200 protein-coding genes, 1 tRNA gene and 2 pseudogenes (1 of these 203 only partly in view) are annotated in these 229905 nt (G+C 67.1%); 89 read left to right on the forward strand and 114 right to left on the reverse strand.

All coding sequences use genetic code 11. The features are described from left to right. The 3 genes from QPK29_RS04310 (at position 1) to QPK29_RS04320 (ending at position 2608) form a co-directional block, all read left to right on the forward strand. Positions 1-77 (forward strand) — tRNA-Asp (locus QPK29_RS04310). An 83-nt stretch (positions 78-160) separates the two neighbouring features. Then, positions 161-2074 carry a SurA N-terminal domain-containing protein gene (locus tag QPK29_RS04315; RefSeq protein ID WP_371771722.1) on the forward strand — a complete coding sequence of 638 codons (1914 nt, stop codon included), beginning with the start codon at positions 161-163 and terminating at the stop codon, positions 2072-2074. Between the two features lie 102 nt (positions 2075-2176). Then, positions 2177-2608 carry a GNAT family N-acetyltransferase gene (locus QPK29_RS04320; protein ID WP_371771723.1) on the forward strand — a complete coding sequence of 144 codons (432 nt, stop codon included), beginning with the start codon at positions 2177-2179 and terminating at the stop codon, positions 2606-2608. A gap of 1 nt (position 2609) precedes the next feature. Here QPK29_RS04320 and cynS read toward each other — a convergent pair whose 3' ends face one another. The 3 genes from cynS to QPK29_RS04335 are packed head-to-tail and all read right to left on the reverse strand — an operon-like array spanning position 2610 to position 4795. Further along, positions 2610-3053 carry a cyanase gene (gene cynS, locus QPK29_RS04325; protein ID WP_160410874.1) on the reverse strand — a complete coding sequence of 148 codons (444 nt, stop codon included), beginning with the start codon at positions 3051-3053 and terminating at the stop codon, positions 2610-2612. A 57-nt stretch (positions 3054-3110) separates the two neighbouring features. Then, positions 3111-4163, reverse strand: coding sequence for a tRNA 2-selenouridine(34) synthase MnmH (mnmH, locus tag QPK29_RS04330; RefSeq protein WP_371771724.1), 1053 nt, complete (start codon positions 4161-4163; stop codon positions 3111-3113). Next, on the reverse strand, positions 4163-4795 hold the full coding sequence (locus tag QPK29_RS04335) for an arylesterase (protein ID WP_056129420.1): 633 nt from the start codon (positions 4793-4795) through the stop codon (positions 4163-4165). Before QPK29_RS04335 ends, mnmH begins: the two co-directional genes overlap by 1 nt. Between QPK29_RS04335 and QPK29_RS04340 the strand changes: the two genes are divergently transcribed. Next, positions 4794-5513, forward strand: a complete 720-nt coding sequence (locus tag QPK29_RS04340) for an ABC transporter ATP-binding protein (protein WP_371771725.1) — start codon at positions 4794-4796, stop codon at positions 5511-5513. The two genes, QPK29_RS04335 and QPK29_RS04340, sit on opposite strands and share 2 nt — an antisense overlap. A gap of 6 nt (positions 5514-5519) precedes the next feature. Here QPK29_RS04340 and QPK29_RS04345 read toward each other — a convergent pair whose 3' ends face one another. Then, positions 5520-7016 carry an NAD(P)H-hydrate dehydratase gene (locus QPK29_RS04345; RefSeq protein WP_371771726.1) on the reverse strand — a complete coding sequence of 499 codons (1497 nt, stop codon included), beginning with the start codon at positions 7014-7016 and terminating at the stop codon, positions 5520-5522. 101 nt (positions 7017-7117) lie between these two features. Between QPK29_RS04345 and QPK29_RS04350 the strand changes: the two genes are divergently transcribed. Continuing rightward, on the forward strand, positions 7118-10747 hold the full coding sequence (locus tag QPK29_RS04350) for a hydantoinase B/oxoprolinase family protein (protein WP_371771727.1): 3630 nt from the start codon (positions 7118-7120) through the stop codon (positions 10745-10747). Positions 10748-10791: 44 nt separating this feature from the next. Then, positions 10792-12915, forward strand: a complete 2124-nt coding sequence (locus QPK29_RS04355) for a galactocerebrosidase (RefSeq protein WP_371771728.1) — start codon at positions 10792-10794, stop codon at positions 12913-12915. Between the two features lie 7 nt (positions 12916-12922). On the opposite strand, the gene QPK29_RS04360 is transcribed toward QPK29_RS04355, so the two are convergent. Continuing rightward, positions 12923-14614, reverse strand: coding sequence for a response regulator (locus QPK29_RS04360; protein ID WP_371771729.1), 1692 nt, complete (start codon positions 14612-14614; stop codon positions 12923-12925). Positions 14615-14785: 171 nt separating this feature from the next. Here QPK29_RS04360 and purL point away from each other — a divergent pair, with 171 nt between their 5' ends. Further along, positions 14786-18826: a phosphoribosylformylglycinamidine synthase gene (gene purL / locus QPK29_RS04365; RefSeq protein ID WP_371771730.1), complete on the forward strand. Its 4041-nt coding sequence runs from the start codon at positions 14786-14788 to the stop codon at positions 18824-18826. A 45-nt stretch (positions 18827-18871) separates the two neighbouring features. Here purL and QPK29_RS04370 read toward each other — a convergent pair whose 3' ends face one another. The 10 genes from QPK29_RS04370 to QPK29_RS04415 form a co-directional block, all read right to left on the reverse strand. Continuing rightward, positions 18872-19318 carry a GNAT family N-acetyltransferase gene (locus tag QPK29_RS04370; RefSeq protein ID WP_371771731.1) on the reverse strand — a complete coding sequence of 149 codons (447 nt, stop codon included), beginning with the start codon at positions 19316-19318 and terminating at the stop codon, positions 18872-18874. A gap of 16 nt (positions 19319-19334) precedes the next feature. Next, entirely contained in the window at positions 19335-19694 is a 360-nt protein-coding gene (locus QPK29_RS04375; protein WP_371771732.1) for a DUF1304 domain-containing protein, read from the reverse strand. A 73-nt stretch (positions 19695-19767) separates the two neighbouring features. Continuing rightward, entirely contained in the window at positions 19768-20799 is a 1032-nt protein-coding gene (locus QPK29_RS04380; RefSeq protein WP_371771733.1) for a nucleoside hydrolase, read from the reverse strand. Between the two features lie 19 nt (positions 20800-20818). Beyond that, entirely contained in the window at positions 20819-22111 is a 1293-nt protein-coding gene (locus QPK29_RS04385) for a putative glycoside hydrolase (protein ID WP_371771734.1), read from the reverse strand. An 85-nt stretch (positions 22112-22196) separates the two neighbouring features. Beyond that, on the reverse strand, positions 22197-22976 hold the full coding sequence (locus QPK29_RS04390) for a peptidylprolyl isomerase (protein WP_056129624.1): 780 nt from the start codon (positions 22974-22976) through the stop codon (positions 22197-22199). 102 nt (positions 22977-23078) lie between these two features. Continuing rightward, positions 23079-23870, reverse strand: a complete 792-nt coding sequence (locus QPK29_RS04395; RefSeq protein WP_056129627.1) for a peptidylprolyl isomerase — start codon at positions 23868-23870, stop codon at positions 23079-23081. Between the two features lie 114 nt (positions 23871-23984). Next, a complete protein-coding gene (locus QPK29_RS04400) occupies positions 23985-24260 on the reverse strand; it encodes a BolA family protein (RefSeq protein ID WP_036229424.1) in 276 nt (91 codons plus the stop codon). Then, a complete protein-coding gene (locus QPK29_RS04405; RefSeq protein ID WP_371771735.1) occupies positions 24257-24910 on the reverse strand; it encodes a septation protein A in 654 nt (217 codons plus the stop codon). Before QPK29_RS04405 ends, QPK29_RS04400 begins: the two co-directional genes overlap by 4 nt. Before the next feature lie 18 nt (positions 24911-24928). Further along, positions 24929-25324, reverse strand: coding sequence for a peptide-methionine (R)-S-oxide reductase MsrB (gene msrB, locus QPK29_RS04410; protein ID WP_371771736.1), 396 nt, complete (start codon positions 25322-25324; stop codon positions 24929-24931). Between the two features lie 21 nt (positions 25325-25345). Further along, on the reverse strand, positions 25346-26818 hold the full coding sequence (locus QPK29_RS04415) for a protein adenylyltransferase SelO (RefSeq protein ID WP_449819857.1): 1473 nt from the start codon (positions 26816-26818) through the stop codon (positions 25346-25348). Between the two features lie 208 nt (positions 26819-27026). On the opposite strand from QPK29_RS04415, the gene QPK29_RS04420 reads away from it, so the two are divergent. Continuing rightward, positions 27027-28679 carry a 3-(methylthio)propionyl-CoA ligase gene (locus QPK29_RS04420; RefSeq protein ID WP_371771738.1) on the forward strand — a complete coding sequence of 551 codons (1653 nt, stop codon included), beginning with the start codon at positions 27027-27029 and terminating at the stop codon, positions 28677-28679. 63 nt (positions 28680-28742) lie between these two features. Next, complete coding sequence (locus QPK29_RS04425; RefSeq protein ID WP_371771739.1) at positions 28743-30830, forward strand: 3-hydroxyacyl-CoA dehydrogenase NAD-binding domain-containing protein; 2088 nt, start codon at positions 28743-28745, stop codon at positions 30828-30830. On the opposite strand, the gene QPK29_RS04430 is transcribed toward QPK29_RS04425, so the two are convergent. Further along, positions 30820-31488: a hypothetical protein gene (locus QPK29_RS04430; RefSeq protein ID WP_371771740.1), complete on the reverse strand. Its 669-nt coding sequence runs from the start codon at positions 31486-31488 to the stop codon at positions 30820-30822. The genes QPK29_RS04425 and QPK29_RS04430 overlap by 11 nt on opposite strands. Positions 31489-31627: 139 nt before the next feature. Between QPK29_RS04430 and QPK29_RS04435 the strand changes: the two genes are divergently transcribed. From QPK29_RS04435 to QPK29_RS04445, 3 genes are read left to right on the forward strand one after another with little or no spacing between them, the layout of a single operon-like run. After that, positions 31628-32158 (forward strand): TetR/AcrR family transcriptional regulator, encoded by a 531-nt coding sequence (locus tag QPK29_RS04435; protein ID WP_371771741.1) that lies wholly within the window; start codon positions 31628-31630, stop codon positions 32156-32158. A 36-nt stretch (positions 32159-32194) separates the two neighbouring features. After that, positions 32195-33406 (forward strand): MFS transporter, encoded by a 1212-nt coding sequence (locus QPK29_RS04440; RefSeq protein WP_371771742.1) that lies wholly within the window; start codon positions 32195-32197, stop codon positions 33404-33406. A 22-nt stretch (positions 33407-33428) separates the two neighbouring features. Beyond that, entirely contained in the window at positions 33429-34028 is a 600-nt protein-coding gene (locus QPK29_RS04445) for an XAC2610-related protein (RefSeq protein ID WP_371771743.1), read from the forward strand. An 18-nt stretch (positions 34029-34046) separates the two neighbouring features. On the opposite strand, the gene QPK29_RS04450 is transcribed toward QPK29_RS04445, so the two are convergent. The 3 genes from QPK29_RS04450 to QPK29_RS04460 form a co-directional block, all read right to left on the reverse strand. Beyond that, on the reverse strand, positions 34047-35096 hold the full coding sequence (locus QPK29_RS04450) for a glycoside hydrolase family 5 protein (protein ID WP_371771744.1): 1050 nt from the start codon (positions 35094-35096) through the stop codon (positions 34047-34049). A 149-nt stretch (positions 35097-35245) separates the two neighbouring features. Further along, positions 35246-36946 (reverse strand): MFS transporter, encoded by a 1701-nt coding sequence (locus QPK29_RS04455; RefSeq protein WP_371771745.1) that lies wholly within the window; start codon positions 36944-36946, stop codon positions 35246-35248. Between the two features lie 96 nt (positions 36947-37042). Continuing rightward, the gene (locus tag QPK29_RS04460) at positions 37043-38125 is read right to left on the reverse strand and encodes a tyrosine-type recombinase/integrase (protein WP_371771746.1); all 1083 of its coding nucleotides are present in this window, start codon (positions 38123-38125) and stop codon (positions 37043-37045) included. Positions 38126-38250: 125 nt separating this feature from the next. On the opposite strand from QPK29_RS04460, the gene QPK29_RS04465 reads away from it, so the two are divergent. From QPK29_RS04465 to QPK29_RS04475, 3 genes are all read left to right on the forward strand, one after another. Next, positions 38251-38451 carry a DUF1737 domain-containing protein gene (locus QPK29_RS04465; protein ID WP_160410347.1) on the forward strand — a complete coding sequence of 67 codons (201 nt, stop codon included), beginning with the start codon at positions 38251-38253 and terminating at the stop codon, positions 38449-38451. A 210-nt stretch (positions 38452-38661) separates the two neighbouring features. Further along, positions 38662-38964 carry a Dabb family protein gene (locus QPK29_RS04470; protein ID WP_056129654.1) on the forward strand — a complete coding sequence of 101 codons (303 nt, stop codon included), beginning with the start codon at positions 38662-38664 and terminating at the stop codon, positions 38962-38964. 31 nt (positions 38965-38995) lie between these two features. Beyond that, positions 38996-39916: an SDR family oxidoreductase gene (locus QPK29_RS04475; RefSeq protein ID WP_371771747.1), complete on the forward strand. Its 921-nt coding sequence runs from the start codon at positions 38996-38998 to the stop codon at positions 39914-39916. Here the strand turns inward: QPK29_RS04475 and QPK29_RS04480 are convergent. The 5 genes from QPK29_RS04480 to ygfZ all read right to left on the reverse strand — a co-directional run bounded on the left by QPK29_RS04480 (position 39895) and on the right by ygfZ (position 44890). Then, the gene (locus tag QPK29_RS04480) at positions 39895-40863 is read right to left on the reverse strand and encodes an amidohydrolase family protein (protein WP_400189728.1); all 969 of its coding nucleotides are present in this window, start codon (positions 40861-40863) and stop codon (positions 39895-39897) included. The two genes, QPK29_RS04475 and QPK29_RS04480, sit on opposite strands and share 22 nt — an antisense overlap. A 12-nt stretch (positions 40864-40875) precedes the next feature. Then, positions 40876-42714, reverse strand: coding sequence for a cellulose binding domain-containing protein (locus QPK29_RS04485; protein ID WP_371771749.1), 1839 nt, complete (start codon positions 42712-42714; stop codon positions 40876-40878). Between the two features lie 84 nt (positions 42715-42798). Next, entirely contained in the window at positions 42799-43557 is a 759-nt protein-coding gene (locus QPK29_RS04490; RefSeq protein WP_056129664.1) for an NRDE family protein, read from the reverse strand. Continuing rightward, on the reverse strand, positions 43548-43826 hold the full coding sequence (locus QPK29_RS04495; RefSeq protein WP_371771750.1) for a DUF4936 family protein: 279 nt from the start codon (positions 43824-43826) through the stop codon (positions 43548-43550). Before QPK29_RS04495 ends, QPK29_RS04490 begins: the two co-directional genes overlap by 10 nt. Positions 43827-43831: 5 nt before the next feature. Beyond that, complete coding sequence (gene ygfZ, locus QPK29_RS04500; RefSeq protein WP_371771751.1) at positions 43832-44890, reverse strand: CAF17-like 4Fe-4S cluster assembly/insertion protein YgfZ; 1059 nt, start codon at positions 44888-44890, stop codon at positions 43832-43834. 104 nt (positions 44891-44994) lie between these two features. Here ygfZ and mltG point away from each other — a divergent pair, with 104 nt between their 5' ends. The 7 genes from mltG to QPK29_RS04535 all read left to right on the forward strand — a co-directional run bounded on the left by mltG (position 44995) and on the right by QPK29_RS04535 (position 50385). Further along, positions 44995-45996 (forward strand): endolytic transglycosylase MltG, encoded by a 1002-nt coding sequence (gene mltG, locus QPK29_RS04505; RefSeq protein ID WP_200948995.1) that lies wholly within the window; start codon positions 44995-44997, stop codon positions 45994-45996. A gap of 15 nt (positions 45997-46011) precedes the next feature. Further along, positions 46012-46638: a dTMP kinase gene (gene tmk / locus QPK29_RS04510; RefSeq protein WP_056129675.1), complete on the forward strand. Its 627-nt coding sequence runs from the start codon at positions 46012-46014 to the stop codon at positions 46636-46638. Between the two features lie 2 nt (positions 46639-46640). Then, positions 46641-47663: a DNA polymerase III subunit delta' gene (locus QPK29_RS04515; protein WP_371771752.1), complete on the forward strand. Its 1023-nt coding sequence runs from the start codon at positions 46641-46643 to the stop codon at positions 47661-47663. A 13-nt stretch (positions 47664-47676) separates the two neighbouring features. After that, positions 47677-48078, forward strand: a complete 402-nt coding sequence (locus tag QPK29_RS04520) for a PilZ domain-containing protein (RefSeq protein WP_056129679.1) — start codon at positions 47677-47679, stop codon at positions 48076-48078. A gap of 15 nt (positions 48079-48093) precedes the next feature. After that, positions 48094-48612, forward strand: a complete 519-nt coding sequence (locus QPK29_RS04525) for a GNAT family N-acetyltransferase (protein ID WP_371771753.1) — start codon at positions 48094-48096, stop codon at positions 48610-48612. A 337-nt stretch (positions 48613-48949) separates the two neighbouring features. Then, on the forward strand, positions 48950-49732 hold the full coding sequence (locus QPK29_RS04530) for a TatD family hydrolase (RefSeq protein ID WP_056129685.1): 783 nt from the start codon (positions 48950-48952) through the stop codon (positions 49730-49732). A 2-nt stretch (positions 49733-49734) separates the two neighbouring features. Continuing rightward, complete coding sequence (locus QPK29_RS04535; protein WP_371771754.1) at positions 49735-50385, forward strand: ankyrin repeat domain-containing protein; 651 nt, start codon at positions 49735-49737, stop codon at positions 50383-50385. A gap of 1 nt (position 50386) precedes the next feature. On the opposite strand, the gene QPK29_RS04540 is transcribed toward QPK29_RS04535, so the two are convergent. Then, positions 50387-51700, reverse strand: a complete 1314-nt coding sequence (locus tag QPK29_RS04540) for a diguanylate cyclase domain-containing protein (protein ID WP_371771755.1) — start codon at positions 51698-51700, stop codon at positions 50387-50389. Positions 51701-51769: 69 nt separating this feature from the next. On the opposite strand from QPK29_RS04540, the gene QPK29_RS04545 reads away from it, so the two are divergent. The 4 genes from QPK29_RS04545 (at position 51770) to lpxO (ending at position 54540) form a co-directional block, all read left to right on the forward strand. After that, a complete protein-coding gene (locus QPK29_RS04545; RefSeq protein ID WP_371771756.1) occupies positions 51770-52816 on the forward strand; it encodes a methyltransferase domain-containing protein in 1047 nt (348 codons plus the stop codon). 161 nt (positions 52817-52977) lie between these two features. Further along, entirely contained in the window at positions 52978-53178 is a 201-nt protein-coding gene (locus QPK29_RS04550; RefSeq protein WP_056129694.1) for a hypothetical protein, read from the forward strand. Between the two features lie 111 nt (positions 53179-53289). Then, positions 53290-53520, forward strand: coding sequence for a DUF6139 family protein (locus QPK29_RS04555; protein ID WP_056129697.1), 231 nt, complete (start codon positions 53290-53292; stop codon positions 53518-53520). 120 nt (positions 53521-53640) lie between these two features. Beyond that, positions 53641-54540, forward strand: a complete 900-nt coding sequence (lpxO, locus tag QPK29_RS04560) for a lipid A hydroxylase LpxO (RefSeq protein ID WP_056129698.1) — start codon at positions 53641-53643, stop codon at positions 54538-54540. Positions 54541-54823: 283 nt separating this feature from the next. Here the strand turns inward: lpxO and QPK29_RS04565 are convergent, their stop codons facing one another. The 11 genes and pseudogenes from QPK29_RS04565 to QPK29_RS04615 form a co-directional block, all read right to left on the reverse strand. Next, positions 54824-56215, reverse strand: coding sequence for an autotransporter outer membrane beta-barrel domain-containing protein (locus QPK29_RS04565; RefSeq protein ID WP_056132591.1), 1392 nt, complete (start codon positions 56213-56215; stop codon positions 54824-54826). Positions 56216-56239: 24 nt separating this feature from the next. After that, positions 56240-56743: a hypothetical protein gene (locus QPK29_RS04570; RefSeq protein WP_056132594.1), complete on the reverse strand. Its 504-nt coding sequence runs from the start codon at positions 56741-56743 to the stop codon at positions 56240-56242. 11 nt (positions 56744-56754) lie between these two features. Beyond that, entirely contained in the window at positions 56755-57435 is a 681-nt protein-coding gene (locus QPK29_RS04575) for a C39 family peptidase (RefSeq protein ID WP_056132597.1), read from the reverse strand. Next, complete coding sequence (locus QPK29_RS04580) at positions 57432-57872, reverse strand: hypothetical protein (protein WP_371771757.1); 441 nt, start codon at positions 57870-57872, stop codon at positions 57432-57434. The genes QPK29_RS04575 and QPK29_RS04580 overlap by 4 nt, the downstream gene beginning before the upstream one ends. Positions 57873-57931: 59 nt before the next feature. Further along, positions 57932-60274, reverse strand: coding sequence for a hypothetical protein (locus QPK29_RS04585; protein WP_400189729.1), 2343 nt, complete (start codon positions 60272-60274; stop codon positions 57932-57934). 283 nt (positions 60275-60557) lie between these two features. Further along, positions 60558-61892: a sigma-54 dependent transcriptional regulator gene (locus tag QPK29_RS04590; RefSeq protein WP_056132605.1), complete on the reverse strand. Its 1335-nt coding sequence runs from the start codon at positions 61890-61892 to the stop codon at positions 60558-60560. 333 nt (positions 61893-62225) lie between these two features. After that, a pseudogene (locus tag QPK29_RS04595) lies at positions 62226-62372 on the reverse strand (acetate kinase); the annotation flags it as partial. A 473-nt stretch (positions 62373-62845) separates the two neighbouring features. After that, on the reverse strand, positions 62846-63274 hold the full coding sequence (locus QPK29_RS04600) for a hypothetical protein (protein ID WP_056132621.1): 429 nt from the start codon (positions 63272-63274) through the stop codon (positions 62846-62848). Positions 63275-63282: 8 nt separating this feature from the next. Then, entirely contained in the window at positions 63283-65253 is a 1971-nt protein-coding gene (locus QPK29_RS04605) for a peptidase U32 family protein (RefSeq protein ID WP_371770389.1), read from the reverse strand. A gap of 55 nt (positions 65254-65308) precedes the next feature. Beyond that, a complete protein-coding gene (locus QPK29_RS04610; protein WP_056132626.1) occupies positions 65309-65935 on the reverse strand; it encodes a response regulator in 627 nt (208 codons plus the stop codon). A 111-nt stretch (positions 65936-66046) separates the two neighbouring features. Further along, positions 66047-68362, reverse strand: a complete 2316-nt coding sequence (locus QPK29_RS04615; protein WP_371770388.1) for an FdhF/YdeP family oxidoreductase — start codon at positions 68360-68362, stop codon at positions 66047-66049. Positions 68363-68538: 176 nt separating this feature from the next. On the opposite strand from QPK29_RS04615, the gene QPK29_RS04620 reads away from it, so the two are divergent. Continuing rightward, complete coding sequence (locus tag QPK29_RS04620; protein WP_371770387.1) at positions 68539-69642, forward strand: catalase family protein; 1104 nt, start codon at positions 68539-68541, stop codon at positions 69640-69642. Positions 69643-69659: 17 nt separating this feature from the next. After that, on the forward strand, positions 69660-70499 hold the full coding sequence (fdhD, locus tag QPK29_RS04625; protein WP_371770386.1) for a formate dehydrogenase accessory sulfurtransferase FdhD: 840 nt from the start codon (positions 69660-69662) through the stop codon (positions 70497-70499). A gap of 3 nt (positions 70500-70502) precedes the next feature. Here the strand turns inward: fdhD and QPK29_RS04630 are convergent, their stop codons facing one another. Beyond that, complete coding sequence (locus QPK29_RS04630; protein ID WP_160410359.1) at positions 70503-70853, reverse strand: hypothetical protein; 351 nt, start codon at positions 70851-70853, stop codon at positions 70503-70505. Positions 70854-70981: 128 nt separating this feature from the next. On the opposite strand from QPK29_RS04630, the gene QPK29_RS04635 reads away from it, so the two are divergent. The 3 genes from QPK29_RS04635 to QPK29_RS04645 all read left to right on the forward strand — a co-directional run bounded on the left by QPK29_RS04635 (position 70982) and on the right by QPK29_RS04645 (position 77139). Next, the gene (locus QPK29_RS04635) at positions 70982-72862 is read left to right on the forward strand and encodes a hypothetical protein (RefSeq protein ID WP_371770385.1); all 1881 of its coding nucleotides are present in this window, start codon (positions 70982-70984) and stop codon (positions 72860-72862) included. 81 nt (positions 72863-72943) lie between these two features. Further along, positions 72944-74740, forward strand: coding sequence for a hypothetical protein (locus tag QPK29_RS04640; protein WP_371770384.1), 1797 nt, complete (start codon positions 72944-72946; stop codon positions 74738-74740). A gap of 77 nt (positions 74741-74817) precedes the next feature. Beyond that, complete coding sequence (locus QPK29_RS04645) at positions 74818-77139, forward strand: outer membrane beta-barrel protein (protein WP_371770383.1); 2322 nt, start codon at positions 74818-74820, stop codon at positions 77137-77139. A 10-nt stretch (positions 77140-77149) separates the two neighbouring features. Here the strand turns inward: QPK29_RS04645 and QPK29_RS04650 are convergent, their stop codons facing one another. The 3 genes from QPK29_RS04650 to QPK29_RS04660 all read right to left on the reverse strand — a co-directional run bounded on the left by QPK29_RS04650 (position 77150) and on the right by QPK29_RS04660 (position 81856). After that, positions 77150-77986: a hypothetical protein gene (locus QPK29_RS04650; protein ID WP_371770382.1), complete on the reverse strand. Its 837-nt coding sequence runs from the start codon at positions 77984-77986 to the stop codon at positions 77150-77152. Between the two features lie 122 nt (positions 77987-78108). After that, a complete protein-coding gene (locus QPK29_RS04655; RefSeq protein WP_371770381.1) occupies positions 78109-81258 on the reverse strand; it encodes a di-heme oxidoredictase family protein in 3150 nt (1049 codons plus the stop codon). Positions 81259-81460: 202 nt separating this feature from the next. Continuing rightward, positions 81461-81856 carry a RidA family protein gene (locus tag QPK29_RS04660; protein WP_371770380.1) on the reverse strand — a complete coding sequence of 132 codons (396 nt, stop codon included), beginning with the start codon at positions 81854-81856 and terminating at the stop codon, positions 81461-81463. A 115-nt stretch (positions 81857-81971) separates the two neighbouring features. Here QPK29_RS04660 and QPK29_RS04665 point away from each other — a divergent pair, with 115 nt between their 5' ends. The 3 genes from QPK29_RS04665 (at position 81972) to QPK29_RS04675 (ending at position 86037) form a co-directional block, all read left to right on the forward strand. After that, positions 81972-82874 (forward strand): LysR family transcriptional regulator, encoded by a 903-nt coding sequence (locus tag QPK29_RS04665; protein WP_371770379.1) that lies wholly within the window; start codon positions 81972-81974, stop codon positions 82872-82874. Next, positions 82871-83308 (forward strand): VOC family protein, encoded by a 438-nt coding sequence (locus QPK29_RS04670; RefSeq protein WP_371770378.1) that lies wholly within the window; start codon positions 82871-82873, stop codon positions 83306-83308. The genes QPK29_RS04665 and QPK29_RS04670 overlap by 4 nt, the downstream gene beginning before the upstream one ends. 1229 nt (positions 83309-84537) lie before the next feature. Beyond that, on the forward strand, positions 84538-86037 hold the full coding sequence (locus QPK29_RS04675) for a hypothetical protein (protein WP_371770377.1): 1500 nt from the start codon (positions 84538-84540) through the stop codon (positions 86035-86037). On the opposite strand, the gene QPK29_RS04680 is transcribed toward QPK29_RS04675, so the two are convergent. The 3 genes from QPK29_RS04680 to QPK29_RS04690 all read right to left on the reverse strand — a co-directional run bounded on the left by QPK29_RS04680 (position 86038) and on the right by QPK29_RS04690 (position 88192). Beyond that, on the reverse strand, positions 86038-86355 hold the full coding sequence (locus tag QPK29_RS04680; protein WP_400189730.1) for a carboxypeptidase-like regulatory domain-containing protein: 318 nt from the start codon (positions 86353-86355) through the stop codon (positions 86038-86040). Between the two features lie 39 nt (positions 86356-86394). Beyond that, positions 86395-87558: a tyrosine-type recombinase/integrase gene (locus QPK29_RS04685; RefSeq protein ID WP_371770375.1), complete on the reverse strand. Its 1164-nt coding sequence runs from the start codon at positions 87556-87558 to the stop codon at positions 86395-86397. Positions 87559-87631: 73 nt separating this feature from the next. Further along, positions 87632-88192, reverse strand: coding sequence for a TetR/AcrR family transcriptional regulator (locus tag QPK29_RS04690; RefSeq protein WP_056132675.1), 561 nt, complete (start codon positions 88190-88192; stop codon positions 87632-87634). A 119-nt stretch (positions 88193-88311) separates the two neighbouring features. Here QPK29_RS04690 and QPK29_RS04695 point away from each other — a divergent pair, with 119 nt between their 5' ends. The 3 genes from QPK29_RS04695 (at position 88312) to QPK29_RS04705 (ending at position 89894) form a co-directional block, all read left to right on the forward strand. Then, entirely contained in the window at positions 88312-89112 is an 801-nt protein-coding gene (locus tag QPK29_RS04695; RefSeq protein WP_371770374.1) for an SDR family NAD(P)-dependent oxidoreductase, read from the forward strand. A 70-nt stretch (positions 89113-89182) separates the two neighbouring features. Then, the gene (locus QPK29_RS04700) at positions 89183-89461 is read left to right on the forward strand and encodes a hypothetical protein (protein ID WP_056132677.1); all 279 of its coding nucleotides are present in this window, start codon (positions 89183-89185) and stop codon (positions 89459-89461) included. 85 nt (positions 89462-89546) lie between these two features. Next, on the forward strand, positions 89547-89894 hold the full coding sequence (locus QPK29_RS04705; protein ID WP_056132680.1) for a hypothetical protein: 348 nt from the start codon (positions 89547-89549) through the stop codon (positions 89892-89894). Positions 89895-89898: 4 nt separating this feature from the next. On the opposite strand, the gene QPK29_RS04710 is transcribed toward QPK29_RS04705, so the two are convergent. The 4 genes from QPK29_RS04710 to QPK29_RS04725 all read right to left on the reverse strand — a co-directional run bounded on the left by QPK29_RS04710 (position 89899) and on the right by QPK29_RS04725 (position 92728). Further along, positions 89899-90234: a four-helix bundle copper-binding protein gene (locus tag QPK29_RS04710; RefSeq protein WP_056132683.1), complete on the reverse strand. Its 336-nt coding sequence runs from the start codon at positions 90232-90234 to the stop codon at positions 89899-89901. 32 nt (positions 90235-90266) lie between these two features. Then, entirely contained in the window at positions 90267-91556 is a 1290-nt protein-coding gene (locus QPK29_RS04715) for a Xaa-Pro dipeptidase (RefSeq protein ID WP_371770373.1), read from the reverse strand. Continuing rightward, positions 91553-92137 (reverse strand): nicotinamide riboside transporter PnuC, encoded by a 585-nt coding sequence (pnuC, locus tag QPK29_RS04720; RefSeq protein ID WP_371770372.1) that lies wholly within the window; start codon positions 92135-92137, stop codon positions 91553-91555. The genes QPK29_RS04715 and pnuC overlap by 4 nt, the downstream gene beginning before the upstream one ends. 93 nt (positions 92138-92230) lie before the next feature. After that, positions 92231-92728, reverse strand: coding sequence for a pyridoxamine 5'-phosphate oxidase family protein (locus QPK29_RS04725; RefSeq protein WP_371765662.1), 498 nt, complete (start codon positions 92726-92728; stop codon positions 92231-92233). A gap of 161 nt (positions 92729-92889) precedes the next feature. Between QPK29_RS04725 and QPK29_RS04730 the strand changes: the two genes are divergently transcribed. The 5 genes from QPK29_RS04730 (at position 92890) to QPK29_RS04750 (ending at position 98698) form a co-directional block, all read left to right on the forward strand. Then, positions 92890-94077 carry a glycosyltransferase gene (locus QPK29_RS04730; protein WP_371770371.1) on the forward strand — a complete coding sequence of 396 codons (1188 nt, stop codon included), beginning with the start codon at positions 92890-92892 and terminating at the stop codon, positions 94075-94077. A gap of 30 nt (positions 94078-94107) precedes the next feature. Next, positions 94108-95781, forward strand: a complete 1674-nt coding sequence (gene nadB, locus QPK29_RS04735) for an L-aspartate oxidase (protein WP_267873873.1) — start codon at positions 94108-94110, stop codon at positions 95779-95781. Positions 95782-95790: 9 nt separating this feature from the next. Then, positions 95791-96699, forward strand: coding sequence for a DMT family transporter (locus tag QPK29_RS04740; protein WP_056132698.1), 909 nt, complete (start codon positions 95791-95793; stop codon positions 96697-96699). A gap of 68 nt (positions 96700-96767) precedes the next feature. Further along, on the forward strand, positions 96768-97670 hold the full coding sequence (locus QPK29_RS04745; RefSeq protein WP_371770370.1) for an NAD-dependent protein deacetylase: 903 nt from the start codon (positions 96768-96770) through the stop codon (positions 97668-97670). Beyond that, a complete protein-coding gene (locus QPK29_RS04750; protein WP_371770369.1) occupies positions 97667-98698 on the forward strand; it encodes an alpha/beta fold hydrolase in 1032 nt (343 codons plus the stop codon). Before QPK29_RS04745 ends, QPK29_RS04750 begins: the two co-directional genes overlap by 4 nt. Before the next feature lie 267 nt (positions 98699-98965). Here QPK29_RS04750 and nadC read toward each other — a convergent pair whose 3' ends face one another. The 8 genes from nadC to queE form a co-directional block, all read right to left on the reverse strand. Continuing rightward, a complete protein-coding gene (gene nadC / locus QPK29_RS04755) occupies positions 98966-99841 on the reverse strand; it encodes a carboxylating nicotinate-nucleotide diphosphorylase (RefSeq protein WP_371770368.1) in 876 nt (291 codons plus the stop codon). Further along, positions 99838-100980 (reverse strand): quinolinate synthase NadA, encoded by a 1143-nt coding sequence (gene nadA, locus QPK29_RS04760; RefSeq protein WP_371770367.1) that lies wholly within the window; start codon positions 100978-100980, stop codon positions 99838-99840. Before nadA ends, nadC begins: the two co-directional genes overlap by 4 nt. A gap of 14 nt (positions 100981-100994) precedes the next feature. Further along, a complete protein-coding gene (locus QPK29_RS04765) occupies positions 100995-102596 on the reverse strand; it encodes an ABC-F family ATPase (protein WP_082577083.1) in 1602 nt (533 codons plus the stop codon). 64 nt (positions 102597-102660) lie between these two features. Beyond that, the gene (gene ldcA / locus QPK29_RS04770; protein ID WP_371770366.1) at positions 102661-103578 is read right to left on the reverse strand and encodes a muramoyltetrapeptide carboxypeptidase; all 918 of its coding nucleotides are present in this window, start codon (positions 103576-103578) and stop codon (positions 102661-102663) included. Next, on the reverse strand, positions 103575-104501 hold the full coding sequence (locus tag QPK29_RS04775) for an alpha/beta fold hydrolase (protein ID WP_371770365.1): 927 nt from the start codon (positions 104499-104501) through the stop codon (positions 103575-103577). The genes ldcA and QPK29_RS04775 overlap by 4 nt, the downstream gene beginning before the upstream one ends. An 86-nt stretch (positions 104502-104587) precedes the next feature. Further along, positions 104588-105064 (reverse strand): tRNA adenosine(34) deaminase TadA, encoded by a 477-nt coding sequence (tadA, locus tag QPK29_RS04780; RefSeq protein WP_160410371.1) that lies wholly within the window; start codon positions 105062-105064, stop codon positions 104588-104590. Further along, complete coding sequence (gene queD / locus QPK29_RS04785) at positions 105057-105503, reverse strand: 6-carboxytetrahydropterin synthase QueD (protein WP_371770364.1); 447 nt, start codon at positions 105501-105503, stop codon at positions 105057-105059. The genes tadA and queD overlap by 8 nt, the downstream gene beginning before the upstream one ends. A gap of 6 nt (positions 105504-105509) precedes the next feature. Next, positions 105510-106145: a 7-carboxy-7-deazaguanine synthase gene (queE, locus tag QPK29_RS04790; RefSeq protein ID WP_371770363.1), complete on the reverse strand. Its 636-nt coding sequence runs from the start codon at positions 106143-106145 to the stop codon at positions 105510-105512. A gap of 169 nt (positions 106146-106314) precedes the next feature. On the opposite strand from queE, the gene QPK29_RS04795 reads away from it, so the two are divergent. Further along, complete coding sequence (locus tag QPK29_RS04795; protein WP_160410373.1) at positions 106315-106800, forward strand: hypothetical protein; 486 nt, start codon at positions 106315-106317, stop codon at positions 106798-106800. 134 nt (positions 106801-106934) lie between these two features. Then, positions 106935-107888 (forward strand): sensor domain-containing diguanylate cyclase, encoded by a 954-nt coding sequence (locus QPK29_RS04800; RefSeq protein WP_229411967.1) that lies wholly within the window; start codon positions 106935-106937, stop codon positions 107886-107888. An 85-nt stretch (positions 107889-107973) separates the two neighbouring features. On the opposite strand, the gene QPK29_RS04805 is transcribed toward QPK29_RS04800, so the two are convergent. Next, positions 107974-110184, reverse strand: a complete 2211-nt coding sequence (locus QPK29_RS04805; protein ID WP_371770362.1) for a hypothetical protein — start codon at positions 110182-110184, stop codon at positions 107974-107976. On the opposite strand from QPK29_RS04805, the gene QPK29_RS04810 reads away from it, so the two are divergent. Continuing rightward, positions 110183-110374, forward strand: a complete 192-nt coding sequence (locus QPK29_RS04810) for a hypothetical protein (protein WP_156403677.1) — start codon at positions 110183-110185, stop codon at positions 110372-110374. The two genes, QPK29_RS04805 and QPK29_RS04810, sit on opposite strands and share 2 nt — an antisense overlap. An 88-nt stretch (positions 110375-110462) precedes the next feature. On the opposite strand, the gene QPK29_RS04815 is transcribed toward QPK29_RS04810, so the two are convergent. Together QPK29_RS04815 and QPK29_RS04820 are read right to left on the reverse strand one after the other, a co-directional pair. After that, complete coding sequence (locus tag QPK29_RS04815; protein WP_056132739.1) at positions 110463-110711, reverse strand: hypothetical protein; 249 nt, start codon at positions 110709-110711, stop codon at positions 110463-110465. 14 nt (positions 110712-110725) lie between these two features. Beyond that, positions 110726-111565, reverse strand: coding sequence for a DNA/RNA non-specific endonuclease (locus QPK29_RS04820; RefSeq protein ID WP_371770361.1), 840 nt, complete (start codon positions 111563-111565; stop codon positions 110726-110728). A 173-nt stretch (positions 111566-111738) separates the two neighbouring features. On the opposite strand from QPK29_RS04820, the gene QPK29_RS04825 reads away from it, so the two are divergent. From QPK29_RS04825 to QPK29_RS04840, 4 genes are all read left to right on the forward strand, one after another. Beyond that, positions 111739-112125 (forward strand): hypothetical protein, encoded by a 387-nt coding sequence (locus tag QPK29_RS04825; RefSeq protein ID WP_056132742.1) that lies wholly within the window; start codon positions 111739-111741, stop codon positions 112123-112125. Further along, on the forward strand, positions 112125-112382 hold the full coding sequence (locus QPK29_RS04830; RefSeq protein WP_056132745.1) for a DUF5985 family protein: 258 nt from the start codon (positions 112125-112127) through the stop codon (positions 112380-112382). Before QPK29_RS04825 ends, QPK29_RS04830 begins: the two co-directional genes overlap by 1 nt. Position 112383: 1 nt before the next feature. Further along, positions 112384-112656 (forward strand): DUF5985 family protein, encoded by a 273-nt coding sequence (locus QPK29_RS04835; RefSeq protein WP_056132749.1) that lies wholly within the window; start codon positions 112384-112386, stop codon positions 112654-112656. A 63-nt stretch (positions 112657-112719) separates the two neighbouring features. Next, positions 112720-112938, forward strand: coding sequence for a hypothetical protein (locus QPK29_RS04840; RefSeq protein WP_371759762.1), 219 nt, complete (start codon positions 112720-112722; stop codon positions 112936-112938). On the opposite strand, the gene QPK29_RS04845 is transcribed toward QPK29_RS04840, so the two are convergent. Beyond that, entirely contained in the window at positions 112928-113761 is an 834-nt protein-coding gene (locus QPK29_RS04845) for a phytanoyl-CoA dioxygenase family protein (protein ID WP_371770360.1), read from the reverse strand. The two genes, QPK29_RS04840 and QPK29_RS04845, sit on opposite strands and share 11 nt — an antisense overlap. 134 nt (positions 113762-113895) lie before the next feature. Here QPK29_RS04845 and QPK29_RS04850 point away from each other — a divergent pair, with 134 nt between their 5' ends. Further along, entirely contained in the window at positions 113896-116283 is a 2388-nt protein-coding gene (locus QPK29_RS04850) for a hybrid sensor histidine kinase/response regulator (protein ID WP_371770359.1), read from the forward strand. Here the strand turns inward: QPK29_RS04850 and QPK29_RS04855 are convergent. Together QPK29_RS04855 and QPK29_RS04860 are read right to left on the reverse strand one after the other, a co-directional pair. After that, positions 116266-116691 (reverse strand): NUDIX hydrolase, encoded by a 426-nt coding sequence (locus tag QPK29_RS04855; protein ID WP_371770358.1) that lies wholly within the window; start codon positions 116689-116691, stop codon positions 116266-116268. The genes QPK29_RS04850 and QPK29_RS04855 overlap by 18 nt on opposite strands. Further along, positions 116688-120371 carry a response regulator gene (locus QPK29_RS04860; RefSeq protein WP_371770357.1) on the reverse strand — a complete coding sequence of 1228 codons (3684 nt, stop codon included), beginning with the start codon at positions 120369-120371 and terminating at the stop codon, positions 116688-116690. The genes QPK29_RS04855 and QPK29_RS04860 overlap by 4 nt, the downstream gene beginning before the upstream one ends. A 130-nt stretch (positions 120372-120501) precedes the next feature. Between QPK29_RS04860 and QPK29_RS04865 the strand changes: the two genes are divergently transcribed. From QPK29_RS04865 to glf, 3 genes are all read left to right on the forward strand, one after another. Next, positions 120502-121623 (forward strand): mechanosensitive ion channel family protein, encoded by a 1122-nt coding sequence (locus QPK29_RS04865; protein ID WP_371770356.1) that lies wholly within the window; start codon positions 120502-120504, stop codon positions 121621-121623. A 172-nt stretch (positions 121624-121795) separates the two neighbouring features. Next, on the forward strand, positions 121796-122119 hold the full coding sequence (locus QPK29_RS04870) for a KGG domain-containing protein (RefSeq protein WP_056132769.1): 324 nt from the start codon (positions 121796-121798) through the stop codon (positions 122117-122119). A gap of 236 nt (positions 122120-122355) precedes the next feature. Beyond that, positions 122356-123510 (forward strand): UDP-galactopyranose mutase, encoded by a 1155-nt coding sequence (gene glf, locus QPK29_RS04875; protein WP_371770355.1) that lies wholly within the window; start codon positions 122356-122358, stop codon positions 123508-123510. Here the strand turns inward: glf and QPK29_RS04880 are convergent, their stop codons facing one another. The 13 genes from QPK29_RS04880 to uxaC all read right to left on the reverse strand — a co-directional run bounded on the left by QPK29_RS04880 (position 123511) and on the right by uxaC (position 141785). Beyond that, entirely contained in the window at positions 123511-125430 is a 1920-nt protein-coding gene (locus QPK29_RS04880; RefSeq protein ID WP_371770354.1) for a glycoside hydrolase family 97 protein, read from the reverse strand. It abuts the gene before it with no gap. A 1-nt stretch (position 125431) separates the two neighbouring features. Further along, positions 125432-126952, reverse strand: coding sequence for an alpha-L-fucosidase (locus QPK29_RS04885; protein ID WP_371770353.1), 1521 nt, complete (start codon positions 126950-126952; stop codon positions 125432-125434). A gap of 74 nt (positions 126953-127026) precedes the next feature. Then, positions 127027-129144, reverse strand: coding sequence for an alpha-L-rhamnosidase-related protein (locus QPK29_RS04890; protein WP_400189731.1), 2118 nt, complete (start codon positions 129142-129144; stop codon positions 127027-127029). Positions 129145-129221: 77 nt separating this feature from the next. Further along, positions 129222-130460 carry a glycosyltransferase gene (locus QPK29_RS04895; RefSeq protein WP_371770351.1) on the reverse strand — a complete coding sequence of 413 codons (1239 nt, stop codon included), beginning with the start codon at positions 130458-130460 and terminating at the stop codon, positions 129222-129224. A gap of 323 nt (positions 130461-130783) precedes the next feature. Next, positions 130784-131524 (reverse strand): LytR/AlgR family response regulator transcription factor, encoded by a 741-nt coding sequence (locus tag QPK29_RS04900; RefSeq protein WP_056132783.1) that lies wholly within the window; start codon positions 131522-131524, stop codon positions 130784-130786. A 1-nt stretch (position 131525) separates the two neighbouring features. Then, positions 131526-132815: a sensor histidine kinase gene (locus tag QPK29_RS04905; RefSeq protein WP_371770350.1), complete on the reverse strand. Its 1290-nt coding sequence runs from the start codon at positions 132813-132815 to the stop codon at positions 131526-131528. A 132-nt stretch (positions 132816-132947) separates the two neighbouring features. After that, entirely contained in the window at positions 132948-134183 is a 1236-nt protein-coding gene (locus QPK29_RS04910; RefSeq protein WP_371770349.1) for a hypothetical protein, read from the reverse strand. A 66-nt stretch (positions 134184-134249) separates the two neighbouring features. Continuing rightward, complete coding sequence (locus tag QPK29_RS04915) at positions 134250-134975, reverse strand: GntR family transcriptional regulator (protein ID WP_229411963.1); 726 nt, start codon at positions 134973-134975, stop codon at positions 134250-134252. Beyond that, the gene (locus QPK29_RS04920; protein WP_371770348.1) at positions 134972-135919 is read right to left on the reverse strand and encodes a 2-dehydro-3-deoxygluconokinase; all 948 of its coding nucleotides are present in this window, start codon (positions 135917-135919) and stop codon (positions 134972-134974) included. The genes QPK29_RS04915 and QPK29_RS04920 overlap by 4 nt, the downstream gene beginning before the upstream one ends. 32 nt (positions 135920-135951) lie before the next feature. Then, complete coding sequence (locus tag QPK29_RS04925) at positions 135952-137247, reverse strand: MFS transporter (RefSeq protein ID WP_371770347.1); 1296 nt, start codon at positions 137245-137247, stop codon at positions 135952-135954. Positions 137248-137343: 96 nt separating this feature from the next. Beyond that, entirely contained in the window at positions 137344-138771 is a 1428-nt protein-coding gene (locus QPK29_RS04930) for a tagaturonate reductase (protein ID WP_371770346.1), read from the reverse strand. Between the two features lie 10 nt (positions 138772-138781). After that, complete coding sequence (locus QPK29_RS04935) at positions 138782-140380, reverse strand: UxaA family hydrolase (RefSeq protein WP_056132799.1); 1599 nt, start codon at positions 140378-140380, stop codon at positions 138782-138784. A 10-nt stretch (positions 140381-140390) separates the two neighbouring features. Then, a complete protein-coding gene (gene uxaC, locus QPK29_RS04940) occupies positions 140391-141785 on the reverse strand; it encodes a glucuronate isomerase (protein ID WP_371770345.1) in 1395 nt (464 codons plus the stop codon). A gap of 175 nt (positions 141786-141960) precedes the next feature. Between uxaC and QPK29_RS04945 the strand changes: the two genes are divergently transcribed. After that, entirely contained in the window at positions 141961-143253 is a 1293-nt protein-coding gene (locus QPK29_RS04945; RefSeq protein WP_200948765.1) for an NCS2 family permease, read from the forward strand. Here QPK29_RS04945 and QPK29_RS04950 read toward each other — a convergent pair whose 3' ends face one another. Continuing rightward, positions 143254-145896 (reverse strand): GGDEF/EAL domain-containing response regulator, encoded by a 2643-nt coding sequence (locus QPK29_RS04950; protein ID WP_371770344.1) that lies wholly within the window; start codon positions 145894-145896, stop codon positions 143254-143256. A gap of 310 nt (positions 145897-146206) precedes the next feature. Next, complete coding sequence (locus QPK29_RS04955) at positions 146207-146854, reverse strand: response regulator (protein WP_160410385.1); 648 nt, start codon at positions 146852-146854, stop codon at positions 146207-146209. 277 nt (positions 146855-147131) lie between these two features. Here QPK29_RS04955 and QPK29_RS04960 point away from each other — a divergent pair, with 277 nt between their 5' ends. After that, a complete protein-coding gene (locus QPK29_RS04960) occupies positions 147132-147923 on the forward strand; it encodes a DUF481 domain-containing protein (RefSeq protein ID WP_229411961.1) in 792 nt (263 codons plus the stop codon). A gap of 52 nt (positions 147924-147975) precedes the next feature. Here QPK29_RS04960 and QPK29_RS04965 read toward each other — a convergent pair whose 3' ends face one another. From QPK29_RS04965 to QPK29_RS04980, 4 genes are all read right to left on the reverse strand, one after another. Further along, complete coding sequence (locus QPK29_RS04965) at positions 147976-148470, reverse strand: hypothetical protein (protein ID WP_056132814.1); 495 nt, start codon at positions 148468-148470, stop codon at positions 147976-147978. Between the two features lie 119 nt (positions 148471-148589). Next, positions 148590-149000 carry a GFA family protein gene (locus tag QPK29_RS04970; RefSeq protein ID WP_056132817.1) on the reverse strand — a complete coding sequence of 137 codons (411 nt, stop codon included), beginning with the start codon at positions 148998-149000 and terminating at the stop codon, positions 148590-148592. A gap of 20 nt (positions 149001-149020) precedes the next feature. Next, positions 149021-150319: an MFS transporter gene (locus QPK29_RS04975; protein WP_056132822.1), complete on the reverse strand. Its 1299-nt coding sequence runs from the start codon at positions 150317-150319 to the stop codon at positions 149021-149023. Next, a complete protein-coding gene (locus tag QPK29_RS04980; protein WP_056132825.1) occupies positions 150316-150639 on the reverse strand; it encodes a thioredoxin family protein in 324 nt (107 codons plus the stop codon). Before QPK29_RS04980 ends, QPK29_RS04975 begins: the two co-directional genes overlap by 4 nt. 155 nt (positions 150640-150794) lie before the next feature. On the opposite strand from QPK29_RS04980, the gene QPK29_RS04985 reads away from it, so the two are divergent. The 3 genes and pseudogenes from QPK29_RS04985 to QPK29_RS04995 all read left to right on the forward strand — a co-directional run. Further along, positions 150795-150983 (forward strand): DUF3606 domain-containing protein, encoded by a 189-nt coding sequence (locus QPK29_RS04985; protein ID WP_056132828.1) that lies wholly within the window; start codon positions 150795-150797, stop codon positions 150981-150983. Positions 150984-151081: 98 nt separating this feature from the next. After that, the gene (locus QPK29_RS04990) at positions 151082-152209 is read left to right on the forward strand and encodes a mechanosensitive ion channel family protein (protein WP_371770342.1); all 1128 of its coding nucleotides are present in this window, start codon (positions 151082-151084) and stop codon (positions 152207-152209) included. 15 nt (positions 152210-152224) lie between these two features. Continuing rightward, positions 152225-152620 (forward strand): annotated as a pseudogene (locus QPK29_RS04995) (SDR family oxidoreductase); the annotation flags it as partial. Here QPK29_RS04995 and QPK29_RS05000 read toward each other — a convergent pair. The 3 genes from QPK29_RS05000 to QPK29_RS05010 all read right to left on the reverse strand — a co-directional run bounded on the left by QPK29_RS05000 (position 152621) and on the right by QPK29_RS05010 (position 159321). Further along, positions 152621-155026 carry a penicillin-binding protein 1A gene (locus QPK29_RS05000; RefSeq protein WP_371770341.1) on the reverse strand — a complete coding sequence of 802 codons (2406 nt, stop codon included), beginning with the start codon at positions 155024-155026 and terminating at the stop codon, positions 152621-152623. Between the two features lie 70 nt (positions 155027-155096). Beyond that, on the reverse strand, positions 155097-157931 hold the full coding sequence (locus QPK29_RS05005; protein ID WP_371770340.1) for a bifunctional diguanylate cyclase/phosphodiesterase: 2835 nt from the start codon (positions 157929-157931) through the stop codon (positions 155097-155099). 52 nt (positions 157932-157983) lie between these two features. Next, positions 157984-159321, reverse strand: coding sequence for a chloride channel protein (locus QPK29_RS05010; RefSeq protein ID WP_371770339.1), 1338 nt, complete (start codon positions 159319-159321; stop codon positions 157984-157986). A 77-nt stretch (positions 159322-159398) separates the two neighbouring features. Between QPK29_RS05010 and QPK29_RS05015 the strand changes: the two genes are divergently transcribed. Then, positions 159399-159899 carry a MarR family winged helix-turn-helix transcriptional regulator gene (locus tag QPK29_RS05015; RefSeq protein WP_056132840.1) on the forward strand — a complete coding sequence of 167 codons (501 nt, stop codon included), beginning with the start codon at positions 159399-159401 and terminating at the stop codon, positions 159897-159899. Positions 159900-160043: 144 nt separating this feature from the next. Here the strand turns inward: QPK29_RS05015 and QPK29_RS05020 are convergent, their stop codons facing one another. Beyond that, entirely contained in the window at positions 160044-161435 is a 1392-nt protein-coding gene (locus QPK29_RS05020) for a metallophosphoesterase family protein (RefSeq protein WP_371770338.1), read from the reverse strand. 198 nt (positions 161436-161633) lie between these two features. On the opposite strand from QPK29_RS05020, the gene QPK29_RS05025 reads away from it, so the two are divergent. After that, a complete protein-coding gene (locus QPK29_RS05025) occupies positions 161634-162005 on the forward strand; it encodes a ZIP family metal transporter (protein ID WP_371770337.1) in 372 nt (123 codons plus the stop codon). 12 nt (positions 162006-162017) lie between these two features. On the opposite strand, the gene QPK29_RS05030 is transcribed toward QPK29_RS05025, so the two are convergent. Next, positions 162018-162677 (reverse strand): LuxR C-terminal-related transcriptional regulator, encoded by a 660-nt coding sequence (locus tag QPK29_RS05030; protein WP_371770336.1) that lies wholly within the window; start codon positions 162675-162677, stop codon positions 162018-162020. 260 nt (positions 162678-162937) lie between these two features. Here QPK29_RS05030 and QPK29_RS05035 point away from each other — a divergent pair, with 260 nt between their 5' ends. The 5 genes from QPK29_RS05035 to QPK29_RS05055 all read left to right on the forward strand — a co-directional run bounded on the left by QPK29_RS05035 (position 162938) and on the right by QPK29_RS05055 (position 165942). Continuing rightward, positions 162938-163165 (forward strand): hypothetical protein, encoded by a 228-nt coding sequence (locus tag QPK29_RS05035; RefSeq protein WP_400189732.1) that lies wholly within the window; start codon positions 162938-162940, stop codon positions 163163-163165. Positions 163166-163322: 157 nt separating this feature from the next. Continuing rightward, the gene (locus tag QPK29_RS05040) at positions 163323-163562 is read left to right on the forward strand and encodes a hypothetical protein (protein ID WP_156403675.1); all 240 of its coding nucleotides are present in this window, start codon (positions 163323-163325) and stop codon (positions 163560-163562) included. Next, positions 163559-163810 carry a hypothetical protein gene (locus QPK29_RS05045; protein WP_056132859.1) on the forward strand — a complete coding sequence of 84 codons (252 nt, stop codon included), beginning with the start codon at positions 163559-163561 and terminating at the stop codon, positions 163808-163810. The genes QPK29_RS05040 and QPK29_RS05045 overlap by 4 nt, the downstream gene beginning before the upstream one ends. 100 nt (positions 163811-163910) lie before the next feature. After that, positions 163911-164081, forward strand: a complete 171-nt coding sequence (locus QPK29_RS05050; protein WP_156403674.1) for a hypothetical protein — start codon at positions 163911-163913, stop codon at positions 164079-164081. 220 nt (positions 164082-164301) lie between these two features. Then, positions 164302-165942: an alpha-L-fucosidase gene (locus QPK29_RS05055; RefSeq protein WP_371770334.1), complete on the forward strand. Its 1641-nt coding sequence runs from the start codon at positions 164302-164304 to the stop codon at positions 165940-165942. Here the strand turns inward: QPK29_RS05055 and QPK29_RS05060 are convergent. From QPK29_RS05060 to cyoA, 7 genes are all read right to left on the reverse strand, one after another. Continuing rightward, positions 165935-166489 (reverse strand): response regulator transcription factor, encoded by a 555-nt coding sequence (locus tag QPK29_RS05060; RefSeq protein WP_371770333.1) that lies wholly within the window; start codon positions 166487-166489, stop codon positions 165935-165937. The two genes, QPK29_RS05055 and QPK29_RS05060, sit on opposite strands and share 8 nt — an antisense overlap. Further along, the gene (locus QPK29_RS05065) at positions 166479-167822 is read right to left on the reverse strand and encodes an ATP-binding protein (RefSeq protein ID WP_371770332.1); all 1344 of its coding nucleotides are present in this window, start codon (positions 167820-167822) and stop codon (positions 166479-166481) included. The genes QPK29_RS05060 and QPK29_RS05065 overlap by 11 nt, the downstream gene beginning before the upstream one ends. Next, positions 167806-168546: an SURF1 family protein gene (locus tag QPK29_RS05070; RefSeq protein ID WP_400189740.1), complete on the reverse strand. Its 741-nt coding sequence runs from the start codon at positions 168544-168546 to the stop codon at positions 167806-167808. The genes QPK29_RS05065 and QPK29_RS05070 overlap by 17 nt, the downstream gene beginning before the upstream one ends. A 62-nt stretch (positions 168547-168608) precedes the next feature. Further along, entirely contained in the window at positions 168609-169019 is a 411-nt protein-coding gene (gene cyoD, locus QPK29_RS05075) for a cytochrome o ubiquinol oxidase subunit IV (protein ID WP_056132873.1), read from the reverse strand. Further along, positions 169016-169651: a cytochrome o ubiquinol oxidase subunit III gene (gene cyoC, locus QPK29_RS05080; RefSeq protein WP_056132877.1), complete on the reverse strand. Its 636-nt coding sequence runs from the start codon at positions 169649-169651 to the stop codon at positions 169016-169018. The genes cyoD and cyoC overlap by 4 nt, the downstream gene beginning before the upstream one ends. Next, positions 169644-171647, reverse strand: a complete 2004-nt coding sequence (gene cyoB, locus QPK29_RS05085) for a cytochrome o ubiquinol oxidase subunit I (RefSeq protein WP_371770330.1) — start codon at positions 171645-171647, stop codon at positions 169644-169646. Before cyoB ends, cyoC begins: the two co-directional genes overlap by 8 nt. 2 nt (positions 171648-171649) lie before the next feature. Further along, a complete protein-coding gene (cyoA, locus tag QPK29_RS05090) occupies positions 171650-172672 on the reverse strand; it encodes a ubiquinol oxidase subunit II (RefSeq protein ID WP_056132886.1) in 1023 nt (340 codons plus the stop codon). 149 nt (positions 172673-172821) lie between these two features. Between cyoA and QPK29_RS05095 the strand changes: the two genes are divergently transcribed. Beyond that, positions 172822-174168: an MFS transporter gene (locus QPK29_RS05095; protein WP_082577074.1), complete on the forward strand. Its 1347-nt coding sequence runs from the start codon at positions 172822-172824 to the stop codon at positions 174166-174168. 453 nt (positions 174169-174621) lie between these two features. Here QPK29_RS05095 and QPK29_RS05100 read toward each other — a convergent pair whose 3' ends face one another. From QPK29_RS05100 to QPK29_RS05110, 3 genes are all read right to left on the reverse strand, one after another. Beyond that, entirely contained in the window at positions 174622-175989 is a 1368-nt protein-coding gene (locus QPK29_RS05100; protein WP_371770329.1) for a family 43 glycosylhydrolase, read from the reverse strand. A 109-nt stretch (positions 175990-176098) separates the two neighbouring features. Then, positions 176099-176974: a ZIP family metal transporter gene (locus QPK29_RS05105; RefSeq protein WP_156403685.1), complete on the reverse strand. Its 876-nt coding sequence runs from the start codon at positions 176972-176974 to the stop codon at positions 176099-176101. Positions 176975-177121: 147 nt separating this feature from the next. Then, on the reverse strand, positions 177122-178063 hold the full coding sequence (locus QPK29_RS05110) for a manganese catalase family protein (RefSeq protein ID WP_371770328.1): 942 nt from the start codon (positions 178061-178063) through the stop codon (positions 177122-177124). Positions 178064-178404: 341 nt separating this feature from the next. On the opposite strand from QPK29_RS05110, the gene QPK29_RS05115 reads away from it, so the two are divergent. After that, on the forward strand, positions 178405-178989 hold the full coding sequence (locus tag QPK29_RS05115) for a hemerythrin domain-containing protein (protein ID WP_056132898.1): 585 nt from the start codon (positions 178405-178407) through the stop codon (positions 178987-178989). Positions 178990-179092: 103 nt separating this feature from the next. Here the strand turns inward: QPK29_RS05115 and QPK29_RS05120 are convergent, their stop codons facing one another. From QPK29_RS05120 to QPK29_RS05150, 7 genes are all read right to left on the reverse strand, one after another. Next, the gene (locus QPK29_RS05120) at positions 179093-179833 is read right to left on the reverse strand and encodes an LrgB family protein (RefSeq protein WP_056132903.1); all 741 of its coding nucleotides are present in this window, start codon (positions 179831-179833) and stop codon (positions 179093-179095) included. Beyond that, on the reverse strand, positions 179826-180188 hold the full coding sequence (locus QPK29_RS05125) for a CidA/LrgA family protein (protein WP_056132905.1): 363 nt from the start codon (positions 180186-180188) through the stop codon (positions 179826-179828). The genes QPK29_RS05120 and QPK29_RS05125 overlap by 8 nt, the downstream gene beginning before the upstream one ends. A gap of 43 nt (positions 180189-180231) precedes the next feature. Then, on the reverse strand, positions 180232-181650 hold the full coding sequence (locus QPK29_RS05130; protein WP_371770327.1) for an SH3 domain-containing protein: 1419 nt from the start codon (positions 181648-181650) through the stop codon (positions 180232-180234). Between the two features lie 47 nt (positions 181651-181697). Continuing rightward, on the reverse strand, positions 181698-183704 hold the full coding sequence (locus QPK29_RS05135) for a methyl-accepting chemotaxis protein (protein WP_371770326.1): 2007 nt from the start codon (positions 183702-183704) through the stop codon (positions 181698-181700). 15 nt (positions 183705-183719) lie between these two features. Beyond that, positions 183720-184547, reverse strand: a complete 828-nt coding sequence (locus QPK29_RS05140) for a TorF family putative porin (RefSeq protein ID WP_371770325.1) — start codon at positions 184545-184547, stop codon at positions 183720-183722. A 277-nt stretch (positions 184548-184824) separates the two neighbouring features. Next, on the reverse strand, positions 184825-185904 hold the full coding sequence (gene hppD / locus QPK29_RS05145; protein WP_371765730.1) for a 4-hydroxyphenylpyruvate dioxygenase: 1080 nt from the start codon (positions 185902-185904) through the stop codon (positions 184825-184827). Positions 185905-185962: 58 nt separating this feature from the next. Beyond that, positions 185963-186868: a LysR family transcriptional regulator gene (locus tag QPK29_RS05150; RefSeq protein ID WP_371770324.1), complete on the reverse strand. Its 906-nt coding sequence runs from the start codon at positions 186866-186868 to the stop codon at positions 185963-185965. 135 nt (positions 186869-187003) lie between these two features. Here QPK29_RS05150 and hmgA point away from each other — a divergent pair, with 135 nt between their 5' ends. The 7 genes from hmgA (at position 187004) to QPK29_RS05185 (ending at position 192599) form a co-directional block, all read left to right on the forward strand. Next, entirely contained in the window at positions 187004-188284 is a 1281-nt protein-coding gene (hmgA, locus tag QPK29_RS05155) for a homogentisate 1,2-dioxygenase (RefSeq protein ID WP_371770393.1), read from the forward strand. Positions 188285-188474: 190 nt separating this feature from the next. Continuing rightward, entirely contained in the window at positions 188475-189791 is a 1317-nt protein-coding gene (locus QPK29_RS05160; protein WP_371770323.1) for a hemolysin family protein, read from the forward strand. Positions 189792-189843: 52 nt separating this feature from the next. Next, on the forward strand, positions 189844-190608 hold the full coding sequence (locus QPK29_RS05165) for an OBAP family protein (protein ID WP_371770322.1): 765 nt from the start codon (positions 189844-189846) through the stop codon (positions 190606-190608). A gap of 39 nt (positions 190609-190647) precedes the next feature. Then, positions 190648-190968, forward strand: a complete 321-nt coding sequence (locus tag QPK29_RS05170; RefSeq protein ID WP_056132926.1) for an ArsR/SmtB family transcription factor — start codon at positions 190648-190650, stop codon at positions 190966-190968. A 2-nt stretch (positions 190969-190970) separates the two neighbouring features. After that, entirely contained in the window at positions 190971-191405 is a 435-nt protein-coding gene (locus tag QPK29_RS05175) for a YeeE/YedE family protein (RefSeq protein ID WP_056132931.1), read from the forward strand. Between the two features lie 21 nt (positions 191406-191426). After that, on the forward strand, positions 191427-191897 hold the full coding sequence (locus QPK29_RS05180; protein WP_371770321.1) for a DUF6691 family protein: 471 nt from the start codon (positions 191427-191429) through the stop codon (positions 191895-191897). Further along, entirely contained in the window at positions 191898-192599 is a 702-nt protein-coding gene (locus tag QPK29_RS05185) for an MBL fold metallo-hydrolase (RefSeq protein WP_371770320.1), read from the forward strand. A gap of 127 nt (positions 192600-192726) precedes the next feature. Here the strand turns inward: QPK29_RS05185 and QPK29_RS05190 are convergent, their stop codons facing one another. Further along, complete coding sequence (locus tag QPK29_RS05190; protein ID WP_371770319.1) at positions 192727-195531, reverse strand: EAL domain-containing protein; 2805 nt, start codon at positions 195529-195531, stop codon at positions 192727-192729. Between the two features lie 9 nt (positions 195532-195540). On the opposite strand from QPK29_RS05190, the gene QPK29_RS05195 reads away from it, so the two are divergent. Beyond that, positions 195541-196911 (forward strand): amino acid permease, encoded by a 1371-nt coding sequence (locus QPK29_RS05195; RefSeq protein WP_371770318.1) that lies wholly within the window; start codon positions 195541-195543, stop codon positions 196909-196911. 104 nt (positions 196912-197015) lie between these two features. After that, on the forward strand, positions 197016-197282 hold the full coding sequence (locus QPK29_RS05200; protein WP_056132944.1) for a cupin domain-containing protein: 267 nt from the start codon (positions 197016-197018) through the stop codon (positions 197280-197282). Here the strand turns inward: QPK29_RS05200 and QPK29_RS05205 are convergent. Both QPK29_RS05205 and QPK29_RS05210 read right to left on the reverse strand, forming a co-directional pair. Next, positions 197261-197800: a hypothetical protein gene (locus QPK29_RS05205; RefSeq protein ID WP_371770317.1), complete on the reverse strand. Its 540-nt coding sequence runs from the start codon at positions 197798-197800 to the stop codon at positions 197261-197263. The two genes, QPK29_RS05200 and QPK29_RS05205, sit on opposite strands and share 22 nt — an antisense overlap. Before the next feature lie 23 nt (positions 197801-197823). Continuing rightward, positions 197824-198741, reverse strand: coding sequence for a PLP-dependent cysteine synthase family protein (locus QPK29_RS05210; protein ID WP_371770316.1), 918 nt, complete (start codon positions 198739-198741; stop codon positions 197824-197826). Positions 198742-198986: 245 nt separating this feature from the next. On the opposite strand from QPK29_RS05210, the gene QPK29_RS05215 reads away from it, so the two are divergent. Both QPK29_RS05215 and QPK29_RS05220 read left to right on the forward strand, forming a co-directional pair. Then, positions 198987-201821 (forward strand): M16 family metallopeptidase, encoded by a 2835-nt coding sequence (locus QPK29_RS05215; protein WP_371770315.1) that lies wholly within the window; start codon positions 198987-198989, stop codon positions 201819-201821. Positions 201822-201912: 91 nt separating this feature from the next. Next, the gene (locus tag QPK29_RS05220) at positions 201913-202287 is read left to right on the forward strand and encodes a group III truncated hemoglobin (protein ID WP_371770314.1); all 375 of its coding nucleotides are present in this window, start codon (positions 201913-201915) and stop codon (positions 202285-202287) included. Positions 202288-202296: 9 nt separating this feature from the next. Here QPK29_RS05220 and QPK29_RS05225 read toward each other — a convergent pair whose 3' ends face one another. Continuing rightward, complete coding sequence (locus QPK29_RS05225) at positions 202297-204648, reverse strand: hybrid sensor histidine kinase/response regulator (protein ID WP_371770313.1); 2352 nt, start codon at positions 204646-204648, stop codon at positions 202297-202299. Between the two features lie 147 nt (positions 204649-204795). Between QPK29_RS05225 and QPK29_RS05230 the strand changes: the two genes are divergently transcribed. Next, positions 204796-205182 (forward strand): cupin domain-containing protein, encoded by a 387-nt coding sequence (locus QPK29_RS05230; protein ID WP_371770312.1) that lies wholly within the window; start codon positions 204796-204798, stop codon positions 205180-205182. Positions 205183-205194: 12 nt separating this feature from the next. Here the strand turns inward: QPK29_RS05230 and QPK29_RS05235 are convergent, their stop codons facing one another. Further along, entirely contained in the window at positions 205195-206298 is a 1104-nt protein-coding gene (locus QPK29_RS05235) for a hypothetical protein (RefSeq protein WP_371770311.1), read from the reverse strand. A gap of 73 nt (positions 206299-206371) precedes the next feature. Then, the gene (locus tag QPK29_RS05240; RefSeq protein WP_371770310.1) at positions 206372-208771 is read right to left on the reverse strand and encodes a glycoside hydrolase family 31 protein; all 2400 of its coding nucleotides are present in this window, start codon (positions 208769-208771) and stop codon (positions 206372-206374) included. Positions 208772-208959: 188 nt separating this feature from the next. Between QPK29_RS05240 and xth the strand changes: the two genes are divergently transcribed. Further along, complete coding sequence (gene xth, locus QPK29_RS05245; protein ID WP_371770392.1) at positions 208960-209745, forward strand: exodeoxyribonuclease III; 786 nt, start codon at positions 208960-208962, stop codon at positions 209743-209745. A gap of 40 nt (positions 209746-209785) precedes the next feature. Here the strand turns inward: xth and QPK29_RS05250 are convergent, their stop codons facing one another. Beyond that, the gene (locus QPK29_RS05250) at positions 209786-210424 is read right to left on the reverse strand and encodes a TetR/AcrR family transcriptional regulator (protein WP_371770309.1); all 639 of its coding nucleotides are present in this window, start codon (positions 210422-210424) and stop codon (positions 209786-209788) included. Positions 210425-210508: 84 nt separating this feature from the next. On the opposite strand from QPK29_RS05250, the gene QPK29_RS05255 reads away from it, so the two are divergent. Together QPK29_RS05255 and QPK29_RS05260 are read left to right on the forward strand one after the other, a co-directional pair. After that, a complete protein-coding gene (locus QPK29_RS05255) occupies positions 210509-211981 on the forward strand; it encodes a flavin-containing monooxygenase (protein ID WP_371770308.1) in 1473 nt (490 codons plus the stop codon). A 73-nt stretch (positions 211982-212054) separates the two neighbouring features. Continuing rightward, positions 212055-213044, forward strand: coding sequence for an alpha/beta fold hydrolase (locus tag QPK29_RS05260; RefSeq protein ID WP_371770307.1), 990 nt, complete (start codon positions 212055-212057; stop codon positions 213042-213044). Here the strand turns inward: QPK29_RS05260 and QPK29_RS05265 are convergent. Then, positions 212996-216211 carry a PAS domain S-box protein gene (locus tag QPK29_RS05265; RefSeq protein ID WP_371770306.1) on the reverse strand — a complete coding sequence of 1072 codons (3216 nt, stop codon included), beginning with the start codon at positions 216209-216211 and terminating at the stop codon, positions 212996-212998. The two genes, QPK29_RS05260 and QPK29_RS05265, sit on opposite strands and share 49 nt — an antisense overlap. A 276-nt stretch (positions 216212-216487) precedes the next feature. Here QPK29_RS05265 and QPK29_RS05270 point away from each other — a divergent pair, with 276 nt between their 5' ends. The 4 genes from QPK29_RS05270 to lpdA are packed head-to-tail and all read left to right on the forward strand — an operon-like array spanning position 216488 to position 221486. Beyond that, positions 216488-217720, forward strand: coding sequence for a 3-methyl-2-oxobutanoate dehydrogenase (2-methylpropanoyl-transferring) subunit alpha (locus tag QPK29_RS05270; protein WP_056132985.1), 1233 nt, complete (start codon positions 216488-216490; stop codon positions 217718-217720). A gap of 1 nt (position 217721) precedes the next feature. Then, positions 217722-218765, forward strand: coding sequence for an alpha-ketoacid dehydrogenase subunit beta (locus QPK29_RS05275; RefSeq protein WP_371770305.1), 1044 nt, complete (start codon positions 217722-217724; stop codon positions 218763-218765). Beyond that, positions 218765-220078 (forward strand): dihydrolipoamide acetyltransferase family protein, encoded by a 1314-nt coding sequence (locus QPK29_RS05280; RefSeq protein ID WP_371770304.1) that lies wholly within the window; start codon positions 218765-218767, stop codon positions 220076-220078. Before QPK29_RS05275 ends, QPK29_RS05280 begins: the two co-directional genes overlap by 1 nt. A 4-nt stretch (positions 220079-220082) precedes the next feature. Next, entirely contained in the window at positions 220083-221486 is a 1404-nt protein-coding gene (lpdA, locus tag QPK29_RS05285; RefSeq protein WP_371770303.1) for a dihydrolipoyl dehydrogenase, read from the forward strand. A 97-nt stretch (positions 221487-221583) separates the two neighbouring features. Here the strand turns inward: lpdA and QPK29_RS05290 are convergent, their stop codons facing one another. Continuing rightward, a complete protein-coding gene (locus QPK29_RS05290; protein WP_160410411.1) occupies positions 221584-221889 on the reverse strand; it encodes a hypothetical protein in 306 nt (101 codons plus the stop codon). Between the two features lie 157 nt (positions 221890-222046). Between QPK29_RS05290 and kefF the strand changes: the two genes are divergently transcribed. After that, positions 222047-222634 (forward strand): glutathione-regulated potassium-efflux system oxidoreductase KefF, encoded by a 588-nt coding sequence (kefF, locus tag QPK29_RS05295; RefSeq protein ID WP_371770302.1) that lies wholly within the window; start codon positions 222047-222049, stop codon positions 222632-222634. Next, the gene (gene kefC, locus QPK29_RS05300; protein ID WP_371770301.1) at positions 222624-224432 is read left to right on the forward strand and encodes a glutathione-regulated potassium-efflux system protein KefC; all 1809 of its coding nucleotides are present in this window, start codon (positions 222624-222626) and stop codon (positions 224430-224432) included. The genes kefF and kefC overlap by 11 nt, the downstream gene beginning before the upstream one ends. On the opposite strand, the gene QPK29_RS05305 is transcribed toward kefC, so the two are convergent. The 3 genes from QPK29_RS05305 to QPK29_RS05315 form a co-directional block, all read right to left on the reverse strand. After that, on the reverse strand, positions 224433-225389 hold the full coding sequence (locus QPK29_RS05305; RefSeq protein WP_371770300.1) for a glycoside hydrolase family 43 protein: 957 nt from the start codon (positions 225387-225389) through the stop codon (positions 224433-224435). An 8-nt stretch (positions 225390-225397) separates the two neighbouring features. After that, entirely contained in the window at positions 225398-228154 is a 2757-nt protein-coding gene (locus QPK29_RS05310; RefSeq protein WP_371770299.1) for a TonB-dependent receptor, read from the reverse strand. A 94-nt stretch (positions 228155-228248) separates the two neighbouring features. After that, positions 228249-229277: a LacI family DNA-binding transcriptional regulator gene (locus tag QPK29_RS05315; protein ID WP_371770298.1), complete on the reverse strand. Its 1029-nt coding sequence runs from the start codon at positions 229275-229277 to the stop codon at positions 228249-228251. Between the two features lie 333 nt (positions 229278-229610). On the opposite strand from QPK29_RS05315, the gene QPK29_RS05320 reads away from it, so the two are divergent. Beyond that, positions 229611-229905, forward strand: the start of a protein-coding gene (locus QPK29_RS05320) for a BCCT family transporter (RefSeq protein WP_371770297.1). The gene runs 1673 nt beyond the window's last position; the window shows 295 of its 1968 coding nt (coding positions 1-295); it begins with the start codon at positions 229611-229613; the stop codon falls past the right edge of the window.

A 229905-nucleotide genomic window follows, 5' to 3' on the forward strand; every position in this document is an offset into this window, starting at 1 on the left:
GGAGCGGTAGTTCAGTTGGTTAGAATACCGGCCTGTCACGCCGGGGGTCGCGGGTTCGAGCCCCGTCCGCTCCGCCAAGATACTGAAAAAGAGGCGAACCTAGGTTCGCCTTTTTTTTTAAGTTTTTCGATAACGCATTTTCAACCTTGATTGGCTGACCATGTTTGAATTTATCCGTACTCACCAGCGCCTGATGCAGTTCTTCCTGCTGTTGCTGATCGTTCCGTCGTTCGTTCTGGTGGGCGTCAGCAGCTACAACGAACGCGGCAGCAACGATGGTGTGGCGACCGTGGACGGGAAGAAGATCACCCAGCAGGAGTGGGAAGCCGCCCAGCGCCGCCAGCTGGACCAGGCCCGCCAGATGATGGGCGAGCAGTTCGACCAGAAACTGTTCGAGACGCCGGAAGCGAAGCAGGCCGTGCTCGACCAGCTCGTGGCCGAGCGCGCCATCAACGCCGAGATCATCCGCAACCACCTGACGGTGAGCGACGCCGCGCTGCAGAAGGCGATCCTCGGGATCCAGGCATTCCGCAAGGAAGACGGCACGTTCGACATGGACCGTTACAAGGCCGCACTGGCCGCGCAGGGCATGACGCCGGACATGTTCGACCAGCGCATGCGCCACGACCTGGCCGTGCAGCAGCTCGTCGGTTCCGTCCAGCAGACCGCGTTCGCGCCGCGTACCGTCGCCAACCGCCTGTCGGACATCAACGACGAAGAGCGTGAAGTGCAGGAGCAGCTGTTCCCGGCTGCGAACTACGTTGCGCAGGTCAAGGTCACGGATGACATGATCAAGGCCTATTACGACAAGAACGCGGCGCTGTTCCAGGTGCCGGAATCCATCAAGGCCGAGTACGTCGTGTTCGATGCGTCCGCCGTCGAGAAGCAGGTCAACGTGTCCGACGCCGACATCGCCGACGCGTACAACAAGAACAAGGCGCGCTTCACCACGCCGGAAAAGCGTACCGCCAGCCACATCCTGATCAACGTGAAGAAGGGCGCCTCGGCCGCCGAGGACGCCGCCGCGAAGGCCAAGGCGCAGGCTGTCCTGGATGAAGTCCGCAAGAACCCGAACGACTTCGCGAAGATCGCCAAGGCGCAATCGCAGGATCCGGGCTCGGCCGAGCTGGGCGGCGACCTGGGCGTCGTGCAGAAGGGCGTGTTCGTCAAGCCCGTCGAAGACGCGATCTACGGCCTGAAGGAAGGCGAAGTCAGCGGTCTCGTCCGTTCGGAATTCGGCTACCACATCATCAAGATCACGAAGATCGTGCCGGAAACCCAGAAGTCGCTGGAAGAGGCGAAGCCGGAAATCCTTGCCGAGCTGAAGAAGGCGAAGATGTCGGCGAAGTACACGGAACTGGCGGAAACCTTCCGCAACACCGTGTACGAGCAGGCGGACAGCCTGAAGCCGGTCGCCGACAAGCTGGGCCTGACGATCCAGACCGCCGAAGGCCTGACCCGTGCGCCGAACCCGGCCCTGGGCGCGTCGCCGGTCAACAATCCGAAATTCCTGGAAGCGATCTTCGGCAGCGACGCGGTGAAGAACAAGCGCAACACGGACGCCGTCGAAGTGGCGCCGGGTACGCTGGTCGCGGGCCGCGTCGTGGAATTCAAGCCGGCGACCAAGCGTCCGCTGGCCGACGTCGAAGCCGCCATCCGCCAGCGCGTGACGCAGGAAGAAGCGGCCAAGCTGGCACGCCAGGCCGGCGAAGCGAAACTGGCCGCCGCCAAGGCATCGGGCGATACCGCCGGCTTCGGCGAAGCGAAGATCGTGGCGCGCACGAAGCAGCCGACGATCAACGAGACGGCCGCGGTCGCCGTGCTGAAGGCGGACGCGAGCAAGCTGCCGGCCTATGTCGGCGTCGACATCCCGGGCGTGGGCTATGGCGTCTACCGCATCAACAAGGTGAGCCAGCCGGCCCAGCCGGACGTGGCGCGCCGCAAGCAGGAAGCGGAACAGATCGGCCGCGCCGTCGGCAATGCCGAGACCTATGGCTTCGTCGAAGCGCTGAAGCGCAAGGCGAAGGCGAAGATCAACGTCAAGCCTGCCGATCTCGGCGCCAAGTCCGAATAATTCCGGACGCGTCATCGACAGCCCGGCCGCGCGAGCGGACCGGGCTTTTTCTTTGCAGCACCGTTACAATCGCAGTTCGATCGACAACGCAAGGACGACCCCATGACTGTCACCTGGACCGACACGCTCGACAACGTGGACTGGAACGAACTCTCCGATCTGTATCGCAAGGCCCCGCTCGGCGACAAGTCGCCGGAACGCCTGAAGACGGTGTTCGGCAACAGCATGTTCCGCCGTTTCGGCTACGAGGACGGCGTGCTGGTCGCGGCCGGACGTGCGCTGGCCGACGGCCTCGACTGTTCCTATATCTGCGACGTAGCGATCCTGCCCAGCCACCAGGGACGCGGCCTGGGGGACGCGCTGATCGCGCACCTCGTCGAGTGCTCGCGCGGGCACGCGAAGATCATCCTGTATTCGGTACCCGGCAAGGAAGGGTTTTATGCGCGCTACGGCTTCCGGCGCATGACGACGGCGATGGCCGTGTTCCAGGACCAGGACAAGGCCACCGCGCAGGGCTATCTCGCGCAGGAATGAGTCAATACTGCTTGTACGGCAGGAATTTGCCTGACAGGATCACGTTGACCCGGTCGCCTTTCGGATCGGGCGCGCGCACGATGTCCATGTGGAAGTCGATGGCGCTCATGATGCCGTCGCCAAACTCTTCGTGGATCAGTTCCTTGACCGTCGTGCCGTAGACGTTGACGATCTCGTACCAGCGGTAGATCAGCGGATCGGTCGGGACGGCCGTCGGCAGCGAACCCTTGTACGGGACCACCTGCAGCCACTTGCACTCTTCGTCGGTCAGGCCGAAGATGTCGCCGAGGATGGTCGCCTGTTCGGCCGAGGCGGTCATCTGGCCCAGGCACAGCGCGGTCGTCCATTCCTTCGACTGGCCGACCCTGCCGGCCACGTCTTCCCATCTGATGCCTTTGGCTACCTTGGCGCTGACGATTTTCTCGGTGACATCCATGCGGTTCATCGCGTTCCCCTCGTGTGCGGTTCAGGAGAGAGACACGCAGCAAGAGCCGTGCCAGTCCTAGCCGTGCAGATGCCGCGCGGCCGCAATGAAGTCGTCCTTCGAGATGCCCGGCAAGGTCAGCGCCTCGGCCTGCGGGTAGTGCACGAAATTCCGGTCGATCGAGCGCAGGTAGGCGGGGTCGTAGTGCTCGACGAGCAGCTGGTCCACGAGCGCCGGCATCTGCCCCGTATTGGCCATCTGCTGCCACGTTTCGATGCGCGCGCGGCCGTGCAGTTGCACCAGATGGTCCAGCTGCGCATTCAATGCGCCCGGGTCGGCGCAGAAGTGGTGGTAGTCTTCCATCAGCAGCTGCACCCGAAGGGGACGGTCCAGCTGCAGCGAAATGCAGGGCGCGGCGCGCATGCGTTCCATGACGACCTCCGGCACGCGCAGGTTGCCCACCTTCTTGCTCTCCGATTCCACGAACACGGGCCTGGACGGATCGAAGCGGCGCAGCTTGTCCCAGATGCGCGTCTCGAACATCTTCTGGCTCGGCTGCGGCTCGCCCGGCAGGTGGCCGAGGACGGAGCCGCGGTGCGCGGCGAGGCGCTCCAGGTCGAGCACCTGCGCGCCGATGGATTCCAGCGTTTCGAGCAGGCGGCTCTTGCCGCTGCCCGTCGTGCCGCAAATGACCCGGAAATCCAGCGCCGGCGGGTTTTCCAGCGCGGCCGCGACGTAGGCGCGATACGCCTTGTAGCCGCCGTCGAGCTGCACGACGGGCCAGCCGATCTTGGCGAAGATCAGGGCCATCGAGCCGCTGCGGTTGCCGCCGCGCCAGCAGTACACGAGCGGTTTCCAGTCCTTCGGCTTGTCGGCGAACAGCGTCTCGACGTAGCGCGCGATGTTCTGCGCGACGAGGGGGGCGCCGATCTTCTTCGCCTCGAAGGCGCCGACCTGCTTGTACGTGGTGCCGACGAGGACGCGCTGCGCGTCGTCCAGCGTGGGGCAATTGATGGCGCCCGGGATGCGGTCGAGCGCGAACTCGGACTCGCTGCGCGCGTCGATGATGGTGTCGAACTGGTCGAGCATGGGCAGGACGTCGTCGACGCCGAGGACTGCGGGGTATTTCATTATCGTTTGACGAGAGGCGCGAATTGCGGCCAGATGTTGTTGAGGATGGTCGGATGGGCGGTCGCGAGCGGGTGCATGCGGTCGGCCTGGAAGTTTGCCGCGTCTTGCGCGACGCCGTCCAGCATGAACGGCACCAGCGGCACTTTGTATGTACCGGCGAGGTCCTTGTACATGCCGGCGAAGCGTTCGGTGTAGGCGCGGCCGTAGTTGGGCGGCATGCGCATGCCGACGAGCAGGACCTTGGCCTTGTTCTGCTGCGCGAGCTGGATCATCGTGCGCAGGTTGTCCGCGGCGGCCGGCACGCTCAGGCCGCGCAGGCCGTCGTTCGCGCCCAGTTCCAGCACGACGACGTCTGGCTTGTGCTGCTGCAGCAGGACGGGCAGGCGCGTGCGGCCGCCGCTCGTCGTCTCGCCGCTGATGCTGGCGTTGACGATGTGCGCGTCGATCTTCTCGGCCTTCAGGCGCTGTTCCAGCAGGGCGACCCAGCCGGTGCCGCGCGCGAGGCCGTATTCGGCGGACAGGCTGTCGCCCACCACGAGCACGGTTTTTGGGGCAGAATAGGCGCTCCCCGCCGCGGTCATGCCAAGCACCGCGACGGCAGCGATCGTCCATTTCCTGAGTAAAGCAAGCATGCGTGATATTCCCGAGGCGTCAAAAGGCAGTTCAAGTGTGAGCGGAACGGCAAGGCCGGCCATCGAGGTCCGCGGCCTGTCGAAGCGCGTGGCGGATGCCAGCGGCGAGCTCACGATCCTGCACGAGGTGGATTTTACCGTGCAACCGGCCGAGACGCTCGCCCTCGTCGGCGCTTCCGGCTCCGGCAAGTCCACCTTGCTCGGCCTGCTGGCCGGCCTCGATACGCCATCGTCGGGCCAGGTCCTGCTCGACGGTACGGATATCTTCGCCCTTGACGAGGATGGCCGCGCCGCGTTCCGCAAGGCGAAGCTGGGCTTCGTGTTCCAGTCGTTCCAGTTGCTCGGGCACTTGAACGCGCTGGAAAACGTGATGCTGCCGCTGGAACTGCGGGGCGACGCGGACGCGCGCGCGAAGGCCGAGGCGATGCTGGGCCGCGTGGGCCTGTCGAGCCGCCTGCGCCACTATCCGAAGTACCTGTCGGGCGGCGAGCAGCAGCGCGTGGCGCTGGCCCGCGCGTTCGTCACCGAACCGCCGCTGCTGTTCGCCGACGAGCCCACGGGCAGTCTCGATGCCGCCACCGGTGAAGCCGTCATCCAGCTGATGTTCGAACTGAATCGCGAGCGCGGCTCGACCCTCGTCCTCGTCACCCACGACCCCGCCATGGCCGCGCGCTGCGGCCGCACGCTGACGATCGCGGCGGGCCGCCTGGCCGTGTAACGCCCTTCAGGCCAGCGCCGCGTCGGCGACGAGCGCATTCAGCTCGGCGCGGATCGCGCGCGGCAGCTCGCCCGCCGTGAGGCCGATGGGGCCGGCGCCGCCTGCCACGAGCCGGTCGGCCGCCGCGCCGTGCAGCCACGTCGCGGCCAGCGCCGCTTCCCACGCGGGCCAGCCCTGGCCGAGCAAGGTGCCGACGAGCCCCGCCAGCACGTCGCCCGTGCCGCCCGTGGCAAGGCCCGGATTGCCCGTCGTATTCAGCGCCACTTCCCCGTCCGGCCGCGCGATGACGCTGCCCGCGCCTTTCAGCACGACGACGGCATCCAGCCGCTGCGCCAGCTCGCGCGCATTCTCCAGCCGGTCGGCCTGCACGATGGCGGCCGTGACGCCGAGCAGGCGCGCGGCTTCCAGCGGGTGCGGCGTGATGACGACTTCGCCGTCGTGCGCGGTCAGGCGGGCGGTCAGGTCGGGGCTCGCCGCGCACAGGTTCAGCGCGTCCGCATCGACCACGAGCGGCCCGGTGCCGTCGATGACTTTCGACAGCAGGTGCGTGGCGCCGGCGGAATCGCCCATGCCGGGACCGGCGACGACGGTGCGGCCGTCGAACGCGAAGCCGGCCGCGTCGCGGAACATGATCTCCGGCTGCAGCGGATCGAGGCCCGGCCCCGGATCGACGGCGGCCACGAACACGCGGCCCGCGCCCGCATACAGCGCCGCGCGCGCCGCGAGGATGCCGGCACCCGCCATCCCGCGCGCCCCGCCCAGCACGGCGACGTCGCCATAGGTGCCCTTGTGCGAATTATTGCGGCGTGGCGCGAGGCAACCCGCGAACAGGGCGGGGGCGTTTAGGCGCGCGTGCGCGGCTTCCGTGTGCAGGCCATGCGCACCGAGGCGGTTGACGTGCACGCGGCCCGCGTGGTCGCAGCCGTCGCCCGTGTGCAGGCCCGGCTTGTCGCCGAGGAAGGTGATGGTATGCGTGGCGCGCACGGCGACGCCGTCCGGGCCGATGACGCTCCCCGTGTCCGCATCGAGGCCGCTCGGCACGTCCAGCGCGAGAACCGGGCACGCCATGCCGTGCGTCCATTCGACGAGCGCGCGCGCCTGGGCCGCGAGCGGGCGCGCGAGGCCGATGCCGAACAGGCCGTCGACGACCAGGCAGCAGCCGTTGCAGTCCGCGACGTCGGACACGAAGCGCGCCCGGCTGGCCTGGGCGCGCGCGAGGGCGTGCCCGGTCTCGGGCGACGGGGCCGCGCCGGCGAGGTGGACGACGTCCACGTTGGCGCCCAGATTGGCCAGGTTCGCGGCCACTTCCAGCGCATCGCCGCCGTTGTTGCCGGGGCCGGCCAGCACGAGGATGCGGCCCGTCGGCAGGCCGCCCAGCAGTTCGAGCGCGTACGTGGACGCGGCCTCGCCGGCGCGCCGCATGAGCATGCCCGGCGGGAGCTGCGACTGCGCGTCCTGTTCGATGGCGCGGATCTGCGCGACGCTGTAGAGCGGATTGTCCATGGTGGTTCCAGGCTCGTAAAGATTGCGAAAACTGCATTGTCGCCAAAATCGGCGCCGCGCGCGACTACAATAGCCGCTCGATGACTTTCTGGAGACATACGATGGATTGGCAGTTCTGGATCGACCGCGGCGGTACGTTCACGGACATCGTGGCGCGCCGGCCCGACGGCAGCCTCGTCACGCACAAGCTGCTCTCGGAAAATCCTGAACAGTACCGGGACGCGGCCGTGGCAGGCATCCGCCACCTGCTCGGCCTGGCGCCCGGCGCGCCCATCGCCGCCGGACAGGTGGAGGCCGTCAAGATGGGCACGACGGTCGCGACCAATGCGCTGCTGGAGCGCAAGGGCGAGCCCACCGTGCTCGCGATCACGCGGGGTTTCCGTGACGCGTTACGCATCGCCTACCAGAACCGTCCGCGCCTGTTCGACCGGCACATCGTGCTGCCCGAGCTGCTGTACGGCCGCGTGATCGAAGTCGACGAACGCATCGGCGCCCACGGCGACGTCGTCGTGCCGCTCGACGAGGCGGCCGCGCGGCGCGACCTGCAGGCGGCGTACGACGCCGGCATCCGCGCGCTCGCCATCGTGTTCATGCACGGCTATCGCTACCACCAGCACGAGGACGCCGTCGCGCGCATCGCCCGCGCCATCGGTTTTACGCAGGTGTCCGTGTCGCACGCCACGAGTCCCCTGATGAAACTCGTGGCGCGGGGGGACACGACGGTCGTGGATGCGTACCTGTCGCCGATCCTGCGCCGCTACGTGGACCAGGTGGCGTCCGAGCTGCCGGGCGTGAACCTGCAATTCATGCAGTCCAGCGGCGGCCTGGCGGATGCGCGCGCGTTCCAGGGCAAGGACAGCATCCTGTCCGGTCCGGCCGGCGGCATCGTCGGCATGGTGCGCGCGAGCCGCCTGGCCGGCTTCGAGCGCATCATCGGCTTCGACATGGGCGGCACGTCGACCGACGTGTCGCACTATGCGGGTGAATTCGAGCGCGTGTTCGAGACCCAGGTCGCCGGCGTGCGCATGCGCGCGCCCATGATGAGCATCCACACCGTCGCCGCGGGCGGCGGCTCGATCCTGCATTTCGACGGCAGCCGCTACCGCGTGGGACCGGACAGCGCCGGCGCGAATCCCGGTCCCGCGAGCTACCGGCGCGGCGGACCGCTGGCCGTCACGGACTGCAACGTCATGCTCGGCAAGATCCAGCCCCGGCACTTCCCGCACCTGTTCGGCCCCGGCGCCGACCAGCCGCTCGATGCGGATGCCGTGCGCGCGGGCTTCGACGCGATGGCCGCCGACGTCGACCGCGCGACCGGGACGCGGCCGCAGCCCGAAGCCGTCGCCGAGGGCTTCATCCGCATCGCCGTGGGCAATATGGCCAACGCGATCAAGCAGATCTCCGTGCAGCGCGGGCACGACGTCACGGACTACGCGCTCACGAGTTTCGGTGGGGCTGGCGGGCAGCACGCCTGCCTCGTCGCGGACGCGCTGGGCATGAAGACGGTGTTCATCCATTCGCTGGCGGGCGTGCTCTCGGCCTATGGCATGGGTCTCGCGGACCAGAGCGCGATGCGCGAGCGGGCCGTCGAGCGGCGGCTGGACGACGTCGGCCCCGATGCATTGGCGGCCGGGCTGGACGCGCTGGCCGAGGCGGCGCGGGCCGACCTCGCCGCGCAGGGCGTGGCTTCGGAGCGCATCGACGTCCTACGGCGCGTGCACCTGCGCTACGAGGGCACGGATTCCGCCATCGTCGTGCCGGATGGCGACCGCGCCGCGTTGCAGGCGCGATTCGAGCAGGCGTACCGCCGGCGCTTTTCCTTCCTCATGCCGGGCAAGGCGCTCGTCGTGGAAGCCGTGTCGGTGGAAGCGCTGGGGCGTTCCGATGCGCCGCCAGAGCAGCCGGTGGACGCCGTTGCGCGCGGCGGCGCCGCGCCGGCGTTCGAAACGGTAAGGATGTATGCGGACGGCGCGTGGCGCGACACGGGCGTGTACCGCCGCCAGGACATCGCGCCGGGCGACGTCATCGACGGCCCGGCCATCATCGCGGAAGCGAATGCGACGACGATCGTGGAGCCGGGCTGGCGCGCCGAGGTCACGGCGTACAACCACCTCGTGCTGCGCCGCGTGCACCCGCTGCCGCAGCGCCACGCGATCGGCACGACGGTCGATCCGGTGATGCTGGAGATCTTCAACAACCTCTTTATGTCCATCGCCGAGCAGATGGGCCTGCGCCTGCAGAACACGGCCTACTCCGTCAACATCAAGGAGCGCCTGGACTTCAGCTGCGCCATCTTCGACGCGGACGGCAACCTCGTCGCGAACGCGCCGCACATGCCCGTGCACCTCGGGTCGATGGGGGAGAGCATCAAGGCCGTGATGCGCAAGAACGCGGGGACGATGAAGGCGGGCGACGTGTACGTGCTGAACGACCCGTACAACGGCGGCACGCACCTGCCCGACGTGACGGTCATTTCTCCCGTGTTCGACGCGGCGGGCAGGGACATCCTGTTCTACGTGGGCTCGCGCGGCCACCACGCGGACATCGGCGGCACGACGCCGGGCTCGATGCCGCCCGACTCCACGCACATCGAGGAGGAGGGCGTCCTGATCGACAATTTCAAGCTGGTCGACGGCGCGGACGGCGTGCTGCGCGAGGCCGAAACCCGCGCCCTGCTGGCCGGCGCGCGCTGGCCCGCGCGCAATCCGGACCAGAACCTGGCCGACTTGCGGGCCCAGGTGGCGGCGAACCAGAAGGGTGTCGACGAGCTGCGCAAGATGGTCGCCTTATACGGCCTGGACGTCGTGCGCGCCTACATGGGACACGTGCAGGACAATGCCGAGGAAGCCGTGCGGCGCGTGATCACGGCGCTGGCGGACGGGCACTTCGTCAACGAGCTCGATAACGGCGCGCGCATCGAAGTGACGATCCGCGTCGACCGCGCGGCGCGCAGCGCGGAGATCGATTTTACGGGCACGTCCGGCCAGCTGCCGAACAATTTCAATGCGCCGTCCGCCGTCTGCATGGCGGCGGTGCTGTACGTGTTCCGCACGCTGGTCGACGACGAGATCCCGCTGAACGCGGGCTGCCTGAAGCCGCTGAAGGTGATCATCCCGCCGGGCTCCATGCTGAACCCGCACTATCCGGCATCGGTCGTGTCGGGCAATGTGGAGACGTCGACGTGCATCACGAACGCGCTGTACGGCGCGCTCGGCGTGATGGCGGCGGCGCAGGGCACGATGAACAACTTCACGTTCGGGAATGCGCGCTACCAGTATTACGAGACCATCTCCGGCGGCTCCGGCGCGGGGCCGGGCTTCGACGGCACGGACGTCGTGCAGACCAATATGACGAACTCCCGGCTGACGGACCCGGAGATCCTGGAATTCCGTTTCCCCGTCCGCCTGGAGAGTTATGCGATCCGCGCCGGTTCCGGCGGGGCGGGGCGCTGGCACGGCGGGAACGGCGGCGTGCGGCGCATCCGCTTCCTCGAACCGATGACGGCGGCGATCCTGTCCAACAACCGCATCCACGCGCCGTTCGGCATGGCCGGCGGCGCGCCCGGCGCGCGCGGTCGCAATCTCGTGGAGCGGGCCGACGGACGCGTCGAGGAACTGGGGCACATCGGCAAGGCGGAGATGGGGGCCGGCGACGTGTTCGTCATCGAGACGCCGGGCGGCGGCGGGTATGGAGACGCGGCAGGTATGCCATTTTCGAAAACGCCCATATGAAATCGGAATTGTTCTTTGCGTAAGCCGCGGCCCATACTTCGGTCATGACTACGCGACGAACCCTCCTGCTTTCCCTGGCGCTGACCGCGGCGCTGCCTGCCTTTGCCGGCGTCCAGACCATCACGCTCGACGGCCGCCCGCCCGGCACCCGCTTCGACGGCATCGGCGTGGTCGACGGCGGCGGGGCGACGTCGGTGCTGCTGAAGGATTATCCCGAGCCGCAGCGCAGCCAGATCCTCGACCTGATGTACAAGCCGAAGTTCGGCGCCTCGATCAGCGCGCTGATCGTCGAGATTCCGGGCGACGGCAATTCCACGCAGGGCTCCATGCCCAGCCATCGGCATACGCGCGCCGACGTCGACTACGGCCGCGGCTATACGTGGTGGGTGCTGCGCGAGGCGAAGCGGCGCAATCCCGCGCTGACCCTGGACGCCGCCGCGTGGAGCGCCCCGGGCTGGATCGGCGACAGCGGCGGCAGCCACGAATTCTTTTCGCCGGACGGCGCCGACTACTACGTCAGCTGGCTGAAAGGCCTGCGCGACGTGTACGGGCTGGAGCTCGACGCGATCGGCAGCCGCAACGAGAAGGGCGTCAGCTACGATTTCGCGAAGACGCTGCGCGCCCGCCTCGACGCCGGCGGATTCTCCAAGGTGAAGCTGCACAGTTTCGACAACTGGCCCGACGATACGAAGTTCGACTTCGTGAAGGACATGCCGAAGGACGCGGGCCTGCGCGACGCGATCGACATTATCGGCGCCCACATCAACGCGCCGGAATCGGTCGTGCCGAGCTGGGTGCGCGAGGCGGCGGCCGCGCTGGGCAAGCCGATCTGGAATACCGAGCAGCACGTCTACGTGGCCGGCTTCGACGGCGCGCTGGGGATCGTCCAGGCGTTCAACCGCAACTGGATCGACAGCGGCGTGACGAAGATCGTCAACTGGTACGGCATCGCGGGCCTGTACACGCTGGAACCGTATTCGGGCGTGAAGGAGGCGGCGATCCGCGCGAACTGGCCGTGGAGCGGCCACTACGAGGTGAATCCGCAGCTGTGGGCCTATGCGCACTACGGCCAGTTCACGGCGGCCGGGTGGACGTATGTGCCGCAGGGCAGCGGCGCGTTGCAGGACGGCGGCAGCTACGTGACGCTGAAATCGCCGGGCGCGGACTACAGCGTGATCATCGAGACGCGCCAGGCGAAAGCGCCGCAGACGGTGCGCGTGGCGGTCGGCGCCGGCCTGTCGACGGCCGACGTGGCCGTGTGGCGCAGCGACGCGCGGGCGCAGTTCGTGCACGTGGCGGACCTGCATCCGGAGGGCGGCGCGGTGGCGCTGACGGTCGATCCGGACGCGATCTATTCGCTGACGACCACGCGCGGCCAGCAAAAGGGCGGATTCGCCGGCGTGCCCGCGCAACAGGCCTTTCCGTTCCCGTACCGTGCAAACTTCGATGACTACCGGGATGCGCGCGCATGGGGTTATCTGCCGCGCTACTTCGCCGACATCGAAGGCGCGTTCGAGCTGGCGCCGTGCCCCGGCGACCGGCGCACCTGCCTGCGCCAGGGCGTGCCCGTGAGGCCGCATTCGTGGGCGCCGGACTGGAAGCCGTACACGATCCTCGGCGACGACGGCTGGACCGACTACGAGGTCAGCGCGGACGTGAGGGTGGGCCGCGGCGAATCGGCCGCCGTGATGGGCCGTATCAACGACGTGGGCAGCGGCTATGGCGCGATCCCGAAAGGCTATTGGCTGGAACTGGACGGCGCGGGCGAGGTGCGGCTCGTCGTGGTGCGCGGCAAGGTGGACAAGAAGGCGCTCGTCGGCGATGCCGAGCAGCAGGCGCTGATCAAGGCGGCGAACGATGCGGCGGAAGGCGGAGAGAAGGTGCTGGCGTCGGCGCCGCTGGCCGGTGTGGCGGCCGATCGCTGGCATACGTTGAAACTGCAGTTCAGCGGGACGCGCATCCGCGGCTACGTCGACGGCAAGCCGGTGGTGGAGGCGACCGATACCCTGTACGGCAAAGGCATGGCCGGCCTGCTGGCGGGACCGGCGCAGACAAGCCTCGGCATGCCGTACTACCGCGACGTCGTGGTCAACCGCGTCGACGGCGCGCTGCCGCCGCCGACGAAGCCGTTGCCGGGACAGGCGCCGCTGTACGCCCGCAAGCGCTGATCGGCGATCAGGTCGAAATACCGTACTTCCGCTTCGCCGCTTCCATCTCCGCATCCAGCGCCGCGAGCCGCGGATGCGCGGGATCGAGCGCGCGGATGTGTTCCAGCTGTTCTTCCGACAGCGCGGCCAGCGGGTGGTCCCAGCCCATCTCCATGATCTGGCGGAGGACGCCGCCGACGACGGCGATCATCACCTGCAGGTTGTTCGGCGCCATGTGCAGCGCTTCCAGCAGGGTCTGGACGGCGCCGCGCACGTCCCCCATGTTGCGCTTCTCGTCCGCGACGCCCAGCAGGATCTGGGCCTGGGCGCGCAACTGCTTGCCCATGCCGTCCGCGAGGTCGGGCCGGCCCGCGCGCACGAACACGTTCAGCGCCTGCTGCGCGGACAGCGCATCGTCGCCGCCGTTCAGCGCGCCGAGCATCACTTCCGACGCCTCGTCGTCCATGCGGTGCGCGAGGCAGGTCTGCGCGAGGCCCACGCGCATAGTGGGCGACAGCGCGCCGCCCGCGCGCACGGCGTCCACCGCGAGCTTGAGCTCCTTGATGGCCGCCGCGCCGTTGCCGGCCAGGTCGTGCAGCAGCGCCACCGAGATCGCCTTGCACGCATCGGCCGCCGGCGTGCCGCGCAGCGAGCGTTCGAGGTCGCGGATCACGGTCGACGCGCCGGCCGGATCGCCCTTGCCGACGAGCGCCCGGACGAGGTTCACGTGGTCTTCGGGGTTGCGGAATTCGGAATAACGGGAACGCGTCACGACCTGCCGGAACGATTTCTCGGCGCCGTCCGCGTCGCCCGCTTCCAGCGCCACCTCGCCCAGCCGGCGCAGGCGCCGCACGACGTACGGCGAGATGGCGACCGCGTCCTCCAGCGTCTTCTTGGCGAGTGCCGCGTCACCGCGCTCCTGCTGGCAGCGCGCGAGCAGGTCGTAGGCGGCCATCAGGCGCGGGTTCTCGGCCACGATGTGTTCCAGCAGCGGGATCGCTTCGTCCATGCGGCCCTGGGCGGCGATGGCGCGCGCGAGCCCGAGCCGCGCCCAGCCCACCGGCTTTTCGGCCAGCACGTCGCGGTAGACGGTTTCGGCCAGTTCATGCTCCTTCAGCGACACGTGCAGTTCCGCGCGCAGCCGCGCGAAGTCGAGGGCGTAGTGCGGGCGCGTGCGGGCCGATTCGATGGCGGCGTCGATCGCTTCGCGCGGGCGCGCCTGTGCGATCAGCTGGTACACGGGGAGCAGGGCGGCGCGGCGGGCGACGGCCTTCTGGATGCGCTGGTGCAGCGCCTGCGCCGTGAACGGCTTCAGGATGTAGTCCGTGGGCGTGAGCTCGGCCGCGCTGACCACCTTGCCGTACGCGCCTTCCGCCGTCAGCATGATGAAGATGGCCCAGGGCGCGATGAGGCGGTGGTGGCGCAGGTCTTCCAGCAGCTGCTGGCCGTCCTGGCCTTCGGCGTTCGCCGTTCCGCCGCTGAGGTCGTACTCGCACAGGACGATGTCGAAGGACTTGCGGCCGAGCGCCTTGATCGCGGTGCTCGCGTTGACGGCGGACTCGATGCGCGTCACGCCCGCCTGGTTGAGCATGTTCTGCAGGTTCGCCCGCAGGGCCGGGTTCGGGTCGACGATGAGAACGCTCAGTTGCGCATTCAACTGATTGTTGAGCTGCGCGTTCTGCGTCGTGCCGGCTGGGCTGGATGAGCTGTTTTCTGGCATGCGTCTCGGAAACCGTCAGGGTTTTTTCGACACTACGATACCGCTAAGCTGCAAGGTCGGCAACTTTTTGCCTCCGGTGCGGGCCTCATGCCAGACGGGGAAGGGGGCAACGCTGTATAATACCGGGCTTCTTTCACCCGCAGCCACGCTGCATCAACCGACTTCCAAGCCATGTTGATTCTGCCGGGTTCCAACGCCCTCTCTGCCTTCCGTAGCCAACGCCTTCTCACGCAACTGCAAGCCGTCGCTCCGACGATTGCCGACGTGTCGGCGCGCTACTACCACTTCATCGACGCAAGCGCCCCCCTGTCCACGGAGGACGCCGGGCGCTTGACGGCCATGCTCACCTATGGGGAGCCCGTGCCGGAAACGCAGTACGAGGGCGTCACCGAGGAGTTCTTCGTGATCCCGCGCCTGGGCACCATCTCGCCGTGGGCGTCGAAAGCGACCGACATCGCCCACAACTGCGGCATGGCCCACATCCACCGCGTCGAGCGCGGCGTCGCGTTCAAGGTCGTCCTGAAGAGCGGCATCCTCGGCACGGGCTTCGGCGCGCCGAAGAAGCTGGCCGACGACGAGATCCAGGCCGTCGCCGCGCTGCTGCACGACCGCATGACGGAAACGGTGCTGCGCAGTGCCGACCAGGCGCAGGCCCTGTTCACGGAGCTGGAAAGCCGCCCGCTGGACCAGATCGACGTGCTGGGCCGCGGCCGCGACGCCCTCGTCGAAGCGAACGCCACGATGGGTCTCGCCCTGGCCGAGGACGAGATCGACTATTTGTTCGAGGCTTTCGCCCGCGTCCAGCGCAACCCGACGGACGTCGAGCTGATGATGTTCGCGCAGGCGAACTCGGAGCACTGCCGCCACAAGATCTTCAACGCCGAGTGGACCATCGACGGCGCGAAACAGGACAAATCCCTGTTCCAGATGATCAAGAATACGCACCAGCTGCAGCCGAAGGGCACGATCGTCGCGTACAGCGACAACTCGGCGATCATGGAAGGCGCGGAGGCGCTGCGCTTCTATCCGCAGGCCGGCAGCCAGGAATACGCGCCGGTCACGCAGCTGACGCACACGCTGATGAAGGTCGAGACGCACAACCACCCGACCGCGATTTCCCCGTTCCCGGGCGCCTCGACGGGCGCCGGCGGCGAGATCCGCGACGAGGGCGCGACGGGCCGCGGCGCCAAGCCGAAGGCCGGCCTGACCGGCTTCACGGTATCGAACCTGTACCTGCCGGACGCCGTGCAGCCGTGGGAAAACGCGGCCAACGTGAACTCGGCCGACAAGACGGGCGGCGCTACGGTGTACGGCAAGCCGGAACGCATCGCGTCGCCGCTGCAGATCATGGTCGACGGCCCGCTGGGCGGCGCCGCCTTCAACAACGAATTCGGCCGGCCTAACCTCGGCGGCTATTTCCGCGTCTACGAACAGAACGTCGGCCCGACCGCCATCAACGGCAATACCGTGTTCGGCTACCACAAGCCGATCATGATCGCGGGCGGCATCGGCAACATCTCGGACGCACACACGCACAAGAACGACATCCCGGTCGGCAGCCTGCTGCTGCAGCTGGGCGGTCCGGGCATGCGCATCGGCATGGCCGGCGCGGCCGCGTCGTCGATGGCGACGGGCACCAATACGGCCGACCTGGACTTCGACTCGGTCCAGCGCGGCAACCCGGAGATGGAGCGCCGCGCGCAGGAAGTCATCAACAGCTGCTGGCAGCTGGGCGCCGGGAACCCGATCATCTCGATCCACGACGTGGGCGCGGGCGGCATCTCGAACGCCTTCCCGGAAATCACGAACGACGCCAGGCGCGGCGCCACGTTCGACCTGCGCAAGGTGCCGCTGGAAGAAAGCGGCATGTCGCCGAAGGAAATCTGGAGCAACGAATCGCAGGAGCGCTACGTGCTGGCCATCGCGCCGGACGACCTGCCGCGCTTCGCCGCCATCTGCGAACGCGAGCGCTGCCCGTTCGCGGCCGTCGGCGTCGCCACGGAAGAGCGCCAGCTGCGCCTGATCGACCCGATCACGAATACGTCGCCGGTCGACATGCCGATGGACGTCCTGCTCGGCAAGCCGCCGAAGATGCACCGCAACGTCGAGCACGTGAAGGACCAGTTCAAACCCGTGGACGTGACGGGTCTCGATCTCGAAGAAGTCGCGCGCCGCGTGCTGCTGCTGCCGACCGTCGCCGACAAATCGTTCCTGATCACCATCGGCGACAGGACCGTCGGCGGCATGAGCGTGCGCGACCAGATGGTCGGCCCGTGGCAGGTGCCGGTGGCCGACTGCGCCGTCACCACGCTGAGCTTCGAAGGCTACAAGGGCGAAGCGATGGCGATGGGCGAACGTACGCCGGTCGCCGTCATCGACGCGGCCGCGTCGGGCCGCATGGCCGTCGGCGAGGCGATCACGAATATCGCCGCCGCGCCGATCGCCGACATCGCCGCGATCAAGCTGTCCGCGAACTGGATGGCCGCATGCGGCCAGCCGGGCCAGGACGCCGCGCTGTTCGACACCGTGAAAGCCGTCGGCATGGAGCTGTGCCCGGCGCTGGGCGTCTCGATCCCGGTCGGCAAGGACTCCCTGTCGATGCGGACGACGTGGAATGAAGACGGCGAGAACAAGGCCGTCGTCTCGCCGGTGTCGCTGATCGTGTCGAGCTTCGCGCCCGTCACCGACGTGCGCAAGACCCTGACGCCGCAATTGCGCACTGACCTCGGCGACACGTCGCTGATCCTCATCGACCTGGGCCGCGGCAAGAACCGCCTCGGCGCCTCCGCGCTGGCGCAGGTGACGCAGCAGCTGGGCAACGACACGCCGGACGTCGACAATCCGGCCGACCTGAAAGCCTTCTTCGCGGCGATCCAGCAACTGAACAACGACGGCAAGCTGCTCGCCTACCACGACCGTTCGGACGGCGGCCTGTACGCCACGCTGTGCGAGATGGCCTTCGCGGGCCGCGCCGGCGTCTCGGTGAACCTGGACATCCTGACGATGGAAGGCGAGCACGCGTCCGACCACGGCGACGCCAAGAACTGGGCGTCGCAAGTGGGCGAGCGCCGCAACGACCTCACGCTGCGCGCGCTGTTCAGCGAAGAGCTGGGCGCCGTCGTGCAGGTCAAGACCGCCGAGAAATCGGACGTCATGAACGTGCTGCGCGCGTTCGACCTGGGCGCCTGCAGCCACATCATCGGCAAAGTGAACGACCGCGGCGTCGTGGAATTCACGCGCGACACGAAGGTCATCTACAACAAGCGCCGCAGCGAACTGCACCGCCTGTGGAGCGAGACGAGCTGGCGCATCGCGCGCCTGCGCGACAACCCGGCGTGCGCGGACCAGGAATACGAGCGCCTGCTGGACGAGCAGGATCCGGGCTTCACCCCGAAGCTCGTGCATGACACGAACGTGAACATCGCCGCGCCGTTCATTGCGACCGGTGCCCGTCCGACCGTCGCGATCCTGCGCGAGCAGGGCGTCAACTCGCATATCGAGACGGCATGGGCGATGCACCAGGCGGGCTTCGAGGCCGTCGACGTGCACATGAGCGACCTGATCGCCGGCCGCGCGAAGCTGGACGATTTCAAGGGCCTGATCGCCGTCGGCGGTTTCTCGTACGGCGACGTGCTGGGCGCCGGCGAAGGCTGGGCCAAGACGATCCTGTTCAACCCGGAACTGAAGGCGGCGTTCGCGCGATTCTTCGGCCGCGGCGACACGTTCGGCCTGGGCGTCTGCAACGGCTGCCAGATGATGAGCAACCTGAAATCGATCATCCCGGGCGCCGAGGCATGGCCGAAGTTCACCCGCAACAAGTCGGAACAGTTCGAGGCGCGCTTCGGCATGGTCGAGGTGATGGACTCGCCGTCGATCTTCTTCCAGGGTCTCGCGGGCACGCACGCGCCGCTGGCGATCGCGCACGGCGAAGGTTTCGCGGACTTCTCGCAGACCGGCGACATCGCGCAGGTCGTGAAGGCGCTGCGCTACATCGACAACCGCGGCGCCGCCACCGAGGCCTATCCGTTCAACCCGAACGGCTCGCCGGAAGGCCTGACCGCCGTCACGACGCCGGACGGCCGCTTCACCGTGATGATGCCGCACGCCGAGCGCGTGGCGCGTACCGTCACGATGTCGTGGCATCCGGACGGCTGGGGCGAGGACTCGCCGTGGGCGCGCATGTTCCAGAATGCGCGGAAGTGGGTGGGCTGATCGCGGTCGGTTCCATGAAAAAAGCGCTGCCTCGGCAGCGCTTTTTCATTCCGGCCGCTGTCGGTAGATCCCGGGCCGGTTGATGTGCCAGAAGAGCTTCGGATTGTCGGGTGTCGTGAACCCGAGCTTCTCGTACAGCCAGGGCGCGCTCGTCGTCGCCAGCAGCAGCCGGCGGTAGCGGTCGACGCCGGGATACGCCAGCATGCATTCGACGAGCCACCGCCCCAGTCCCTTGCCGCGATACGCCTCGATGACGAACACGTCCGCCACGTAGGCAAACGTCGCATGGTCGGTGATGAAACGGGCGTAGCCGATCTGCCGGCCGTCGTCGTACAGGCCGAAGTTGAGGCTGTGCGCGATGGCGTTGCGTACCGTCGCCGCGTCGATGCCCGCGGCCCAGGTGGTCCGGGTGAGGTTCTGGTGAATGACGTCGAGCTGCAGGAGGCTGTCGTCGGTCGAGACCAGGTAGTTGTCTTTCGTCCAGTTCAGCATCGGCGTACGCTCCGCGTCAGGCCGCCAGCCATGCGGCCAGCGCCAGCGCGGCCGGCACGGTCTGGACGAAGAGGATGCGGCGCGACACCGTCGCCGCACCCCAGGCGCCCGCGACGGCCACGCACACGAGCCCGAACACGGCAAATGCGCGCCCGATCGCCGGATTCGGGTGCAGCAGTCCCACCGCCAGGCTCGCCACCAGGAAGCCGTTGTAGCAACCCTGGTTCGACATCAGCGGCGCGAGCGCGTCCACCCTGTCTTCCTTGATGCCGAACACCTTCCTGCCGCGCGTGCGGAACAGGACGGTCTCGATCAGCACGATGTAGACGTGGATGGCGATGACGATGGCGGTGAGGAGGGTGGCGATGAGCAGCATGCGTGTTCGGCAAGATGGTAATGCAAGTACTCTACCGCATCCGGAAGCGCTTGGGTTTCCAAATTGCATCTGCTCACTGTACGCGCCCCACCTGCGCGAACTTCGCAACCATGTCGGCGAACGTAAGCCGGGTATCGATCGTCTGGTACACGCGCATGGGCCGGCCATTGGGATTCGCGACGTACCGCCCGTCGTCCGCCAGGCGCGGTGTCGGGCGCACGACGTAGGCGCTCGACGCGCTGTCCGGTTCGAACGACGACTGCAACGCGGTGAGGGTCACGAGCGGGCTGTCGCCAAGGATGTAGGTTTCGCCCAGGCCGTCCTTCATGAGGGCGGTAACACGTTCCAGCTGCCGGATCAGGAACCTCCCGAGCTTGCCCGCGTCGCGCAAGCCGGCGCCGAGTTCCGCGTGACTGACGATGAGCTGGCGGTACACGTTGCGCGGCACCTGCCAGATCTCGACATCGCTATGATTGAACACCCACTGGGCGGCCACCGTATCGATGGTGAGGTTGTATTCCGCGTCGTGGCGTGGCGGAACGCCCGGTAGCAGGTCGCCGTGCTCCATCCCGCCGATCCACACGAGCTTCAGGTTGCGGCTTATCCGCGGTGCCAGCATCAACGCCGTCGCGAGGTCTGTCAGGCCGGCGCCGGCGGCATAATAGAGCGGCAACTTCGTATCCGTACGCGTCGCTTCGGCGATGATGCCGCGGGCCACCTCGGTCATGTCCGGCAGCTCACCGTTCGACAACGCCGTGCCACGGCCCGCGATGACGGGCGGTTGTCCGGGCAGGCGCATCGTCGCATACAGCTCGCGCACCTTGGCAACGGCGTTCTCCGGTTGTCGCGTCGAGCCGTCGAGAAAGTCGCCCGTGTGGATGTGGGAACCGATCACGAAGGGAATCTCGACCGATGGCGAGGCCAGGTGGTGCGCCAGCTGGAACAGGCCGTCGGGATCGCCCGAGAAATCGTTGTCGACAATCACGCGCTGCCGCGGCGAGGCGGTAAGCGCATGGGTCGACCGGGCCGCGCCGAGCGCCGCAGCCGCAAGGCCGGCGCGCAGGATGGCCCGGCGCTGAAGGGATGGCGCGGCGGTGTCACGCATGGTGCGGTTGCCGTGGCGGTCAGCGCATCAGCTTGTCGAGCTCCGGCTGCATCGCGCGCTGCCAGATCTTGTAGCCTTCGGCATTCGGATGCAGCAGGTCCGGCATGATGTCCTTCGACAGCGTGCCGTCCGGCGCCAGGAACGCCTTGTTCATGTTCAGGAAGAACACGTGCTGGTTGTCGGCCAGCTTCGGCAGCATCGCGTTGACCTTCTCGTTGTTCATCCGTTGTCCGTCGTCCGGTTTCTCGCCGCGCGGGAAGATCGCCAGGAGCAGGAGCTTCGTCTTCGGCAGGCGCTTGCGGATCTCCGCGACGTCGCGCTTGATGCCGGCGAAGATCAGTTCCGGCGCCTCGGCGCGGTGGCCCGTATTGTTGGTGCCGATCATCAGCACGGTGACCTTCGGATCGATGCCGTCGAGCTCGCCATGCTGGAGGCGCCACAGGACGTTTTCCGTGCGGTCGCCGCCATAGCCCAGGTCCAGCGGATTGTACTTGCCGTAGAACGCTTTGAAGAGCTCCGGCTGCTCTTTTTCCCAATGGTGCGTGATGGAGTCGCCGATGAAGACGAGGTCCGTGCGCTCGCCGGCGGCCTTGCGGCGCGCAATCTCGGCCAGTTTCTCTTCATGGCGCGGCATCCACCAGTCGATGGACCACGACTCGTTCAGCGGCTCCGGCGTCACGCTGGCCGTGCGGTAGTCGGGGCAAGTCTGGTTCGGCTTGCCGGCCGGGTCGATGCGGATATTGGCGATCTCGACGTCGCCGGCGCCCGTGCCGTCCAGCGCGAACGGTTTCGTCACCGCGCTGAAGTCGTCGCCTTTGTGATGGAAGCACGACAGCGCGTAGCTCAGGTGCTGCCAGCCCTTGCCCTGGGCGGCGCGCGCGGGGATCACGTTGCCGACCTTGCGCTCGCAGTTGTTGCCGCAGTCCATACGGACGCTCAGGCCGCCCTTCGCCAGCTCGTTCACCTTCAGGTCGAACGAGACCGTGCCCTTGGCCAGGTAGGGGCGCAAGTCGAGCGGTGCGCTCTCCACGCGCACGGTCGAGAACCACGCGTCCTTCCACGTCAGGCCGAGCGCGTCGCCGGCCGCATCCTTGCTGGTGCGGCGGGCTTCGACGACGGCGTTCTTCAGCTTCGGATCGTCGTCCATGCGGCCGGCGTCGCCGTCCAGCGGCTTTTGCACGTCGAAGTCGCCGAACATGACTTTGGCGCCGGCGAGCGGCTGGCCGACGTAGAGGGGCAGGGAGGCGGCTGCCGTCGCCGCGCTGGCGGCCAGGGCGGACAGGATCAGTACGGCGGAATGAGAAAGTTTCATGGGCGTCTCTCGTTTTGTTGTTTGGTCGAACAAATTGGTCAAAAAAAAGCGCCCACGAGGAGCGCTTTGTTCAGGTGTGACCTGATTACTGGATCTTGGCCTTCTTCATCAGCTCTTCACGGAACGCGGCCAGCTTGCGCTGCTGCAGCGATTCCGCGACCTGCTGCTTGACTTCTTCCAGCGGCGGGATCTTGGCGGCGCGGACGTCTTCCAGCTTGATCACGTGGTAGCCGTATTGGGTCTTGACCGGGGTCTCGGTGATCTGGCCTTTGTTCAGCGAGGTCATGGCTTTCGAGAACTCAGGCACGAACGAGGCCGGGCTTGCCCAGTCCAGGTCGCCGCCGTTCGCTGCCGAGCCCGGGTCTTTCGACTGCTTGGCCAGGTCTTCGAACTTGGCGCCGCCTTTCAGCTTGGCGATGATCTGCTTGGCTTCGTCTTCCGTGCCGACCAGGATGTGACGGGCGTGGTATTCCTTGTCGCCCATCTGCGCCTTGTACTTGTCGTACTCGGCCTTGATGTCGGCGTCCTTGACCGGGTTCTTCTTGATGTAGTCGGCCAGCATCGCATTGATGATGATGCTCTGGCGGGCGTTGTCGATTGCGTTCTTGACGTCCGGACGGGTGCCGACGCCTTGCTTGTCGGCTTCCTGGATCAGGACTTCGCGGCCGATCAGGTCCTTCTTGATTGCCTCGCGCAGTTGCGGGGAATCGGTTGCCTTGCCCTGGGCGACGACCTGCTTGACCACCTGGTCAACCTTGGCCGCGGGGATGGGCTTGCCATTGACGGTCGCAACGTTCTGCGCGAACGACGGCAGGGCTACCATCGCGGTCATGGCTAACAACAGGCGGGCTGGCTTCACAATCATTTATTCGATCCTATCTAAAACCGGTGGTGGTGATCCGGTGGTCAACACGAAATGTCGCCGTGGCGACGAAAACCGGCGGGCGAAGCCGCCGGCGCTGCAATGTTACTGTACCTTTGCCTTCTTGACCATTTCCTCTTGATACGCGGCCAGCTTTTGCTGGGTCAGCGCTTCGGAGATCTGCGGCTTGACTTCGTCCAGCGTCGGCAGCTTGGCCGGACGGACGTCGTCCAGCTTGATCACGTGGTAGCCCACCTGGGTCTTGACCGGGGTGTCGGTGATCGCGCCTTTCTGCAGGTTGGTGAAGCCCGCTGCGAATTCCGGCGGGAACGACGACGGGCTGGCCCAATCCAGGTCGCCGCCGTTGTTGGCGGTGCCGGTGTCTTTCGATCCCTTGGCCAGGTCTTCGAACTTGGCGCCGCCTTTCAGCTTGGCGATGGCTGCCTTCGCTTCGTCTTCGGTTGCGAACAGGATATGACGCACGTGGTATTCCTTGTCGCCGGTCTGCTTCGCGAAGCGGTCGTACTCGGCCTTCACTTCGGCGTCGGACACCGGGTGCTTCGTGATGTAGTCGCGCGCGAGGGCGTTGATCACGATGGTCTGGCGGGCGTTCTCCAATGCCGCCTTGACTTCAGGATTCTTGTCGTAGCCTTGCTTGATCGCTTCCTGCATCATCACTTCGCGCGAGATCAGATCCTTCTTGATCGCGTCACGCAGTTGCGGGCTGTCGGTGCCCTGGCCTTGCGCCACGACCTGCTTGACGATCGCGTCGGCGCGCGACGACGGAATGGCTTTGCCGTTCACCACGGCGAGGTTCTGTGCAAACGAAGGCGAGTACGCAAACGATGCGGCGATAGCGATCAGGGCTAACAGCAGCCGTGCTGGCTTAAAAGTCATTTTGTTTCCTGTGAGGGGGGTTGCTTGGACGAAGATTTGATTAGTTTTTGTAGTGCGTAGCGGATTCTGGATCGACTTACTTACATCTCACTTAAGACTTCCGAAAAACACGCGTCACGACTGCTCCGAAGGCGCGACGGCGGTAATCGCCAGGGCATGTATGTCGGTGTGCATCATACCTTGCACGGCATCATATACCAGTCGATGTCGCATGACCAGTCTCAGTCCCTCGAAGCGTTCGGAAACGATTTTCACTCGGTAATGCCCCCCGCCGGAGGCCGCGCCGGGGTGCCCTGCGTGCAGGTGCGAATCGTCGCCGACCTCCAGTACGGACGGGCTCAATGCGGCATCGAGCGACTGCCGGATGCGTTCCACGCGGTCATCCATCATGCGTCTCCCTTGCCCTGCGGCTGTTCGTGTTCTTCGATGTACTTCGACAGCATCAGGGTCTGGATGACGATGAACGCGAAGAAGATGCCCGTGATGCCGAACAGCTTGAAGTTCACCCACGCGCCCGTGTTGCCCTTGAAGACGATGAAGGCCATCACCAGGTTCAGCACGCCGATGGCGGCGAAGAACCCCATCCATGCATAGCCGACCTTGGTCCAGACGGCGTCCGGCAGGCGGATCTGCGCCTCCATCACCTTGCGCATCAGGTTGTTGCGGAAGCCGACCTGCGCGACGAACAGCGCCAGCGCGAAGGCCCAGTACAGGATCGTCGGCTTCCACTTGATGAAGTCCGGATCGTGGAAATAAATGGTCGCGCCGCCCGTCACGACGATGACGCCGAGCGACAACCACAGCATGCCATCCACCTTGCGGCCGCGCGCCAGCAGGTACAGGATCTGCAGGATGGTCGCGATGATGCCGACCGCGGAGGCGAGGATGATCGGCGACTGGTCGGGCGTGACGCTGCCGCCGGAGATCAGGGCGCCCATGTACTGCTGGACGAGCGCATGCGCCGCGTCCTGGTGGCCATCCGCGACTTTATAGACGAGGAAGAAGAGGATGACCGGGAACAGGTCGAACAGGAATTTCATCGGTACGTTGCCCCTGGTTCAGATCGGCTCGAAGCGGAGCGCGGCCGAGTTGATGCAATAGCGCAGGCCGGTCGGCGGCGGGCCGTCCGGGAATACGTGGCCCAGGTGGGCATCGCAGACGGCGCAGATGATTTCCGTGCGCACCATGCCATGAGTCCTGTCGACCTTCTCGATCACGTTGTCCGGATCGAGGGCCTTGAAATAGCTGGGCCAGCCGCAGCCGGATTCGAATTTCGCGTCCGATTCGAACAGCGGCGTGTCGCAGCACACGCAGTGGTAGATGCCGTGCTCATGGTGGTCCCAGTACTTGCCCGTGAACGCGCGCTCGGTCGCCGCGTGGCGGGTGACCTGGTATTCCATCGGGTCCAGCTGGGCGCGCCATTCGGCGTCGGTTTTCGTCACTTTGTCGGTCATGATCCCTCGTTTTTCATCGTTTCAGGAAGAGCAGCTCACCTCGAGGTGCGATGCCCAGTCCGGCGGCAGTGCCGCGTAGGCGTCGTTCCCGGGCTGTTCGTCGAACGGACGCTCGAGCACACCGAGCAGCCTGCGCACTTCGTCAAAGTCGCCATTCTGCGCCTTTTCGATGGCCACCTGGGCCAGGTAGTTGCGCAGTACGTATTTGGGGTTGACGGCGTGCATCGCAAGCCGCCGCTCGGCGTCGACACTGTCCTCCTGGCGCAGCCGCGCGCGGTACCCGGCGGCCCACGCGTCGAAGGCGGGGCGGTCGAGGAACAAGTCGCGCAGCGGCGCGTCCGCTTCCGGTTCGTCCAGCCGCAGGTCGCCCAGGCGGCGGAAGAACAGTGTGAAGTCGACGTGGTTCGCCTGCATGAGCTTGAACATGTCGTCGGCCAGCGCGCGGTCGTTCTCTTGCGTCGACTTGAGCCCGAGCTTGGCGTGCAGCAGTTGATCGAACTTTTCGCCGTAGGCGTCGACGTACACGTCCAGGGCGGCCTGCGCCGCTTCCTGGTCCTCGATCAGCGGCAGCAGCGCGTTCGCCAGCGCATAGCAGTTCCAGTGGCCGACGGGCACCTGGTTCGCGTACGAATAGCGCCCGCCCTGGTCCGTGTGGTTGCAGATGTGGTCGACGTCGAACGCTTCCATGAAGCCGAACGGGCCGTAGTCCAGCGTGAGCCCCAGGATCGACATATTGTCCGTGTTCATCACGCCATGCATGAAGCCGACGGATTGCCAGTGCGCGATCATCCGCGCCGTGCGGCGCGTGACTTCCTCGAGCAGGGCGAGATAGGGATTGGGGGCGCCGGCCAGGTCTGGATAGAACGTCTTGATGACGTAGTCGGCCAGGGTGCGCAGTTCTTCCGGCTTGTCGCGGTAGCGCCAGTGCTCGAAGGAACCGAAGCGCACGAACGACGGCGCCATGCGGGTGACGACGGCGGCCGTCTCCATCGTTTCGCGGATCACGCTCTTGTTCGAACCCGTCACCATCAGCGCGCGGGTCGTCGGAATGCCGAGGGCGGCCATCGCCTCCGAGCACAGGAATTCGCGGATCGACGAGCGCAGCACGGCGCGCCCGTCGCCCATGCGCGAGTACGGCGTCATGCCCGCGCCCTTCAGCTGGAGTTCCATGCGGCCCTCGGGACCGTCGATGTCGCCCAGCAGGATTGCGCGGCCGTCGCCCAGCTGGCCGGCCCAGTGGCCGAACTGGTGGCCGGAATAGACGGCGGCCAGCGGCTGCGAGCGGGGCGGGACGTGGTTGCCCGTGAAGACGGCGACGATATCCTCGTGCGCGAGGTCGGCGGCGTCGAGCCCGACAAGCCGCGCAGCCGGCGCGCTGGCCGCGACGAAGTAGGGCGCGGGCAGGGGCGTCGGCATCAGGCGCGTATAAAACGCGGGCGGCAGTTCGACAAAGGCATTGTCGAATGGCAGATCGTCGGCGGTGCGGGTGCTGATAACGCTTCCTCGGGTTGATTGGTTCTTCGTGCGCGGATTTTACCGCACACGCGCGGATTCTATGGGCGCAAGACGTGCGCGGCCTATCCGGGTTACATTCCGTAACCGTTTGGTAATGTCACCTGCTGCAGTGCAGCATCGAATGTCGTTGACGTTTTCCGTACGAGCGTTCGAAACTCGACTTCCCGCAAGCAACCCCGAGAGACCGATGACACCTGTTCCGTTGATGGGCCGGATGATGGACCAGCCCCTGTTAATCTCCAGCATCATCCGGTTCGCCGCGCGGCATTACGGCGGCAGCGAGATCGTCTCGCGCCGGGTCGAGGGCGACATGCACCGCTACACCGTGCGCGAGTGCGAAGCGCGGGCGCGGCGCGTGGCGAACGTCCTGCGGGCGCAGGGCATCGCGCTGGGCGAGCGCGTCGGCACGCTGGCGTGGAACGGCTACCGGCACCTGGAACTGTATTACGGCGTATCCGGCGCGGGCGCCGTGCTGCACACGATCAATCCGCGCCTGCATCCCGAGCAGATCGCGTACATCGTCAACCACGCCGACGACCAGCTGCTGTTCTTCGACCTGACGTTCCTGCCGCTGGTGGCGGCGATCGCGCCGCTGTGCCCGACGGTGAAGGCGTTCGTGCTGATGAGCGACCGGGCGCACATGCCGTCCGACGGCGGCATGCCGAACCTGCTGTGCTACGAAGACCTGCTCGCCGCGGCGGCGGAAGATTATGAATGGCCCGAACTCGACGAGCGCGCGGCTGCGTCGCTGTGCTATACGTCCGGCACGACGGGCAATCCGAAGGGAGCGCTGTATTCGCACCGGTCGACCGTGCTGCATGCGTACGCGTCCGCGATGCCCAACGCCCTGAACGTGGCCGGGCGCGACGTCGTGCTGCCCGTCGTCCCGATGTTCCATGTGAACGCGTGGGGCCTGCCGTATTCCGTGCTGCTGTCCGGCGCGAAGCTGGTGCTGCCCGGCGCGGCGCTGGACGGCAAGTCGCTGTACGACCTGTTCGAGGCCGAGGGCGTCACGTTCTCGGCGGGCGTGCCGACCGTCTGGCTCGGCCTGGTCAATTACGCGCTGCAGAACCGGCTCACGTTCTCGACGTTCCGCCGCACGGTCATCGGCGGCGCCGCGTGCCCGCCCGCGCTGATGGACACCCTGATCGACCACTTCGGCATCGAGGTCATCCACGCCTGGGGCATGACGGAGATGTCGCCGCTCGGCACGACGTGCGGCCTGCTGGCGCGGCACCGCGACCTGCCCGTCGCCGGGCAGCGCGCCGTGCTGCGCAAGCAGGGCCACGCCATCTTCGGCGTCGACATGAAGATCGTCGACGACGGCGGCAACGAGCTGCCCTGGGACGGCCTTACCTTCGGCCACCTGCTTGTAAAAGGTCCGTGGATCATCTCGCGCTACTTCCGCGACGAGGGCGGCGACGCGCTGCAGGACGGCTGGTTCCCGACCGGCGACGTGGCGACCATCGACGCGGACGGCTACATGCAGATCACGGACCGCAGCAAGGACGTGATCAAGTCCGGCGGCGAGTGGATCGGATCGATCGACCTCGAGAACATCGCGATGGCGCACCCGGCCGTGCTGCAGGCCGCGTGCATCGGCGTGCGGCATCCGAAGTGGGACGAGCGGCCCGTGCTCGTCGTCGTGCGGCGGCCGGAAGCCGAGGTGACGCGCGCGGAACTGCTGCGGTTCTTCGATGGGAAGGTCGCGAAATTCTGGATGCCGGACGACGTGCTGTTCGTGGAGTCCCTGCCGACCGGGGCGACCGGCAAGATCCAGAAGAACCGCTTGCGCGAGCAGTTCCGGGACTACCGCCTGCCCGGCGCGTGCCAAGAATAACACGATCGTTCTTTTAACGGTTATATTGTCGCCACCGACAATCACACCCATGCAAGGAGACCCATGAGCGCCGACTACCAGGTCATCGACGACGTCGCAGTCATCACGCTGAACAACCCGCCCGTCAATGGCCTCGGCCTCGCGACGCGCACCGCCGCCGTCGAAGGCCTCGATCGCGCCGCGCAGGATCCGGCCGTCAAGGCCATCGTCATCACGGGCGCCGGCAAGGCGTTTTCGGGCGGTGCCGACATCCGCGAGTTCAACTCGCCCAAGGCGCTCACGGAACCGACCCTGCACACCCTGATCCGTACGGTCGAGAATTCGGCGAAGCCCGTCGTCGCCGCGATCCACACGGTGTGCATGGGCGGCGGCCTGGAACTGGCGCTGGGCGCCAACTACCGCGTGGCGCTGCCGGGTGCGCAGATCGCGCTGCCGGAAGTGAAGCTGGGCCTGCTGCCGGGCGCCGGCGGCACGCAGCGCCTGCCGCGCGTGCTGGGCCTGGAGACGGCGCTGGACATGATCGTGACGGGCACGCCGGTGCTGTCCGACAAGCTGGCCGGCACCCTGCTGTTCGACGAATTGCTGCCGGCCGGCTCCGACGTCGTCGCGGGCGCGGTCGCGTTCGCGCGCCGCGTCGCCGGCGTGCGGCCGCTGCCGAAGGTGCGCGACCGCCAGGTCGGGCATCCGGATGCGGCGGGCTTCCTGGCCGCCGCACGGGCCCGCGTAAAAGTGGCGGCGGGGCCGTTCCCGGCGCCCGTCGAATGCGTGGAGACCGTCGCGGCGTCCGTCGAAAAGCCATTCGAAGAGGGCCTGAAATTCGAGCGCGAGCGCTTCATCCATCTCACGCAGACGACGGAATCGAAGGCGCTGCGCCATGCGTTCTTCGCGGAGCGCGCCGCGAGCAAGGTGCCGGATGTCCCGGCCGACACGCCCGTCCGCGCGATCCGCAGCGCGGCCGTCGTCGGCGCCGGCACGATGGGCGGCGGCATCGCGATGAATTTCGCGAACGCCGGCATTCCCGTGACGATCCTCGAGACGAAGCAGGAAGCGCTCGACAAGGGCCTGGCCACCATCCGCATGAATTACGAGAACACGGTCAGGAAGGGCAAGCTGGCGGCGGACAAGGCCGGGGAGCGCGTGGATCTCATCCGCGGCACGCTGGATTACGCCGACATCGCCCAGGCGGACATCGTCATCGAAGCCGTGTTCGAAGACATGGACGTGAAGGCGTCCGTGTTCCGCCAGCTGGATGCGGCGATGAAGCCGGGCGCCATCCTCGCGTCGAACACGTCGACCCTGGACCTGAACCGCATCGCCGCGTTCACGGCGCGCCCGCAGGACGTCATCGGCCTGCACTTCTTCAGCCCCGCCAACGTGATGAAGCTGCTGGAAATCGTGCGCGGCGCGGCGACCGGCAAGGACGTGCTGGCGACCGCGCTGGCGCTGGCGAAGAAGATCAGGAAGACGGGCGTCGTCGCCGGCGTGTGCGACGGCTTCATCGGCAACCGCATGGTCGAGCAGTACATCCGCCAGGCCGGCTTCCTGCTGGACGAAGGCGCGCTGCCGCAGCAGGTCGACGCGGCCATTGAGGCCTTCGGCTTCGCGATGGGACCGTTCCGCATGGGCGACCTGGCCGGCAACGACGTCGGCTGGTACATCCGCAAGCGCCGCGCCGTGGAGTCGCCGGACCTGAAGTATTCGAAGACGGCCGACCTGCTGTGCGAACAGGGCCGCTTCGGCCAGAAGACGGGCGCCGGCTGGTACGACTACCAGGCGGGCGACCGCACGCCGCGGCCGTCGCCGTGGGTCGACGACATGATCGTGCGGCATTCGCAGGACCTGGGCATCGAGCGCCGCGCCATCTCCGACGAGGAGATCGTCGAGCGCCTCGTGTACGCGCTGGTCAACGAGGGCGCGCGGATCCTGGAAGAGGGCATCGCCCTCCGGGCATCCGATATCGACATGGTCTACCTGTCCGGCTACGGCTTCCCGCTGTTCCGCGGTGGCCCGATGTTTTATGCGGACACCGTCGGCCTGCCGACCGTGCTGGCGGCCGTCGAGAAGTATGCGCGCGGCTACCACGGCGAGGCGTGGACGCCGGCGCCGCTGCTCGTCCGCCTGGCGGGCGAGGGCAAGACCTTCAACGGCTGACACGCCATAACGTCAGCGCGGCGCCCGCGTACCACAGCGCCTGCACGCCCGTCAGCAGCATCAGCGAATGCGGGTGCATGCGCAGGCCGCTCGCGGCCGCGAGCGCCGTGCCCAGGCCCGCCGGCAGCGCCAGCGCGGCCAGCAGCGTGCATTTGCCGTCTGCCGCGCGCGGGCTGGCCCACGACAGGCAGCACATGCCTACGCCCATGCCGATCAGGCCCGCCTTGGTCAGCACCTGGATCGCGATGGCGAGCAGCGCGAACACCGCGGCCGTGGCGTCGTGCGGCCAACCCTGCTCGATGGCGACCCTGGCGAGTCTCGACGTGATGAAGCCGTCGCCCAGCATCGCGCCGCCGACGGCCGCGCAGCCCAGCGCATGGCAGGCGACGCCGAACACGATGGCGGGACGGCGCGGGCCGAGCGTCTGCGCCAGCGCGATCACGCCGTACAGCAGGAAACCGCAGGCGACGAACAGGGCGCCGTGCACGCGTGCGGCGCGGTCGCCCAGGCGCACGAGCGCGGCCAGCGTGTCGGCGTAGCCCGTGCCATGCGCGACGACCGGATGGTGGAACAGGAGGGCGACCATCGCGGCTCCCGCGAAGGCGAGGGCCCAGGCGGCGGGCGGGATGGAACGGGGCGTGCGGTCGGCTGCTATCATGGCGGTCCTTTCGGTCGAAAACCCTATTGGACCAGCGGCGGGCGTCGCGTTGGCGGATGGTGTGGCCGCGCCGTCCGTTAGCGGACAAAACCGCCTGGATGTCCCGTTACGCCCGCTGATGTCCGCTCATGGAGATGCGATGGAAGAAGTCGTGCAAGACCGGCGCCGGCAGCGCACGCGCAAGGCCGCCGTCGGGGCGTTCATCGAACTGCTGATGGCCGAGGGCTATGACGCCGTCGCGATGACGGCGGTGGCCGAGCGCGCCGATCTCGGCCGCTCCACCTTGTACGAACATTTCCGTACGAAGGACGACCTGCTGGCCGCGTCGATGGACTGGCCGCTGCGCGTGCTGGCGGCCGATCCGCCCGATCCGGCGGCCCTGCTGGCGCTGATCGAACACGTGCGCGAACGGTCCGGCGCGGTGCGCGTGCTGCTGGAACAGCCGCTGCGCTCGCGCATCGCGCGCCTGCTGGCGGCGCGGATCCTGCCCGGGTTGCGTGCCCGCGGCGTGGTGGGCCCGCGCGCGGACGTGCGCGCGCTCGCGTGCGCGGAAGGCCAGTTCGCGGCGCTCGCACTGTGGATGCAGGGCGGCGGCGTGCCGGCGCCAGTGCTCGCCGAGGAACTCGCGCGATTGTCCGCCGCAGCGGCCACGCCGGGCCGATGCCCCTGATGCGCTCAGGGTGCGCGCCGTGCTAGGCTGTCCGCCATGAAGAACGCCCTCCTGATCGCGACCGCCTGCCTGCTCGGACTGTTGTCCACGACCGGCGCGTCGCTGCCTTATCCCATCCTGCCGCCGCTGTTCGTGAACGGCGCGCCGGACAGCCTGACGCACTTCCTCGGCCTGCCGCCGAAGCTGCTGTTCGCGCTGGCGCTGATGGTCAACCCGATCGGCCTGCTGCTGGGCACCGCGGTGCTCGGGTCGCTGTCCGACCGCTACGGCCGCCGGCCGCTGCTGCTCGTGACGGCCGTCGGCGCCGCCATCGGGCACGTGCTGACGGCGTGGGCGCTGGCGAGCCGCTCCTATCCGCTGTTCCTCGTCGCCCGCTTCGGCACGGGCCTGCTGGAGGGCCACAGCGCGATCGTGCGCGCGATGCTCGCGGACCGCCTGCAAGGCCCGTTGCGCAATCACGCGCTGTCGTGGCTGAACGGCGCGCTGCACCTGGGCTGGCTCGTCGGGCCGCTGCTGGCCGGGTTCACGATCGTGTGGGGACTCACGATCCCGTTCTACATCGCCGCAGGCGCGCTGCTGCTGGGCGCGGCGCTGGTCGGCTTCGCGCTGGAACGCAAGCCGCGCGCGGCCGGGCCGTCGTGGTGGAGCGTCGCGCGCGAACGCCACGCGTTCAACCTGCTGCGCCACGACGGCCTGCGCGCGCTGTTCGGCGTGCAGCTCGCGTACACGTGCGGCGTGACGGCGTTCTACGAGTTCTATCCGCTGTGGCTCGTCGAGGTGGGCCATTACGACACGCGCGCGATCGCCCTCGTCAACGTCGGCATGTGCGGCCTGATGACGTGTTCCGCGCTGTTCGCCGGCCGCGCCAGCCGCACCGAACCGATGCGCCGCGCGGCGTGGCTGGCCGCGTGCGTGGCGCTGGCCATCGGCTCGCTCGGCGTGGGCCATCTATGGGTGGGCCTCGTGGGCATCATGGCGTTCGGGCTGCCGCATGCGTTCTACAATGCCGTCGTGCAGGCGTGGGCCGCGGACCGCTTCGGCGGCGGTCACGGACAGGGCGCCGTCATGGGGCTGCTGTCGACGACGTTCTGCCTCGCGAACATCCTGATGGCGGCGGCGGGCGCCGTGCTGACGCTCGTCGACACGCGGCTCGTGCTGCTGACGGGCGCGATCCTGACGGCGTGGGCGGCGAACCGGATGCGGGCGTGGGGCAGCGGCGCGATGGCCGGATTGCCGCCGGCCGCGTAAACGATTCTCGATGGAGGGCTGGTTGAAAAAAGCGATCCTTCTGCTGGTGTGTCTTGTTCCCTTGGCCGCCCTGGCGGCCGGTCGAGGTTGCGGCGAGCAGGTCGCGTTCCGCTGGGTGCCGAAGGATGCGGACGCGCCGTCCGCGGGCAGCGTCCACGTCGTCGACGCGCGCTCGTCACGGACCGTGCAGGTGCTCGACGGGGTGACGAACCACTACGGCGACGACGGCGGGCTGTTCGCGCAGGACCTGGACAACGACGGTTGTCCGGACCTCGTCGTGACGAGCGACGTCGCACCCATCGGCAATACCAGCAGCACGGTCTACCTCTACGATCGCGTGCGCGGACGCTTCGTGTTCAACGAGGCGCTGTCCGCGATCGGCAATATCAGCGTCGACGGCCGCGATCCGGGCTGCGTGACGGGCGACTGGAAAGGCGGGGCGGAAGATGTCGGCGGCGAGCGCTATTGCTGGCGCAAGGGGCGGCTCGTCAAGACGAACGAATACAGCGTGCGGCCACTGTACGACAGGGACACCGGCGCGTTCTCGTGTTACGAGCACGTCGACACGACGTACGCGGGCGGCAGGAAACGCGTGCGCAGGAACTGCGCGAAGCGATTCTGATGCCGCCCGCCTGCGGGATCAGCGCGTCGCCGGCACCAGCGCTTTCAGGATCGGCTTCACGAACTCGTTCTTCTTGAAGTCGTACAGCACGAAGTCGCTGGAGAACTGCCAGTAGCCCCACGCGAAGCCGTATTTCTCGGCCGTGCGCGCGACGGTCGACGTCCACAGCACGCGGTCGTCCATCGCGGCCTTGTCGTAGGCGCCGAATTCGCCGAGGAAGACAGGGCGGCCGCTCGCATCGCTCCATGCTTTCACGGCCGCGAAATCCTTGTCGATCTGCGCGATCTCGGCCGGCTTGCCGAAGCGGATGCCCGTCGTCGAGCGGATCGGTTCATCCGCCCACGACGCGCCCTGGTGCGTGAACGGGAACGGGTCGTAGTAGTGGAACGTGGCGATGAGGTGTTTGTCGGCGGCCGGCAGCGCCAGATCCTTCAGCGTGTCGCGGCTGTTCCAGCGCACGCCGCCGATGATGACGTTGCGCGTGGGGTTCGTCTTGCGCATGATGGACAGCACCTGCGGGAAGCTGGCGTTCCACGTGGCCGCGTCGAACTGGCCGTGCGGCTCGTTGAGCAGTTCGAAGACGACCGTGTTCGGCTCGTTGCGGTAGCGCTCCGCCAGCTGGCTCCAGACGGCCTTCAGCTTCGGCATGCAGGCGGCGACGTCCTTCGAGCAGTCGTCGAAATCGTGTTCGTCGACGATCACGTTGAGGCCGTGCTTCGTGGCCGTGGCGACGACCCAGTCGAGTCGGTTCAGCCATTTCGGATCGAGGCGGTTCTGCGCGTCGAGGGCGCGGAACGCGAACAGCACGACGCGCACGGTCGAGAACCCAGCCGCCTTGATCTTCGCGAAGTGCTCCTCCTTGTAATTGCCCCTGGCGCCATCCTGCCAGAACGGATCGTAGCCGATGACGTTGACGCCGCGGCCCAGCTGCCGGACCTGGTCGTGCGCCGAGATCTCTTTGAACTGCGACGTGGCGGGCGGCGGGTTGGGGGCGGGATCGTCGGCAAGCGCGGCGTGCGCGACAAAGGTGAGCGTGACGGCGGCGGCGAGGCGCGGCAGCTTGAGCATGAAGAGTCTCCATCGTTATCGTTGTGTTTGTCGATGGTAGCGCTATCTCGCCCCCTTGCCAAGCATGTGACAACGAGACATTTCCAAAAACCGGGGTCAGAGCCCGGTTTTGGGAAATTGCCCGAAAACGGGCTCTGACCCCGGTTGGGTCAATCGGCCGCGTAGATGTTGTTGTCTTTCGTCTCGCGCACGAACAAGGTGCCGATGACGACGGTGGCGAGAGCGATCACGATCGGATACCACAGGCCGTAGTAGATGTTGCCGTTGGCCGCGACGAGCGCGAAGGCGGTGGTCGGCAGCAGGCCGCCGAACCAGCCGTTGCCGATATGGTAGGGCAGCGACATCGACGTGTAGCGGATGCGCGTCGGGAACAACTCGACGAGCATCGCGGCCACGGGGCCGTACACCATCGTCACGTACAGGACCAGCACGAACAGCAGCAGCACGATCATCGGCCTGTTGATCTGCGTGGGGTCGGCCTTGGCGGGATAGCCGGCGGCCTTGATGGCGGCGCCCAGGTCCTTCTTCAGCGCGGCCTCGCGGTCCTTGCTGGCCTGGTCGAAGTTCAGGCCGTCCGCGGTCATCGTCGCATTGAACGACGGGTAGACCTTGTCGCCGACCTTGACGCTGGCGATGGTGCCGGCCGGCGCGTCCTGGCGCGTGTAGCTGACGGAAGCCGCGGTCAGCTGCGCGGTGGCGATGTCGCACGACGACGGGAATTTCTTCGTGCCCGTGGCGTTGAACTGGAAGTGGCAGGAGGCCGGATCGGCCACCACGACGACGGGCGAGTTGTTCAGCGCCGTCTCCAGCGCCGGGTTGCCGTAGTGCGTGAGGCCCTTGAAGATCGGGAAGTACGTCAGCGCGGCGACCAGGCAGCCGGCCATGATGATCGTCTTGCGGCCGATGCGGTCGGACAGCGAGCCGAAAAAGATGAAGAACGGCGTCGCCAGCGCGAGCGCGATCGCGATCAGGATGTTGGCCGTCGCGTCGTCGATTTTCAGCGTCTTGGTGAGGAAGAACAGCGCGTAGAACTGGCCCGTGTACCAGACGACGGCCTGGCCCATCACGACGCCCAGCAGCGCGACCAGCGCGATCTTCCCGTTCTTCCAGGTGAGGAACGCTTCGCTCAGCGGCGCCTTCGACGTGCGGCCCTCGGCCTTCATGCGCGCGAACGCGGGCGACTCGCTCATCGACATGCGGATCCACACCGAGACGGCGAGCAGCAGCACGGAGACGAGGAACGGGATGCGCCAGCCCCACGCGTCGAACGCGGCGGTGTCCATGCCGGCACGCACACCGGTGATCACGAGCAGCGACAGGAACAGGCCGAGCGTGGCCGTCGTCTGGATCCACGACGTGAAGAAGCCCCGGCGTCCGTCGGGCGCGTGTTCGGCGACGTACGTGGCGGCGCCGCCGTATTCGCCGCCCAGCGCGAGGCCTTGCAGGATCCGCAGCGTGACGAGGACGACGGGTGCCACGATGCCGATCGACGCATAGCCGGGCAGCAGGCCGACGATGAACGTGGAGCCGCCCATGATCATGATCGTGACGAGGAAGGTGTACTTACGGCCGATCATGTCGCCGAGGCGCCCGAACACGAGCGCGCCGAACGGGCGCACGATGAAGCCGGCCGCGAAGGCGAGCAGCGCGAAGATGAACGAGGTGGTCGGATCGCCGATGAAGAACTGCTTGGCGATCACGGTCGCCAGCGAACCATACAGGTAAAAGTCGTACCATTCGAAGACGGTGCCGAGCGAGGAGGCGAAGATGACCTTGCGCTCTTCCTTCGTGATCCCAACGCCGGACGGCGTGGATTTGCCGCCCGCGGCCATGCCGGGGTTGATTGCCATTGTGGTCTCCAGTCGTGTTTATTGTGTGCGCGGCCCGATGGCGCGGGCAGCCTGCTGACTGTGCGCCGGGAAGCTTACGGCACGCTTGCTGGAAACTTACGCGGGGCTTACAGATGGATCGGGTGCGTCGGGGTCGTCCGGCGAGGCGTCGCCCGGCGAGGCGTCGCCCGGCGAGGCGTCGCCCGGCGAGGCGTCGCCCGGCGCCTCATGCAGCCGCGCGTATTTGTACGCTTCCGTCGACCGCTCCAGCGCCAGGCCCAGCGCCGTCGTCAGCTCGCTGCGCGACATGCCCTGTTCGAGCTGCTGGACGGCGAAGCTGTTGCGCAGGGTGCGCCCGCCTGCGCGCGACACCGCGATGCCGGCCCGTTCGAAGGTCGCGCGCGTCTGCCGGTAGACGGTCGCCTTGTGCAGCGGCTCGCCTTCCAGGTTCGCGGGGAAGACCAGGTCGCCCGGAATCTCGAGCTCCGCCCGTTCCTTCAGCCATGCCGTCAGTTCGGCGACGCCGGCCTGCGGCAGCGTCGTCGTGTGCTCGTAGCTCGTGCGGTGCTTCGCTTCCGGGGTGATGTCGAGCGTGATGGCGCCATCGATGTCGGGCTGGCGGCCCACTTCGTCCAGCAGCAGGCCGATGGCTTCCGCCACGCGCAGGCCGGCGAGCGCCATCACGACCTGCATCGCGCGGTCGCGCCGGCGCTTCCAGCCGGCGTGGCCCTCCATGTCTTCCGTGCGGCCGGCGGGGAGGGCGGCCAGGAAGCGCTGCAAGTCGTCCGCGTTCAGCGCCGTCATCGGGGCGTCCTCGGCGAGGTGGGCGCGGTCCGTCGCGACGATGGCCTGGCGGGCCGGGTTCGGCGCGCGGTCTAGGTAATCGAAGCAGCGCTCCAGCAGGCGCAGGTAGCGGTAGGCGATCTTGCTGTTGAGGTCGCGCCGGCCGTCCTTCGACAGCTCGATGAAGCGGCGCAGGTCGGCCGCGTTCACGGTCGACATCCTGAGACCGCGTTCGAGCATCCACGTGGCGAACTTGCCGAACATGAATCGGTATATCGCGGCGGATTCCTTCGACACGGGCAGCGGCACGTCGCGCTGGCGGCTGGACGTGAGGACGAACTCCGGCGTGACGACGAAGGCGGCGAAGGCCTCGACGGGACGCTTGTCCCAGTCGGCAAGGGCAGGTGGATGGCTCATGGCTCCATCATACTGCAACTAACCGACTTGCGGCGCAGGTACTGGCCCCTGCGCCCAGCAAGACTGTAGTTTCGGCAATATACTCGACGATCTTTACATCAACGCACACTGCACGGGAGCCCACCATGTCCGACCATCCGCCCGAAGGTCTTCCAGCGTACCGTATCCTCACCGGCCCGGACGACGCCACGTTTTGCCGCCGCGTGAGCGCGGCCCTCGAGCAGGGCTATCTGCTGTACGGCTCGCCCGCCGCGACCTTCAACGGCGAATCCGTCATCGTGGCACAGGCCGTCATCTGGCCCGGCAAGCGGTCCTCGATCGCGTAAGCCTCGGCCGCCTGGCAGCCGCCCGGCGACCACTGGCGCCCGACTCTGTTCTGGAATTATGCAACTAACCGACAGGCGACCCGCCACCAACCCAACCCCGCCAACAACGGGCGAGGACGGGCGCGCCTTATCGCTCTTATAATGAGGGCGCGGCATCCCTCGGAACGGGCCGTCGCGCCAGTCAAAAACCGTACACTACCAAGGAAATCCATGCTCAAGCACATCGTCATGTGGAAATTGAAAGACCACGCCGAAGGCGCTGACCGCGCCGCCAACGCCATCGACATGAAGCGCCGCCTGGACGAATGCGCCAGCATCGTCCCGGGCCAGATCAAGTTCGAGGTCGTCATCGCCCAGCCCGGCCTGGAAGCCACGTACGATGTCGTGCTGTATTCCGAGTTCGAGGACAAGGCCGCGCTCGACGCCTACATCAAGCATCCGGTGCACCAGGCGGTGGTGCCGTTCATCGGCGCGATCCGCGAGGGGCGCCAGTGCATGGATTACGAAGTCTGACGTGTGAAGTAACGACGACGGGGAGGGCCCCATGGAGAATTTTGCGGGACGGGTGGCCGTCATCACGGGCGCCGGCAGCGGACTCGGACGCGAGTTCGCCAACGAGGCGGCCCGGCTGGGCATGAAGCTGGTCCTGGCCGACGTCGATGCGCATGCGCTCGAACGGGCGACCGACACGCTGCAGGCCGGCGGCGCCGACGTGCTGGCGATGGTGTGCGACGTGCGCAAGGCCGCGCACGTCGAAGAGCTGGCCGATGCGGCGATGATCCGCTACGGCGGGGTGCACCTGTTGTTCAACAATGCCGGCGTCGGCACGGCGGGCCTGATCTGGGAATACACGGAAGCCGACTGGGAATGGGTGCTGGGCGTGAACCTGTGGGGTGTGATCCACGGCGTGCGCGTGTTCACGCCGTTGATGCTCGACGCCGCGCGCCGCGATCCCGGCTACGAGGGCCATATCGTGAACACGGCGTCGATGGCGGGCCTGCTCGTGCCGCCCGTGATGGGCCCGTACAATGTGTCGAAGCACGCCGTCGTCGCGCTGTCGGAGACGCTGTACCATGACCTGCGCCTCGTCGATGCGGCAATTGACGTGTCGGTGCTGTGCCCGTATTTCGTGCCGACGGCAATCGCGCACTCGGCGCGGCACCGTCCCGGCGAACTCCGTCACGACGGGCCGCCGACGCCCAGCCAGCAGGCGGGCCAGGCGCTGCTGGAACAGGCCGTCGCGTCGGGCAAGACGAGCGCGGCGGACGTGGCCCGCATCACGTTCGACGGCATCCGCCGCGGCGATTTCTATATCTTCACGCATCCGCAGGCGCTGCAGGGCGTGGCCCAGCGCACGGACGCCATCATGCACGGCCAGCCGCCGGCCGATCCCTACGCGGCCACGCCGCAATTCACGGCCATGCTGCAGGCCGCCATGAAGGGTCAAAACGGCTCGGGAAAGTAGGGCGGCACGTTCGCTGCGATGTGCGCAAATTCCGCCGGCGACAGCGGCAGTTTCCGGAACGCGGCCCACGACTCGCGCGGCCGCAGGTTGGCGCCCTGCGCCGAGTCCGTCCCGTACAGCACGCGCCCGACGCCGACCTGGCGGATCAGTTTCACCACCAGTGCCGCCGTCTCCGGCCTGATGTCGCGGTCGACGATCGAGGCGACGTCGAACCAGAGGTTGTTCGCATGCGGGTCGTGGTTCTCGACGGCGTCCGCCAGCACGGCCATCGCGGCTTGCGCGGGCGGATCGTCGTAGCCCGGACCGGATCCGGCGAAATGGGCGACCTGCACGACGACGTCCGGCGCGGCCGGCAGCACCTGGTCGAGGAAGATGCGCGCCTGCGCCGCGCCATACGGCCGCTTCCTGCCGATGTTGGCGCGCAGGTGGATGACGACGGCCATACCGTGCGCGTTCGCGGCCGCGAACACCTGGCGCAGCCGTGCGACGTGGGCCGGATCATCGAGCTGCACGTCCGAATTCCCGATGTGAAGCTTGATGCCGTGGTCCAGGCCCGGCGTGTTCGCGCACCGCTCGAGTTCCGCCAGCGCGTACGCCTTCAAGGGATTGAAACTGCAAAACGCAATCAAGCGGCCCGGATAGCGGGCCGCCTGCGCGGCCGTCCAGTCGTTCTCCATCCGCACCTTCGCCAGCTCGTCGTCGACCTTGCGGGACGGGCTGCCGGCCATGTACGCGATGGACAGCAGCACGGCCCGCCTGATGCCGGCCGCGTCGAGCAGCGGGACCAACTGGTCCGCATCGAGCGGCACCAGCCCGGCCGACGGGCCGATCATGGCGATGTCGGCCGCGCTGAACACGTGCTGGTGGTAGTCCCCGGCGGGGATGGTCTGGGCTTGCGCCGCACTTGCGAAAAACATTGCGGCGGCGAGGGCGCGGTTGGCGTTCATCCGGCCAGTGTATCAGCGACTGGCGCAGAACCCCGCATCGTCATTGGTGCCGCCGGCAGCCAGGTCCCGGTTCCAGTCGGGGCCGGACAGGTACATCGTCGTGCCGTCCATCGTGTACTTGCCGTTCCACAGCCCGGAGAGCGTACCCTGGACGTTGGCCACATCGACGGTCCAGCCGGCCACCTTGACGGCGCTGTTGTTCGTGACGGCGACCTTGGCGCAGTAGCCGCTCGTCCAGTCGGCGGTGATCACGAGTTGCGCGGTGACGGCGCCGGCGGGCGGCGGCGGGGGCGGCTCGGTCGGCGTGGCCGGACGGGTCGCGCACAGGCCCACCTGCGTCGACTGGCCCGGACGCAGCTTGCGGTCGTAGGCCGGGCCCTGCAGGCCGAGGACGCCATTCTCCAGCGTGTACTGCGCGTTCCACAACGACGTCAGCTTGTCCTTGAACGGCAGTGTCGTGCTCCAGTAGCCGGCCGCTGCGCCGACATTCGTCACCGTCAAGGTCCCGCAATACCCGGTGCCCCAGTCGTTCGATGCATCCAGCCGGGTGTCGAGGTCCAGTGGCGGCGGGGGCGGCAGCGGATTCGGGTACGGGCCGGGCGCCGTCGCCGTCGGGTCGAGGAACGCCTGTTTCACGGCGGTGAGCAGCGGATTGTCGACGCCGTCCGTCGTGCCGTAGTTGACCAGCCAGATGATCGTGCCGGCCGCGCCTTCGCCGTCGCGCGTCGATTGCGCCCACGCGCCTTTCGCGGCGATGGTCGCCGGTTCCTCGTAGCTGATGTAGCCGCTCGGCCAGTCCGGACGGTCCGCGGGCGTGTAGCCGCCCGGGTAGACGCGGTAGCTCGTCTGCGTCGGCGCGTCCCACGCGTAGATGCCCTTGTCCAGGTAGCCGTACTTGTGGAGCATCGTGTAGCTCCAGCGGTAGTCGAGCACCGACCACTTGCCGAGGTCGCCGTCCGTCTCCTGGTCCGGTCCCGTGAACGGCGGCGCGTAGTTGGCAGCGTAGAAGCCGATGCCCATGCCGAGTTTCGTGCGCGGCACGCCCGCATCGACGTAGGCCTGGATGGTGCCGGCGATGGAGACGGGACGGTTCGGCGTGTGCCCCGTCAGCGGCGCGAACGTGTTGCTGGCCCAGCCCTGGCCGAACCAGCCGACGCCGTAGCTCATGAAGTTGTACTGGTCGACAAGGCCGGCCATGCGCACGTCGTGCGGCGTCACCTTGTCGATGTTCGTGTTGATGTTCCCGGCGGGGTACGTGATGATCACCGGGCGGTCCTGGTAGCGCGGGCGCGCGTTCGCCTCCTTGCGCAGGTCGATCACGAGGGCTTCCAGCCGCGCCGCCTCGTCGGGGTTCTTGCTGTCGAGGCCTTCCCAGTCGACGTCGATGCCGTCGTAGTCCTTCGCGACCATGTAGTCGACGAGGTTCTTCACGAACGCCGGCCGCACGGCGGGCGCGGTCGACGCGAGGAAGCCCGCGTTGTCGCCTTCGCCGCCCAGCATGATCAGCGCCTTGATGTTGGCCTGGTGCGCGCGTTTGACGAGGAATTCCTCGACCGTCCAGTCGTACGCGGCGCCGGGGCCCACGTCGCGGTTGTCGTGCGCGTTGCCCGCGCCGGGGACGACCTCGCCCGGCTGGCCGGACTTGCCCCCGCCCGGCCCGATGCGGGCGAACACGAAGTGCGTCAGCGCCGTCATGTCGACGTGCTCGGGCTTCTGGTAGTCGGCGTTGTCCCAGAAATAGCCGCCGTAATAGCCGGTGACCCACTTTGGTTGCGTACCCGGGGTCGCGGCGAACGACGGCAGGGCCGCCATCAGCGTCAGCCCGGCCAGTACCTTGATTGCCTTGCGCATGCTCTGCTCCTTGTTGTTACTGTAGAGCAACAATATTAGCAGTGCGCTGCGGAAATTCCTGCCCCCATCCGAGGGGCAATCCAATCAGGCCGCGGCCTGGTCGCAAGGTTTCAGAACGCGCTCGTGCAGCTCCGGCTCGGCATCGCCGTACAGTTTCACGACGGTCGACGTGCGGGTGCCGTAACCCGGAATCTCGATGCAGACGGCGGACAGCTGCCGTTCCAGGTCGAGCGGAACGCCCGTGTCCGGGAGGCGCATGTCCGGTGCGCGCGTCGTATCGGCCAGCATCTCGAAATACGCTTCTTCCGGTGCGCCCTGTAGCAGCAGGCTGGCGAACGTCGCCTTCGTGCGCACGACCTTGGGCCACGGCGCATCGAGCAGTCCGTTCGACACGCCGTAGATGCCTGGTTCCAGCGGCTGGCCGTTGCGCGGGTCGCCGCCGGCGTGGTTCGAGAACCAATACATGCCGTCGCGGTCGCCCAGGATCAGGTTGAAGCCGTTGTAGGCATCGGCATCCGGCGCGATGCGCGCGAGGTAGGCCGGCGCATCGTCGCCGCCCTTGAGGAAATCGGCGACGAGGGCGCCGCGCGTGGGCGCATCCGTGCGCCAGTCGCTGGGAGAGCGGATGTTCGTGAGGGCGGCGAATTTCGGGCCGCGCGGGCCATCCTTCGTCACGCCCATCCAGCTGCCGCCGCCGCGCAGGTCGCGGCCCGCGATGATGTTGGGCGCGTCCGGCCACGGGCCGGCCGGGGTGGCGGGACGATCATAGTATTCGTCGCGGTTGGCGCAGGCGACCAGCGGCAGGCCGGGGATCACGCGCCAGGCAAAAACGATCAGGCACATGTTGGGAGATCCGTAAAAACTTCGGCGCGGCGGGGGCCCTCGATGAGGCCTGCGAGTCCGGCGCTGCGGGCCGCGGCGTCGAGCCGCGCGGGAAAGGCGTCGTCCACGCCAGGGTAGACTTCCATCCAGGTCTGCAGGCCGTCGCGCGCGTCGGGCCGGCGTTTCAGCTGCGCCGGCACGCCGAAGCCCGCCTGCAGCGCGCGCACGCGCGGCGCGAGCGCCGCGGCGTCGGCTTCGCGCACCTTGTAATAGACGTACAGGTCGATCATGTGCGTCAAACGTCGAGTGCGTCGAGCGCGTACGGCAGCGGCAGGAAATTCAGCTTCGTGCCGCCGGCGGAGCCGTGCCGCACCTCGCCGTCCAGCGCCGCGAGCTTGATCTCGACGAGGACATCGGCCCCGCCCGCGCCGTTCGGCGCCGCGTTGACGATCATGCCGGACGGCTGGTCCGGGTCGGCGACGGAGAAGACTTCGTCGCCCGGACGCGCGGCCGCATTGGCGAGCGTGGCCAGCGCCATGCGGCGTTTCAGCTTGCCGAGGTACTGGCTGCGGGCGACGATTTCCTGGCCCGGATAGCAGCCCTTCTTGAAATTGACGCCGCCGAGCAGTTCGTAATTGACCATCTGCGGCACGAACTGTTCCTGCGTGCCGGGGCCGATCTGCGGCACGCCGGCGTGGATGGCCGCCAGTTGCCAGGCCGCGTTGCCGCCCAGCGCGAACGTGCCCTTCCACGCGGCCAGCGCGGCAATGGCGGCATCGGCCGTCGTCAGCCACAGGTAGCGCGGCTGGCCGAATGCATCGGCGAGGCGGATCACGGTGCCGGCCTCGCCGTCGACTTTCGCGTACGGTGCGTCGGGCAGGGTGCCGGCGCGGGCACGGAGCGCGTCGGCCGCGGCTGCGCCGCCCAGGCCGAGGATGGCCGCGTTACGCGCCTCGTCGGTGGCGTCGCGCAGCTTCGCTTTCGCGCGCAGCACGAACATCGTCAGGCGCTTTTGCAGCGGCGCCTGGATGGCGCGCGGCAGCTGCAGATAAATGCTTTCGGCATCGCGCCACATCAGGAACGTCGCCTGCAGGCGGCCCTTCGGCGTGCAATAGCCGGCGAGGCGCGCTTCGGACGGGCCGAGGTGCTCGACGTCGTTGGTCAGCTGGTTGTGCAGGAAGCTCGCGGCGTCTTCGCCGGACACTCCCATGAGCCCGAGGTCGGTGACGGGGGCGGCGAAGCCCTGTTCGAGGTCGGCGGTGGCGAGTACGCGGCCGAAATCCTCGACCTGCGTCGGGCTATCGGGTTGAAAGCGGGCGCCCAGGGTGGCGAGATGTTCGATCCAATGGTTCATGACACGAATTATTTCCGGTTTGGCTGTATCGGCTTTATGATTACGGCCTCATTATAAGTTCGCCTTCGAAAATGCGCCGACGACGGCAAAAAACCAGGTCCAGCATGGCATTCATAAAAAAACTCATCGTCACAGGCGTCATCGTGGCCGTCGGTGCCGGCGCCGGCTTCCAGTGGTGGAGCAAGCAGCCGATCACGCCGGGAAACGCGGCCGTCATCCCGTTCGCCATCGCGCAGGGCAGCCACGTGGCCGGCGCCGCGCAGCAGATGGCGACGGCCGGCGTGCCCGTCAACCCGTTCCTGTTCGGCGTGCTGGCGCGGATCACGGGCAAGGCGGGCCAGATCAAGGCCGGCAGCTACGAGCTGAAGCCGGATACGTCGCCGCGCCGTCTCCTCACCCAGCTCGTGCGCGGCGAGTTCGCGCAGGAATCGCTGACGATCATCGAAGGCTGGACGTTCCGCCAGATGCGGCAAGCCATCGACGCGGCCCCGAACCTGAAGCACGAGACGGCGAAGCTGTCCGACCAGGAATTGCTGGCGAAGATCGCCCCGGACTACAAGGCGCCGGAGGGCCTGTTCTTCCCCGATACGTACCTGTTCGCGAAGAACGCGAGCGACCTGTCGATCTACAAGCAGGCGCACGAGATGATGATGAAGCGCCTGAAGGCCGCGTGGGAAAAACGCGACCCGGGCCTGCCGTACACGGAGCCGTACCAGGCGCTGATCATGGCGTCGCTGGTGGAAAAGGAAACGGGCCAGAAGAGCGAACGCGCGATGATCGCGGGCGTGTTCGTGAACCGCCTGAAAGCGGGCATGCTGCTGCAGACCGATCCCACCGTCATCTACGGCATGGGCGAGAAATACGACGGCAAGATCCGCAAGAAGGACCTCGAGACCGACACCCCGTACAATACCTATACGCGCGCCGGCCTGCCGCCGACGCCGATCGCGCTGCCGGGCGTGCAATCGCTGGCCGCCGCGACGGCGCCGGCGAAGACGGAAGCCTTGTATTTCGTGTCGCGCGGCGACGGCACCAGCCACTTCTCGGTCAACCTGAATGAGCACAACAAGGCCGTGAACCAGTACCAGCGCAACCAGTCGCAGTAATTACGAATGAATGCCATGAATCAAACCGATGCCACCCGCGGGCGTTTCATCACCTTCGAAGGCATCGACGGCGCCGGCAAGTCGACGCACATCGGCTACGTCACCTCGCTGCTGAAAGGCGCAGGCAAGCGGGTCGTCTCGACGCGCGAGCCGGGCGGCACGCCGCTCGGCGAAAAACTGCGCGACCTCGTGCTGCACGAGAAAATGCACCTCGAGACGGAAGCCCTCATCATGTTCGCCAGCCGGCGCGAGCACGTCGCGCAAGTCGTCGAACCGGCGATCGCGCGCGGCGACTGGGTGCTGTCCGACCGTTTCACGGATGCCAGCTTCGCCTACCAGGGCGGCGGGCGCGGTCTCGATCGCGCCAAGCTCGAGGCGCTGGAGCAGTGGGTGCATCCGCACCTGCAGCCTGACCTCACCCTGCTGTTCGATGTCCCGCTGGACGTCGCCAAGGCCCGCCTGTCGGCCTCGCGCACGCTCGACAAGTTCGAGATGGAGCAGGCCGATTTCTTTGCGCGCGTGCGGGGCGAATACCTGCGCCGCGCGGCGGCGTCGAATGGACGCATCGTCGTCATCGATTCGACGAAGACGATCGCTGAAGTGCGCGCCGCGCTGCAGGCCGCCCTGGAGACCTGGCTGTGAGCATGTACCCCTGGCAAGAAGACGCATGGACGCGGCTGCAGGCGATGCGCGTGCGGCTGCCGCATGCGATCCTGTTCCATGGCCCGGCCGGCATCGGCAAGGCCGATTTCATCGAGGCGTTCGCCCAGGCGCTGCTGTGCGAAAACATGAGGCCGGACGGCCACGCGTGCGGCACATGCGCGTCGTGCGGCTGGTTTGTCCAGGGCAACCATCCCGACTACCGCCGCGTGCGGCCGGAAGCGATGGAAGACGAAGCGCCTTCCGCGGAGGGCGACGAGGCGCCGGCCGAAGAGAAAAAGGCCAAGTCGAAGACGGCGTCGAAAGAGATCAAGATCGAGCAGGTGCGTGCGCTGGCCGATTTCATGAACATCTCGACGCACCGCCAGGGCCTGCGCGTGGTCGTGCTGTACCCGGCCGAGGCCCTGAACATGCCGGCGTCGAACGCCCTGCTGAAGACGCTCGAGGAACCGCCGCCGGGCACCGTGTTCCTGCTGGCATCGAACGGGCTGGACCGGCTGCTGCCGACGATCCTGTCGCGCTGCCGCAAGTTCGCCTTGCCGATGCCGGATCACGCCCAGGCGCTGGCGTGGCTCGACGCGCAGGGCGTTGCCGATGCGGACGGGTGGCTGCGCGAGCAGGGCGGCGCGCCGCTCGCGGCGCTGGCACAGGCCGAGACGGGAAGCCGCGAAGAGCTCGACGGCCTGCTGCACGTGCTCGCGCACCCGAGCGTCGATGCCGCGTTGCGCAGTGCCGACAAATTGAGCAAGGCGCCGCTGGCAGCCCTCGTCGCGTGGCAGCAGCGGTGGCTGTATGACGTGTTTTCGTACAAGCTGTCCGGCGTCATCCGGTATTATCCGAGATATCAGCGGGAACTGGCGGCGCTGGCCGGACGGGTGCACGTCGCCCAGTTGATGCAGGCGATCAAGTCCACGAACGAGCGCCGCGCCGTGGCCGATCACCCCTTGTCGCCGAAGCTGTTTGTCGAAGACATGTTGCTCGATTACACCGCCCGTTGCGGTCTGTGATGAAAGGAAGATGATGAGCGTATCGCCGAACGGTCCGATCAGCGGCCTGCCCGCCGATCCGAACGCGCCCCAGCCGGCGCGGCCGTCCGTACTGTCGCTCGCCATCAAGGAAAAGGCCGCCCTGTACGCGGCCTATATGCCGTTCCTGAAGAATGGCGGCATGTTCGTGCCGACCAACAAGCCGTACAAGATCGGCGACGAGATCTACCTGATCCTGTCGCTGATGGACGATCCGAACAAATACCCGATCGCCGGCAAGGTCGCGTGGATCACGCCGGCCGGTGCGAACAACAACAAGGCGCAAGGCATCGGCGTTCACTTCCCGGCCGACGAGACCGGGCAGCGCGCCCGCCTGCGCATCGAAGAAATCCTCGGCGCCGCACTGCGTTCGTCGCGCGCCACCCATACCCTGTAACTTCCTGGTTTCACCATGCCGTCCTACGTACACCGCCTCGCCCGCAGGGAAGACCTGCCCGTCATCGTCGACATCTACAACTCCACCATCGCCTCGCGCGAAGTCACGGCGGACACCGAACCCGTCACCGTGCAGTCGCGCGAAGCCTGGTTCGACGACCACACGCCGGAACGCCGGCCGCTGTGGGTGATCCACGACGCGGCCGATACGTCGGACGAGCCGGCCGTGATCGGCTGGTGCTCGTACTCGAATTTCTATGGCCGCCCGGCGTATTCGGGCACGGCCGAGCTGTCGATCTATATCGCGGAAGCGTGGCGCGGCAAGGGTGTCGGGCGTTACTGCCTGGAACAGGCGATGGCGTTCGCGCCGAACGTGAACGTGCATACTTTGCTGGGGTTTATCTTTGGCCACAATGCGCCGAGCCTGGCTCTGTTCCGCAAGTATGGGTTCGATACGTGGGCGCATTTTCCGCGCGTGGCCAATCTGGATGGCATCGAGCGGGACCTGATCATCCTCGGCAAACGGGTGGCCTGACATCGTCATTCCCGCGCACGCGCACTGCTGTCCGGAATAATTTTTACCGTCGAGAAATGGGCCCGCCATAGGGAAAAACCGTCGTTCCCGCGAAAGCGGGAACCCATGCTGACTGCTCGAAGTCGACTCTTTGTAGCCAACGAGGTGGAAATGAAGAACGTAGTTAGCATACTCAGTATGGATTCCCGCTTGCGCGGGAATGACGATGCTATTTCTGACGGTTTTTGAAAACAATATTCCGGACACTAGTGCGCGCACGCGGGAATCCATACCGAGCCACAGAATTCGGTGAGCATGGGTTCCCGCCTCCGCGGGAACGACGGGTTACAATATCGGGATGTATATCGATTCCCACTGCCACATCAATTTCCCGGAACTGGCCGCCAGGATGCCGGACATCCTGGCCAAGATGGCCGAGAACAAGGTCTCGCACGCGCTGTGCGTCTCCGTCGACCTGCCGGAGTTCCCCAGCGTGCTCGCGCTGGCCGAGCAATATCCGCACATTTATGCGTCCGTCGGGGTGCACCCCGATTACGAGGACACGCCCGAGCCGACCGTCGCCCGGCTCGTCGAGCTGGCCGATCACCCGAAGGTCATCGCGATCGGCGAGACCGGTCTCGATTATTACCGGCTGGAAGGCGACCTCGAATGGCAGCGCGAGCGTTTCCGCACGCACATCCGCGCGTCGCGCGAGACGCGCAAGCCGCTGATCATCCACACGCGTTCGGCCAGCGAAGACACGATCCGTATCATGCGCGAAGAAGGCGCGGGCACGGACAAGGGCGGCGTCGCGGGCGTCATGCACTGCTTCACGGAGTCGCTCGACGTGGCGCTGGCCGCCATCGAGATGGGTTTCTATATCTCGTTCTCCGGCATCGTGACGTTCAAGAGTGCGAAGGACTTGCAGGCGGTGGCGCAGGCGCTGCCGCTGGACCGCATCCTCATCGAGACGGATTCGCCTTACCTCGCCCCCGTGCCGTTCCGCGGCAAGATGAACGAGCCGGGCTATGTGGCGCACGTGGCCGAATATCTCGCCACATTGAAGGACGTGCCGCTGCGCGAGATCGCCGACCGCACCACCGAGAATTTCTTCAACCTGTTCAAGACCGCGAGGACCTGACCGTGACCCTTCTTCGATCGATCCTGCTCGCCGCCGCGCTGGCGGCACCCGCCCTGGCGCTGGCCGACCAGACGAGCGACTTCTTCCGTGCCGTGCAGATGGACGATGCGCGCACGGTGCGTTCGCTATTGGGCAAGGTCGATCCGAACCGGGGCAATCCCGTCGGCGGCGAACCGCCCCTCGTGCTGGCGGTGCGCGAAGGCGCGATGCAGGTGTTCGACGCGCTGCTGCGCCACCCGGGCACGAACGTCGATGCGCCTGCGCTGAACGGCAACACGGCGCTGATGATGGCCGCGTACAAGCACAACAAGCCGGCCGCCGAGGCGCTGATTGCAAAGGGCGCCGCGGTCAACCGTCCGGGCTGGACGCCGCTGCACTACGCGGCCGCCAGCGGCGATGACGACATCGCGCGCCTGCTGCTCGCGCACGGCGCCCGCATCGATGCGCAATCGCCGCCGGCCAGCGGCAAGTTCACGCCGCTGATGATGGCGGCGCGCGAGGGCCACGAGGACACGGCCGTGTTCCTGCTCGGGCAGGGTGCCGATCCGACACTGAAGAATGGGGAAGGCCTCACGGCGGCCGAGATCGCGCGCCGGGCCGATCACGCCTCCATCGCGGCGAAGCTCGACACCCAGGTCAAGCCTGCCCGCTGAGCTAGCTTTCCCCGCACTTGTGTGCGCGCTTCCTTGTGTACATGTGCGCGTCCGCATGCATGAGTAACGTCTCGACCTGGTCCGCGTGATCGGGGAACAGGCCGATGCCGATGCTGACGCCGATGTGCAGCGGCGCGCATTGCGTCGGCACGGGCCGTACGAGCGCGGCGCGGATCTTGTCGGCGCAGTGTTCCGCGTCCTCGGGCGCATGCAGGTCTTCCAGCAGTAGCACGAATTCGTCGCCACCCAGGCGCGCCACCGTGTCCGATTCGCGCGCGCATTCCACCAGCCGCGCCGCGACTTCCCGTAGCAGCGCGTCGCCGGCCGCGTGGCCGTAACAGTCGTTGACCTGTTTGAAATCGTTCACGTCCACGTACAGCAGGCCGAGCCGCGAATGGCAGCGCCGCGCCCGTGCGACGGCCGTGCGGATGCGGTCGAAGAACAGCCGGCGGTTCGGCAAGCCCGTCAGCTCGTCGTGGCAGGCGGAGCGCATCAGGTCGTCGTGCAGGCGCTTGCGCTCCAGCGCCAGCCCGACCTGGGCCGCGACGAAGTGCAGCAGGCCGCGGTCGGCGGGAGAGTATCCCGTGCCGGCGTGGTCGCGCAACAGCAGCGCGCCGATCGTGCCCGCCGGGCCGCCCAGGTCGATCATGAGCCACGTGTTCAGGCGGCCGCCGCCGACGTGGCGCACGGCGTCCGAGGCGACGCTGTCCGGCGCCGTCGCCGTCGCGCGCCAGCGCGCGAGACAGGCCCGCGACGGCAGGCGCGTCTTGGGATCGTGGTCGCGCTGGTAGATGATCTTGAAGCCGTGCTGCGGGGTCGGGTCGCTGACGACGACCATGCCGGGCGCGCCGACCAGGCGGTCGAGGATGGCGTGGATCTCGCCGCACAGTCCGGCCAGGTCGCCCGCGTGGTAGACCGCTTCGGAAATCGCGTACGTCGCCGCCTGGCGCCGCTCGGCACGCTTGCGGGCGCTGATGTCGCGCCCGACACCCAGGCGCAGGCCGTGGTCCGCGATATAGCGCGCCGACCACATGACGTCGACGCGGCGGCCGTCCTTGTGGAGGTAGCGGTTCTCGAAGCCGACGCGTTCCTGGCCCGCCTGCACGCGCGCGCTTTCCATGCACGTGATGGCGCGGTCCTCGGGCACGACGAAATCGAGCATGTATTGACCGATCAGCTCGGTGGGACGATAGCCGAGCATGCGTTCGCACCCGGCGCTGACGTCCACGATGATGCCACGCCGGTCCACCAGGAAAACGACGTCCAGCAACAGGTCGGCAATATTCGCCGACAGGGAACGGATCGATTGGACCATGGGGCCTGCTAACGGAAACAGCGGTGGGAAAATACTAGCATTCCCGCATGGAAAAAGGTCAAGCTATTTATGCATCGCCGGCCGGCTGTGCCATCGATCCGACAAACTGGCCGGCAAATCCCCGTCAGCTCGGCGCATCAGTTGCATAAAAGCATGGAGATAATGCAGGCATACTCCGACACAGAGGAACACATGCTCAACGAACGCGAAATCGAAAGCTGCTACCTGGGGCAGTTTATTCCGGTCCACTACCATCACAACATGCTGATGGACCATAACCGCATGCACAGCTTCAAGTCCGCGATCTACCACGCCGTGAAGCCGGGCATGAAGGTGCTGGAGCTGGGCGGGGGCACGGGCGTGTTGTCGTACTTCGCCGCCCAGAACGCGTCCCAGGTCTATTGCGTCGAGTTCAACCCGGACATGGTGCGCGAGGCGCGCCGCTTCCTCGCCATGAACCCGAACGGCCACAAGGTCGAGGTCATCCATGCGGATGCGTTCGAATACCTGCCGCCGGAACCCGTCGATCTCGTCATCTGCGAAATGATCCACGTCGGCATGCTGCGCGAAAAGCAGGTGGAGGTGATCGAGTCGTTCAAGCGGCGCTACCTGGCGCGCTTCGGCGGTCCGCTGCCGATCTTCATGCCGGAAGCCGTCATCATGGCCGCGCAGCCGCTGCAGCTCGAATACGATTTCGAGGGTTTCTACGCACCGATCGTGCAGTTCCAGCCGACCAACGTGATTTATCCGGGCACCATCGAGCTGGCGCAGCCGGGCGTGTATGCGATCATGGATTTCAGCCAGCCCGTCGGCGACGCGATCGCATGGGAAGGCCAGTTCCGCATGGAGCAGGGCGGCCGCCTGAACGCGCTGCGCTTCATCACCAAGAACGTGCTGTCCATCGTCGAGGAACGCGGCACGACGATCGACTGGCTGAACCACTACATGATGCTGCCGCTGGCCACGCCGCTGGACGTGCAGGCGGGCGACATCGTGCAGGTGAGCTTTGCCTACCGCGCGGGCGGCTCGATTCCGTCGCTGGAAGCGTCGATGCGCGCCGCGGTCGTCGAACGGGCGGGCGTGCCGGTGCAGGTCCGCGACACCGTCCTGGCCTGACCGTTTTCCCGCCGGGGACGGCGTCCGCTCGTCCCCGCTTTTGCCCCGTTTGTCTCCCCCCGCTGACCGTCCGTCGCAGAAACATTGCGGGTTAGCGTCCATACAACTACAGTCACATCGTCGGGCCGCACCGGCCCTTGCCCTGAAAGATGGAGCTGACGATGCTGGGTTTCCTCGTGTGGTTGGTGTTATTGTTCCTGTGCTGGCCGATCGCGCTGCTGGCGCTCGTGATGTATCCGCTCGTCTGGCTCGTGCTGCTGCCGTTCCGGCTGCTCGGGATCGGCGTCGAGGCCGTCTTCGAGCTGCTGCGGGCGATCGTCATGCTGCCGGCGCGCGTGCTGGGTGGAGGCGTAAGACGTTGAAAGTTGACGTCCGGCCAGTGTGCGCCGATTAACAGACGGACACGAACCATTCGCCTATCGTGCCCATACTGATGGCTTTCATTCGACAGCCATGCTTTTAAAGGAGTGACTATGCGCCTGGACATCTACCGCAGAGCCGAACACGACGGCAAGTTTTCTTACCTGGCCGTCCCCGAGACCCGCAATATCCCCGAGGAAGCCACGAATACCGACTGGGAGGTCGAAGCCCGGGCTTTCGAAGTCGACGACGATGCCGGACACCTGCCCGATTACGATATCCAGAACCTGAACGCCCAGCTGGCGGAAAAAGGCTACGCCGTCACGTCGTCGACGATGCACTGACGCTGTCTCGGTAGCACCACATTCGCGGCCGTACGCCGTCCGTCCCGACCAGCCGGGGTGGAGGGCGTACGGCCGCGTATCGCATATGGTATCCTTGCGCCTCGTTCAGTCGGAGGCGTCATGAAGTGGTTCGTAGTCGGTTTTCTCGTGCTCTCGGTCCTGCACATCCATTTCCGTGGCAAGGTCCGCCTGCCGTTCGGCCGGCAGCTGTTCGACCATTCGTCGTTCATGGCGCCGATCAATATCTTCATGCACCTGTTCTCGAAGGTGCCCAGCACGCCGTACATCCCGGTCCGTGAATTCCCCGAATTGTCCGTCCTGCAGGACAACTGGCCGACGATCCGTGAGGAAGGCCTGCGCCTCATCGAGATGAAGAAGATCAAGGCGTCCGAGGAGAACAACGACGCCGGTTTCAATTCCTTCTTCAAGACGGGCTGGAAGCGCTTCTACCTGAAGTGGTACGACGCGAGCCACCCGTCGGCCGAGCGCCTGTGTCCGCAGACGTACGCGCTGCTGCAGGGCATCCCGTCGGTGAAGGCGGCGATGTTCGCCGAGCTGCCGCCGGGCGCGAAGCTGAACCCGCACCGCGACCCGTTCGCGGGCTCGATGCGCTACCACCTGGGGCTGGCCACGCCGAACGACGACCGCTGCTTCATCGAAGTCGACGGCCAGCGCTACAGCTGGCGCGACGGCCAGGGCGTCATCTTCGACGAAACGTTCATCCACTGGGCCGAGAACGCCAGCGACAGCGACCGCCTGATCCTGTTCTGCGACGTCGAGCGCCCGATGCGCTTCGGCTGGATGCAGGCCGTCAACCGCTGGCTGGGCCGCACGATGATGACGGCGGCCGCCTCGCCCAACGAGAGCGGCGACCAGACGGGCCTCGTCAGCAAGCTGTTCCGCGTTTCGTACGTGATGGGCCAGTACCGCCGCCGCTACAAGGCGTGGAACAAGACGGCCTATAAAGCAACGAAGGTCGCGCTGATCGTGGGCGTCGCGGCACTCGTCTACTACCTCTGATCCATCTCTCCGACAAAGAAACGGGCCGCAATCGCGGCCTTTTTTCGTTTCCCAGATTCGGGGTCAGAGCACTTTTTTGGGCAAGATCTCCGGCGGAAAAGTGGCCGCCTGCCATCATACGTTCGCTGTCTTGCGCGGCACGTTGTGACGGCGGCACGGGAATGCCGCGATGCCGATTGATGCGCGGAGTAATTGATCGAAAATGTGCTCTGCCCCCGAATTTAAAAAGGGCCGCAAGCGCGGCCCGGTTTGTTGGGCCGCGCCTTGCGGCCAAAGGGGATACTCAGAACGTGAAGGGCATCCTGACCATTAGCGTGACGTCCGGTGTATCGCGCGTGAGGCCCGCGCCCACCGATACGCTCAGGGTCCGGTTGTTTTTCAGGCGGTACGAGTAGCCGAGCAGCAGCGTACCGAGCTGCACGCGCACGGAACCCGGAATGACCAGGCCGTTCTGGTGCATCCGGCCGACCGAATTGTGGTCGTAGCCGATGCTGAACGACGCCCGCTCGTTCAGCGCGAGACCCATGCCGAAGTTGAAGCCGAAGACGTCGCCCGGTTCCACCGTGCCCAGCAGTTCCTTGCTGCCGTTCAGCACGGTGCGGTAGACGTTGCCGCGCTTGAAGTTCTTCGTGTAGCTGAAGCCGCCGAAGAAGATGGCGGGATCGGACGGCAGCAGCCACGTCACGCTCGGCTGCACCGAATAGAAGCCCGAGCCGGTCGGCAGATCGAGCGGCAGGCCCGTGCCGGTGACGTTCTGGCCCACGCAGCGCGTCTGGCAATCCGTCACGACCTCGAATGGATCGCGGCCCGTGCGCGACTTGAAGCGCAGGCCGGCGATGTAGTACGGGGTGTCGACGCCGCCGTCGTTCAGTTGGTAGCGCCAGCCCAGCTCGATGTCGCCGATGCCCTTGCCGCTCGTCTCGAACGCGCGTTCGGCCGCCGTGCCCGTGAACAGTTCGCGGCTGACGGTCGAATCGCTGCGGTAGACGTACGGGATCTTCGCTTCGAATTCCAGGCGATTGTCGAAGCCGTAGCGGAACGTGGCGGTGGCCGTCGTCGTGTTGCGCTTCACTTCGCGCACGTCCAGCAGGCCGATCAGCAAGGCCGGAATCACCGTGTAGCCGACGAGGGCGACGCGGTTGCTGGACGAATAGCCGTACTGCACGGACGGCTCGAACACGACTTTACCCCGCGGCGTGAGCACGCCCGGGGTCTCGAAGATCGGCGCCACTTCCGGTGTCTTGGGCGCGGGCGGGCGGCCGACGGCATCGTTGCCCGCCTGGGCCTGGCCGCCACCGCCCGTGCCGCGCAGCGGCGCCAGGCGGCCCGGATAGACCGGATCCGCGAACGGCACGGCGAGCCTGGGCGGCGCGTCGAGCGGGCCGGCCTGCACCTGCACGGGCGCGTCGGGCTGGGGCGCCGGCAGGTTGCCGGTGCCGCGCATCCGCTCGAGCTGGGACGGGGCCGCCGCCGTCGCGGTGTTCGCGGGCGGCGCCACGCCGCTCGCGCGCAACTGGCGTTCCAGTTCGTCGACGCGCGCACGCTGCTCTTCCAGCTGTTGTCGCATGATCTTGAGCTGCTCGAGGAGGTCAGGACCGGACTGGGCACCGGCCGGGATGGCCGCCAGGGCCACGCTGACACCAATCACGCCGTACAGCGCTGGAATTTTATGCATAGGTGTTCTCCAGGTAAAAATCCGTCACCTGCCGGTGGCGGCGGTATTGAGCGCGTTCGCGAGGCTGGACTGGAAGTTCATGGACTGCAACAGTCCGCGTGCGTTCACGCTTGCATTGATGATGGTCTGGTTGTTGATCAACTGGTTGTTCAGGCTGTTCTGGATGACGGTGCCGCCCAGCGTCGTGTCGCCCATCTGGACGTTGAACGTGCCGCCGCCGTTCTGGATCAGCCGCACCTGGTTCGCCATGTCGGCGGTCAGCGTACTGTGGCCGCTCGTCAGCTTGCCGAGGTCGCCGAGCTCCAGCTGGCTGCGTTCGGCCACGTTGCCGTTGATCGTGACGATGCGCTCGATGCCGAGCGACACCGCCAGGCCGTTGTCGGTGATGAAGCCGCCGCGGTAGTCGTCCAGCGAGTCGGCCGCCACGGCGTTGTCGCTGGTGAACGGATTGTCCGGGCCGCCGGCATAGCCCTGCGTCGCGATCGCGGCGCTGGCCAGCACGAGGCCGATCTGGACGGGGATGCGCATGGGGTCTCCTGTCAAAAGTCGCCGGGACCGAATTTCGGCAGCGTCGTCATGTCGATCGCGGTCCGGGTCACTCCCTCGGCCAGCGGTGCGCGCGGCGCGGCGCGCCAGTCGAGGTCGGCGTTGAACGAAGGCTTGCCGGGCGCGTCGTGGATCACGAACAGCAGCCGGGTCGGCCAGATGGATTCGAAGTGCTCGCGCGTCACGGAGCGCGTGCCGCTGGACGGATCGCCCAGCAGGATGCGCCCGTCGTCCGCGCCCTTGATCACGACGAAGTGGTTGTAGCCCTTCTCGGAGATCAGCACGATGGCGGGCAGTTTGCTGTCGAACAGTTTCTGCAACGGCACCTGGAAGCCGTCCGCCTTGTAGCCGATCTTTGCGAGATAGCGCTGCATGTCCAGCAGCGAAAAGCCTTCGCGCCGGATCTTGGCCTGGTCACCGATTTCCCACATCGCCTTGAAGGCGGTCGTTTCGCTGATCGGATAGCCGTAGTGATAGGTCAGCAGCGTGGCCAGGGCGGCCGAGCCGCAGCTGAAGTCGTATTGCTGGCGGGTCGTCGAGGTGAAGCGCAGTTCGCGCATGCTCTTGACCGGTACGTCGAACCGGGCGCCGCCCGCGATCGGCAGGTCGGCCGCATCCACGCGGGCAGCGCCCGCCAGTGCGCACAGCAGCAGGGGCAGGGCGCCGTACTTCATTTGAACTGCAGGTTGACGATGGTGGCGTTCTGGATCAGGACGTTCGCGCCGCTGTTCTGGATGACCACCGGTATGCCCGACATATTGGCGAACGCGCCGGCATCGATCGTGTTCGACCCCGTGATGACGTTCACCGCGCTGTTGCCGCTCACGACCCCGCCGAGATTCGCGTTGTTGCTGGTGTTGAACGTGTCCGTCCCACCGCGCGAATGCTCCAGCTTGCCCAGGTCGGCGGCGGGGCCGAACCCGAGCGAGTCTTGCGCCTGGGCTGACTTGCCGGCACCGTTGTCGGCACCCGCGGCCGGCTGGGCGGCCGGCGCGCTATCCCGGGCGGGAACCGCGAGTTCCGGTCCTGCCCAGGCCGCGGATGCGCAGACCGCGAGCACAGCGAAGCTGCACACGCGGTTGCTGACGCTACTCTTGAGTGATGACTGCATTCTCTACCCCCGGTTGCATCGAAAAACCGCCGTGCCCGCGGGCACGGCGGTCCTTGGCATTACTTGCCGACAGCCAGGTTGCTCTGGACGTTGACACTCTGCTGGACCAGCGAGGAGAAGCCGTTGTTCTGGCTGATCACCATCACGCCCGCAGCCGACTGGCCGACACCGCTCATGTTGTTGGACATGTCGAAGGACCCGGCATTGACGGTGTTCGAACCGCCGTTGCCGCCGGTGCCCGCACCGCCCAGGCCGCCCGTGCCCACGCCGGCCGTGATGTTGGCCAGTGCGCCGCCTGCGCCGCCGGTGGTCGAGCCGCCCGCGCCGCCTGCGCCGCCGTTGCCGGCGGTCGAATCACCCACGGTTGCCGAACCGGTCGTGGCGCTGCCGGTCGTGGCCGAACCGCCGGCGGCACCTGCGCCTGCCGTGTTCGAGGCCATGCCGCTGGCCGCACCCGCACCGCCTGCTGCGCCCGCACCACCCGCGCCCGAGGTTGCCGTGCCGGCAGCACCTGCGCCGCCTGCGCCCGAGGTCGCCGAACCTGCCGCACCGGCACCGCCCGCGCCGCCGGCGCCGCCCGTGTTGCCGGCAGCGTTGCCGGCCGTCGAGGTCAGGGCTGCGCCCGCACCACCTGCCGCGCCGGTCGCTGCGCCGCCTGCCGCGCCGTTACCTGCCATGTTCGAGCCGGCGGCACCTGCGGCGCCAGCACCGCCTGCCGCACCTGCCGCACCCGCACCGCCGGCGCCGCCGGCCGCACCCGCTGCGCCTGCACCGCCGGCGCCGCCGGTCGTGGTGCCTGCCGTCGAGGTCGACGCACCGCTGGTGGTGGCGCCGCCGGTCGAGACGGGCGAACCCGAGGTGGCGGTGCCGCTGGCGCCGCCCGTGCCGCCGTCGGCCGACGAGGAACCGCCGGCGCCCGACGTTGCCCAGCTGCCGCCGGCGCGGGTCATGCCGCCCGTGGCCGCGTTCGATGCGGTCGAGCCGGCATTGCCTGCCGAACCTGCCGCGCCGCCTGCACCGCCGGTGCCGCCCATGGCGCCCGCCGCACCTGCGCCGCCCGCGCCGCCTGCCGCACCGGCGCCGCCGGCACCGCCCGTGGCCGCACCGGTCCTGCCGCCGGCGCCGCCCAGGCCGGCCGTCGTCGCACCGCTGGCGCCACCGTTACCGCCCGACAGGTCGCCCGACGCGCCGCCGTTGCCGCCCATCGCGTTGCCGGCCATGCCGCCCGCTGCACCCGCACCGCCGGTGCCCGTGGCTGCGCCGCTGGCCGCGCCTGCGCCGCCCGTGGCGGCGACCGTGCCGGTGCTGCCACCCATGCCACCCGCTGCGCCGCGGCCGCCGTTGCCGCTGGTGGCGCCCGTCGCCATGCCGCCTGCGCCGCCCGCACCCGCGGTCGCGCCGCCGATGGTGGCGCCGCCTGCGCTGGCGCCGCCGTTGGTGGCCAGGCCGCCGGCCGAACCGGCTGCGCCGTTCGCGCTGCCCGCGCTGCCGCCCGCGCCGGCGGTCGCCGAGATGCCGCCGCCGGTGCCGGCTGCGCCGTTGCCCGCCGTGCCGGCGGCGCCGTTGGCGTTACCGGTGTTGGTGGCGACGTTGCCGATGTTCGAGATGGTGTTGCCCGACACGCGGCCCGTCAGGTTGGCCGTGTTGTTGGACGACGAGGTGTTGAAGCTGTTCGAGAAGTTCGACGTCGCGGTGCCGCCGTTGTTCACGGCCACGGAGCCGGTCGCGGACGCGGTCGAGTCGCCCGAGCTGTTGTTCTTGCCCGTGCTGTTGTCGTTGTCGCGGTTGGTCGTGGTGGTCGTCGAGTTCGAGACCGTGCGGTTGGTCGAGGTGTTGTTGGTGCTGTTGTTGCTGCTGTCCGAGGTGTTGTTCGAGTTACGGGTGCTGTTGTCGCTGTTGTCCGTCGACCGGTTGGTCGTCGTGGTGGTGACGCTGCGGTTGCTGTTGTCGGTGTTCGTGCTGCGGTTGCTGTTGTCGCTGCGGTTGCTGTTGTCGGCCGTGTTGGTGCTGCGGTTGCTGTTGTCGGTCGTCGTGGTCGTCCTGCTGCGGTTGCTGTTGTCGCTGCGGTCGCTGTTGTCGGCCGTGTTGGTGCTGCGGTTGCTGTTGTCGGTCGACGTGGTCGTCGTCGTCGTGTTGGTGCTCTTGTTGTTGTTCTGGTCCGAGTTCGCGGTCGCCGTGCTCGTGTTCGTGCTGTTGTTGCTGCTGTCCGAGGTGTTGGTGCTGTTGTTGCTGCTGTCCGAGGTATTGTTCGAGTTACGGGTGCTGTTGTCGCTGCTGTCCGACGTGCGGGTCGTCGTCTGCGTGACGGTGGCGCCGCCGCCGTTCGCATTGACGCCATCCTGGGCTTGTGCGGTCAGCGAGAATGCCAGCGAAATGGCAGTCACGAGCAAAGTCTTGTTCATTCGAGTTCCCCTCTGGGTTTGATGGTTGGTGATGGGTCGGCTGTAGCGCCGACCTCCATCCCTTTGCAGTTTCAGTGCCAGCCTCACTGCAGAGCTCGCTAACCCTTTGTTTTTGTTGGCTTTGTACGGATCTTCCTACACGACTGTCAGAGAAAATCCGGTACGATTTACCGAAAATATCGAAAAACTGTTTCACTTCCGGCACAACTCTGTCCACATACACGCTGCAACACCCAAAAAAAAGTGGACACCTTGTCCACTTGTGCCACATGCCGCACACGCGTCACTCGCGCATGCCGTGCTTGCTCAGCAAACGGTACATCGTCGTGCGCGATACACCCAGGTCGCGCGCCGCGCGGCTCACGTTGTGGCCGCTGCGGTCCAGGCATTCGCGCAGGGCGCGCCGCTCGGAACGCATGCGGGTGTCGTCCAGCGCGGCGGGCGTCGGCGCCATGATCCCGCGCGTCAGCCCCAGGTCTTCCGGCATGATCAGGCGGCCGTCCGACATGACCAGTGCCCGCCGCACCCGGTTGATCAGTTCGCGCACATTGCCTGGCCAGTCGTGGTCGAGGATCGCCTCGATCGCCCGGTTGGAAAAGCCCTTCAGGCGCGGCGATTTTTCGCTCGCGTACATGTGGAAGAAGTACTCGGCCAGCGTGACCAGGTCGTCGCGCCGTTCGCGCAACGGCGGTACCGTCACCGGCAGCACGGCGAGGCGGTAGTACAAGTCCTCGCGGAATGCGCCGCTCGCGACGGCCTGCTGCAGCTGGACGTGCGACGCGGCGATCACCCGCACGTCCACGCGGATGTTGCGGGTACTGCCGAGGCGGCAGATCGTCTTCTCCTGCAGGAAGCGCAGCAGGTTGGCCTGCAGGTCCTTCGGCAGGTCGCCGATCTCGTCGAGGAACAGCGTGCCGCCGTCCGCCGACTCGATCAGGCCGGCCTTGCCCCGCGTCGCGCCCGTGAACGCCCCGCGCTCGTAGCCGAACAGCTCGGAGTGGATCAGGCTCGGCGCGATGGCGCCGCAGTTGATGGGGACGAACGGTCCCGCGGCCCGGTCCGACTGCGCGTGGATCGCCTGGGCCGTCAACTCCTTGCCGCTGCCGCTTTCTCCCCAGATCAGCACGGGCGCCGCGACCTTGGCGACGCGCGACACCTGCGCGCGCAGCCGTGCGATCGCGTCGCAGCCGCCGACCAGCGGCGATGCGGGATCGTCGTGCCCGTCGTTGGCGCTGGGCCGCCGGCGCAGCATCGCCCAGCCGTGCGCATGGCCCAGCGTGTGGGCCAGCCGGACCGGATCGACGGGGGCCGTGTGGTAATCGCACAGGTGCTCCACGACGAGGTCGCGGCAGGGCGCGGATTCGAGATCGCGCGGGCTGAATACGCCGACCCACTGCATATGGCTGTAGCGGCGCAGAAAGGTGTCCACTTCGGCCGGCCGGTGCTGCTCGCGGTCGTGCACGAGCAGGCCGACCAGGTAACGGTCGTTACGCAGTTCGCGCCCGGCTTCGCCGAGGTTGCTGACACTGCGGATCTCCCAGTCGAGCATTGCCTCATTGAGCAGGGCGCGCGCACCCTTGTCATCCGGGGCAATGCACAGCAGGCGCTTTCGGGTCATCCATCCTCCATCGGGTAATCGGCCGGTCCTCGCAACGGCGGCAGACGAATGGGAGAGCCGGCATAATTTATTGACAAGTGTAACTGGGTGTAACCGAGACTGCTGTTCTGTAGCCTGTTAGCAATTTCTTATTATCAGTTGATCTTTGTTTAATATTATGCCGCTCGTGAAATATTCGTGGCGGACGATAGATATCGACAGGTGGTTACAATTAGTCACAATCGTGTAACCGATCCTCGTCGTGGTCAAGGAAATAACTGCCGCCGTGTGGCTTTTTCCCGATTGCGGAAGGGGAACCCCCCATCGCTGGGGGGAGGTGGCGGAAGGGACGGGTCAAAAACCGAACGGCATGCGGGCCGTGAGGGTCACGTCCGGCGTGTCGCGCGTGAGACCTGCGCCCACGGACACGTTCACGGTGCGGTGCGCATCGAGGCGGTACGACGCGCCGAGCAGCAGCGTGCCCAGCTGGATGCGGGCGGAACACGCCGATCCACGCCGTGTCGCGGTGGCGCCGCAGGAAACCGTCGAGATCGAAGGACCGCAGCAGCGCGCGTGTGCGCAGCAGCAGGCCGACGGGATAGCCGTCCGCGCGCAGCACGCGGTCCGCATCGGCCAGGTTGTCCACGCAACAGGTGTCCCAGTCGTGGATGGGACCGGTCATGAGCGCGGCGGTGTGCGCGTCGTCGGGAGCGATGCAGAGCAGGCGCTTGCGCATGGTCCACCTCCAGGAGCATGGCCGGTCCGCGCCATGGCCGATCACGGCGGGACGGCCGCGAGTTGCGTGCGCACGGACACCGTGCGGCCCTGCCTCCTGGTACGGTTTGTCAAGGCGCCGTTACGGCCATCTTAACGGGACAGGCGCGCACACCGCAGGCAGGCGCGGCCTGGAAGCGACAGGCTCGTGCGAAGGCACGAGCGCGCTGGACGAATGGAGAAAAAAATGGAGAAAAGAGTCAGCGGACGCGCCGGACCTTGGGCGAGGCGTTGGTGCCTTCGATCTCCAGGAACAGAGTGCCGAACATATTGCGCACGATCTTGACCGGCGGATTGCTCACCGGCGCAAGGTCCGCCGAGCTGCCGTCGACCACTTTCCACACCTGGCCGTTGGCGAGGGTGAACAGCGTAGCCGGGCCCCAGCCGGCGACCGTGCCGACGATCGTGCTCTCGATCGAGCGAGCCGGTTCCTCGGGCGTCTTCTGCTCGAGGCCGAAGGCTTGCGCGGCCGCGGCCGCCGGACGCGCTGCGGCGGGAATCGCGTCATAGCAGCCCAGGCGCGCGGCGCCGTCGGCCAGCTTGCGGCATGCCAGGATGGCGGCATCGTCGGCCAGGGCCACGCCCGTCGCGCCCAGCAGGGCCAGCAGTAGAGAAGTGCGCAGGATCATCAAGGGCCTCATGCGCGCGGACGCTGGCGGTGGAAGACGAGCGGGCTGTACGGAATGGCGGACGGCGGCGGCGAATTCAGGATGCCTGGTTTCATCGCGCCCATCACGTGCATCTCGCACGGCTTGCAATCGAATTTCAGCGTGTAGGTTTCGTCGCCGGACACGAGCGTCATCGGCTCCGCCCGCACCTGGCCCTGCACGCCCTGCACACCCTTGGCCTGCTTGGGGCACAGGTTGAACGAGAAGCGCAGGCAGTGCTTGGTGATCATCAGCGACACTTCGCCCGGTTCCTCGTGCGATTCGTACGCGGCCGCGATCAGCTGCACGCCGTGCTTGCGGTAGAACGCGCGCGCCTTCTCGTTGTAGACATTGGCCAGGTAGCTGAGCTGGGTGTCCGGATACGCGGCCGGCGGTTCGACCGGCTGCGCGCGCTCGGGACGCTGCCACGCCGCGAGGCGCGCCGCTTCCTGGGCGGCGATGGCATCGCGGCGCAGGCCGTTGATGGCGCTCGCCGGCACGAACCACGGCTGCGACAGGCTGACGGCTATCGTGCCCGCCTCGAACATCGTGTTGCCCAGCTTGGCGAGGCTCGTGCGCAGGCCCGCCAGCGCCTGGTCGGCCTGCTGGGCCGGCTGCAGCGCGAGGCTGGCCGCGGTCGTCGTCGTGATGCCGTCCTCGTCGGTGACGGTCAGACGCAGGCCGTCGGCCGTGTCTTCCAGCCGCAGGTCCGCGCGCACCTTGCGGTCGGACGATTTCTTGTTGAGGGCCGCTTCCCACTGGTGGTCGCGGTTGCGGTGGATGACGGTGCCGACCTTCAGGCCCGGCAAGGTGGCCAGGCCCTCGTTCGGGAACACGCGCCAGCGCTGGCCGTCTTCGTCCTCCGACAGCTTTTGCACGGTGTTCGCCTGGATGCCGACCGTCTCGCGCTTGTGCATGTAGTTCAGGCCGTCGCCATTGGCCATCGGCGAATTCGTGACGAGATCGAAATTGTCACCGCCGATGCGCGCGACGGTGCCCAGCTCCACGCCCACGTACTTCGGCGAATCGAACGCACCGATGGTCTGCTGGCGGCCCTGGGCGAAATAATCCGTGTGGCCGCGGTGGAAGTTCTTGTCGACGTCCGGCGTGAACATCACTTGCGTACGGCCGCTCGACGCGCGCGCCAGTTCCGGACGGCGTTCCAGGATCTCGTCCAGCAGCAGGCGGTAGTGAGCGGTGATGTTCTTCACATAGCCCATGTCCTTGTAGCGGCCTTCGATCTTGAAGGAGCGGATCCCGGCGTCGACGAGCGCTTCCAGGTTGCGGCTCTGGTCATTGTCCTTCATCGACAGCAGGTGTTTTTCGTAGGCGACGACGCGGCCCTGGCCGTCCGACAGCGTGTACGGCAGGCGGCACGCCTGCGAGCAGTCGCCGCGGTTGGCGCTGCGGCCCGTGTCCGCGTGCGAGATGTAGCACTGGCCGGAGAACGCGACGCACAGCGCGCCGTGGATGAAGTATTCGAGCGGCGTGTCGACCTCGGCGCGGATGGCCTTGATCTGTTCGATGGTCAGCTCGCGCGCCAGCACCAGCTGCGAAAAGCCGACCTGCGACAGGAACTTCGCCTTTTCCACGGAGCGGATGTCGCACTGCGTGCTCGCGTGCAGCTGGATCGGCGGCAGGTCCAGTTCGAACATCGCCATGTCCTGCACGATCAGCGCGTCGACGCCGGCGTCGTACAGCTGGCGGATCTGCTGTTCGGCCGTTTCCAGCTCGGCGTCGTGCAGGATCGTGTTCATGGTGACGAAGATGCGCGCGCGGTAGCGGTGCGCGAATTCGACGAGGCCCGCGATGTCTTCCAGCGTGTTGCTGGCGTTGTGGCGCGCGCCGAATGCGGGACCGCCGATGTAGACCGCGTCCGCGCCGTGCAGGATGGCTTCGCGGCCGATCTCGGCGGTTTTGGCGGGGGACAGCAGTTCGAGCTGGTGGGCGAGCAGTGACATGGCGGGTGATCCTGGCTGACGAAGGCGGAAATTATAGCCAGATCAAGGGCTTATGTCACCGTTCGGCGTGCACCTCGACGTGCAGGACGTCTTCGATGGCCGTGCGCAGCGCCTCGGGCGCCACCGGCTTGGGCAGAACCGGGATGTCGTCCGGCAGGCCCATGGCCCGGATCGTGGCCGGATCCAGCCCGCTCGTGACGACGATGGCCATGTCGCGGTAGGCCTCGCTCGCGCGCAGCGTACGGATCATGCGCAGGCCGTCCACGCCCGGCATGCTGAGGTCGCCGACGAGCAGGTGCGGTCGCGTCTCGCCGATGCGGATCAGCGCTTCGAAACCGTTGCCGACCCGGACGACGTCCAGCGGCAGGTCCCAGCCGGACATCGCCCCCTCGTACCGCGCCATGGTCGACGCGTCGTCGTCCACGAGCAGCACCTTGTAGCGCGCGGGCGCCGTACGCTCCAGCATCGCCTGGCGCCGGCGCTCGACGTGTCGTTCGATCGACGCCAGCGCGATGCGCCGGTGGCCGCCGGCCGTCTTCCACGCTTCCAGGGTGCCGCTTTCCACCCACAGCTGCACCGTGCGGTGCGACACGCCCAGCATGGCGGCCGCCTGCCGGGTATTGCAGTAGGCGGCGGCGTCGAAACCGGGTTCCGGTGAGGTCGGGCGGTGGGGCGATGTCATGGCTGCCAGATCATGTTGTTTGAAAGATTCCGTCTGATGCACTTAGGAATCTATCAAATAATCACAATCTATGACAGCAATATTTACGCACCAATACCAAAATGGCAACAGTCAATGCAGCGGCCGCCCCGTCCCGCCCGTGCGTTCGACCCGGATCGCGATGGATTTCGCGGCCGGCACCTTGCTCTCCTTCGCATAGTGCCAGAGCGGAATCAGCGGATTGCACTCCGGGAAATAGCCCGCGACGCAGCCGGCCGGTACGCTGTATTCCACGACGCGCAAGCCTTCGACCTTGCGCTCGACGCCATCGTCGACGGCCGTGCTGGCCGTGACAATGTCACCGTCGGCCAGGCCCAGGCGGGCCATGTCCGTGCCGGCCATGAACAGGACGTCGCGGTCCTGCACGCCGCGGAAACGGTCTTCCAGGCTGTAGATCGTCGTGTTGAACTGGCCGTCGCTGCGCACTGTGAACAGGCGCAGGGCGTCCTCGGGCACGGGCATGTCGGGGTCCGCGGACAAGGTGTCCGGCACGGTGAAATTCGCCTTGCCGGTCGGCGTGTTCCACTTGCGGTCCGCTGCCGCCAGCGGTTTGCGGAAACCGCCAGGCTGCCACATGCGCTCGTTGAAATCGTGGAAGATCTTCGGGTACGTCGCGGCGATGGCGTCGCGCACCTTCGCATAGTCCGCCACCCATCCATCCCAGTCGACCTTCGAATTCGGGTCCAGCGTCGCCTTCGCCAGGCCGGCCACGATGGCCGGTTCGGACAAGAGCGTGTCCGCCGCCGGTTCGGCGCGGCCGCGCGAGCCGTGCATGCAGCCCGTGGAATCTTCCATCGACACGGACTGCTCGCCGCTGGCCTGGCGGTCGATCTCGATGCGGCCCAGGCAGGGCAGCAGGTATGCCGTCTTGCCGTGCACGAGGTGGCTGCGGTTCAGCTTGGTCGAGATCTGCACCGTGAGCGGGACGGCGCGCCAGGCGGCGTCCATCTGGCCGTGGTCGGGCACGGCGCGCACGAGGTTGCCGCCGAGGCTGATCAACGCCTGCAGCTTGCCGCCCTTGATCGCCTCGCACATCTCCACGGTGTTCATGCCCTTGTCGCGCGGCGGCTCGAACCCGTACAGCGCCTTCAGCTTGTCCAACGGCGCCAGTTCCGGCTTTTCCGTGATGCCGACCGTACGCTGCCCCTGCACGTTCGAGTGGCCCCGCACCGGGCAGATGCCGGCGCCCGGCTTGCCCATATTCCCCCGCAACAGCAGGACGTTGACGAGCATCTGCACGTTCAGCACCCCGTTGCGGTGCTGCGTGAGGCCCATGCCATAGATGCCGATCACCTGCTTCGCACGGAGGTACGTGCCGGCCGCCTGCTCGATCTGCGCTTGCGTGAGACCCGATTCCTTTTCGATCTCGTCCCACGTGCGGGCGCGTATCGCGGCCGCGAAGTCGTCGAAGCCGTGGCAATGTTCTTCGATGAAGGCGGTGTCGAGGGCGCGCGGTCCGCCGGTCGTCAGTGCGCGCTCGTCCGCCTCCAGCACGGCCTTGCACAGGCCCGTCAGCGCCGCCACGTCGCCGCCGGCCTTCACCTGGTGGTACTGGGTGCTGATCACGGTCTCGTGGCCGCTCAGCATCTCGAGCGGGGATTGCGGGTTCACGAAGCTGACGAGGCCGCGCTCGCGCAGTGGATTGAACGTGACGATGGGGACGCCGCGCTTTCTCGCCTCCTGCAACTGGTGCAGCATGCGCGGGCTGTTCACGCCCACGTTCTGGCCGAAGAAGAAGATGCAGTCGGTCTGTTCGAAGTCGTCCAGCACGACGGTCCCGATCGGCACGCCGATCGTCTTCGGCAGCGCGACGGACGTGCTTTCGTGGCACATGTTGGAACTGTCCGGCAGGTTGTTGTTGCCGTACATGCGCGCCAGCAGCTGGTACATGTACGACGTTTCCAGCGAGGCGCGGCCCGAGCTGTAGAACGCGACCTGTTTGGGATCCATCTTGCGCAGTTCGGCACCGATTTCGGCAAACGCGCGGTCCCAGGTGATTTCCACGTAGCGGTCCAGCGCGCCGTCGTAGCGCATGGGCACCGTCAGGCGGCCCGCTTCCTCGAGTTCGTGGTCGTTCCAGCCTTCCAGTTCGCGTAGCGTATGGCGCTTGAAGAATGCCGGGTCGAGGCGCTTGCTCGTGATTTCCCACGCCGTCGCCTTGGCGCCGCTTTCGCAGAACTCGGCCGGATGCGGATGGGCCGGCTTCGCCCATGAACAGCTCACGCACATGAAGCCGTCCGGCTTGTTCTGCTGCATCAGCAACTGCGTGCCCTCGAGGGGGACGCGTTCCTTCAGCAGGATCGTGGTGACTTCCTTCACCGAGCCCCAGCCGCCGGCCGGGATTTGCGGTTCGTTCGGTTCGTTTGGTTTGCCGCCGTGCTTGCTCATGATCAGACTCCCAATGCGCGATACCGTGGAGCTTGATCGGATGGCGCAACCATGTCTGTTCGACAGCGCACACGCAAAATCGGCAAATCCGTGCACTGCGTACGGCGTTGCACAGACCGCCGGGGCCGCGCGCGCCGATGATCTGCCCATCATCATTCAAACCACTGGACCCCATCATGACCGCCCCGATCCCGTTCGAACCGCGTTTCGAAAGCCTGGAAGACGACGAAGCGCAGACCACCTTCGACCTGCAGACGACGATGCGCAGCATTTCCACGAAGACGTACGAGGATTCCGGCCGCGCGCTGCGCAGCGTGCACGCCAAGACGCACGGCCTGCTGGTTGGCGAACTGACCGTCGAGGCGGGGCTGCCGGACGCGTACGCGCAGGGCCTGTTCGCCCAGCCGGGCACGTATCCCGTCGTGATGCGGCTGTCGACGACGCCGGGCGACGTGCTGGCGGACGACGTTTCCACGCCACGCGGCATGGGGATCAAGGTCGTCGGCGTCGAAGGCCCGCGCGTGGGCGGGAGCGAGCACGACGTCACGCAGGACTTCGTGCTCGTCAACGGTCCCGTGTTCAGTGCGCCGAACGCGCAGAAATTCCTCGGCAGCGCCAAACTGCTGGCCGCGACGACGGACAAGGCGCCGAACCTCAAGCGCCTGTTTTCCGCGCTGGCGCGCGGCGCCGAACAGGCGGTGGAAGCCGTCGGCGGCGGCAGCGTGACGTTGAAGGCGCTGGGCGGCCATCCGGAAACGCATCCGCTCGGCGAGACGTATTACAGCCAGGTGCCGATCCTGTACGGCCGCTACATGGCGAAGGTGCAGGTGGCGCCCGTGTCGCCCGCGTTGATGGCGCTCGCGGGCAGCCACGTCGACCTGGAGGGCCGCCCGGACGGCCTGCGCGACGCGGTCGTCGGCCATTTCGCGGACGAAGGGGGACAGTGGGAAGTGCGGGTGCAGCTGTGCACGGACATCGACCGCATGCCGATCGAGGACGCGTCCGTCGAATGGCCGGAAGACTTGAGCCCGTACGTGACCGTGGCGCGCCTGCGCGCGGCGCCGCAGAAGGCGTATGGCGAGGACCTGGCGCGCCTCGTCGACGACGGCATGCAGTTCAATCCGTGGCATGCGCTGGCCGCGCATCGCCCGCTCGGCTCGATCATGCGGGTGCGCAAGGCGGTGTATGCGATGTCGAAGCGCTTCCGCGCGGAGCGCAACGGCAGCCCGATCGCGGAGCCGCGCGACGTCGAGGGGGTGAAAGCCGCGGCGCGGCGCTGATGTTATCATCGGCGTCGATGAATTCTCTTCACGATCCCGAGACCGACGCCTTGCCGCCCACGGCGCAGCCGCGGCGTGTGCTGCGCATGCGCGCGGGCGTACTCGCCGAGGTGGACGACCTGGTCGTCGACGAGGTTCCCGTCGCACTGGTCTACAACGGGATCTCGCATGCCGTCATGATGGCCACGCCGGCCGACCTGGAAGACTTTGCGCTGGGCTTCACGCTGAGCGAAGAGATCATCGTGGGGCCGGGCCAGTGCTACGGGATCGACGTCGAGCCGGCCGCGGGCGGCGTCGCCGTGCAGATCGAGATCGCCGGTAGCGCGTTCATGGCGCTGAAGGAGCGCCGCCGCAGCCTGACGGGCCGCACGGGCTGCGGCCTGTGCGGCGTGGACAGCCTGGATCAAGTCTGCCGCGCGTTGCCGTCCCTGACGCCGGCGCGCGGCTTCCACGTCCACGGCGTACGGCGCGCGCTGGGCGCGATCGGCGCGGAACAGACACTGACGAAGCTGACCGGCGCGGCCCACGCGGCCGCCTGGTGCGGCATGGACGGCACCCTGCGCATCGTGCGCGAGGACGTCGGCCGCCACAACGCGCTGGACAAGGTGATCGGCGCGATGGCGCGCGAACGCGCGGCGCCCGGCGCCGGTTTCCTGTTGATCACCAGCCGGGTCAGTTTCGAGATGGCGCAGAAGGCCGCGGTGGCGGGCGTGTCGGCACTCGTCGGCATGTCGGCGCCGACCCTGGCCGCCGTCGAACTGGCCGACAAGGCCGGGCTGACGCTGCTCGCGTTCGCGCGCGGGAACGACTTCGTCTGCTATACGCACGCCGACCGCCTCGGCCTGGCCGGCGCGTGACAATCAGCCGGAGACGAGCGCCAGCAACGCGTCCCGGTCGGCCGCGTGCTGGCGCTGGGCCGTGACGCGGTCCCACAGCAGGAACATGCCGTACGCCCATTGCGCCACCAATTCCGCTTCCCCGGCCGGCCGCGTCGCCGCGCTGCCCAGCAGGCGTTCGATCTCCGCGCGCGTCTGGGTGGTGACCTGCTCGTAATTCCACACGCCTTTCGGCCGCATCTTCTGGCGGGCACGGTAGCGGCGCGCCCGCTCGGCGTCGCTGAGCTTGTCCTCCTTCGGCGGACGGCCGCGCTTCTTCGCCAGCGCCGCGTCGAGCGGCAATTCGATCGTGCTCAGGTCTTCCGGTTGCTTCATGGTGCGGTCGAGAATGATTGTCGCGCCATTATTCGTGACGCATTTCAATAAAGCAATAGGGAACTGCGCGTGCGCTGGCCTGCCTAACGGTGCGGGAGGCTGATGACAACCTTGTGCCGGGAGGTCTCATGGCAACCAATCGCATCGCAATCGCCTGCCAGGGCGGCGGCAGCCACGCCGCGTACACGGGCGGCGTCCTTCCCATCCTGCTCGAGCAGTTCGACAACCGTGCCGACGAGGACGGCGCCGACCGGACGGCGCTCATCGCGATCAGCGGCACGTCCGGCGGCGCCATCAGCGCGCTGCTCGGCTGGTACGGCTTCATCACGGGCGGCGCGCCCGAGGCGGGGCGCCGGCTGGACGCGTTCTGGCAGGGCAATTCCGCAGTCGGTCTCGTCGAGTCGACGGTCAACCATGTGTGCCGCGGCCTCGCCGACCTGGCCGCGATGGGCGGCTGGGACGTCAAATCCAGCCCGTACGTGTGGCCGCTCGCGGGCATGGAGCGATGGAACGCGACCGCGTGGCCGGCGCTGGCCCGCATGCTCGGGCCGGACAATCCCTGGATGCGCCCCGGCTTCTTTTCGCTGCCGGCGCTGCTGCGCCCGGGCGTGGACTGGCCGCTCGTCGCGCTGCTGGGCGAGTTCGCCAGTATTCCGACCGAGGTGGAGCGCTGGCTGCGCAGCGACCTGGAGGCGGCCATGTTCCCACCGGCGGCACCTTGCCAGGAACGCTACCGGGCGGACCGGGGCGCGGTCGAGGGCCGCATCGCGAACAAGCTCGGCGCCGCCGACCGCCTGCGCGCGCGCATGGCGCAGATCGGCGTCCAGCCCGGCAGCCTGCTGCACGCCGCACTGGAGCGGTGGCGTCCGCCCGCAGTGCGCTTCGACGCCGAGGCGCTGGGGCAGCTCGCCGATGCCGTGCGCCTCACCTTGCGTCCGATCCCGCGCCTGCTGCTGGGCGCCGTGGAATTGCACGAGGGGGAATTCGTCGCGTTCAGTTCCGAGCGGGCGCCGGGCGATGGAGGGATCTCGCTCGACGCGGTGCTGGCGTCCGCCGCCGTGCCGTGGCTGTTCCGCGCGCACGAGATGGCGGGCCTCGACGAGGCGACGCTCGCCCCGCGCCCGTTGACCTTGTGGGACGGGCTGTTCTCGCAGAATCCGCCGATCCGCAACTTCCTGTCCGGCGTGGCGGACGACGAGAAAAAGCCGGACGCGATCTGGGTCGTGCAGGTCAACCCCAGCCAGGCCAGGCTGGCTGGGAATGGACCGCACATCGCCTTCGACGGCGGCGAGATCTGGGAACTGCGCAATGCGCTGGGCGGCAATCTCGCCATGAACCAGGAACTGGGTTTCGTCGATGCGATCAACCGCCGCATGGAAAGCGGCCGCGGCGACGATGCGTCCCCCGCCAGCGCGGCGGCGCAGCGGCGCGACAAGCTCGTGCAGGTCGACCGCATCGTCATGGATGGCACGGCCGTCGAGGCGGCGGCCGGCATGCCGCTGGGCGCGAACTCCAAGCTGGACCGCGACCCGGCCCTGCGCGCCGCGCTGTGGGACCACGGGGCGGCGCAGGCACGGCGCTACCTGGCCCTGCGCGAGCACGTGCCCAGGCTGTTCGCCGACCTGGACGTCACCCTGGCCGGGGCCTGTGCCTGCGCCGCGGGCCAGCGTCCGGATGGGGCCGGCGGCACGGTCCGGCCGGACGGCGCGGCACACTTCGGCGAGCTCGTCATCGATGGCGCGACCGTCCACGGCATCGCGCCGGACGTGCCCAGGATGCCGCAGGCCGTCGTCGCCTGGCGCTCGGCGCACACGCTGATCAACGGCCGGCCCGTACGCATCGAAGGACGGTCCGAGCTCATGGTCGCGGATGCCGGCTGGCAGCTGAAGGACGGGCGGATCACGGCCGTCGCGCCGCAGCCGCGGTCCGGGCGGACGCCCGCGCCGGCACGGGCGCCGGCGGGGCGGCAAGCCGTGCCGGTACGGCCGCCGCCGGAGGCTCGGCACTGAATATATAATGTGCAATCGGCAACGATCCCGGTAGAATGACAGGGTTGTACGTTCGTAAATACTGTCAAGGAGTCCCGGATCGTGGTTTTACCATTCAAAAGGTCGGCGGCGGCAGTCGCCGTCGTCTGTGCGCTCGTGGGCGGCGCCTGTTTCGCGCAGGAGGCCGGTCCGCAAAGCATCGTCGTCACGGGCCAGCGGGGCACGTCGGCCTGGGTACGGGCCGAGAGCGCCCACGTCGTCGTGCTGTCGGACGCGCCGCGCGAGGACGTGGCCCGGCTCGTGGAACACCTGGAACGCCTCGACAGCCTGCTGCGCGTGTACACGGACGACTACCGCCCGACGTCGGCGGGTCCGGAGAGCAAGCTGAACCTCGTGTACCTGAACGATGTGCGTGACCTGGACCTCGTGGCGGCCGACCGCCCGGCCAATGGCATCGCGCTGTTCCGCGACTGCACGGACGGCACCCAGGGCTTCCTCGTGCGGACGGCGCCGCTGGCGGCCATCGACGACGACAAGCTCGTCAAGACGCCCCTCGACGAAGGACTGTCCTACGTGTCGGAAGCGTATGCACGCCACTTCCTGTACCGGCACACGGACGTGCGCGGCCCGTCCGCCTGGATCGAAGGCTTCGCGAATTATTTCGCGGGCGTGCGCTTCGGCGCGACGCAGATGGTGATCGGCCGCACGCCGCCGGGCGTGGGCCGGTATTTCTATTTCCTCGACCAGGGCCACCGCTACAACCTCGACTATGCCGACATACTGGGGCCGCGTCCGTTCGCGAACCTGTCCGACACGCGGCGCCGGGCCGCGGGCGTGGAATTCGAGGCCCGTTCCTGGCTCCTCGCGCACTACATCCTCGGTGCCGGCGAACGGCGCAGGAAGCTGGGGACGTTCCTGAATGCCGTCCACCAGGGCGCCGAGCCGGCCGCCGCGCTGCGCGACGCGTTCGGCCTGGACGTGGGCGCAGCGTCGACCGCGCTGTGGCGCTACCGGCTGCAGCGGGCCGAGGTCATGCGCGTGGAGCAGCCGCCCGGTCCGCGTCCGGAGATCGCCATCACGACGATGTCCGCGACGTCCGGCGGTTTCATGCTCGCCGACGCGGCCCTGAAGGCCTGTCCGGCGCCCGCGCAGGGGGAAGCGCTGCTGCGCACGCTGACGGCCGACGCCGGCGCCGTGCCGAACGTCGAGGCGGGGCAACTTGCCCTGAACCGGGCCCGCGTCGACTGGGGCGACCCGGCCGCCGCGCTGCCGTGGCTGGAGAAGACCGCGCGCCGTGCCGATGCCGGCGCCGACGTGCTGTTGCTGCTGGCACGGGCGCACCTGAAGCTGGCCGCGCGTCTCGATGCCGGCGCCCGTGCGCCGCACCTCGACGCCGCCCGCGCCGGCATCGCGCGGGCGCGCGAGCGGGATCCGGGCGCGGGCGCCGTCGCGCTGGCGGCGCTCGACCTGTCGCTGCTGGCCGACGGCAAGCCCAGTCCCGAAGCACTGGACGGCGTATTGACGGCGTGGCGCACGGGCCGGGATTCGCGCACGCTTGCGCGCGCGGCGGTGCTCGCGTCCTGCTACCAGGTCGACGTGCCCAGGGCCGAGCACATCCTGCGCACGCTGGAGAACGACGTCCGCGACCCCGCGACGGCCGCATGGGCGGCGGCGTTCCAGCGCCGCCTGGACGGCGGGCTGAGCCTGGCCGACATCGCGGCGGAAATGCGCCTGGTGCCGGGCGCCGGCGGCTTCAGCGAATGGACGATCGACCAGGTCAGCGTGATGCGCGATGTCGAATACAATGCGGGGCTGGAGGACGCCCGGGGCTTTTTCGAGCAGCAGATGCAGAACCCGGATCCGTCCAAGGCATTGCTGAACCCGCCGACGAGCCGGTAAAAAAAGCTGGAACTTTTTTGGGTAGCCGGAGGAATACGGATTCATGCTCCGGCGTTTCCACTCACTGATCCTGTTCGATGATTCCGACCAAGCACGCGCTGAAAATCCTTCCCGCCTTACTCGTTACCTGCTTCGCCGTACCGGCGTCGTTCGCACAAACGGCGCCGCCCGCCGCCAAGACCGCACCGGACACGCAGTCCGACGGCGGGGTCGCGACCGTGGAGGTGGTCGCGACGCGCCCGACCAACAAGGTCGACCGCGATGTTTACGACCTCAAGAACGACATCAGCGTGAGCAACGCGTCCGCCGCCGACATCCTGAACAACGTGCCGTCCGTCACGGTCGACCAGGACGGCAACGTGGCCCTGCGCGGCAACCAGAACGTGCAGATCATGGTCAACGGCAAGCGCGATGCCCAGTTCCAGGGCCAGAACCGGGGCGACGCGCTGAACGCGTTCCCGGCCGAGGCCATCGAATCCATCGAGGTGATCAACGTGCCCGGCGCGGAATTCGGCAACGAGGGCGGCAGCGGGCCGATCATCAACCTCGTCCTCAAGCGCAACCGCAAGGCCGGCTCGCGCGCGAACATGAGCGTCAACAAGGGCACCGAGGGCCGCGGCAACGCCTTCCTCAACGGCGAGCATGCGGAAGGCCCGTACTCGATCTCCGGCAACATCGGTGTGAGAGAGTACGTGCGCAACAGCCGTAACGCGTCCCAGCGGGAGGATCTCGACCCGGCCAGCGGCGCCGTCAAGGACTCGCAGGACTCGGTGGGCAACCGCCAGGGCCGGTCGAAATCGCTGAACCTCGCGTCGACGTTCACCTACAACGTCGGGGAGCGCGACCAGGCCGGCGCCACCGTCAGCTATTCGAAGATCCGCAACGAGAGCGACAGCACGACCTCGACCCAGCGCTTCGCGGCGGACGACGCGCCGCTGGCCGATTTCACGAGTCGGTCGCAGAGCCGCTCGCCGGCCGAGAACTTTGGCATCGGCGCGTCGTACGACCACAAGAGCGGCGTGCCGGGCGAAGACCTGAAGTTCGACCTGCGCTACACGGGCCAGAACAATCATTCCGATTCGGACGTCTTCTACGACTACCGCCTGCGGCCGACGCCGTTCATCGCGAACAGCCTGCGCTCGACCGACCGGCGCAACCGCATCCTCGACATCTCCGTCGACTACGAGCGCAACGTCTGGGATACGTGGCACCTGAAGGCGGGCGCGAAGGTCGCGGACAGCAAGACGAACAATCCGACGAACTACCTCGGCCAGGACCCCGTCACGGGCGAGTACGTGCCGGTGGCGAGCCGCATCAGCGATTTCGAATCGAACGACCGCAACGCGGCCATCTACGGCATCCTGTCCACGAAGCTGGGCAAGAACCTCAGCATCCAGGGCGGCCTGCGCGGCGAGTACACGGAACTCGACGTCCACCAGCCCCTGCTGGCCGAGGAAGACAAGTATTACTACATGAACTGGTTGCCGAGCTTTTACGTGACGCGCGACATCGGCACCGACGGCATGCTGCAGTTCCGCGCCTCGCGCCGCATCGCGCGGCCGAACGAGCGCGACCTGAACCCGAACCTCGTCTATCTCAGCGACTTCAGCGCGCGGCTCGGCAACCCGCACCTGCAGCCGGTGAACAACGACAACTTCGAGGTGGCGTACCGCGACCGCCTGTTCGGCGTGGACAGCAGCTTCGTCCTGTTCAAGCGGCGCGAGTCGCCCATGATCGGCAACCGCAGCTTCGCGCTCACGCTCGATCCGAACGTGATCGTGACGTCGCCCATCAATTTCGGCACCAACGATTCAGTCGGCGTCGACCTGAATTTCAACATGCGCCAGCTGTTCGTGTCGGGCCTGTCCGCCAACCTCGGGGCGACGCTGGCCAACGAAAAGCGCCAGCGCATCTCCAACTTCACGACCGACACGACGGCCGTGGAGCAGACGAACCACCGGGAAAACATCAAGCTGCGGCTCGCATACCAGGTGGGCATGGAATCGCTGCAGCTGAGCGTCAACCGCAACGGCGCCACCTTGAACGGCCAGGGCATCAACAGCGCCGTCACGATGACGAACTTCACGTGGATGCACCGCATCACGCCGCGCCTGTCGCTGAACCTCAACGTGAACAACGTCTTCCACACCGGGAACATGGAGAGCGACATCGAGAACGAGGTGCTGCGCCTGCATACGCTGAACGTGAGCCAGCCGCGCATCGTGCAGATCGGTCTGCGCTACCAGTGGGGCGGCGTGACGGGCGACGAGCGCCTGCGCAACGGCAACCGCGGCATGTTCCGCGGCGGCCGGGGCGAAGGCGGCCCCGGCGGCGGCTTCGGCAATGGCGGGGGCGGGTTCGGACCCGGCGGCGGAGGCGGTGGCGGCGGGGGCTTCTGAACGCCTGCGCTTACGGAAACGGCCGCAGCGCGATGCCGTGTTCGTACAGCCTGGGCAGCCACGCCTGCTCGAAGATGCGCCGGAACCCCAGGTTCGTCGGGTGCATTTCGTTCGACCAGTAATCGCGGTACGTGTGGTCGCGCGGCAGGATGCCGCGGCTGTCGATGTGCACGACGCCCGGCGTCACGGCCGCCAGCGGCGCCAGCAGGTCATCGTTCAGGCGGTCGATCATGAGGCGCGCGATCTCGCTGCGCAGCGCCAGGTCGGGCGGGACGCCGCGCCGGTCCAGCGCCGGCGCGAGCCATGGCCCGGCGTGGATCAGGCCGAACTCGAAGCCCCGGCCGTCCGGCACCGGGTAGTCGTAGCCGTGCACGAAGATGGGCGCCAGGGTGGCGCTGGCGTGCTTCGCGACGCGGATCGACGCGATCAGCCGCGTGAGGGCCTGGCGCAGCCGGAACAGCATGTCGTCCATGCCGCGGCCGTCGATCCAGCCATGTGCGTCCGTGCCGGGCGGGCGATGGTCGAACAGCGCGAGGTCCACGTCGACGGCGTCGTTGCCCGCCCCGCTGATATAGAACTCCGCAAACCCTTCCACGAAGCCGGGACGGAGGAAATGCTCGACCGTGTCGGCATACTTGCCGTCGCCGACGTAATCCTTGAGGCGCGCACCGTTGTAGCCCACGAGCTGGAGGTTGCGATGGTCGTCGGACAGGGCCGGATGGTTGATCATCGTACCCAGGATATTGTTGTTGACGTACCAGAACCAGGAATCGCCGATGGCGAGCGCGGACGGATAGCCGATGTCGGCATTGTCCCAGCGCTCTTCGGGTTTGTAGATGTGCGGCATGATGGCCTCCGTTCCACGTATTGTGCACTGACCGGGAACAAGAAGGCGCATTGACGCAAAACAAAGCTACTGTGATGCGTCACAAAAAAGGCGGAGCAGGGTGGCCCGCTCCGCATGCCGTGTCAGAGGGACTTCAGGAACGCCAGCAGCGCCTCGCGGTCGGCCTTGCCGAGGTTTTCGAAGCGCACGCGTGCCTGCGTGGCCTCGCCGCCGTGCCACAGGATCGCTTCAAGCAGCGTGCGGGCGCGGCCGTCGTGCAAATAGCCCACACGCGCCGCGTTGCCCATCACCTTGTCCGTGTAGCCGATGCCCCACAGCGGCGCCGTGCGCCACATCGCGCCCGTCGCCTGGCCTTCCGCGAACTTGTCCGCCAGGCCGTCGCCCATGTCGTGCAGCAGCAGGTCGGAGTACGGGTGGATGGTCTGGTTGCGCAGCTCCGCGAACAAATGGCCGCTGCCCGTCTTCATCTCCGCCGTGTGACAGGCGGTGCAGCGCATGCCCTGGAACAGCTTCGCGCCGGCGCCGACCTGCACCGGATCGACCCGGTGCTCGTCGAGCGGTGCGACGCCTTTCGGGAACCCGCTGGACAGGCTGCGCTGCGCGGGCACGGCGACGAGCGCCAGGTAGTGGGCGATCTTCTGCAGGTCCGCTTCCGCGATGCCGGTTTGCGAGCCGCCGGCGGCGCATGCTGCCGGGCCGTTCACGCAGGCGCGGTTCGGGTAGACGGGCGACGTCACGCCCATGTCGAGGAGGAGCGCTTCGGCCGCCTGGTGGCGCAGGGTCGCTTTCGCCGCCTTCCAGCCGAAGCGGCCGAGGCGCACGGCGCCGCTCTCCGGATCGTAGGCGAAGTTGGCCACGCCGCGCACGCCGTCCACGTCGGGCGTCGTGCGCACGCGCGCGAGGATGTCCGCTTCCGGCACGGCTTCCAGCAGGCCGGTGCCGATCATCGGCTGGGCCGCGCGCAGCGACACGCGCTCCGGCACCGGGCCCTCGAAGGCCAGCGTCGGCTTGCGCAGTTCGACGACGGTGCCGTCCGCGAGCTTGACCGTCTTCGCTTGGAAGCCGGCCACGCGCACGGCGGTGCCCCAGTCGCGGGCGCCGTTCATCTGGATCGCCGTGCCGTATTGCGGATGCGGCAGCTGGCGGCCATCCGTGCCCGTGACGGCGACGCGGACGGACATCGCGTCCAGCTTCTGGTTGATGCTCGCCGGCGCCGGGCTGCGGCCGTTGTTGACGTGGCAGCCGATGCATGCGGACTGGTTGAAGCGGGCGCCCTGCAAACCGACGGCGCCGAGGTAGCGGTCGTTACCCGGCTCATGGTGGTCGCCCGTCGTGAAATTCGTGTGGACGAGGCGCCGTCCCTCGACGAAGCGCTGCACGTCCTGCATGCCCGCATTGTTCTGCGGCTGCTGGAACATGAACAGGCCGTTGTCCGAGTAATTGTAGGAGACGGAACCGAGACCGCCGGACAGCGTCGCATCCGGCAGCGGCACGGAATTCAGGCGCGGCTGCACGCCGTACCATGGCCGCAGGCCGGCGCCGACCACGTACACCCATTCCGGGCCGTAGTAGCGGATGCCGCCGTTGTCGCCTTTCGCGGCCATCGCGTCCGTCGTCGAGAACATCGACGGCGCGACCTCGATGACGTCGCCGACGACGAGCGGCCGGGACGGTACGTCCTTCCCGTTCGGGAAACCGTCCGCGCCGAGATCCGCGTGGCCCGGATATGCCTTCACCAGCAGGGTGCACGCGCCATTGATGCCCGCCGTGGCGGTCAGCCTGCCCGGCGCCGGATACGGCGTCGGCTTGCAGAGCGTGACGTTGCGGTCGACGAGTTCGCCCGGATTCATCCAGCCGTAGCCGGTGACGCCGGGCCGGTCGAAGCCGCGGAAGAACGCCACCTGGCCGGGCAGGAAGTCGACCTGCGTGTACTGGTTGTAGACGAGCGTCGGCTTCGTGACGCCCGCCACGCGGCTGTTGTCGATGATCTCGATGCCCCAGGTGCGGTTCTGGAAGTATTGCGGCACGAACGTGAGGTAATTGCCCGGTCCCTTGTCGAGCGGCAGGCCCGTCGCCGGATCGACGGTCTCGTTCGGGCCGTAGCCGATCTCGTTCCAGTCCTCGCCGCGCTCGCGTCCATGGCGGGCCAGCGCGCGGGCGCCGAAGCGCGTGACGAGCGTGCCGTCGGGGAGGGTGAATTGCAGCGTCTCCAGCGGTTCGGCGGAGGCGGGCAAGGGCGTCCATCCGCTGCCCGACGCGGGATAGTTCAGGGGCGACGTCGCGTTGACGGGCAGCGTGTTGTCGCTGCCGGGCGTGCGGAACTCGACCTCGAACAGCGAGTAGCCGTATTGCGTGGCGCGCGCGACGCCTTGCAGGCGCACGTAGCGCGCGCTCGTGTTCAGGTTGAGGAATTCTTCCGTGCCGCCCTTGCCCTCGGCGACGTAGCGCAGTTGCGTCCACGTCTTGCCGTCGTCGGAGACGCGCAGCGCAAATTCCTTGCCATACGCGTTCTCCCAGGTCAGTTTGACTGCGCCGATCGGCGTCGGCACGCCGAAATCGAACTGGATCCAGGCGCCGTCCTCGGCGGCGCTGGCCCAGCGCGTGTCCGGCTTGCCGTCGATCGCCATCGACGCCGCCAGCCCGCCGTTTTCCACCGCCGACGACGTCGCGGCCACCGGCTTGACGACGACTCCGGGCTTGGTGAGGTCGACCGGAATCGGCGTCGGGACGCTGCCGCCCGGCGTGGCGGGCGTGCCGGTAAATGCCTGGATCTCGAAGATCGAATAGCCGTACTGGCTCGAGCGTTTCACACCCTGCATGCGCAGGTAGCGGCCCTGGGCGGACAGGCCGCCGACGTCCTCGGTGCCGCCCGTGCTGGCGTCGACGGTCTTGATCGTGGTCCAGTGCACATTGTCGTCCGACACTTGCAGCAGGTATTGCAGGGCGTGCGCGTTTTCCCAGACGATGTTGACGCGGTTGATCGTCACGCTCTTGCCGTAGTCGAGCGTCAGCCACTGGTCGTCCGTAAACCCGCTGCTCCAGCGTGTGGCGGCGTCATGGTCGATCGTTGCAGCGGCCGACAGATCGCCCCGTTCGGATGCGCTGGCGGTCGCGGCGGCGGGCGTCAGCGCGCTTTCCGTCGCGATCTCCGCCGCCGTGCGGGTCATCTCCTGGCTGCTCGGCGCGCCCGGATCGCCGGCGCCGCAGGCGGAGAGCAGGGCGCTGGTCAACAGCGCCAGGGTGGATGGTAAGCCTCGATACCGTTGTGGCATGGTTCCTCCTTGAAGGTCAGGTCGCGCGGGATGATCCCGCTGTCGATACGCTCTGGCGGCGCTTGGTATTGTTTCTGCGTTAATAAAGCTGATGACATGATAACCATCATGTATAAAATGGAAATAACGGCCGTCGCAACGGCCGTTATTGAAACGTTTCCACATGGAAACTTTGCCAAGATAGCTCGGGATCTTGAACGTGTCAAGCGTGCGGCAAACGCGCGATGACCTTGATTTCGACATCGAATCCGTACAGCCAGGTCACGCCGACGGCGGTGACGTTCGGATAGGGTGCCTGGCCCCAGTATTCCTGCGCCACGGTCCAGATACGCTCGAATGTCGACTGGGGCTCGACGATGAACACGGTCACGTCGACCACGTCTTCGAAGCGGCAGCCAGCCGCGGCGAGGACGGCGTTCAGGTTCTCGAAAGCGCGCCGGACCTGGTCCTCAAGGCCGGGCTCGGGCGAGCCATCGTCGCGGCTGCCGACCTGGCCCGAGACGAACAGGAAGCCGTTGGCGCGCACGGCCGGCGAATAGCGGTTCTTTTCGTACAGCGCCTGGCGGCCCGGCGGGAAAACGACGTCGCGAATGGTCATGGTGGTCTCCTTGTTGATAAAGGATCTCACTGTAGAGGCTCGACCGTTTCCGATAAATCGGCAAGTCGCGCCATCACTGTTTGTATAATCCCAACAATCAACCTTGGGAGGGTGCGTGGACCGATTCGATGGCATGCGGGCATTCGTGCGCGTCGTGGAAGCCGGGAGTTTCACGAAGGCGGCGCAGACACTGGACATGAGCCGGGCGACCGTCACCCAGCTCATCCAGCAATTGGAGGCGCGGCTGCGCGTAAAACTGCTGCACCGGACCACGCGCAAGGTCAACGTCACGGAAGACGGCGCGGTGTATTACGAGCGCGTCGTGCACATGCTGGCCGAGCTGGAAGACCTCGAGGCCGGGTTGCCGAACAAGGCGACGGCGCCGGCAGGGCGCTTGCGCGTCGATGTGCCGAGCCCGTTCGCGACGATGCTGCTCGTGCCGGCGCTGCCTGGATTCTACGCGCGCTACCCGGACATCCAGCTCGACCTGGGCGTCAGCGACCGGATGGTCGACCTGATCGGAGAGAATGTCGATTGCGTCGTGCGGGGTGGCGTCCTGACCGACCAGTCGCTCGCCGCGCGTCACGTGGCCGACCTGCAGCTGCGGGTCTATGCGGCGCCCGCGTATCTGGAACACGCGGGCGTGCCGACGCATCCGGCGCAACTGCGCGAGCCGTCGCACCGCATCGTGCAATTCCGCGGCGCGCGTTCCGGGCAGGGATTCGAGTACGCATTGCGGCGGGCCGACGAGACCGTGGTGCTGGACGCGCGCTACATGCTGGCAATCGACGACGGCAACGCGTATCTCGCGGCCGGGCTGGCCGGCCTGGGCGTGCTGTGGCTGCCGGATTACATGGCGCGGGAAGCGGTCGCGCAGGGTGAGCTCGTCCGGTTGTTCGACGGCTGGGAGATCGCGCCGCTGCCGCTGTACGTCGCGTATCCTGCCAATCGGCACGTCGGCAGGAAGCTGCGGGTGTTCATCGACTGGGTGGTTGAATTCATGGAGGAAAAACAATGACGATCAAACGTATGGATAACGTCCTCATCGTCGTGGACGATCTCGACGCCGTGCAAGCGTTTTTCATCGAACTGGGGCTCACGCTGGAGGGCGAAACGACGGTCGAGGGGCCGGACGTCGGACGCCTGATCGGCCTGGACAACGTCAGGGCGACGCTCGCGATGCTGCGCACTCCGGATGGCCAGGGCATCGAACTGGACAAGTTCCACACGCCGGACGCCGTCAGGTTCGGGCCGGTGGCGGCGCCGGTGAATGCGCTGGGCTTGCGCCGGGTGATGTTTGCCGTCGACGACATCGATGCGATGGTCGCGCGCATGCGGGAGCGTGGCCACGAGGTCATTGGCGAAATGCGGTACGGGGAGTCCTACCGGTTGGCGTATATCCGTGGGCCGGAGGGGATCATTGTCGGGTTGGCGGAGTCGGTTGGAGCGTGATTTTCGTGATGCGTAACGGCATGTGGGCAATTTCGCATAATCTATATTATGTCAAATGGCGTTTATGGCGACGTCCGCGGGATGCCTTCCCTGGCGGGGTAAACTGCTTTTCGGCAGAACGTCGGACACCTTGTAAAAGCCGTTCCTGCGGTAGATCGATCGCTGCCACGTCCGTGTGCTCGCCTTGCCATGCCAAAGGGGTCTACGCGTCGTGGCCAGGCCGCAGCGGTATGCGTGTCGCTGGTTCTCGAAGACTCGATATGGCTGTGTCGCGCGTTAGGTGCGCGCCGAGAACGCCTCGGCGATGCTCGCGTGCGCGGAATCGGGTTGATTCGGCCTGCCCGGTCTCGGGCGTCGATCTGCGGGCGGCGTTGGCATCCAATCGAGATCGAACCGGCGCATGCCGCAGCGGGCGGCACGCTCCGTCGTTCGGATGGTCTTGCCCCGTCGCGGCGGTACCGCAGGACGTACGGCCGCCGTGCGGCGTCGATATCCAGGCCGCAGCTTCCGGGCCGGGCGGCACGCTCCAGATGTCGATGCGCTGAGGCTTGTCTCGGTGGTGCCGAGAACTCGTGTTCGACTGGTCTTGCCCCGTCTCGGTGGCGCCACAGGACGTCCGGCCGCCGTGCGGCGTCGATATCCAGGCCGCAGCTCCGGGAACGGGCGGCACGCACCGCAGGTCGATGCGCCGGGCCGAGAACTCGCGGTGGCCCGTGGCGTTGCCGGCCAGACCCCGGACACTGGGGGAAATCGATCGCAATAACAACTCGAATGGCAGGCTCCGCAATTCCTAACGCCGCATCGTTCCGATTCAATGAGAGTCAAGCGGCACCAGGGTTTCGCAGTTAATTCGATTTCAATAATACTGGCGAAACCGGATATTCCAGCCCCTTTCTCTTTCCCTATCGGTGTCTTATTCAAACCTAATAAACTCGACATTAGTGGAAATAATGTCGATTTAAATAGAAGGATGATTAAACATATTCTGCGCCAACAATATACAGCCGAAATGCGCTCGCTATCGGCCCGAATAAGCAAGTCTTCCTTTTCGAACATCAGCATTTTCCCGCTCCAGTAGGAAAACTCCCTCCCAAAAGACGAGCTCTCTCGCCCTGACCCCTATCAACAACGTCCAGCCCGTTTGTCACGATAGTGGACGGCGCGGGAATGGCGCCTGCCCTCTGCCGGTTCCAACGCTGCAAGCTATTTCAATGGAAAGGAGTAATGTCGTGAAACATTCTGCTATCGAAATCGGGACTCAGCTGGAGGCCGCGGCGCCCCAACTGAGGACTGTGGAGACCATGCTGCAAGACATGGAAACCAATGTGGCGCCGAATGCGCGTGCGGTCGCGCAAGGAAAATCGAAGCCCTTCCTGCCGACGATGCCTGCGGCCGAGTACGAAGACGTCAAGTCGAAACTGCGGGCACAGGACCGGATGGCCGAGAAGCCGGTCGAGGCGGACATGGAAGCCGAAGCGGAACGCGAAGCCCTCCCCCGCGCGCCCATCGTCCTCGTCGGTCCGAATTTCGCGGGCGCGACCGACGTCGACGGCCTGATGCCGCCGGACACGCACGGCGCGGTGGGCGTCGATCATTTCGTCGAGGTGACGAACTCCCACATCGATATCTTCCTGCGGACCAATCCCAGCCAGCGCACCAGCATCTCGCTCGCGGCCTTCTTCGGCTATAGCGCCCGCGTGCTGTTCGACCCGCGCGCCGTGTACGACAGCGTGTGGAACCGCTGGGTCGTGACGGCGGACGCGTTCCAGGAGTCGAGCACGCGCCAGCTCTTCTTCGTCGCGATCTCCACGACGTCGAACCCGCTCGGCCCGTATTTCATCTATGCGCTGAACGTGACCTTCAACGCCGGCGATTTCTGGGATTACCCGCAGCTCGGCTACGACCAGGACTCGGTCATCGTCACGGCCAACGTGTTCACGGCGTCCGGCGGATTCCGGGGTGCCGACATGTTCGCGGTGGCGAAAGCGCGCCTGTACAACGGGCTCGGCTTCTCGGTTCCCGTCTTCACGGGCCTGCGCGCCACGCTCGCGCCGCCGATCGTGCTCGACCAGAATGCCCGCACGTACCTGATCGCCGCATCGGGCGGCAGCAGTCTGAGCCTCTACACGCTCACCAACTCGAGCCGGCCGAACGCGATCCAGCTGACGGGACCGGTGAGCGTGGCGGTGCCCGCCTACACTGCCCCGCCCGACGCGCCGCAGCCGGGCACGACGTCCACGCTGGATACGCTCGACGGCCGCTTCGTCAACGCCAGCACGCAGACCGGCGATTTCCTGTGGCAGGTTCATACCGTCAACCTGGTGGGCTATGCGGCGCCCAAGTTCTACCAGATCAATACGGCCTCCAGTTCGCTCGTGCAGAGCGCGTTCTTCTTCGGGACGTCGACGTCGTTCGACTTCAACGCGTCGATCGCGGCCAACAGCGCGAACGACATCTACGTGACCTGGACGATGACCGACCCGCCGCGCGGTACCAATGCCCAGGTGCGGTTCTCCGGCTTCGACCACAACAACGGCACCACGTATTCGCTGAGCCCGGGCATCGCGGCCTTCACGAGTCCGACGTTCTTCACGGGCGGCCGCTGGGGCGATTATTCGGCGGTGACGGTGGATCCGCGCAACACGCGGCGCGCATGGCTCGTCAATGAGGATGTCCTGACCAACCACGACTGGGGCAGCCGGATCGTCGGCATCGGTTTCGCGTCGTGATCAGCGGATGCCGCTGTCGTAAATGATGCGTACCGGCGTGAACTGGTCCTTCTCCACCGTGACCGTTTGCGCCGGCGCCTGCGGATAGATGGCCTCGGATTCCGGCTGCAGGACGTACGTGCCGGGTTCGAGGATGATGCGGAACCGGCCGTCGGGGTCGCTGCGGACCTCCGCAACGTGGCGCCCTGCCCCATCCGCCACGCCGATCAGCGCCTGGTACGGGCGCTGGTTGACCATGCCCGGCCATTCGACCGGGCTCATCGGGCGCAGGATCACCTCGCCGTCGATACCGCTGGTAGCGTGAGCTGGAAGCACCATGCATCCAGTATAGTCACGAAAACGCGCAGCGTAAGGCGTTCACAGGATGCCGCGCCCGTTCACGGAAGCGATGATTTCGTCGTAGCGTTCGTTGTCGGTCTTGTGCAGATAAGCCGCCGTCGTCGCGATGTTCGCGTGGCCCGCCGTGTCTTGCAGCGTCTTCAGCTGGACGCCGTTGTTCGCATGGTTCGTCAGCATGCTGTGGCGCAGCCAGTGCGCGGATGCCTGGCGCAGCGTGGCGGCCGTGTCGGCGTCGCCGCGCCCGTCCGCAACGCCTGCCGCGTCGGCGAAGATCGCCTTGATGGCTTCCGAGGCCGCCTCGTCCGTGATGCGCGCCAGTTCGCGGCTGCGGCTGGACAGGACGAGCGGCGTGCGATCGGTCCGGCCCGTCTGCGGCAACAGGCCGAACGCCTGGCGGTAGGTTCGAAACGCGTCCAGCATGTCCGGCGGCACCGGCAGGCGGCGCGGCTTGTTGCCCTTGCCGAGGACGTCGATCCACCAGCGGCCTTTCCCTTCCGTGTAGATAGCCCCCATCGATGCGCCCACGATCTCGTTCAGGCGCGCACCCGTATGGGCGAAAGCGACGAGCAGGAAGCGGTCGCGCGCGCGGCGCTTGAGCGCGGCCGGCGTGTCGGCAGCACGGTGTGCGACGGTCTCCAGCGCCAGCGCGATCGCGCCCTGCGTCAGGTAGCGCGTAATGCGGCTCGCGGACGGCGCCCGGACGTTACGCACGAGCGCGCCCGGGTTGCGGCGCAAATAGCCCGTCTGCTCGGCAAAACCCAGCAGGCCCTTCACGGCGATCATTGCCTGGCGCCGGCTCGCGTCGGACAACGGTCCCGTGAATGGCCGATAGCGCGCATCGGTGCGCGGCCATTTCGTCGTGCAGACCCACTCGGGCGGCGGGTTCTTGAGGAATTCCTTGTACGCGTTGAGGTCGGCGACGTTCAGCTGGGCCAGCGTCTTTTTCGCTTCCTCGCGGCACCAGGTCAGGAAGCGGAACAGTTCCTTCTGGGTGTTCTGGATCGATTTCGCGCTCAGTTCGCCGTGGGCGATGAATTCGCGCGCCAGTTCGATGTCGGTGGTCGCTTCCGTGATCGCGTCCTCGGCCTGGCGGTACATCTTGACGTGCAGGCGGCCGCTCGCGCCGGTCGTGATCGCTTCCGGTATCGTTGGACCAAGGTCGATGGGGGTGAAGTTCGGCATGGCGGTGCTGGGATAACTGTGTTTTTATACAGTATAGCAGCTCGGCCGCCGTCGGCCCAGCACCGCCGCTGATTCAGTCCAGAAGTTGCTGCCGCGTCGCCGCCAGGATCTCGTCGCCCAGCACCGGATCGTCGACCGCCCGCGCGAGCGTCACCGCGCCCACCATCGCGGCCAGCGCCAGCATGGCGGCGGCGCGCGCGTCCGCCTCGGCGCGGCGCTTGCCGGGCAGCGCGCGCATCAGGCGGTCGATGACGCCCTTCACGTGGGCCGTGAATGGGCCGCGGGTGGCCGGCTCCTTCGCGCTGTCGGCCGCGAGCGCCGTCATCAGGCAGCCCGCGCCGGCGCTGTCGACGTGGCGCCGGCTCAGGTACAGGTCGAGGTAGGCCGCGATGCCCTGCTCCGCCAGGATGCGGTCGAAATCGGCCTGCGTCCGCGACGACAGGTCGGACAATGCCTCGGCCATCAGCGCTTCCTTGGAAGCGAAGTGGTTGTAGAAAGGCCCGTGCGTGAGACCGGTCGCCTTCATGATCTCGCCGACGCTGACGCCCGCGAAGCCGCGTTCGCGGAACAGCCGGCCCGCTTCCTCGAGGATGCGGCGGTGCTTGGCGGCGGTTTCTTCCGGTGGATAGCGCATCTCTATCGCCTCCATATAAATTGTGGGGTTGACTTCAAACATTATATCCATCATGCTTCATCCATCCAAACATGACGACCATCATGTTTGCTTTCAACCCCACCATCGAGGAGCACATCATGAGCAAAGCACAGCAAGGCACGGCCATCGTCACCGGCGCATCCGCAGGCCTGGGCAAGATTTACGCGGACCGCCTGGCGCGGCGCGGCTACGACCTCGTCCTCGTCGCCCGCCGCGGCGACAAGCTCGCTGAACTGGCCGACACGCTGTCCATGCAGTACGGCGTGCAGGTCCGTCCCTTCGTTGCCGACCTCAGTCGCAGCGACGACGTGGAGCGCCTGGCCGACCTGATCCGTGACGATGCCAGCATCACCCTGCTCGTGAATAACGCGGGCGTGTCGGTGCCCGGTGCGACGACGACCCTGGACCCGGCCGACGTCGCCTGGCAGCAGGCGATCAACGTGGACGCGGTCAACCGCCTGAGCCTTGCCGCCCTGCCGCAATTCCTGGCGCGCAACCGCGGTACGCTCGTGAACATCGCCTCGATCCTCGGCTTCGGCTTCCTGCCGAGCAGCACCTTCTACAGCGCCGGCAAGGGCCATGTCGCGAACCTGACGCGCGCCCTGCAGAACGAGGTGCAAGGCACGAACGTCCGCGTGCAACTGGTGGCGCCGTCCGTGACCGCCACCGAGATCTGGGAAGAAGACCGGCTGAATGCGATGGACCCGCGCATCGTGATGACGGCCGAGGATTGCGTGGACGCGGCCCTGGCCGGTCTCGACCTGGGCGAACAGGTGACCTTCCCGTCCGTCGAGGATGCGCAACTGTGGAAGAATTTCGAGGAAGCCGCCGCCAGGCTGATGCAGGGCGCGATGAGCGGCAAGCCGGCCTCGCGCTACCTGGCGGCCGCGCACGCTTGAACCGCGTTTGCAGCCGGCGCGCGCCTACGGGACAATGACCGTGACGACCAGCACACCGAAAGGAGCATGCATGAGCATCACGGTAAAGAACACGACGCCCGACACGACGCGCGTCACCCTGTTCGGCGAATTGCGCGACGGCAGCTTCGACGCGAAGATCATGGCCGAGACCGACGTACCCTACACGCGCTGCTGGGAAGACGAAATCGAGCAGCGCATCGTCTATATCCAGCCCGACCCCGACCAGTTGAAAGCGATCCTGGCCGCGCTCAACGAGCGCCGGCTGACGGTCGAGCAATTGCAGGAGTTCGGCGGCATGGGCGGCGGTACGTCCGAGATTCCGGTCTGATCCTACACGCGCGCGCCGTGCTTGCCGACAGACGGGCGGCGTGCGCGCGGCGACAATCGCTCATCAATTCACTCCAGGAGGCGACATGAACGCGAAATCGACAACGATCGGCGTCGGCAATCCGACCAGCGGCGAAGAAGGCAGCACCCTCACCCACGAGACGATGGCCGAGACGGGCGGCAGCGGCACCCAGCCGCGTCCGGAAGAGGAGGCGCCGCTGGCGCGCGGCAGCAGCCAGTCCGGCGAGGCAGGCAACCGCCAGGGGCAGCCGGACGAGCCGGCCGAAGGCGAAGGCACGGCCGCGACGGCCATCAACCGCGGCTACCAGGACACGCGCAGCCGCCAGGCCAGCCCCGGTTCGACGGGCCTCGGCGCGCCGGAAACGGGCGGCAACCAGAGCGAAGACGACCTGGCACCGCCCCGCCGCGACTGACCGCTCAGGCGGCGCCGGCCATGCGCCGGCACGCGTCGGCGCAGGCGCGGCACGCCTGCGCGCACGCCTGGCAATGGTCCATCGGATGCTTGCCGCACTCGTCGCCGCAGGCCGTGCACACGTCCGCGCACAGGCGGCACAGGTCGCGCGCAACATCGCTGCCGCGCGCCATGAAGGCGGCGGCCGTGCGGCAGACCTGCGCGCAATCCATGTCCAGTGCGATGCAGCGCGCCATCATCTTGACGTCGTCTTCCTTCAGACATGCCGTCGAACAGTTGTCGCAGGCGGCGGCACACGCATAGCAGGCTTCGATACAAGCTTTAAAATTGTCGTTAGACATCACTTCTCCCGTTGGTCGTGGAAAGGAGACGTCTATTTTCGCGCATCGCTCCGGATGACGGCGCCACCTTTCATGACGAAGTCCACGCGGGTCAGCGCGGCCGGATCCGCCAGCGGATCCCCGCCGACCGCCACGATGTCCGCGTACTTGCCCGGGGTAATCGAGCCGACGCGGTCCTTCCAGCCCAGCAGGTCGGCGCCATTGATCGTCGCGGCCTGGAGCGCCTGCATCGGCGTCATGCCGTACTTGACCATGTAGAAGAACTGACGGGCATTGTCGCCGTGCGGGTAAACGCCGGCGTCGGTACCGAACGCCATCTTGTCGCCGGCCTTGAACGCCTTGCGGAAGTTATCGCGCTGCAGTTGGCCGACCATGCGCTCCTTCTCCAGCGACTCCGGCAGCATGCCGGCCTTGGCGCCTTCCTGCAGGATGAAGTCGTCGTTATAGATGTCCATGACGAGATACGTCCCCTTTTCACGCGCGAGGCGGATGCCCTCGTCGTCGATCAGGCTCGCATGCTCGACCGAGTCGACGCCGGCCAGGATCGCGTCGCGGATGCTGCTGGCGCCATGCGCATGCGCGGCCACGCGGCGGCCCAGTTTATGGGCTTCCTCGACGATCGCCTTCATCTCTTCCAGCGTCAGTTGCTGGGCGCCCGCCTCGTCGCCCTTCGACAGCACGCCGCCGGATGCGCAGATCTTGATGGTGTCGGCGCCGAACTTCGCCATCTCGCGCACCTTGGCGCGCGCCGCCCACGGCCCGTCGGCCACGCCGTTCTCCGTGAAATGGAAATCGTGCGGCAGCAGGTTGTTGTCGCAATGGCCGCCCTGGATGCCGATGGCGTAGCCGGCCACGCGCATGCGCGGACCCGGCAGTTCGCCGTCGTTGATGGCGTCGCGCAGCGCCACGTCGCCGAAACCGCTCGCGCCCACGTTGCGCACCGTCGTGAAGCCGGCTTCCAGCGTGCGCCGCGCCGCGTACGCGCCGTACATGGCGGCGCGGATGTCGGACACGCCCAGCGACCGGTAGCCGTGCAGGTTCGGGGCGCCGGTCAGGTGCACGTGGACGTCGATCAGGCCCGGCAGCACGGTCTCGCGCGACAGGTCGATCACCCGGGCGCCGGCCGGCACGGTCGTGCTCGCGGTGGGACCGACGGCCGTGATGCGTTCGCCGCTGACGAGGATGGTCTGGTCCTGCAGCACCTTGCCGCCGACGACGTCGACCAGTTTGCCGGCGCGGATGGCGACGACCTGGTCGGCGGCCGTGGCCGACAAGGTGAACGTGAGGATGGCCAGCGCGGCCGCGAGCGATGTCTTGTTCATGGGGTTGGGCTCTCGGATAAAAGAGGTTGCGCGGCCAGTCGGTACCAGCTGCGCCAGGAAACGATGGCATTGATCCAGAAGCCGGCATACAGCACGGCCGTCAGGACGAGGTCGCGGCTCAGGTACAGCGGTGCGGCGACGGAGTTCACCAGCAGCCAGAACGCCCAGTTCTCGACGCGGCGCTGCACCATGAGCACCTGGCCGATGACGGAAAAGACGAGGACGGCGGAATCGAGGAAAGGCGCGTACGCGTTGGTCGTGAAGTGCAGCAAGGTCCCATAGCCGGCCGTGGCGGCGATGCCCACCGGCACGGTCCACAAGAGGTTCGCGGCGCCGGCGTGCGTGATCGGCAGCGGGTCGCCATGGTCGCCGCGCGCCCATTTCCACCAGCCGACGACGCTGGTGGCGACGAAGAACGCCTGCAGGGCGACGTCGGCGTACAGGCGGTTCCGGGCGAACAGCGCGCCGAACAGCGTGCAGCCGACGATGCCCGTCCACCACGTATGGACGTTGTTGCGTCCGGCCAGCAGGATGGACACCGCGACGAATCCGTTTGCCGCCAGTTCGAGCGGCGCGATCATTGCGCCCGGCCCTGCCCGTCCCTGTCCATGCACGCTCCTCCAAAGAAGCGTGTACTGTACGCCAGCCTCTTCGACTATTGCAAGAGAGGAATGTTATAGCTTCATTGTGCGGTGTTCGGCATCCATGTCCGGTCGCGTTCCCGTCACGGCGGCTTTTGCGATGGCGAACAGGCGCACCATCTTGCTGTCGTTCGAATCCCAATACTCGGCGGAGTGCGGCTCGACGCGGATCAGCACGGCGTGCTCGTCGTCCGGGCCGGCCGGGAACCACGCCTGCACGCCCGCGTTCCACATCGCGCGGATGCGTTCGCGGTCGACGACGCGTTCGGCCAGGCCGCTGACCGACACGAACAGGCTGTCTTCCGGCTTCGCGAACGACAGGTTCACTTGCGGCCGGTGCGCGATGCAGTCCCACAGCGCGGTCTGCGTGGACGTGAAGAACCAGACGCCGCCGGCGTCGTCGACCTCTTCCTGCGTCATCGGCTGGCTCAGCAGGTGGCCGTGTTCGTCCTGCCACGTGAACATGGGAAAGCGGACTTCCTTGATCCGCGCTTTCAGGTCGGCGATGTCTTTGCTGTCGTGTGTGCTCATGGTCGTTCCTCGTTCGGATGGAGCCCCATCGTAGCGCGCGCCCACCTGTGGTTCGGTGCGGCGGCGAACCTTTGAGGCCGGTCAACAGTGCTCGCAAGCAGAAAAAATGCCACGTTGCAGCGCAATATAATCTGCTATCTCGTCTCATTTTCGGGTGATGCATGGGTTCCCTGTTCGAGCCGGACGAGCGGCCGCGTCTCGTCGTCCACGTGGTCGACGCGCTCGATGCCGCCCTCACCGAGACCAGCCTGCTGAACCTGATCCGCCACCTGCCGCCCGAGCGCTATCGCCACGCCATCGTCTGCATGCACGACCGATTCGGCCACCAGGGCGACGTCCGCGAGCACGGCGTCGAGGTCGTCAACCTGCACAAGCGGTCGGGCTCCGATCCCCTGCACTACGTGCGCATGTTCGGCGTGTTGCGCGCGCTGCGGCCCGACCTCATCCACACCCGCGACGGCGCCGGGCTGCCCGCCCAGGTGGTCGCGGCGCTGGCCGGGGTCAAGCTGCGCGTGCATGCGGAGGACGGACGCCGCGCGGCGGACGCGCGAGGAGGCGTCGGCAAGCGCCTGCTGCGCCGGCTGCTGTGCCCGCTCGTCGACCATTACATCGCGGCCAGCGGCGACCTCGAGGAATGGCTCGTCGAATCCATGGGCGCGGAACCGGCGCGCGTGTCGCAGATCGCGAGCGGCGTCGACAGCGTGCAATTCCATCCGCGGCTGGGGCCGTCCGCCGCCGTCGGCCCGCCCGGTTTCATGCACGACGCGGCGTTCGTCGTCGGGAGTGTCGGCCGCATGGATGCCGCCGGCAACCACACGACCCTCGTCGAGGCGTTCCTGCGCCTGATCGCGTCGCCGCATCCGGCGCACCAGCGGCTGCGGCTGCTGCTCGTCGGCGACGGGCCCGAGCGCGCCGAATGCCAGGCGCTGCTGCACCGGGCCGGCGCGGCGGCGCGCGCATGGCTGCCGGGCGCCCGCGCCGACGTGCCGCAGCTGCTGCGGGCGATGGACCTGTTCGTGCTGCCGGCGCGCGCGGAGGACCGGTCGAGCGCGATCCTGCAGGCGATGGCGACCGGGTTGCCGGTCGTCGCGGCGGCCGTCGGCGGCAATACGGAGCTCGTCCACCCGGGCTTTACGGGCATCCTCGTGCCACCGATGTCGACGGAATTGCTGGCGGCGGCGATCGCCGATTATTGCAGGATCCCAGACATGGCGGCCCGCCACGGCGCCCGCGCGCGCAGCCAGGTGATCGCGCGCCACAGCATGCCGGCGATGGCCCGCGATGTCCTCGCCGTCTACGATGCCCTCACGGGCGGCGAGGCGCCGGGGAGCGTCCGCGGGGGATGCTGAACAGCGCCATCTTCCACATACCCGCGCCAAATCGTCTATAGTGATGCCTCTTTACAAAAGCAAAACCAAGAGAGTGCGATGAAATTTGACGTAGCCATCGTCGGCAGCGGCCTCGCCGGCCTGTCGGTTGCCCTTCATCTGGCGCAAACCCGCAAGGTCGCCATCATCTCCAAGCGCGAGCTCCTCGACGGTGCCAGCAACTGGGCGCAGGGCGGGATCGCCGCCGTGCTGGACTCGGGCGACAGCCACGACCAGCATATCGCCGACACCCTGGTCGCCGGCGCCGGCCTGTGCGACGAAGCGGCCACCCGCTACATCGTCGAGCACGGGCGCGAGGCGATCGAATGGCTGATCGAGCAAGGCGTGCCGTTCACCCGCGACGAGACCGCGGAACTCGGTTTCCATCTGACCCGCGAAGGCGGCCACAGCCAGCGCCGCATCATCCACGCGGCGGACGCCACGGGCCATGCCGTGCAGGTGACGCTGGAACAGAAAGTGCGCGCACACCCGAACATCACCCTGTTCGAACATCACTGCGCGATCGACGTGATCACGTCCGACAAGCTGCAGCCGGACGGCGTGCATACCGGGCCGGCCCTCGTCGGCCAGCCGCGCTGCCATGGCCTGTACGTGCAGGACGAAAAAAGCGGCAGGGTGCAGACGTTCGAGGCGGAGCACACCGTGCTCGCCACCGGCGGCGCCGGCAAGGTCTACCTGTACACGACGAACCCCGATACGGCGACGGGCGACGGCATCGCGATGGCCTGGCGCGCCGGCTGCCGCGTGTCGAACATGGAGTTCATCCAGTTCCACCCGACCTGCCTGTACCACCCGTTCGCGAAATCGTTCCTGATCACCGAAGCCGTGCGCGGCGAAGGCGGTCTGCTGAAATTGCCGCCCGAGGCGGGACCCGCCGCCGGGACGCGCTTCATGCCCGCGCATGACGACCGGGGCGAGCTGGCGCCGCGCGACGTCGTCGCACGCGCCATCGACTTCGAGATGAAGAAGCGCGGTATCGACTACGTGCACCTGGACATCACGCACAAGAGCCCGGAATTCATCAAGGAACACTTCCCGACCATTTACGCGCGTTGCCTGGAGCTGGGCATCGACATCACGAAGGAACCGATTCCCGTCGTGCCGGCCGTGCACTTCACGTGCGGCGGCGTCGTCACTGACCTGGCCGGCCGCACCGACATCCCTGGCCTGTACGCCGTCGGCGAGACCGCGTACACGGGCCTGCACGGCGCCAACCGCCTGGCCAGCAATTCGCTGCTGGAATGCCTCGTCGTCGGCCGCGCATGCGCGCACCAGATCGCCGCGGCGCCAGCCGTCGACCTGCCCGCGCTGCCCGCGTGGGACGAGAGCCGCGTCACCAATGCGGACGAGGAAGTGGTCATCGCCCACAACTGGGACGAGCTGCGCCGCTTCATGTGGAACTACGTCGGCATCGTGCGCACGACCAAGCGCCTGGAACGCGCGCAGCACCGCATCAAGCTGCTGAAGGAAGAGATCGACGAGTACTACCGCAACTTCCGCGTCACCAACGACCTGCTGGAGCTGCGCAATCTCGTCGAGGTGGCGCACCTGATCGTGCGCAGCGCGCTGTCGCGTCACGAAAGCCGGGGCCTGCATTTCTCGCGCGACTATCCGGATACGCTGCCGAAGGCGTTGCCCAGCGTGCTGACGCCGCGCCGCCGCTAATTCGGGTAGATGAATCAGAAGCTTACGCCGTCGACCGTCCTGCTGTTGACCGTCCCGCCCCTGCTGTGGGCGGGTAACGCCATCGTGGGACGGCTCGTCCGCGCGGCCGTCCCGCCGATGACGCTGAATCTGCTGCGCTGGACGATCGCGCTGGCCGTCCTGCTGCCGCTCGGGTGGGCGACGTTGCGCCAGGCCGGCGTACTGGACGCCATTCGCACCCGTTGGCACCGCTATGCGCTGCTGGGGCTGCTGGGCATCGGCATGTACAACTCCCTGCAGTATCTTGCGCTGCAAAGCTCCACGCCCATCAACGTGACCCTCGTCGCCTCGGGCATGCCCGTGTGGATGATGCTCGTCGGGCGGCTGTTCTATGGCGTGGCCGTACGGACGCGCCAGGTGATCGGCGCGTTGCTGTCGATCGTCGGCGTGCTCGTCGTGCTGTGCCGCGGCGACGTCGACCAGCTGCTCGCGCTGCGCCTCGTCGCGGGCGACCTCTACATGATCCTCGCGACGATCGCGTGGTCTTTCTACAGCTGGATGCTGCTGCAGCCGCAGGACGAGCCCGCGTTGCGCGCCGACTGGGCCGCGTTCCTCGCTGCGCAGGTGGCGTTCGGGCTGCTGTGGTCGGCCGGTTTTGCCGGCGTCGAGTGGTCGCTCGGTGCGGCGGCCATCGCCTGGAGCTGGCCTGTCGTGGCGGCGTTGCTGTTCGTTGCCGTGTGCCCGGCCGTGCTCGCGTTCGCCATGTGGGGCGCGGGCATCCGCCGCGCCGGGCCCGGCATCGGCGCCTTCTTCGTCAACCTGACGCCGCTGTTCACGGCGCTGCTGTCGTCCGCCTTCCTGGGCGAGCTGCCCCATGCCTACCACGTGCTGGCGTTCCTGCTGATCGTGGGCGGGATCGTCGTGTCCGCCAAACGTTGAAGCAGCCGTAACGTGTTTCTGTGCGGGCATCGGAGATGTTACGATCCCAGCGGAAGGAGCACATCAAGATGGCTGAAGCATTCACCGTCCACGACCACGCGGCGCGGATCGCCGCATTCCTCGACCGCCACCCGCGCGCGCTCGTACTGACGGGCGCGGGGCTGTCGACGGCATCCGGCATTCCCGACTACCGCGACCGCGACGGCACCCGCCGCGGCAAACCCCCGATCCACGGGCCGGATTTCCGCAAATCCGAGGCCGTGCAGCGGCGCTATTGGGCGCGCAGCATGATCGGCTGGCCCGTGCTTGCACAGGCGCGGCCGAATCGCGGCCATGCCGCCCTCGCCGGCCTGGAACGGATCGGGCACATCGGGTCGGTGCTGACGCAGAACGTGGACGGCCTGCACGGCCAGGCCGGCAGCCATGGCGTGCTTGAGCTACACGGCAATATCCATACGGTCGTGTGCCTCGAATGCTCGGCGATCTTCCCGCGCGCCTTCGTGCAGGGGCAGCTGGAAGATTTCAATCCGCACATGGCGGGTGCGAATGCGACGCCGCTGCCGGACGGTGATGCCTCCGTTGAACCGACGGAACTGGCCGGCTTCCGCCTCCCGTATTGCACGTGCTGCGGCGGGACCTTGATGCCGAACGTGGTCTTCTTCGGCGATAACGTCCCGCCGGCGCGCACGGCCATCGCACTGGAACAGATGGAACGGGCGGACGCGCTGCTGGTGGTCGGATCATCGCTGATGGTCTATTCCGGCTTCCGGTTCTGCCGCATGGCGCGGGCCGCCGGCAAGCCGATCGCCGCCATCAACCTCGGCCGCACGCGCGCGGACGACCTCCTCGACATCAAGATCGAAGAATCGGCCGAGCGGGTGCTCCCGCTCGCGCTGGATATGCTCATCAAAGGTTCGGAGCAGACGGAGCGAGACACGCCATCCATACCACTCGACGGGGGAATACTGTGACGAAAACGTTAAGCAGCACTGGTGTCAAACCCTGGCAGGCCGGCGCGTTGCTGGCCGGTCTCGGCCTCGCGGCCTCCTATTTCTATGTGCGCGCCAAGACGAAGCAGGCGGAGGCGGAGAACCCGCCGCAGGGCCGCTTCGTCAAGGCCGACGGCGTGCGCCTGCATTATGTGGAACGGGGCAGCGGCCCCGTGCTGGTCCTGCTGCACGGGAACGGCGTGCTGGCCAGCGATTTCCGGACCAGCGGCCTGATGGACAAGGCGGCCGAGCACTACCGCGTGATCGCGTTCGACCGCCCCGGCTTCGGCTATAGCGAGCGGCCGCGCAGCAAGGTGTGGACGCCGCAGGCCCAGGCACGGCTGCTGCATCACGCGCTGCAGGAGATCGGCGTCGATTCGGCCATCGTGCTGGGCCACTCGTGGGGCACGCTCGTCGCGCTGTCGATGGCGCTGGACGTGCCGGACTTCGTACGCGGTCTCGTGCTGCTGTCGGGCTATTACTACCCGAGCCTGCGCGCCGACGTGCCGCTGCTGTCCGGTCCTGCGATTCCGGTCGTGGGCGATTTGATGCGGTACACGATCTCGCCGCTCGTCACGCGCATGCTGTGGCGTCCGCTGACGAAGCGGGTGTTTTCGCCGCAGCCGGTCGACGCCCGTTTCCGCGAACTGCCCGTGTGGATGCTGCTGCGTCCGAGCCAGCTGCGCGCCAGCGCGGCGGAGACGGCGCTGATGGTGCCGTCGGCCGTGGCGCTGGCGAAGCGTTATCCGGAGCTGAAGGTGCCCGTGGTGGTGATGGCCGGCACCAAGGACAAGATCGTCGATTTCGGCCACAACTCGGAGCGGCTGGACGAGCGCCTGCCGGAGAGCGAGCTGCGGCTGCAGCCCGGCGTCGGGCACATGACGCATTATGCCCATCCGGACAAGGTGCTCGCTGCGGTCGACGAGATCGCGGGGCGCGTTGGGGAGTCGGTGTACCGGAGGAATCCGCAGGCGGAGGCGCTGGCGAGGGCCAGCGAGAGCGGGACGTAGAACGAAGAGCGGAACGTAAAACACCGTCGCTCCCGCGCAGGCGGGAGCCCAAGCTTGCGTGATCAGTTACAAAAATCAGGTTCCCGCCTCTGCAGGAACGACGTTTTGGGACTTTCACCTAACAGGCGATGGCCAGCGAGTGCGGGACGTAGAACGAAGAGCGGAACGTAAAAACACCGTCGCTCCCGCGCAGGCGGGAGCCCAAGTTCGCGTGGCCAGTCACAAAAAATCAGGTTCCCGCCTCCGCGGGAACGACGGATTTGGGGCTCAGCCAATAATGCGCAGCGAGTAGTCCGTCGCCTTGATGTCCTTGGTCAGGCTGCCGATCGAAATCCGGTCGACACCAGTCTCGGCAATCGCCCGCACCGTCTGCATGTTGATGCCGCCGGACGCCTCCAGCAACGCCCGTCTCTCGTTGATGCGCACGCCTTCTCGCATCATGTCCAAGTCAAAATTATCCAGCAGCACCGACGTTGCGCCAGCCGCAAGCGCTTCTTCCAGCTCGGCGATCGACTCCACCTCGACCTGGATCGACACGCCCGTGTTCAGCGCCGTCGCCGCCTGCAGCGCGGGCGTGATGCCACCCGCGGCCGCGATGTGGTTTTCCTTGATCAGGATGCCGTCGTACAGCGCCATGCGCTGGTTCGCGCCGCCGCCGACGCGCACCGCGTATTTCTGCGCCTGGCGCAGGCCCGGCAATGTCTTGCGCGTATCGAGGATCTTGGCCTTCGTGCCGGCGATGACGTCCACGTAGGTGCGCGTGGCCGACGCGACGCCGGACAGCAGTTGCAGGAAGTTCAGCGCCGAACGCTCCGCCGTCAGCAGCGAGCGCGGCGAGCCTTCGATCGTGCAGACCACGCTGTCAGCGGCCATCACGTCGCCCTCGGCATATTTCCAGTCGATCTCGATGTCCTGGTCGACGGCCAGCATGACGCCTTCGAACCACGGGGCGCCGCACAGGACGGCCTGCTCGCGCACGATCACACGCGCCTTCGCGCGGGGCGCTTCCGGCACGAGCTTGCCGGTCAGGTCGCCACTGCCGACGTCTTCCAGCAGCGCGGCCAGCAGGTTCTGCTCGAATGCGGCCTGCAACTTGTCGTCGAACTGGCCTTCGTCAGCGTAAGGGTTGCGGAGATTGCTCATGCGGGACCGATTCCTTTGAAGAGATTGGCTTCCTGCTCCAGCGCGCCGGTCGGCAGTGCCTTCGCCTTCTTGGCGGCGGCGAAGTCGAGCATGCGGTCGATGGCGCGCTTGGCCTGCTTGCCGATTTCCGGATCGACGAAGATTTCGTTTTTACTGTCGGAGGTTTGCAGCACGTCGGCCAGGTTCTGCAGGCCGTTCATCGCCATCCACGGGCAGTGCGCGCAGCTCTTGCAGGTGGCGCTGTTGCCGGCCGTCGGGGCTTCGATCAGGGTCTTGCCCGGTGCGGCCATGCGCATCTTGTGCAGGATGCCGTTGTCGGTGGCGACGATGAAGTGCGTCGCGTCCATCGTCCGCGCCGCGTTGATCAGCTGGGTGGTCGAGCCGACGACATCCGCCTGGGCGACGACGTTGGCCGGCGATTCCGGGTGCACGAGCACCTTCGCGTGCGGGTATTCCGCGCGCAGCAGGTCCAGTTCGATGCCCTTGAACTCGTCGTGCACGAGGCAGGAACCCTGCCACAGCAGCATGTCGGCGCCCGTCTGCTTCTGGATGTACGAGCCCAGGTGGCGGTCCGGCGCCCACAGTATCTTCTTGCCCTGCTCGTGCAGGTACTTGACGATGTCCAGGCCGATCGACGACGTCACCATCCAGTCCGCGCGCGCCTTGACGGCGGCGGACGTGTTGGCGTAGACGACGACCGTGCGGTCCGGATGCTTGTCGCAGAACGCGGCGAATTCGTCGGCCGGGCAGCCCAGGTCCAGCGAGCAGGTTGCGTCCAGGTCCGGCATCAGGATCGTCTTTTCCGGGCTCAGGATCTTCGCCGTCTCGCCCATGAAGCGCACGCCGGCCACGACGAGCGTCTTGGCCGGATGATCGCGGCCGAAGCGCGCCATTTCCAGGGAATCGGACACGCACCCGCCCGTTTCCTCGGCGAGGTCTTGCAGGTCTGCATCGACGTAGTAGTGCGCGACGAGGACGGCTTCGCGCTCCTTCAACAGGCGGCGGATGCGATCCTTCAGCGCGGTCTTTTCATCGACTTCGAGCGGCGACGGCGTGCGGGCCCAGGCCTCGGCAGTGGAACACACGCCGCCGACTGGCCGGTCGTATTCGAATACTTTAACGGGGGCAATGGTATTCATGGGGCAAGCTCCAATCAGTCGAGACCCTGGCTCTTCAGGTAATCTTCGTAATTGCCCTGGAAGTCGATGATGCGGTCTTCCTTGATTTCCAGGATACGGGTCGCCAGCGACGACACGAACTCGCGGTCGTGCGATACGAAGATGAGGGTGCCTGCGTATTTATCCAGCGCGATGTTCAGCGACTCGATCGATTCCATGTCCATGTGGTTGGTCGGTTCGTCGAGCAGCAGGACGTTGTGGCGGCCCAGCATCAGTTTGCCGTACATCATGCGGCCCTTCTCGCCACCGGACAGCACGCGCACGGACTTCTTGACCTCGTCGCCGCCGAACAGCAGGCGGCCCAGGATCGAGCGCACGGCCTGGTCGTCGTCGCCTTCCTTCGTCCACTTGCCCATCCAGTCGGTCAGGTTCAGGTCCGTGGCGAACTCTTCGGTCGGGTCCTGCGGCATGTAGCCCGGATTCGCATTCTCGGCCCACTTCACGCGGCCGGTGTCGGCATCGAGGCCCGTGATCGGGCCGCTGCCGATGCAACGCAGCAAGGTCGTCTTACCGGCACCGTTGGCACCGATGATGGCGATGCGTTCGCCGGCTTCGACCATGATCGAGAAATTCTTGAACAGCTGGCGGTCGTACGATTTCGACAGGCCTTCCGTCTCGACGGCCAGGCGGTGCAGTTTCTTCTCGCCTTCGAAGCGGACGAACGGATAGGCGCGCGACGACGGCTTGAACTCCTCGATCTTGATCTTGTCGATCATCTTGGCGCGCGACGTGGCCTGGCGGGCCTTGGACTTGTTCGCGGAGAAGCGGCGCACGAAGTCCTGCAGCTCGGCGACCTTCTCTTTCGCCTTCGCGTTGTTGGCCAGCTGCTGGTTGCGGGCCTGCGTCGACGCTTCCATGTAGTCGTCGTAGTTGCCCGGGTAGACCTTCAGCGTGCCGTAGTCCATGTCGGCGACGTGCGTGCAGACCGAGTTCAGGAAGTGGCGGTCGTGCGAGATGATGATCATCGTCGAGTTCCGCTGGTTCAGCATGTCGGCCAGCCAGCTGATCGTATGGATGTCCAGGTTGTTGGTCGGCTCGTCGAGCAGCAGGATGTCCGGATCCGAGAACAGGGCCTGCGCCAGCAGCACGCGCAGCTTCCAGCCCGGCGCGACCGAGCTCATCGGACCCTGGTGCAGGTCGGTGGCGATGCCCAGGCCCAGCAGCAGTTCGCCGGCGCGCGCTTCGGCCGAGTAGCCGTCGTACTCGGCGACCTTGCCTTCGAGCTCGGCCGCTTTCATGTAGTCTTCGTCCGTCGCTTCTGGATTCGCGTAGATGGCGTCGCGTTCGCGGATCGCGTCCCACAATTCCGTGTGGCCCATCATGACGACGTCGAGCACGCGCACGTCTTCGTAGGCGAACTGGTCCTGGCGGAGCTTGCCGAGGCGCTCGTGCGGATCGAGGCTGACGTTGCCGGCGGACGGCTCGAGGTCGCCGCCGAGGATCTTCATGAAGGTCGACTTGCCGCAACCGTTCGCGCCGATGAGGCCGTAACGGTTGCCGTCGCCGAACTTGACGGAAATGTTTTCGAACAGCGGCTTGGCGCCGAACTGCATCGTGATGTTGGCTGTACTGAGCACTGGGAAACCTTCGCGTGGTGATTCAATTAACCGCACATTTTACCACCGTGAGGGGACCGTTGCGTCAGGCGGTCCTGAGTGTCGGGTAACTGGACAGCGCCAGCGACCAGTGCCCGCCGTCGCACTGCAAATGCCCCTGCGCCCCGAACGGGATCGTCACGTGGCGCGCGATGTGGCCGAATTCCAGCCCCGTCAGCACCGGCACGGGCAACGTGGCGCGGACATAGGCCAGCATTTCGTCGAAGTTGTAGCCGTTGTCGTTCGCGCCGAGCCGGTAGCCGGAGAAATCGCCCAGCACGACGGCGCGTTGTCTCTCCAGCACGCCCGCATGCATCAGTTGCAGCAACATGCGCTCCACCCGGAACGGATGCTCGGCAATATCCTCCAGGAACAGGATGCCGCCGTCGATGCGCGCGAAGTACGGCGTGCCCATCAGCGACATGATCATCGCCAGGTTGCCGCCCCAGACGGTGCCCGTCACGTCGAGGCGCGGGTTGGCCGCGCCGTGGCCGGAGATCGTGTGCGTGGGGCCGGCCAGGCAATGCCAGAAATCGTCCAGCGTGAATGCGTTCGGCTCGGCCGCGCCCACGTCGGCCGTGAACATGGGCCCCGCGTAACTGATCGCGCCCGTCCTTGCGTACAACGCCATGTGGAACGCCGTGACGTCGGAATAGCCGACGAAGATCTTGCCGCTGGCGGCCATGCGCTCGAAGTCGATATGCGGCAGCAGGCGCGTCATGCCGTAGGCGCCGCGGATGGCCATGACGACCTGCACGTCCGGGTCGGCGGCGGCCGCTTCCAGCTGGGCGAGGCGCTCCGCGTCCGTCGCCCCGAAGCGCTGGTGGCGCTCCTCGTGCTTGTAGTAATTATGGACCAGGATGCCCTGGGCTTCGAGGCGCGCGATGCCGCGCGGGATCGCTTCCGGCTCGGGCGCGTAGCTGCCCGGCGCGATCAGGGCAATGCCCGGTTTTTGGATGGTCACTGTTTGACGAAGAGCCTTGGTGTCGAGTCGGGCGCCATCTTACCGTGGGCATGGGCGTCGATCAAGGCGAGGAGCCGCTCCAGCAGCTGGGACGGCAGGTCGTGGCCCATGCCCTCGATGACTTCGAGGCGGGCGCCGGGAATCGCCTGCGCCGTGTCGACGCCGCAGGCGAGCGGCACGAGCGGATCGGCCGCGCCGTGGATCACAAGCGTCGGCGCGACGATCGTCTGCAGCTGCGGCGTGCGGTCGCCGCAGGCCGTCACGGCCAGCATCTGACGCACGACGCCGCCCGGGCAGCAGTTGCGGCGCAGCGCGCGGGCGACGCGGCGGCGCAGGTGTTTTTCCGGCGTCGGATAGGCCGGGCTGCCGATTGCTTGCAGCAGTTGCACGTTGTAGTCGATCGCCGCGTCGATGTCGCCTGCTCCCAGCGGACGGCGCAGCAGCGCGCGGCGCGCGGCTTGCGTCGGGCCCGGCAGGCCGCGGCGGCCGCTGCTGGACATGATCGACGTGAGACTGAGCACGCGCGACGGGTACTTCGCCGCCATCAGCTGTCCGACCATGCCGCCCATCGACATGCCGACGACGTGGGCGCGGGCGACGCCCAGCGCGGACAGCACGCCGATCGCATCGTCGGCCATGTCTTCCAGCCGGTACGGCGGCTTGAGCGGGATGCGCAGCAGCGACTTCAGCCAGGCGAGCCCGAGGCTGGGCGTGCCGGCGTGTTCGAACTTGGTGGACAGGCCGCTGTCGCGATTATCGAAACGGATCACGTAAAAGCCCAGTTCGACGAGGCCTTCGACGAATTCGTCCGGCCAGGCCGTCAATTGCAGGCCGAGGCCCGAAACCAGCAGCAGGGGTACGGATTTCGGATCGCCCGCCGTGTCGAAGGCGATGCGGATCCCGTTGGCGTTCAGGCTAGGCATTGTCGATAGCTGGGTCGTGAAATCCTCCGCTACCGAAAGCAGCGAAGGCCTGGAACCAGCATATCATTTTTGGCAAACGGGTGGCGTCAGCCTTGCGTGCGCCGGGCCGCGCGCCGTTCGGCGAAGAATCCCTTGAGCATCGCGCTCGCTTCGTCGGCCAGCACGCCGCCGACGACGTCCGTGTGGTGATTCAGTTGCTCCAGCGCGAACAGGTCGAGGATCGAGCCGCACACGCCTGTCTTCGGGTCCGGCGCGGCGTACACGACCCGCGCCAGGCGCGCGTGCATCATCGCGCCCGAGCACATCGCGCAAGGTTCCAGCGTCACATACAGCTCGCAGCCCGGCAGCCGGTAGTTGCCGAGCTTGTCCGCGGCCGCGCGCAGGGCGACGATTTCCGCGTGCGCGGTCGGGTCGTGGCGGCCGATCGGCTGGTTGAAGCCGGTGGCGATGATCTCGCCGTCGCGCACGACGACGGCGCCCACGGGCACCTCGCCCGCCGCCCAGGCCTTGCGGGCCTCCTGCAGGGCCAGGCCCATGTATGTATTGTCGTCTGCTTCAGGCATCCGTGATTTCGGACCAGCAGTTCGGCGTCTCGTGCAGCACGAGCTTCTGCAGGCGCAGGCCGGTGCCGTAGCGGTCGGTGTAGGCCGCTTGCAGGATGTTCCAGGCCACCTGCGCGAGGTTTTCCACGGTCGGGATGCGATCGATCACGACGGTTTTATGGTTCGGCAGGCTGGCCAGGAAGCCGCGCACGGCCTCGTCCTTCTCGTACACGAGGAAAGCATGGTCCCAGACGTCGACGAGATGCTCTTTCGCGAGCGCCTTGATGTCCGAGAAATCCATGATCATGCCGTTGTCGGAATTGCCTTCGACGTCGATGACGGCACCCGTCAGCGTGATTTCCAGCGTGTAGCGGTGGCCGTGCAGGTTGCGGCACTGGCTTTTATGGTCGGGGATGCGGTGGCCGGCGTCGAATTCCAGCTTGCGGGTAATGGTCAGCATGTGTGCTCAGGGAATGTTCAGGAGTTTATGGGTCTGGAGGCTGAGCTTCCACTTCGGGTTGCGGCGGCACGTGTCGATGGCCAGTTGCGTGTTGAACTGGGCCAGCGGGCCGTCCATCGGCTGCACGAAGAAGTTGTCGAAATCCAGGTGTTCGTACGCGGCCAGGTCCTGGCCCGCCTGCGGGATGACGACCTTGAGTTCGTTGCCCTTTGCGACCACCAGTGTCGAACCCATCTTCGGGCTCACGCAGATCCAGTCCACGCCCGGCGGCACGGGCAAGGTGCCGTTCGTCTCGATGGCGATCGTGAAGCCGGCGGCGTGCATCGCGTCGATCAGGGCCGTGTCCAGCTGCAGCAGCGGCTCGCCGCCCGTGAAGACGACGTATTTGCTGGCCGGGTAAGTCTCCGGCCACAGGCTGTCGATTTGCGCGGCCAGGGCCGCGGCATCCTTGAATTTGCCGCCCCGTTCGCCGTCGGTGCCGACGAAATCCGTATCGCAGAACTGGCAGACGGCCGTGGAACGGTCCGCTTCGCGGCCCGTCCACAGGTTACAGCCGGAAAAGCGGCAGAACACGGCCGGGCGGCCCGCATGGGCGCCCTCGCCCTGCAGGGTATAGAAGATTTCTTTGATGCTGTAAGTCACAGTAGAAGTCCGGTAAGGCTCGCGTCAACCTTCCATTATACCGCGCCCGGACTGGGTCGCAGAAGCGGCGCCAAAATTGATGACGAGCAAAAACATGCCATTCGGAAAGTCGTACCTTTGGATACGGAAAGTTCCTAATCGAGTCGTCCTAGTCCTCGCCGGAGGGATCGTGATGAAAACCCTGCTGCTCCAGTCGCTGCGTGTCACGCTCGGGGCCCTGCTGTTGCTCACCGCGTGGTTCGGAATGTCGGAACACGTCCGCATGCTCGCGGTGCCGGAGCGGCTGCAACTGGGTGTGCTGGTGCTCGTCGTGTTGTCCGTGCTGTTTGCCGTGCTGTTCCGGCGCATGCACAACGAGGACCAGATCGCGCGTCTGGAAGCGGCGCTGTGCCGGGAACAGAAGGCCCGCAGCCAGGCCGACCAGGCGCTGGCCGAGTCCGACATGCTGCTAGGGCGCTTGACCGGGGGGACGGACGGCCGCCGCGGCAACCTCGACCCTCTCGCGCAACTGGTGGCCATCCAGACCGAGCTGCTGCAGGTGCGGCGCCAGTACGCGCTGGAAGATCCGCTCCTCGCGTCGCGCATCGATTTATTGTGCACGCGGGTCGATCGGGTCGCCCAGGCGATCGTCGCCCACGCCGACGAGCCCGGGTAACAGCCCCGTCCACCCTTGCTAAAAATCAAGGGGACGCCATTGTCCGTGGCGCACAATCGGTTCTCGTCAGCAAGTAATTGCTAATCAGAACCGAAGGACGGTACATGACAAGCACAACAACAATACAGCGGCTCATGGATTCCTCGGGCGCGCCGGCCGATCGCGCGTTCGCCCACCAGTTGATGGAGACGCTGGCCATTCCCATTTTCGTCCTCGACACGACATCCCGCGTGATGCTGTGGAACCGCGCCTGCGAGCGGCTGACGGGCGTGCCCGCGCGCGACATCATCGGTACGCGCGACCACTGGCGCAGTTTCTTCGAGGAGCGCCGCCCCACCCTCGCCGACCTCCTGATCGAAGAACGGGCCGGCGAAGCGCACCGGCCCCGCATCGGCCTGCCCGATGATCCGCACCTGTCCGCGGAAAGCTGGTGCGACATGCCGCGCGTGGGCCGCCGGCGCTACCTGGCCGCCGACGCGAGCCCGATCTACGACGAACGCGGCCGGCTGGCCGCCGTCGTGGAGACATTGCGCGACATGACGGATGAAAAACTGGCGCAGATCGCACTTGAACAACTCGCCACGCGCGACGGCCTCACGGGTCTCGCCAACCGCCGCTGCTTCGACGAGACGCTGCACGCCGAATGGGCGCGCGCGCTGCGCCAGCGCCAGCCGCTGTCGCTGTTGATGGTGGATGTGGACAATTTCAAGGCGTATAACGATGCGAACGGCCACCTGGGCGGCGACGAATGCCTGAAACGGATCGCCACGGCCGTCGCCAGCGAAATGCGCGCCAACGATCTGGTGGCGCGCTATGGCGGCGAGGAATTCGCCGTGATCCTGCCGAACCAGTCACTAAAGGGCGCGGCCAGCGTCGCCGAACGCATCCGCACCCGTGTCGAACAACTGCAAGTCCCCAACCGCCTGGCGCCGGCGCAGCGCGTGACGGTGTCGATCGGCGCGGCCACCGCGATCGCGTCGCCCGACAACAGCGCCAGCGAACTGGTCGCCATTGCCGATGCGGCGCTCTACCGGGCCAAGCATATGGGACGGAACCGGATCAGTTTGCCCCTCACCGAACCGGCATGAGCCACGTCGTTCCCGGGAAAGCGGGAATCCATGCCGAGTATCTCGTTCGACTCGGCATGGGCCCCCGCCTCCGCGGGGACGACGGTCAGCCGATGGTTGCCCTATCCCACCCGTGCCGCACCGCGGCCTTCATCTTCTCCCAGGTCGACGCGCCATCCTTGCCGTAGCGCGTATCCCAGTCGGCCCGCAGGTCGTTCTCGACGTCCGACCAGTCCCGGTTGCGATAGCGGACGTCATTGCGCATCTGGGCGCCGTAACGGTAGGCCGGCGCCAGGTCGTCGTAGCTCGTGCCGCCCGGCTTGTACGTGTTCGTCCAGTGCGTGCGGTAGTGGCTGTCGTCGTCCGTGGACGTCGTCTCGCCCGTCATCCGTTCCCAGCCGTGACGGACCGCCGCCTTGATGCGTTCCCACGCGGACGGTTCGTTGTCCGTGCCGTACTTGCTGTGCCAGTCCTTCTTGAGGTCGTGCTCGACATCGTCCCAGTCGCGGTCGCGATAGATGTCGCTGCTGCGCATCTCGTTGCCGTAGCGATAGGCCGGCGCGACATCGTTGAAGTCCGTGCCGCTGGCGGCGTAGGTCGACTCGTAGTGCGTATGGTAGTAGGTCGAGTCGTCGTCCATGTCCGGGGTGATCTTGTCCCAGCCATGGCGCACGGCGTCCTTGAACTTCTCCCACGTCGACCCGCCCGTCGTGTAGCGCGAGTCCCAGTCGGATTTCAGGTCGGATTGCACGTCGTCCCAGTGGCGGCTGCGGTATTTCTGCAGGCGGCGCGCTTCGTTGCCGTAGCGGTAGGCCGGCAGGTAGTCGTCATAGGAATCGTCCGCGTTCGAGTACCGCGCGTTCCAGTGGCTGCGGTAATAGCTGTCGTTATCGATGTCCGGGGTGATCTTGTCCCAGCCGCGGCGCACGGCGGCCTTGAATCTCTCCCACGTGGACTCGCCTGGATGACGCGATTCCCAGTCGCTGCGCAGGTCCGACTCCACCTCGTCCCACGAGCGGTCGCGGTATCTGGCGCTCGAACGCATTTCCGTGCCGTAGCGGTAGGCCGGCTCGTAGTCGGCGTACCCGCCGCCCAGGCTCGAATAGTTGTCGTGCCAGTCCGAGTGGTACCAGTCGTCCGTGTTCAGGTCCGGGGTGATCCTGTCCCAGCCGTGGCGGACGGCCGCCTTGAATTTCTCCCACGTCGACTCGCCCGGATGGCGCGCTTCCCAGTCGGTGCGCAGGTCCGGTTCGACGTCGTCCCACGCGCGGTTGCGGTAAGTCGCGTCGCGGCGCATGTCGCTGCCGTAGCGGTACGCGGGTGCATAGTCGTCGTAGCTGCCGCCCAGGCTCGAGTAATTGTCGTTCCAATGGTTACGGTAGGTATCGTCGTACGTATCGCCCGTGCCGCCGTCATGCGAGAACACGCGCACGTTCCCGCGCGCGACCGACCCGCCCGTATCGCGCTGCATGGAGCTGCCGACGCGGGCCGTGCCGCCCAGCGACGTGTCGTCCGAGCCGGGAATCGATGCGGTGCCCTGCAGCGTGGAGCCGCTCTGGTTCAGCGAGCCGCCCTGCGCCGATTGCAGCGACGAGCCGGTGGCCGGGTTCTGCGCGGAGCTCTGGGTGCCGCTCAGCGTGTTGCCGCCGATGGCGCCGTCCATCGATCCGCCCGACTGCTCCGAGGCGCCCTGCGGCTCCTCGTAGGTCTGGCCTTTGGGGACCGGGTCGTTGATGTTCTGCGTGGCGAAGAAGTTGCGGTCGTCGTGGCCCGTGAATTGCAGCGAGCCCGGTTCCGTGCCCGGGGGCGTGCCCTGGTACGAACCGGACGAGCCGGAGCCGGATCCGACGTTGCCCGACTGCGCGGACAGGCTGCCCGATCGCTGCATCCCGGACGATGCGCCGCCGAGGACGCCCGCGCTACCCGGATCGCGCGTCCACTGGTCGTGGCGCTCGTCGATGTCGACGGGGCCGAAGCGCTCGATGATGTCGGCGGCCCGTTCGACTTCCGGCTCGGAGTCCGTGGTCAGGGTCAGGACGTGATGGCCGCGCGTGACGGCGTACGAATACTTCATCGCGTGTTCGTTCGTGTCGGATCCGAACAGGCCCGTGAAGAAATGCTTGATCGAGGCGCCGAAGCCCTCCTCGCGTTCGCCCTCCAGCAACTCGTTGTCGCCGGTGACGCTGTTCGACTGGCCGGTGGGGTCGGCGCTCGAGAGGCTCGCATCGGTGCGCGTGAAGCCCGACGCCAGCAATTCGTCCAGGGCGCTTTGTGCGTCGCTTCGGTTGTCGAAGACTGCTACCAGGGTGTGTCGCATGATGTTCCTCCGCTGTATTGGTGTAGAAAACACCGGCTTCCGCGAAGCGCGCCACGCCGACCTGCTCGCCTCCGAGCACGACGTTTTCCGCGTGGAGCTCCTCACGCCGGTTCCTTGTCGAGACTACTCCAAAGCGGCCGCGTTGCGCGCACCATTGACCGGCTACAACCCATGCGTATCGCATCCATGAAAAACGGGCCGTGTGGCCCGCGTTTTGTCCCTATTGTCGCTGAGTTCCGTGAGCGCGCGCACCGACCGGCACGCGGCTTGTACGGCTGTCAGCCGAACGGATTGGCGACCGTCTTCACGTCGGGCGGCGGCAGCCGGTCCGGCAGGTCGCGCGCTTCCAGGCCGGCGACGATGCGGCCCACCAGGTCGTGCAGCAGGCGCGCCTTGGCCAGGCCGTCCTTGTCGGCAGTGAGGTCGACGTCGCCCGCCACCGTGACCCGGTCGAGCCGGTTCTCGAGCGTCAGGTTGCCGATCTCGACGACGTCGGCCTCGTTCTCGTAGGGTGCAAACTTGGTCATAAGATTCCTGATTCCTATTTGCGGTTGCGGGACGGCTTGACGCGCACTTCCGGCAGCGCCAGCACGCGTTCCTTCTCGGCGTCGGACAGCGCGGGCAGCAGGTTGATGCCGATGATGCGTTCGAGCTCCGGGATCGGGATCACGTTCGCCTTCGCATCCGCCGCGTTCTCGACGAACCACGCGGCGCCGGCGCGCTGGCGCGGGCTGTACACGAGTTTATACAAATGGGTCGGCACGAGCACGTTGCCGATCTTCTTCAGGTCCGCGCCGAGGAAGGCCGGCCCCGTCACCACGTACAGGTCGCCCTCCTTCTTCGCCATCTTGCGCACGGCGCCTTCGATGCCGGCCCACAGGTTGCGGTTGTTCTCGCCGTCCTGCGGGACGATGTTGGCGAGGCTGAAGCTGTCGCGCTGGCTGTCGCGGTCCGGCATGTCGCCGTTCGGGGCCATGTGGCCGCGGTCGTAGCCGCTGCGCGAGTAATCCGATAACTCCGCCCGCTGGCCGGCCGGCACGCGCGCTTCGGAATGGAACGAGTTTTCGCGCGACAATTCCTGCGCCGCCGCGATATTCTCTGCCTGCAGGTGTTCCGCCGACCACAATGGCGTGCGCGTGATTCCCGAGTGCAGCACGCTGAACACATTGAAGCACAGCGTTTCCGTCTTGTTGCCGAGCTTGGGATTCGTGATGCGCGGCGCCTGGCCGGCCACGAAATGGTCGTCGCAGGATTGCGGTTGCGGTGCGCGCGCCTCCGTCTGGACGCGGGCCGGCGCCGGGTTCGTGGACTCGCGCTTGCACGCGCCCAGGGATAACAGCGATGCCAGCACGAGCGCGGGCGTGACAAACTTCTTGAGCATGATGAAAAGACAAATCAAAGATGGCGCCATTTTAGCCGACGCGCGCTTGCGCTTCCTCAGGGATTTCCTGTGTGCATAGCCGCGCACGCTTGAAATCGACCTGCATTTCCGAAAAGAATGCTATACAATCCCAGTTTCAAAAAGCTAAGTACATTTGTCCAAATTAAATGGCGATGGATAATTCCTCCATACCCGAGGACCTCCGGCGCTTCGTGCTGACCAGCATCCCCTCGGTCCCTTTCCTGGAAGCGCTGTTGCTGATGCGCGCCGATCCGGACCATGCCTGGCGCCGCGATACGCTGGCGCGGCGGCTGTACGTGCGCGAAAAGACGGCGGAAGACCTGCTCGCCGACCTGTGCACGGCCAGGATCGCCGTGCCGTGCGACGACGCCGGCGCCTACCGCTATGGCCCGGCCGATGCCGGCCTGCGCGAACGGATCGACCGCCTGGCCGATGCGTATGCGACGCACCTCGTCGAAGTCACCCACCTGATCCACTCTTCACTCGACCGCAAGGCCCAGCAATTTGCGGACGCGTTCAAATGGCGTAAGGATTCATGATGGCGATTACCATCTATTCGCTGTGTACATTGACGTCGCTGGCGTGCGCCTGGCTACTGCTGGGCAGCTATCGCCGCACCGGCCACCGGCTGCTGTTCTGGAGCGGCGCGTCGTTCGTGGCGCTGACCGTGAACAACGTGTTCCTCATGCTCGACAAGGTCGTGTTCCCGGACATCTACCTGCTCCCCGTGCGCCAGGTATCGGCCCTCGTGGCCATGCTCCTGCTGCTGTACGGCCTCATCTACGAGAAAGAATGACATGAGCAACCTGATCTCCGGCGCCATCGTCATGGCTTCCTTCGTGATCGCGCTGTTCTTCCTGCGCTTCTGGCGTAGCTCGCGCGACCGCTTCTTCCTGTACTTCGCCCTGTCGTTCGGCATCGAAGGCGTGCACCGCATCGTGTCGGCGCTGACGTTCGACGAGGCCGAGGACACGCCCCTGCACTACCTCGTGCGCCTGCTGGCGTATGGGCTCATCCTGTGGGCGATCCTGGAAAAGAACCTGCCCGCGCGCCGGCGCGACGGCAAGTAGCGTGCGCCCGGACCGCCCTCCCCTGCGCCATAATCGGCCCGACACCAACAGCGGGAGGACAGCATGACAGAACAGGACAAACGCAAGGACAACGCCCAACGCGCCGATCCGGGCCAGCAGCAGCGCGCGGAAAACCGCTCGGCGCATCGTTCCGAATCACTGTTGCCGGGCGACGATGCAAACGACGGCCGCTACGACGTGGCCGAGGAAGTGAACCTCGACCAGCAGTCGGACCAGCTGCGCCGCGTCGGCAAGCCGCCGAAGGACATACCTAAACCGTAAGCCCCATCTTCAGGCCCTCGATCGCGTGGGCCTGTTCGATGTGTTCCAGCGCCGGCACGATGCGGCAGCGCAGGTGGTCGCGCACCTCGGCCGGCAGCGCATCCCAGTAGGCCTGCGTCACCTGCAAGTCGTGCTTGTCGGCGTTGCGGCCGTCCGGCGCATCGACGCCCAGCACGAGCACGGGACGCGACTGCTGGCTGCGGTTCGCCGTGCCGCGGTGGATCGTCAGGGCCGAGCGGGCCGAGATGTCCCCGACTTGCGGCAGCTTGCGCTGGGCGCGCGACTCGTAGCGCGGATAGCGCGACTTGTCCGGGAACATGAGGTCGCCGCCGGCGAGGTCGTCCCATTGGGTACCGGGCGCGATCTCGAACGGGCCGATCTCTTCCGTCACATCGACCGTCGTGAGGTTGAAGGCGAGTGAATTCAGGCGGCGCCCGACCAGCGTTTCCGGCGGCGACGGGAAGTCGCGGTGCCACGGCTGGTGCATGGCGCCCGGGAACGGGATGTCGAAGCCGACCTCCACGATCTTGTAGTCCGGCCCCAGCACGGCCCGGCACACGGCGACGACCCACGGGTGCGTCGCCAGTTCGACGAAGCCGCGCAGCCGTTCCGGATGCACCTCGACGTAATAGCGGCACGGGCCGCGTTCGAGGGCGCCGTTCGGACGCGCGCGCGCCTCGGCGAACAGGGTTTCGATGTCTTCCTTCAGTTGCGCCACCCACCCGGCGCTGAAGGCGCCCTTGCAGGCGATGATGCCGTCGCCGTACAGGCCGCCCATGATGGCGCCCACGTCGTAGCCGGCGCTCTCGTTCGATGCTTGCATGCTGATCTCCTCGCTGAACCGCGGGCCCGGTCGTGCCGTTGTGCCCGCGCGGCCATCGTACCGGCGTTCGGCGGCGGGCGGCGCCCGGCTGTCCTGTTGACAGCGCGGCGCTCAACTCCTACAGTCGCACCACGATGACTTCCACTTCCCGTGTGGGCGGCCGGATGCAGGGACGCGTGCTGTTCCTGTGCGACCGTCCCGTTTCCGACCCGGCCATTGGTACCGTTGCGGCCGAGATGGGCTACGACCTCGTGCGTGCACACACGCTGGACGAGGCGCTGGCCCACGCCCGCCACGGCGACGACCTGCCCGGCTTCGCACTCGTCCTGGCCGGCTATTCCGGCAACGTCGACGGCCTGTTCGACAGCGTGCGCCGCCTGCGCGCCGCGCTGCCGGAGGCGCCCGTGATCGCGCACGGCGTGCCCGGCTCCCCGCCGTTCACGCTCGAGTCGCTGTACGACGCCGGCGCGCTGGCCGTGCTGCACGACCCCGTCTCCATCCCGATCCTCAAGGCCAAGGCGCGCTTTTTCCTGGAAGCCTACGCCACGGCGGCCGAGCGGCGCGGGGCGGAAACCGCGCTGCAGGACACCCGCGCGCGCCTGGAGGCCATCATCGCCGCGGCCGAGGTGGCCGTGTGGTCGCTGGACATCGCCACGGGCCGCGTCCGGGGGGACGCGCGCATGATCGAGATGTTCGGCCTGCGTCCCGCAGACGGGCCAGGCGCCGACGTGGCCATGTATTTCGCCGCGATCCATCCGGACGACGTGCCGCCGACCCAGGTCCTGCTCGGCCGCGCCATGGAGACGGGGACGCCGTACGATGCCACGTTCCGCGTCCGTACGCCGGACGGCGCGTGGCGCTGGGTGCTGGCGCGCGGCCACCCGGACCGGCATGCCGGCACGCGCGGCATGATGCGCGGCGTCGTGATCGACGCGTCGCTGCAGAAAGAGGCGGAGGAGCGGCTGCAGGCGAGCGAGGAACGCTACCGCACGCTGTTCGAGGCGATCGACGAAGGCGTGTGCGTCATCGAGATGCTGTACGACGATGCGGGCATCCCGAGCGACTACCGGTTCATCGAGGTCAACCCGGCGTTCGTGAAGGCCACGGGGCTGGCCCATGCCGTCGGGCGCACGATGCGCTCGCTCGTCCCGCAGCACGAGGCCCACTGGTTCGAGACCTACGGCCGCGTCGCGGCGACGGGCGAGCCGGCGCATTTCGTCGACGAGGCGGCGCACCTGGGCCGCTGGTACGACGTGTACGCGGCGCGCGTGGGCCCGGCCGGCAGCCGCAAGGTGGTCGTGCTGTTCACCGACATCACGGAACGCCGCCGCACGGAGCTGGAACTGCGCCGCCTCGCGGACGACCTGGCCGAGCAGGACCGCCGCAAGACGGAATTCCTCGCCACGCTGGCGCACGAGCTGCGCAATCCGCTGGCGCCGATCCGCAGCGGCCTGCAGCTGATGCGGCGCGCCCGCTCCGACCCGGCCGCCATCGCGCGCGTACAGGACATCATGGACCGCCAGCTCGACCACCTCGTGCACCTCGTCGACGACCTGCTGGACGTGGCCCGCATCACGCGCGGCCAGGTCGACCTGAAGCCCGCGCTGGTGCCGCTGGCGGACGTGCTGAACGCGGCCGTCGAAACGAGCCTGCCGCTGATCGAGGCCGCGCGCCACCAGCTCGACGTGCGGCTGCCGGACGAGCCGTTGATGCTGCACGCGGACGCCACCCGCATCACGCAGGTCGTCAGCAACCTCCTGAACAACGCGGCGAAATACACCCCGCGCGGCGGCCACATCGTGCTGGCGGTGGAGTGCGACGGCGAGCAGGCGCTGATCGCCGTGTCGGACAACGGCATCGGCATCCCGCCCGACGCGCTCGACCAGGTCTTCCGCATGTTTACGCAAATCCCGAATGCGACCCGGCACATGCCGGGCGGCCTCGGGATCGGCCTGTCGCTCGTGAAAAGCCTCGTCGAACTGCACGGCGGGACGATCCAGGCGGCCAGCGCCGGCACCGGCACGGGCAGCGTCTTCACGGTGCGCCTGCCGCTGGCCGGCCAGGGCGCGGACAAGGCGGCGCCCGGCGCGCCGGAACCGGACGCGAGCCGCATCCCGGCGCTGCGCCTGCTCGTCGTGGACGACAACCGCGACGCGGCCGACACGCTGGCCGCGCTGCTGTCCGCGATGGGCCACGACGTCGTGGTGGCGCACGACGGCCACCAGGCGCTGCGCATGCTGGGCGGCCTGGAGCCGCACGCGGTGTTCCTCGACATCGGCATGCCCGGCCTGTCCGGCTACGAGGTGGCGCAGGCCGTGCGGCGCGAACCGCGCCACGACGGGGTCGTGCTCGTCGCGCTGACCGGCTGGGGCGGCGCGGACGACCGCGCGCGCAGCGCGCAGGCCGGGTTCGACGCGCATCTCACGAAACCGGCGACGGTGACGGCGATCGAGTCCGTGCTGCGCGACGTGGAATCCCGGCGCGCGACGCCGCAAAACGCGTCGTCACCAGCCGATCGCTAGCAGCTTCGCGGCCATGCGCGGCCAGCACAGCGCCGCGACCTCGTCGCGCGTGGCCCAGCGGAAGGCATCCATCTCCGGCGTCGGCCTGCCCGTCGCGTGATGCGGGAACATGCTGGCGCACGCCAGGTGCGCCAGGTCCGGCAGCGTCTCGCCCACGTCCACGCGGAACAGGTGCAACACCTTGTCGCGCCGGTAGTCGAAGCGGCCAAGCTCGCGGAAGGCGGCGGCCGGGAATGCGAGGCCCGTCTCTTCGAACAGTTCGCGCATGGCCGCGTCCAGCAGCGTTTCGCCCGGATCCTGCAGGCCCTTCGGGATATCCCAGCGCGGCGTGTGCGTGACGTGCCCCAGCAGCAGGCGGCCGCCGGCGTCCACGACGAGGGTGCCGCAGGAGACGTCGACGGCCTTCACGGCAGTGTGCGCGCGGCGGCGGCCAGCGCCTGTTCCAGCGCCTCCAGGCTCACGGGCTTCGTCAGGTGCTGGTCGAAGCCCGCCTCGTGCGACTGCTGCAGGTCGCTCTGGGCGCCCCAGCCCGTCAATGCGATGAGGACGATCTGGCGCACGCCCTGGTTGCGCCGGATCGCGCGCGCCACCTCGTAGCCGCTCATGCCGGGCAGGCCGATGTCGAGCAGGACCAGGTCCGGCTGCGTCTCGAGCGCCAGGCGGAGGCCTTCCGGGCCGTCGCGCGCGACCGATGTCGTGTGGCCGAGCGCTTCCAGCAGCGCGACGAGGCTGTCGGCCGCATCCGCGTTGTCGTCGACGACCAGCACGCGCAGCGGCGCCGGTGGCTGAGCGTGAACCTCCTCCCCGGTCGCGCGGGGGCGCGCATGCGGCGAGCCGGGATGCAGCGGCAGGCGCACCGTGAACGTGCTGCCGTGGCCCCGGCCGGCGGAAAACGCGGCGACGCGCCCGCCGTGCAGCTCGACGAGGCGGCGCACGAGCGACAGGCCGATCCCGAGACCGCCCTGGGCCCGATCGAGACTGCCGCGCACCTGCGTAAACATCTCGAACACGGAGCCGATCGCGTCCGGCGGGATGCCGATGCCGCTGTCCGACACGGCGACCACGGCGTGCCCGTCCTCGCGCCACGCGGACAGCGCGACGCGCCCGCCCGCCGGGGTGTACTTGGCGGCGTTGTTCAGCAGGTTCGACAGCACCTGCACCATGCGCGTGACGTCCGCCTCGAGCGGCAGCGGTTCCTCGGGCAGGTCGACGTCCAGGCGGTGCCCGTGCGACTCGATGAGCGCGGCGCTCGTCTCCACGGCCATCTGCGCGATGACCTTCAGGTCGACGTTCTCCCGTTTCAGTTCGATCTTGCCGCGCGTGATGCGGGCGATGTCGAGCAGGTCGTCGACGAGGTGGATCAGGTGGCCCAGCTGGCGGTCCATCATCGCGTGGATGCGCGCCAGCGCGTCCTTGTCGGCCGGCGTCATGCGCAGCAGGTCGAGCCCCGTGCGGATCGGCGCCAGCGGGTTGCGCAGTTCGTGCGCTAGAGTGGCGAGGAATTCGCTCTTGCGGTGGTCCGCCTCCGACAGGTCGGCGGCCACGCGGCGCAGCTCGTCCTCGGCGCGCTTCTGCGCCGTGATGTCGCGCGTGATGGTGGCCAGGCCGATGTTGTTGCCGTCCGCGTCGCGCACCGCGAACCCCTTGAAGTACACGGGCCGCGGCGGCCGGCCGTCGGGCTGCGCCAGGCGCAGTTCTCCCTCCCATTCGGCCGCGCCGACCGTCAGCGCGGCCATCACGTGGTCGCGCACGAACGGCCGGTCCTCGCGCGGGAAGAAATCGATCATGCGCCAGGCGGCGATGTTGGTGCGGTCGTCCAGGCCCGCCATGCGCCGGCCCGCCGGGTTCAGGTAGATGCCGCCGGCGTCCGGCGTGAAGATGCCGATGAAGTCGGACGACTGCTCGGCCACGGCGGCCAGGCGCCGGATGCCTTCTTCGGCGCGGCGGCGGTCGGTCTCGTCGCGGAAATACAGCGCCAGTCCGCCGGCCCCCTCCATGGGAAACGAATTGATCTCGAACCAGCGGCCCTCGGCGTCGTCGTACGCTTCGATGCGCGATCGTTCGCGTTCCAGCGCCGTGCGCCGCAGCGCGCGTTCCTGCTGGCTGCCTTGCAGGCGCGCGAACAGGTCCCAGAACTGGGCACCCACGAGTTCCTCGCGCGGCCGTCGCGTGACGGCTTCGGCCGCGCCGTTCGCGTAGGTGATGCGCCAGGCCGGATCGAGCGCGATGAAACCCTCGCTCATGCTTTCCAGGATCGCGCGCGAGCGGTGCTCCGCGGCCTGCCGTTCGGCCGCCTCGTGGCGTTGCCCGATCACGAGCGACGCGGTATTCGCCAGCAGCGCGAGCGCCGCCTCTTCCTGCGGGTTCGGCAGGCGCCGTTCGCGGTAGTACAGGGTGAACGTGCCGAGCACCGCGCCGGACGGCGCCAGGATCGGCAGCGCGCGCGCCGCGCGCAGCCCGTGCGCCTGCGCGAGCAGCACGTGCTGCTGCCACAGCGGATCGGTCGCGATGTCGGCGCAGACGATCGGTGCGCCCTGCCACGCGGCGCTGCCGGCGGCACCCGCGACCGGGCCGACGGGCACCGTGTCGAGCGCGCGCTGGAATTCCACGGCGAGCGACGGCGCCGCCGCGTGCTGCAGGCGCCCGCCGCCGGCCATCAGCTGCACGGAGGCCAGCGCCGCGCCGCCGGTGTAATCCTCGGCGGTGCGGGCCAGCACGTCGAGTACGTCGCCCAGCGGCGCGTCGGTCACGGCCAGTTCCAGCGCGCCGCGCTGGCCGATGGCGAGCAGGTTCGCACGCGCGCGCTCGGTGACGTCCACGCCGTGCAGCAGCACGCCCGACACGCTGCCGTCCGGCTCCCGCAGGGCCATGCACACGAAGTCGAGGAAGTGTTCTTCCAGGCCCGTGTGCGCGTCGTCGGTACCATCTGCGGCAGGGGCCAGCAGCAGGCGCACGTTATGGCCCTCGACCGCTTCGCCGCTCGCGAACACGCGGTCCAGCACGTCGGCAAAACCCTGCCCCGCCAGTTCCGGCAACGCCGCGCGCACGGGGCGCCAGGCGAGCTTGCGGCCGCCGGCCAGTTCCAGGAAGCGCTGGTTGGCCATCTCGATCACGTGGTCCGGGCCGCTCATCACGCACATGATGGCGGGCGCGCGGTGGAAGATGTCGCGCATGCGCTCGCTGGCGGCCTGCAGCTCGCGCAGCAGCCGTTCGCGCTCGGCCTCGGCCTCGCGCCGGCTGTCGTCCAGTTCCTGTTCGCTCTCGGCCAGCCGTTCGGCGGCCAGCTTTTCGGCGGTGGCGTCGCGGATGATCTTGGCAAAGCCGACGTGGACGCCCGCCTCGTCGCGCAGCGGCACCATCACGCCGTCCGCGAAGAACCGCGTGCCGTCGCGGCGCAGGTGCCAGCGCCGGTCTTCGGCGCGGCCCTGTTCGAGCGCGCGCCGGGACTCCTGTTCCGGCATGCCGGCGGCCACGTCTTCCGGCGTGAACAGCAGGTCCACGCTGCGCCCGCGCACGTCGTCGGGCGACCAGCCGGTGATCGCGGCGGCACCCCCTTCCCACTCCGTCACGATGCGGTCGACGTCCGTGCCGATGAACGCATAGTCGCGGATGTTGTCGAGGATGAGCCGCAGGCGGGCATCGCGCGAGCGCAGCTGGGCGCGGTGGCGTTCCTCCTCGATCCGGGCCAGTTCCGCGTTCTTGCGGTACAGGTCGATGAACACGGCGACCTTGGCCCGCAGGACGATGGGATTGAGCGGCTTGGTGAGATAGTCGACCGCGCCCAGCGCGTACGCGCGTTCGAGCGGGAATTCGTCGGCGTCGCCCGCGGTGAGGAAGATGATGGGCAGGCTGTGCGTTCGCGGGTGCTCGCGGATCAGCTCCGCCAGCTCGAACCCGTTCATCGTCGGCATGCGCACGTCCAGCAGCACGACGGCGAAATCGTGGGCCAGCACTTCGCGCAGCGCCGCCTCGCCGGACGTCACGGACACGAGCGTCTGGCCCAGGTCCGCCAGGATGGCCTCCAGCACCGCCAGGTTGGCCGGCTGGTCGTCGACGAGCAGGATCTTGGTGGTCTGGTCGGAGGCCATCAGTGTCGGGCGGTGTATTGATGCAAATAAGACAATGTATGCCGCGCCCTTCCGAAAGTCAATTGTGCGCGGCCGGATGCCGCCCGCCCGCACACTGGCGGCTGGCTTTCGTTTTTAGTGAATCATGTCGATGACGTTTCCCTTCCTGTCCCGATCCGGGCATGTCTTCTTTCTCAACAATGGTGTCGAAGACTGGGCCCTGGCCCTGGGCGTGGCGCTTGGCAGTGCGGTCGCGATGGTGTTCCTGCGCGCGTTCGTGCTGCGGCGCATGGAAGCGCTGTCGCGCCGCACGGAAACCCGGCTGGACGACTTCGTCACGGCGATGCTGTCGAAGACGTATCTGCTGTTCATCCTCGTGTTCGCCGTGTATTTCGGCAGCACGTTCCTGGAGCTGACGGCCAGGCAGGACAAGTTCGTCACCCGCATCGCCATCGCATCGCTGCTGCTGCAGGCGGCGATCTGGGGCGACACGGGATTGCGCGCATGGCGCGACCGGTTCAGCATCGGCCCCGTCGACGGCGCGCGGCGCGCATCGAGCAGCGTGCTGTGCTTCATCTCGCGGCTGCTGCTGTGGGTGGTCGTCACCCTGATGATCCTCGATAACTTCGGCATCAACATCACGACCCTCGTGGCCAGCCTGGGGATCGGCGGCGTGGCCGTCGCGCTCGCCACGCAGAACATCCTGGGCGACCTGTTCGCTTCGCTGTCGATCATGCTGGACAAGCCGTTCGAGGTCGGCGATTTCATCATCGTGGGCGACGTGCTCGGGTCGGTGGAACACATCGGCCTCAAGACGACGCGCGTGCGCGGGCTGGGCGGCGAACAGGTCGTGTTTTCCAACGGCGAGCTGCTGAAAAGCCGCATCCACAACCACAAGCGCATGCAGACGCGGCGCGTGGCGTTCGTCCTGCGCGTCGCGTACGGGACGCCGGAAGACCAGCTGTGCCGCATCCCGCAGATCATCCGCGAGATTGTCTCCGGCCAGCAGAACGTCGACTTCGAGCGCGCCCACTTCTTCAGCTGGGGCCAGTGGTCGCTGGATTTCGAAGTCGTGTACCACTTCCGCAGCCCGGACTACATCCTGCACATGGATGCGCAGCAGGCGATCTTCCTCGAGATCTACCGCCGCTTCCAGAAGGAAGGCATCGAGTTCGCGCACCCGCTGTCGATCGTGCGGCTGGACGACCCGAAGCTCGCCGAATCCTTCCTGCGCCGCGGCGATGCGATGCCGCCGGGGCCGTCCGTGCACTGATTGTTGCACCAAAATAGACAGACTCATCCTACAAGTCAGCCGTAGGTAGTCCTATTCACCATGCATAAGGACGGGCTTACCATGGACTCGCCTCTTCCCGATCGCGCGTCACGAGACGCTGATCCGGCAGAGGAAGTGCAAATGCGCTCAACCCACTTAAAGGAGAACGATCATGGCATCGAACAACCAGCAAGGCGGTAACAAAGGCAACAACCAGAGCGGCGATACCAGCAACCGCGGTTTCGCATCGATGGACCCGCAAAAGCAGCGCGACATCGCATCGGAAGGCGGCCGCGCCGCCCACGCTTCGGGCAATGCCCACGAGTTCACCTCGGAAGAAGCCCGCCGCGCCGGCTCCATGAGCCACAAGAACGACGGCAACAGCCAGAGTGGTAACCGCGGCAACTCGCAGAGCGGCAACAGCACGCGCGGCGGCACGCCGGAGCAGCACGCCCGAGCCGGCTCGCAGAGCCACAAAAACGATAACAAACGCTGATCACTCGCCGCTTGTCGTGACGAAAACCGCTGGCTTCGGCCAGCGGTTTTTGTATTTGCGTGACGCGTCCGAATAATCATCATGCATTCGTCCGCATCCAATTGTGCGGGGCCAAACGGGTGAAGGATGATATATTTTTGGCACTATATTTCACATTCCTTTCGTGTAGTAACTGCAAGTCACCAGCAGCGCATGCGGGCATGGGTCACACATCACTTTTCGAACAGGATCAGCGAATGAACAAAAATATTGCCATTGTCGGTGCTGGGTTTTCCGGAGCTGTCATCGCCCACCAGCTGGCCCATGCGGGCTACAACGTCGAGATCTTCGAGTCGCGCGACCACATCGCGGGCAATTGCCACTCGGAGCGCGACAGCGAGACCGGCGTCATGGTCCATGTGTATGGACCGCACATTTTTCACACCGATAACGAACGGGCGTGGGAATTCGTCAACCGTTTTTCCGAATTCATGCCCTACGTGAACCGCGTGAAGGCGATCACGAACAACCGCGTATTCACCCTGCCGATCAACCTGCTGACGATCAACCAGTTCTTCGGCAAGACCTTCCGCCCGGCCGAAGCCCAGGCGTTCATCCAGTCGCTGGGCGACAAGTCGATCGAGAATCCGCAGACGTTCGAGGAACAGGCGCTGCGCTTCGTGGGACGCGAACTGTACGAAGCGTTCTTCAAGACGTACACGATGAAGCAGTGGGGCCTGCATCCGAGCGAACTGCCGGCCAGCATCCTGAAGCGCCTGCCCGTGCGCTTCAATTACGACGACAACTACTTCAACCACAAGTACCAGGGCATGCCGAAGGACGGCTACACGGCGCTCGTGGAAAACGTCCTGAAGGTGCCGGGCATCAAGGTGCACCTCGGGACGCGCTTCGATCCGGCGTCCAAAGCGGACTACGACCACGTGTTCTACAGCGGCCCGATCGACGCCTGGTTCAAGCACGTGGAAGGCCGGCTGCCCTACCGCACGCTGGATTTCGAAGTCTTCCGCGACACCGGCGACTACCAGGGCAACGCCGTCATCAACTACTGCGACGATTCGCAGACCTATACGCGCATCACCGAGCACAAGCACTTCTCGCCGTGGGAACAGCACGAGCGCACGGTCTGCTACATGGAGTACAGCCGCCAGTGCGAGGAAAACGATACGCCGTACTACCCGATCCGCCAGGCGCGCGAAAAGGCGCAGCTGGAAAAATACGTGAACCTGGCGCGCACCGAGCCGAACGTGACTTTCGTCGGCCGGCTCGGCACCTATCGCTACCTCGACATGGACGTGACCATCCACGAGGCGCTGCTCACCGCGGACAAGTTCCTCGAGGCCGCGCGCGAAAACGTCCGGATGCCCGCCTTCGCGATCGACCCGCTGGCCTGATCAGCGGGCCTCGAGGATCACCACCGCGCCGCCCGCCCCCGCCAGTTCCAGGGCCAGGGCGTCGCGCGGCGTCACGTCCGTCGCGCGCAGTTTGACGTTGTTCGGCGTGGCGCCGTCTTCCCAGATCGTGGCCTTGTAGCGCCCGGCCGGCAGGAAGTCCAGCGGCACGCGCTTCGTCGTCGCACCCTCGTCGGCGGACATCGCGCCCACATACCACGTCGTGCCCAGTCGGCGCGCCAGCACGATATCCTTGCCCGGCTCGCCGGAAAGGAAGCGCGTCTCGTCCCACGCCGTCGGCACCTTGCGGATGAAATCGAAGCCTTCGGCGTCGCGGTAGGCATCCGGATCGTCGGACACCATCTGCAGCGGGCTGTCGTACACCACGTACTTCGCCAGCTCCTGGCCGCGGGTGTTCTGCACGAACGGCAGCTCGGCGCGCACCTGGAACGTCGCGGGCGTGACGTTGCGGAAGCCACCCGGCGTGTAATCGAGAGGCCCGGCCAGCATGCGCGTGTACGGCAACATCAGGTTGTGCTCGGGCGTGACGAACGTCTTCATCTTGTCCCACTCCGCGCCCAATACCCCTTCCTGCGTGATGAAGTTCGGATACGTGCGCTGCAGGCCGGCCGGGACGTAGGCGCCATGCAGGTCCAGCAGCAGGTGGCGCTGGGCCGTGGCGCGCGCGACGCGCTCGTAGAACTCGACCACGTCCTGGTCGTCGCGACTCATGAAGTCGATCTTGACGCCCTTGATGCCCCAGCGCGCATAGGTGTCGAGCACCTCGTCCATGCGCTCCCGCACGTGGTCCCAGTGGGCCCACAGGATCAGGCCCACGCCCTTCGAGGCCGCATAGCTGACCAGTTCCTGCATGTCGATGCCGTCGGCGGTGCGGGTGATGTCCGTGGTCGGCAGCGCGACCCAGGCGTCGGCGTTGGCGCCTTTGGACCAGCCCGCGTCGATCAGGTAGTACGGGAAGCCTGATGCGGCGGCGAAGTCGATGTAGCGGCGGTAGGCCGCCATGTCCGGCTTCATGCCCATGAGCGGACCCGACCACCAGTCCCATGCGGCCATGCCGGGCTTGACCCAGCTGAAGTCGCCCTGCGGGGCGGGATTCAGGTTGCCGACCAGGTTCGAGGCGATCAGATCGCCCGGCCGGTTGCCCAGCATGACGACGCGCCAGGCGGTCTGCAACCCGCCCTGCGATGCGTAAACGGGCGCGGCGCGTCCCGGCACCGGCGACAGTTGCACGCGCAGGCCGGCGCCGTCGCGCCACAGCGACGCACCCGTGTAGCCCCCGAGGTCAGCATGGGTGATCGCGTAGGCGGTGCGGCCGGACGGCGTCGTGCACACGACCGGCACGTCGTAGCCCTTCTTGTCGTCCAGCTGGGTGATCTTCTGGCGTGCGAACGGCACTTCGTGCGCGCCGTCGAACGCCGAGATCAGGCAATCCGGGTCGCCCGCAGGCACGAAGCCCGTCTTTTCGCCGCGCAGGCGCACCGGTGCGCCGCCGTCGATGCGGTAGCGGAAGGCGACGCCGTCGTCGTAGGCGCGCACGTCCACGAGCAGGCGGCGCGTGGCATCCGCGCGGTCGCGGAACTGGAGCGTCGCGGCGCGGTAGTGGTCGCGCGCGCTCGACGCCTTGGTCGCGACGAGCGGAATGGCGCGGTCCACGCTCGTTTTGGTCACCTTCTCCAGCACGAGCGCGCCGAGGTCCGGCTGGCCGTCGAATTCGAGGCCCAGCGGCGACGCAGCGATCACCGTTTCGCCGCCGCGCGTCACGACGTAACTGCCGCCGTCCCGCGCAATCTTGATGACGGCCCGCCGGTTCGGCGACGTCACCGCGACCTGGCCCGCGGAAGCGGCGCAGGCGGCACCGCTGAAGGCGGCCAGCACCGCCAGTGTCAGCATACGAATGTTCATGTCAGAATCCGATCTTGAAACTGGAGGCGGTCGTGGTCGGCAGGCTGGCCGGCACGTCGATCACGAGGGCGTCGTCCTGCTGCTTCCAGCGCAGCGGCGCGGTGGCGCCCACGAGCGACACCGACTTGACCGGGCGTTTCTCCAGCCCGGCCTTCGTACCGAGCGACGCGATGCGCACCTGCCCCTTCGGCTCGCCCAGCGTGATGGCGTACACGGACCCGCCCTTGGTGGTGAAGCGGATGTCGGCGGCCGTATAGTCCGCGTTTTCCTTGAATGCGCCGCCTTCCGTCTTCGTCGGGCCTTCGCCGAACGTCTTCCACGGCCGCGTGCCGTAGATGGCTTCACCGTTGACCTGGATCCAGGCCGCCATCTCGTCGAGGAACTTGCGCGACTCGGGCGGCAGGCTGCCGTCCGGGTACTGCACGACGTTGAGGAGCAGGTTGCCGTTCTTGCTGACGATGTCCGCCAGCATGGTCACGACGTCGCGCGTGGTCTTGTACTTGTAGCCCTCGCTGTAGAACCAGTCGCCCATCGACGTGTCGGTCTGCCACGGCAGCGGCTGGATGCCGTTCATGACGCCCCGCTCGACGTCCTGCACGCCGGCCTTGCGCAGGAACTCGCCGGAGCCGATGTCCTTGTGGTTGTACACGGCTTCCAGCTTGCCGTGCGTCTTGATGTTCTCGTTGTAGAAATTGGCGACGAGTGTCCTGCCGGTGTCGCCGAACGGAATGCCGCCGTCGGTGTAGAGCAGGTCCGGCTTGTAGTGCGTCACGAGGTCGGTGATGCGGTTGAACCATTCCTGGTGATACGCTGCGTCCTTCGTGTACCACTTCTGGCCACCGCCGAACAGCTCGTCATGCTTCGGGTGGTACAGGTCCGCGTACTGCGGATCGGCGCCGTCGTAAGGCACGCCGATCTGCGGGAACACCTCGTCGTGGCCATGGCTCGTGCCGAACCAGCCGTAGCTCGCGCCCAGGTGCTCGGACACGCCGAAGCGCAGGCCCGCCTTGACGGCCGCCTTCTGCCAGGCGCCGACGATGTCGCGGTGCGGGCCCATCTTGACGGCGTTCCAGCGGTGGTACTTCGAATCCCACAGGTCGAAATTGTCGTGGTGGACGCCCATGCTGACGAAATACTTCGCGCCGGCCTTGGCGTACAGCGCCATCAGGGCGTCGGGATCGAATTTCTCGGCTTTCCACAGCGGGATGATGTCCTTGTAGCCGGACTTGCTCGGGTGGCCATAGTGCTTGAGGTGGTGTTCGTACTGCGGCGTGCCGTAGATGTACATATTGCGCGCGTACCAGTCGCCGGCGCGCGGCACGGCCTGCGGGCCCCAGTGCGACCAGATGCCGAACTTGGCGTCGCGGAACCAGTCCGGCGTCTCGTATTTGTCCAGCGAGGCCGGATCGGCGGCGAACGGGCCGGCGACGTGCGTCAGCTGGACGGCCTGGTCGGCAGCGGATGCCAGCGGACCGGCGAACACGCCGCACAGGATGAGGGTGGAAAGAAGTGAGCGGCGCAATTCGGTCTCCTTGGTTTTTAATCTATAACGTACAGCCGCGATTATAGATGCACCCAAGGAGTCCCCGCAACAGCTTATTTTGTCCGCGCAACGGTGACCGTCTTCCCTCCTTCCAGCGCCAGCTCGTAGCGCCGCTCGCCGATCCTGCGGATCGTCCCGCCGTCGCTGCGGGGTGCGCTCGCACTCGTGAACCGCAGGACGCCCTGCCCTGCCACGGGCGTCACCCGGATCGTCTTGGCGTCCGCGTACACGGCGATGTCGCCGTGCGGCGTCGGCACCTTCCCGTCGATCCATGCGAGGCCGCCCAGGTCCGGCTCGACGACATAGGCCGCGTAACCGGGCTGCGTCGGCTTCACGCCCAGGTAGTATTTGCCGAGCAGGTAGAGCGGGCTCGCGCCCCAGGCGTGGCACAGGCTCATGCCGAACGGCTTGCCGTACATCGCGTAGCGCGCGGCGCCCTCCACCTTCGGATCGTACTGCTCCCAGAAGCAGGTCGCGCCCGCACGCAGCATGCCGCCCCAGTAATCCTTGATCTGGCCCGTGACGTAGCGCTGCTGCCCGCTTTCCGCCAGCGCCGCGAGTTCGTAGAAGCGCATGTACGGGGTCGTGATCTTCGGCACCGTGTCGCTCGTGAGGACGTTGCGGCGCACGGCGGCCGCCTGCGCGTCGTCCAGGTAGTCGAACATCAGCGCGAACATGTTCGGATGGCGCGTGACGAGCGGGTCGATCCTGCCGTCCTTGCGGCCGTGGATGAATACCTGCCGGCGCGGGTCCCAGAACGCGGCCATGATCTCCGCCTTCAGGTCCGCGGCGAGCTGGCGGTACGTGGCGGCCTTCGCGTCGTCGTGCGCGAGCGCGGCGCAATCGGCCATCGCCTCGAGACTCCTGGCGAACAGCAGCTGGATGACGGCCAGCTCGCCATCCTTGGGCATGTCGGCCCAGTCGACGAACACCCAGTCGCCCGGCAAGCCTTCCAGCATGCCGTTCGCGTTGCGGCGCGCGAGCACGAAGTCCATCAGGGTCGTCATGCGCGGGTAGACGCTCTTCACGAAGTCCGCGTCGCCCGTGTACTGGTAGTAGTCGCGGATGCCGATGAACCAGTACAGGGAGTAATCCAGGATCGTGTTGATGTGCATGTCGACCGGATCCGCGCCGCGCAGCGCCCACGTCGTCCGCTTGACCGTATCGCTGTCGAAGAACGTGTAGTAGTTCATCAGGTAGGTCTGCACGGCATCGCCGGACCAGACCCAGTGGTCGCGCTTGACGCCGTCGATGAAGAATTCGCGCGTGTTCAGCTCCAGCGTGCGCTGGGCGACGTCCCAGATCCGGTTCAACTCGTCGTCGGAACTCTTGAACGTGCCGCGGTGCGCGACCGGCAGGTATTCGTACAGCAGCGCCGCGTCGTCGATGTGGATGCCGCCATCGAAGCGGATGTTCACGTAGCGCATGGCGCGCGACGTGGGCGCGACGAAGTCGCCGCGGTGGTCCGCGAGGGTGAAGCGGTCGAGGGTTTCGGCGCCCTCCACGGACAACGCTTCCTCTTTCGACTCGCCGTAGTACAAGGCGATCTTGCCGCTGCCCGCGAGGTTCTTCAGCTTGACGAAGCCCGTCGTCTCCCGGCCGAAGTCGACGAGGATGGCGCCCTCCGCGCGCGTGACGGCGACGGCCGGGATCTCGCGGGTGGGCAGGCGGTAGCCGGATGGCGGCGTGTCCGGCGCGGCGAGGTTCCAGTGCGCCGCATGGGCCGTCGGCGCACCGGGACGCGGACCGACCGACCATGACGCGTCGGAGCGGATCGTCCTGCCCTGCACGAACACGGCCGGCGGCGAGGCCGCGTTATAGACCTGCAGGTTGAGCGTGTGCCTGCCGGCGGGGACGCGCACGTGGCGCTGGTCGCCATGCACGAACCGGCCGTCGATGGCGACGTTGTGGATGCCTTCGACGGTGACCTCGATGTCTTCCGGCGCGGCCAGGTCGACCTGCCGGATGAAGTTCACCTGCGGCTGGTGGTTGTACAGGCGCCAGAACGGGGGCCAGGCGACGTCGCGCTCGACGCGCTGCGCCTGCATCCGGTTGGAGAGCCAGATCTCGAAATCGCCCGGGGACCAGATCCAGGTCGCCGTGCCCTGCGCTCCCGCGAGGCCGCAGACGAGCGACAGCAGGAGACCGATGAAGAGTGAATACATGCGCATGCGCGAATTGTATTCACCTTCGTCACCGGTCTTGCGCGTTTGGGCGATTTAATCGCCCGGTTGAGCGATTTCTGCGCTCAGCCCGCGGCCTTTGCCATCCCGTCCTTCGGCGTCATGCGCGCGGCCAGTGCGGCGATCGGCAGCGGATTGACGTTCTCGGCGTTGACGACATCGTCGAAGTCCTGCTGTTCCGCCTGGGCGAGGAAGCGCTGGGCCTTGTTGCTCGGGGCGGTCGTCTGGATCAGGTGGTGCATGCTGGCGGCCGTCTTGTCCCACGACGTGTTGGCGACGATGGCGCGCATGCGTTCCTTCAGCGCGGCCTGCTGCTCGTCGTTCATGGCCAGCATGCGCTCGCAGGCGGCGATGAATTTCTCCGGCGTGTCCGCGATCGCGACGACGTCGCCGTACGGCACCTTCACGTCCGTGATCGGGGTGCTGACGGACGGCAGTTCGGCCGCCATGTATTCCAGCACCTTGGTCGGGCTGATGAACTTGGTCGACTCGTTCAGCGCGAACGGCAGCAGGCAGACGTCCCAGCCGGCCAGGAATTGCGGCAGCTGTTCGTACGTGCGCTGGCCCATGTAGTGGATGTTGTGCGCGCGCGGCAGGTTGGCCGGGTCGATCTTCACGACCGGACCCACCAGGACGATCTGCCAGTCCGGACGGGCCTGGGCGACCTGGCTTACGAGGTCGGTGTCGAAGCGCTCGTCGATGACGCCGTAGAAGCCCAGGCGCGGACGGGCGACGTGCGCCTGCTCCGGGTGGCTGTAGTCGCGGTCCAGCGCCTTCTGGAAGTGTTTCGCGTCGACGCTGCTCGAGAAGCAGTGCGCGTTGGCGTGGCGCTCGCGCTTGGACTGGTACAGGCTCGGACCGCCCGTGAAGCACAGGTCGGCGATGTTGAGCAGTGCGTTTTCGCGCTGCAGCAATTGTTTCGGGGCGTTCTTGAAGGCCGCCAGTTCGTCCATGCAGTCGTAGATGACGAGTGCCGGATCGAAGCCTTGCAGCAGCGGCAGGGCCATCGGGGTGTAGAACCAGACGACGGGACGCTCGCCTTCCGGGACGAGGTCGGCCAGCAGCGTTTGCAGCGTGGGGATCTGGTCGTCGTGGAAGCCGGGTGCCTGGATGCCGGTATGCGGCTGGCACACCGTGATGTTCGGCGCAACGGCCGTCTTCTTCAGGTGCGCCTTGCCCTCGTCATACACCGGCTCCTCGACAAACAGGATTCGGTAGTGTTCCGCCAGGCGAGTCATGAGGTGCTGGGGGCGCTGGAAGACAAAGTCCCAGCGCAGATGGCAAAACACGATCAGGGTCGGCATGTTGATTTCCTTTCGCCTTGGGGCGTTCTAGTTGATCTGGATTCAAGGCCGGAACCTGATGCGTCGATGCTCTGGAAAACACCGACAGATCAGGTGCCGGACCAGTGAATCGTATCATGCAAGATTCTTAATATTTTCATTTATGCATTGCAATATTTGCATTGGGAAACCTAGTGGACACCTTGCGGTCCGGGTCTCCCTAGGAGAGCTCGGCAGAGTGCCAAAAATTGTAGGTTCCCTCCTACGCGGACAATAGAAAAAACACTACGAAGCGGCATCATCTACGCTTGCGTGACGACGTGTGCAGTGCCGCAAAAACAGGGTCACATCTGACGGAACTGACGGCCGTACGCCTCGCTCACGGCGAGCTTTTCGGTCCTGCCCTTGAGCAGGATTTCCATCGCCGTCCCGTCCCGGACGATGTGGTCGATGGCCTGCAGGTTGACGATCGCGGCGCGGTGCACCTGCACGAACTGGCTGGGATCGAGCTGTTCGATCAAGGCCTTCAGCGGCAGCCGTATCAGCGCATCCCCGCCCGCCGTGGCGACACGCGTGTATTTACCGTCGGATTGGAAAAACTGGACTTCGCTCACCATCACCAGGCGCACGATATTGCCCACCGAAGCCCTGAGCCATTTCAGGTAGGTGACGGGTGCCGGCGGGCTGGACAGTTGCCGCCAGAGATCAGCGGGCGGCCTGTTGCCGTCACGTCCGCGCGCTTTGAGGCGCTTGACCGTTTGCATCAGCCGTCCGGTATCGAGGGGCTTCACGAGATAGTCGGCGGCGCCCGTCTCGAACGCCCGCAGCGCGTGTTCGGCATAGGCGGTGACGAACACGACCTGGGTGGCGTCCGGGATGTGGCGCGCGACTTCCAGCCCGTCCAGGCCCGGCACCTGGATGTCGAGGAACACGACGTCCGGCCGCAGGGACTCGACGAACGCCACGGCCTCGATGCCGTTCTCGGCCTCCGCGCCGATCTCCAGTTCGGGCCACAGTGCATGCAACTGGTCGCGGAGTTCCGCACGCAGCAACGGTTCGTCTTCGACGATGAGGGCGATCGGCATGTCAGGCTCCGGTCGCTGCCAGCGGCAGGGTCAGGACCGCTACCACGCCGCCTTCGGCCGCCCCGGAAACCGTCAGCGATGCGGCGCCGCCATACAGCAAGGCGAGGCGCTCGTGGATATTGGACAGTCCGAACCCCTGCCCTGCCTGGTCGGTGAAACCGACGCCGTCGTCGTTCACCAGCAACTGCAGGGCGCCGCCTTCGGTCCGCGCGGCGATCGTCACCGTGACGGGACGGGTCGCGCGTTCCAGCCCATGCTTGACGGCATTCTCGACCAGGGAGATCAGCATGGCCGGGGGCATGGGCACCGAAAGCAGGTCATCGGGCGCATCGATCCGGAAGCGCAGGCGCGGCCCCATGCGCACGCTCATGAGCGACAGATAGTTGCGTGCCAACGCCAGTTCGCGTCCAAGCGTCGAGGAGACGGCGCGCATGTCGTGCAGCGCGCTCTGCAAATAGCCCACCAGGCTGTCGAGCATGCCCTGGGCGCGTTCCGGGTCAGTGCGGATCAGGTATTTCAGGTTGGCCAGCGTATTGAACAGGAAATGCGGCTCCACCTGGGCCTGCAGGGCGCTCAGCCGGGCATGCAGGGCCGCCCGCTCGAGTTCTTGCGCGCGCCGGGCCGTCTCGATCGCCAGTCCGCGCTGGCGCAGGCGTTCGCGCAGCAGGCCCGCCACCGTTTCCACCGCCTGCAACGCCTGGCCGGGCGCAAGGAATAACTGCAGTCCGGGGAGGTGCTCGATACGGATACGGGTCGTCCCGCCTTCATCGCGGCTGATCCGGATGCGGACATGGTTGTGGAGCCGAAGCGGTCGGCGGGAGCCAAGGGCCATCGTTCCGTGGAACGGGTCGTGGTCGAATGCAGGCGGACCCGCGTAGCCCAGCGCCGTACCGGCACCGACACTGGACAGGATCTCGGCGCAGAGATCGAATGTGGTCATGGGGTCGAACGCCGAGCTTGCTTCGCGGCGGACGCGCGCAGCCATCCAGTCGCTGGTCAACGGCGTGCCGGACGCCCGCAAACCATCGAGATGCTGCCGGGCCAGGCCGATGGCAGTCGCGCTGCATCCCAGCAACGGCAAAACCAGCGACACCAGCAGCGTGGTGGGCAGGTTCCAGACGTCGAGATGGCGCAGGCTTTCGAAGCGCCATGCAAGGATCAGCCCGAAGGCCAGGATGACCACCCACGCCAGCATAACGGTCGCACCATGCCGCAGGATCGTTTGCACGATATAGCGCCGTGCCAGCTTGTGGTCCTGCGGCACGGCCGGCAGGCGGAATGGAACAGTCATGATGGACCCCTGGTAACGTTCGACAAGGATCATTGTATCGGCGCCCTGATGACCCGGCGGACGCTGCGACGAAGGGGACCGCCCGTGGCATGAATGCGTTTTTCCGGGTTTGAACGGCCGAGGCAACGGCCCTCAGGCCGAAAGATAGGGTTCCGCGTCTTCCGGTTCGCCGGCCGTATCGAAGCCGCGGGCCAGCAGCACGCCGTCGAGGCCGACCGTGCCCAGCGCATCGCACAAGTCTTCCAGCTCGGCCTCCAGGTGCGCGGCCAGGTCGAGCGGCTTGTCGACGGTGGCCAGCGGCGCGCCGCCGTCCAGCGGGTACAGGTTGATGCGCAGCACCGGTTCGCCATTGGCCTCCAGCGGCGCGACGACGGCCTTGATGCGGTCCGGCGGGCGCTGCTGCTCTTCCAGTTTCTGGTTGACCTCGGCCAGGGTGGCGAGCATCGACAGCTCGCCCACGCCCTGCTCCTTGGCACCGTAGAACAGATCCTGGTACAGGAAATTCAGCTCGACTTCGGCCGGGTGGCGCGACAGGCAGCGCTGCAGCAGCGGCGACACGCTGCCGGCCCACATGCGGTAGCGGGCCATGCGGCCTTCGAAGTACGCATCGGACGCCGCCTCGCCGGACGGCACCTTGTAGAACGGATCGTCGACCGGTTTCAGCGCGAAGCCGAGCAGGAAGCGCAGCTCCATCGCGTCGTCCTCCGGTTCGTAGTCGCCGCCGATCCATGGCCGCATGCTGGCCTCGATGGCCGGCGTGGCGACGAGCTTGCGCGAGCGCATCGCCTGCGCGGCTTCGCGCAGCATCTCCTGCAGGTGGCTGTAGCGGATGCGGTCGACGGCGTCCAGGTCGTACAGGTGGCGCACGAGCACGATGCGCGTGGCGGCGCTGGCGAGGCCGGATTGCCGGAAACTGTCCATCAGGGCGTCGAAATCGGCGTCGTCGCGGAACACGTCTTCCTGCACGAGGCCGCCCGTGCTGTGCACGAACAGCGGGATCATGAAGGCGTCGATTTCGAGTTCCATCTCGTCGTCGCCACGGACGTGGTACGTGGCGGCCTCTTCCTCCACGCGCTCGCGCAGCAGGCGGCAGCAATCGGGATCCGTGTATTTCGCCACTTCGATGGCGCCGTACAGCACGTCGTCGTGTTTGCGGCGCAGCATGCGGCGCACGAGCACGGTCAGTTCTTCCTGGCGCGCGGTGAGCGCGGCCGCGTCGGGGCCTTCGCGCTCGGTGATCTCGAGCGCCAGGTCGACGAGGTTCTGGGCCAGCTCGTCGGGATCCGCTTCCACCGGCTTGGCCGTCTTCGTTGGCTTGCGGTTGGGCTGGGCCGACGGGCCCTTGGCCGGGCGCTTGTTGTTGGGCATGGCTGACTTCATCAAAGTTTACGAGCCACCATGGTAACAAATCGGTCGCGCGGGGCGAAGAACGCGTCAGCGTGCGGGGCGCGCGTCGAGGTGGGTCGTGAAGAATTCCGGACGCAGCTTGCGGGTGATTTCCAGCACCGGCATCACATGGTCGAGGTGTTCGCGCATGGCGGCCACCGCGCGGGCAGGGTCGCGCGCCTCGATCGCGTCGACGACGGACCGGTGCTCTTCCAGCACCCCGGCCATGCGGCCTTCCAGCGGCAGGGTGAGCTGGCGGTAGCGGTCCATCTGCGTCTTGGCCTGCTGGATGATCGGCCACACGCCCGGATAGCCGGACAGCTCGGCCAGCAGTGCGTGGAAGCGCTCGTCCGTGCGGTGGAACGTGCCGAAGTCGTTCGCGGTGATGGCAGCCTCCTGCTCGGCCAGGATCGCGCGCAGGCGTGCCACGTCGTCCGGTCCCACGCGCTCGGCCGCCTTTTCGATGATCGCCGTCTCCAGCGCGTGGCGCACGAGGTTGGCCTCGTCCAGCGCGTCGAGCGGGATGCGGGACACGAACGTGCCCGAACGCGGCACGATCTCGATCAGGCCCTCGTCCGCGAGGCGCTGCACGGCCTCGTGCACGGGCGTGCGGCTCGTGCCGAACTCCTCGGCGATGTCGCGCTCGACGACGCGGGTGCCGGGCAGCATGTCCATTTCGACGATACGCCGGCGCAGGCACAGGTAGACGCGGCGCGACGCGGACAGGCCGTTCTCCGCCTCGGTCACGGGATTGGGTGGGGCCTGGTGGTTCATGGTCGGAAGTGTAGCGAATTCGGCATCGCGTCGCGCGGGATGATCGCGCCGCGGTGGCGGATCACCGTGCCGGCCAGCCGGTGCCCGGCGCGCGCGGCGTCTTCCGGCCCCTTGCCCGACAGGCGCGCGGCCATGTAGGCGGCGCCGAACGAATCGCCGGCGGCCGTCGTGTCGATCACGTCGCACACGGGCTCCGGCGCCACCGCGTGCACCGTGCCGTCGTGCCAGACGACCGCCGGATCGCCGCCGCGCTTGACGACGATCTCGCCCACGCCCAGCGAGCGCGTGCGCTCGATCGCGCCGGACGCGTCGCCCGGACCATGCAGCGCGACCTCGTCGTCCAGCGTGAGCAGCGCGATGTCTGCATGGGCCAGCACGCGGCCGTAGACGTCGCGCGCCGCGTCCGCGCTCTCCCACAGGCGCGGCCGGTAGTTGTTGTCGAAGACGACCTTGCCGCCCGCCGCTCGGCACCGCGCCAGCGTCGCGATCAGCACGTCGCGGTCGCCCGGGGACAGGATCGCGAGGCTGATGCCGGACAGGTACACCATGCGCGCCTCGGCCAGTTGCGCGAGTACCCGGTCGGCGCCCGGCGCCGCCATCCAGTGGCGCGCGGCGGAATCCTTGCGCCAGTAGTGGAAGCGGCGCTCGCCATCCGGGTCGGTCTCGATCATGTAGATGCCGGGCAGCCGGTCGGCCAGGCGCAGCACGCTGGCGGTGGCGATGCCTTCGCGCTCCCACGCGGCCAGCATCTCGGCGGACATGCCGTCCTGGCCCAGGCCCGTCACATAGGCCACGTCGGCGACGGCCGGGTCGAGCAGGCGGGCCATGTACACGGCCGTGTTCAGCGTGTCGCCGCCGAAGCGGTAGTCGAGCGTGCCCTGTTCGCCGTGCTTCTGCAGTTCGATCATGCATTCGCCGATCGCGTAGACGGTGTGTGCTGCCATCGTGGGTCCTTGTGTTGAGTGTCGGCGAGAGTTTACCGGATGCCGGCGACGGCCGGGGCATCTGTTTTGCGGGGCGTGCGCGGACCGCCATCACGGACCAGGGTCCAGACGACGACCGCCGCCAGCACGTCGAACACGGCCAGCACGACGAACAGCGGGCTGTAGCCCACGTGCGTGACCACCACGCCGAACACCAGCGTGAACAGGGTCGCGCCCAGGTAGCCGGACATGCCGGCCAGCCCGGTGGCGGTCGCCACTTCGTTCTTGCCGAACACGTCGGACGTGATCGCGTACAGCGCGCCTGACAGCGTCTGGTGCGCGAAGCCGCCGATACACAGCAGGAAGATCGCGGTGTACGGGCTGGCCACGAGGCCGATGCAGCCCGGGGCGATCATGCACAGCGCGCCGAACGCGACGACCCATTTGCGTGACGCGAACAGGGAGACATTGAAATGCCGGTGCACGAACGGCGACAGATAGCCGCCCAGCACGCAGCCGATGTCCGCGGCGAGGAACGGCAGCCACGCGAACACCGCGATCTCCTTCAGGTCCATGTGGCGCTCCGTCGCCATGTACAGCGGGATCCACGCGTTGAACGTCTGCCACGCCGGCTCGGACAGGAAGCGCGGGATCGCGATCGACCAGAAGTTCCGGTTCCTGACGATCTCGCGCCACGACGCCCTCGCCGCGCTGTCCTGGTGCTTTGCCTCCTGGCCCGACAGGATGTGGTCGCGCTCCGCATCGGACAGCAGTTTCTGGTCGCGCGGGTGCTTGTAGAACACGACCCACAGCAGGGTCCACGCGATGCCCAGCCCGCCCACGATGACGAACGCCGACTTCCAGCCCGCGTGCAGGATCGCCCACACGACGAGCGGCGGCGCGCACAGGGCGCCGATCGACGAGCCGATGTTGAACCAGCCGATGGCGACCGACCGTTCCTTCGCCGGGAACCACTCCGTCGTCGCCTTGACGCCGGCCGGGATGCCCGCCGCCTCCGTCAGCCCGAGCAGGCCGCGGAAGAACGCCATGCTCTGCCAGCCCGAGGCCAGCGCGGCGCAGGCGCAGGCCAGCGACCAGGCGAACGCGAACACGGCGAAGCCGATCTTGGTGCCGATCGCGTCCAGCACGAAGCCGGCCACGGGCTGCATGACGGCGTAGCAGACCTGCCACGCGACGACGATGTACGAATACTGCTTCGTGTCGATATGCAGTTCCGCCATCATCGTCGGCGCCGCGACCGACAGCGTGTTGCGCGCCAGGTAGTTGACGATCAGGCCCAGCGTGACCAGCCCTACCATCCACCAGCGCATGCCCCTCATTTTGCTCATGTTGTCTCCTCCGGCGCCGTTTTTTGGGCGCGCAAGATCCCGGACCGCTCGGCGCGGAGGCGCCGGCGGTCTCTCTCGATCGGTTGTCGTCGTGTTTTAAGCCAGCAGTGCGCGGATGCCCTGCTGTTCGATGGCGCGCAGGTTCGCGGCCAGTTGCGCGGCCAGTCCCGGCACGGCGTTCAGGTCCCTGCCCCACAGCGCGGCGTGGCCGAGCCAGCCGTGCGCCAGGTCGTCCAGCGTCCATTCACCGCTGCCGACCTTGTCCCAGCCTGCCTTGAACCATGCCAGCGTGACCGCATCGTCCGCGAGGTCGATGATGCCGCCGCGGTACAGCACCATCGTCGCGGCCATGGCGAGCACGAGGCGGCGCGGCAGGCGGCCGTCGTGCAGTTCGGCGTAGCGCAGCAGTTGCGGCAGCACGCGCGCGGCGAACTTGCTCCAGCTGTTCAGGGCGATCGCCGCGAGCCGGTGGTGGATGGCCGGATTGCGGAAGCGGCGCAGCACGTCGGCGGCGAACGCTTCCAGTTGCGCGCGGTCCATCTCCAGCGCCGGGATGATCTCGTCGTCGATGGCCGCACGCAGGAACGCGCCCACCTGGGCGTCGTCGACGGCCGGACCGACCGCTTCCAGGCCCGCCAGCAGCGCGACCGGCACGAGGGTCGTGTGGCCGCCGTTCAGGATGCCGACCTTGCGCTTCTTGTACGGCGTGATGTCGTCGACGAGTTTCACGTTGAGATCCGCGCCCGCCAGCTTCAGCTCTTCGCCGACCGACGCCGGGCCCTGGATCACGAACAGGTAGTAGTACTCGGCCGCCACGAGGAACGGGTCCGCGTAGCCCAGTTCCTGCTCGACCTGCGCGGCGTCCGCGGCCGGGTAGCCGGTGACGATGCGGTCGACGAGCGTGTTGCAGAACGTGCAGGCGTCGCCGATCCACGCGGCGAAGCCGGCCGGCAGGTCCCACAGGCGCGCGTAGTGCAGCACGGCGTTCTTCAGCGCTTCGCCGTTCTTGTCGATCAGTTCGCAGGGCAGCAGGACGAGGCCCTTGTCCTGGGCGCCGCCGAACGCCTGGTAGCGGGCGAACAGCAGTTGCGTGAGCTTGGCGGGGAACGTCACCGGCGGCGCGTCGGCCTGGCCATCGGTGTCGTTGACGACGATGCCCGCCTCCGTCGTGTTGGAGACGATGAAGCGCAGGTCGGGGTTCGACGCCTGGGCCAGGTAGTCGGCGTACATCGTGGCCGGATCGATCTCGCGCTGCACGCATTCGACCTTGCGGTACTGCTTGACCGGCAGCCCGGCCTCGTCCAGGCCGCGCACGAGCACGGTGAACAGGCCGTCCTGCACGTCCAGTAGCGGGGCCGAGCTACCGCCGCGCGGGCGCACGACGACGACGCCGGCGTTCAGGCCCGTGCGCTCGTTGAGCAGGTCGATTTGCCAGTCGAAGAAACCGCGCATGAAATTCCCCTGCCCGAACTGCAGGATCTTGACCGGCAGTGCGAACGGAGTGGTACGACGAAGTTGAGTCATGGGTCTGCCCTTACAGCGAAATATCGCGTTTCCAGAAAATGAAGTCGTATTGCTGCAGCCGGTCGGCCTTGCACTTGTATTGCCCGCCCGCCGTCGCCACGACCATGTCGAACAGGCCTTTCGCCACGTCGGGCAGCGGCTTGCCTTCGATGATCGGACCGCAGTCGTAGTCGATCAGGTCGGACAGTTTCGCGGCCACGCGGCTGTTGCTTGAGATTTTCAGCACGGGCACGATCGGATTGCCGGTCGGGGTGCCGAGGCCCGTCGAGAACAGCACGACGTTCGCGCCGGACGCCACGATGCCCGTGACGGATTCGACGTCGCCCCCCGGGGTGCACAGCAGTGCCAGGCCTTGCTTGTCCGTCTGCTCGCCGTAGTCCAGCACGGAGACGATCGGCGACGTGCCGCCCTTCTTCGCCGCGCCGGCCGATTTCATCGCATCGGTGATCAGGCCGTCGCGGATATTGCCGGGGCTCGGGTTGTCGGCGAAGTGTGTGCCGACGGCCAGCGCGCGCTGTTCGAAGTCGCGCATCATGCCGAGGAAGCGGCGCTTGTCGTCGTCTTCCACGCAGCGTTCGATCAGCGACGACTCCACGCCGCACAGTTCCGGGAATTCCGCGAGGATCGACGAACCGCCGACGGCGACGACCATGTCCGACACATAGCCCATCGCCGGGTTGGCGGAGATGCCGGAAAAGCCGTCCGAGCCGCCGCATTTGACGCCGATCTTCAGGTGCGACAGCGGCATCGGCCGGCGCTGCACCTTGTTCGCGTCCTTCAGGTGCGTCAGGGTGTCCTGCAGCACCGCCTTCATCATCTTTTCTTCGCTGTCCCATTGCTGCTGTTCGTAGATCAGCACGGGCTTGGCGAAGTCGGGGTTCTGCTTCGCGAGGGCATCCTTGAACATGCCGATCTGCGCGTTCTGGCAGCCCAGCGAGAATACGGTGATGCCGGCCACGTTCGGGTGGTCGGCATACGCGGCCAGGATCTTGCACAGCGAGCGCGCGTCCGCGCGCGTGCCGCCGCAGCCGCCGTTGTGGGTGATGATGCGCACGCCGTCCACGTTCGGGAATGGGCGCACGACGGGCTTCGGCGCTTCCATGTCCTCGCCCAGCAGCTGGAAGGTGAGCGAGGCAAGATCATTGGTCGCATAGCCCAGCGGGCCTTCCAGCGCATTGCGCAGGTGCTCCACGTTGCGGTTCTCGCAGAACACGAGCGGGAAGATCAGCCAGTAGTTGGCGGTGCCCACGCGGCCATCCGCGCGCACGACGCCGTCGAACGTGGCGTCCTTCACGTCGGCGACGTCCGGAGGCGTCCACGTATACGGCTTCGATTCCCCGATCTCGACCTCGGACGCGTAATGCGCGAGGTTGTCCGTCGTGACGGCCTCCCCTTTGCGGATCGGCTGCGTGGCCTTGCCGACGACGACGCCGTACATGGTCAGCAGCTCGCCCTCGGCGAAGGCGCGGCGCGCCAGCTTGTGCTTGGTCTTGATCTTTGTTGCGACGAGGATGTTCTCCCCGTTCCACGTCACGACATCACCCGGCGCCAGGTCGGTCAGGGCGACCAGCATGCTGTCGTCCGGGTGAATGCAGATTACTTTTTGCATGGTTGCCCAATCAGAGCTTGAAGTAGTTCTTGGCGTTTTCGTAGCAGATACCGCGCACGATGGTCGCCAGCGCATCGTAGTCTTCCGGATACTCGCCGCTGGCGACCCATTCGCCCAGCTGGCGGCACACGAGGCGGCGGAAATAGTCGTGGCGCGGGTACGACGCGAAGCTGCGCGAGTCCGTCACCATGCCCACGAAGATGCCCAGCACGGAGTGGTTGCCGAACGCGAGGATCTGGTTCAGGTTGCCCAGCTTGTGGTCGTTGAACCACCAGGCCGGGCCGAACTGCACCTTGCCGGCCACGCTGCCGTCCTGGAAATTGCCGATCATCGTCGAAAGCACTTCATTCATCGCCGGGTTCAGGTTGAACAGCATCGTCTTCGGCAGCTGTTTACGGGAGTCGAGCGCCGACAGCAGCGCCACGAGGCCGTTACTGGTCGTCATGTCCGAGATCGAATCGAAGCCGGTATCCGGACCCAAAGTCTCCAGCATACGCTGGTTGTTGTTGCGCATGGCACCGATGTGGAAGCACATCGTCCAGTCGTATTTCGCATAGACTCCCCCGATCGCCTCCAGCAGCCCGCGCAGGTATTGCGCCTGTTCGAGGTCGCCCAGCAGCTCGCCGCGCATGCGCTTGGCGAACAGGCCGTCCAGCTGGTCGGCCGTCGCGGCGACGGTCGGCAGCGGGATGTCGATCGCGTGGTCGGAAATACGGCCGCCGCGCGCATGGAAGTATTCCACACGGTTGGCCAGCGCGGCGATCAACGACGTGAACGAATCGATCTTCACGCCGGCCACGTCGGAAAGGCGGGCCACGTATTGTTCGAAGCCCGGGTTATTGATGCGCATGGCCTTGTCCGGACGGTAGGCCGGCAGCACGCGGGTCTTCAGCGCCGATTGCGCGATCTCGGCGTGCTGCAGCAGGTCGTCGGCCGGGTCGTCCGTCGTGCAGGCGATTTCCACCTTGGCCTGCTCCAGGAACGTCCACGTGTCCATGCCGGCCAGCTTCGCGTTCGCCTGCTCCCAGATCGCTTCCGCGTTCTTCTCGTTGATGACGAGGTCGATGCCGAAGATGCGGCGCAGTTCCAGGTGGCTCCAGTGATAGATCGGGTTGCCGATGGCGAGCGGCAGCACCTTGCAGAAGGCCAGGAATTTTTCCTTGTCCGGGCGGTCGCCCGTGCAGTATTCCTCCGGCACGCCCGCCGTGCGCATCAGACGCCATTTGTAATGGTCGCCGCCCAGCCACAGCTCGGCGATGTTGCGGAAGGTCTTGCGCTCGGCGATCTCGCCCTGCTGCAGGTGCGAGTGGTAGTCGATGACCGGCAGGTCGGCGGCAACTTCATGATAAAGCTTGCGGGCGACGTCGGTGGTGAGGAGGAAATCCTGGTCCATGAAGGCGGTCATAGCGTGTAGCTCCTTGGTGGCTAAATCTGATATATCAGGATGGTAGGCCTAATATATTACCAGTGCAAGGACTTTGTGCCTTCGCGGCCGTTGGTGCGGATGTTATGCTTCGGTCATCGGCTCGTGATGCCTGGATACAACGGCCACGGCCATCACTACAAACATGGATCCAAGAATGCTCGACTCATTTTTTAAATTGCGCCAGAGCGGCACCGACACGCGGACCGAAATCCTCGCCGGCGTCACCACGTTCCTGACGATGGCTTACATCATCTTCGTCAATCCCACGATCCTGGGCGACGCCGGGATGCCGAAGGACGCGGTGTTCGTCGCGACGTGCCTCGTCGCGGCACTGGGCAGTCTCGTGATGGGCCTGTACGCCAACTACCCGATCGCGATGGCGCCCGGCATGGGCCTGAACGCCTATTTCGCCTACGCCGTCGTGCTGGGCATGAAGGTGCCCTGGCAGGCGGCGCTGGGCGCCGTGTTCGTGTCGGGCTGTTTGTTCATCCTCGTCTCCGTGTTCGGGCTGCGCGCGATGATCGTGAACGGCATCTCGCGTTCGCTGCGCGTGGCGATCACGGTGGGTCTCGGCATGTTCCTCGCGCTGATCGCGCTGAAGAGCGCCGGCATCGTCGTGGCCAGCCCGGCGACGCTCGTGCAGGCGGGCGACCTGCACAAGCCGGAGGCCATCATGGCCGTCGTCGGCTTCCTGCTGATCGTCACCCTCGACCGCCTGAAGGTGCGCGGCGCGATCCTGATCGGCATCGTCGTCGTGACGATCCTCTCGTTCTTCTTCGGCGGGAACACGTTCCACGGCCTCGTCTCGGCCCCGCCGTCGATCGCGCCGACCTTCGGCCAGCTGGACATCAAGGGCGCCCTCGGCGCCGGCATCCTCAACGTGGTGCTCGTGTTCTTCCTCGTCGAACTGTTCGATGCGACCGGCACGCTGATGGGCGTCGCCAGCCGCGCGGGCCTGCTCGTGGAAGGCAAGATGGAGCGCCTGAACAAGGCCCTGCTGGCCGACAGCGCGGCGATCGTCGCCGGCTCCGTGCTGGGCACGTCGAGCACGACCGCGTATATCGAAAGCGCGTCGGGCGTGCAGGCCGGCGGCCGCACGGGTCTCACGGCGTTGACCGTGGCCGTGCTGTTCCTGGCCTGTCTGTTCATCGCCCCGCTGGCAGGCGTCGTGCCCGCGTACGCGACGGCGCCCGCGCTGCTGTTCGTCGCGTGCCTGATGCTGCGCGACCTGGGCGACATCGAGTGGAACGACACGACGGAAGCGGTTCCGGCCGCGATCACGGCGCTCGTGATCCCGTTCACCTACTCGATCGCGGAAGGCATCGCGTTCGGCTTCATCACCTACGCGCTGCTCAAGCTGACGACGGGCCGCGCGCGCGAAGTCAAGCCCGTGATCTGGGTGATCGCCGCCCTCTTCGCCTTCAAGATAGTCTATATCGGCAGCTGATCACGCGGCGGCCGGCATCTGCCCGGCCGCCAGCAGCCGGGCGAATTCTTCCGCCGGCACGGCGCGGCTGAACAGCCAGCCCTGCACGAGGTCGCATCCGAGGTCGGCCAGCAAAGCCAGCTGGCCGGCCGTCTCCACCCCTTCCGCCACCACCGACAGCCGCAGGCCATGCGCCATCGCGACGACGGCGCGCGCGATCGCTAGGTCGTCGGCATCCGTCTCCAGGTCGCGCACGAACGAGCGGTCCAGCTTGAGGCGGTCGACCGGGAACCGCTTCAGGTAGTTCAGGTTCGAATAGCCGGTGCCGAAATCGTCGATGGCGAGCCGGATGCCCATCCCCTTCAGCCGCGCCAGCAGCGCGACGCTCTTGTCCGCGTCGGCCATCGACGCGCTCTCGGTCAGCTCCAGTTCGAGCAGGCCGGGTTCGAGCCCGCAGTCGTCCAGTACGCGCCGCACCGTGCCGACGATGCGCTCGTCGAACTGGTGCGCCGACAGGTTCACTGCCACCGGCACGACGGCCAGGCCCGCGCGCCGCCAGGCCTGCAACTGGCAGCAGACCTTGTGCAGCACCCATTCCCCCATCTCGACGATCAGGCCCGTTTCCTCGGCCAGCGGGATGAAGTCGTTCGGCGGCACGAGGCCGCGCTCCGGATGGCGCCAGCGCAGCAGCGCCTCCGCGCTGACGATCGATTTGCCGTCGACGGCGATCTGCGGCTGGTAATGGATCTCCAGCTCCTCGCGTTCGAGCGCACGGCGCAGCGCGTTTTCCAGCTTGAAGCGCTCGTTCGCGTCGCGGTTCAGTTCCGGTCGGTAGAAGGCGTAACGCTGGCCGACGCCGTCGGCCGCCTGGCGTAGCGCCGTTTCGGCGCCCCGCGCCAGCGTATCGTAGGCGACGCCGTCGTTCGGATAGATCGCGATGCCGACGCTCGGGGCGAGGTGGAATTCGTCGTGCTGGTACCTGTATGGTTGTCCCAGCGCGGCCAGCACGCGGCGTGCGCTCGCGGCAAGCTCGTCGGCGTCGGCGCGCAGCAGGGCCAGCGCGAACGCGCCTTCCGAAAAGCTGGCGGTCATGTCCTGGCTGCCCACCTCGCGCAGGCGCGCGGCCGCTTCCTGCAGAAGGGCCTGTTCCGCGCCGGGTCCCAGCGCCTCGCGGATCAGGGCCATGCGTCCGAAGCGCACGAGCATGAAGCCGAGCACGCGGCGGCCGGGCTGGGCCTGCACCTGGGCCTTGAGTTGGCGCAGGCGGTCGCGCAGCAGCTCGCGGTTCGGCAGCCCCGTGACGGCGTCGTAGTTGCTGGCATAGTGCAGCCGCTGTTCGGCGCCGCGCAATGCGGTGACGTCGATGCCGGTGCCGAGGACGAATTCGACGCTGCCGTCCTCGCGCCGCAGCAGCGTGTGCGTCCAGACGATGCTGCGCGAGCGCCCGTCGGGCGTCACCCATTCGCCCTGCAGCCGCGGCGGCTGCGCGTCCCCGGCCAGGCCCGCGAACATGTGCCGGACGACCTCCGGGTCGGCGGCGCCGCGCACCACCTCCCAGTAGTGCCGCCCCATGGCCTGCGCCGCGCGCCAGCCCAGCGATTCCTCGCAGGCCCGGTTGAACGTCACGATGCGGCCTTCCGGATCCGTCATGAGCACGAGCGTGCCGGCCGTCTCGACGATGGCGGACAGGCGGTTGCGCTCCGAGCGCAGCGCGTTCGTCCGTTCGACGACGAGCGCCTCGGCCCGCGTGTACAGGCGCGCGCGCTCGAGCGCGAGTGCGACCTGCTGCGCCACGCCGGCCAGCAGCTCGCGATCTTCGACACTGAATGCGTCGTGCCGGGCGCGCGCGTGCAATTCGCCGAGCCGGCGTGTCCCTGCGAGCAGCGGCAGGCAAAGCTGCCCCGGCTCCTCTCCCGCGCCGCCGTCCGCGCACGTGCGGGCGCCCGGCACGGGCCCCTCGCCCCGTTGCGCGAGCACGCGCGCGGCGCCGTCGGGCGCGGCGGTGCAGATGGCGGCGCCCGCGAGCGCCGGGAGCCTGATCAGGTGATCCAGCGCGGCGCGCGCCACGTCGGTCTCGCCGGCCGCCTCGTTCAGGGCGCCGGCGATCCGGCTCAGCAGCGCGAGCGAATCGACCATGCGCGCGAGGTCCGTGTTCAGGCGCTGGGTGTCCTCGTGGGTGGCGACGAGCAGGTCGTAGATGCGGCGCCGCTCGTCCGCCATCACTTCCAGCGGCCGCGCCGGGTCGCCCGCGTCGCGCCCTTGCAGGATGCGGCGCACGCGCTCGCGCAGCTGGCCGGCGTCGTAGGGCTTGGGCAGGAAGCCGTCGGCGCCCGCTTCCAGGCTGCGCACGATGTCCTGCAACGTGGTCAGGCGCGTCAGCAGCAGGACAGGCACGGCTGCCAGCGCCCCATCGTCCTTCAGGGCGCGGCACAGCGCATAGCCGTCCATGCGCGGCATGGCGATGTCGCTGACGACCAGGTCGGGCGCCATCTCACGCGCCATGCGCAGCGCGGCCTCGCCATCGGCGGCCACGCGCACGCGCGCCGGGCAGTCCGGGTCGTGCGCCAGCACCCGGGCCAGGTGTTCGGCCTGTGTCGGGCTGTCCTCCGCCACCAGGATTTCATAGGGTCCCCGGGCGTTCTCTCTCTTGTGCGTTGTTGTCATCTTGTTCGCGCCGCGTTTTTTGGGCGGTCGTGCCGTCATGTCATACAGTCGGTGGCCGGTGCACCGCACACCCCGGCCGTCAGAACTTGCATTGATATTAGCTAAGATGGCTAAGCATTAACATTCGTAGTAGGTCTGTCCATGACAACGAACGTCATTACGAGCGACCCGGTTCGGCGCCGGTTTGGCGCCGCCTGGCAGGGTTCCACTCCGGCGCGACACAATTCCGGGTAGGAAAACGCGAAGAAGTCTGTCGCGAATTCTATGACAATTGCTCGGACACATTGTTGCCTTCCGGCAACGATACGGATCAGCCGGCGAGCCCGTGCTGGAGCGCGTAGCGGATGAGGGCCGCGTTCGTCGACAGCCCCATCTTGCGGAAGATGCGGGTGCGATAGGTGTTGACGGAGCTGATGCTGATGCCCAGCTCGGCCGCGACCTGCTTGATCTGCAGTCCGGAACCGATCAGCGCGACGATTTCCGACTCGCGCGGCGTCAGGCTGTGGTGTGGCGGACGTCCGCCGGGCCGCGCTTCGAGCGCGAGCAGCTCGCCCACCCGCGGTCCCAGCCAAGTGCCGCCCGTGGCCGCGCGGCGCACCGCTTCCACGAGCTCGGCGGATGCCATCGCCTTGGAGACGTAGCCGAGCGCCCCCGCCCGCAGGGAGGCGAGCGCGAACTTTTCCTCAGCGTGCATGCTGAGGATCACGACCCGCAGGTCGGGAAAATGGCGCCGCAGTTCGGCGAGGCCGTCCAGCCCGTCGTAATCGGGCAGTGTCAGGTCCAGGATCACGACGTCGGGGTGAACCTGGGCGATGAGGGCGATCGCTTGCTTCAAGTCTGCGGCTTCGCCGACGATTTTTAGGTCGACGCAGGGCCGTACGATCTTCTTGATTCCTTCGCGGATCAGTTCGTGATCGTCGGCGATGACTAGCCTGATCAAAATGCTTCCTTCATACATGCACGCCGGTATGTCGGCAAAGAAAGCATTCTAGGCAACGTTTACGCACAATTGCAAACATAATCTTTGATCAGTTAACAATTGCACCAGATTTTGAGGCATTTCCCAAAGCAAATATGTAAATTTTCTACGCGAAAGTATTTCGTTCGGCGGTTTGGGCTACAATGGCGCCTCCGCCGGCAGGCTCGGCCTGCCGCAGATGATCCGTGAACGACAGGCTGCGCATCGCTCCCGATGGCGACGGAAGGCAGCCAACCCGATGCCTATGAAATCTCTGATGCTTTGTGTGCTGGCACTGACCGGCGCGGGGGCGGCGATGGCCGCTCCGGACGACCTCGACAGCAGCGTGCCGTCGTCCAGTTACTTCACCCAGGCGCCGACGATGGCGATACCGGAAGGCAGCAACTGGTACACGTCGGCGGAGCTGGGCGCGATCACGACCTCGGGCAATACCGAAGGCACGTCCGTGACCGGCAAGATCGATGCGCGCCACGAGATGGCCAACTGGAGCAACGAATACATCGTCAGCGGCTACTTCAAGGAAGACGTCACGCACAACGACGACGGCTCCACGACGCGCACCCGCTCGGCCGAGCGCTACCAGGTGTCGGCGAAGGCGGCGTTCAAGCTGCTGGAAGACGGCAACCGCGCCTTCCTGCTCGGCTCGCACGTGAACGACAAGTTCGGCGCCTATACCCGCTATTCGTCGGTCGGCGTCGGCTACGGCACCCAGCTCCTCAAGCGCGACAATGAAACCGTCGACGTCGAAGTGGGTCCGGGTTATTTCCACGGCGAGAACGCGGCCGGCGGCGTCGAATCCGGCATGACCGTACGTGGCGCGGCCCAGTTGCGCTGGCGCGTGAGTCCGTCCGCGGCGTTTTCGCAGAGCGTCAGCGTGGAACGGGGCACGTCGAACATGCACTCGATCGCCGAGACGGCGCTGTCCACCAAGATCAACGGCACGATGCAGATGAAGGCCGCGTTCAGCGCGCGCAGCGATACGAACGTGCCCGACAACAAGAAGAATACGGATACGCAGACGTCGCTGACGCTCGTGTATTCGTTCTGAAAACACAAACGGCCGGGATTTCCCGGCCGTTACTTTTTTCTTCCCCTGTGGCTTATTTGGCCAGGATACGCCCGCTCAGCTGGATCGTGCCCTGCCCCGTCGCCATATCTTCCCCGCCCGTGATGTCGCCGCCGCCCGTCGCCTTGGCGTAACGGCCGGTGCCGCCCGTGACCTGGAACGTCGCGTTGCTGAACACGAATTTGGTGCCCACGCCCGTCGGCACGAACTGGCCGCTGTAGTTAGCGAAGATCAGTTCGCCGGTCAGCGTGGTGATCAGGAATTTGCCTTCGCTGAAGGTGTACGACGTGCCGTTCGGCGTGATGCAGTCGGTGGCCAGGAACGTGACCTTGTTGCCGACCAGGCTGCTGGTGCCGAAACCGAGAATGGTGCCGCCGAAATTCGATGCACAGCGGGCCGACGGGCCCGGGATTTCCTGCAGCACACCGGACACCTTGAAGTCCTTGTACGTGGCCGGAGCGGCGGAAGCGCAGAACGCGGCAGACATGAGGACGGCGCCGGTGGCGAAACGCAGGACAGACTTGAGCATGAAGTTCTCCAAATAAATTGTTGAACCCGAATTTTAACGATCTGCTATCGTTTCGGGTGGACAATCGTGTATTTTATTGTAACTACTTTGGTAAATACGACACTTTCTGTGTCTATGTTTCAACACAATAGCCCATCGGAACGTGTCTTGGCGTAACGTGGCAGCACGTCTGCGAGATGCAGCCAGCGCACTTGCTGGGATGCGAAGGTATGGTCGGCCGGCGGTACCGCGTCCGGATCGTCCAGGCTGCAGGTGGTGACATCGATCTCGTCGGCGGCGCCCGCGCCGTGCCACGTCAACTGCGTGCCGCACTGGCCGCAGAACAGGCGTTCGACGCCGGGGCTCGATACGTTGCGGGACGGGCTGCCGCGCGTCCAGCGCAGCGCGTCGCGGCGCACGCTGAACCACGCGAGCGCGGGCGCACCGCTCGCGCGGCGGCAATCGACGCAGTGGCACAGCGTGGCGTTGAAAGGTTCTCCCGACGCCTCGTAACGCACCGCGCCGCACATGCATCCGCCCTGCAAGCCCATCGCCCTCTCCGGTCGTCGTGTCAGCGCGCCGTGGCCGGCGTCCCGCTGCTTGCCGGCGCCGTCAGCAGCAACGCGACGAGGCTGATGACGGACGCCGCGCTCAAATACCAGCCTACGGTCTGCAGGCCGTAGTTGGTCGCGAGCCATGTTGCCACGTACGGCGCGAGCGAGGCGCCCAGGATGCCCGCCAGGTTGAACGTCAGCGATGCGCCCGTGTAGCGCACCTCGGGCGGGAACATTTCCGAAAGCAAGGTGCCCAGCGGGCCATAGGTCAGGCCGATCAGGCATTGGCCCAGCACGAGGAACAACGCCACGAGCGTCAGCTGGCCGGAGCCGAACAGGGGGGCGAACAGCAGGCCGAACAGTGCGAGACCGACGGACACGAGGATCATCGCCGCGCGCCGGCCGTGGCGGTCGGCAAGCACCGCCGCGATGGGGATCGTGAGGCCGAAGAAGACAATGGCGCCCAGCTGCAGCAGCAGGAAGGTCTGGCGCGAGTAGCCCAGCGCGGACGTGCCCCAGCTCAGCGCGAACACGGTCATCAGGTAGAACACGACGAACGTGGCCAGCGCGGCGAGCGTGCCCAGTACGAGGGCGCGCGTGTGGTTCGCGAACACGGCCGCGACAGGCAGCTTCACACGCTCGTTGCGGTCGAGCACGGCCTGGAAATCGGGCGTTTCCGTGATCTTCAGGCGCACGTACAGGCCGACCAGGACGAGCAGCGCGCTCGCCAGGAACGGGATCCGCCAGCCGTAACGCAGGAAATCGGCATCGGACAGGGTCTGCGACAGCAGCAGGAACACGCCGCTGGACAGGAAGAAGCCGATCGGTGCGCCGAGCTGCGGGAACATGCCGTACCACGCGCGCTTGCCCGGCGGCGCGTTTTCCGTCGCCAGCAGCACGGCCCCGCCCCACTCGCCACCCAGGCCGAGGCCCTGGCCGAAGCGGCACAGCGCGAGCAGCAGCGGCGCCGCCGTGCCGATGGTGGCATAGGTCGGCAACAGGCCGATGAAGACGGTGGACAGGCCCATGGTCAGCAGCGCGGCCACGAGCGTGGCCTTGCGTCCGACGCGGTCGCCGAAGTGGCCGAACACGGCCGAGCCGACGGGGCGCGCGAAAAAGGCGATGGCGAACGTGGCCAGCGACTGGAGCGTGGCCGCCGCGGCATCCCCGGCCGGGAAGAACAGCTTCGGGAACACGAGCACGGCGGCCGTGGCGTAGATATAAAAGTCGAAGAACTCGATGGTGGTGCCGATGAGGCTGGCGAACAGGACGGTCGCCGGGCGGTTCCGTGGGGTGTGCGTCGCGGTACCGGTCATGCGGCACCGGCCTGCGACAACGCGTCGGCGAGCTCGCTGCTCGCGACCGGGCGCACGACGCGCGCGACTTCCTGGCCATCCTTGAGTACGACGACGGTGGGCCACAGCTTCACCTTGAACGAACGGCCCAGCTTGCGTCCGGGGCCATCCTCGACCTTGATGTGCCGGACGCCGGGGTAAGGTGCGAGCGCGTCGTCGATGTGGCTGGCCGCCGCCTGGCAATAGCCGCACCAGTTCGTGCCGAAGTCGAGGGCGACCACGCCGGGCAGCGCGTCGATGGCGCTGCGCTCGGGCTGCGCCGTGTCATAGGGTTTGCTCATGCATGTCTCCATGTTGTCGATCACGCTAGCCTACAACAAAACATGCCATTGGAGTGAGTCTGGACCGCTTTTATGGCGGCCACAACGTGAAACACCGAACGGAATATGGCCGGGACCGGTGGCATCCTGCACTTGTATCGACCAAGGAGGCCATCATGTCCGATAACCTGCAAAACCGCGGCCAGCAGGACCGCTCGCGCATCAACCTGCATGAAAAATGGGAAGTCCAGTATTGGACCAAGGAGCTGGGCGTGACCGAGGAAGAGCTGGCGAAGGCCGTCGAGGAAGCCGGCAGCAGCAGCGCCGAGGCGGTTCGCCAGCACCTGCGCGGCACGCGGCACTGATCCTGTAAGCACTTTGCCCGACGCCCGCCCGGCCCCGCCGGCCGGGCGCTCTTCTTCGCGCGTGCTCCCGCGTAACCCGTCCTTTCGAAAGGAGCCCGATGACTATCCGCGGCTATTTCTCCAATCTCGACATCAGCTGGACCAATGCGGCCGTGGCACTTGCCGCGGCCGTCGTCAGCTTCATCGCCATCCACGGCGCCGTGCGCCTGTTCCGCCGCCGTCTCGACCAGGTCGACGACGAGCGGGCCCATAAACCCATCGTCGACGTCCTGCGCCACACGCTCGCGCGCACCAGCAACCTCGCCATCCTCGCGACCTCGATCCTGATCGGCGTGTCGATGCTCGACCTGCCGCCGCCGTGGAACCAGCGCATCGGCCACCTGTGGTTCATCACGCTCGGCGCGCAACTTGCCCTGTACCTGCACCACGCGATCGCCGTGACGGCGCGGCGCTACTTCCGCGTGCACGGCAAGGGCCTGGAAAACGACCAGGTCACCGTCGCGCACACCTTGATGATCTGGGCGCTGCAATGGAGCGTGTGGACCGTGTTCCTGCTGGCGATGCTGTCCAACCTCGGCATCAACGTGACGACGTTCGTCGCGAGCCTGGGCATCGGCGGCGTGGCCATCGCGCTGGCCGTGCAGAACGTCCTCGGCGACCTGTTCGCCTCCCTGGCGATCGCGACCGACAAGCCGTTCGAAGTGGGCGACGCGATTTCGGTGCCCGAATTCTTCGGCACCATCGAGCACGTGGGGCTCAAGACGACCCGGATCCGCGCGCTGTCGGGCGAGCAGATCGTGATCGCCAACGCGGAGCTCCTGCGCAAGACGGTCCACAACTTCAAGCGCCAGAACACGCGGCGCGTGCAATACACCCTGCGCATCAATCCCGCCACGCCGCACGAGCTGGCGGCGCAGCTGCCGGAGCGGGTGAGCGCCATCATCTCGGCCAGGGACAAGGTGAAACTCGACCACGTCAACCTGACGACGATGGACCAGAACTACCTGGAATACGACATCGTCTACAACCTGACCAACGCCAACTACGGCCTGTACCTGCAGACCCAGCAGGCCGTGCTGCTGGAGACGATGCAACTGCTGCGCGACCTGGACATCTCGACCGCGCCGCGCGCGCAGGAACTGCTGCTGCAGCAACCGGCCGCCAACGACGGCGGCGCACGCCGTCCTGACGGTCGGACGACGCCGCAGGCCCGGCCCATGCATTGATCGCCGGAACCGGACGCCGCCTTCCACGTCTGCAAGGCGGCCGTGCAGCACATGAAGCCCGGGTCGTCGATCATCAACACGACGTCGATCAACTCGGACAATCCGAAGCCGACCCTGCTGCCGTATGCGACGACGAAGGGCGCGATCGCCAACTTCACGGCCGGCCTCGCGCAGCTGCTGGCGGAACAAGGGATACGCGTGAATTCCGTCGCGCCGGGGCCGATCTGGACGCCGCTGATCCCGTCGACGATGCCGCCGGACCAGGTGGAAAGCTTCGGCCAGCAGGTGCCGATGAAGCGGCCGGGCCAGCCGGTGGAAGTGGCACCCGTGTACGTGATGCTGGCGTCCGGCGAAGCCAGCTACATTTCCGGGGCGCGCATCCCGGTCACGGGCGCCCCCCCTATCCTGTGATCACGCATCGTTCGGCGGCGGCAGCGTGATGCCTTCCTGCTGCAGTTCCGGCTGCGGCGGCGCCGGCGGTTCATTCTCGGGCGGCTGCGGCGTGTCGGGCGGCGGGCCGCCTTCCTGCTGCATGTCGCCGCCCTCTTCCACGTCTTCCTCGGGCGGCGGCTCCGCGTGACGCGTCACGGGTTCGGGTTTGCGCCCGCCCGGGAACAGCGCGTCGGCGCTGACCTTGCCGCTGTCGAGCGCGGACTTGAAGAAGTCGCCCACGAGCAGGATCGCGCTGTGCCCTCCCTGCCCCCAGTAATTCGACCGCATCGTCACGCGATTGTCGTTGAAGCCGACCCACGCGCCCGCGACGAGGTTCGGGTGCATCATGATGAACCAGCCATCCGCGTTGTTCTGCGTGGTGCCCGTCTTGCCGGCCACGTCGGCCGTGATGCCGAAGCGGTAGCGAATGCCGGTGCCCGTGCCGCGGTTGATCACGCCGCGCATCATGTCGATCAGGGTGATGGCCGACTCCTGCGACAGCACCCGCTGCGGCGTCTGCGACGCGAAATCGGCGATCACCTGGCCGTTGCGGTCCGTGATGCGGCGCACGAACACCGGCTTGCGGTACTCGCCCTGCGCGGCGATCGTCGAATACGCGTTGACCATCTCCAGCAGGGTGACCGGGCTGGAGCCCAGCGCGATCGACGGCACGGGCGCCAGCTTGCTCGTGCGGACGCCCAGGTCCTGCGCCAGCTTGACGACGGGCGCCACGCCGATGTCGCGCACGACCTGCGCCGTGATCGTGTTCTTCGAATAGACGAGGCCATCGCGCATGGTCAGCTGGCGGCCCGTCGTGCCGCTGTTGTCCGTCGGGCGCCACACGGTGCCGTCGTCGAAGCGGATCGTCGTGACGGCGTCCAGGTAGGCGTGCTCCGGCGCGATCCCCTTCTCCAGCGCGGCGGCGTAGACGATCGGCTTGAACGTGGAGCCGGGCTGGCGCGCGGCCTGGGCCACGTGGTCGTATTGCTCCTTCTCGAAGTCGCGGCTGCCCACCCACGCCTTGATCTCGCCCGTCGTCGGGTCCATCGCGAGGAAGCCCGCCTCCAGGCGCGATTTCGACGCCTTCAGCTGGCGCATGAAGTTGCGGTCGGCCTTCAGCTTCTTCAGGACCGCGACCGGATTCTCGCCGCCGTCCACGGCCTTGCGGTAGTCGGGCGACTCGCGGATGAACGTCTCCAGCAGTTCGCCGTGCGACTGCCAGTAGTATTCGAACGGGTTGACGCCGTCGCGCATGTCGACATAGGTCTGCGTGGACGTCGCGTTGATCGGCCAGGAATGGGCCCAGTCGACGTCCGCGATGGCCTGCAGCGCGCCGGCCTGGCGTTCGACGGCGCGCTGCGCGGCCTGCTGCAGGTCGTAGTCGAGCGTCGTCTGCACGACGAGGCCGTCCTGCTGCAGGTCGGCGTCGTGCTTCTCGGCCCAGTCGACGAGCCAGCGCCGCACATAGGCCGTGAAATGGTCGTCCTTGCCGTTGCGCTCCGCCATGCGCGCGAAATGCAGGCGCAGCGGCCGTTTCACGAGCTGGCGGTACTTGGCCTCGTCGAACGCGCCCGCCTTCAGCATCTGCCCCAGCACGACGTTGCGGCGCGCGAGCGAACGTTCCGGGTTCGTGACGGGGTTGTAGTAGGCCGTGCCCTTCAGCATGCCGACGAGCGTGGCCGCTTCCGTCTCGTTCAGCTGGGCGGCCGTCTTGTTGAAGTACGTGTGCGCGGCCGCCTCGATGCCGTAAGTGTTGTACAGGAACGGGACGGTGTTCAGGTAGGCTTCGAGGATTTCCGTCTTGCTGTATGTGTTCTCGATCTTGAAGGCGGTGATGAGTTCCTTCAGCTTGCGGTTGATGTTGCGCGCGCGGCCGATCTCGTCGCGGAACAGGTTGCGCGCAAGCTGCTGGGTGATCGTCGAGCCACCCTGCGCATCGCCCTTCAGGTTGGCGACGAAGGCGCCGGCGATGCGGGTGAAGTCGACGCCGTGGTGGTCGTAGAAGCGGTGGTCTTCCGTCGCGATGAGGGCATTGACGACGTTCGGCGACACGGCCGACAGCGGCACCTTCATCTGGATGCCCTGCTCGAAACTGGCCAGCTGGCGGCCGTCGGCCGAGACGACGACGGTGGGCCGCGCCACGCGGGCCTGCTTGACGTCCTCGATGCCGGGCGTGAGCGGAAACAGCAGCGCGATCCAGACCGCGAACAGCGTCGCGAGCAGCAGCGCGAGCCCGGCGGCGATGTACAGCCAGCGCAGATGCGGCGGTTTGGTCATCAGGTGCCCGTGCGCCCGCGCATAGGCTTCCCTGGCGCGGGCCCCGGCGCGGTCGATCATCCTGCGTTCACGTCCGTTCCAGCCCTTGCCGTCGTTATGGTCTTCCACTCTCGTTTCTTCCTGTCAGCTAGCTTGTCAATGGCGGCACAAGTATAGCCGACGGCCCGCCGACTTTCGGTTAGCGCACGCTCATACCGTTCGCGTCGTGCGGTATCATGTGGCGCCCCGTGCGCAGCAGCCGCTCGACCTCGGCGCCGGACGCCGCCTGTGCATACACGTGCCCCTGCACCTCGTCGCAGCCGCGCCGGCGCAGGTAGTCCAGTTGCGCTTCCGTTTCCACGCCCTCGGCGATCACGCGCATGCGCAGGCCGCGCGCGAGCTCGATGATGGCCGCGACCATCGCCGCGTCGTCCTCGCTGAACGGGATGTCGCGCACGAAGCTGCGGTCGATCTTGAGCACGTCCACGGGAAAGCGGCGCAGGTACGACAGGCTCGAATAGCCGGTGCCGAAATCGTCGATCGACAGCTGCACGCCCATCTGCTTCAGTTCGCGCATCGTGCGGATCGCGCTTTCCACGTCGCCCATCACGAGGCTTTCCGTGATCTCCACTTCGAGGCAGGCGGCGGACAGCCCCGTCTCGTCCAGCACGCGGGCGATCTCGCGCACGAGATTCGGGTCGGCGAACTGGCGCGCGGACAGGTTCACCGCGATGCGCAGGTGGCCCAGTCCGGCGTGCTGCCACGCCCGGCTCTGGCGGCACGCCGTGCGCAGCACCCAGGCGCCGATGGGGACGATCAGGCCGGTCTCCTCGGCCAGGTTGATGAAGCGGTCGGGCCGCACCATGCCCATGCTCGGATGGCGCCAGCGGATCAGCGCCTCCAGTCCGACGACGGCGCCGGTCACCAGGTCGACCTGCGGCTGGTAGTACAGCTCGAATTCGTCGTGCACGAGCGCGCTGCGCAGCGCGCCTTCCAGCGCGAGACGTTCGCGGGCGCGGGCATTCATCGTCGGCATGTAGAACTGCACCATGTTGCGGCCCAGTTCCTTGGACCGGTACATGGCCACTTCCGCGTGCTGGATCAGGGTGGCGGCGTCGGTGCCGTCGGCCGGGAACGCGGCCAGGCCGGCGCTGCCCGTGAGGACGAGGTCCTGCCCATGCAGCTCGAGCGGGTGGGCGAGCGCGTGCAGCACGGCGTTGACGGTGGCCGCCGCGTCGGACTCGTTGTCGCGGCCCGGCAGCACGAGCACGAATTCGTCGCCGCCCGTGCGGGCCACGGTGTCCGTGCGCCCGACGGCCGCGCTGATGCGCTGTGCGGCGGCCTTCAGCAATTCGTCGCCGGCGTCGTGGCCCAGCGTATCGTTGACGAACTTGAAGTGGTCGAGGTCCAGCGCCGCCACCCACACCGTGGCGCGCCCGGCCGCGAGGTTGATCGCGTTGTCGATGCGGTCGTGCAGCAGCGCGCGGTTGGCGAGGCCCGTCAGCGTGTCGAAGCGGGCGCGCGCCTCCAGTTCGGCCTCGTAGCGCTTGGCCATCGTCACGTCGTACTGCGCCATCACGAAGTGCGTCGTCACGCCGTCCTCGTTGTTGACGGGCGCGATATACACCTCGGCATACATGTCCTCGCGGCCGCGCCGCAGCAGGCGCATCGACACGTGGCCCTCGCGCCGCTCGCGGATGGCGGCGCGCAGTTCGGCCACGCCCGCCTGGTCGGGTTCGCGGTTCCCCATGTCGAGCAGGCCCCGCCCGGCCACCTCGGACGCCGTCACGCCGCGCATGCGTTCGAACGCCGGGTTCACGTACTCGATGGGGTAGCCGGGCCGCGTCGCGCTCACGAGGATGATGGCGTTCGCGCTGGCGTCGATGGCGCGCCGGTACAGCCGCAACGCGTCGAGGGCGTCGTGCAGGTCGGCCGTGCGGGTTTCGACGAGCGCCTCGATGCGGCGCGTGCGCTTGACCCGGCTTTGCACGTACGCGGACGTGGCGATGCTCACGAGGCAGCCGAGGACGAGCGCGATGAGGGCGCCGGCGCTGCCCGCCATCTCGCTGGAGCGCCCGGTGACGCGCAGCTCCCATGGCATGCCGGCCACCTCGAACGTGTGGCGGTTCGTGAAGACGGCCTCGCCGAGCCACGCGTGCCAGGCGGGGCGGTTGGTGCGGTCGAGCGCATCATGGAGGTACGCGCGTTGCGGGCCGTCGAGGCCGCGGCCCGTCAACTCGATTCGGAGGCCATTGCGCACCAACATGTTCGAGTTCGCGAGCGTCGTGCCGACCAGCGTGGCGACGTCGATTACCACGGCCGTGTCGCCCAGCGCCGCAGCGCTGCGCGCGGCCGCATTCGTGAGCGGCGCCCCGCGCCGGTAAACGGGCATCATCAAGAGGAAGCCGAGATGGTCGCCGCGCTGCAGCAACGGCAGCATGAGGCTGGACGCCGGCTGGCCCGTGTCGATGGCGCGCATGAACGTGGAGCCCTGCTGGGCGAACGAAAAGGCGTCGTAGCCGAGCGTGACCTCGTTGCCCGCCACCGGCTCGATGTAGTCGACGACGAGGTAGCGCGGGCGCGGCGCCGCGCGCACGAGCGTGACCTTGTTCCCGTTCACGCGGCGTTCGCGGATCTCGAAGCCGGGCCGGAAGCGCTGGTTCTCCGCCTCGAACGCGGCGCGCTCGTGGTTCGCCACCATGCGGTGGAACACGACGGCCTGCAGGTACGGGTGGCTGGCCAGCAGCGGCCGGGTGAAGGCGCTGAACTCGTCGCGGCTGGCGACGCCGACGGAGGCAAACAGGGCGTTGGCTGCCCGCAGCACGTCGAGCGCATCGCCGAAACTGCGCGTCACGGTGGCGTTGCGGATTTCCGCGCGCTGCAGGAATTCGGAGCGGGCCCGTTCGCGTTCCGCGTTGACCATCCCGACGACCAGCACGGCAGTAAGACCCAGTCCCGCCAGCAGTGTCAGCACCGCGGCAGGAGTCGGGGGCCGCGCGCGGGCGCGGCCGGGGCGCACTTTCCGTGTCAGCATGCCCCATCCTAGCGCATTTGGACATGCGGGCGTGGGTTATTTCCGTGCCGCTTCAGTCTGCCTTCGGCGGCTGTGCCGGCTCCACGTGCGGGGCCGGGATGCGGCCCAGCTGGAGCCGCGCGAGCGTCGGATAAAGAGGCGGACTGATCAGGCGTGCGACGGCGAATGCGATCAGCGCGCACGCCATCAGGCTCAAAACCATGGCGTGGCCGTCCACCATTTCCATCACGATGATGAACGCCGTCAGCGGCGCCTGCGTGGCGGCCGCGAGAAAGCCGACCATGCCCAGCGCGATCAGCGCCGGCACCTGCATGCCGTACAACAGCAGCGCGACGTCGTTGCCGAACGCGGCGCCGATCGCGAGCGACGGCGCGAAGATGCCGGCCGGGGCGCCGGACCATGTCGTCAGCCACGTCGCGAGGAATTTGAAGGGCGCATAGGCGAACGGCATTGCCGCGCTGCCCTCCACCATGGTGCGCGTGGTGGCGTAGCCGGAACCGAACGCGGCGCCGCCCGTCGCGATGCCGATCAGGGCGACACCGAGGCCGCACGCGGCCGCGAACAGCACGGGCCGGCGCGCGCGCCAGCGGCTGACGCGGTCGGGACTGGCGCCGGACAGCGACGCGATCATCAGGCGCGAGAACAGCCCGCCGGCCAGGCCGGACAGCACGGCGACGAGCAGGCCCGGCAGCAGGAGGTCCATGCCGATGGCGGGCGCGTGGATGACGCCGAAATACGCGCCGTTGCCGTGCGCCGAAACGGCGACGAGGCCCGCCAGCACGATGCCCGCGATGATCAGGCCGCTGGAGCGCTGTTCCGGCGCCCGCGCCAGTTCCTCGATGGCGAACATGACGCCGCCCAGCGGCGTGTTGAACGCAGCGGCGATGCCCGCCGCGCCGCCGGCCACGAGCAGCCCGTGGACGCCGACGGCGCTGCCGGCGGGGATCAGGCGGCGCGCCTGCAGCATGACGCCGGCCGCGATCTGCACGGACGGCCCTTCGCGTCCGAGCGACAGGCCGCCCAGCAGGCCGCCGGCCGTCAGCAGGATCTTGGCCACGGACAGCCGCAGCGAGACGAACAGGCCGCGCTCGGCCTCGCCGACCTTCGTGTCGAGCGTGGCCATCACCTGCGGGATGCCGGAGCCGCCCGCGCCGGGCGCGAAGCGGTGCGTGCACCAGACGACGGCGGCGGTGCACAGCGGGGTCCAGACGAGCGGGCTCCACCATGCGAACGCGCGCAACGCGGCGAACCCGCCGTAGGCCGCCTCGGCCAGCCAGGTGAAACCGACGACCGTGAGGCCCGCCGCGGCGGACAGCAGGACGACGATGCCGCGCACGGTCCACAGGCGCCAGTCGCCCAGTTCACGGCGCAGGTCCGGCGCCGTGTTCATGGTTTGACCCGCTTTCGATATGGTTGCCTGGATATCATATTCCGGCGGCCCTTCGGGTTTTCCGCTATCATTCTTGCATGTCCTCGTCTTTCGAAACCAATGCGGCTTCCGAGCCGTCCGCGGCGCCGTCCACCCGCGTGCTGCGCCAGTTCCGCGTCGTCTTCAATTCCGTCAAAACCCATTTCCGCCAGGTCGAGCGCGAAGCGGGCGTCGGCGGCGCCCAGCTGTGGGCACTGTCCGTCATCGACCGCCGTCCCGGCATCGGGGTGACGGACCTGGCGCGCGAGCTGGACATCCACCAGTCCACCGCCAGCAACCTGATCAAGAGCCTCGTCGAGCGCCGCCTCGTGGCCACGAGCCGCGAAGGCACGGACCGTCGCAGCGTGTCGCTGCGCATCCAGCCGGCGGGCGCGGACGTGCTGCGCAGCGCGCCCCTGCCCTTCACCGGCGTGCTGCCGGACGCCCTGTCCGCGCTCGATGCCGACACGCTGGCGCGGCTGGAACACGACCTGTCCAAGCTGATCGCCCTGCTCGAGGCGGATGAAACCAGTGCGAACGTGATGTTGTCGCAAATGTAAAAAAGAAGCCCGCGGCAAGCCACGGGCTCCAAGAGATACATTGTTTCCTCATCGCTGATCGCGAAGGCTGCAACAGCAACCCCGCTCACAGGTCCATTGTCACATAAAACGTGTATTGAAGGCAATCACATTTGTGGCAATACATCAGACCTGCGGTACGGCGCAGCGGGAACGCCGGCCCTCCACCGTGCAGGTATTACGTTCCTTGCCGTCGCGGTCATGGACGATCACGCGCCACGCCTCCGGCCCCGTCCTCTCCATTGTCATGAAACCGAAGCCGTCGATCCAGGAACTCATCGCCTCGAGCACCGCACCCGGCGCCGGCGGCTGCCCGGCGGGCGGCGTCTTCGGCAGCGGGACGATGTCTTCCGCCGTGCCGGCGAAACCCGCCACGAACTGGGTCGGGTGATCGCTGGTAAAACTCGTCTGCTCCCACAGGTGCACGTGGCCGGACAGCAGGACGTCGATGGTCGCCGGCAGCAGGCGTGGATCGAGCGCGCCGAACACCTGCGTGAGCCCGGCGTCGCCGCCGAACAGCGTGACGGCACCCGTGCGCGCATCGCGCGACGCGCCGTAGGCGTACAGCGGATGGTGGTCGACGGCGATGTTGTAGCGCTGGCGGCGGGCCAGCCCCGCGATCTTGCGCCACGTGTCCGTGTAGCGGGCGATGGCCGGGTCGCCCGGCTTGAATCCGCGCCAGTTCGTGTTCGCGCTGTCGAACACGATCAGTTGCGCGCCGCCGCCCAAAGGCACCGCATACGGGTCCGCGTAGTCTGCCCGTTCGTCCGTCGCCGGGTCGTCGCAGTTCGCGGCCGGGTCGTAGGCGTGGGTGTCGAGGAAGCGCCACCATCCCTGCCCGCCGCGCGCGCACGACTCATGGTTGCCGCGCGCGATCACCCACGGCGCCGCGGCCAGCAACGTGCGCGCGGGCGCGAAGAAATCCGCGTTCCACGCGTCCCAGCCATAGCCGTACGGACTGCCCGCGCAGCCGGGACGGTCCGCCGGACACGGGTCTTCGCGATAATGAAAATCGCCCACGTGCACGACGAGGTCCGGCTTCCACGCGGCCGCACTCGCGGCCACGCGCGCGAACGGGTACGCCCGCGGGTCGTTACAGTCCTGGAATTCCTTGCCCTTCAGGCGGCAGCCCGTGTCCCCGATCACGACGATGCGTGTCGGCTCCGCCGCGGGCAGCGGCAGCGGCTGGCCCGCCACGCTCACCTGTTTGACGCCGGCTGGAAGCGGGGTCTCGCACGACAGCACCGGGGTCGACACGGCATCCGCGTGATGACTCGCGCTGTGGTCCTTGCCGCGCAGCGGGATCGGGCCATGCGGGGCACGCACGGCCATCGTCGCCGTGCGGCCGTCGATCGTGATCGCGGGGCAGGTGGCAGCGGTGGTGACGGCGCGGGCGATCGGGGCGCCCTCTGCGCCCAGCACGACGAAGGCGGCATCCGGCCGCGGTTCGGACGGCAGGCTCGCGCAGCCAGCCAGGACGGCGGCGACGGCGAGCGGCCGGAGGATCGGATGGATCATGAATGGTCCGGGCAAAGTCGGCAATCTACCATAGGCGAAATCGGTATGGGCGGCCGGCAATCTGTACCTGAACGGCATCAATGGCCGGCTCTACTACGTGAAGGCCGCCTACGCCAGGTCATGCCGCGCGGTAGCGTACGCCGTCCCTTCCCTTCGTCCCGCTATCATCGTCGTATCGATGCGTGACGGAGGACGAGGATGCAGCGCATACCGATGTGGGCGCAGGCCGGGTTCTGGGGACTCGTGGCCGGCTACAAGTTCGATGTGCCGCGCCGGCTGATCACCGCGATCATGGCCTTCGGCAGCGGCGTCCTGATCTCGGCCCTGTCCTTCGAACTGATCGCGGAAGCCTACGACCGGGGCGGCTTCAATTCGATGGCGGTCCGCTTCCTCGGCGGCGCGGCCGTCTACACGGTGGCCAACTGGATGCTGTCGCGCAAGGGCGCGATTCTCGCCATGCTGGTCGACACGATGATCCCGGAAGCCTTCGAGGTCGCCCATGACTTCGCGGGCCTCATCACGGTCGCCGGCTTCCTGGCGGCGTTTGCGCTCGGCAAGCTGGGAGGTTGACCTGCCGGCACGCTATCGATCTGCGCTCCGTTCCCTGCACGCGGCGGTCAGGTTGTGCGCGATACTGTACTGGATCATGTCGCTCAGGCTCTCGCAGTGCAGCTTGGCCATCGCCCGGGCCTTGTGAGTACTGATCGTCTTCACGCTGAGGTTGAGCGCCGCAGCGATGCGGCTCACGCGTCGGCCGCAGACGAGCATGGCAAACACGAGATATTCACGGTCGCTGAGCGACTCGTGCGGCGCGGCCTCTTTTCCTTCCCACATGTGCAATGCGACTTCTTCAGCGAGTCGCTCGCTCATGTGGATCTTTCCCGCGCTCACCCGGCTTGCGGCCGTCAGGAGTTCGACTGCGGGTCGGCTTTTCATCACATATCCCTTCGCGCCACAGCGGATGGCGCGCATGCCGAAGTGCAGCTCGTCGAGCTCGGTATAGACGAGGACGTGGGCACGCGGCGCGACAGCGCGGATCTGACGCAGGAACGTCTCCTCGCTTCCAGCTGCGAGTACCGGATCGACGAGGACGATGTGATATTGCTCCATTTGCAATTTACTGATCAGGTCGGAACGACTTGTTGCCTCGCGGACCACTGTATCCCGCGACTCCTTGGCAAACAGCGTACACACGCCGAGCCGCATCGTCTCGCTTCGATCAGCCACCAGCATCTGTATCATGTGGCCTCCGTATGGTTAATGGGTAGAAATGTTTAAGTAAACACATCCATGATTAACCAATTGTCACCGTAGGTCAATTTACCGTTTTGAAATTGATTCTCACCGATATTCACTGTCGCGAAATTGCTGCAGTGCGGCGAAGTTTCCCATGCATATGCGATAGCCGTTGATAGGTTTGACTAAAGTCAAATGCTGCATCGCATCAGGTCGTAAGCTTTACCTTGTTCATTTTCAATAACTTAAACGCAATCTATTGCGCCATGTCAAGAAAAAAGCTTATTGCATCGGCGAGCATGCACCCAGAAATCATCGCCATTGGTCTCGAGGTGACGCTCGATCCCAGCCGGCGGCGCCACTATTCTGCACTCGTCCTGATGCTCGCAGATGCTGCTATGCAAGACCTTGTGAGAATTATTGCCGGCGAAACGGTACGATCGCCTTCCGTCGAGCCAGATTTTGGTGATGATGCAGGAGCCGGGGTTAACTAATGGTTACCATCAAGATTCCTTGCCGCCTTGCACTTCGCGTACCCACGCCGGGCATCACCCGATGAGCGGGCGGCGGTATGGACGCTTGCGCAAAATCGCGTTGGTTGCCGGCTCGGCCCTCGCCAGCTCATGGGTTCGGATTCGGGCAGCAGACGTCATGACGTATCGCGACACGGTTCACCCGGCGCGCGGCGGCATCGAACGCCGCGTCGATGCCGTCACTGCGGACGTCATCCAGGTCGGCATTATCTTCATGAACGTCTACGGCCGGGGCAACGCGGACGCTTTCTTCCTCACGGCCGACATCGTACCCACCGTCTACCGCAGAATCATCGCAGGACGGTTTCGGCGGACAGTGCATGGCGCCGATCCAGAGCCCGAAAGCACTCCAGCATGAGCCGCGCCGAAGACGAGCTAAGGCATTTTCTTGGCGTCAATCGCAGGAAGGATCATGCCACGGCAGACATTGTCGAGATTGGTCTACTTTTCATGCGGGTCTTCGGCAATGACAAAGGATGGAGCTTTTTTCGCAGCACGCTGATCCAGCCGGAAGTGTGCTGGCGTGTGATGCGGCACAGGACACGCGGCTCGCCGCCCGAGGTCGATCCCGAGCGTAAGGGGGACATGGGCAGTCAGCCGCCATAACGCCGGCCCCATGCATGGGCGAAAGTTGACGTTTCGCAGGGCAATATGTTTACTCGGAAATCAAGCGTGGTTATCGTGCCGTCCATTCGGTTCCGGCGAGATGGAAAAACGCTCGGCGCCACTGGACAGCGACAAGGGAAAGCTGATCGGCCAGGCCCTGCTGAACTTCGCCATCGGGAGCCTGCAGGCGATCGAACTGGGCAAACATGGCCAGGCACTCGTGCAGCAGGCCGGCATCACCCCGTCGAACTCGTGCGCATCCTGCCCGTGAAGGTACGATCCCCCTGCTGGGCAAGGTGGCCGTCGACGCATCCGGCTTCGTCGGCGGCGTCGTGAAACTAGCGCGCGGCGCGAACGTCAGCGTGCTGGACGCCCGCGCCCGCGCCGGCGACGCGCCTGTCAGCATGAACGTCTGAGCCGTTGATTGTTTGGAACCTATAACGTACACTTGTGCGGTCTGTTATCGATAACCATACCATCACGGAGACATCATGAAACGACGCCAGGTCCTGGCCGGGTTGGCCGCCACTGTGCCGGGCTTTGCCGCAAGCGCCCTCCTGCCGCGGTCCGCGCTGGCGGCGAACGCCCCCGGCCCTTTCAGGCCGGACTGGGATTCGCTGGCCGCGTACCGCACGCCGGACTGGTTCCGGAATGCGAAGTTCGGCACCTGGGCCCACTGGGGTCCTCAGTGCGAGCCGGAATTCGGCGACTGGTACGCGCGCAATATGTACAAGGAAGGCAGCGGCGCGTACCGCCACCACCTGCAGGAATATGGCCACCCGTCGAAGTTCGGCTTCAAGGACGTGATCCGGCAATGGCAGGCGGCGCAATGGGACCCGGACGCCCTGCTCGCCCTGTACCGCAAGGCGGGCGCCCGCTACTTCGTCGCGCTCGCGAACCACCACGACAATTTCGACCTGTACGACAGCCGCTTCCAGCCCGACTGGAATTCGACACGCATCGGGCCGAAGAAGGACCTGATCGCCGGCTGGGCGAAGGCGGCGCGCGCGCAGGGCCTGCGCTTCGGCGTCAGCGTCCACGCGGCCCACGCGTGGACCTGGTACGAAGTGGCCCAGGGCGCGGACAAGGCGGGGCCGTACGCCGGCGTCCCGTACGACGGCGTGCTCACGGCGGCCGCCGGCAAGGGCCAGTGGTGGGAAGGCCTGGATCCGCAGGCGTTGTACGCGCAGGCGCATCCGCTCAGCCGCAAGACCACGAAGCCGGCCGAATGGGGCGCGCAGTGGGACTGGGGCGGCGGGGCCACGCTGCCGTCGCGGCGCTACGTCGACAACTTCCATGACCGCACCATCGACCTGATCGACAAGTACGACCCGGACCTGGTCTACTTCGACGACACCGCCCTGCCCTTCTGGCCGTTCAGCGACGCGGGCCTGCGCATCGCCGCGCACATGTACAACCGCAGCATCGCCACGCGCGGCCGGCTGGAAGCGGTCATCAACGGCAAGATGCTCGACGAGCGCCAGCGCCGTTCCCTCGTGTGGGACATCGAGCGCGGCCAGAGCAACGCGATCGAACCGCTGCCCTGGCAGACGTGCACCTGCATCGGCGGCTGGCATTATTCGCGCCCGGGCTACGAGCGCAACGAGTACAAGAGCGCGCAGACGGTCGTGCACATGCTGGTCGACATCGTCAGCAAGAACGGCAATCTCCTGCTCAGCGTGCCCGTGCGGGGCAACGGCACCATCGACGAAAAGGAACAGGCGATCGTCGAGGAGATCGGCCGCTGGATGGCCGTGCACGGCGAAGCGATTTACGACACGCGGCCGTGGGCCGTGTTCGGCGAAGGTCCCGCGCAGCACCGGACGGCGCCGCTGACGGACCAGGGCATGAACGAGGGGAAGAACGCGCCGCTCACGGCCGCCGACATCCGCTTCACGGCGAAGGGCGATGCGGTCTATGCGTTCGTGATGGGCTGGCCCGCCGGGCGCGAGCTCGGGATCGCCGCGATGGGCACGGCGGCCGGGCACCTGAAGAAGCCGGTCGCGCGGGTCGAACTCGTCGGCACCGGCGCGCCGCTCGCGTTCCGCCAGGCGGCGGGCGGGCTGACGGTGACGCTGCCCGCCGCGGCACCCGCCCTGCCGTATGCGTTTGCCTTGAAAGTGCTTACTTGACGCGCTGCTTTTCCAGCTTGCGCGCCAATGTGCGGCGGTGCATGCCGAGCCGGCGCGCCGCTTCCGAAATATTGAAGTCCGTCTCGGCCAGCACGGCGTGGATGCGCTCCCATTCCAGCGTCTTGATCGACGTGGTGCGGTTCGTCAGTTCCAGCTCCGTGTTGCCGGCGACGTGGCCGAAGGCGGCTTCGATGTCGTCCGTGTTCGACGGTTTCGCGAGATACTGCCGCGCACCGAGCTTGATCGCCTCGACGGCCGTGCCGATGCTGGCAAAACCCGTCAGCACGACGATCTGCATGTCCGGATCGTGCGCATGCAGCATCTGCACGCACGCGAGGCCGGAACTGTTGCCCTTCAGCTTGAGGTCGACGACGGCATAGTCCGGCGAATGTTCCTTCAGCAGTTCCTGCGCTTCGTCGAGGCCCGGCGCCTGCAGCACCCGGTAGCCGCGCCGTTCGAACGAACGGCCGAGGGTGCGCGCGAACGCGTCGTCGTCCTCGATGATCAAGAGCAGGCGGTCTTCTTCGTTGTCGTCATCAATGGACATGTACGGGTTCCTTGTCGAGCGCGATCGCGGACAGCGGCAATGTCAGCGTGACGGCGGCGCCGCCTTCCGGCCGGTTCACGGCCTGCACGGTGCCGCCCAGGGTGCGGGCCACGTTCACGACGAGGAACAGGCCCAGGCCGCCGCCGGGACGGCCCTTGCTGGACTGGTAAGGCTTGCCGAACTGCGCCAGCATCGCCGGCGCGAAGCCGGGGCCGCGATCGAGCACGGTCAGTACGAGCGTGCCGTCGGCGACGCCCGCTTCCACGCCGATCCAGTCGGGCGAGGCTTCGAGCGCGTTGTCCAGCACGTTGTCGATCGTTTGTTTCAGGGCGGAGTCGAAGGCGACCGGCAGGTCGTGTTCGATCCGGTTGCGGTAGTCGAAGTCGCGCACGGGGCGGCTGTGCTGCCAGTCCGCGACGAGCTTGTCGAGGAAGCCGCGGATGGTCGTGCGCGCGGCCGATTCCCCGCGCGTCTCGCCGGCCGACAGCAGGATGCCGCTGACGATGGATTTGCAGCGCTTCAGCTGCGTCTCCATCTCCGTGATCTCTTCCAGCAGGTCGGGGTTCGCCTTGAATTCGCGCATGCGCTTCCAGTCGCCGAGGATCACGGACAACGTGGCGAGCGGCGTGCCCAGTTCGTGCGCGGCGCCGGACGCGAGGAGGCCCATGCGCACGATGTGGTCTTCCTCGGCCGCGCGCTGTCTCAGGTCCGCCAGCTGCGCCGCCTTCGCTTTCAGCGTGTTCGTGATGCGCGAGATGAACACGACGAGCAGCGCCGCGTTCAGGGTGAAGCAGATCAGCATGCCCTGCACGTACAGGCTGGAGATGCCGCGCGCGTGATCGAACGGCAGCGCGAGCGGTTTCGCGAACACGGACAGGCCGGCAAGGCATGCGAGCGTGATGGCGACGATGGTCCATGTCGACCACGCTTCCAGCAGCACGGCCGACAGGATCACCTGCAGCAGGTACAGGAACGCGAACGGATTCGTCGTGCCGCCGGCCAGGTACAGCTGCATCGTGAGGCTGGCCACGTCGACGAGCAGTGCGAGGAACAGCTCGTTGTTCGTGACGGGGCGGTGTTCGTGCCAGCGCAGGTGGCTGGCGATGTTGAAGGCGATGAGGCACGCGAGCACCTCGAGCATCTGCACGAGCGGCAGACGCACGTCGAAGACGAGGATCGCGCCGGCGATCGTCGTGATCTGGCCGATGACGGCGATCCAGCGCAGCTCGATCAGCTGCAGCATGTTCTTGTGGCCGGCGACGTATTCGACGGCGGCGGCGTTGTCCGCGCCCCGTTCGAACATGCGTTTCAGCAGGTCAGTCGTGTCGTTCATCATTCTCGCTGTCGTTGCCGCGGCGGGCGACCCACCACCAGGCGGCGGCCACCATCAAGGCGAGAGCATACCAAGTGAACGCGTACACGAGGTGACTGTTTGGAAATTTGACGACGGTGAGGCCGCCGACGGGCTGGTCGGGGCTGTCCGGTGGGTTCTGCCTGGCGGCGGCGTCGACGAAGAACGGCGCGGGGTGAAATCCAGCGAGCCCGCGCGCCGCCGCGATCGCGGCCAGGTCGCGGGTGTACCAGCGGTTCTGCGCCGGATCGTTCGTGCGCGTGAACGCGCCATTCCGTTCGCTCGTCCTCAGGAGACCCGTGACGTCGGCCGCCGGTCCCGCGTTCGCGCACGGATTTCCCGCGGCGCGTTGCGGCGTGTAGCGCGTGCGTGCGCCCAGTTCGGCGGGAATGAAGCCGCGGTTGACGAGGACGATGGTCCCGTCCGCCGTGCACATGGGCGTGAGCAGCCAGTAGCCGCTGCCGGCTTCGGTCAGCGCCTGGACGGGGGTGGTGAGATCGTAGAGATAAGTACCGTGCAGTGTCACGCGGCGGTACTCGTCGGATTCGGGGGTGATGCCGGCCCAGCGTGTGCGCGATGGCACCGGCGCCGGGGCGGCGTGCACGCGTGCTTCCACGCGCGCGATGAGGTCCAGTTTCCATTGCAGGCGATAGACCTGCCAGGTGCCCAGACCCGCGAAGAGGACGATCAGCAGCAGCGCCAACACTGCCAGCAACAGGGAGAACCCCCGGCGCCGGCCCGCCGGCGCTGCGCGATCGTCCCTCGCCATTACTGCATGTCGTGCATGCCGTGTACCGAACTGCCGTCATTGCCCATGTTGGGCATCATGTTGGCGTTCATGTGGTACATGACCCAGACAGAACCGGTCAGGACGATGAACAGCAGGATGGCCGTGAGGATCAGCGCCATCATGTTCCAGCCGCCTTCCGACTTCGAGTTCATGTGCAGGAAGTAGACCATGTGCACGACGACCTGGACCGCGGCGAAGCCGAGGATCACGAACTTCGTGGTGCCCGGCGCCAGCTGGTGGGTCATCACCAGCCAGAACGGGATCGCCGTCAGGATCACGGACAGGATGAAACCGATCGTGTAATCCTTGAAGCTGCCGTGGGCGTGCAGGTGGTCGTCGTCGTGGTGACCATGACCGTGGCCATGATCGTGATGATGCAGATCGCTCATGGCAGTACTCCCATCAGATAAACATAGGTGAACACGCCGATCCAGATGACGTCCAGGAAGTGCCAGAACATCGACAGGCAGGCGAGGCGGCGGTAGTTGGCACCGTTGATGCCGTGCTTACCGACCTGGAACATCAGCGTGACGAGCCAGACGATACCGAAGGTCACGTGCAGGCCGTGCGTGCCGACCAGCGAGAAGAACGCGGTCAGGAAGCCCGAGCGCCACGGGCCGAAGCCTTCGTGGATCAGGTGCGCGAACTCGTCCAGTTCGAGGTACAGGAAGCAGGCGCCCAGCACGCCGGTGACGGCGAGCCAGAGGAGCGTGCCTTTGACGTTCTTCTTCTGCGCGGTCAGCATGGCGAAGCCATACGTGATCGACGAGAACAGCAGGAACGCCGTGTTCAGTGCGACGGTCGGCAGCTCGAAGATCTCGGCGCCCGACGGGCCGCCCGCGTAATTGCGGCCCAGGACGGCATAGGTCGCGAACAGGCAGGCGAAGATGAGGCAGTCGCTCATCAGGTAGATCCAGAAGCCCAGCAGCGTGCCGTTCTCCGGATGGTGCTCGCGCACGTAATAGCGCGAGCTCGGGTCGGCGCTCGCGGCGCCGGCGTGGGTTACGTTAATCTCAGACATGGGCTTCCAGCAAACGGGTGCGTTCTTCTTCCGTACGGGTCACTTCGTCCGCCGGGATGTAGAAGTCGCGTTTGTAATCGAAGGTGTGGTAGATGGCTGCGGCGAGCATGGCGAAGAACGTCACGCCGACCAGCAGCCACATGTGCCAGATGATGCCGAACGCCATCACGAACGTGATGCCCGGGATGACCGGACCGGCCCAGGTGTTCTTCGGCATGTGGATCGCCACGAAGTCCTTCAGCGGACGCAGGTAGCCGTTCTTCTTCATGTCGGCCCACGAATCGTTGTCGTGCACGACCGGGGTGAATGCGAAGTTGTAGTCCGGCGGCGGCGACGACGTCGACCATTCCAGCGTACGGCCGCCCCACGGGTCGCCCGTCACGTCGGCCAGTTCCTTGCGGTTCAGGATCGACACGACGATCTGCATCAGCAGGCAGCCGATACCGGCGGCGATCATCAGGGTGCCCAGCAGCGAGATATTGAACAGCCAGTGGATCGAGGGATCGTCGAAGTGGCTCATGCGGCGGGTCACGCCCATGAAGCCCAGGATGTACGGCGGCGTGAACGCGACCCAGAAGCCGATCGACCACAGCCAGAACGAGTACACGCCCCATTTACGGTCCAGCTTGAAGCCGAACATCTTCGGCCACCAGTAGTTCACGCCCGCGAACAGGCCGAACAGCACGCCGCCGATGATGACGTTGTGGAAGTGGGCGATCAGGAACAGCGAGTTGTGCAGCACGAAGTCGGCCGACGGCACCGCCAGCATCACGCCGGTCATGCCGCCGATGATGAAGGTGATCATGAACGACACGGTCCACATCATCGGCAGTTCATAGCGGATGCGGCCCTTGTACATGGTGAACAGCCAGTTGAAGATCTTCGCGCCCGTCGGGATCGAGATGATCATCGTGGTGATGCCGAAGAACGAGTTCACGCTCGCGCCCGAACCCATCGTGAAGAAGTGGTGCAGCCACACGAGGTACGAGAGGACCATGATCACGACCGTCGCGTACACCATCGAGGTGTAGCCGAACAGGCGCTTGTTGCAGAACGTCGCGACGACTTCCGAGTAGATGCCGAAGGCCGGCAGCACCAGGATGTAGACCTCGGGGTGGCCCCAGATCCAGATCAGGTTCACGTACATCATGGCGTTGCCGCCCAGTTCGTTCGTGAAGAAGTGCGTGTCGAACAGGCGGTCCAGGCCGAGCATGGCCAGGGTCGCGGTCAGGATCGGGAAGGCCATCACGATCAGGATGTTGGTGCACAGGGCGGTCCAGGTGAACACCGGCATCTTCATCAGGTCCATGCCCGGGGCGCGCATCTTGATGATGGTGACGACCAGGTTCACGCCTGACAGCAATGTGCCGACACCCGCCACCTGCAATGACCAGATGTAGTAGTCGACGCCCACGTCCGGACTCGCCAGGATGCCGGACAGCGGCGGGTACGCCAGCCAGCCGGTACGGGCGAATTCACCGACGAACAGCGACGCCATCACGAGGATCGCGCCCGCGGTCGTCATCCAGAACGAGAAGTTGTTCAGGAACGGGAAGGCCACGTCACGGGCGCCGATCTGCAGCGGCACGACGTAGTTCATCAGGCCCGTCACGAAAGGCATCGCCACGAAGAAGATCATGATCACGCCGTGGGCGGTGAAGACCTGGTCGTAGTGGTGCGGCGGCAGGAAGCCGTGCGAATCGCCGAACGAGAACGCCTGCTGGGCGCGCATCATCAGCGCGTCCGCGAAGCCGCGCAGGAACATCACGAGACCGAGGATCATGTACATGATGCCGATCTTCTTGTGGTCGATGCTGGTGAACCACTCGTTCCAGAGATAGCCCCACAGCTTGAACTTGGTGAGCGCGGCCAGGAGGACGATACCGCCCAGCGCCACCATGATAAAGGTACCGATCAGGATCGGCTCGTGGTAGGGAATCGCTTCCCAGCTGAGCCGACCGAAGATCAACTTCGCTAAGTCAAATTGCTCGTGCATGATTACTTCTTCTTCACAGGATCATTGGGCGTGGTGCAGACCTCGCCATTGGCCTGGGCCAGGCGGGTCGCTGCCGCTTGTTGGGGCGCGTGGCGCAGCATGGCCATTTCACGGGCCTTCTTCGCGTCGTCGTTCATCATCTTGTCCATGCATACGGCGCCGTCGGCGACGCAGCGGTTCAGGACGCGATAGAACAGGTCGTTGTCGACCGCCGCGTAGTGGCGCACCGGCTCCTTGATGCTCGGCTTTTCGAGCGTCAGGTACCCTGCGCGGTCGAGGTTGGCGCCGGCGGACTTGACCGACTGGACCCAGCCGTCGAAGTCGCCCTGGGGCACGCCACGGTACGAGAAGCGCATGTCGGAATAGCCGGCGCCGCTGTAGTTCGACGAGAAGCCGATCGACTGGATCGCCTTGTTCTGGACCGCGTTCAAGGTCGTTTCCATGCCCGGCATCGCGTAGATCATGCCCGCCAGTTCCGGCACGTAGAACGCATTCATGACGGAGGTCGCGCTGATCTTGAAGCGCACGGGCACGTCGACCGGCACGACCAGTTCATTGACCGTCGCGATGCCCTGCTCCGGATAGATGAACAGCCATTTCCAGTCCATCGCCACGGCCTGGATGACCAGCGGCTTCGCGGACGCCGGGATCGGACGCCCATCGGCGATGCGGTCCAGCGGACGATACGGATCCAGCTTGTGCGTCGAGATCCAGGTCACGAGACCCAGCACGATGATGATCAAGAGGGGCGCGCCCCAGATGACGAGTTCCAGCTTGGTCGAGTGGTCCCAGTCCGGTTCATAGGCTGCTTCCTTGTTGCTGGCGCGGTACTTGTACGCGAACCAGATGATCAGGAACATGACGGGAACGATGATCAGCAGCATCAGGATCACCGAAACGATGATCAGTTGCGCCTCTTGCTTGGCGATGTCGCCGGAAGGGTTCATCACCACCGTGTTACAGCCGGAAAGCAGCGCTAACAGGGGAGAGAGGAACATTCCGCGACGGAGGGTCTTTGGAATCATGCTTGTGTTTTACGTTACATGGGAAAAATAACATGCTAATGTAACGCCAACGGCGTGCGTTTGGCGATTGGACGTTTTGTCCTACCCTTTACCGTATTGCAGCATTTCAGAGGGTCCAGAAGCCGTCGGCTGAAAAAGGAGACGAAGACATGCAGAGCACCCCGAACACGTACGGCGGCGCAGGAGCCGCTCCCATCACAGCACCCCACTCCGGGGCCCGGAACATCAACAGCCGCGACACGAAAATCGCGCCTGGAGAGATCGCGGTCGGCGTCGTCATCGGCCGCGCTTCCGAATACTTCGACTTCTTCGTTTATGCGATCGCTTCGGTGCTCGTGTTCCCCGCCGTGTTCTTCCCGTTCGCGGACCGGCTCGAAGGTACGCTTTACTCGTTTGCCATCTTCGCGCTGGCCTATGTGGCTAGACCGCTCGCGTCGCTGTTCTTCATGGTCATCCAGCGTCATTACAGCCGCGAGATCAAGCTGACCATCGCCCTCTTCCTGATGGGCTCAGCTACGGTCGCCATCTCGATGCTGCCCACCTATTCCCGCTGGGGCGAGTGGTCCATCGTCGCCCTGGCCATCCTGCGCATCGGCCAGGGCGTTGCCCAGGGCGGGTCGTGGGACGGCTTGCCGTCGCTGCTCGCGCTCAATGCGCCGCAGAACAAGCGTGGATGGTACGCCATGTTGGGACAACTTGGCGCACCAACGGGTTTCATCATCGCGGCCGGCCTGTTCTCCTACCTGATGGCCGAGTTGTCGCAGGACGATTTCCTCGTCTGGGGCTGGCGTTATCCGTTCTACGTCGCCTTCGCGATCAACGTCGTCGCGCTGTTCGCCCGCCTGCGCCTCGTCTCGACGCCGGACTATACCCACCTGCTCGACGAGCATGAGCTGGATCCGGCCCCGGCCCGCGAAGTGATCGGCAACCAGGGCACGAACATCGTCATCGGCGCCCTCGCCGCCCTGGCCAGCTATGCGCTGTTCCACCTCGTCACCGTGTTCCCGCTGTCGTGGATCCAGCTGTACGACACCCGTTCGATGGCCGAATTCCTGCAGGTCCAGATGATGGGCGCCGGTCTCGGCATCGTCGGCGTGCTGGCGTCGGGCATCATCGCCGACAAGTTCGGCCGCCGCAACACGCTGGGCACGCTGGCCGCGCTGATCGCCCTGTTCTCCGGCTTCATCCCGACCCTGATGGATGGCGGCGTGACCGGCCAGAACACATTCATCCTGGTGGGCTTCCTGCTGCTGGGCCTGTCGTACGGGCAGGCCTCCGGCGCCGTGACGTCGAACTTCCTGCCGCAATACCGCTACACGGGCGCCGCCCTGACGTCGGATCTCGCGTGGCTCGTCGGCGCCGCGTTCGCCCCGCTCGTGGCACTGGGCCTGGCCGCCAACTTCGGCCTCGGCTACGTCAGCCTGTACCTGCTGTCCGGCGCCGTCGGCTCGCTGGCCGCGTTGAGCCTGAACCGCGCGCTCGAGATCCGCAACTGAGCGACATATATATAGAGCAGCGCCCGAGCCCCGGTACCCCCGGGGCTTTTTTGTTGCCAAACTTCGGGGGCAGACCCCATTTCAGGGAAAATTCGGGGTCAGCGCACTTTTCGGAACAATGGTCCCGCGTTAGCAGGCCGCCCCATGCACGCGTCGCTTCCCTCGCAAGGAGCGGCGATACCAGGTTGGCCGCGCTGAAAATGTGCTCGCGAGATTTTGCAAAAAAATGTGCTCTGACCCCGAATTTCCGTGGTGGGTCTCGTCCGGTTCCGCGCGGGTGCGGCGCAGTGCCACCAGGGTCATCAGAATGCCGTAACGATCGAGCGCGGCCAGGCGGGGCGCCTCGGACAGGAGCAAAGGGGTTGTGCCGTGGCCATGAAGTGATGCCGTGCGGATTGGCGACAATGTACCAAGGCGATGTGGGCGCACCTCGCACGCGTGCGCCCTGCCGCCTCACTTCCGGATCAGCGACCACTGCTGGTTGGTGCCCCCGTTGGACGGATACTGGATGATCTGCGCGCCGTCGGCCGTGCTCTTGTTCTGCACGTCCAGCACCATGCCGGAGAGCTGGTTCGCGACCGTGTAGTAACCCGCTGCCGGGCTGGCGAAGCGCCACTGCTGGCCCTGCCCCGCCCAGTAGCCCCACTGCGCGATGTTCGTGCCGGCGGTCGTGGAGTTGTTGTAGTCGTCCAGGCTCTTCAGGCTGTTGGCGTTGATGACACTGTAGTATCCGTCGCCATGGCCGATCACGTACCACTGCTGGTAGCGCGCGTTCGCATCGGTCGACTGCTGCACCAGTGCGCCGTCCGCGGTCGAACCGCCCGCCACGCCGAACACCTTGCCCGACAGGCGCGACTTGAACGCGTAGACGCCGTCGCTGATGCCACCGCAGCCGGCGAAGTCCGTGAAGTTGCGGGTCAGGACAGGCCAGCCGGCGCTGTATGTCATGCGCTGGATGTCCAGTTTCGCGTTGCCGTTGTCGGTCAGGTCGTAGTAATGCGTGGAGACGAAGTGGCAGCCGTCCTGGCGCAGGTCGGCGATGTGGCCGGGGCCGCGGTACTTGCCGTCGGTGACCGGCAGGATCGTGCGCGTGCCGGAATACGGGCCGCGGATGTTCGTCGCGCGCTGCACTTCGACGTAATACGTGGAGTCGACGCCCTTGCAGCAGCTGCCGCGGTTCACGAACAGGTAGTAATATCCGCCGTCGCGCGTGATGTACGGCGCCTCGATGTCGCGGCCACCCCCGCCCCAGATCGTCGTCACGCTGCCGGCCAGCTTGCCCGTGGCCTGGTCGATCTCGGCCAGGCCGATCCCGCCGAAGAACGAGCCGTAGCTCAGGTAGACCTTGCCGTCATGGTCGCGGAACAGCGCGGGGTCGATGGCATTGACCTCGGCGCTGCTGCCGTACGACTGCACGACGATGCCGAGGTCCTGCCAGCTCGGGTTTTTCAGCGAGAGACTGCGCGCCACGCCGATCGCGGACGAGGACGTGCCGAACGACGACACCGAGTAGTACAGGTAGTAATAGCCGTTCATCTGGATCACGTCCGGCGCCCAGTACGAGCCGGAGAAATTCGGGATCTTTTGCGTGACCCAGGCGGGCGGCGTCGCGAACACGGGCGCCGGCCCCGCCGCCCATGTCTTGAGGTCCTTCGACGTGGAATACCAGATGCCGGTGCCGGTCGTGAAATTGAAATACGTGTCGCCGTCCCTGGTGATGGTGCCCGGATCGTGGGCATTGTTCACGCCGAGCAGGTCGATGGCCCCGGCCGAGGCGCAGCCGAGCGCGAGGCAGCATGCTGCCAGCAGTTTCTTGAACATGGAGTCTCCTGTTTTATTTATACATATGGGTCAAACCCGCCACCAGCTTAGGCAATGCGGTTCGGCGCCACCAATGAAATAAAACAGGGGTGCGATTGCGATTTCGGTATCAGCCGAGTGCCGTGTCCAGCACCGTCATGAGGATGAAGCCGAACACGAGGGCCACGCTGGCCCAGGTGCCGTTGCCGTTCTGCTGCGCTTCCGGCACGACGTCGTTGACGATCACGAACAGCATCGCGCCCGCCGCGGCGGCCAGCGCGAACGGCAGCAGGCCGGCGGAAACGCCGATCAGGATGGCGCCGGCGACCGCGGCCACCGGCTCGATCAGGCCGGACGCGACGCCGAGCGCCGCCGACAAACCCCGTCCATAGCCGACGGTGCGCAGGGCCAGCGCGACGACGAGGCCTTCCGGCACGTCCTGGATCGAGATGCCGGTCGCCAGCGAGTTCGCCTTGTCGACGTCGACGCCCGCATACGCGACGCCGATCGCCAGGCCTTCCGGCAGGTTGTGCAGCGCGACGGCCCACACGAACATCCAGGCGCGTTTGAGGGAGTGGGCGGTGCGCGGATCGTCGTGGGCGAGGATCCCGTCGGTCGACATGCAGCGGTCGAGCACGAGCAGCAGCGCCGCCCCCGCCATGATACCGGCGCCGACGGACAGGCTCGCGCCCCAGTTGCCCGCACCGCCCGTCCTGGCGGCGGCCAGCGCGGGGATCACGAGCGAGAACGCGGTCGCGCCGAGCATGACGCCGCCGCCGAAGCCGAGGAAGCAGTCGTAGGTGCGGTTCGAAAAATTCTGTGACAGCAGGATGGGCAAGGTGCCGAGCGCCGTCGCGGCGGCGGCCGTTGCGCCGCCGACCAGCGCGCCGCGCACATGGGGCACATCCTGCAGGACGTTGGCGAGGTAGCCGAAGCCCGTGAAGATCAGGACGGCGCAGCCGAGGAGGCAGACGGCGCAGCCGGCGAGGCGGCGGGGGCGCAGCATCCAGGAGAGTGCGGGTTGTTTGATCAGAGGGGAATCCATGCAGGGCCCAGGAACGTGTATAGCCACGTCGTTCCCGCGCAGGCGGGAACCCATGCTGAGCGTCTTAGCCGGCTCAGCATGGGTCCCCGCTTTCGCGGGGACGACGGCCTAGTGAAGCTTCGGCGCCCCCGGGCTCGGCTGCGCACCCGGCTGCACGGTCATGCCGTCGGCCAGCGTCTGGTTGCCCATCCCGAGTTCGGCCCCGGTGGTCGGATCGACATTCGGATCGGACGTGGTGCGCTCGGCCATCTGCTTGAGCACGTCGACGTCCTTGGCCGGCAGCCGGACTTCGGCCTCGCCCGTGCCGCCGTCGACGGCCATCTGCTTCTCGCGGTCCGTGACGAAGTCCCAGTTCTCGCCCTGGTTCCAGGAGCCACGCATCTCGCCCGGCCCCTGCGACATGTTGTAGTACGTGTTGGCGAAGCGCGGGTCGCCCGGCATCTTCCCGGACGGGAAGTTCGGCTGGATCGAGTACAGCGCCTTCTCGAACGACTTCTGGTGCGCGATCTCGCGCGTCATCAGGAAACCCAGCGCTTCCTTCACGCCCGGGTCGTCCGTCAGCGCGATGAGGCGCTCGTAGACGATCTTGGCGCGCGCCTCGGCGGCGATGTTGGAGCGGAGGTCGGCGGTCGGTTCGCCGATCGTGTCGATGTACGCGGCCGTCCACGGCACGCCGGCCGAATTGACCAGCGGCGTGCCGGCGCCGTACAGAACCTGGGTCACGTGGCTGTCGTTGCCCGCACCCTGGATCTTCTTGTACAGATCCGCTTCGCTGTCGACGGCCTCGGCCAGGTCGCCCTTGGCGCCCTTGTTGAGCATGGCGACGATGTGGCCGATCACCTCGAGGTGGCTCAGCTCTTCCGTTGCGATGTCGAACAGCATGTCCTTGCGGCCCGGATCGTCTTCGCTGACGGCCTGCGTGAAATAACGCATGGCCGCGGCCAGTTCGCCCTGCGGGCCGCCGAACTGTTCGAGCATCAGGTTGGCCAGCCCCGGATTCGGTTCACTGACCCGCACGGTGTACTGCAGGCGTTTGTTATGTGCAAACATTCCGATTCCTCCGTTGTGTGATTGGATGGCCGCGCGGGACGCGTCCTGCGTCGCCGCGCGGACAAACGGAAGCGCCGTAGCGCGACCGGTCGATGCCATCTTGGCAGCGTTGCGGCGCCGAGTAATCAGAAACGAAGCCGTGTCTGTGTAGGATTGGAGGCGACATCCTGCCGAGCTCCGCAAGATTCTGAACACGTGGAAACAGTCGCGTGCTTGCCAGTCCGGGCCGGACGGCCCATGCGTCCTCGGCCGACAAGACCGTGCGGCGCCCTCCTACGCGACAGCTCTAGCGTCGGCACTAACATGGATCTATCGCTACCCCACGCTAACAGGAGACGATCATGTTTTCCCTGAATAAACTGAGTCCTTCCATCACCGACATGATCCGCTTCGATCACTCGCACGTGATGGTCACGTTCCACCAGTACACCCGCGACAAGCGCCCCAGCGTCAAGAAGGCGCTGGCGGAAACGATCTGCGACGCGCTGGAAATCCACGCGACCCTGGAAGAGGAAATCTTCTATCCCGTCATGCGCCCGCGCGCCCACGACCAGAAGGTCATGGACAAAAGCGAGCCGGAACATGACGAGATGCGCGCCGTCATTGCGGAGCTGCGCCGCACGGATCCGAAGTCGCCGCGCCACGACGAACTCGTGTTCGAACTGATGCGCGACGTGCAGCACCACGTGGCCGACGAGGAAACCGTGCTGCTGCCGGAAGCCGAGCAGACGCTGAGCAAGGACCGCCTGTCCGAGCTGGGCGCGCAGATGACGAAGCGCCGCCTGGAACTGGTGACGCCGAAGGCCGGCAAGATCGCGGCCAACACGGCCGTCGGCTTCTCGGGCAGCACGGCCGCGATCGTCGTCGGCGTGGCCAGCGCCCTGTTCGCGGCCCGCGCCTTTACCCGCAAGCCGACGCACGCCTGACCCTTTTCCGCAGCGGCGCAAGCCGCCTGCGCTCCCCCGGCATGGCGTCCGCGCGCCTGCCTCGCCCGCAATCGCGTCCGCGCGTGGTTGCGGGCTTCTTCGTTTACTGACCCATCCAGCGCAGCAGCAAGGGCACGAGCCAAGGCGCCAGCAACGCCGTCAACACGCCGTTGATCCCCATGCCGAGGCCCGCGTACGCGCCCATCTCCGGGCTGACCTGGAACGCCCGCGCCGTCCCGATGCCGTGTGACGCGACACCCAGCGCGAGGCCGCGCGCCGCATGCGAATCGATGCGCAGGGCGTTCATCAGGAAGCGCGCCGTCACCGCGCCGAAGATGCCCGTGCCGATCACGAGGACGGCCGTCAGCGCCGGCACGCCCCCGAGGTGCTCGGACACGGCCATCGCGATGGGCGTCGTCGCCGACTTCGGACCCAGCGAGCGCGCCAGCTCGGGCGAGGCGCCCATCAGCACGGCGATGCCGACCGCGCTGACGATGGCCGTCACGCACCCGGACACCAGCGCGCACGCGAGCGGGAACAGGCTGCGGCGCAGCCGCGGCATCTGGCGCGCGAGCGGCACGGCCAGGGCGACCGTGGCGGGACCGAGCAGGAAGTGGACGAACTGCGCTCCGGCGAAATAACGCTGGTACGACATGCCGCTGGCCGCCAGCACGAGGCTCACGAGGGCGATCGCGATGGCGACGGGATTGGCGAGCGGCGAAAAACCGCAGCGCGCATAGACCCATTGCGCGAACACGTAGGCGCACAGGGTAACGGTGAGGCCCAGCAGCGGCGACGCGGACAAATAGACCCAGAAGTGGGTGAATTCCTCGAAATTAAACATCGCTTCCCTCCCCGTTCTTGTGGGCGGGCGTGAGCGCGCGCAGCACGAGCGCCGTCACGGCCAGCGTCAGCAGGGTGCTGCCGACGACGGCCGCGCAGATCGCGAGCCAGTGCCCGCTGCCGCTCGCCGCGGCGACGATGATGCCCACGCCCGCCGGCACGAACAGCAGCGACAGATGGCGCAGCAGCTCGTTCGCGCCCGCCTCCACGATCTCGTGCAGGCGCGGGAACGCGACGAGCGCCACCAGCAACAGCAGCATGCCGGCCACGGGCCCCGGGACCGGGAGCCGGAGCAGGAAAACGAGCCCCTCTCCCAGGCACTGGAAAACGAGCAGTACGGCAAACGCGATCAGCAAGCGACCTCCTTCGATGTGGGTTCCCCGAAGGATAGCATCCGGCTCAGCGCCGCGTCGGCTGCACGAGGCTCGTCATCGCATCCACATACGTCTTCTCGTCGTCGGCGTACAGCGGCAGCAGCGGCGTGACCGACACCTGGTTCAGCTTCGTCCTGCGCAACGCACCGGTCGCCGGATCCTTGAAGACGGCATACGGCACGTCCTGGATCACATACGGCTCGCCGTTCACGTGGCCGATGATCATCAGCACGTGGCCCGGCACGACGACGAGGTCGCCCACCTCCGCCTCCCGCACCGCTCTTACACGCGCCGCGTGGGTGTCCGCCGCCGTGAACACGCGATGCTTCAGCGCCGTCGACGTCCCTTGCAGGCCGGAGCTGTGCTGCAACAGCAGGCCCATGCTGCGGTAGGCTTCCGCGACCAGGCCGCTGCAATCGCGCGCGTCGAACTGGTGGCCCCACCCGTAACGCTCGCCGAGCAGCTTGAACGACTGCCGGATGATGTTCGCGCGCGTGAGCGGCAGATAGCCCGGCGCGGTGTCGGCGCTGCGGCGGATCAGCGCCGGCCGGATCGCGAGCGAACCGTCGGCCTGGCGCACTGGCAGCCGCACGGGCCACGATGCGTACGGACTGGCGCCGTTGACCGGCTGGTCGGGCGGCACGTCGGCGCGCGGCAGGGCCACGCCCATGTCGAGGTCCAGCTGCGACAAGGCAGGCAGCTCGCGCGTGTGGACCGTGACCACATGGTCGCCCGTGACCACGCGGCCAGGCGGCAGCGCCGCGTAACCGAACACCGCATCCGCCGTGCCGATCGCGATGTCGTCCGCGCGCACCCACGCCGGGCCCTGCGTCGTCACCACGAGCAGCCAGCGGCCGTCCGCGCTCATGTGCGCGACGAGCGCGGGCTCGCCCGGGAACAGGGTGCCGGCCGTGAGGCTTTCGAAATCGGGTTGGTCGAGGCTCGCGTAGAACACGCGGTCGCTCGGGTAGGTGCGCAGCGCCGCGCGGCGCACCGCGAGGCCGTAGCGGGCCGGCGCCGTCGCCGCAACCTGGCCGGCGGCCGTGGCGTCACGGAGGACTTGCAAGGTGTCCGGCCCGACGGGATGGCCGGCGTCGTCGACCGCGAGCTTGACGGGTGTCTGCTGTTGCGCGCCGCGGATCCAGTCGAGCACCTGGTCGCGCGTGAGGGTCGCGGGCAGCTTGCGGACGTCGACGAAGCCGCCGCCGGGCGCGTACGCGGCGGCCCGCTGCGCGGCGGTCGCGGGCGCGTCCAGCAACACGGCGTCGGGCGCAGGCAGCCGCCCGATCCAGTAGTCCGGGGCCAGCATCGCCTCGTCGAAGGCGGGGATACCGGCTTTTGACATGGCCGGCTGGGCCGCGGCGGCGCCGCCCGGGATGGCGAGGCCGCAGGCGATGGCGGCCAGAAGATGACGTGCGGCGTTGTGCGCTGCTTTCGTATGCATGGGTCTCCTCCGGATCGTGGATCCGGCAGTGTAGCCCAGCCCGAAGTTTACGCGGCGGCCAGCGCCTTCAGCGGGGCCCGCGTGGAGACGGCCGGACGCACCGGCGCCGGCGCCGCGCCCTCGAGCTTGAACTGGCCCACCAGCGCGACCAGCAGGTCGGCCTGCCGCTGCAGGCTGTCCGCCGCGGCGGCCGCCTCTTCGACGAGCGCGGCGTTCTGCTGCGTCGTGCCGTCCATCTGCACGATGGCCTGGTTGACCTGGCCGATGCCCGTGCTCTGCTCCGCGCTGGCGGCCGAGATCTCGGCCACGATGTCGCTCACGCGGCGCACGCTGGACACGACGTCGTCCATCGTGCGGCCCGCGTCCCGCACGAGCGCGCTGCCCGCTTCCACCTTGCCGGACGCATCGCCGATCAGGGCCTTGATCTCCTTCGCGGCGGCCGCGCTGCGCTGGGCCAGCCCCCGCACTTCCGAGGCGACGACGGCGAAGCCGCGTCCCTGCTCGCCCGCACGTGCCGCCTCGACGGCCGCATTGAGCGCGAGGATATTGGTCTGGAACGCGATGCTGTCGATCACGCCGATGATGTCGACGACCTTGCGCGACGCGGTGTCGATCGCGGCCATCGTCTCCACCACTTCCGCCACGACGGCGCCGCCGCGGCGGGCCGTCTCCGACGCGGAACAAGCAAGCTGGTTGGCCTGGCGCGCATTGTCGGCGTTCTGCCTGACGGTCGACGTCAGCTGCTCCATCGATGCCGCCGTCTCTTCCAGCGCGCCGGCCTGCTGCTCGGTGCGGCCGGACAGGTCCATATTGCCCTGGCTGATCTCGACGCTCGCGGCCGCGACGCTGCCGGCGCTCGCGCGCACCTGCACCAGCACTTCCTGGATCTTGGTGACGAAGCCGTTGAAACCGGCGGCGATCCGTGCCAGTTCGTCGGTGCCCTTCGCGTCCAGGCGGGCGTTCAGGTCGGCGTCGCCGCTGGCGAGGTCCGTCATGGTGGCGCCGAGGACGCGCAGCGGACGGGTCAGGCGGCGCTGCACGGTGACCATCACGATGGCCGCCACGACGGCGCAGACCAGCGACGCGAACAGCGAATATCCCATCAACTGGCGCGCGCTGGCCGTGGCGACGGCGTGCGGGAACGACAGCTTGACGGCCCACGGCGCGAGGTCCGGGTGAAGGCGCAGCGGCTGCAGCAGGTGCACGATGCCGGCTGCGTCGATATATTCATAGGTCTCGCCGGCGCGCACGGCCGCCAGCGCGGCGGGCGGCAGGTCGTCGGCTTTCTTGCCGTTCCTGGTCGCATCCGGATGGCTCGCATACAGGCCGCCGTTCGATACGAGCGCCAGGCGGCCGCCGTCGATGACCTTGATCTTGCCGAGGATCTCGCCCAGGTGCATCAGCTGGAAGTCGGCGCTGGCCACGCCGCGGAACTCGCCCTTGACGAGGATCGGCGCGACCAGCGACGCCATCATGATGTCCTTGCCGTTGACGGCATACGCATACGGCTCGGTGAAGAACACCTTGCGCGTGGCCTTGGGGATGTCGTACCAGTCGTTCGCGCCCGGGGTGGTCGGGAACACGATCGGTTCCACGTGCAGCGTGCCGTCCGGGTTGCGCGTGTAGTACGGCATGTAGCGGCCGGTCGCGTCATATTCCGGCGCCTTGCCCGCGAAGTCGGCGTCCTTGCCGTCCAGCGCGTCCGGTTCGAACGTGACGGCACCGCCGATCAGGTCGCCAAAGCTGCGCAGCATGCCTTGCGTCATGGCGCCGACCTGCGGCCGCGACGGCGCGATGTCCGCTTCGCGCAGCGCGCTCGTGCCGGCGGCAAGGTTGGTGACGGCGCCCAGCTTGGTACCGATCTGCGCCTGCACGGCGGCGGCGGCTTCGCGCGCGGACGTGCGGGCCTGGTGCATGCTCGCGTCCTCGGCGGTGCCGCTGCTGCGCACGGCGATGACGGCCGACGTGACCGCGAGGCTCAGCACGACGAGCGTGGTGGCCGTCGCGCAGATCTTCGCGGTCAGCGAGAGAGACGACAGGGGGTTGCGACGCATTGTTTTTCCTCGATTTCAGAATTTGCGGGTCAGCGACAGCACGACGGCGCGGCGCGCGACGTTCGCCACGGCCAGGCGGCCGTCGGGGCGCGGCACGCCCGTCGTGTAGCTGTTGTAGATGCCGGTGCCACCGATGGCGCGGGTGTAGTTCAGGGCGACGGTCCAGCCGTCTTCGAGCTTGTGCGTCAGGCCGGCCTTCAGGTCGCGCCAGTCCCAGATGCCGTTGCCGCTGCCGGCCACGCGGCCGTCGCCGGCGTGCAGGTTCAGGGTCAGCGACCTGGTCAGCGCCTGGTCGGCGCCGACGTCCAGGTAGCCGGTGCCGCGGGCATTCGCGATGCCGAAGAAGTCGCGGCTGAACGTGTAGTTGTAGCGGGCGTACAGCGATTTCCAGATCACGCCGGCCGACAGTTCGCCGTAGTCGAACGACGTGTTCGTCGCGCTGATGCGCGCGCCCGGGTATTTGTACCAGTACACCATCGCGGACCAGCCGACGGCGCCCGCGCTGCCGCTGTAGCCGCCGTACAGGTCCCATTCGACGGTGCCGCTTTCGATGAACTTGTCGCTGACGTTGATGACGGACGTGCCGGCCGACCAGCCGCTCGGATGTGCATAGTCGACGCTGGCCATCGCGGCCGGCCCGCCCCACGTCTGGCGGATGCCGCGCGAGACGTACTGCGAGCTGACGGAGACGGTGGCGCTCAGCGGGTCGTCGGCGGGCACTTCCGCCGTCAGCGGCGCGGCGGATTCGCCGGCGTGCGCGCACGACGCGGCGGCCAGCAGCAGGAAGGACAACGGGGCAAGGCGACGGGTCGGCAGCGCGGCCGGGCGGTGTCGGGTGCTCATGATCTCGGGAGTCGGTTGTGGTCGGCGGTCGTCGCCGTTGTTGAATATCGGTAGGCATTGATGCCGTACGGAAATTCTAGTGCCGACTCTGTGGCTTTTGGTTACAAATCAGCCGGAATATTTGTGGGAAACCCGAGAATGAGACATGCGCGCAACAGTCCGATATTTGTCTGGAAATGAAGCGCACAGGTGTTCGCAAAAACGCTTAACACCCTGAAAACATGAGGAAAGCTTGCAAACAGGCAGGCGCGGGACGCCTGCCTGGCAGTGGCGGGCGTTATGCCGCGGTCTTCAGCGCCCCACGGCGCAACTGATCGCGCTCGATCGACTCGAACAACGCCTTGAAGTTACCTTCGCCGAAGCCCTCGTCGCCCTTGCGCTGGATGAATTCGAAGAACACGGGACCCAGCTGCGTCTCCGAGAAGATCTGCAGCAACAAGCGTTGCGTGCCCCCTTCGGTCGTGCCGTCGACCAGCAGGCCTCGGGCCTTCAGCGCCTCGACGTCCTGGCCATGGCCGGGCAGGCGGGTTTCCAGCATCTCGTAATACGTCGCCGGCGGCGCGGTCATCAGCGGCACGCCCGCGGCGCGCAGGCCATCGACGGTGGAGAAGATATCGTCCGTGAGCAGCGCGATGTGCTGGATGCCTTCGCCGTTGTACTTGAGCAGGAATTCCTCGATCTGGCCGCCGCCCGCCTTGCCTTCCTCGTTCAGCGGGATGCGGATCATGCCGTCCGGCGCCGTCATCGCCTTCGACGTCAGGCCCGTGTACTCGCCCTTGATGTCGAAGTAGCGGATCTCGCGGAAGTTGAACAGCTTCTCGTAGAAGCCGGCCCAGTAGCTCATCCGGCCGCGGTAGACGTTGTGCGTGAGGTGGTCGATGAGCTTGAGGCCGTGGCCGGCCGGGTGGCGTTCCGTGCCTTCGATCCATTCGAAGTCGATGTCGTAGATGGACTTGCCGTCTTCGAAGCGGTCGATCAGGTACAGCGGCGCGCCGCCAATGCCCTTGATGGCGGGCAGGCGCAGCTCCATCGGGCCGGTCGGGATGTCCAGCGGCTGCGCGCCCAGCTCGAGCGCGCGCGCGTAGGCTTTATGGGCGTTCTGGACGCGGAAGGCCATGCCGCAGGCCGACGGGCCGTGCTCGGCCGCGAAGTAATAGGCGGCGCTCTTCGGCTCGTTGTTGACGATGAAGTTGATGTCGCCCTGGCGGTACAGCACGACGTCCTTCGAGCGGTGCACGGCCACTTTGGTGAAACCCAGCGCTTCGAACACGGGCTCCAGCACGCCCGGGGTGGGCGACGCGAATTCCACGAACTCGAAGCCCATCAGCCCCATCGGATTGTCAAACAGGTCGGCCATTGTCTATTCCTCTATCGATTAGCATTAAAATATTCGCGCCTACCGGCGCGTTCGCCCCTCATTCCGCGAACACGTCGGCGATCAAACCCCGCAGCCACTGGATGCCGGGATCGTGGTTGAAGCGCCGGTGCCAGAAGACGTTGGTCTGCAACGCCGGCAGGGCGAGCGGCGGCTCGATCCACTTCAGGCCGAACGGGCTTGCCGCGCTTTCGGCCAGTTTTTGCGGCACCGTCACCACCAGCTCGCTCGTGCTGACGATGTACGGTACCGCGGTGAAATGCGGCACCCGGAACCGGGCCCCGGCCGTCACCCCGGCCTTTTCCAGCAATCCATTGATGCGGTCGTAAGGACTCTGGGCCGCATCGACGATCAGATGCGGCGCCGCGACGAACCGTTCCAGGTCCACCTTGCCCTTCGCCAGCGGATGGTCCTTGCGGAACATGCTCACGAATGGCTGGCGGAACAGCGCGCGGTGGTACAGCGCTTCCGATACGTCCTCGAACGCGCCGATCGCCAGGTCCACCCTGCCCGTCTCCATATCGTCCTTCAGGGTCAGCCCGTTCGCCCGCAGCGACGCGATCTCCACGTTCGGCGCGACCGTGCGGCAACGCTCGATCAGGACCGGCATGAAATACACCTCGCCCACGTCCGTCATCGCCAGCGTGAAGCGGCGGGCGCTCGTGGCCGGGTCGAAGCGGCTGCGCTGCGACAGGGCCAGTGCCACCTGGGCCATCGCGGCGCCGATCGGCTCGGCCATCTGCTGCGCGAGCGGCGTGGGCTGCATGCCGTACGCCGTGCGTACGAACAGCTCGTCGCCGAACGTGCGCCGCAGTCGGGCCAGCGCATTGCTCACGGCCGATTGCGTCAGGCCCAGACGCCTTGCGGCGGCCGAGATCTGGCGTTCGCGGTAGACCTCCTGAAATACCGATAACAGATTCAGGTCGATGCTAGAGGGTTCGATCATGCGCTCGATAGTCTTATTGATGATCTGAATAGTCTACATTTTTGTATTCATCTCGTAAAACTGGCCGCACTCCCTTACAGTGTCATAAACGCCACGCATCCGGAGACACCCTTGACTGCTTCAACCGACCGCTACATGTCCGGCTTCGCCAACGAATTCGCGACGGAGGCCCTGCCCGGCGCCCTGCCGGCGCACCGCAATTCGCCGCAGCGCGTTGCTTATGGCCTGTACGCGGAACAATTGTCTGGCACGGCTTTCACGGCGCCGCGCAGCCACAACCGCCGCTCGTGGCTGTACCGCATCCGCCCGGCCGCGATGCACGGGCCGTTCGAGGCGATGGGCAATGGCCGCATCGCCGCCGGCTTCGACGGCGTGGCGGCGTCGCCGAACCAGATGCGCTGGAGCCCGCTGCCGATGCCGGACGCGCCGACCGACTTCGTCGACGGCCTCGTGACGATGGCGGGCAACGGCGCGCCGGCCGCCATGTCCGGCTGCGCGATCTACCTGTACGCCGCGAACCGCTCGATGCGCGGGCGTTATTTCTATTCGGCCGACGGCGAGCTGCTGGTCGTGCCGCAGCAGGGGCGCCTCGCCATCGCCACGGAGTTCGGCCTGGTCGACGTCGAGCCGCAGGAAATCGCCGTCATCCCGCGCGGCGTGCGTTTTGCGATCGACCTGCCGGACGGCGAGGCACGGGGCTATGTCTGCGAAAACTTCGGCGCCCTGCTGCGCCTGCCGGACCTCGGCCCGATCGGCTCGAACGGCCTCGCCAATCCGCGCGATTTCCTGACGCCGGTCGCCCGCTACGAAGACGTCGAAGGCGATTTCGAGCTCGTCGCGAAATTCGGCGGCCACCTGTGGCGCGCCGGCATCGGCCATTCGCCGCTGGACGTCGTCGCCTGGCACGGCAATTATGCGCCGTATAAATACGACCTGCGCCACTTCAACACGATCGGCTCGATCAGCTACGACCATCCGGACCCGTCGATCTTCCTCGTGCTGCAGGCGCCCTCCGACACGCCGGGCGTCGACACGCTGGACTTCGTGATCTTTCCGCCACGCTGGCTGGCTGGCGAGGACACATTCCGCCCGCCCTGGTTCCACCGCAATGTCGCCAGCGAATTCATGGGCCTCGTGCACGGCGCCTACGATGCGAAGGCGGAAGGTTTCGTCCCCGGCGGCGCGAGCCTGCACAACTGCATGAGCGGGCACGGTCCGGATGCGGCCACGTTCGACAAGGCGAGCAGCGCGGACACGAGCCGGCCGCACAAGGTCACGGACACGATGGCGTTCATGTTCGAGACGCGTCATCCGCTCGTGGCGACGCCGTATGCGCTGCAGTCGCCCCAGTTGCAGGGCAATTACCAGGACTGCTGGGCGGGGATTGCGAAACATTTCAATCCGGCAAAGCGATAACCCGTCGTTCCCGCGAAAGCGGGAATCCATGCTAGGTCGCAGAATTCTGCAGTGTGTTCACCAAGTCTGCATGTCCAACTTCGGTTGCTCAGCATGGGTTCCCGTTTCCACGGGAACGACGCTCGCTTCTGTGCGACCTTCTTCAATTCCCTCGTGCGATGATTAATCCGTCATCTCACCCGGGACCCGCATGGTCGACATCGTCATCATCCTCGCCCTCATCCTGCTCAACGGCGTGTTCTCCATGTCGGAGCTCGCCGTGGTGTCCGCCAAGCGCCTGCGCCTGGAAAAGATGGCCGACGAAGGCCGGCGCGGCGCCGGTACCGCGCTCGACTTGCATGACGATCCGAGCCGCTTCCTCTCCACCGTGCAGGTGGGCATCACCCTCATCGGCATCTTCAACGGCGCGTTCGGCGAAGCGTCGCTGACGGCGCGCCTGACGCCGGCGCTCGCCGGCATGGGCGTGCCGGACGGGCATGCACGGCTCGTCGCGCTCGCGATCGTCGTGGCCGGCATCACGTTCTTTTCCATCGTGCTGGGCGAGCTGGTGCCCAAGCGCATCGCGATCCTGTATCCGGAAACGATGGCGGCCATGATCGCGCGCCCGCTGCAATTCATGGCCCGTCTCGCGCATCCGTTCGTGCGGCTGCTCGCGCTGACGACGGACGGGATCATGCGCCTGCTCGGCATGCACCACCACAAGGACGAGACGCCGACCGAGGAAGACGTCACGGGCATGATCAAGGAAAGCGCGGACGCGGGCGTGTTCGAGAAGGCGGAGTACGACATCGCCGCGCGCGCCCTGCGGCTCGACGACTGGCACCTGCGCGCGCTGATGACGCCGCGGGTCGACCTGGAATTCCTCGACCTCGACCAGCCGCTGGAACGCAACCTCGCGCGCATCGCGGAATCGCCGTACAGCCGCTTCCCCGTGTACCGCGGCGACCGCTCCCAGGTGCTCGGCATCGTGCGTGCGCGCAACCTGTTCGGCCAGGCGATCCGCACGCAGTCGCTGGCCGGCATCGACATCGAGGCCGCCCTGGAGACGATCCTGTACCTGCCCGAATCGAGCAGCGCCATCGACCTGCTGGAACAACTGAAGCAGCACCGCGCCGAGCTGGCGATGATCGTGGACGAATACGGCGACATCCAGGGCATGATCACGCTGACCGACGTGATGAGCGCGCTCGTGGGCGACGTCACGCCGTCGAGCGACCACGGCCAGCCGGACGCCGTCCGGCGCGACGACGGCAGCTGGTACGTCGACGGTGGCATGGTGCTCGATCGTTTCCGCTACCTCACGGGCGCCGACATCGACTTTCCCGACGAGGACAGCGGCGCCTACCACACGCTGGCCGGCTTCATGCTGTACCAGCTCGCCGTGATCCCCCGCGCGGGCGACCGGCTGGACTGGGAAGGCTGGCGGTTCGAAGTCGTCGACATGGACGGCAACCGCATCGACCGGCTGCTGGCTTTGCGGCTGCCTGGGCCGCTGGCGCGCACCTGATTCGGACGGAACCGGCGGCCTGTTTCGCGATCTATCCACCAGGGAGGTTCAAATGAAGCTGCGTACCGTGGCCGGCCTGACCGGCTGCCTGATCTCCGCCGCTGCCGCCGGGCAGCATCCGCAACCGGCCGGCGCCCCGAAGGCCGGCGACACGCGCGCGCTCGAAGCGGGCGCGAAACTCTTGCAGGGCAATGCGCCGCTGGCCGGGTTCGACATCTACCTGAACGGCTTTCATCCGATGAAGGACCATCCGGAGATGCAGGTCGAGGCCCACCACTTCTGCCGCCAGGTCAACGAGGACTTTGCGCAATGCGCCCTGTTCGACGGCAATACGCGCACGGCCAACCTGAACGGCATCGAATACATCATCTCGGAAAAGCTGTACGGCAGGCTGCCGCCGGACGAGCGTCAGTACTGGCATCCGCACAACGGCGAGATCCTCGGTGGCCAGCTGATCGCGCCCGGCCTGCCCGAGGCGGCCGAGCACGCGCTGATGAAGAAGAAGATGAACAGCTACGGCAAGACGTGGCATGTGTGGAACACGGGCGCCAACGGCAAGCCCGGCGACGCCCTGCCGCTGGGCGCGCCGATGCTCGCGTGGTCGTTCAACCGGGACGGCGAGCTGCTGCCCAACATGCTCGAGGAGCGCGATACCCGTATGAAGATCCACACCGGAGACCGGCGCAAGTCGCGCGCCGACCTGAAGGCCCTCGCGCATCCGCAGGGCGGCGTCGACGCGCTGAAGGGCAAGTTCCCGCGCCAGACGCAGGACATGCCGGGCGTCGTCGACAGCCAGCCCCAGCCGCCGAGCAAATAATCTATTGAGTTATAGATTGTAGTTTTATAGAATGACCGCATGGACACCGTCACGACTCTCCCGCCGGACGCCATGCGCGTCGCCGCGGCCCAGGCCGGCGGCCTGCTGAAAGCGCTCGCGAATCCGGACCGCCTGCTGCTGCTGTGCCAGCTCGCGCAGGGCGAGCAGCCCGTCGGCGCGCTGGAAGCGGCGCTCGACATCCGCCAACCCACGCTGTCGCAGCAACTGGCCGTGCTGCGCCAGGAGGGCCTCGTCGCCACGCGGCGCGACGGCAAGCAGATTTTCTACAGCGTGGCGAGCCCGGAAGCGCTGGCCGTGCTGCAGTTGTTGTACCAACTGTATTGTCCGAAGGAGGACTGATCATGCAAATCGACTTGCTCCATTTCACCCCGTGGGCATCGCTCGCGGGCGGCATTCTCATCGGCCTGGCCACGGCCCTGCTCCTGCTGGCCAATGGCCGGGTCGCCGGCATCAGCGGCATCCTCGGCGGCCTGCTGCGCCCGACCCGCGGCGATATTGCGTGGCGCGTCACGTTTATTCTCGGCCTGTTCGTCGCGCCGCTCGTGTGGCTGAGCATGCGCGCGATGCCGCCGGCGCAGATCGACCATTCCCCGGCGCTGCTCGCCGTGGGCGGCCTGCTCGTGGGGATCGGCACCCGCTTCGGCAACGGCTGCACGAGCGGCCACGGCGTGTGCGGCATCGCGCGCCTGTCGCCCCGCTCGCTGCTGGCCACGGCCTGCTTCCTTGCGGCCGGTTTCGTCACCGTCTTCATCGTGCGCCACGTGCTCGGGCGCTGAGGCATTACAAGGAACCAAGTCATGAACCTCGTTACCGCCTTCCTCGCCGGCCTGCTGTTCGGCGGGGGCCTGATCCTGTCCGGCATGAGCAATCCCGCCAAGGTGCTCGCCTTCCTCGACGTGACCGGCGCCTGGGACCCGTCGTTGCTGTTCGTGATGCTCGGGGCCATCCTCGTCGCCGCCCTCGCCTTCCGGTTCGCGCGCACGCGCGTGCGGCCGCTGTTCGGGAGCCAGATCCGCGTACCGGGCGCGGGCCGCATCGACGCGCCCCTCGTCCTGGGCAGCATCACGTTTGGCGTCGGTTGGGGCCTTGTCGGTTATTGCCCCGGTCCGGCTCTGACGGCGCTGGCCGTCGGCGGACGCTCCACCCTCCTGTTCGTTGCGGCGATGGTGGCCGGCATGGCAATATTCGAAGTGGCCGAGCGTATCCGCGCCGGCATCGAGGCCCAACGCGGCGGTACCCGCGCCGCGGCCGGCCCTTCGGGAGAATGAATGCACAACAATCCGATCCAGTTGTTCGACGCCGTGTCGTCGACCTTCACGTACATCCTCGCCGCGCCCGGCAGTGACGCCGCGGTCATCATCGACCCCGTCGACCAGCACGTCGAGCGCGACCTCGCCCACCTGAAGCGCCTGGGCCTGCGCCTCGAATACATCCTCGAGACGCACGCCCACGCCGACCACGTGACCTCCGCCGGCCGCCTGCGCCAGCTGACGGGCGCCCGCGCCGCCGTGCCGAGCGGCTGCGGCATCCCGCCCGCCGAAGTGCAGCTGCAGGACGGCGACATCGTCCGCTTCGGCGCCGGCGAGACGATCGTCGTGATCCACACGCCCGGCCACACGGCGGGCAGCATGTGCTACGTCTGGCGCGGCAACGTGTTCACGGGCGACACGCTGCTGATCGACGGCTGCGGCCGCACCGATTTCCAGGGCGGCAGCGCGGCCGCGCTGTACGACAGCATCACGCATAAGCTGTTCGCGCTGCCGGATGCGACGCGCGTGTGGCCGGGGCATGACTACAAGGGCCAGTCGGCGTCGACCATCGGCTGGGAGAAGGCGCACAACGCGCGTGTGTCGGGGCGGTCGCGCGAGGATTTCGTGACGCTGATGAACGGGTTGAACCTGCCGCAGCCGAAGCTGATCGACATCGCCGTGCCGGCGAATCGCAACCTGGGACTGCCGCACGGCGTATGACGCCGCCCCCGCGCAATAACGTCGCCTCCGCGCAATAACGTCGCCCCCGCGCAGGCGGGGGCCCAAGTTCGCGTGCAGAAACCGATCAGCAAGCGGCGCTGCGGCGGGGTTGAGTAAAACCGGCGCCCTAGCCGTTGCGTTGCCGGTGGAGCCGGAACGCGTCTCGAATATTCCTGACCAGTTCGCCATCGTCCCACGGCTTGGTCATGAACTTGAAGAGTTCCCCCTGGTTGACGCTGTCCGTGACCGCCGCGAGATCGGTAAATCCAGACAGGACGATGCGTATCGTATCCGGATAGAGCTCCCTGACGACGCGCATGAACTGGGTCCCCGACATGTTGGGCATGCGCTGGTCGGAAATGATGACCTGTACCTTGTTCAAGGCAAGCAGGTTGAGACCCTCCTGCCCTCCGCTCGCCGTCAACACGCGGTATCCCTCGCGCCGCAGCAATCGCCTCAGCGTCGACAGGTTGTTGGGTTCGTCGTCGACGATCAGGAGGGTATCTTCATCGACCTGTGGTCCGAGCGTCAGCAGCGGTTTTTCGACGAGCATGGTTTCGAATTGCGCGGCCGGCACCGCCTCGCTGAAGTAAAACCCCTGCAGTTCGTCGCAACGGTGCCGGCGGAGGAATTGCAGTTGCCCTTCCGTTTCGACTCCTTCCGCGACCACGCGTAAATGCAGGCTGTGGGCCATCGCAATGACCGCCGTCGCGATCGCCGCATTCCCGGCATTGGCATTGACGTCGCGGATGAACGCGCGATCGATCTTGACGGCGTCGAACGGGAAACGCTGCAGGTGGGCGAGCGAAGAATGCCCGGTGCCGAAATCGTCCAGGGACAACTGGATACCCAGCGCCTTCAAGGCCTGGAGATTCGCCGCGGCCAGCTCCACGTCATTCATCACCATCGATTCCGTCAGCTCGAATTCGATATGGTGGGCCGGCAGCCGGTACCGGGACAGCGCATCCGTCACGTCCTGTACGAATTTTCCGTTCCTGAGCTGCGCCGCCGACAGGTTGACCGCGACCGGCACGACGTCGATCTTCCCCTGCAGCCAGCGCGCCTGCTGGGCGCAGACGGCATCGAGAACCCAGTCGCTGATCGGCTCGATCAGTCCAACCTCTTCCGCGAGTGGAATGAAAGTGCCGGGAAACACCAGCCCGCGCTGTGGATGCCGCCAGCGAATCAGGGCTTCCGCGCTGACGATGCGTCCACTCACCAGGTCGACCCGTGGCTGGTAGTACACGACAAATTGCTGCGCATCGAGCGCGTGCAGCAGCTCCGATTCCAGTGCAAGCCTGGCGGCGTGGGAGGCGTTCATCGCCGGCGAGTAATACAGATAAGGTTCGCCCAGGCGCTTGGCACTCTGCAGCGCCGCTTCCGCATGCTTGAGCAGGGTTTCGGCATCGCTGCCATCGCGGGGAAACAGCGCCAGTCCGGCCCGCGCCTGGACACGTGCTTCGTGCGGCCCCAGCCGGAAATGCTGGTTGATGGTCGCCAGGATGAACTCATCGACGATATGTTCGAGGTCCGCGTCCTGCGCCAGTTCGGCGACGGCGATCGCAAACGTGGCGCCGCCGATCCGCGCCACGCTGACACCGCCCGGCAGCGCCTCGTCCAGCCGCTGTGCGACCTGTTTGAGCAGGGCGTCGCCCATGTGGCGGCCGAATGCATCGTTCAATTGCGTGAATCGATCGATATTCACCAGGATCGTGCCGACATCCTGTCCCGCCTGCGCAGAGTGGATGAATTGTCCAAGCCTGTCCTCGAACAGCCTGGCATTCGGCAGTCCGGTCAACACGTCGTAATACGCCAGATAACTGAGCCGCTCCTTGTTGTCGATGAACTGCAAGGCAAAGTTGATGTCGCCGACCAGGTCATCGAGGAGCTTGAGTTCCTCCGCGTCGAAGAACCCGGCGGTATCGGCTATGAACACCATCACGGCGTCGACGCGACCGGCCGGCGCCAGCGGCAACGCGGCAACGGCACGCTGCCCTTCCTCGAGCATGTCCCTTGCCAGCGGCGCCAGCCCGGGATCCGTCGCGACGTCATTGCAAATCACTGCCCGTGCTTCGCGCGCCGCTACGCAAGCCGGCCTCGCGCTATCGATACTGTCGGCACGCAAGGTCAAGCGCACCCGGTCGACGTAGTGCCGTTCGCCGCCGCACCATGCCACGACACGCCCCTCGAGGACGTCAGGCTCGAACGCGCCGATCCATGCCGTCTTGAACGCGCCGACGTGCACCGCGATCCGGCAGACCTCGTCGAACAGCGCGTCACGCGTATGGATCCGGGCGATCGCCGCATTGACACCGCTCGACACGGCGTAGATCCGGCTGAGGCGCATGATCTTGTCCTGCGCGAGCAGGCGCTCGGTGACGTCGTGGGCCAGGACGAACCTGCACGCGCGCTCGCCGAACCACAAGGGATGCGACGTGATTTCCACATGAATGACAGAGCCGTCCTTCCTGACATGCCGCCAGATGCCGGACTTCTCGATACTCGGTACCTGCGGCTGCCGCAGGTTGTCGTCCAGCCGCTCGAGATCTTCCCGCAAACGGATATCGCGGAGCGTCATGGCCAGGAATTCCGCTTCCGAATAACCGTAATGGACGATGGCCGCGGCATTGACCGCCACGAAGCGGAACGTCTCGAGGTCATACACCCACATCGGTACCGGATGCGCGTGAAACAGCGCGGAAAATCCGGCGTCTGATGGTTGAATCATGATATTCCTGATCAGCTGCTTGCAAATACAGGCGGGAAGACGTCCGCCGTCCCGTGACGAGTCCGGTTCAAGATTGATCGAACCGCCGTGTTTTTGCAAGTCCCTCTTTTTACGACAAAATGCCGCCCCGATATTCGCGTACGAGTTCGCGATCGTGTGGTCACAGCCGCCACCGTTTGCTTTAAAATCCTTGTCTTTTAGCAAGCGGACACCATGGCTTCCGACGACACGACACTCCACCGCGGCCTCAAGAGCCGGCACATCCAGTTGATGGCCCTCGGCGGCGCCATCGGCACCGGCCTGTTCCTCGGCGTCGCGGAAACCGTCAAGCTGGCCGGTCCGTCCGTCCTGCTCGGCTACGCGGTCGCGGGCCTGGTCGCCTTTTTGATCATGCGCCAGCTGTCCGAGATGATGGTCGACGAACCGGTCGCCGGCTCGTTCGGCCACTTCGCCGACAAATACTGCGGCCGCTTCGCCGGCTTCGTCTCCGGCTGGAATTACTGGGTGCTGTACGTGCTCGTCAGCATGGCCGAGCTGTCCGCCGTCGGCATCTACGTGCAGTACTGGTTTCCCAATGTGCCGCCGTGGGTGTCGGCGCTGGGCTGCTTCGTGCTCGCGAACGGCATCAGCCTGATCAACGTGCGCGCGTTCGGCGAGAGCGAGTTCTGGTTTTCCGTCATCAAGGTGGCGGCCATCATCGCGATGATCGTCTATGGCGTGTTCCTGCTCGCGAGCGGCGGGGCCGGACCGCAGGCCAGCGTCAGCAACCTGTGGACGCACGGCGGCTTCTTCGCCCACGGCATCCAGGGTCTCGTGATGTCGATGGCGATCATCATGTTCTCGTTCGGCGGCCTGGAGGTCATCGGCATCACGGCGGCCGAGGCGGCCGATCCGTCCCGCTCGATCCCGCGCGCGACGAACCAGACCCTGTGGCGCATCCTCGTGTTCTACGTCGGCGCGCTGGCCGTGTTGCTGTCGCTGTACCCGTGGGACCAGATCGTGCCGGGCGCCAGCCCGTTCGTGCTGATCTTCAAGGCGCTGGACGCCGGTGTCGTCGCGCACGTGCTGAACGTCGTCGTGCTGACGGCCGCGCTGTCCGTCTACAACAGCTGCGTGTACTCGAACAGCCGCATGCTGTACGGCCTCGCCGTGCAGGGCCACGCGCCGCGCGCGCTGCTGCGCGTGAACGAACGGGGCGTGCCGCTGGCGTCGCTGGCCGTGTCGGCCGTCGCCACCGCGCTGTGCGTGGGCGTCAACTATGCCGTGCCGGGCAAGGCGCTGGGCCTCCTGATGGGTCTCGCCGTCGCCGGCATGCTGATCAACTGGGCGATGATCAGCTGGTCGCACCTGCGCTTCCGCGCCGCGAAGCTGGCCGCGGGCGAGCGCACGGCGTTCCCGAGCCCCCTCTATCCGCTCACGAACTGGGCGTGCCTGCTGTATCTCGCGGGGATTGTCGCGATCATGTACGCCACGCCGGAACTGCGCGTCTCGGTGTGGATGATCCCGGCGTGGCTCGTCGTGCTGGCGATCGGGTACCGCGCGGCCGAGGGCCGGCGCGCGCGCATCGCCCGCGCGACGTCGTGATCCCGGGCGCCGGCCCGGTCTGGCAACGTCGTACAGGGATGAGTGTGGACATGGACCAGTGATACACTCCGCCTTCACGAACTCCGAACACTTGCGAGCCCAGCATGGAACAACAGGAATTCCTCGATGCGCTGAAAGCGGAAGGTTATGCGGACCCGGTCCTCGTCGAGCGCGCGCCGAACGGCACGCTGGCCGATCACGCGCACCCGTTCGAAGCGAAGGCGCTGGTCCTGAAAGGCGAGATCCGCCTTCACGCGGGCGGCGAGATCAAGATCTATCGGCCCGGCGACGTGTTCCACCTGCGCCGCGACGAGCCGCATCGCGAGAGTTACGGGCCCGACGGCGTGGCCTATCTGTCCAGCCGGCGGTAGGGCTCTTCGGACAAGACCAGCAAGGGCTGCGCGCCGGCCGCGCGGAACACGATGGCGAAGCAGTCGAACCAGTCCTGCGGGTCGGGACATCCGTCGGCCAGCATCGCGCGGTACGCGTCTTCCGCGCGGTAGGCATACGCGACGACGACTTCGCCGGCCGCATTGGCGAACCACGCCTCGTCGTCCGCGCGCAGCCGCACGCCGTCGCCATGCCGGCCATGCCAGCCGTGCTGCGCCGGATCGAACAACAGTACCTCGCGCCCGCACACGGGGCAGGCGGCATGCACGGGCGCGACGGGCGCCGCGACCGTCTTGCGGCCGAACAGCCCGCGCCGCTCGCGCCGCCGCGCCGTGCGCAATTTCAGTTCCCAACTGCCGCAGGGGCAGCCGAGCCGGCGCGCGAGGACATCCGGGCCGTGCGGCACCCCGCGCACGGCGGGTGCCGTGACGCTGGCCAGCATGAACGGCGCCAGGTTGGCCGGGATGCGGGCACCGAGCAGGGCGAGGAGGTCGGACACGGTCCGGATCCGTAATCAGCTAGTCAAAAGTATTTTGAGAGATAGTACACGCCGGAGTCCGGGAACACGGTCGCCACACGCTTGCCGGCGAGGCGCGGCAGCAGCCGGGCGATGCCGGCCGTGACGCAGCCGCTGGACCCGCCCGCCAGGATGCCCTCCTCCGCCGCCAGCCGGCGGCACCAGTCGAGCGCGTCGTCGTCGGCCACCTGCACGACGTCGTCGACGATCGCCGGGTCGAAGCTGCTGGACGGCTGGCGTTTGCCCACGCCTTCGACGACGCTGGCGAACGCCCCGTCGGCGGGCGTGTCCGTGACGAGCTTGCGGTACGCCGAGTTGCGGGGCTCCACGCCGAGCACGACGAGGTCGCGCTTCTGTTCCTTCAGGTAGCGGCCGATGCCGGAGATGGTCCCGCCCGAGCCGATGCCGCACACGAACACGTCGATCTCGCCCGCGAGCTGGCGCCACAGTTCCGGCCCCGTGTCGCGGTAATGGGCTTCCCGGTTCAGCGCGGAGCGGTACTGGTCGAGGTGGTGGACGTTGTCGCCCTGCGCGAGGCGCTCCGCCACGGCCTGGTAGCCGGCCGCGGGGTCGACGCCGTCGTCCGGCGCGCACAGGTGCACCTCGGCCCCGTAGGCGCGGATGCGCTTGATCTTTTCGATGCTCGTGGTCTGCGGCACGGTCACGTCGCATTGCAGGCCGAGCACGGCACTGGCCATCGCGAGCGCGGCGCCCGTGTTGCCGGACGAGCTCTCGACGACGCGGTCGGTGCCGGCCGGCAGGCTCCTGAGCATGTGCCGGACCATGCGGTCCTTGATGCTGCCGCCCGGATTCATGTATTCCAGCTTCGCAACCACGTCGTAGCCGGGGAACAGGCGCCCCAGCCTGACGACGGGCGTGTTGCCGATCGCGTCCATCACAGACGATTTGACTTGGGATTCCACGCCGCTCCTTTCAGTGAGATTGCCGCCGAGAAAGGCTAACACAACAATCCGGCGCGTGGCGTCGGATTGAACCGGCCCCTACCTTAACCGGGTAGGGTGCGTTCCCGCAAGACATTCGGCGTGCCGGCGTGGCCTATGGGGTTCGTCAGGGCAAATACCATGTCCACGTGACAATCCGTGTATTTATAGGACATGTTCCTTTGCTAAGCTCGCTGCTCTTGATAACGATCCCAAAGGATGTACGGATGCCCTTCCTGTTTCGCGCCACGGTGCTCGCCGCCGCCCTGGCCACGCTGCTGCCCGCCACAGCCGCCGTCGACCTCAATGCCCGCGTTCCCGTCGGGCCGCAGGTCAAGGTCGGCAAGCTGGCGAACGGCCTGACCTATTACATCCAGAAGAACGGCAAGCCCGAGCACCGGGTCGAGCTGCGGCTCGTGGTGAAGGCCGGCTCCGCGCTCGAGGACGATGACCAGCAGGGTCTCGCCCACATGGTCGAACACCTCGCCTTCAACGGTTCCACGCACTTCAAGAAACAGGAACTGGTCTCGTACCTGCAATCGATCGGCGTGAAGTTCGGCGCCGACCTGAACGCCTACACGGGCCTGGACGAGACGGTCTACATGCTGCCCGTACCGACCGACCGCAAGGAGAACGTGGAGACCGCCTTCACGGTGCTGGAAGACTGGGCGCACGGCGTCACGCTGGCTGCGGACGACATCGACAAGGAGCGCGCGATCGTGCTCGAGGAAGCGCGCCTGCACAAGGGCGCGCAGGAGCGCCTGCGCAAGGCGCTCGCGCCGAAGCTGTACAACGGCTCGCGCTATGCGCTGCGCGAGCCGATCGGCAAGGAAGACGTGATCCGCACCGCGCAGCCGGAGGCGCTGCGCCGCTTCTACCGCGACTGGTACCGGCCGGACCTGATGGCCGTGATCGTCGTCGGCGACATCGAACCGGCCGAGGCCGAGCGCCTGGTCAAGGCGCACTTCGCCGGGCTGGCCAATCCGCCGCAGCCGCGCCCCCGGACCTACGCCGACATTCCCGCACGAACGCGGACGGAAGCGCTCGTGTTCGCCGACGAGGAAATGTCCGGCAGTGCCGTCGAGCTGAACTACCCCGTCCGGCTCGAGCCGGACCTCGGGACATACGGGAGCTACCGCGCCAAGGTCGTGGACAACCTCGCGGCCATCCTGCTGAGCCTGCGGCTGGGCGAGCTGACGCAGCAGGCGAATCCGCCGTTCCTCGGCGCGGGCGGCCGCACCATCCCGGTGACCGCGCGCCACAAGGCGTTCTCCATCAGCGCCGCCGTGGGTGCGGGCGGCGTGGTCCCGGCCGTCGCGGCCGTCGAGCAGGAAATGCACCGGGTCCGCCAGTTCGGATTCAGCGAAGCGGAGCTGGCGCGTGTCCGCAAAGTCGTCCTGAATGGGATGGAAAGCGCGGTCAAGCAACGGGACACGACGGATTCCGGGCGGTACGTTGCCGAATACCAGCGCAATTTCCTCGCCGGCGAAAGCATCCCGGGCATCGAGGCCGAGTTCCATGTCATGCAGGAATTGCTGCCGGGGATCACGGTCGCCGACCTCAATGCGGCTGCCCGCAACGCGTTCCCGGCGGATGCCGGCAAGCTCGTCGTGTTCGCCGGCAATACGAAGGCCGGCCCCGCGCCCACGACGGATCAATTGCTGGCCGCCGACGCGGCGGCCGCGCACGCCACGGTCACCGACCGCGCCGAAAAGAAGGTTGCGCAGCGCCTGATGGACCGTCCCGCCGCGCCCGGCCGCATCGTGACCGAAACGCGCGACGAGACGCTCGGCCTGACCCGGCTGACGTTGTCGAACGGCGTGCAGGTCGTCCTCAAGCCGACCGCCTTCCGCAAGGACGAGGTGCTGCTGGGCGCGGTGCGCTACGGCGGCCAGACGCTGGTCGACGAGAAGGACCTGCCGAACGCGCGCGCCGCCACGGGGCTGGCCATGTCGATGGGCATCAAGGACTTCGCGCCCACGGACCTGATGAAGATGCTCGCGGGCCGGCGCGCGGCGGTGACGCTCGGGATGTCCGACTACACGGATGAGATCGGCGGCCAGTCGGCCAGCGGTGCGGAAGACCTGGAGACGATGTTCCAGATGCTGTGGCTGCGTTTCGACGGCGTGCGGCGCGACGAATCCCTGTACAAGGCGTATATGGGTGCGCTCGGCGACATGGTGCGCAACCGCGCGGCCGCCCCCGAGCAGCGCTTCGCCGAAGCGGTCGCCGACACGCTCTATGGCCGTCATCCGTACGAAGGGCGCATGCCCACGCAGGAAGACCTCGGCAAGATCGACCTCGACCGCAGTCTCGCCGTGTACCGCCAGCGCTTCGCCAGCGCGAAGGGCCTGACGTTCGTCGTCGTCGGCGACTTCGATCCGGCGACCATCAAGCCGCTCGTGACCGCCTACCTCGGCACGTTGCCGACGCCCGACCTGCCGCTCGCCTACCGCGACGTCGGCCTGCGCATCGCGCAAGGCGTCGTCAAGAAGGAAGTCCACGCGGGCACGGAGCCCAAGAGCGTCGTGTCGCTGACGTTTTCCGGTCCGGCGGCCTGGTCGCCGGCCGAGGCGCTGCGCATGAGCGCGCTCATCGAGGTGATGAATCTGCGGGTGAACGCGGTGTTGCGCGAGAAGCTCGGCCTGATCTATTCGGGCCAGATGGCCGGCGCGGTGCAGCGTATCCCGTACCAGCACTATGAAATCAGCACGCAGCTGCCGACCGGCCCCGAAAAGGTCGACCAGCTCGTCGCCGCGCTGTTCGCGGAGATCGACAGCGTCAAGGCCAACGGCCCGACGCAGGCGGAACTCGACAAGGTCAAGGCCAACTGGCGCGTCGTCCACGAGCGTTCGCAGCACGAGAACGGGTACTGGCTGCAGAGCGTGAAAGTGTCCCTGCTCGACGGCACGCCGCTGTCGCACCTGCTGACGGTCATGGACGAAGTCGACGCACTGACGGTGGCGGACGTGCGCACGGCCGCGCAGCGCTACTTCGACAAGGACAACTATGTCCAGGTCGTCCTGCTGCCCGAGGCCGACGTGAAGACCGCCAGCAAGTAAGTCCGAAGGGGGCATGGCCGGGGACGTTGAAGGTGCATATTGGATGCATATTTGCTAGAATCATCCACATCACGTCGTTCCCGAGCAAGCCATGCCCTCTCCCGCCATCACCGAATCGTCGATCATCCGCCTGGTCGACACGTTTTACGCGCGCGTGCGCGACGATGCCGTGCTATCCCCCGTATTCGAAGCGAAACTCGCCGGACGGTGGCACGAGCACATGCCGCGCATGGTCGCGTTCTGGACCAAGGTCCTGCTCGGCACCGGCGAATTCCAGGGGAATGTCTTCGGCAAGCATATGGCCCTTGCGGGCATCGAGACGGAACACTTCGTCCGCTGGCTCACGCTGTTCCGGCTGACGGCAATCGACGTGTTCGGCATCGACGGCGCGACCGAGGTCCTGGAAGTCGCCCAGCGCATCGCATCGAGCCTGCAACTGGGCTTTTTTGGCGATATCCGCGTTTGAGACGACCGCTCAGGCGCGGCGTGACGCGTCACGCCGCTCGGCCACCGCGGCCAGCAACGCCTGTTTCAGCTGCAGATCCGTGAACGGTTTCGTCAGCACGCGCGCCGTGACGTCCGCTGCGCCCGCGACCAGGCTGCCGTAGCCGGACGCGAACACGATCGCGACACCAGGATGGCGTTCCACGATGCGCCGGGCGAGCGTGAGGCCGTCCAGGTCGGGCAGGCTGTAGTCGACGACCGCCGCGTGATAGCGGTCGCGCGCCAGCAGCGCCAGGGCGTCCTGGGCCGTGGCCGCCTCGTCGGCCTGGAAACCCGCCGCCAGCAGGATGTCGCGGTACAGCTCGCGGGCCTGGGCATCGTCTTCGATCAACAGCACGCGCAGGCCCGCGGACGCTACCTGGCGCGGCGCCGGCGCGACCGGTGCCGGCTCGGGCATCGACTCCTTCGCGCCCAGCAGCTGGCGCACCTTGGACGCCAGCTTCTCGCGGCGGTAGGGCTTGGACAGCAGCTCCACGCCCGGGTCGAGGCGGCCGCCGTGGATGATCGCGTTCTGCGTGTAGCCGGACGTGTACAGGACCTTCATGTCCGGCAGCAGCGCGCGCGCCTGGCGCACCATCTCGGTACTCTTCAGCTTGCCCGGCATGACGACGTCGGTGAACAGCAGGTCGCAGCGCACGCCGGCCTTCAGCACGGCCAACGCCGATTCGGCATTGTCGGCGCGCAGCACCTGGTAGCCCAATTCGGACAGCATGCCGACGACGGTCGCCTGGACGTTCGGATCGTCCTCGACGACCAGGATCGTCTCGGTGCCGCCGCGCACCTCGTTCGCGACCGGCTCCGGCAGCGTCTGCTCCGCCTCGAGCGCGCGCGGGAAATAGGCCTTGATCGTCGTGCCGTGGCCCACTTCGCTGTAGATGCGGAAGTGGCCGCCGCTCTGCTTGACGAAGCCGAAGGCCATCGACAGGCCCAGGCCCGTCCCCTGCCCTTCGCCCTTGGTCGTGAAGAACGGCTCGATGGCGCGCTCGCGCACCTCGGGCGCCATACCGGTGCCCGTGTCGGAGATCGCCAGCAGCACGTACTGCCCCGGCGGCACCTCGTGCGCGGCGCTGACGTAGGTGTCGTCGAGCATCGTGTTGGACAGTTCGACCGTCAGCTTGCCGCCTCCGGGCATCGCGTCGCGCGCATTGATGGCGAGGTTCAGCACGACGTTTTCCAGCTGGTGCGGGTCGAGCGTCGTATTCCACAGCGACGCCGAGACGACGGTCTCGACTTCCACGTGCTCGCCGACGGCGCGGCGCACGAGGTCTTCCATGTTGCGCACGACGCGGCCCGGGTTCAGCACATAAGGCTGCAGCGGCTGGCGGCGCGCGAACGCGAGCAGTTGCGACGACAGCTTGGCGCCGCGGTCGACGGCGGCCAGCGCCATCTGCAGATGCCGCTGCGCGGCCGGCAGCCCGGTCACGGTCCCGCCCAGCAGTTGCAGGCTGCCGCCGATCACCTGCAGGATGTTGTTGAAGTCGTGCGCGACGCCGCCCGTCAACTTGCCGACCGCTTCCAGGCGCTGGGCATGCTGCAGGGCCTGGCGCGCCTCTTCCAGCTGCACGCGCTGCGTGACGTCGCGGGTGATCTTGGCGAAGCCGACGAGGCGGCCGTCCGCGTCGCGGATGGCGTCCACGACGACGTCGGCGCGGAAGCACGAGCCATCCTTGCGCACCCGCACGCCCTCGCCGTGGTAGCGGCCCTGTTCGCGCGCCGTCGCCAGCACGCGGTCCGGCAGGCCGTTGTCCCGGTCTTCGTCCGTGTAGAAGCGGCCGAAGTGCGTGCCGATGACTTCGTCCGCCGCATACCCCTTGATGTTGCGGGCGCCCGCGTTCCACGTCGTCACGAGGCCTTCCGGCGACAGCATGTAGATGGCGTAGTCGATCACGCTGTCGACGAGCAGGCGGAATTGCTCCTCGCTGCGGCGCAGCGCTTCGCGCGCCAGCTTCTTGTCGCTGATGTCGCGCGTGATCTTGGCAAAGCCGAGCAACTGGCCGTCGTCGTCGAGGATCGGGTCGATGACGACGGATGCCCAGAAATGGCTGCCGTCCTTGCGCACGCGCCAGCCCTCCGCCTCGAACCGTCCTTTGTCCAGCGCCGTGGCGAGCGCGCGTTCCGGCAGGCCGGCGGCGCGGTCCGCCGGCGTGTAGAAGCGCGAGAAATGCTGGCCCAGGATTTCCGCCTCCGTGTACCCCTTGAAGCGCCGCGCGCCGGCGTTCCAGGTTGCGACCGTGCCGTCGGGATTCAGCATGTAGATCGCGTAATCGGCGACCCGCTCGATCAACAATTGCATGCGGCGCTGCGTGGTGAAGTCGGAAGTCATGTCGGAAAGGTCAAACGTTCATGATCTCATTATAACATTGTGGAAACACTCATGCACGCAATGAAACGTTTGTGGCCGCGCTGACAACATTGGGTATCGGATCACGCTATCCGCTACAATGCGGACGACAACTTCATGGAGAACGTCATGGCGGGTTACAGCATCAACATCGAAGCAAAAACGCTTGCCGGGAATAATTTCCGGGAAGTCCTCTACACGACCCAGCGCAGCCAGCTGGTCATCATGACGCTGCAGCCCGGCGAGGAAATCGGCCTCGAAAAGCACGAGGGCCACGACCAGTTCATCCGTGTCGAGGCCGGCCAGGGCGTCGCGATCCTGGATGGCGAACAGCACAAGCTCGAGGACGGCGTCGCCGTCGTCATCCCGGCCGGGACCGAGCACAACGTCATCAACACGTCGAGCAGCGAGCCGATGCGCCTGTACACGCTGTACACCCCGCCCGAGCACCCGGACGGCATCGTGCACGCCACCAAGGCCGAGGCGGACGACTACGAAAAACAGCACGGCCACTGATTCCGCGCCCGTCTACCCTTTGCACGCGAGGCCGTAGCGCGTCATCGTACAGGCGCGCTCGATACACCGGCGCGCGTCATAGCCGTGGGCCCGGCACTGCATCAGGGTTTCTTCGCGGCGCTGGCGCGGCGACGGGTCGGCGGCGACCGGAGGCGCCTCTTTGGTCGCCGTGCGGCGCGCCTTCGCGGTGCCCTGTTTCTTCACGGTCGTCTTGTGGCGTGCCGCGCGCCGCGGCGGCGTGACGTCGACCGGGGCCGCGGCGGGCGCCTTGTCCTCGATGACGGGGGCGACGGGCTCATCGGGCACCGGCTTCACGGGTTCCGGCGTGACGGCGGGCCGCACCAGCACCGGCACCGGTGCAGGCGCCGGCGCGCGGGCAACGAAGGCCGCCGCCGACGGTTGCCCAGCCGGTGACATGTTCGCCACGACGACGAGCGCATCCTCGACCCGGTTTTCCTCGTACAGCCACAAGCCGCCCGCCGCCAGGCCGGCCAGCAGGCCGCCCGCGATGCTCCACGTGACGAGGCGGCGTTTCCACATGCTCGTCCAGGCCGGCGCCTCGCGCGCCGCCGCTTCCTCGCGCAGGCGCGCGGCAAGCCATTCCGCTTCGATGTCCGGCTGGACGGGGCGCGGGACCGTGCCCGTGTCGGCGCGCGGCGGAGGAATGGGATCGGCAACCGGCGGAGGAATCTGATCGGCAACCGGCAGAGGAATGCGATCGGCGACCGGCGGAGGAATGTGATCGGCGGCCGGCGGCGGCTCGGGCGGGCGCGGCGGCTCCGGGTGCGGGCGGGCCTCGGCGCCCGGCACGGTGGGCTCGTCGGCGGGCGGCGGCGGCGGTGCAGGCGGTGCAGGCCGCGCCGTCCGTGCTTGCGCGATGCGGTCGGCCAGGGCTTCGATCGCGACGCCCTTGCCGCGCGCCGAGACTTCCGGCGCGCGTTGCGCCGGTCCGGGGTCGGCCTTCTGGACGGCCGCGCCGGCTTCGGCCCGCTGCGAACCGGGGCCGTGCCAGACGGCCGGCCGCCGGCGCGGCGCGGCCGGAGATGGCGGCGGCGATGGCGGCGTCGACGGTGCCGATCCGCTTTCCTGGAAGTCTTGCAACAATTGGGTCTTCATGGTGCGGTGCGCAATTCCGGATTGCCGGAGGAGCAGTGTACCGAATTCAACCCGGGCGCGGAGCGCGCCTGCGCTACAGGGTCACGACCACCTGCAACGCGGCGGCACGCACGGCCGGCAGCCTGACGTCGAGCACGCGCCGTTTCGCGTCCCAGCGGTAGGCGATCGCCTTGCCGCCGACCTGCACGGCGCGGGGTTTCGCCGCCACGTTGTGCACCTTCAGGTCGAACGTGCGCGCGGTCGGCGTCGCGGCGGCGCCTGGTTCCGGCGCGACCGTCAGGGCCAGGCGGCCGTCGGCGAACCTGCTGGAGAACCGCACCAGCTCGTACTTGCCCGTTTCGAACGCGTGCGCGGTGTGCCCGTCGTCGTCGTACAGGTGGCCCTGCGCCTGCGTCACGCCCGCATCGTGCCAGTAATGCAGGTCGAGCTTCGCCGTCGAATAATCGCGCGTGCTCTGCACGGGCTGCGCGAGCGGGATGAACGCCCCGGCACGGACGTAAGTCGGGATGCGGTCCGGACGCGGCGTCACCGTCTCCAGGATGCCGCCGTGGTGCGGCTCGTCGGTGTAGAAGTCGAACCACACGCTGCCCTTGCGCGGGAAAAAGACTTCCTTGCGCGTGGCGCCCGGTTCCGTGACGGGGGCGACGAGGAAGTCCGGGCCCCACAGGTACGTGGACGAGATGCCCGTCGTCGCCATGAATTCGTTGTCCGGATCCTCGAACAGCACGGGGCGCATCATCGGCATGCCGCTGCGGCTGTCGTCGAAGGCGGCCGTGTAGTTATACGGCAGCATCGCGTAACGCAGGCGGATGGCGGCGCGCGCGAGCGCCTTCACGGCCGGCGTGCGGAAGATCGCCTCGGCCGGCACTTCTTCCTGCGCATGCGGGCGGAAGATCGGCTGGAACACGCCGTACTGGAGCCAGCGCACGTACAACTCGTCGTCCAGCACGGGCCCGGCGAAGCCGCCCAGGTCGGAATGCATGTAGGCCTGGCCCTGCATGCCCATCTGCAGCGCGATCTCCATCTGCGACTGCAGGCCGCCCCAGCCCCGCTGCACGTCGCCGGACCACGGGATCATGCCGAAGCGCTGCGAGCCCGAATACCCCGAGCGCATCAGGATGAACGGCCGCTCCTGCGGGAAGTCGCGCGCGTAGCCGTCGGCGATCAGCTTCGCCCATTCGTGGCCGTAGATGTTGTGGACCTGGTCCGCGGTGCCGGTGGCGTGGCGCGCGGCCGACGGATGCGTCTCCGGCTCGCCCAGATCGCCCCACCAGCCGGCGGCGCCGCCCGCCTTGAGGTCTTTATAGATGTTCCAGAACCAGTCGCGCGCCTGCGGCTTGAACACGTCGACGAGGCCCGTGTTCCCGAAGAAGAAATCGAAGACGAACGGCTTGCCCTGCGCATCCGTCGCGAGGACGCCCTGCTGCACCGCTTCCTGCCAGCGCCTGGACGTCGTCAGCACGAACGGCTCCGTGATGAGCACCGTCTTGACGCCTTTCCTGTCGAAGTCGGCCATCATCGCCTCGGCATGGGGGAAACTGTCGCGGTCCCACGCGAGGTTGCCCATCGTGCCCTTGACCGTCTTGCCGAACCAGTACAGGTCGAACACGATCGCGTCCAGCGGGATGCCGTCCGCGATGAATCGATCGACGACGGCACGCGCTTCGGCCTCGTCGTGGTACCCGAAGCGGCTCGCGAAATTGCCGAACGCCCAGCGCGGCGGCAGCGGCTGGCGGCCGGTCAGGCGCGTCGTCTCGTCCATCAGCTGCGCCCAGTCGTCGCCCGCGATCACCTGGTAGGTCTTGCGGCCGCCCATCACTTCGTAGCGCAGGGTGCCGTCCTTGCGGCTGTCGAAATCGAGCCACCCGGCCTGCGGATTGTCGAAGTGGATCGCGTACTTGTGCGACGACACGGCCATCGGGATGCCATAGCCCATCTGGTCGGCGCGGTTGCCGAAGCCGTACGACGCCCGGTTGTACAGCCGGAAGCGGTTGCCGCGCCGGTTCATGCCGACGGCGCGCGAGCCGGCGCCGTACAGCGCCTCGTCGCCCGCGAGCGCGAACTCGATGCTTTCCAGTTCTCCCGCGTGGCCATAGCCCTCCTTTTCGGCGACGAGCGGTTTCCCCTTGTACGCATAGCTGATGCGCAGCGGCGATTTTTCCACCGTGACCGTGATGCCGTCCGTGACGAGCTGGATGCGCCCGTCCGCTTCCCGGATCGTCGCCTGCGCCTGGCCGGGCTTCAGCACGACGGCGTGCGACGCCGGGTCGAACGTCTCGCCGCGCGGCACGAAGCTCGTCTCGACGATGTTGGCGTCGTAGGGCCGGATCAGGTAGCGGCCGTCGCTGGTGGCGATGTCCAGCGTCCCGTTGTCGTTGCGGTAGCCGAGGTAGGTGCGGTCCGCGTTCTGTGCGTGGGCCGGCAGGCCGGCGAGCAGGCACAGGGCGAGGACGGCATGGGGAATGGGTTTCATGGTCTCTGGGCGTTGTCGTTGTTGGAATACGGGAATTTTAACCCGTTCACGTAGAAATGCTACAGTCCCTGGGCTTCTTGGTAAAATTCGACGAAAATATTAAGTAGTTTGACTACTTAGACGCGTCGTGCGGCGGCCGCGGCATTCTCGGGTCAGAATAGCGGCAACGACAACCCATGAGAGACCCCATGCGCATCGCCACCTTCAACGTCAACGGTATCAACAGCCGCCTTCCCGCCCTGCTCCAATGGCTCGAGGAGACGCAGCCCGACGTGGCGTGCCTGCAGGAGCTGAAGGCGCCGCAGGAAAAATTTCCCGAGATGGAGATCCGCGCGGCCGGCTATTGCCCGATCTGGCACGGCCAGAAAAGCTGGAACGGCGTCGCGATCCTCGCGCGCGGCACCGAGCCGCAGGAACTCCAGCGCGGCCTGCCGGGCGCCCCCGACGACGAGCAGAGCCGCTACATCGAGGCGGCCGTGAACGGCATCCTCGTCGCCTGCCTGTACCTGCCGAACGGGAACCCGGCGCCGGGCCCGAAGTTCGAGTACAAACTGCGTTGGTTCGAACGCCTGCGGCTGCGCGCGCAGGAACTGATCGCCACGGGTGCGCCGGTCGTCATCGCGGGCGACTATAACGTGATGCCGACGGAACTGGACGTCTACAAGCCGGAACGCTGGCTCGACGACGCGCTGTTCCGCCCGGAGACGCGCGCGGCCTACCAGCGCCTGCTCGACCAGGGCTGGACGGATGCCCTCCGGGCGACGCACCCCGGCGAAGTCATCTACACATTCTGGGATTATTTCCGTGACGCGTACGGCCGCAACGCGGGCCTGCGCATCGACCACCTGCTGCTGAGCCCTGCCCTCGCCCCGAAGCTGAAGGCGGCCGGCGTCGACCGCGACGTGCGCGGGCGAGAGAAGCCCAGCGACCATGCGCCGACGTGGGTGGAGTTGGACTGGCCGAAGTTGGCGTAAGGCCTCACGTCGTTCCCGCGTGCGCGGGAACGACGGTGTCTCAGCCGCCCGCAGCCCGCCGCAACGGCGGCCGTCCCAGCACCATGCCGAGCCGCAGCGCGCTGTCGGTAACGACCTCGATATCCGGCGTGTACCCATCCTCGATCCAGCGCAGCGCGATGTGGATCACGCCGCCGACGATGCCCGCTTCCAGTAGCGGGTCGGCCGGCACGCCCGGCGGCACGACGTAGCGCCCGACCTGTTCGCCGATCGCGCGCAGCGCGGCATCGAAGGCCTTGTCGACGGCCCGGCTGACGCCGCGGATCTCGACGAGGAACACGCGCGCCGAACGGGGCTCGCGCTGCAGCGCCGCGAAATACGTGTGCAGCATCGCCCGCGCCCGCGCGACGCGGCTGCGGCCGGCCTGCTGGGCCGCGTCCGTGAGCTCGCCCAGCACGCTGTAGGTGACGGCGTTGAACGAGGCGATCAACAACTCTTCGCTGTTCGCGAAGGATTCATAGAAATAACGTTCGGTCAGCCCGGCGGCCTCGCAGACGGCCTTGACGGTCGACTGGCGGTAGCCGCGCTCGCCATACACGGCGACGGCCGCCGCGATCAGTTGCGCGCGCCGCTGCGCACGCCGTTCGTCTTGCGGGACGCCACGATAAGGCCGGGCAGGTTGTGAAGTTTCTGGAGGCATCCTTCTATTTTCGCACAGAACGTTGCTTATCAATATGTGACAATATACGGTGTCAGTAGCATTCCAAATACAACGAGACACGCCATGACCGAAGCAGCCGCGGCGCCCTTTTTCGACGTCCTCATCGTCGGCGCCGGCCTGTCCGGCGTCGGCGCCGCCTGGCATCTGCAGCGGGGCTGCCCCGGCAAGACCTGGGCCATCCTGGAAGCACGCGCCGCGCTCGGCGGCACGTGGGATCTGTTCCGCTATCCCGGCGTGCGCTCGGACTCCGACATGTATACCCTCGGTTACGCGTTTCGACCCTGGACTGAAGGCAAGGCGATTGCGGACGGGCCATCCATCCGGCGCTATATCGCGCAGACGGCGCGCGACAACGGCATCGACCGCCACATCCGCTACGGCCACAAGGTCGTCGGCGCGCACTGGTCGAGCATCGACGCGTGCTGGCGGGTGGAGGCGGAGCACGACGGTCGGCGCGTGTGGCTGCGCACCCGTTTCCTGGCCATGTGCAGCGGCTACTACAGCTACGACGAGGCATACCGCCCCCGCTTCGACGGCGAGGACGCGTTCGCCGGCCGGATCGTGCAGCCGCAGTTCTGGCCCGCCGGCCTGGATTACCGGAGCCGGCGCGTGGTCGTCGTCGGCAGCGGCGCCACGGCCGTGACGCTCGTGCCCGCGATGGCGCAGGACGCCGCCCACGTGACGATGCTGCAGCGCTCCCCGACCTATGTCGTGAGCCGCCCGTCCGAGTACGGCTTCGCGCAGCGCCTGCGCCGCTGGCTGCCGGCACGCGCCGCGTACGCGCTGACGCGCTGGCGCGTGATCGTCGAGAGCATGCTGCTGTACCGCGTCGCGCGGTCGAAGCCGGAGCTCGCGAAACGCAGGATCGTCGAGATGGCCCGCCACCAGCTGGGCCCGGGCTACGACGTGGACACCCATTTCACGCCCGGCTACAAGCCGTGGGACCAGCGCGTGTGCGTCGTGCCGGACGGCGACCTGTTCCGCGCGATCCGCGCGGGCCGTGCGAGCGTGGCGACGGACCGCATCCAGCGCTTCACGCCGGAAGGCCTGCTGCTGGAATCCGGCCGACTGCTGCCCGCCGACGTCGTCGTGCTCGCGACGGGCCTCAGGATCAAGCTGCTGGGCGGCATCGCCATCACCGTGGACGGCAAGCCGTTCCGTCCGAACGACGCCATGTCGTACAAGGGCATGATGCTGTCCGGCCTGCCGAACTGCGTGCTGACGTTCGGGTACACGAACGCGTCGTGGACGCTGAAGGCCGACCTGACGGCCGCCTGGGTCGTGCGCCTGCTGCGCCACATGGATCGCAAGGGGCAGGACGTCGCCGTCGTGCACCGCGAACCGGGCGTCGAACCGGAACCGTTCCTCGGTTTCACGTCGGGCTACGTACAGCGCGCCCGCGCCGAGCTGCCGCAGCAGGGCTCGCGCAAGCCGTGGCAGGTCTACCAGAATTATGTGCAGGACATGCTGACGATCCGCTACGGCCGCATCGCGGACGGCGTCCTGCGTTTCGGCCGCAAAGGCGCCATGCCTTGAACCTGCGCGACCGCGCCGCTGGAACGCCTGTCTCCCCCGGTTACCGGAACCTACTCAAGAAAGCGATCGAACGATGACTCTCATGCCAATCCTCCTCGCCGTCCTCGCGTTGCCGGTGTTCGTGGCCTTTGTGTTCACGCTGTGGACCGCGCGCAAGGTCGAAGCCGTGCTGCCGCCGCAGGGCCGCTTCGTCGACGTGCCCGGCGCGCGCCTGCACATTCAGGAATTCGACGGTGGCGATCCGGACCTGCCCCCGCTGCTCCTCGTGCACGGCCTCGCGGGCCAGCTCGCGCACTACACGTACGGCGTGACCGGCCGGTTGGCCGGGCGCTACCGCATGATCGCCGTCGACCGCGCCGGCTCCGGCTTTTCCACGCGCGCGCCCGCCACGCCGGCGGACCTGGACACGCAGGCCGCCATGCTCGCCGCGCTGATCGAACAATTGAAACTGGAGCGCCCGCTCGTCGTGGGCCATTCGCTGGGCGGTGCGCTCGCCCTCGCGCTCGCGCTGCGGCACCCGCACCGCGTCGGCGGCCTCGCGCTGGTCGCACCGCTGACGCACATGCAGGAACACGTGCCGCCCGTGTTCGAGGGCCTGACGATCGTGTCGCCGGCGTGGCGCAAGATCGTCGCATGGACCCTCGCGATTCCCGCGGCGATCAGGAACAGCCGCGTGGCCCTGGACCAGGTGTTCGGCCCGGAAGCCGTGCCAGCGGATTTCGCGACGCGCGGCGGCGGCCTGCTCGGCCTGCGCCCCGGCGCCTTCCTGGCTGCGTCCGACGACCTGCGCGCGCTCCCCGACTGCCTGCCGGCACAGGAGACGCGCTACGGCGAACTGCAGGTCCCCGTCGGCATCCTGTACGGCAAGGACGACCGCATCCTCGACTGGCGGGCGCACGGCCAGGCGCTCGCGGACAAGGTCCGTGGCGCGACACTCCAGCTGATCGACGGCGGCCACATGCTGCCCATCACGAATCCGGAGGCGACGGCCGCGTTCATCGACGCGGCCGCGGCTCAGGCGACGCTGTCCGCCAGCGCCGCCGTCAACGCGGCCAGGTCGTAAGGCTTGCGCAGCACGACGGCATCCGGCCAGTTGTTGACTTCCCCCTTCCCCGTCGCGAACACGATGCGGATGCCGGGCGCCAGGGTGCGGGCCTGGGCGGCCAGCAGGTCGCCGGACATGCCGGGCAACAGTACGTCCGTGATCAGCAGGTCCGACGCGGGCGACATGATCCCGAGCGCCTGCTCCGCATCGACGGCTTCCAGCACCTCGTGGCCCAGGTGGCGCAGCAGCGCCGCGGTCGAGTCGCGGATCTCGTCCTCGTCTTCCACCAGCACGATGCGCAGGCGGCCCGGGTCGGGCGCGCGCCCGGCCGAAGGCGGGACGGGCGGCGCGCTGTCCACGTGGACGCGGTTGCGCTGGTTCGCGAGCACCTGGCGGATGCGGCGCGCCAGGCTTTCGCGCGTGTACGGCTTGCCCAGCAGTTCCACGCCGGGATCGAGGCGGCCGCCGTGCACGATCGAGTTTTCCGTGTACCCGGACGTAAACAGCACGGCGAGATTCGGCAGCCGTTCGCGCGCCATGCGGGCGAGGTCCGGGCTGCGCAGGGTGCCGGGCATGACGACGTCCGTGAACAGCACGTCGATCGGCACGCCGGATTCCACCACCGCGAGCGCGCTGGCCGCGTCGGCCGCCTTCAGCACGCGGTAGCCGAGCTGGGTCAGCATCTCGACGACGGTCGTGCGCACGGCTTCGTCGTCTTCCGCGACGAGGATCGTCTCGGTGCCGCCGACGGCCGGCTGGTGCGGATCCATCGGGCCCAGGGGTTCCTCGGCCGCCGTCGTGCGCGGCAGGTACAGCTTCACCGTCGTGCCCTGCCCCGGCTCGCTGTAGATCTTGACGTGGCCCCCGGACTGCTTGACGAAGCCATACACCATCGACAGGCCGAGGCCGGAACCTTTACCCTCTGCCTTCGTCGAGAAGAACGGCTCGAACGCCTGGCGCAGCACGTCCGGCGTCATGCCGCTTCCCGTGTCCGTCACGGCCAGCATCACGTACTGGCCCGGCGTCACGTCGCCGTGCGTGCGGCAGTACAAATCGTCGAGGATGGCGTTGTGCGCCTCGATGGTCAGCTTGCCCGCGCCGGACATGGCGTCGCGCGCATTGATGGCGAGGTTGAGGATCGCGTTCTCGACCTGCGCCACGTCGACCGCCGTGTTCCACAATCCACCCGAGATCGCGAGCTCCACCTCGATCTCTTCGCCGAGCGCACGGCGCAGCATGTCTTCCATGCCCGTCACCACGCGGCCGATCTTGACCACCTTCGGTTCCAGCGGCTGGCGGCGGCCGAACGCGAGCAGGTAGCTCGCCAGCTTCGCGCCCTTCCCGACCGCGGAGCGCGCATTGCCGATCCAGCGTTGGACCTCGGCGCCCCCCGTGTTCATTTCCAGCAGCTGCAGGTTACCCGAGATGATCTGCAGGAGGTTGTTGAAATCGTGCGCCACACCGCCCGTCAGCTTGCCGATCGTCTCCATCTTCTGCGACTGCTGCAGCGCCAGTTCCGTGCGGCGGATCTGCTCCGCCTGTTCGCGGTCGGCCGTGATGTCGCGGCCGATCGCGTGGATGAAATCGGCGTCCGGCGCCGCGGTCCACGACAGCAGGCAATAGCTGCCGTCCTTGCGCCGGTAGCGGTTCTCGAATTTATAGACGTAGTGGCCCTCGCCCAGCGACGCCATCTGCGCCATCGTCGCGGCCTGGTCGTCCGGGTGCACGAGCTGCAGGAAGTTCTTGCCGACGATGTCGTGCTCGGTCCAGCCGAGCAGCGATCCGAACGACGGACTGACGGCTTCGACGCTGCCGTCGAACGACGCGACGAGCATGAGGTCGCGCGACAGGCGCCACATGCGGTCGCGCTCCGCCGTGCGCCGCGCGACCGTCGATTCCAGGTCCGTGTTCAGCGCGGCGAGGCGGTGCGCGATGACCTTCTGGTCTTCGATGTCGATGCTGGTGCCGATCCAGCGGGCCACGTTGCCCTCCCCGTCGCGCAGCGCGACGGCGCGCGACAGATGCCAGCGGTACGTGCCGTCCGCCCGGCGCAGGCGGAATTCGGCGTCGTACGGCGCGCCCGACGCCACGGCGATGGCCCAGCGCTCCTGCGCGCCCGGCAGGTCGTGGGGATGGACGGTGGCCGTCCACGCGCTGCCGGCCAGGGTGTCGTGATCGCGGCCGCTGTACGCGTACACGTGCGTATTGAACCAATCGAGCTTGCCGTCCCGCGTCGCCGTCCACACCTGGTTCGGCATCGCCTCGGCGAATGTACGGAATTTTTCCTCGCTCTCGCGCAGCGCCCGCTCGGCCTCGACGCGCACCGTGACGTCGCCGCCCTGCACGAAGATGCCGAACACGGCGCCGTCCTCGCGCTTGACGGGCTGGTAGACGAAATCGACAAAGTGCAGGCGCCGTTCGCCATCGCTGCCCGCCAGCCACAGCGGGCTCGCGGTCGCGGTATAGGTCGTGCCGGAGAGGTAGACCTGGTCGAGGATCGCGATCACGCCCTGGGGCACCGTCTCCGGCAAAGCCTCGCGCAGCGGCTTGCCGAGCAGGTCGCGCTGGCCGGCGAGCGCGCGGTAGGCGGCGTTCGCGGACTGGATCACATGGTCGGCGCCCGCCAGCTGGGCCATGAAGCCGGGCGCCTGCTCGAACATGGTCTGCAGGCGGCCGTGTTCCCCGCTCAGCCAGCGCTCGGCGCGCACTTTGGCCGTCGTCTCGACGACGATGGCGATCACGCCGACGACGGCGCCGGCCGCGTCCACGATCGGCGAGTAGTCGAGATTCATCCACACCGGCTCGGGCTTGCCGCTGCGGTGCAGGGTCAGTTCCTGGTCGCGGTACGACAGCGTGCCGCCGGCCAGGCCGACTTTCATCACGTTGTCGTTGAAGTCGGCCACTTCGGGCCAGCCTTCGCGCACCCTGGAGCCGAGCAGGCGCGGATGGCGCCCGCCCGCGACGCCGGCATAGGCGTCGTTGTAGATCATGACGCCGTCCTCGCCCCATAACGTGACGATCGGCACGGGCGAGCGCAGGATCAGTTCGACGGTCGTACGTACGACGTCCGGCCAGCGGCAGATGGGGCCGAGGCTCGTGCCGGCCCAGTCGTAGTCGTCGATGATTCCGCCCAGCAGGCCGCCGCCCGCGCCGAAGGTTCTGACCGGAGCCGCCTGAGTCAACATCGTGTGGATCTGCCCGCTGGATGATTGAGAAGTCCGCGATTTTAAGCGCGTTTGCAATCGTGCGGTCACACGATTGGCGACCTTGTCCGGATCGGCCCCCGTTCGCTGCACCGCATGCTAAGGTGCGGGCCAGATACGGCGGCCGCGCGCGCGGCGATCCCGCACCGGCATGCTGCAGGACAGCACGAAAATTCCCGGCGAAAGCACCCGTGCGCCGTCTCTCCGGAATTAATATGTTGCTGCCGCACACACACCTTACCAAGGGGGACAGCGTTTATGAGCCAGAGTACACCTCTGTCGCTGCACGTCCCGGAGCCTACCGGCCGCCCGGGTTGCAAGACCGATTTTTCTTACCTCGCCATCCACCAGGCCGGCGACACGCCGCGGCCGCCCGTCGACGTCCGCTACCAGGACACGGCGGCACTCGCCGCCGGCATGATCCGCGTGCTGGACGACGACGGCAATGCCGTCGGCCCGTGGGATCCCGGCCTCGACCGGGACACCTTGCGCTTCGGCCTGAGAACGATGATGAAGACCCGCATCTTCGACGCGCGCATGGTGATCGCCCAGCGCCAGAAGAAGCTGTCGTTCTACATGACCTCGCTCGGCGAGGAAGCCATCGGCAGCGCCCATGCGCTCGCCCTGCAGGATGGCGACATGTGCTTCCCCACCTACCGCCAGCAAAGCCTGCTGATGGCGCGCGAGTATCCGCTCGTGGACATGGTGTGCCAACTGCTGTCGAACGAAGCGGACCCGCTGAAGGGCCGCCAGCTTCCGGTGATGTATTCCGTGAAGAACAAGGGCTTCTTCACGATCTCGGGCAACCTCGCCACCCAGATCCCGCAGGCGGTCGGCTGGGCCATGGCGTCCGCGATCAAGGGCGACACGAAGATCGCGTCGGGCTGGATCGGCGACGGCGCCACGGCGGAAAGCGATTTCCACACGGGCCTCACGTTCGCGCACGTGTACCAGGCGCCCGTGATCCTGAACGTCGTCAACAACCAGTGGGCGATCTCCACGTTCCAGGCGATCGCGGGCGGCGAGAGCGTCAGCTTCGCCGCGCGCGGCGTCGGCGCAGGGATCGCGTCCCTCCGGGTGGACGGCAACGATTTCCTGGCCGTGTATGCCGCATCGTGCTGGGCGGCGGAACGCGCGCGCTCCAATCTCGGACCCACGCTGATCGAATGGGTGACGTACCGCGCCGGGCCGCACTCGACGTCGGACGACCCGTCGCGCTACCGGCCCGCCGACGAATGGACCTACTTCCCGCTGGGCGACCCGATCGGCCGCCTGCGCCGCCACCTGATCGGCAAAGGCTGGTGGTCGGACGCGGAACACGAGGCGCTGCAGGCCGAACTGGAAGCCGAGGTGCTGGCCGCGCAGAAGGAGGCGGAACGCCACGGCACGCTGATCGACGGCCGCGTGCCGAGCGCCGCGTCGATGTTCGAGGACGTCTACAAGGACATGCCCGAACACCTGCGCCGTCAACGCCAGCAACTGGGGGTGTGACATGAAGCGCGACATCGACAACGACATCAAGACCACCCCGATGACGATGATCCAGGCCCTCCGGGCGGCCATGGACGTCATGCTCGGGCGCGACGACAACGTCGTCATCTACGGCCAGGACGTGGGCTATTTCGGCGGCGTGTTCCGCGTCACCGACGGCCTACAGGCGAAATACGGCAAGCAGCGCTGCTTCGACGCGCCGATCTCGGAAGGCGGCATCGTCGGCACGGCGGTGGGCATGGCGGCGTACGGCCTGCGTCCCGTCGTCGAGATCCAGTTCGCCGACTATTTCTATCCCGCGACCGACCAGATCGTGTCGGAGGCGGCGCGCCTGCGCTACCGCTCCGCCGGCGATTTCACCGCGCCGCTGACGATCCGCATGCCCTGCGGCGGCGGCATCTACGGCGGCCAGACGCACAGCCAGAGTCCCGAAGCGTTCTTCACGCACGTGTGCGGGCTGCGCACGGTGATGCCGTCGAATCCGTACGACGCGAAAGGCCTGCTGATCGCCGCGATCGAGAACGACGACCCCGTCATCTTCCTGGAACCGAAGCGGCTGTACAACGGCCCGTTCGACGGCCACCACGACCGTCCCGTCGTCTCGTGGGCCAAGCACGCGAAGGGCGAAGTCCCGGAAGGCTATTACACGGTCCCGCTGGACAAGGCCGCCGTGTTCCGCGAAGGGAGCGACCTTACCGTGCTCACCTACGGCACGATGGTGTGGGTGTCCGAGGCGGCCGCGAACGAGACGGGCATCGACGCCGAGATCATCGACTTGCGCACCCTGTGGCCGCTGGACCTGGAGACGGTCATCGCATCCGTCAGCAAGACCGGCCGTTGCGTCGTCGTCCACGAAGCGACCCGCACGAGCGGCTTCGGCGCGGAACTCGCGGCCCTCGTGCAGGAACACTGTTTCTACCACCTGGAAGCGCCCATCGAGCGCGTGACGGGCTGGGACACGCCTTACCCGCATGCGCAGGAATGGGCGTATTTCCCGGGACCGGACCGCGTGGGCGCGGCATTCAAACGAGCGATGGAGGCGTGATGGGACAGCATGTGATCAAGATGCCGGACCTGGGCGAAGGCATCGCGGAAGTGGAAGTCGTCGCCTGGCGCGTGCAGCCGGGCGACGCGATCGTCGAAGACCAGGTCCTGGCAGACGTCATGACGGACAAGGCGACGGTGGAGATTCCGTCGCCGGTGCACGGCACGGTGATTGCTCTTGGCGGCAAGGTCGGGGAATCGCTGGCGGTCGGTGCGGAGCTGATCCGGCTGGAAGTGGAAGGTGCGGGGAATGCGCAGGCGGCACCGCCGCCCGCCGACGAACCCGCGGAAGTCCCGCACGGCTTCGTGCCGGAGCCGGCGCGCGTGGCGGAGGCCGCGGCGAGCGTCGCGCAGGCGGCGCCGGCCGTCGCCCCGCCGCCGTCGCGACCCGCACCCGCGCGTGCGCCTGCGCCTGCGCCTCGGCCTGCGTTACGCGCGGCGGGCGAAAAACCGCTGGCCGCGCCGGCCGTGCGCAAGCGCGCGTGGGACCTCGGCATCGAGCTGCAATACGTGGCCGGCAGCGGTCCAGCGGGCCGCATCACGCACGCGGACCTGGATGCCCACATGGCCGGGCGCGGCCGCGCTGCGGGCGCGGACGGGCGCTATGCGCAACTGGAAGGCGAGGAAGCCGTCCCCGTGATCGGCCTGCGCCGCAAGATCGCGGAGAAGATGCAGCTGGCGAAGCGCCAGATCCCGCATTTCACGTACGTCGAGGAAGTCGACGTGACGGAACTGGAAGCGCTGCGCGGCCAGCTGAATGCGCGCTACGGCGAAGAACGGGGCAAGCTCACCCTGCTGCCGCTGCTGATGCGCGCCGTCGTCCTCGCCCTTCGCCGCTTCCCCGACGTGAACGCCCGCTACGACGACCAGGCGAACGTGGTGACGCGCTACGCGCCCGTCCACATGGGCATCGCGACGCAGACGGATGCCGGCCTGATGGTGCCTGTCGTGCGTCATGCGGAAGCGCGCGATCCGTGGTCCAGCGCGGCGGAGATCGCCCGGCTGGCGGATGCGGCGCGCCATGGCAAGGCGGCGCGCGACGAGTTGTCCGGCTCGACGATCACGCTCACGAGCCTCGGCGCACTGGGCGGCATCGTCAGCACGCCCGTCATCAACCACCCGGAAGTCGCGATCGTGGGCGTGAACCGCATCGTCGACCGGCCTGTCATCCGCAACGGCGACATGGTGGCGCGCAAGCTGATGAACCTGTCGTCGTCGTTCGACCACCGCGTCATTGACGGCATGGTGGCGGCGGAATTCATCCAGGCCGTGCGCTCGTATCTCGAGTCGCCGGCCACCCTGTTCGTGGAGTGAGCGCATGACGGTCAAGACAGAGAACACCACCCTCCTCGTCATCGGCGGCGGCCCGGGCGGCTACGTCGCCGCGATCCGCGCCGGCCAGCTGGGCATCCCGACCGTGCTCGTCGAAGGCGCGGACCTGGGCGGCACGTGCCTGAACATCGGCTGCATCCCGTCCAAGGCGCTGATCCACGCGGCGGACGCGTTCCACCAGGCCGCCAGCTACGCGGGCGCGTCGCCGCTCGGCATCCGCACGGGCGCGCCGACCATCGACGTCGCGCAAACGGTCGCGTGGAAGGACGGCATCGTCAAGCGCCTGACCGGCGGCGTCGGTGCGCTGCTGAAGAAGAACGGCGCGAAAGTCGTGCAAGGCTGGGCGCGCATCCTGGACGGCAAGACGGTCGAGGTGGGCGACTTGCGGATCCGCTGCGAACACCTGCTGCTCGCGGCCGGCTCCGTGCCCGTCGAACTGCCATTCATGCCGTTCGGCGGCAACATCGTGTCGTCGACGCAAGCGCTGGCCCCCGAGACGCTGCCAGAGCACCTGGTCGTCGTCGGCGCCGGTTACATCGGCCTGGAACTGGGCATCGCCTACCGCAAGCTGGGCGCGCGGGTGACGGTCGTGGAAGCGGCCGGCCGCGTGCTGCCCGCCTACGACGACGACCTCGTGAAACCCGTCGCGGCAAGCCTGAAGCGGCTGGGCATCGGCCTCCACCTGGAATCGAGCGTGCTGGGCTTGGCCGAGGACGGCCGCAGCGACGGCTGCCGGGGCATCCGCATGAAGAACGGCGGCGGCGAGGAAGCCGTGCTGGAAGCGGATCGCGTGCTCGTCGCCGTCGGCCGCCGGCCGCGCACGGAGGGCTACGGCCTGGAAAGCCTGCTGCTCGACATGAACGGGCGCTACGTCCGCATCGACAACCAGTGCCGCACGTCGATGCGCAACGTGTGGGCCATCGGCGACCTCACGGGCGAGCCGATGCTGGCGCACCGCGCGATGGCCCAGGGCGAGATGGTGGCCGAGATCATCGCGGGCAAGCGCCGCCATTTCACGCCGAGCGCGATTCCCGCCGTCTGCTTCACGGACCCGGAAGTGGTCGTCGTGGGCATGACGCCGCAGGAAGCGGCTGCGCTGGGCCTCGATTGCATCGACGCGAGCTTCCCGTTCGCCGCCAACGGCCGGGCGATGACGCTGGAGTCCACGGACGGCTTCGTACGCGTGGTCGCCCGCAAGGACAATCACGTGATCGTCGGCTGGCAGGCCGTCGGCCGTGCGGTGTCGGAACTCTCGACGGCGTTCGTGCAATCGATCGAGATGGGCGCGCAGCTGGAGGACGTCGCGGGCACGATCCACGCCCATCCGACGCTGGGCGAGGCCGTGCAGGAAGCGGCGCTGCGCGCGCTGGGCCACGCGCTGCATGTTTAAAAAAACGCACGGGCGAAGCGGCGCCGCCCCCCGACGCCCTTCGCCCGTACCACGCACCAGACCGCTGGCACGCCCCCGATCCCGGACCCGCCGGGCCTTACTCCGGCGCCTTGTCGTCGTCCGACTGGCGGCTGCCCGCGTTGCCGGTACTCAGGCTGCCGATACCGCCGAGTCCAGTCTGCAACTCACCCGCTTCCTCGCCGACGAAGCCTTCGCTGTCGCGTTCAGCATCATTGCTCAGCAAATCGTCCGCCCTGCCTTTTTGCAGGTTGCGGCCGGTGTCCGACTGGGCATTCGTGCCGGTACCGCCGACCCCAAGCGTACCTGCGGAACTCGTGCCGTCCTTCGTCACCTGATCGTAGTTGCGCCCCTTGGCGTTGTTGCCTTCGCTCTGCATGGACATGGGATTCTCCATTCGTTCGCGTTGGTAATCATCTTAATCCTCCCGTAGCCGCCGCCTATAGGCACGCGCCCGGCTGGCTTGTAGGACATGTCGGGCGAGAATGACGCAAGGCATGTCTTGTATGCTATAAAACGCTGTTGCAATTGATGAATAGCGAATGAACGAACCGAACATCCTGGTGATCTACGCCCATCCGGCGCCGCACCGCTCGCCCGTCCACCGCCGCCTCGCCGAGACGGCGCGTGCCCTGCCCGGCGTCGAACTGTGCGACTTGTACCAACGCTATCCCGACTTCGACATCGACGGCGAGCAGGAACGCGAGCGTCTGCGCACCGCCCACCTGCTCGTGTTTCTCCATCCGTTCCGCTGGTACGGGATGCCTTCGATCGTCAAGGAATGGATGGACGTCGTGCTGCAGCCCGGCTGGGCCTACAACGATTACGCCCACACGGGCGAGTGCGCGCTGCGCGGGAAAAGCTTCTGGCTCGTGACGACGACGGGCAGCAATCCCGACGCCTACCAGCCGGGCGGCCTGCACGGGCGGCCGTTCGCGGACTTCCTCGCGCCGTACGAAGCGACGGCCGCGCTGTGCGGCATGGACTGGATCGCGCCGCTCGTCATGCACGGCAGCGCACAGGCGACGCCGGAAGCGATCGACGCGTTCGCCGCCGAGTTCCGCCATCGTCTCGAAGGCTATGCGGGCCTCGCCGCTGCCGCTCTACAGGAGCGTGCAGATGGAACATAATCTTCTTCAGAACGCGGTCGTCTACCTCGGCGCCGCCGTGCTGGTCGTCCCGCTCGCGAAGCGTCTCGGCATGGGCGCCGTGCTGGGCTATCTCGTCGCCGGGATTCTCATCGGCCCGTTCGGCCTGCGCTTCGTCGCCGACGGCGAGGACGCGCTGCACTTCGCCGAATTCGGCGTCGTGCTGCTGCTGTTCCTGATCGGCCTGGAATTGGAGCCGAGCCGGTTGTGGGCCTTGCGCCGGCCGATCTTCGGCTGGGGCGGCGCGCAGGTGCTGGGCGTCGCGGCCGGCCTGTTCGGCGCCGCCCTCCTGGTCGGCATCGACTGGAAGATCGCGCTGATCGCGGGCCTGGGCCTGTCGCTGTCGTCGACCGCGATCGCCCTCGCCTCGCTGGAAGAACGCAACCTGATGCCGACGCCGGCCGGCCAGGCCGGCTTCGCGATCCTGCTGTTCCAGGACATCGCGGCGATCCCGATGATCGCCATCGTGCCTTTATTGGGCGTGCCCGAATCCGCCGGCGGCGGCGGGAATGCGTGGATCGCGGCGCTGAAGGTGGCGGGCGTGCTCGCAGGCCTCGTCGGCGCCGGCCGCTTCCTGCTCCGGCCCCTGCTGCGCATCATCGCCAAGACGGATGCGCGCGAAATCTTCACCGCGTTCGCGCTGCTGCTCGTCATCGCGATCTCGCTGCTGATGCAGTGGGTGGGCATGTCGATGGCCCTCGGCGCGTTCATGGCCGGCGTGCTGCTGGCCGATTCGGAATACCGTCACGCGCTCGAGACCGACCTGGAACCGTTCAAGGGCCTGCTGCTCGGCCTCTTCTTCATCGCGGTCGGCATGTCCGTCGACTTCGCCGTGTTCCTTGCGCAGCCGGGCCTCGTGCTGGGCCTCGTCGCTGGCTTCCTGGTCATCAAGATCGCCGTGCTGTACGGCCTGTCGCGCGGGCTGAAGATCGCGCGCGGCCAGCACCTGCAGTTTTCCCTGCTGCTCGCGCAGGGAGGCGAATTCGCGTTCGTCGTGTTCGGCGCGGCCGCGACGGCAAAGGTGTTCTCGCCGGACGTGGCCAACATCCTCGTCGTCGTCGTCGCGCTGTCGATGGTCGTCACGCCGCTCGCGCTGATGGCCTACGACCGCTTCTCGGCCGGCCGCGAAGGCCGCGGCGGCAAGCGCAAGGCCGACCGCATCGAGCCGAACGAGGACCACGTGATCGTCGCGGGCTTCGGCCGCTTCGGCCAGATCGTCGGCCGCTTCCTGCACGCGAACAATGTGCGCCTGACGGTGCTGGACCACGACCCGGACCAGATCGAGGTCCTGCGCCATTTCGGCTTCAAGGTGTTCTATGGCGACGCGACCCGGCCCGACCTGCTGCGCGCCGCGGGCGCCCCAAAGGCGAGAGCCGTCGTCGTCGCCATCGACGACATCGAGGACAGCCTGAAACTCGTGGACGCCGTACGGCGCGAATATCCGGACCTGCCCGTGTTCGCGCGCGCCCGCAACGTCACGCACTACTACCAGCTGATGGACCGGGGCGTGGAGCTGATCGAGCGCGAGACGTTCGAGGCGGCGCTGCGGCTGGGCCGCTCCGTGATGACGGCGGGCCTGGGCCAGAGCGCGTACGCCACGCGGCAGGCCGCGCTGAAATTCAGGCGCTACAACAAGCAGACGCTCGATACCGTCTACCCGTATTACAAGGACCGCGAGACGTTCGTGTCGATGGCCAAGCAGGCGCGCGAGGAACTCGAAGCCATGATTTCGCGCGACCGCAAGGCGTTCGACGAGGAGACCGGCAGCGACTGGGATTGATCAGGGTGCGGGCTGGTCCGTCCACGTCGGGCCCGGCGTGGCCGGCGTCCCGTCCACCCAGTCGATCCGGTCGATGCACATCCGCCGCGCCGTCTGCGCGAGGTCCCACGCGTGGTACACGATCCATGTGGACGTCCCGTCCGGCCCGGTGGTGAACGAATTGTGCCCCGGCCCCAGCAGGTCCCCGCCTTTCGGCGTGCGCATGAGCAGCGCCTCGTGCCCGCCTTCCGGCCGCGTGTACGGCCCGAGCGGATCGTCCGCGACGACCCAGCTGACGCCGTAGTTGTCGCGCTCCCACGCGCCGCCGCTGTAGAAGCAGTAGAAGCGGCCATCGTGCTGCAGCACGGCCGCGCCCTCCACCGTGTGCCAGTCGTACACGGCCCCGTACATCGTGCGGTCCTTGCGGAACACGTGCCAGTCCTCGTGCGGGCGGACCACGACGCGCGGTTCGCCGGCCAGCGTCGTCATGTCGACGAGCCGGTCGACGACGATGCCCGTGCCGACGCGGTACTCGCCTTCCAGCGCCAGGAAATCGGCGCAATAGAACAGGTACCACCGCCCATTCGCCGCACGGAACGGATGCGCGTCGATGGCGAACGGCTGATCGGGCACGAGCAGCTTGCCGCTGTCGACGAACGGCCCGGCCGGGTGGTCGGCGACGGCCACGCGCAGCTTCTGGTCCGTGCCTTCCGGGGCCGAGCCGGCCGAGTAGTACATGTAGAAGCGGCCGCCGTGGCTCGCCACTTCCGGCGCCCAGTAGTGCGCCGCGCCGATCGGCAACAGCGCGTGGCCCAGCGGCTCCCAGTCGACGAGGTCCAGCGAGCGCAGGACGGGCACCTGGCGTCCGTCCGCGCCGCCCGGCGCCGTGCCGTACGCGTAATACACACCATCGTGGCGCAGCACGAACGGGTCCGCGAACACGTCCGGGTAGACCGGGTTGCGATACGTCTTCGCCATGGGCACGCTCACAGCGAGAAGCGCAGCCCGAGGCCGTACGTGGTCGGGTTGTAGCGGATGTCGCGCGGACGGATTTCGGAGCCGAGATAGCTTTCGTACTTCTCGTGCGTCAGGTTGATCGCGTCGAATTGCAGCGACAGGTTCTTGTTGAGCGCATACGATACGCTCAGGTCGACGTACGTGCTGGCCTTGACGATGCGGTCCTGGAAGAAGCGCGGCTCGGCGATCTGCTCGACGAAGTTGCCGCGGTGCGTCGCGGTCAGGCGTCCCGTGATGCCGTTCCCTTCATACAGCAGCGCGAAATTGTAGTTCTTCTTCGCGACGTTCGTCAGCGCGGTCGTGCGGTACGCGGTGCTCGTCGGCGAGACGGGCGTCTGGTTGTCGCCGTCGATCCACGTGTAGTTGAACTGCGCGCCGAAATTGCTCCACGGGCCGGGCAGGAAGTCGAAGAACTTCTGTATGCCGAATTCCGCGCCGCGCAAGGTGCCCTTGCCGGAATTTTGCGGACGCGTCACGCGATAGTTCTGGCCGTTGATGACTTCGCTCGACTCCATGTTCTGCAGGTAGCCGTCGATATCGCGGTGGAACAGCGCGATCTGCGCGTAGCCATTCTTCGGGAAGTAGTATTCGAGCGTGGCGTCCGTGTTCACGGAACGCGTCGGCCGCAGGTTCGGGTTGCCGGACGAGCCGGTGCCGGGCGCGTTGACGGTCGGCGGGATCAGCGACAGCGCCGGGTTCAGCGACGCGAAATCCGGCCGCGTGATCGTCTTGCCGACCGCGAGGTGCGACTGCAGGTTCTCGCGCCAGCCGACGACCGCCGCGAAGCTGGGCAGGAAGTTGTTTTCCGTCGAGTTCACGGCGATCGGCGTCACCACGTCGCCGATGCGGCTGTTGCCGTTCAGGTTGCGCGCCACGTGGACGTAGCGCCCGCCCACCGTGCCGGACAGGTCGACGTCGCCCGCCTTCGTCTTCCAGCGTGCCGCGAGGTACACGGTGTTCGTGCCTTCGCGCTGCTCGAACGTGCGGGTCGGGTCGTCGGGCACGCGGCCCGGCGCGGCGCCGTAGAACGCGCGCACGGTGTCGGCCTGGTCGATCAGGAAGTCGCGCGACGGCGTCAGCCACGGACCGCCCAGCCGGTCGAGGCCCGGCACCAGCGCTTCGAAGCCGGGACCGAACGCGTCGACCGGGTTCGCGCGCACCGCCCCCGCGATGTCGCTGTGGCCTTCCGCGCCGTGGAAGCTGGCGAGACGGTTCGACAGGCGCAGGCCGGCGTCGATGCCCGAGAAGAAGCCGTCGCCGAGACGGTACGACACGTCGCCGCGCCACTGCACCTGCTCCCCTTTCGAGATGCCCCAGTTCTGCACCATCCCGCGCAGCACGAACGCGCGCGGATCCCGCAGGGCATTCGGACTCGTGGGCGTGCTCACGCTGTTGTAGCCGCCGTGGCCGTCCGCGCCGTACGTGTAGACGCCGACGCTCGCGCCCGGGATCTGCTGGTCGACGATCACCGTGTCGTTGACGAACGTGGACTTGGTCCAGCCGAAGTTGGAACTCGCCTTCCACGGGCCTTCGCGGTAGTTCAGGCCGAGGTTCAGGAAGTGCGACGTCGTGTGCTCCTTCACGCCCCACGTCGACGTGGCCGTGTACGGATCCCAGTCGTACGGCCCGCCATACTGCGCGGCCTGCGCGTACGCGGACTGGATCGGGCAGACGACGCCTTCCGGCGTGTCGCAATACGCGCCCTGCGGGGCCAGTTGCACGTTGGTCAGACGCGGCGTCCACGTCGTGATGGCGAGGATGTAATCCACTTCGCTGCGCGCGCGGTAGCCCGTGCCGAGGTATTGCACGTTCGCTTCCAGCGTCGGGTTGACCTTCCACTGCAGGGCGCCGTGGATGCTGCCGCGGTCGCGGTCGCCCGCGTTGTAGATGCCGCCCACGTTGGGCAGCTCGCCGAGGCGCGCGCCCGGCGTCGATGGCGCGAGCGGGCCGTCGCCCAGCCGCGTGCCGACGCCATTCGCATCGATGGAGTGCACGCGGTCGGGGCGGTCCACCCACTGCACGGGATAGCCCCAGTGCTCGCGGTTGAACGCCACGTCGACCAGCGCGCCGATCTCGCCATAGCTCGTGTTCCAGCGGTTGCTGGCCGAAAAGCCCGCGCCCGGGTTGTTCTTCGTCGACGTCGCGTCGGACCCGCTCACCTTCTGGCGGCGGTCTTCCACGTAGCCCGTCACGTTCAGGCCCTTCAGGTCGAACGGCTGGCGCAGCCGGACGTCGATGCCGCCCGCGATGCCGCCTTCGAGCTGGTTCGGCGTCGCCGTCTTGTACACGTCCAGGCCGCCGATCGATTGCACGGGCAGGTCCTGGTACTGCAGCCGGCGCCCGTTCCCCGTGAAGTATTCCATGCCGTTCAGCGTCGTCACGACGTCCGGCAGGCCGCGGATGATCACCTGGCTGGTTTCTCCGCGGTCGCGGCCGACCTGCACGCCGGCGATCCGCTGCAGGGCGTCGCCGGCGGCGCGGTCGGGGAACTTGCCGATGTCTTCCGCGTTGATCGAATCGACGACCTGCACGGCATCGCGCTTGATCGCCTCGGCGCTGCGGATGCTGCTGCGCAGGCCGGTCACCGTCACTTGCTGGATTTGTGCACCCGGCGTAGGCGCGCCCGGCGAAGGCGAAGGTTGCGAGTCGGTGGTTTGCGCAGCCGCGGCGTGCGCAAACAACACGAGGATGGCCGCGGACACGGGCCGGCGTTGGAACGTATTCATGCGCATCTCCCGATTATTAGTAATAAGTTTTATCAGGAAGCTAACGCAAAAGTCGGCAAACCGACGCACGCTTGAACCCGCTTTTTGAGCGGTTTTACAGCCTTGGCGGCGCCACCGAATCGCGCGCCACCAGAGGGCATTCCATCTTGATGATGGCCTTGGAGGACGGGTTCGCGCGGCATTGCGCGATGAGGGAATCGGCCGCCCAGCGGCCCATTTCGTAGTTTGGTAACAACACTGTGGTCAGCGGCGGGTGCGTGTAACGCGCAATATCCTGGTCGTCATACCCGATCACGGACAGGTCGCGCGGCACCGACAGCTTGCGTTCGCGGGCCGCGTCCAGTGCGCCGATCGCCATCAGGTCGTTGGCGCAGAACAAGGCGGTCGGCCGCTGCGGCAGGTCCAGCAGGGACAGCGCGTGCTCGTACCCGGCCGCGACCTGCCAGTCGCCGGCGCGCACGAGGACGGGATCGAACGGGATGTCGGCCGTCGACAGCGCCTGGCGATACCCCTTCAGGCGCTCTGCCGCCGCCTCGATCCAGTGCTCGCCGTTGATGAAGCCAATGCGGCTGTGTCCGTTCTCGATCAGGTGCATGGTCGCCGTATAGCCGCCCAGCAGCTCGCTCGGCACGACGGACGCGCGCCCGCGGTCGTGCGTGTGACAGTTCAGGAGCACGGCCGGCGTGGCGTCCAGCGCCGCCGGCACCGTCACGGCGCGGGTAAAAATCGTGGAATAGATGACGCCCAGCAGCGCCGGATGATCCAGCATGCGCGCGAACACGGCCGCTTCCAGCTCGGGATCCCCGCGCGTGGCGAACACGGCGACGAGGCAATCCTGCTCCCAGGCCGCCTCCTTGGCCCCGTCGATGGTCTGCATCGCGTGCGGGCTCGTCGTCAGTTCGTCGGTCAGGTAGACGATCAGGTTGCGGGTCTGGGCCGCGGCCGGGTGCGCGTGCCGCTCGACGGGGTAGCCGAGCTCGCGCGCGATCCGCAGCACGGTCTCGCGCGTGACCTTCGACACCTTCGCCCCACTCATGTGGTTGATGACCAGCGACACCGTCGACTGCGACACGCCGGCCAGCTTGGCGATGTCGGTCATCGTGGGACGGCGGGGCCTGGTCATGTCAAAGGTGTCGGCAAGGGATCATCGGTTGCACAACATTATCACTAATTATTAGTCCGTTGTAGTTGATTTAAACTTATGCACATTTGTGCAAATGCACATAATTGCTTATAATTTAGCTTGAACGCCGCCGCGCGCCGCGAGCGCTCCGCCTCGATCGGCGATATCCATTGCCGGCGCCAGCCATGACAGTCCGGGATTGCCCGGACCGCTCAGCAAGCACGATCCCTTCCCGTCGCCCATCCCGGCAGCCTGCCGGCGACATCTGCCTGGCATGCCGGGTAGCATTACGATACCTGCGCGGCCGCACAACGCTCAAGAAAGGTGAACAATATGACAAACCCATTGCCGGGCCAACGCCGATGGATCCAGGTCAATCCGCCCGTGTTTTTCGTGTCGGCGGCGCTGGTCCTCGCCTTTTCCGCCATGTCGGCATTGTTTCCGAAACGCGTCGGCAGCCTGTTCGATACGCTCCAGGCCGGCATCGTGCGCGATTTCGGCTGGTTCTACATCCTGTCCGTCGCGTTCTTCCTGATCTTCGTGATCTTCCTGATGATGAGCCGCTATGGCGACGTCAAGCTCGGGCCGGACGACAGCGAGCCGGAATACAGCTACCTGTCCTGGCTCG

The sequence above is a fragment of the Massilia orientalis genome (genome assembly GCF_030411975.2).
Classification (GTDB): domain Bacteria; phylum Pseudomonadota; class Gammaproteobacteria; order Burkholderiales; family Burkholderiaceae_D; genus Telluria; species Telluria orientalis.

Coding starts and splice junctions, on each gene's coding strand:
- QPK29_RS04315 (WP_371771722.1), top strand. CDS start 161: ATGTTTGAATTTATCCGTACTCACCAGCGCCTGATGCAGTTCTTCCTG.
- QPK29_RS04320 (WP_371771723.1), top strand. CDS start 2,177: ATGACTGTCACCTGGACCGACACGCTCGACAACGTGGACTGGAACGAA.
- cynS (WP_160410874.1), bottom strand. CDS start 3,053: ATGAACCGCATGGATGTCACCGAGAAAATCGTCAGCGCCAAGGTAGCC.
- mnmH (WP_371771724.1), bottom strand. CDS start 4,163: ATGAAATACCCCGCAGTCCTCGGCGTCGACGACGTCCTGCCCATGCTC.
- QPK29_RS04340 (WP_371771725.1), top strand. CDS start 4,794: ATGCGTGATATTCCCGAGGCGTCAAAAGGCAGTTCAAGTGTGAGCGGA.
- QPK29_RS04335 (WP_056129420.1), bottom strand. CDS start 4,795: ATGCTTGCTTTACTCAGGAAATGGACGATCGCTGCCGTCGCGGTGCTT.
- QPK29_RS04345 (WP_371771726.1), bottom strand. CDS start 7,016: ATGGACAATCCGCTCTACAGCGTCGCGCAGATCCGCGCCATCGAACAG.
- QPK29_RS04350 (WP_371771727.1), top strand. CDS start 7,118: ATGGATTGGCAGTTCTGGATCGACCGCGGCGGTACGTTCACGGACATC.
- QPK29_RS04355 (WP_371771728.1), top strand. CDS start 10,792: ATGACTACGCGACGAACCCTCCTGCTTTCCCTGGCGCTGACCGCGGCG.
- QPK29_RS04360 (WP_371771729.1), bottom strand. CDS start 14,614: ATGCCAGAAAACAGCTCATCCAGCCCAGCCGGCACGACGCAGAACGCG.
- purL (WP_371771730.1), top strand. CDS start 14,786: ATGTTGATTCTGCCGGGTTCCAACGCCCTCTCTGCCTTCCGTAGCCAA.
- QPK29_RS04370 (WP_371771731.1), bottom strand. CDS start 19,318: ATGCTGAACTGGACGAAAGACAACTACCTGGTCTCGACCGACGACAGC.
- QPK29_RS04375 (WP_371771732.1), bottom strand. CDS start 19,694: ATGCTGCTCATCGCCACCCTCCTCACCGCCATCGTCATCGCCATCCAC.
- QPK29_RS04380 (WP_371771733.1), bottom strand. CDS start 20,799: ATGCGTGACACCGCCGCGCCATCCCTTCAGCGCCGGGCCATCCTGCGC.
- QPK29_RS04385 (WP_371771734.1), bottom strand. CDS start 22,111: ATGAAACTTTCTCATTCCGCCGTACTGATCCTGTCCGCCCTGGCCGCC.
- QPK29_RS04390 (WP_056129624.1), bottom strand. CDS start 22,976: ATGATTGTGAAGCCAGCCCGCCTGTTGTTAGCCATGACCGCGATGGTA.
- QPK29_RS04395 (WP_056129627.1), bottom strand. CDS start 23,870: ATGACTTTTAAGCCAGCACGGCTGCTGTTAGCCCTGATCGCTATCGCC.
- QPK29_RS04400 (WP_036229424.1), bottom strand. CDS start 24,260: ATGATGGATGACCGCGTGGAACGCATCCGGCAGTCGCTCGATGCCGCA.
- QPK29_RS04405 (WP_371771735.1), bottom strand. CDS start 24,910: ATGAAATTCCTGTTCGACCTGTTCCCGGTCATCCTCTTCTTCCTCGTC.
- msrB (WP_371771736.1), bottom strand. CDS start 25,324: ATGACCGACAAAGTGACGAAAACCGACGCCGAATGGCGCGCCCAGCTG.
- QPK29_RS04420 (WP_371771738.1), top strand. CDS start 27,027: ATGACACCTGTTCCGTTGATGGGCCGGATGATGGACCAGCCCCTGTTA.
- QPK29_RS04425 (WP_371771739.1), top strand. CDS start 28,743: ATGAGCGCCGACTACCAGGTCATCGACGACGTCGCAGTCATCACGCTG.
- QPK29_RS04430 (WP_371771740.1), bottom strand. CDS start 31,488: ATGATAGCAGCCGACCGCACGCCCCGTTCCATCCCGCCCGCCGCCTGG.
- QPK29_RS04435 (WP_371771741.1), top strand. CDS start 31,628: ATGGAAGAAGTCGTGCAAGACCGGCGCCGGCAGCGCACGCGCAAGGCC.
- QPK29_RS04440 (WP_371771742.1), top strand. CDS start 32,195: ATGAAGAACGCCCTCCTGATCGCGACCGCCTGCCTGCTCGGACTGTTG.
- QPK29_RS04450 (WP_371771744.1), bottom strand. CDS start 35,096: ATGCTCAAGCTGCCGCGCCTCGCCGCCGCCGTCACGCTCACCTTTGTC.
- QPK29_RS04455 (WP_371771745.1), bottom strand. CDS start 36,946: ATGGCAATCAACCCCGGCATGGCCGCGGGCGGCAAATCCACGCCGTCC.
- QPK29_RS04460 (WP_371771746.1), bottom strand. CDS start 38,125: ATGAGCCATCCACCTGCCCTTGCCGACTGGGACAAGCGTCCCGTCGAG.
- QPK29_RS04465 (WP_160410347.1), top strand. CDS start 38,251: ATGTCCGACCATCCGCCCGAAGGTCTTCCAGCGTACCGTATCCTCACC.
- QPK29_RS04470 (WP_056129654.1), top strand. CDS start 38,662: ATGCTCAAGCACATCGTCATGTGGAAATTGAAAGACCACGCCGAAGGC.
- QPK29_RS04475 (WP_371771747.1), top strand. CDS start 38,996: ATGGAGAATTTTGCGGGACGGGTGGCCGTCATCACGGGCGCCGGCAGC.
- QPK29_RS04480 (WP_400189728.1), bottom strand. CDS start 40,863: ATGAACGCCAACCGCGCCCTCGCCGCCGCAATGTTTTTCGCAAGTGCG.
- QPK29_RS04485 (WP_371771749.1), bottom strand. CDS start 42,714: ATGCGCAAGGCAATCAAGGTACTGGCCGGGCTGACGCTGATGGCGGCC.
- QPK29_RS04490 (WP_056129664.1), bottom strand. CDS start 43,557: ATGTGCCTGATCGTTTTTGCCTGGCGCGTGATCCCCGGCCTGCCGCTG.
- QPK29_RS04495 (WP_371771750.1), bottom strand. CDS start 43,826: ATGATCGACCTGTACGTCTATTACAAGGTGCGCGAAGCCGACGCCGCG.
- ygfZ (WP_371771751.1), bottom strand. CDS start 44,890: ATGAACCATTGGATCGAACATCTCGCCACCCTGGGCGCCCGCTTTCAA.
- mltG (WP_200948995.1), top strand. CDS start 44,995: ATGGCATTCATAAAAAAACTCATCGTCACAGGCGTCATCGTGGCCGTC.
- tmk (WP_056129675.1), top strand. CDS start 46,012: ATGAATCAAACCGATGCCACCCGCGGGCGTTTCATCACCTTCGAAGGC.
- QPK29_RS04515 (WP_371771752.1), top strand. CDS start 46,641: ATGTACCCCTGGCAAGAAGACGCATGGACGCGGCTGCAGGCGATGCGC.
- QPK29_RS04520 (WP_056129679.1), top strand. CDS start 47,677: ATGAGCGTATCGCCGAACGGTCCGATCAGCGGCCTGCCCGCCGATCCG.
- QPK29_RS04525 (WP_371771753.1), top strand. CDS start 48,094: ATGCCGTCCTACGTACACCGCCTCGCCCGCAGGGAAGACCTGCCCGTC.
- QPK29_RS04530 (WP_056129685.1), top strand. CDS start 48,950: ATGTATATCGATTCCCACTGCCACATCAATTTCCCGGAACTGGCCGCC.
- QPK29_RS04540 (WP_371771755.1), bottom strand. CDS start 51,700: ATGGTCCAATCGATCCGTTCCCTGTCGGCGAATATTGCCGACCTGTTG.
- QPK29_RS04545 (WP_371771756.1), top strand. CDS start 51,770: ATGCATCGCCGGCCGGCTGTGCCATCGATCCGACAAACTGGCCGGCAA.
- QPK29_RS04550 (WP_056129694.1), top strand. CDS start 52,978: ATGCTGGGTTTCCTCGTGTGGTTGGTGTTATTGTTCCTGTGCTGGCCG.
- QPK29_RS04555 (WP_056129697.1), top strand. CDS start 53,290: ATGCGCCTGGACATCTACCGCAGAGCCGAACACGACGGCAAGTTTTCT.
- lpxO (WP_056129698.1), top strand. CDS start 53,641: ATGAAGTGGTTCGTAGTCGGTTTTCTCGTGCTCTCGGTCCTGCACATC.
- QPK29_RS04565 (WP_056132591.1), bottom strand. CDS start 56,215: ATGCATAAAATTCCAGCGCTGTACGGCGTGATTGGTGTCAGCGTGGCC.
- QPK29_RS04570 (WP_056132594.1), bottom strand. CDS start 56,743: ATGCGCATCCCCGTCCAGATCGGCCTCGTGCTGGCCAGCGCCGCGATC.
- QPK29_RS04575 (WP_056132597.1), bottom strand. CDS start 57,435: ATGAAGTACGGCGCCCTGCCCCTGCTGCTGTGCGCACTGGCGGGCGCT.
- QPK29_RS04580 (WP_371771757.1), bottom strand. CDS start 57,872: ATGCAGTCATCACTCAAGAGTAGCGTCAGCAACCGCGTGTGCAGCTTC.
- QPK29_RS04585 (WP_400189729.1), bottom strand. CDS start 60,274: ATGAACAAGACTTTGCTCGTGACTGCCATTTCGCTGGCATTCTCGCTG.
- QPK29_RS04590 (WP_056132605.1), bottom strand. CDS start 61,892: ATGACCCGAAAGCGCCTGCTGTGCATTGCCCCGGATGACAAGGGTGCG.
- QPK29_RS04600 (WP_056132621.1), bottom strand. CDS start 63,274: ATGATCCTGCGCACTTCTCTACTGCTGGCCCTGCTGGGCGCGACGGGC.
- QPK29_RS04605 (WP_371770389.1), bottom strand. CDS start 65,253: ATGTCACTGCTCGCCCACCAGCTCGAACTGCTGTCCCCCGCCAAAACC.
- QPK29_RS04610 (WP_056132626.1), bottom strand. CDS start 65,935: ATGACATCGCCCCACCGCCCGACCTCACCGGAACCCGGTTTCGACGCC.
- QPK29_RS04615 (WP_371770388.1), bottom strand. CDS start 68,362: ATGAGCAAGCACGGCGGCAAACCAAACGAACCGAACGAACCGCAAATC.
- QPK29_RS04620 (WP_371770387.1), top strand. CDS start 68,539: ATGACCGCCCCGATCCCGTTCGAACCGCGTTTCGAAAGCCTGGAAGAC.
- fdhD (WP_371770386.1), top strand. CDS start 69,660: ATGAATTCTCTTCACGATCCCGAGACCGACGCCTTGCCGCCCACGGCG.
- QPK29_RS04630 (WP_160410359.1), bottom strand. CDS start 70,853: ATGAAGCAACCGGAAGACCTGAGCACGATCGAATTGCCGCTCGACGCG.
- QPK29_RS04635 (WP_371770385.1), top strand. CDS start 70,982: ATGGCAACCAATCGCATCGCAATCGCCTGCCAGGGCGGCGGCAGCCAC.
- QPK29_RS04645 (WP_371770383.1), top strand. CDS start 74,818: ATGATTCCGACCAAGCACGCGCTGAAAATCCTTCCCGCCTTACTCGTT.
- QPK29_RS04650 (WP_371770382.1), bottom strand. CDS start 77,986: ATGCCGCACATCTACAAACCCGAAGAGCGCTGGGACAATGCCGACATC.
- QPK29_RS04655 (WP_371770381.1), bottom strand. CDS start 81,258: ATGCCACAACGGTATCGAGGCTTACCATCCACCCTGGCGCTGTTGACC.
- QPK29_RS04660 (WP_371770380.1), bottom strand. CDS start 81,856: ATGACCATTCGCGACGTCGTTTTCCCGCCGGGCCGCCAGGCGCTGTAC.
- QPK29_RS04670 (WP_371770378.1), top strand. CDS start 82,871: ATGACGATCAAACGTATGGATAACGTCCTCATCGTCGTGGACGATCTC.
- QPK29_RS04680 (WP_400189730.1), bottom strand. CDS start 86,355: ATGGTGCTTCCAGCTCACGCTACCAGCGGTATCGACGGCGAGGTGATC.
- QPK29_RS04685 (WP_371770375.1), bottom strand. CDS start 87,558: ATGCCGAACTTCACCCCCATCGACCTTGGTCCAACGATACCGGAAGCG.
- QPK29_RS04690 (WP_056132675.1), bottom strand. CDS start 88,192: ATGCGCTATCCACCGGAAGAAACCGCCGCCAAGCACCGCCGCATCCTC.
- QPK29_RS04695 (WP_371770374.1), top strand. CDS start 88,312: ATGAGCAAAGCACAGCAAGGCACGGCCATCGTCACCGGCGCATCCGCA.
- QPK29_RS04700 (WP_056132677.1), top strand. CDS start 89,183: ATGAGCATCACGGTAAAGAACACGACGCCCGACACGACGCGCGTCACC.
- QPK29_RS04705 (WP_056132680.1), top strand. CDS start 89,547: ATGAACGCGAAATCGACAACGATCGGCGTCGGCAATCCGACCAGCGGC.
- QPK29_RS04710 (WP_056132683.1), bottom strand. CDS start 90,234: ATGTCTAACGACAATTTTAAAGCTTGTATCGAAGCCTGCTATGCGTGT.
- QPK29_RS04715 (WP_371770373.1), bottom strand. CDS start 91,556: ATGAACAAGACATCGCTCGCGGCCGCGCTGGCCATCCTCACGTTCACC.
- pnuC (WP_371770372.1), bottom strand. CDS start 92,137: ATGATCGCGCCGCTCGAACTGGCGGCAAACGGATTCGTCGCGGTGTCC.
- QPK29_RS04725 (WP_371765662.1), bottom strand. CDS start 92,728: ATGAGCACACACGACAGCAAAGACATCGCCGACCTGAAAGCGCGGATC.
- QPK29_RS04730 (WP_371770371.1), top strand. CDS start 92,890: ATGGGTTCCCTGTTCGAGCCGGACGAGCGGCCGCGTCTCGTCGTCCAC.
- QPK29_RS04740 (WP_056132698.1), top strand. CDS start 95,791: ATGAATCAGAAGCTTACGCCGTCGACCGTCCTGCTGTTGACCGTCCCG.
- QPK29_RS04745 (WP_371770370.1), top strand. CDS start 96,768: ATGGCTGAAGCATTCACCGTCCACGACCACGCGGCGCGGATCGCCGCA.
- nadC (WP_371770368.1), bottom strand. CDS start 99,841: ATGAGCAATCTCCGCAACCCTTACGCTGACGAAGGCCAGTTCGACGAC.
- nadA (WP_371770367.1), bottom strand. CDS start 100,980: ATGAATACCATTGCCCCCGTTAAAGTATTCGAATACGACCGGCCAGTC.
- QPK29_RS04775 (WP_371770365.1), bottom strand. CDS start 104,501: ATGCCTAGCCTGAACGCCAACGGGATCCGCATCGCCTTCGACACGGCG.
- tadA (WP_160410371.1), bottom strand. CDS start 105,064: ATGCCTGAAGCAGACGACAATACATACATGGGCCTGGCCCTGCAGGAG.
- queD (WP_371770364.1), bottom strand. CDS start 105,503: ATGCTGACCATTACCCGCAAGCTGGAATTCGACGCCGGCCACCGCATC.
- QPK29_RS04800 (WP_229411967.1), top strand. CDS start 106,935: ATGGATTCCTCGGGCGCGCCGGCCGATCGCGCGTTCGCCCACCAGTTG.
- QPK29_RS04810 (WP_156403677.1), top strand. CDS start 110,183: ATGATGTTCCTCCGCTGTATTGGTGTAGAAAACACCGGCTTCCGCGAA.
- QPK29_RS04805 (WP_371770362.1), bottom strand. CDS start 110,184: ATGCGACACACCCTGGTAGCAGTCTTCGACAACCGAAGCGACGCACAA.
- QPK29_RS04815 (WP_056132739.1), bottom strand. CDS start 110,711: ATGACCAAGTTTGCACCCTACGAGAACGAGGCCGACGTCGTCGAGATC.
- QPK29_RS04820 (WP_371770361.1), bottom strand. CDS start 111,565: ATGCTCAAGAAGTTTGTCACGCCCGCGCTCGTGCTGGCATCGCTGTTA.
- QPK29_RS04825 (WP_056132742.1), top strand. CDS start 111,739: ATGGATAATTCCTCCATACCCGAGGACCTCCGGCGCTTCGTGCTGACC.
- QPK29_RS04830 (WP_056132745.1), top strand. CDS start 112,125: ATGGCGATTACCATCTATTCGCTGTGTACATTGACGTCGCTGGCGTGC.
- QPK29_RS04835 (WP_056132749.1), top strand. CDS start 112,384: ATGAGCAACCTGATCTCCGGCGCCATCGTCATGGCTTCCTTCGTGATC.
- QPK29_RS04840 (WP_371759762.1), top strand. CDS start 112,720: ATGACAGAACAGGACAAACGCAAGGACAACGCCCAACGCGCCGATCCG.
- QPK29_RS04845 (WP_371770360.1), bottom strand. CDS start 113,761: ATGCAAGCATCGAACGAGAGCGCCGGCTACGACGTGGGCGCCATCATG.
- QPK29_RS04850 (WP_371770359.1), top strand. CDS start 113,896: ATGACTTCCACTTCCCGTGTGGGCGGCCGGATGCAGGGACGCGTGCTG.
- QPK29_RS04860 (WP_371770357.1), bottom strand. CDS start 120,371: ATGGCCTCCGACCAGACCACCAAGATCCTGCTCGTCGACGACCAGCCG.
- QPK29_RS04865 (WP_371770356.1), top strand. CDS start 120,502: ATGACGTTTCCCTTCCTGTCCCGATCCGGGCATGTCTTCTTTCTCAAC.
- QPK29_RS04870 (WP_056132769.1), top strand. CDS start 121,796: ATGGCATCGAACAACCAGCAAGGCGGTAACAAAGGCAACAACCAGAGC.
- glf (WP_371770355.1), top strand. CDS start 122,356: ATGAACAAAAATATTGCCATTGTCGGTGCTGGGTTTTCCGGAGCTGTC.
- QPK29_RS04880 (WP_371770354.1), bottom strand. CDS start 125,430: ATGAACATTCGTATGCTGACACTGGCGGTGCTGGCCGCCTTCAGCGGT.
- QPK29_RS04890 (WP_400189731.1), bottom strand. CDS start 129,144: ATGCGCATGTATTCACTCTTCATCGGTCTCCTGCTGTCGCTCGTCTGC.
- QPK29_RS04895 (WP_371770351.1), bottom strand. CDS start 130,460: ATGCCGACCCTGATCGTGTTTTGCCATCTGCGCTGGGACTTTGTCTTC.
- QPK29_RS04900 (WP_056132783.1), bottom strand. CDS start 131,524: ATGCCGATCGCCCTCATCGTCGAAGACGAACCGTTGCTGCGTGCGGAA.
- QPK29_RS04905 (WP_371770350.1), bottom strand. CDS start 132,815: ATGACTGTTCCATTCCGCCTGCCGGCCGTGCCGCAGGACCACAAGCTG.
- QPK29_RS04910 (WP_371770349.1), bottom strand. CDS start 134,183: ATGCCCAACAACAAGCGCCCGGCCAAGGGCCCGTCGGCCCAGCCCAAC.
- QPK29_RS04915 (WP_229411963.1), bottom strand. CDS start 134,975: ATGAACCACCAGGCCCCACCCAATCCCGTGACCGAGGCGGAGAACGGC.
- QPK29_RS04920 (WP_371770348.1), bottom strand. CDS start 135,919: ATGGCAGCACACACCGTCTACGCGATCGGCGAATGCATGATCGAACTG.
- QPK29_RS04925 (WP_371770347.1), bottom strand. CDS start 137,247: ATGAGCAAAATGAGGGGCATGCGCTGGTGGATGGTAGGGCTGGTCACG.
- QPK29_RS04930 (WP_371770346.1), bottom strand. CDS start 138,771: ATGACTCAACTTCGTCGTACCACTCCGTTCGCACTGCCGGTCAAGATC.
- QPK29_RS04935 (WP_056132799.1), bottom strand. CDS start 140,380: ATGCAAAAAGTAATCTGCATTCACCCGGACGACAGCATGCTGGTCGCC.
- uxaC (WP_371770345.1), bottom strand. CDS start 141,785: ATGACCGCCTTCATGGACCAGGATTTCCTCCTCACCACCGACGTCGCC.
- QPK29_RS04945 (WP_200948765.1), top strand. CDS start 141,961: ATGCTCGACTCATTTTTTAAATTGCGCCAGAGCGGCACCGACACGCGG.
- QPK29_RS04950 (WP_371770344.1), bottom strand. CDS start 145,896: ATGACAACAACGCACAAGAGAGAGAACGCCCGGGGACCCTATGAAATC.
- QPK29_RS04955 (WP_160410385.1), bottom strand. CDS start 146,854: ATGTATGAAGGAAGCATTTTGATCAGGCTAGTCATCGCCGACGATCAC.
- QPK29_RS04960 (WP_229411961.1), top strand. CDS start 147,132: ATGCTTTGTGTGCTGGCACTGACCGGCGCGGGGGCGGCGATGGCCGCT.
- QPK29_RS04965 (WP_056132814.1), bottom strand. CDS start 148,470: ATGCTCAAGTCTGTCCTGCGTTTCGCCACCGGCGCCGTCCTCATGTCT.
- QPK29_RS04970 (WP_056132817.1), bottom strand. CDS start 149,000: ATGGGCTTGCAGGGCGGATGCATGTGCGGCGCGGTGCGTTACGAGGCG.
- QPK29_RS04975 (WP_056132822.1), bottom strand. CDS start 150,319: ATGACCGGTACCGCGACGCACACCCCACGGAACCGCCCGGCGACCGTC.
- QPK29_RS04980 (WP_056132825.1), bottom strand. CDS start 150,639: ATGAGCAAACCCTATGACACGGCGCAGCCCGAGCGCAGCGCCATCGAC.
- QPK29_RS04985 (WP_056132828.1), top strand. CDS start 150,795: ATGTCCGATAACCTGCAAAACCGCGGCCAGCAGGACCGCTCGCGCATC.
- QPK29_RS04990 (WP_371770342.1), top strand. CDS start 151,082: ATGACTATCCGCGGCTATTTCTCCAATCTCGACATCAGCTGGACCAAT.
- QPK29_RS05005 (WP_371770340.1), bottom strand. CDS start 157,931: ATGCTGACACGGAAAGTGCGCCCCGGCCGCGCCCGCGCGCGGCCCCCG.
- QPK29_RS05010 (WP_371770339.1), bottom strand. CDS start 159,321: ATGAACACGGCGCCGGACCTGCGCCGTGAACTGGGCGACTGGCGCCTG.
- QPK29_RS05015 (WP_056132840.1), top strand. CDS start 159,399: ATGTCCTCGTCTTTCGAAACCAATGCGGCTTCCGAGCCGTCCGCGGCG.
- QPK29_RS05020 (WP_371770338.1), bottom strand. CDS start 161,435: ATGATCCATCCGATCCTCCGGCCGCTCGCCGTCGCCGCCGTCCTGGCT.
- QPK29_RS05025 (WP_371770337.1), top strand. CDS start 161,634: ATGCAGCGCATACCGATGTGGGCGCAGGCCGGGTTCTGGGGACTCGTG.
- QPK29_RS05030 (WP_371770336.1), bottom strand. CDS start 162,677: ATGATACAGATGCTGGTGGCTGATCGAAGCGAGACGATGCGGCTCGGC.
- QPK29_RS05035 (WP_400189732.1), top strand. CDS start 162,938: ATGTCAAGAAAAAAGCTTATTGCATCGGCGAGCATGCACCCAGAAATC.
- QPK29_RS05040 (WP_156403675.1), top strand. CDS start 163,323: ATGACGTATCGCGACACGGTTCACCCGGCGCGCGGCGGCATCGAACGC.
- QPK29_RS05045 (WP_056132859.1), top strand. CDS start 163,559: ATGAGCCGCGCCGAAGACGAGCTAAGGCATTTTCTTGGCGTCAATCGC.
- QPK29_RS05050 (WP_156403674.1), top strand. CDS start 163,911: ATGGAAAAACGCTCGGCGCCACTGGACAGCGACAAGGGAAAGCTGATC.
- QPK29_RS05055 (WP_371770334.1), top strand. CDS start 164,302: ATGAAACGACGCCAGGTCCTGGCCGGGTTGGCCGCCACTGTGCCGGGC.
- QPK29_RS05060 (WP_371770333.1), bottom strand. CDS start 166,489: ATGTCCATTGATGACGACAACGAAGAAGACCGCCTGCTCTTGATCATC.
- QPK29_RS05065 (WP_371770332.1), bottom strand. CDS start 167,822: ATGAACGACACGACTGACCTGCTGAAACGCATGTTCGAACGGGGCGCG.
- cyoD (WP_056132873.1), bottom strand. CDS start 169,019: ATGAGCGATCTGCATCATCACGATCATGGCCACGGTCATGGTCACCAC.
- cyoC (WP_056132877.1), bottom strand. CDS start 169,651: ATGTCTGAGATTAACGTAACCCACGCCGGCGCCGCGAGCGCCGACCCG.
- cyoB (WP_371770330.1), bottom strand. CDS start 171,647: ATGCACGAGCAATTTGACTTAGCGAAGTTGATCTTCGGTCGGCTCAGC.
- cyoA (WP_056132886.1), bottom strand. CDS start 172,672: ATGATTCCAAAGACCCTCCGTCGCGGAATGTTCCTCTCTCCCCTGTTA.
- QPK29_RS05095 (WP_082577074.1), top strand. CDS start 172,822: ATGCAGAGCACCCCGAACACGTACGGCGGCGCAGGAGCCGCTCCCATC.
- QPK29_RS05100 (WP_371770329.1), bottom strand. CDS start 175,989: ATGTTCAAGAAACTGCTGGCAGCATGCTGCCTCGCGCTCGGCTGCGCC.
- QPK29_RS05105 (WP_156403685.1), bottom strand. CDS start 176,974: ATGCTGCGCCCCCGCCGCCTCGCCGGCTGCGCCGTCTGCCTCCTCGGC.
- QPK29_RS05110 (WP_371770328.1), bottom strand. CDS start 178,063: ATGTTTGCACATAACAAACGCCTGCAGTACACCGTGCGGGTCAGTGAA.
- QPK29_RS05115 (WP_056132898.1), top strand. CDS start 178,405: ATGTTTTCCCTGAATAAACTGAGTCCTTCCATCACCGACATGATCCGC.
- QPK29_RS05120 (WP_056132903.1), bottom strand. CDS start 179,833: ATGTTTAATTTCGAGGAATTCACCCACTTCTGGGTCTATTTGTCCGCG.
- QPK29_RS05130 (WP_371770327.1), bottom strand. CDS start 181,650: ATGCATACGAAAGCAGCGCACAACGCCGCACGTCATCTTCTGGCCGCC.
- QPK29_RS05135 (WP_371770326.1), bottom strand. CDS start 183,704: ATGCGTCGCAACCCCCTGTCGTCTCTCTCGCTGACCGCGAAGATCTGC.
- QPK29_RS05140 (WP_371770325.1), bottom strand. CDS start 184,547: ATGAGCACCCGACACCGCCCGGCCGCGCTGCCGACCCGTCGCCTTGCC.
- hppD (WP_371765730.1), bottom strand. CDS start 185,904: ATGGCCGACCTGTTTGACAATCCGATGGGGCTGATGGGCTTCGAGTTC.
- QPK29_RS05150 (WP_371770324.1), bottom strand. CDS start 186,868: ATGATCGAACCCTCTAGCATCGACCTGAATCTGTTATCGGTATTTCAG.
- hmgA (WP_371770393.1), top strand. CDS start 187,004: ATGTCCGGCTTCGCCAACGAATTCGCGACGGAGGCCCTGCCCGGCGCC.
- QPK29_RS05160 (WP_371770323.1), top strand. CDS start 188,475: ATGGTCGACATCGTCATCATCCTCGCCCTCATCCTGCTCAACGGCGTG.
- QPK29_RS05165 (WP_371770322.1), top strand. CDS start 189,844: ATGAAGCTGCGTACCGTGGCCGGCCTGACCGGCTGCCTGATCTCCGCC.
- QPK29_RS05170 (WP_056132926.1), top strand. CDS start 190,648: ATGGACACCGTCACGACTCTCCCGCCGGACGCCATGCGCGTCGCCGCG.
- QPK29_RS05175 (WP_056132931.1), top strand. CDS start 190,971: ATGCAAATCGACTTGCTCCATTTCACCCCGTGGGCATCGCTCGCGGGC.
- QPK29_RS05180 (WP_371770321.1), top strand. CDS start 191,427: ATGAACCTCGTTACCGCCTTCCTCGCCGGCCTGCTGTTCGGCGGGGGC.
- QPK29_RS05185 (WP_371770320.1), top strand. CDS start 191,898: ATGCACAACAATCCGATCCAGTTGTTCGACGCCGTGTCGTCGACCTTC.
- QPK29_RS05195 (WP_371770318.1), top strand. CDS start 195,541: ATGGCTTCCGACGACACGACACTCCACCGCGGCCTCAAGAGCCGGCAC.
- QPK29_RS05200 (WP_056132944.1), top strand. CDS start 197,016: ATGGAACAACAGGAATTCCTCGATGCGCTGAAAGCGGAAGGTTATGCG.
- QPK29_RS05215 (WP_371770315.1), top strand. CDS start 198,987: ATGCCCTTCCTGTTTCGCGCCACGGTGCTCGCCGCCGCCCTGGCCACG.
- QPK29_RS05220 (WP_371770314.1), top strand. CDS start 201,913: ATGCCCTCTCCCGCCATCACCGAATCGTCGATCATCCGCCTGGTCGAC.
- QPK29_RS05225 (WP_371770313.1), bottom strand. CDS start 204,648: ATGACTTCCGACTTCACCACGCAGCGCCGCATGCAATTGTTGATCGAG.
- QPK29_RS05230 (WP_371770312.1), top strand. CDS start 204,796: ATGGCGGGTTACAGCATCAACATCGAAGCAAAAACGCTTGCCGGGAAT.
- QPK29_RS05235 (WP_371770311.1), bottom strand. CDS start 206,298: ATGAAGACCCAATTGTTGCAAGACTTCCAGGAAAGCGGATCGGCACCG.
- QPK29_RS05240 (WP_371770310.1), bottom strand. CDS start 208,771: ATGAAACCCATTCCCCATGCCGTCCTCGCCCTGTGCCTGCTCGCCGGC.
- xth (WP_371770392.1), top strand. CDS start 208,960: ATGCGCATCGCCACCTTCAACGTCAACGGTATCAACAGCCGCCTTCCC.
- QPK29_RS05250 (WP_371770309.1), bottom strand. CDS start 210,424: ATGCCTCCAGAAACTTCACAACCTGCCCGGCCTTATCGTGGCGTCCCG.
- QPK29_RS05255 (WP_371770308.1), top strand. CDS start 210,509: ATGACCGAAGCAGCCGCGGCGCCCTTTTTCGACGTCCTCATCGTCGGC.
- QPK29_RS05260 (WP_371770307.1), top strand. CDS start 212,055: ATGACTCTCATGCCAATCCTCCTCGCCGTCCTCGCGTTGCCGGTGTTC.
- QPK29_RS05265 (WP_371770306.1), bottom strand. CDS start 216,211: ATGTTGACTCAGGCGGCTCCGGTCAGAACCTTCGGCGCGGGCGGCGGC.
- QPK29_RS05270 (WP_056132985.1), top strand. CDS start 216,488: ATGAGCCAGAGTACACCTCTGTCGCTGCACGTCCCGGAGCCTACCGGC.
- QPK29_RS05275 (WP_371770305.1), top strand. CDS start 217,722: ATGAAGCGCGACATCGACAACGACATCAAGACCACCCCGATGACGATG.
- QPK29_RS05280 (WP_371770304.1), top strand. CDS start 218,765: ATGGGACAGCATGTGATCAAGATGCCGGACCTGGGCGAAGGCATCGCG.
- lpdA (WP_371770303.1), top strand. CDS start 220,083: ATGACGGTCAAGACAGAGAACACCACCCTCCTCGTCATCGGCGGCGGC.
- QPK29_RS05290 (WP_160410411.1), bottom strand. CDS start 221,889: ATGTCCATGCAGAGCGAAGGCAACAACGCCAAGGGGCGCAACTACGAT.
- kefF (WP_371770302.1), top strand. CDS start 222,047: ATGAACGAACCGAACATCCTGGTGATCTACGCCCATCCGGCGCCGCAC.
- kefC (WP_371770301.1), top strand. CDS start 222,624: ATGGAACATAATCTTCTTCAGAACGCGGTCGTCTACCTCGGCGCCGCC.
- QPK29_RS05305 (WP_371770300.1), bottom strand. CDS start 225,389: ATGGCGAAGACGTATCGCAACCCGGTCTACCCGGACGTGTTCGCGGAC.
- QPK29_RS05310 (WP_371770299.1), bottom strand. CDS start 228,154: ATGAATACGTTCCAACGCCGGCCCGTGTCCGCGGCCATCCTCGTGTTG.
- QPK29_RS05315 (WP_371770298.1), bottom strand. CDS start 229,277: ATGACCAGGCCCCGCCGTCCCACGATGACCGACATCGCCAAGCTGGCC.